At 66.9% G+C, this 226,807-nt stretch carries 203 protein-coding genes, 1 other RNA gene and 1 pseudogene (2 of these 205 running past the window's edge); 131 read left to right on the forward strand and 74 right to left on the reverse strand.

Annotation, left to right across the window (positions count from 1 at the left end; all coding sequences use genetic code 11):
- The 3 genes in view from ABFG95_RS21350 to ABFG95_RS21360 are tightly spaced (at most 2 nt apart) and all read right to left on the reverse strand, a layout consistent with a single transcriptional unit that may run on beyond the window.
- Window positions 1-335, reverse strand: partial view of an N-acetylmuramoyl-L-alanine amidase gene (locus tag ABFG95_RS21350; protein ID WP_348994901.1) — the 5' end (the start) only. Its footprint begins 451 nt before the window's first position; 335 of the gene's 786 nt are visible here — the first part of the coding sequence; the start codon lies at window positions 333-335; its stop codon lies beyond the left edge, outside the window.
- Between the two features lie 2 nt (window positions 336-337).
- Entirely contained in the window at window positions 338-1,048 is a 711-nt protein-coding gene (locus tag ABFG95_RS21355; RefSeq protein WP_278991165.1) for an SAM-dependent methyltransferase, read from the reverse strand.
- Window positions 1,045-1,647, reverse strand: coding sequence for a Maf-like protein (locus ABFG95_RS21360; RefSeq protein ID WP_068979777.1), 603 nt, complete (start codon window positions 1,645-1,647; stop codon window positions 1,045-1,047). Before ABFG95_RS21360 ends, ABFG95_RS21355 begins: the two co-directional genes overlap by 4 nt.
- 121 nt (window positions 1,648-1,768) lie before the next feature.
- Between ABFG95_RS21360 and ABFG95_RS21365 the strand changes: the two genes are divergently transcribed.
- The 19 genes from ABFG95_RS21365 (at window position 1,769) to ABFG95_RS21455 (ending at window position 18,703) form a co-directional block, all read left to right on the forward strand.
- The gene (locus ABFG95_RS21365; RefSeq protein ID WP_348994902.1) at window positions 1,769-2,386 is read left to right on the forward strand and encodes a DUF177 domain-containing protein; all 618 of its coding nucleotides are present in this window, start codon (window positions 1,769-1,771) and stop codon (window positions 2,384-2,386) included.
- A gap of 52 nt (window positions 2,387-2,438) precedes the next feature.
- A complete protein-coding gene (gene rpmF, locus ABFG95_RS21370; RefSeq protein WP_006389284.1) occupies window positions 2,439-2,621 on the forward strand; it encodes a 50S ribosomal protein L32 in 183 nt (60 codons plus the stop codon).
- A 59-nt stretch (window positions 2,622-2,680) separates the two neighbouring features.
- On the forward strand, window positions 2,681-3,748 hold the full coding sequence (plsX, locus tag ABFG95_RS21375) for a phosphate acyltransferase PlsX (protein WP_049072158.1): 1,068 nt from the start codon (window positions 2,681-2,683) through the stop codon (window positions 3,746-3,748).
- Window positions 3,748-4,734 carry a beta-ketoacyl-ACP synthase III gene (locus ABFG95_RS21380; RefSeq protein ID WP_049072160.1) on the forward strand — a complete coding sequence of 329 codons (987 nt, stop codon included), beginning with the start codon at window positions 3,748-3,750 and terminating at the stop codon, window positions 4,732-4,734. Before plsX ends, ABFG95_RS21380 begins: the two co-directional genes overlap by 1 nt.
- 91 nt (window positions 4,735-4,825) lie before the next feature.
- Window positions 4,826-5,761 (forward strand): ACP S-malonyltransferase, encoded by a 936-nt coding sequence (gene fabD, locus ABFG95_RS21385; protein ID WP_348994903.1) that lies wholly within the window; start codon window positions 4,826-4,828, stop codon window positions 5,759-5,761.
- Between the two features lie 4 nt (window positions 5,762-5,765).
- Window positions 5,766-6,518: a 3-oxoacyl-ACP reductase FabG gene (fabG, locus tag ABFG95_RS21390; RefSeq protein WP_049072164.1), complete on the forward strand. Its 753-nt coding sequence runs from the start codon at window positions 5,766-5,768 to the stop codon at window positions 6,516-6,518.
- A 213-nt stretch (window positions 6,519-6,731) separates the two neighbouring features.
- Window positions 6,732-6,971 carry an acyl carrier protein gene (gene acpP / locus ABFG95_RS21395; protein WP_005012191.1) on the forward strand — a complete coding sequence of 80 codons (240 nt, stop codon included), beginning with the start codon at window positions 6,732-6,734 and terminating at the stop codon, window positions 6,969-6,971.
- Window positions 6,972-7,160: 189 nt separating this feature from the next.
- Window positions 7,161-8,390: a beta-ketoacyl-ACP synthase II gene (fabF, locus tag ABFG95_RS21400; protein ID WP_020924694.1), complete on the forward strand. Its 1,230-nt coding sequence runs from the start codon at window positions 7,161-7,163 to the stop codon at window positions 8,388-8,390.
- Window position 8,391: 1 nt separating this feature from the next.
- Window positions 8,392-8,886, forward strand: a complete 495-nt coding sequence (locus ABFG95_RS21405) for a hypothetical protein (RefSeq protein ID WP_348994904.1) — start codon at window positions 8,392-8,394, stop codon at window positions 8,884-8,886.
- The gene (gene rpoE / locus ABFG95_RS21410) at window positions 8,883-9,482 is read left to right on the forward strand and encodes an RNA polymerase sigma factor RpoE (protein ID WP_006389292.1); all 600 of its coding nucleotides are present in this window, start codon (window positions 8,883-8,885) and stop codon (window positions 9,480-9,482) included. The genes ABFG95_RS21405 and rpoE overlap by 4 nt, the downstream gene beginning before the upstream one ends.
- Window positions 9,483-9,494: 12 nt before the next feature.
- Entirely contained in the window at window positions 9,495-10,004 is a 510-nt protein-coding gene (locus tag ABFG95_RS21415; protein WP_348994905.1) for a sigma-E factor negative regulatory protein, read from the forward strand.
- Entirely contained in the window at window positions 10,004-11,080 is a 1,077-nt protein-coding gene (locus ABFG95_RS21420; RefSeq protein WP_049072168.1) for a MucB/RseB C-terminal domain-containing protein, read from the forward strand. Before ABFG95_RS21415 ends, ABFG95_RS21420 begins: the two co-directional genes overlap by 1 nt.
- Before the next feature lie 40 nt (window positions 11,081-11,120).
- The gene (locus ABFG95_RS21425; protein ID WP_049072170.1) at window positions 11,121-12,614 is read left to right on the forward strand and encodes a DegQ family serine endoprotease; all 1,494 of its coding nucleotides are present in this window, start codon (window positions 11,121-11,123) and stop codon (window positions 12,612-12,614) included.
- A gap of 221 nt (window positions 12,615-12,835) precedes the next feature.
- Entirely contained in the window at window positions 12,836-14,629 is a 1,794-nt protein-coding gene (gene lepA, locus ABFG95_RS21430; RefSeq protein ID WP_049072171.1) for a translation elongation factor 4, read from the forward strand.
- 22 nt (window positions 14,630-14,651) lie between these two features.
- A complete protein-coding gene (gene lepB, locus ABFG95_RS21435) occupies window positions 14,652-15,536 on the forward strand; it encodes a signal peptidase I (RefSeq protein WP_348994906.1) in 885 nt (294 codons plus the stop codon).
- Window positions 15,537-15,538: 2 nt separating this feature from the next.
- A complete protein-coding gene (rnc, locus tag ABFG95_RS21440; RefSeq protein WP_049072173.1) occupies window positions 15,539-16,300 on the forward strand; it encodes a ribonuclease III in 762 nt (253 codons plus the stop codon).
- The gene (era, locus tag ABFG95_RS21445) at window positions 16,297-17,187 is read left to right on the forward strand and encodes a GTPase Era (protein ID WP_006393488.1); all 891 of its coding nucleotides are present in this window, start codon (window positions 16,297-16,299) and stop codon (window positions 17,185-17,187) included. Before rnc ends, era begins: the two co-directional genes overlap by 4 nt.
- The gene (gene recO, locus ABFG95_RS21450) at window positions 17,180-17,767 is read left to right on the forward strand and encodes a DNA repair protein RecO (RefSeq protein ID WP_006393489.1); all 588 of its coding nucleotides are present in this window, start codon (window positions 17,180-17,182) and stop codon (window positions 17,765-17,767) included. Before era ends, recO begins: the two co-directional genes overlap by 8 nt.
- Before the next feature lie 18 nt (window positions 17,768-17,785).
- Window positions 17,786-18,703 carry a LysR substrate-binding domain-containing protein gene (locus ABFG95_RS21455; RefSeq protein WP_049072177.1) on the forward strand — a complete coding sequence of 306 codons (918 nt, stop codon included), beginning with the start codon at window positions 17,786-17,788 and terminating at the stop codon, window positions 18,701-18,703.
- Window positions 18,704-18,736: 33 nt separating this feature from the next.
- Here the strand turns inward: ABFG95_RS21455 and ABFG95_RS21460 are convergent, their stop codons facing one another.
- The 9 genes from ABFG95_RS21460 to ABFG95_RS21500 form a co-directional block, all read right to left on the reverse strand.
- Window positions 18,737-19,834, reverse strand: a complete 1,098-nt coding sequence (locus ABFG95_RS21460; RefSeq protein WP_348994907.1) for a pyridoxal-phosphate dependent enzyme — start codon at window positions 19,832-19,834, stop codon at window positions 18,737-18,739.
- A 3-nt stretch (window positions 19,835-19,837) separates the two neighbouring features.
- Window positions 19,838-20,815, reverse strand: coding sequence for a succinylglutamate desuccinylase/aspartoacylase family protein (locus ABFG95_RS21465; RefSeq protein ID WP_348994908.1), 978 nt, complete (start codon window positions 20,813-20,815; stop codon window positions 19,838-19,840).
- 31 nt (window positions 20,816-20,846) lie between these two features.
- Window positions 20,847-21,809, reverse strand: a complete 963-nt coding sequence (locus tag ABFG95_RS21470) for a tripartite tricarboxylate transporter substrate binding protein (RefSeq protein WP_175144320.1) — start codon at window positions 21,807-21,809, stop codon at window positions 20,847-20,849.
- Window positions 21,810-21,899: 90 nt separating this feature from the next.
- Window positions 21,900-23,183, reverse strand: coding sequence for an MFS transporter (locus tag ABFG95_RS21475; RefSeq protein WP_348994909.1), 1,284 nt, complete (start codon window positions 23,181-23,183; stop codon window positions 21,900-21,902).
- A gap of 4 nt (window positions 23,184-23,187) precedes the next feature.
- On the reverse strand, window positions 23,188-24,105 hold the full coding sequence (locus ABFG95_RS21480) for an aldo/keto reductase (protein ID WP_348994910.1): 918 nt from the start codon (window positions 24,103-24,105) through the stop codon (window positions 23,188-23,190).
- Between the two features lie 67 nt (window positions 24,106-24,172).
- Window positions 24,173-24,883, reverse strand: coding sequence for a Bax inhibitor-1/YccA family protein (locus ABFG95_RS21485; protein WP_006393496.1), 711 nt, complete (start codon window positions 24,881-24,883; stop codon window positions 24,173-24,175).
- Between the two features lie 150 nt (window positions 24,884-25,033).
- Complete coding sequence (locus ABFG95_RS21490; RefSeq protein WP_348994911.1) at window positions 25,034-25,690, reverse strand: hypothetical protein; 657 nt, start codon at window positions 25,688-25,690, stop codon at window positions 25,034-25,036.
- 60 nt (window positions 25,691-25,750) lie between these two features.
- Window positions 25,751-26,206: a DNA polymerase III subunit chi gene (locus tag ABFG95_RS21495; protein ID WP_049072187.1), complete on the reverse strand. Its 456-nt coding sequence runs from the start codon at window positions 26,204-26,206 to the stop codon at window positions 25,751-25,753.
- A 22-nt stretch (window positions 26,207-26,228) separates the two neighbouring features.
- Window positions 26,229-27,734 (reverse strand): leucyl aminopeptidase, encoded by a 1,506-nt coding sequence (locus tag ABFG95_RS21500; protein ID WP_063583533.1) that lies wholly within the window; start codon window positions 27,732-27,734, stop codon window positions 26,229-26,231.
- A gap of 55 nt (window positions 27,735-27,789) precedes the next feature.
- Here ABFG95_RS21500 and lptF point away from each other — a divergent pair, with 55 nt between their 5' ends.
- Window positions 27,790-28,890, forward strand: a complete 1,101-nt coding sequence (gene lptF, locus ABFG95_RS21505) for an LPS export ABC transporter permease LptF (RefSeq protein ID WP_054416769.1) — start codon at window positions 27,790-27,792, stop codon at window positions 28,888-28,890.
- Between the two features lie 120 nt (window positions 28,891-29,010).
- On the opposite strand, the gene ABFG95_RS21510 is transcribed toward lptF, so the two are convergent.
- Window positions 29,011-29,931 (reverse strand): LysR family transcriptional regulator, encoded by a 921-nt coding sequence (locus tag ABFG95_RS21510; protein ID WP_049072197.1) that lies wholly within the window; start codon window positions 29,929-29,931, stop codon window positions 29,011-29,013.
- Between the two features lie 171 nt (window positions 29,932-30,102).
- Between ABFG95_RS21510 and ABFG95_RS21515 the strand changes: the two genes are divergently transcribed.
- From ABFG95_RS21515 to ABFG95_RS21530, 4 genes are all read left to right on the forward strand, one after another.
- The gene (locus tag ABFG95_RS21515; RefSeq protein WP_049072200.1) at window positions 30,103-31,320 is read left to right on the forward strand and encodes an ABC transporter substrate-binding protein; all 1,218 of its coding nucleotides are present in this window, start codon (window positions 30,103-30,105) and stop codon (window positions 31,318-31,320) included.
- Window positions 31,321-31,417: 97 nt separating this feature from the next.
- Window positions 31,418-32,911 (forward strand): CoA-acylating methylmalonate-semialdehyde dehydrogenase, encoded by a 1,494-nt coding sequence (locus ABFG95_RS21520; RefSeq protein WP_049072202.1) that lies wholly within the window; start codon window positions 31,418-31,420, stop codon window positions 32,909-32,911.
- Between the two features lie 93 nt (window positions 32,912-33,004).
- A complete protein-coding gene (locus tag ABFG95_RS21525) occupies window positions 33,005-33,949 on the forward strand; it encodes a CysB family HTH-type transcriptional regulator (protein WP_049072204.1) in 945 nt (314 codons plus the stop codon).
- A 225-nt stretch (window positions 33,950-34,174) separates the two neighbouring features.
- Window positions 34,175-34,504: a DUF2325 domain-containing protein gene (locus ABFG95_RS21530; RefSeq protein ID WP_006389316.1), complete on the forward strand. Its 330-nt coding sequence runs from the start codon at window positions 34,175-34,177 to the stop codon at window positions 34,502-34,504.
- Window positions 34,505-34,709: 205 nt separating this feature from the next.
- Here the strand turns inward: ABFG95_RS21530 and ABFG95_RS21535 are convergent, their stop codons facing one another.
- Window positions 34,710-35,369 (reverse strand): C40 family peptidase, encoded by a 660-nt coding sequence (locus ABFG95_RS21535; protein ID WP_049072205.1) that lies wholly within the window; start codon window positions 35,367-35,369, stop codon window positions 34,710-34,712.
- 313 nt (window positions 35,370-35,682) lie between these two features.
- On the opposite strand from ABFG95_RS21535, the gene ABFG95_RS21540 reads away from it, so the two are divergent.
- The 6 genes from ABFG95_RS21540 (at window position 35,683) to ltaE (ending at window position 43,640) form a co-directional block, all read left to right on the forward strand.
- Window positions 35,683-37,572, forward strand: coding sequence for a propionate--CoA ligase (locus tag ABFG95_RS21540; RefSeq protein ID WP_054416770.1), 1,890 nt, complete (start codon window positions 35,683-35,685; stop codon window positions 37,570-37,572).
- Window positions 37,569-37,976: a heme-binding protein gene (locus ABFG95_RS21545; protein WP_049072207.1), complete on the forward strand. Its 408-nt coding sequence runs from the start codon at window positions 37,569-37,571 to the stop codon at window positions 37,974-37,976. The genes ABFG95_RS21540 and ABFG95_RS21545 overlap by 4 nt, the downstream gene beginning before the upstream one ends.
- Entirely contained in the window at window positions 37,973-39,313 is a 1,341-nt protein-coding gene (locus ABFG95_RS21550; protein ID WP_054416774.1) for an MFS transporter, read from the forward strand. The genes ABFG95_RS21545 and ABFG95_RS21550 overlap by 4 nt, the downstream gene beginning before the upstream one ends.
- 265 nt (window positions 39,314-39,578) lie before the next feature.
- A complete protein-coding gene (acs, locus tag ABFG95_RS21555; protein WP_049072210.1) occupies window positions 39,579-41,558 on the forward strand; it encodes an acetate--CoA ligase in 1,980 nt (659 codons plus the stop codon).
- Window positions 41,559-41,696: 138 nt separating this feature from the next.
- The gene (locus ABFG95_RS21560) at window positions 41,697-42,584 is read left to right on the forward strand and encodes a DMT family transporter (RefSeq protein ID WP_348994912.1); all 888 of its coding nucleotides are present in this window, start codon (window positions 41,697-41,699) and stop codon (window positions 42,582-42,584) included.
- Window positions 42,585-42,629: 45 nt separating this feature from the next.
- Window positions 42,630-43,640 carry a low-specificity L-threonine aldolase gene (gene ltaE, locus ABFG95_RS21565; RefSeq protein WP_348994913.1) on the forward strand — a complete coding sequence of 337 codons (1,011 nt, stop codon included), beginning with the start codon at window positions 42,630-42,632 and terminating at the stop codon, window positions 43,638-43,640.
- Between the two features lie 154 nt (window positions 43,641-43,794).
- Here the strand turns inward: ltaE and ABFG95_RS21570 are convergent, their stop codons facing one another.
- The 4 genes from ABFG95_RS21570 to ABFG95_RS21585 form a co-directional block, all read right to left on the reverse strand.
- Entirely contained in the window at window positions 43,795-44,139 is a 345-nt protein-coding gene (locus tag ABFG95_RS21570; protein ID WP_068951548.1) for an antibiotic biosynthesis monooxygenase, read from the reverse strand.
- An 11-nt stretch (window positions 44,140-44,150) separates the two neighbouring features.
- Window positions 44,151-45,254, reverse strand: a complete 1,104-nt coding sequence (locus tag ABFG95_RS21575; protein ID WP_175144324.1) for a cytochrome — start codon at window positions 45,252-45,254, stop codon at window positions 44,151-44,153.
- 71 nt (window positions 45,255-45,325) lie between these two features.
- Window positions 45,326-46,171: an NAD-dependent epimerase/dehydratase family protein gene (locus ABFG95_RS21580; RefSeq protein ID WP_348994914.1), complete on the reverse strand. Its 846-nt coding sequence runs from the start codon at window positions 46,169-46,171 to the stop codon at window positions 45,326-45,328.
- 15 nt (window positions 46,172-46,186) lie between these two features.
- A complete protein-coding gene (locus ABFG95_RS21585; RefSeq protein WP_348994915.1) occupies window positions 46,187-47,833 on the reverse strand; it encodes an electron transfer flavoprotein-ubiquinone oxidoreductase in 1,647 nt (548 codons plus the stop codon).
- A 112-nt stretch (window positions 47,834-47,945) separates the two neighbouring features.
- Between ABFG95_RS21585 and ABFG95_RS21590 the strand changes: the two genes are divergently transcribed.
- From ABFG95_RS21590 to ABFG95_RS21600, 3 genes are all read left to right on the forward strand, one after another.
- Complete coding sequence (locus tag ABFG95_RS21590) at window positions 47,946-48,395, forward strand: acyl-CoA thioesterase (protein ID WP_049072218.1); 450 nt, start codon at window positions 47,946-47,948, stop codon at window positions 48,393-48,395.
- A 296-nt stretch (window positions 48,396-48,691) separates the two neighbouring features.
- Window positions 48,692-49,390, forward strand: coding sequence for a CoA transferase subunit A (locus ABFG95_RS21595; protein WP_049072219.1), 699 nt, complete (start codon window positions 48,692-48,694; stop codon window positions 49,388-49,390).
- Window positions 49,391-49,402: 12 nt separating this feature from the next.
- The gene (locus tag ABFG95_RS21600; protein WP_049072221.1) at window positions 49,403-50,056 is read left to right on the forward strand and encodes a CoA transferase subunit B; all 654 of its coding nucleotides are present in this window, start codon (window positions 49,403-49,405) and stop codon (window positions 50,054-50,056) included.
- Between the two features lie 95 nt (window positions 50,057-50,151).
- On the opposite strand, the gene ABFG95_RS21605 is transcribed toward ABFG95_RS21600, so the two are convergent.
- Window positions 50,152-50,610, reverse strand: coding sequence for a GNAT family N-acetyltransferase (locus ABFG95_RS21605; RefSeq protein WP_348994916.1), 459 nt, complete (start codon window positions 50,608-50,610; stop codon window positions 50,152-50,154).
- Between the two features lie 190 nt (window positions 50,611-50,800).
- On the opposite strand from ABFG95_RS21605, the gene ABFG95_RS21610 reads away from it, so the two are divergent.
- From ABFG95_RS21610 to ABFG95_RS21650, 9 genes are all read left to right on the forward strand, one after another.
- Window positions 50,801-51,676, forward strand: coding sequence for a MurR/RpiR family transcriptional regulator (locus ABFG95_RS21610; protein WP_049072224.1), 876 nt, complete (start codon window positions 50,801-50,803; stop codon window positions 51,674-51,676).
- Complete coding sequence (locus tag ABFG95_RS21615; RefSeq protein ID WP_049072226.1) at window positions 51,673-52,653, forward strand: isoaspartyl peptidase/L-asparaginase; 981 nt, start codon at window positions 51,673-51,675, stop codon at window positions 52,651-52,653. The genes ABFG95_RS21610 and ABFG95_RS21615 overlap by 4 nt, the downstream gene beginning before the upstream one ends.
- 46 nt (window positions 52,654-52,699) lie before the next feature.
- Window positions 52,700-54,586 carry a dipeptide ABC transporter ATP-binding protein gene (locus ABFG95_RS21620; RefSeq protein WP_175144327.1) on the forward strand — a complete coding sequence of 629 codons (1,887 nt, stop codon included), beginning with the start codon at window positions 52,700-52,702 and terminating at the stop codon, window positions 54,584-54,586.
- Window positions 54,587-54,652: 66 nt separating this feature from the next.
- On the forward strand, window positions 54,653-56,206 hold the full coding sequence (gene gsiB / locus ABFG95_RS21625) for a glutathione ABC transporter substrate-binding protein GsiB (RefSeq protein WP_278991199.1): 1,554 nt from the start codon (window positions 54,653-54,655) through the stop codon (window positions 56,204-56,206).
- A gap of 92 nt (window positions 56,207-56,298) precedes the next feature.
- Entirely contained in the window at window positions 56,299-57,219 is a 921-nt protein-coding gene (gsiC, locus tag ABFG95_RS21630; protein WP_049072229.1) for a glutathione ABC transporter permease GsiC, read from the forward strand.
- A gap of 7 nt (window positions 57,220-57,226) precedes the next feature.
- On the forward strand, window positions 57,227-58,129 hold the full coding sequence (gene gsiD, locus ABFG95_RS21635) for a glutathione ABC transporter permease GsiD (protein ID WP_049072230.1): 903 nt from the start codon (window positions 57,227-57,229) through the stop codon (window positions 58,127-58,129).
- 169 nt (window positions 58,130-58,298) lie between these two features.
- Window positions 58,299-59,393 (forward strand): P1 family peptidase, encoded by a 1,095-nt coding sequence (locus ABFG95_RS21640; protein WP_348994917.1) that lies wholly within the window; start codon window positions 58,299-58,301, stop codon window positions 59,391-59,393.
- Window positions 59,394-59,412: 19 nt separating this feature from the next.
- A complete protein-coding gene (locus ABFG95_RS21645; RefSeq protein ID WP_348994918.1) occupies window positions 59,413-60,315 on the forward strand; it encodes a M55 family metallopeptidase in 903 nt (300 codons plus the stop codon).
- A gap of 8 nt (window positions 60,316-60,323) precedes the next feature.
- Complete coding sequence (locus ABFG95_RS21650; protein ID WP_348994919.1) at window positions 60,324-62,114, forward strand: aminopeptidase P family protein; 1,791 nt, start codon at window positions 60,324-60,326, stop codon at window positions 62,112-62,114.
- Window positions 62,115-62,219: 105 nt separating this feature from the next.
- On the opposite strand, the gene ABFG95_RS21655 is transcribed toward ABFG95_RS21650, so the two are convergent.
- The gene (locus tag ABFG95_RS21655) at window positions 62,220-63,227 is read right to left on the reverse strand and encodes a hypothetical protein (protein WP_175183074.1); all 1,008 of its coding nucleotides are present in this window, start codon (window positions 63,225-63,227) and stop codon (window positions 62,220-62,222) included.
- A 195-nt stretch (window positions 63,228-63,422) separates the two neighbouring features.
- On the opposite strand from ABFG95_RS21655, the gene ABFG95_RS21660 reads away from it, so the two are divergent.
- From ABFG95_RS21660 to ftsB, 4 genes are all read left to right on the forward strand, one after another.
- Complete coding sequence (locus ABFG95_RS21660; protein ID WP_006389343.1) at window positions 63,423-65,075, forward strand: CTP synthase; 1,653 nt, start codon at window positions 63,423-63,425, stop codon at window positions 65,073-65,075.
- A gap of 227 nt (window positions 65,076-65,302) precedes the next feature.
- On the forward strand, window positions 65,303-65,587 hold the full coding sequence (locus ABFG95_RS21665) for a DUF1330 domain-containing protein (RefSeq protein WP_006389344.1): 285 nt from the start codon (window positions 65,303-65,305) through the stop codon (window positions 65,585-65,587).
- Between the two features lie 4 nt (window positions 65,588-65,591).
- The gene (eno, locus tag ABFG95_RS21670) at window positions 65,592-66,878 is read left to right on the forward strand and encodes a phosphopyruvate hydratase (RefSeq protein ID WP_006389345.1); all 1,287 of its coding nucleotides are present in this window, start codon (window positions 65,592-65,594) and stop codon (window positions 66,876-66,878) included.
- Window positions 66,879-66,942: 64 nt separating this feature from the next.
- Window positions 66,943-67,374, forward strand: a complete 432-nt coding sequence (gene ftsB, locus ABFG95_RS21675) for a cell division protein FtsB (protein WP_049072235.1) — start codon at window positions 66,943-66,945, stop codon at window positions 67,372-67,374.
- Here ftsB and ABFG95_RS21680 read toward each other — a convergent pair.
- The 15 genes from ABFG95_RS21680 to ABFG95_RS21750 form a co-directional block, all read right to left on the reverse strand.
- Complete coding sequence (locus tag ABFG95_RS21680) at window positions 67,368-68,048, reverse strand: TadE/TadG family type IV pilus assembly protein (RefSeq protein ID WP_348994920.1); 681 nt, start codon at window positions 68,046-68,048, stop codon at window positions 67,368-67,370. The genes ftsB and ABFG95_RS21680 overlap by 7 nt on opposite strands.
- A 73-nt stretch (window positions 68,049-68,121) precedes the next feature.
- Window positions 68,122-69,051, reverse strand: a complete 930-nt coding sequence (gene hslO / locus ABFG95_RS21685) for an Hsp33 family molecular chaperone HslO (RefSeq protein WP_054416799.1) — start codon at window positions 69,049-69,051, stop codon at window positions 68,122-68,124.
- An 87-nt stretch (window positions 69,052-69,138) separates the two neighbouring features.
- On the reverse strand, window positions 69,139-69,660 hold the full coding sequence (locus ABFG95_RS21690; RefSeq protein WP_348994921.1) for a gamma carbonic anhydrase family protein: 522 nt from the start codon (window positions 69,658-69,660) through the stop codon (window positions 69,139-69,141).
- Window positions 69,661-69,707: 47 nt separating this feature from the next.
- Window positions 69,708-71,375, reverse strand: coding sequence for an AMP-binding protein (locus ABFG95_RS21695; RefSeq protein WP_049072238.1), 1,668 nt, complete (start codon window positions 71,373-71,375; stop codon window positions 69,708-69,710).
- A 128-nt stretch (window positions 71,376-71,503) separates the two neighbouring features.
- Window positions 71,504-72,376 (reverse strand): UDP-2,3-diacylglucosamine diphosphatase, encoded by an 873-nt coding sequence (locus ABFG95_RS21700; protein ID WP_100503962.1) that lies wholly within the window; start codon window positions 72,374-72,376, stop codon window positions 71,504-71,506.
- Between the two features lie 106 nt (window positions 72,377-72,482).
- Complete coding sequence (locus ABFG95_RS21705; RefSeq protein WP_348994922.1) at window positions 72,483-73,208, reverse strand: site-2 protease family protein; 726 nt, start codon at window positions 73,206-73,208, stop codon at window positions 72,483-72,485.
- Between the two features lie 3 nt (window positions 73,209-73,211).
- Window positions 73,212-74,120: a DUF2167 domain-containing protein gene (locus ABFG95_RS21710; protein ID WP_348994923.1), complete on the reverse strand. Its 909-nt coding sequence runs from the start codon at window positions 74,118-74,120 to the stop codon at window positions 73,212-73,214.
- Between the two features lie 150 nt (window positions 74,121-74,270).
- Window positions 74,271-74,786 (reverse strand): RDD family protein, encoded by a 516-nt coding sequence (locus tag ABFG95_RS21715; protein WP_006389354.1) that lies wholly within the window; start codon window positions 74,784-74,786, stop codon window positions 74,271-74,273.
- A gap of 152 nt (window positions 74,787-74,938) precedes the next feature.
- Window positions 74,939-75,127 (reverse strand): hypothetical protein, encoded by a 189-nt coding sequence (locus ABFG95_RS21720; protein ID WP_006393542.1) that lies wholly within the window; start codon window positions 75,125-75,127, stop codon window positions 74,939-74,941.
- A 243-nt stretch (window positions 75,128-75,370) separates the two neighbouring features.
- Entirely contained in the window at window positions 75,371-76,729 is a 1,359-nt protein-coding gene (locus tag ABFG95_RS21725) for a THUMP domain-containing protein (RefSeq protein WP_348996056.1), read from the reverse strand.
- A gap of 500 nt (window positions 76,730-77,229) precedes the next feature.
- A complete protein-coding gene (locus tag ABFG95_RS21730; protein WP_006384749.1) occupies window positions 77,230-77,658 on the reverse strand; it encodes a CopD family protein in 429 nt (142 codons plus the stop codon).
- A gap of 523 nt (window positions 77,659-78,181) precedes the next feature.
- The gene (locus ABFG95_RS21735) at window positions 78,182-79,633 is read right to left on the reverse strand and encodes a bifunctional 2-methylcitrate dehydratase/aconitate hydratase (RefSeq protein WP_054416805.1); all 1,452 of its coding nucleotides are present in this window, start codon (window positions 79,631-79,633) and stop codon (window positions 78,182-78,184) included.
- A gap of 82 nt (window positions 79,634-79,715) precedes the next feature.
- A complete protein-coding gene (gene prpC, locus ABFG95_RS21740; RefSeq protein ID WP_049072246.1) occupies window positions 79,716-80,933 on the reverse strand; it encodes a 2-methylcitrate synthase in 1,218 nt (405 codons plus the stop codon).
- 90 nt (window positions 80,934-81,023) lie between these two features.
- Window positions 81,024-81,914, reverse strand: a complete 891-nt coding sequence (prpB, locus tag ABFG95_RS21745; RefSeq protein ID WP_006389359.1) for a methylisocitrate lyase — start codon at window positions 81,912-81,914, stop codon at window positions 81,024-81,026.
- Between the two features lie 282 nt (window positions 81,915-82,196).
- Window positions 82,197-83,186, reverse strand: coding sequence for a malate dehydrogenase (locus ABFG95_RS21750; protein ID WP_049072248.1), 990 nt, complete (start codon window positions 83,184-83,186; stop codon window positions 82,197-82,199).
- Between the two features lie 357 nt (window positions 83,187-83,543).
- Here ABFG95_RS21750 and ABFG95_RS21755 point away from each other — a divergent pair, with 357 nt between their 5' ends.
- From ABFG95_RS21755 to ABFG95_RS21790, 8 genes are all read left to right on the forward strand, one after another.
- A complete protein-coding gene (locus ABFG95_RS21755; RefSeq protein ID WP_059269562.1) occupies window positions 83,544-84,323 on the forward strand; it encodes a GntR family transcriptional regulator in 780 nt (259 codons plus the stop codon).
- Between the two features lie 121 nt (window positions 84,324-84,444).
- On the forward strand, window positions 84,445-84,861 hold the full coding sequence (sdhC, locus tag ABFG95_RS21760; RefSeq protein WP_006389362.1) for a succinate dehydrogenase, cytochrome b556 subunit: 417 nt from the start codon (window positions 84,445-84,447) through the stop codon (window positions 84,859-84,861).
- Window positions 84,862-85,245 (forward strand): succinate dehydrogenase, hydrophobic membrane anchor protein, encoded by a 384-nt coding sequence (sdhD, locus tag ABFG95_RS21765; protein WP_049072252.1) that lies wholly within the window; start codon window positions 84,862-84,864, stop codon window positions 85,243-85,245.
- A gap of 3 nt (window positions 85,246-85,248) precedes the next feature.
- Complete coding sequence (sdhA, locus tag ABFG95_RS21770; RefSeq protein WP_049072253.1) at window positions 85,249-87,027, forward strand: succinate dehydrogenase flavoprotein subunit; 1,779 nt, start codon at window positions 85,249-85,251, stop codon at window positions 87,025-87,027.
- A gap of 18 nt (window positions 87,028-87,045) precedes the next feature.
- Window positions 87,046-87,762 (forward strand): succinate dehydrogenase iron-sulfur subunit, encoded by a 717-nt coding sequence (locus tag ABFG95_RS21775; RefSeq protein ID WP_024068140.1) that lies wholly within the window; start codon window positions 87,046-87,048, stop codon window positions 87,760-87,762.
- Between the two features lie 26 nt (window positions 87,763-87,788).
- Window positions 87,789-88,049, forward strand: coding sequence for a succinate dehydrogenase assembly factor 2 (locus ABFG95_RS21780; protein ID WP_049077540.1), 261 nt, complete (start codon window positions 87,789-87,791; stop codon window positions 88,047-88,049).
- 19 nt (window positions 88,050-88,068) lie between these two features.
- On the forward strand, window positions 88,069-89,379 hold the full coding sequence (locus ABFG95_RS21785; RefSeq protein ID WP_047992235.1) for a citrate synthase: 1,311 nt from the start codon (window positions 88,069-88,071) through the stop codon (window positions 89,377-89,379).
- A gap of 120 nt (window positions 89,380-89,499) precedes the next feature.
- The gene (locus tag ABFG95_RS21790; RefSeq protein WP_348994924.1) at window positions 89,500-90,609 is read left to right on the forward strand and encodes a hypothetical protein; all 1,110 of its coding nucleotides are present in this window, start codon (window positions 89,500-89,502) and stop codon (window positions 90,607-90,609) included.
- A 31-nt stretch (window positions 90,610-90,640) separates the two neighbouring features.
- On the opposite strand, the gene ABFG95_RS21795 is transcribed toward ABFG95_RS21790, so the two are convergent.
- The 3 genes from ABFG95_RS21795 to mdeB form a co-directional block, all read right to left on the reverse strand.
- Window positions 90,641-91,093, reverse strand: a complete 453-nt coding sequence (locus tag ABFG95_RS21795; protein WP_049072255.1) for a DUF2214 family protein — start codon at window positions 91,091-91,093, stop codon at window positions 90,641-90,643.
- Window positions 91,094-91,242: 149 nt separating this feature from the next.
- Window positions 91,243-93,540, reverse strand: a complete 2,298-nt coding sequence (locus ABFG95_RS21800) for an NADP-dependent malic enzyme (protein ID WP_049072257.1) — start codon at window positions 93,538-93,540, stop codon at window positions 91,243-91,245.
- A gap of 254 nt (window positions 93,541-93,794) precedes the next feature.
- Entirely contained in the window at window positions 93,795-96,482 is a 2,688-nt protein-coding gene (mdeB, locus tag ABFG95_RS21805) for an alpha-ketoglutarate dehydrogenase (protein WP_348994925.1), read from the reverse strand.
- A gap of 298 nt (window positions 96,483-96,780) precedes the next feature.
- On the opposite strand from mdeB, the gene ABFG95_RS21810 reads away from it, so the two are divergent.
- The gene (locus tag ABFG95_RS21810) at window positions 96,781-98,838 is read left to right on the forward strand and encodes an oligopeptide transporter, OPT family (RefSeq protein WP_348994926.1); all 2,058 of its coding nucleotides are present in this window, start codon (window positions 96,781-96,783) and stop codon (window positions 98,836-98,838) included.
- Between the two features lie 57 nt (window positions 98,839-98,895).
- Here ABFG95_RS21810 and ABFG95_RS21815 read toward each other — a convergent pair whose 3' ends face one another.
- From ABFG95_RS21815 to ABFG95_RS21830, 4 genes are all read right to left on the reverse strand, one after another.
- The gene (locus ABFG95_RS21815) at window positions 98,896-100,128 is read right to left on the reverse strand and encodes a M20/M25/M40 family metallo-hydrolase (protein WP_049072261.1); all 1,233 of its coding nucleotides are present in this window, start codon (window positions 100,126-100,128) and stop codon (window positions 98,896-98,898) included.
- 3 nt (window positions 100,129-100,131) lie between these two features.
- Entirely contained in the window at window positions 100,132-101,832 is a 1,701-nt protein-coding gene (locus ABFG95_RS21820; protein ID WP_348994927.1) for a hydantoinase/carbamoylase family amidase, read from the reverse strand.
- 11 nt (window positions 101,833-101,843) lie between these two features.
- Window positions 101,844-102,788: an allantoinase PuuE gene (puuE, locus tag ABFG95_RS21825; RefSeq protein WP_059269568.1), complete on the reverse strand. Its 945-nt coding sequence runs from the start codon at window positions 102,786-102,788 to the stop codon at window positions 101,844-101,846.
- A gap of 225 nt (window positions 102,789-103,013) precedes the next feature.
- Entirely contained in the window at window positions 103,014-104,030 is a 1,017-nt protein-coding gene (locus ABFG95_RS21830) for a 1-aminocyclopropane-1-carboxylate deaminase (protein WP_020924636.1), read from the reverse strand.
- 192 nt (window positions 104,031-104,222) lie between these two features.
- Here ABFG95_RS21830 and ABFG95_RS21835 point away from each other — a divergent pair, with 192 nt between their 5' ends.
- The 13 genes from ABFG95_RS21835 (at window position 104,223) to ABFG95_RS21895 (ending at window position 120,757) form a co-directional block, all read left to right on the forward strand.
- A complete protein-coding gene (locus ABFG95_RS21835; RefSeq protein WP_049072267.1) occupies window positions 104,223-104,693 on the forward strand; it encodes a winged helix-turn-helix transcriptional regulator in 471 nt (156 codons plus the stop codon).
- 329 nt (window positions 104,694-105,022) lie between these two features.
- A complete protein-coding gene (locus ABFG95_RS21840) occupies window positions 105,023-107,890 on the forward strand; it encodes a 2-oxoglutarate dehydrogenase E1 component (RefSeq protein ID WP_049072268.1) in 2,868 nt (955 codons plus the stop codon).
- Between the two features lie 103 nt (window positions 107,891-107,993).
- On the forward strand, window positions 107,994-109,226 hold the full coding sequence (gene odhB, locus ABFG95_RS21845; RefSeq protein ID WP_059269571.1) for a 2-oxoglutarate dehydrogenase complex dihydrolipoyllysine-residue succinyltransferase: 1,233 nt from the start codon (window positions 107,994-107,996) through the stop codon (window positions 109,224-109,226).
- Between the two features lie 120 nt (window positions 109,227-109,346).
- Complete coding sequence (lpdA, locus tag ABFG95_RS21850; protein WP_049072272.1) at window positions 109,347-110,774, forward strand: dihydrolipoyl dehydrogenase; 1,428 nt, start codon at window positions 109,347-109,349, stop codon at window positions 110,772-110,774.
- Between the two features lie 74 nt (window positions 110,775-110,848).
- Window positions 110,849-111,940: a cell division protein ZapE gene (gene zapE / locus ABFG95_RS21855; RefSeq protein ID WP_063583311.1), complete on the forward strand. Its 1,092-nt coding sequence runs from the start codon at window positions 110,849-110,851 to the stop codon at window positions 111,938-111,940.
- A gap of 120 nt (window positions 111,941-112,060) precedes the next feature.
- A complete protein-coding gene (locus tag ABFG95_RS21860; RefSeq protein ID WP_049072275.1) occupies window positions 112,061-112,594 on the forward strand; it encodes a sigma-70 family RNA polymerase sigma factor in 534 nt (177 codons plus the stop codon).
- A complete protein-coding gene (locus tag ABFG95_RS21865; protein WP_336730601.1) occupies window positions 112,587-113,540 on the forward strand; it encodes a FecR domain-containing protein in 954 nt (317 codons plus the stop codon). The genes ABFG95_RS21860 and ABFG95_RS21865 overlap by 8 nt, the downstream gene beginning before the upstream one ends.
- A gap of 90 nt (window positions 113,541-113,630) precedes the next feature.
- Window positions 113,631-116,132, forward strand: a complete 2,502-nt coding sequence (locus ABFG95_RS21870) for a TonB-dependent siderophore receptor (RefSeq protein WP_156525654.1) — start codon at window positions 113,631-113,633, stop codon at window positions 116,130-116,132.
- Between the two features lie 148 nt (window positions 116,133-116,280).
- Window positions 116,281-116,913, forward strand: coding sequence for a DUF4198 domain-containing protein (locus ABFG95_RS21875; protein ID WP_049072277.1), 633 nt, complete (start codon window positions 116,281-116,283; stop codon window positions 116,911-116,913).
- Between the two features lie 23 nt (window positions 116,914-116,936).
- The gene (locus ABFG95_RS21880) at window positions 116,937-117,218 is read left to right on the forward strand and encodes a DUF3649 domain-containing protein (protein ID WP_049072278.1); all 282 of its coding nucleotides are present in this window, start codon (window positions 116,937-116,939) and stop codon (window positions 117,216-117,218) included.
- Entirely contained in the window at window positions 117,215-118,936 is a 1,722-nt protein-coding gene (locus tag ABFG95_RS21885) for a PepSY-associated TM helix domain-containing protein (protein ID WP_348994928.1), read from the forward strand. The genes ABFG95_RS21880 and ABFG95_RS21885 overlap by 4 nt, the downstream gene beginning before the upstream one ends.
- A 6-nt stretch (window positions 118,937-118,942) precedes the next feature.
- Window positions 118,943-119,266: a DUF3325 domain-containing protein gene (locus tag ABFG95_RS21890; RefSeq protein ID WP_054416820.1), complete on the forward strand. Its 324-nt coding sequence runs from the start codon at window positions 118,943-118,945 to the stop codon at window positions 119,264-119,266.
- A gap of 138 nt (window positions 119,267-119,404) precedes the next feature.
- Window positions 119,405-120,757, forward strand: coding sequence for a tryptophan--tRNA ligase (locus tag ABFG95_RS21895; protein ID WP_348994929.1), 1,353 nt, complete (start codon window positions 119,405-119,407; stop codon window positions 120,755-120,757).
- A 75-nt stretch (window positions 120,758-120,832) separates the two neighbouring features.
- On the opposite strand, the gene ABFG95_RS21900 is transcribed toward ABFG95_RS21895, so the two are convergent.
- A complete protein-coding gene (locus ABFG95_RS21900; protein ID WP_049072283.1) occupies window positions 120,833-121,336 on the reverse strand; it encodes a hypothetical protein in 504 nt (167 codons plus the stop codon).
- A 311-nt stretch (window positions 121,337-121,647) separates the two neighbouring features.
- Window positions 121,648-124,026, reverse strand: a complete 2,379-nt coding sequence (gene tex, locus ABFG95_RS21905) for an RNA-binding transcriptional accessory protein Tex (RefSeq protein ID WP_348994930.1) — start codon at window positions 124,024-124,026, stop codon at window positions 121,648-121,650.
- Window positions 124,027-124,253: 227 nt separating this feature from the next.
- Here tex and ABFG95_RS21910 point away from each other — a divergent pair, with 227 nt between their 5' ends.
- Entirely contained in the window at window positions 124,254-126,335 is a 2,082-nt protein-coding gene (locus ABFG95_RS21910; RefSeq protein WP_348994931.1) for an ATP-dependent DNA helicase, read from the forward strand.
- An 86-nt stretch (window positions 126,336-126,421) separates the two neighbouring features.
- Here the strand turns inward: ABFG95_RS21910 and ABFG95_RS21915 are convergent, their stop codons facing one another.
- Window positions 126,422-127,210, reverse strand: coding sequence for an outer membrane protein assembly factor BamD (locus ABFG95_RS21915; RefSeq protein ID WP_049072287.1), 789 nt, complete (start codon window positions 127,208-127,210; stop codon window positions 126,422-126,424).
- A gap of 107 nt (window positions 127,211-127,317) precedes the next feature.
- On the opposite strand from ABFG95_RS21915, the gene ABFG95_RS21920 reads away from it, so the two are divergent.
- The 11 genes and pseudogenes from ABFG95_RS21920 (at window position 127,318) to ABFG95_RS21970 (ending at window position 137,070) form a co-directional block, all read left to right on the forward strand.
- Window positions 127,318-128,352, forward strand: a complete 1,035-nt coding sequence (locus ABFG95_RS21920; RefSeq protein ID WP_348994932.1) for an RluA family pseudouridine synthase — start codon at window positions 127,318-127,320, stop codon at window positions 128,350-128,352.
- On the forward strand, window positions 128,340-129,104 hold the full coding sequence (gene pgeF / locus ABFG95_RS21925; protein WP_348994933.1) for a peptidoglycan editing factor PgeF: 765 nt from the start codon (window positions 128,340-128,342) through the stop codon (window positions 129,102-129,104). The genes ABFG95_RS21920 and pgeF overlap by 13 nt, the downstream gene beginning before the upstream one ends.
- Window positions 129,105-129,216: 112 nt before the next feature.
- A complete protein-coding gene (gene phaC, locus ABFG95_RS21930) occupies window positions 129,217-130,854 on the forward strand; it encodes a class I poly(R)-hydroxyalkanoic acid synthase (RefSeq protein WP_348994934.1) in 1,638 nt (545 codons plus the stop codon).
- 75 nt (window positions 130,855-130,929) lie between these two features.
- Window positions 130,930-131,667 carry a 3-ketoacyl-ACP reductase gene (locus ABFG95_RS21935; protein ID WP_006389399.1) on the forward strand — a complete coding sequence of 246 codons (738 nt, stop codon included), beginning with the start codon at window positions 130,930-130,932 and terminating at the stop codon, window positions 131,665-131,667.
- A gap of 120 nt (window positions 131,668-131,787) precedes the next feature.
- Window positions 131,788-132,357 carry a polyhydroxyalkanoate synthesis repressor PhaR gene (gene phaR, locus ABFG95_RS21940; protein ID WP_049072291.1) on the forward strand — a complete coding sequence of 190 codons (570 nt, stop codon included), beginning with the start codon at window positions 131,788-131,790 and terminating at the stop codon, window positions 132,355-132,357.
- 213 nt (window positions 132,358-132,570) lie between these two features.
- Window positions 132,571-133,107: an iron transporter gene (locus ABFG95_RS21945; RefSeq protein ID WP_006389401.1), complete on the forward strand. Its 537-nt coding sequence runs from the start codon at window positions 132,571-132,573 to the stop codon at window positions 133,105-133,107.
- Window positions 133,108-133,118: 11 nt separating this feature from the next.
- On the forward strand, window positions 133,119-133,469 hold the full coding sequence (locus ABFG95_RS21950; protein WP_278993242.1) for a cupredoxin domain-containing protein: 351 nt from the start codon (window positions 133,119-133,121) through the stop codon (window positions 133,467-133,469).
- Between the two features lie 13 nt (window positions 133,470-133,482).
- Window positions 133,483-134,328, forward strand: coding sequence for an FTR1 family protein (locus ABFG95_RS21955; RefSeq protein WP_049072293.1), 846 nt, complete (start codon window positions 133,483-133,485; stop codon window positions 134,326-134,328).
- 48 nt (window positions 134,329-134,376) lie between these two features.
- Window positions 134,377-135,774: a 4Fe-4S binding protein gene (locus ABFG95_RS21960; RefSeq protein ID WP_049077546.1), complete on the forward strand. Its 1,398-nt coding sequence runs from the start codon at window positions 134,377-134,379 to the stop codon at window positions 135,772-135,774.
- 80 nt (window positions 135,775-135,854) lie between these two features.
- A pseudogene (locus tag ABFG95_RS21965) lies at window positions 135,855-136,031 on the forward strand (IS256 family transposase); the annotation flags it as partial.
- A 166-nt stretch (window positions 136,032-136,197) separates the two neighbouring features.
- The gene (locus ABFG95_RS21970; RefSeq protein ID WP_348996057.1) at window positions 136,198-137,070 is read left to right on the forward strand and encodes a PhzF family phenazine biosynthesis protein; all 873 of its coding nucleotides are present in this window, start codon (window positions 136,198-136,200) and stop codon (window positions 137,068-137,070) included.
- A gap of 179 nt (window positions 137,071-137,249) precedes the next feature.
- On the opposite strand, the gene ABFG95_RS21975 is transcribed toward ABFG95_RS21970, so the two are convergent.
- The 5 genes from ABFG95_RS21975 to cphA (ABFG95_RS21995) form a co-directional block, all read right to left on the reverse strand.
- Window positions 137,250-137,588 carry a BON domain-containing protein gene (locus ABFG95_RS21975; RefSeq protein ID WP_024068163.1) on the reverse strand — a complete coding sequence of 113 codons (339 nt, stop codon included), beginning with the start codon at window positions 137,586-137,588 and terminating at the stop codon, window positions 137,250-137,252.
- Window positions 137,589-137,672: 84 nt separating this feature from the next.
- Window positions 137,673-137,837 (reverse strand): DUF1328 domain-containing protein, encoded by a 165-nt coding sequence (locus tag ABFG95_RS21980; RefSeq protein ID WP_006389411.1) that lies wholly within the window; start codon window positions 137,835-137,837, stop codon window positions 137,673-137,675.
- A 25-nt stretch (window positions 137,838-137,862) separates the two neighbouring features.
- Window positions 137,863-138,063 (reverse strand): CsbD family protein, encoded by a 201-nt coding sequence (locus ABFG95_RS21985; RefSeq protein ID WP_006389412.1) that lies wholly within the window; start codon window positions 138,061-138,063, stop codon window positions 137,863-137,865.
- A gap of 598 nt (window positions 138,064-138,661) precedes the next feature.
- Window positions 138,662-141,232 carry a cyanophycin synthetase gene (gene cphA / locus ABFG95_RS21990; protein ID WP_063581201.1) on the reverse strand — a complete coding sequence of 857 codons (2,571 nt, stop codon included), beginning with the start codon at window positions 141,230-141,232 and terminating at the stop codon, window positions 138,662-138,664.
- 59 nt (window positions 141,233-141,291) lie between these two features.
- On the reverse strand, window positions 141,292-143,907 hold the full coding sequence (gene cphA, locus ABFG95_RS21995; protein ID WP_068979915.1) for a cyanophycin synthetase: 2,616 nt from the start codon (window positions 143,905-143,907) through the stop codon (window positions 141,292-141,294).
- A 260-nt stretch (window positions 143,908-144,167) separates the two neighbouring features.
- On the opposite strand from cphA (ABFG95_RS21995), the gene ABFG95_RS22000 reads away from it, so the two are divergent.
- Together ABFG95_RS22000 and ABFG95_RS22005 are read left to right on the forward strand one after the other, a co-directional pair.
- Window positions 144,168-146,453 carry an ABC transporter ATP-binding protein gene (locus tag ABFG95_RS22000; protein ID WP_348994935.1) on the forward strand — a complete coding sequence of 762 codons (2,286 nt, stop codon included), beginning with the start codon at window positions 144,168-144,170 and terminating at the stop codon, window positions 146,451-146,453.
- A gap of 14 nt (window positions 146,454-146,467) precedes the next feature.
- Window positions 146,468-146,938 carry a DUF1854 domain-containing protein gene (locus ABFG95_RS22005; RefSeq protein WP_049072299.1) on the forward strand — a complete coding sequence of 157 codons (471 nt, stop codon included), beginning with the start codon at window positions 146,468-146,470 and terminating at the stop codon, window positions 146,936-146,938.
- A gap of 4 nt (window positions 146,939-146,942) precedes the next feature.
- On the opposite strand, the gene ABFG95_RS22010 is transcribed toward ABFG95_RS22005, so the two are convergent.
- A complete protein-coding gene (locus tag ABFG95_RS22010; RefSeq protein WP_348994936.1) occupies window positions 146,943-148,082 on the reverse strand; it encodes a GNAT family N-acetyltransferase in 1,140 nt (379 codons plus the stop codon).
- Between the two features lie 106 nt (window positions 148,083-148,188).
- Here ABFG95_RS22010 and ABFG95_RS22015 point away from each other — a divergent pair, with 106 nt between their 5' ends.
- The 5 genes from ABFG95_RS22015 to ABFG95_RS22035 all read left to right on the forward strand — a co-directional run bounded on the left by ABFG95_RS22015 (window position 148,189) and on the right by ABFG95_RS22035 (window position 152,487).
- Complete coding sequence (locus ABFG95_RS22015; protein WP_348994937.1) at window positions 148,189-149,019, forward strand: ferritin-like domain-containing protein; 831 nt, start codon at window positions 148,189-148,191, stop codon at window positions 149,017-149,019.
- Between the two features lie 12 nt (window positions 149,020-149,031).
- Window positions 149,032-149,748, forward strand: a complete 717-nt coding sequence (locus tag ABFG95_RS22020) for an MOSC domain-containing protein (RefSeq protein ID WP_348994938.1) — start codon at window positions 149,032-149,034, stop codon at window positions 149,746-149,748.
- Entirely contained in the window at window positions 149,745-150,941 is a 1,197-nt protein-coding gene (locus ABFG95_RS22025) for a lytic murein transglycosylase (RefSeq protein ID WP_348994939.1), read from the forward strand. Before ABFG95_RS22020 ends, ABFG95_RS22025 begins: the two co-directional genes overlap by 4 nt.
- Window positions 150,942-151,063: 122 nt before the next feature.
- Window positions 151,064-151,477 carry a YidB family protein gene (locus tag ABFG95_RS22030; protein ID WP_049072304.1) on the forward strand — a complete coding sequence of 138 codons (414 nt, stop codon included), beginning with the start codon at window positions 151,064-151,066 and terminating at the stop codon, window positions 151,475-151,477.
- A gap of 143 nt (window positions 151,478-151,620) precedes the next feature.
- Window positions 151,621-152,487 carry a DUF4434 domain-containing protein gene (locus ABFG95_RS22035; protein ID WP_348996058.1) on the forward strand — a complete coding sequence of 289 codons (867 nt, stop codon included), beginning with the start codon at window positions 151,621-151,623 and terminating at the stop codon, window positions 152,485-152,487.
- Window positions 152,488-152,499: 12 nt separating this feature from the next.
- Here ABFG95_RS22035 and ABFG95_RS22040 read toward each other — a convergent pair whose 3' ends face one another.
- From ABFG95_RS22040 to wecB, 11 genes are read right to left on the reverse strand one after another with little or no spacing between them, the layout of a single operon-like run.
- A complete protein-coding gene (locus tag ABFG95_RS22040; RefSeq protein WP_054416832.1) occupies window positions 152,500-153,630 on the reverse strand; it encodes an acyl-CoA dehydrogenase family protein in 1,131 nt (376 codons plus the stop codon).
- Between the two features lie 9 nt (window positions 153,631-153,639).
- A complete protein-coding gene (locus tag ABFG95_RS22045) occupies window positions 153,640-154,320 on the reverse strand; it encodes an alginate O-acetyltransferase AlgF (protein WP_054416833.1) in 681 nt (226 codons plus the stop codon).
- A complete protein-coding gene (locus ABFG95_RS22050) occupies window positions 154,317-155,792 on the reverse strand; it encodes an AMP-binding protein (protein ID WP_348994940.1) in 1,476 nt (491 codons plus the stop codon). Before ABFG95_RS22050 ends, ABFG95_RS22045 begins: the two co-directional genes overlap by 4 nt.
- 22 nt (window positions 155,793-155,814) lie before the next feature.
- Window positions 155,815-156,054, reverse strand: coding sequence for an acyl carrier protein (locus ABFG95_RS22055; RefSeq protein WP_049072309.1), 240 nt, complete (start codon window positions 156,052-156,054; stop codon window positions 155,815-155,817).
- A gap of 25 nt (window positions 156,055-156,079) precedes the next feature.
- On the reverse strand, window positions 156,080-157,660 hold the full coding sequence (locus ABFG95_RS22060) for an MBOAT family O-acyltransferase (protein ID WP_049072311.1): 1,581 nt from the start codon (window positions 157,658-157,660) through the stop codon (window positions 156,080-156,082).
- A gap of 6 nt (window positions 157,661-157,666) precedes the next feature.
- On the reverse strand, window positions 157,667-158,767 hold the full coding sequence (locus ABFG95_RS22065; protein WP_348994941.1) for a cell division protein FtsQ: 1,101 nt from the start codon (window positions 158,765-158,767) through the stop codon (window positions 157,667-157,669).
- 4 nt (window positions 158,768-158,771) lie between these two features.
- The gene (locus ABFG95_RS22070; RefSeq protein ID WP_063584914.1) at window positions 158,772-159,770 is read right to left on the reverse strand and encodes a twin-arginine translocation pathway signal; all 999 of its coding nucleotides are present in this window, start codon (window positions 159,768-159,770) and stop codon (window positions 158,772-158,774) included.
- A gap of 41 nt (window positions 159,771-159,811) precedes the next feature.
- A complete protein-coding gene (locus ABFG95_RS22075; protein WP_348994942.1) occupies window positions 159,812-162,541 on the reverse strand; it encodes a hypothetical protein in 2,730 nt (909 codons plus the stop codon).
- The gene (locus ABFG95_RS22080; RefSeq protein WP_049072315.1) at window positions 162,538-164,235 is read right to left on the reverse strand and encodes a glycosyl transferase family protein; all 1,698 of its coding nucleotides are present in this window, start codon (window positions 164,233-164,235) and stop codon (window positions 162,538-162,540) included. The genes ABFG95_RS22075 and ABFG95_RS22080 overlap by 4 nt, the downstream gene beginning before the upstream one ends.
- An 18-nt stretch (window positions 164,236-164,253) precedes the next feature.
- Window positions 164,254-166,467: a cellulose biosynthesis cyclic di-GMP-binding regulatory protein BcsB gene (locus ABFG95_RS22085; protein ID WP_278993408.1), complete on the reverse strand. Its 2,214-nt coding sequence runs from the start codon at window positions 166,465-166,467 to the stop codon at window positions 164,254-164,256.
- A gap of 35 nt (window positions 166,468-166,502) precedes the next feature.
- Window positions 166,503-167,663 (reverse strand): UDP-N-acetylglucosamine 2-epimerase (non-hydrolyzing), encoded by a 1,161-nt coding sequence (gene wecB / locus ABFG95_RS22090; protein WP_348994943.1) that lies wholly within the window; start codon window positions 167,661-167,663, stop codon window positions 166,503-166,505.
- Window positions 167,664-168,180: 517 nt separating this feature from the next.
- On the opposite strand from wecB, the gene ABFG95_RS22095 reads away from it, so the two are divergent.
- Window positions 168,181-169,074, forward strand: a complete 894-nt coding sequence (locus ABFG95_RS22095; RefSeq protein WP_054416839.1) for a cation diffusion facilitator family transporter — start codon at window positions 168,181-168,183, stop codon at window positions 169,072-169,074.
- 105 nt (window positions 169,075-169,179) lie between these two features.
- Here the strand turns inward: ABFG95_RS22095 and ssrA are convergent.
- The 5 genes from ssrA to ompA form a co-directional block, all read right to left on the reverse strand.
- Window positions 169,180-169,568, reverse strand: a transfer-messenger RNA (tmRNA) gene (gene ssrA, locus ABFG95_RS22100).
- A gap of 90 nt (window positions 169,569-169,658) precedes the next feature.
- Window positions 169,659-170,834 (reverse strand): MFS transporter, encoded by a 1,176-nt coding sequence (locus tag ABFG95_RS22105; RefSeq protein ID WP_059269592.1) that lies wholly within the window; start codon window positions 170,832-170,834, stop codon window positions 169,659-169,661.
- A gap of 381 nt (window positions 170,835-171,215) precedes the next feature.
- On the reverse strand, window positions 171,216-171,890 hold the full coding sequence (locus ABFG95_RS22110) for an HAD-IA family hydrolase (protein WP_049072332.1): 675 nt from the start codon (window positions 171,888-171,890) through the stop codon (window positions 171,216-171,218).
- The gene (ubiG, locus tag ABFG95_RS22115) at window positions 171,887-172,615 is read right to left on the reverse strand and encodes a bifunctional 2-polyprenyl-6-hydroxyphenol methylase/3-demethylubiquinol 3-O-methyltransferase UbiG (protein ID WP_348994944.1); all 729 of its coding nucleotides are present in this window, start codon (window positions 172,613-172,615) and stop codon (window positions 171,887-171,889) included. The genes ABFG95_RS22110 and ubiG overlap by 4 nt, the downstream gene beginning before the upstream one ends.
- Window positions 172,616-172,763: 148 nt before the next feature.
- Window positions 172,764-173,357: an outer membrane protein OmpA gene (ompA, locus tag ABFG95_RS22120; RefSeq protein ID WP_049072334.1), complete on the reverse strand. Its 594-nt coding sequence runs from the start codon at window positions 173,355-173,357 to the stop codon at window positions 172,764-172,766.
- A gap of 413 nt (window positions 173,358-173,770) precedes the next feature.
- Between ompA and gyrA the strand changes: the two genes are divergently transcribed.
- The 15 genes from gyrA to cysM all read left to right on the forward strand — a co-directional run bounded on the left by gyrA (window position 173,771) and on the right by cysM (window position 190,474).
- Window positions 173,771-176,428 carry a DNA gyrase subunit A gene (gyrA, locus tag ABFG95_RS22125; protein ID WP_049072335.1) on the forward strand — a complete coding sequence of 886 codons (2,658 nt, stop codon included), beginning with the start codon at window positions 173,771-173,773 and terminating at the stop codon, window positions 176,426-176,428.
- On the forward strand, window positions 176,428-177,558 hold the full coding sequence (serC, locus tag ABFG95_RS22130) for a 3-phosphoserine/phosphohydroxythreonine transaminase (RefSeq protein WP_063581213.1): 1,131 nt from the start codon (window positions 176,428-176,430) through the stop codon (window positions 177,556-177,558). The genes gyrA and serC overlap by 1 nt, the downstream gene beginning before the upstream one ends.
- Window positions 177,551-178,636, forward strand: a complete 1,086-nt coding sequence (pheA, locus tag ABFG95_RS22135) for a prephenate dehydratase (protein ID WP_054416843.1) — start codon at window positions 177,551-177,553, stop codon at window positions 178,634-178,636. The genes serC and pheA overlap by 8 nt, the downstream gene beginning before the upstream one ends.
- A 7-nt stretch (window positions 178,637-178,643) precedes the next feature.
- A complete protein-coding gene (gene hisC / locus ABFG95_RS22140; protein ID WP_348994945.1) occupies window positions 178,644-179,765 on the forward strand; it encodes a histidinol-phosphate transaminase in 1,122 nt (373 codons plus the stop codon).
- Window positions 179,762-180,664 carry a prephenate dehydrogenase/arogenate dehydrogenase family protein gene (locus ABFG95_RS22145; protein ID WP_049072341.1) on the forward strand — a complete coding sequence of 301 codons (903 nt, stop codon included), beginning with the start codon at window positions 179,762-179,764 and terminating at the stop codon, window positions 180,662-180,664. The genes hisC and ABFG95_RS22145 overlap by 4 nt, the downstream gene beginning before the upstream one ends.
- Window positions 180,665-180,669: 5 nt before the next feature.
- Complete coding sequence (gene aroA / locus ABFG95_RS22150; protein WP_063569849.1) at window positions 180,670-181,992, forward strand: 3-phosphoshikimate 1-carboxyvinyltransferase; 1,323 nt, start codon at window positions 180,670-180,672, stop codon at window positions 181,990-181,992.
- 30 nt (window positions 181,993-182,022) lie between these two features.
- Entirely contained in the window at window positions 182,023-182,712 is a 690-nt protein-coding gene (gene cmk, locus ABFG95_RS22155; RefSeq protein ID WP_054416847.1) for a (d)CMP kinase, read from the forward strand.
- Between the two features lie 259 nt (window positions 182,713-182,971).
- The gene (gene rpsA, locus ABFG95_RS22160) at window positions 182,972-184,684 is read left to right on the forward strand and encodes a 30S ribosomal protein S1 (RefSeq protein ID WP_026382780.1); all 1,713 of its coding nucleotides are present in this window, start codon (window positions 182,972-182,974) and stop codon (window positions 184,682-184,684) included.
- Window positions 184,685-184,687: 3 nt separating this feature from the next.
- Window positions 184,688-185,047, forward strand: coding sequence for an integration host factor subunit beta (locus ABFG95_RS22165; protein WP_049072346.1), 360 nt, complete (start codon window positions 184,688-184,690; stop codon window positions 185,045-185,047).
- A 191-nt stretch (window positions 185,048-185,238) separates the two neighbouring features.
- A complete protein-coding gene (locus ABFG95_RS22170; RefSeq protein WP_049072347.1) occupies window positions 185,239-185,553 on the forward strand; it encodes a lipopolysaccharide assembly protein LapA domain-containing protein in 315 nt (104 codons plus the stop codon).
- Window positions 185,554-185,614: 61 nt separating this feature from the next.
- A complete protein-coding gene (gene lapB, locus ABFG95_RS22175) occupies window positions 185,615-186,832 on the forward strand; it encodes a lipopolysaccharide assembly protein LapB (protein ID WP_049072349.1) in 1,218 nt (405 codons plus the stop codon).
- A complete protein-coding gene (rfaE1, locus tag ABFG95_RS22180) occupies window positions 186,829-187,770 on the forward strand; it encodes a D-glycero-beta-D-manno-heptose-7-phosphate kinase (protein WP_348994946.1) in 942 nt (313 codons plus the stop codon). The genes lapB and rfaE1 overlap by 4 nt, the downstream gene beginning before the upstream one ends.
- Window positions 187,767-188,756, forward strand: a complete 990-nt coding sequence (gene rfaD / locus ABFG95_RS22185; RefSeq protein ID WP_049072350.1) for an ADP-glyceromanno-heptose 6-epimerase — start codon at window positions 187,767-187,769, stop codon at window positions 188,754-188,756. Before rfaE1 ends, rfaD begins: the two co-directional genes overlap by 4 nt.
- Window positions 188,757-188,949: 193 nt before the next feature.
- The gene (locus ABFG95_RS22190; RefSeq protein WP_313657559.1) at window positions 188,950-189,468 is read left to right on the forward strand and encodes a DUF655 domain-containing protein; all 519 of its coding nucleotides are present in this window, start codon (window positions 188,950-188,952) and stop codon (window positions 189,466-189,468) included.
- Window positions 189,469-189,562: 94 nt separating this feature from the next.
- Window positions 189,563-190,474, forward strand: coding sequence for a cysteine synthase CysM (gene cysM, locus ABFG95_RS22195; RefSeq protein WP_049077573.1), 912 nt, complete (start codon window positions 189,563-189,565; stop codon window positions 190,472-190,474).
- 117 nt (window positions 190,475-190,591) lie between these two features.
- Here cysM and ABFG95_RS22200 read toward each other — a convergent pair whose 3' ends face one another.
- Complete coding sequence (locus ABFG95_RS22200) at window positions 190,592-191,572, reverse strand: tripartite tricarboxylate transporter substrate binding protein (protein ID WP_049072351.1); 981 nt, start codon at window positions 191,570-191,572, stop codon at window positions 190,592-190,594.
- Window positions 191,569-192,345: an IclR family transcriptional regulator gene (locus ABFG95_RS22205; protein WP_049072353.1), complete on the reverse strand. Its 777-nt coding sequence runs from the start codon at window positions 192,343-192,345 to the stop codon at window positions 191,569-191,571. The genes ABFG95_RS22200 and ABFG95_RS22205 overlap by 4 nt, the downstream gene beginning before the upstream one ends.
- A gap of 67 nt (window positions 192,346-192,412) precedes the next feature.
- Between ABFG95_RS22205 and ABFG95_RS22210 the strand changes: the two genes are divergently transcribed.
- The gene (locus tag ABFG95_RS22210) at window positions 192,413-193,462 is read left to right on the forward strand and encodes a cyclase family protein (protein WP_049072354.1); all 1,050 of its coding nucleotides are present in this window, start codon (window positions 192,413-192,415) and stop codon (window positions 193,460-193,462) included.
- Window positions 193,463-193,628: 166 nt separating this feature from the next.
- Here the strand turns inward: ABFG95_RS22210 and mltB are convergent, their stop codons facing one another.
- Window positions 193,629-194,786: a lytic murein transglycosylase B gene (mltB, locus tag ABFG95_RS22215; RefSeq protein ID WP_100504039.1), complete on the reverse strand. Its 1,158-nt coding sequence runs from the start codon at window positions 194,784-194,786 to the stop codon at window positions 193,629-193,631.
- Between the two features lie 10 nt (window positions 194,787-194,796).
- On the opposite strand from mltB, the gene ABFG95_RS22220 reads away from it, so the two are divergent.
- From ABFG95_RS22220 to ABFG95_RS22300, 17 genes are all read left to right on the forward strand, one after another.
- Window positions 194,797-195,720 (forward strand): histone deacetylase family protein, encoded by a 924-nt coding sequence (locus ABFG95_RS22220; RefSeq protein ID WP_080977347.1) that lies wholly within the window; start codon window positions 194,797-194,799, stop codon window positions 195,718-195,720.
- Window positions 195,721-195,799: 79 nt separating this feature from the next.
- Window positions 195,800-196,549, forward strand: coding sequence for an electron transfer flavoprotein subunit beta/FixA family protein (locus ABFG95_RS22225; RefSeq protein WP_006388274.1), 750 nt, complete (start codon window positions 195,800-195,802; stop codon window positions 196,547-196,549).
- A gap of 1 nt (window position 196,550) precedes the next feature.
- Entirely contained in the window at window positions 196,551-197,480 is a 930-nt protein-coding gene (locus ABFG95_RS22230; protein WP_175144360.1) for an electron transfer flavoprotein subunit alpha/FixB family protein, read from the forward strand.
- A gap of 199 nt (window positions 197,481-197,679) precedes the next feature.
- Window positions 197,680-199,371 carry an aspartate-alanine antiporter gene (aspT, locus tag ABFG95_RS22235; RefSeq protein WP_049072359.1) on the forward strand — a complete coding sequence of 564 codons (1,692 nt, stop codon included), beginning with the start codon at window positions 197,680-197,682 and terminating at the stop codon, window positions 199,369-199,371.
- A gap of 98 nt (window positions 199,372-199,469) precedes the next feature.
- The gene (locus ABFG95_RS22240; RefSeq protein ID WP_278991578.1) at window positions 199,470-201,284 is read left to right on the forward strand and encodes a bifunctional aspartate transaminase/aspartate 4-decarboxylase; all 1,815 of its coding nucleotides are present in this window, start codon (window positions 199,470-199,472) and stop codon (window positions 201,282-201,284) included.
- 37 nt (window positions 201,285-201,321) lie between these two features.
- Entirely contained in the window at window positions 201,322-203,025 is a 1,704-nt protein-coding gene (gene aspT / locus ABFG95_RS22245) for an aspartate-alanine antiporter (protein WP_278991577.1), read from the forward strand.
- A 161-nt stretch (window positions 203,026-203,186) separates the two neighbouring features.
- Entirely contained in the window at window positions 203,187-205,013 is a 1,827-nt protein-coding gene (locus tag ABFG95_RS22250; RefSeq protein WP_348994947.1) for an acyl-CoA dehydrogenase, read from the forward strand.
- Between the two features lie 153 nt (window positions 205,014-205,166).
- Window positions 205,167-205,808: a peroxiredoxin gene (locus ABFG95_RS22255; RefSeq protein ID WP_006388282.1), complete on the forward strand. Its 642-nt coding sequence runs from the start codon at window positions 205,167-205,169 to the stop codon at window positions 205,806-205,808.
- A 273-nt stretch (window positions 205,809-206,081) separates the two neighbouring features.
- The gene (locus ABFG95_RS22260) at window positions 206,082-207,062 is read left to right on the forward strand and encodes a sulfate ABC transporter substrate-binding protein (protein ID WP_231133015.1); all 981 of its coding nucleotides are present in this window, start codon (window positions 206,082-206,084) and stop codon (window positions 207,060-207,062) included.
- Window positions 207,063-207,086: 24 nt separating this feature from the next.
- Window positions 207,087-207,977, forward strand: a complete 891-nt coding sequence (gene cysT / locus ABFG95_RS22265; RefSeq protein WP_064526926.1) for a sulfate ABC transporter permease subunit CysT — start codon at window positions 207,087-207,089, stop codon at window positions 207,975-207,977.
- Entirely contained in the window at window positions 207,974-208,873 is a 900-nt protein-coding gene (gene cysW / locus ABFG95_RS22270; protein WP_049072367.1) for a sulfate ABC transporter permease subunit CysW, read from the forward strand. Before cysT ends, cysW begins: the two co-directional genes overlap by 4 nt.
- A gap of 25 nt (window positions 208,874-208,898) precedes the next feature.
- A complete protein-coding gene (locus tag ABFG95_RS22275) occupies window positions 208,899-209,963 on the forward strand; it encodes a sulfate ABC transporter ATP-binding protein (RefSeq protein ID WP_278991575.1) in 1,065 nt (354 codons plus the stop codon).
- Window positions 209,960-210,709: a phosphoadenylyl-sulfate reductase gene (locus tag ABFG95_RS22280; RefSeq protein ID WP_278991574.1), complete on the forward strand. Its 750-nt coding sequence runs from the start codon at window positions 209,960-209,962 to the stop codon at window positions 210,707-210,709. The genes ABFG95_RS22275 and ABFG95_RS22280 overlap by 4 nt, the downstream gene beginning before the upstream one ends.
- A 40-nt stretch (window positions 210,710-210,749) precedes the next feature.
- Complete coding sequence (gene cysD, locus ABFG95_RS22285; RefSeq protein WP_059269604.1) at window positions 210,750-211,658, forward strand: sulfate adenylyltransferase subunit CysD; 909 nt, start codon at window positions 210,750-210,752, stop codon at window positions 211,656-211,658.
- A 43-nt stretch (window positions 211,659-211,701) separates the two neighbouring features.
- Window positions 211,702-213,000 (forward strand): GTP-binding protein, encoded by a 1,299-nt coding sequence (locus ABFG95_RS22290; RefSeq protein ID WP_238908350.1) that lies wholly within the window; start codon window positions 211,702-211,704, stop codon window positions 212,998-213,000.
- A 212-nt stretch (window positions 213,001-213,212) separates the two neighbouring features.
- A complete protein-coding gene (locus ABFG95_RS22295) occupies window positions 213,213-214,628 on the forward strand; it encodes a PA0069 family radical SAM protein (protein ID WP_082707136.1) in 1,416 nt (471 codons plus the stop codon).
- Window positions 214,629-214,700: 72 nt separating this feature from the next.
- The gene (locus ABFG95_RS22300) at window positions 214,701-215,156 is read left to right on the forward strand and encodes a hypothetical protein (protein ID WP_278991573.1); all 456 of its coding nucleotides are present in this window, start codon (window positions 214,701-214,703) and stop codon (window positions 215,154-215,156) included.
- Window positions 215,157-215,236: 80 nt separating this feature from the next.
- On the opposite strand, the gene ABFG95_RS22305 is transcribed toward ABFG95_RS22300, so the two are convergent.
- On the reverse strand, window positions 215,237-216,109 hold the full coding sequence (locus tag ABFG95_RS22305; RefSeq protein WP_049072375.1) for a DMT family transporter: 873 nt from the start codon (window positions 216,107-216,109) through the stop codon (window positions 215,237-215,239).
- Window positions 216,110-216,349: 240 nt separating this feature from the next.
- Here ABFG95_RS22305 and rplS point away from each other — a divergent pair, with 240 nt between their 5' ends.
- Both rplS and ABFG95_RS22315 read left to right on the forward strand, forming a co-directional pair.
- Entirely contained in the window at window positions 216,350-216,730 is a 381-nt protein-coding gene (rplS, locus tag ABFG95_RS22310; RefSeq protein WP_006218237.1) for a 50S ribosomal protein L19, read from the forward strand.
- Window positions 216,731-216,854: 124 nt separating this feature from the next.
- Window positions 216,855-217,586 carry a CoA pyrophosphatase gene (locus ABFG95_RS22315; protein WP_049072377.1) on the forward strand — a complete coding sequence of 244 codons (732 nt, stop codon included), beginning with the start codon at window positions 216,855-216,857 and terminating at the stop codon, window positions 217,584-217,586.
- Between the two features lie 165 nt (window positions 217,587-217,751).
- Here ABFG95_RS22315 and rsgA read toward each other — a convergent pair whose 3' ends face one another.
- Window positions 217,752-218,714: a ribosome small subunit-dependent GTPase A gene (rsgA, locus tag ABFG95_RS22320; protein ID WP_059269608.1), complete on the reverse strand. Its 963-nt coding sequence runs from the start codon at window positions 218,712-218,714 to the stop codon at window positions 217,752-217,754.
- The gene (locus ABFG95_RS22325) at window positions 218,711-219,961 is read right to left on the reverse strand and encodes a M48 family metallopeptidase (RefSeq protein ID WP_049072380.1); all 1,251 of its coding nucleotides are present in this window, start codon (window positions 219,959-219,961) and stop codon (window positions 218,711-218,713) included. The genes rsgA and ABFG95_RS22325 overlap by 4 nt, the downstream gene beginning before the upstream one ends.
- Before the next feature lie 75 nt (window positions 219,962-220,036).
- Between ABFG95_RS22325 and orn the strand changes: the two genes are divergently transcribed.
- Window positions 220,037-220,582, forward strand: a complete 546-nt coding sequence (orn, locus tag ABFG95_RS22330) for an oligoribonuclease (RefSeq protein ID WP_049072382.1) — start codon at window positions 220,037-220,039, stop codon at window positions 220,580-220,582.
- A gap of 38 nt (window positions 220,583-220,620) precedes the next feature.
- A complete protein-coding gene (locus tag ABFG95_RS22335) occupies window positions 220,621-221,250 on the forward strand; it encodes an NAD(P)H-hydrate epimerase (protein ID WP_278991572.1) in 630 nt (209 codons plus the stop codon).
- A 106-nt stretch (window positions 221,251-221,356) separates the two neighbouring features.
- Here the strand turns inward: ABFG95_RS22335 and paaX are convergent, their stop codons facing one another.
- On the reverse strand, window positions 221,357-222,286 hold the full coding sequence (gene paaX / locus ABFG95_RS22340; protein WP_049072386.1) for a phenylacetic acid degradation operon negative regulatory protein PaaX: 930 nt from the start codon (window positions 222,284-222,286) through the stop codon (window positions 221,357-221,359).
- A gap of 172 nt (window positions 222,287-222,458) precedes the next feature.
- Here paaX and paaA point away from each other — a divergent pair, with 172 nt between their 5' ends.
- The 6 genes from paaA to paaN all read left to right on the forward strand — a co-directional run.
- Entirely contained in the window at window positions 222,459-223,448 is a 990-nt protein-coding gene (gene paaA, locus ABFG95_RS22345) for a 1,2-phenylacetyl-CoA epoxidase subunit PaaA (protein ID WP_049072388.1), read from the forward strand.
- Between the two features lie 89 nt (window positions 223,449-223,537).
- Window positions 223,538-223,822, forward strand: a complete 285-nt coding sequence (gene paaB / locus ABFG95_RS22350; protein WP_006388300.1) for a 1,2-phenylacetyl-CoA epoxidase subunit PaaB — start codon at window positions 223,538-223,540, stop codon at window positions 223,820-223,822.
- A 15-nt stretch (window positions 223,823-223,837) separates the two neighbouring features.
- Window positions 223,838-224,602, forward strand: a complete 765-nt coding sequence (paaC, locus tag ABFG95_RS22355; RefSeq protein ID WP_059269611.1) for a 1,2-phenylacetyl-CoA epoxidase subunit PaaC — start codon at window positions 223,838-223,840, stop codon at window positions 224,600-224,602.
- On the forward strand, window positions 224,596-225,105 hold the full coding sequence (gene paaD, locus ABFG95_RS22360) for a 1,2-phenylacetyl-CoA epoxidase subunit PaaD (protein ID WP_171904993.1): 510 nt from the start codon (window positions 224,596-224,598) through the stop codon (window positions 225,103-225,105). The genes paaC and paaD overlap by 7 nt, the downstream gene beginning before the upstream one ends.
- Window positions 225,106-225,119: 14 nt before the next feature.
- The gene (gene paaE, locus ABFG95_RS22365; protein WP_054501431.1) at window positions 225,120-226,208 is read left to right on the forward strand and encodes a 1,2-phenylacetyl-CoA epoxidase subunit PaaE; all 1,089 of its coding nucleotides are present in this window, start codon (window positions 225,120-225,122) and stop codon (window positions 226,206-226,208) included.
- Window positions 226,209-226,253: 45 nt separating this feature from the next.
- A protein-coding gene (gene paaN / locus ABFG95_RS22370) for a phenylacetic acid degradation protein PaaN (protein ID WP_054416865.1) crosses the window boundary here: on the forward strand, window positions 226,254-226,807 show its beginning. Its footprint extends 1,111 nt past the window's final position; 554 of the gene's 1,665 nt are visible here — the first part of the coding sequence; its start codon is at window positions 226,254-226,256; its stop codon lies off the right edge, out of view.

The raw sequence follows: 226,807 nt of genomic DNA on the forward strand, positions 1-226,807 counted from the left end.
GGGTTGACGATCTCGATGCCGATCGAAGTGCTGTTCATGGCGTTCAGGCCGTACCAGGCGCTTTCGCCGGCATGCCAGGCGGCGCGGGTCTCATCCACCAGGCGGTAGGCGCGTCCCGGGGTGTCAATCAGGTAGTGGGCGCTGACCTTGCCCTGCGACAGCAATCTCATCGACAGCGCGTCGTCAGTCGAGGTGTAGTGCAGGACCACGAAGCGCACCCGGCTGCTCTGGCTGAGGGCGGTGATGGAGGTGTCCAGGTTCAGGCCGGCGGGACCGCGCTGGGCGCACCCGGCCAGCGCCGCGAGGGCCAGGAGTACTGCGGCAAATCGGATCATGGTCAGCGCGCCAGGTACAGGAACAGGGTGGGCATCTTGTCCAGCTGCGGGGCGGGCTGCTTTTTCCAGTCGGCAATGGTGCGGGTGGCGATCCATTCGTCGGCGGTGGTCAGCGCGCGGGCCACGCACAACCTGGTGTCGCCTTTCAGGCTGGCCAGCAGCGTCGCGAACATGGCGGCGTTGCGGTAGGGGGTTTCGATCAGCAGTTGCGTCTGGTTGTGCCGGGCGGAGTGCTGTTCCCAGGCCTTGAGCTGCTTGGCGCGCTCGCCGGCGTCCACCGGCGCGTAGCCGTGGAAGGCGAAGCGCTGGCCGTCCAGGCCGCTGGCCATCAAGCCCAGCAGGATGGAGGAGGGGCCGACCCAGGGTTTGACGGTGATGCCCAGCCGGTGGGCGGCCTCCACCACCTTGGCGCCAGGGTCGGCGACCGCCGGGCAGCCGGCTTCGGACACCAGGCCGATGTCGGCGCCGCGGCGCACCGGCTCGAGCCAGGCGCCGATCTCGGCGGCGTCGGTCTTGTCGCTGAGCGTGTGGATGGTGATTTCCTGCAGTGGCCGGGTCGTGCCGATCAGCTTGAGGAAGGCGCGCGCCGTCTTGGCGTTTTCGGCGATGTAGGTATCCAGGCGGCCGGCCAGCGCGCGCGCGTCGGCGGGCAGCCAGCTGTCGGGGCCGGCTTCGCCCAAGCCGACCGGGATCAGGTGCAGCGCGCCGCTCATGCGGGCGCTCCCGGGGCGTCCAGGGGGTCCAGCCCGAATCCGGCCAGCATGCCGGTCAGGGCGATCAGCGGCAGGCCGATGATGGCGGTCGGGTCGTCGCTCTGGATGCTCTCCATCAGGGCGATGCCCAGGCTTTCCGCCTTGGCGCTGCCTGCGGTATCGTAGGGTTCCTCGGCGCGCAGGTAGGCGTCGATCGCGCGGTCGGGCAGGCGTCGGAAGCGGCAGCGCGTGACGATGTCGGCTTTTTCCACCCGTTGACCGTCCGTGACCGCCAACGCGCTGTGAAATTCCACCATCTGTCCGGAAAGTGCCCGCAATTGCGCCTGGGCGCGCGAAAAGTCGCCAGGCTTGCCGATGGGCTGGCCGTCCACGGTCGCCACCTGATCCGAGCCGATCACGATGCTGCCGGGGTGCGCGGAAGCCACCACCATGGCCTTGGCGACCGACAGGCGCAGTGCCAGCGCTTCGGGGGATTCGCCCGGTTGTGGCGTTTCGTCCACATCCGGCGAAATGGCGGTAAAGGGCAGGCGCAGGCGGCTGAGCAGTTCTTTGCGGTAGCGCGAGCTGGAAGCGAGGATCAGGCTGGGTTGTGAGGGCATTCGATATTTGACGCTGGGACGTAAGTCACAGTATTATCTAACGTTTTGCGGCATTTTTGCAGGGCAGCAAACCCCTTTGCGGTTCGGGAGGGGGCAAGCTGGCCAGGCGCGGGCCGCGAAATTGCAAGGACAGATCATCAAGCCCATCGACGCATTCGCATTCGCCCATTCGGGCAAGGAAGCGCAAGGCACCATTCCTCTTGTGCGGTTGACGCGCGCGGTTGACGGGCTTCCCGAGCAACCGGCGGGTGAGGCCGGCCTCGTGAAGTGGTCCGTGCGCGGCGAGATGGGCAAGGCCGGGCTGCTGCAAGGTCAGCCGCTCCTGCACATTCATGTGCGGGCGAATCCGGTCGTGGTGTGCCAGCGGTGCAATGAGCCGTTCGCCTATCCGGTGGACAGCGAGGTCCTGCTGCAACTGGTCAAGTCCGAAGCCGACCTCGACGACGGCTTTGCCTTCGGCGGTCACGCCGCGGGTTTCGACGACGAGGATGGGGACGGCGAGGAAGCAGGAAACGCAGGAAAAGGTTTTGTGTCCAACCAGCCTGAAAAGGTGGTGGGTTCGCATCACTTCGATCTGTTGGCCCAGATCGAGGATGAGCTCATTCTGAGCGTTCCGTATGTGCCCAAGCATGATGTATGCCCGGGCGCGCAGGCCAAGGACAGCGAGGCTTCCCAAGAGCCTGTTGTCAAGCGTCCGTCGCCGTTTGCGGTGCTGGAACAACTGAAGCACAAAGATTGAGATCAACATCGGGCCGCATCGCGTACAATGCGCCCCGTTTCTAGGAGTCATCATGGCCGTTCAACAAAACAAGAAGTCCCCGTCCAAGCGCGGTATGCACCGCTCGCACGATTTTCTGGTGAATCCGTCGACCGCGATCGAACCCACCACGGGCGAAACGCACCTGCGTCACCACATCAGCCCCAACGGCTTCTACCGTGGCCGCAAGGTCCTGAAGACCAAGGCCGACGAATAAGGCCCCCGGGCCGAACTCGTACTCGGACCAATTCGGCTGAGCGCTGATACCTGGCACCCGTGATACGCATCGCCATAGACTGTATGGGCGGAGACTTCGGTCTGCCCGTCACGATTCCGGCTGCGATCGAGTTCGCCCGGCAATTCCCGGATACCCGGCTATTGCTGGTCGGGCTTCCCGACGCCATCGAAGCGGCGCTCTCCGAGCATCGCGGCGTCGAGCGTGATCGTTTCGAGATCGTGGCGGCTTCCGAAGTCGTCACCATGGACGACCCGGTCGAGGTCGCCCTGCGCCGCAAAAAAGACTCCTCCATGCGCCTGGCCGCCCAGTCCGTCAAGGACGGGCGCGCCGACGCCTGCGTTTCCGCGGGCAACACCGGCGCCTGGATGGCCATTTCACGCTATGTGCTCAAGACGCTGGATGGTATCGACCGCCCGGCGATCGCCACGTCCATTCCGAACCAGACGGGCCGCGCCACCACGGTGCTGGACCTGGGCGCGAATGTGGACTGTTCGGCCGAGCACCTTCTGCAATTCGCCATCATGGGCGCCGCGCTGTCGCAGGCGGTGGACCATCGCGACAGTCCCACGGTGGGGCTGCTCAACATTGGCGAAGAGGTCATCAAGGGCAACGAGGTCGTCAAGGAAGCCGCCGAGCTCCTGCGCGCCAGTCCCCTGAACTTCTACGGCAACGTCGAAGGCAATGACATTTTCAAGGGCACGGTCGACGTCGTCGTCTGCGACGGGTTCGTCGGCAATGTCGTGCTCAAATCCGTGGAAGGCCTGGCCAAGATGTTGTCCAGCGTCATCCGCGAAGAATTCAAACGCAACCTGATCACGCTGCTGGTGGGCGCACTGGCCAAGCCGGTGCTCAACCGGCTGCGCAACCGCGTCGACAATCGCCGCTACAACGGCGCGGCGCTGCTGGGCCTGCGCGGCGTGGTCATCAAGAGCCACGGCTCGGCCGATGCCTATGCCTTCGGTTTCGCCCTGCAGCGGGCGCGCGAGGCCGTCGTGAGTAAACTGCTGGAGCGCACCGCACAGACGGTGGCGCAGATCAACCAGCGCGTGCAGTCGGCCTCGGGTGCTTCGGCGCTTGAATCGGGCGCGGCTGGGGACACCGCTTGATGGATACCGCAATGAAATATTCCGTGATCGCGGGCACCGGCAGCTTCCTGCCGGAACGCGTGGTTTCGAATGACGCCCTGGCGGCGGAACTGGCGACGCGCGACATCGCCACGTCCGACGAATGGATCGTCGAGCGCACGGGCATCCGCCAGCGCCACCTGGCCGAACGCGGCGTGACCACCAGCCAGCTGGCCACCGAGGCCGCGCGCCGCGCGCTGGCCGACGCCGGGGTCGATGCCTCCGAGATCGACCTGATCGTGCTGGCCACGTCCACGCCCGATTTCGTTTTTCCCAGCACTGCCTGCCTGGTGCAGGCCAACCTGGGCGCCAAGGGCTCCGCCGCCTTCGACGTGCAGGCCGTGTGCAGTGGTTTCGTCTACGCGCTGAGCACCGCGGACAGCTTCATCCGCGCTGGCCGCGCCCGTTGCGCGCTGGTGATCGGCGCGGAAGTGTTCTCGCGCATCCTCGACTGGAATGACCGCAGCACTTGCGTGCTGTTCGGCGACGGCGCTGGCGCGGTGGTGCTGAAGGCTTCCGACAAGCCCGGTATCCTGGCCGCGCAGCTGCATGCCGATGGCAGCCAGATGAAGATCCTCAGCGCCGCCGGCAACGTGGCCTACGGCGACGTCACGGGCGACCCGTTCCTGCGCATGGATGGCCAGGCGGTGTTCAAGCAGGCTGTCACGGTGCTGGACCGCTCCGCCCGCGACACCTGCGCGGAAGCTGGCGTCGAGATCGGCGACGTCGACTGGCTGATTCCGCACCAGGCCAACGTCCGCATCCTGAATTTCCTGGCGCGCAAGCTTGCCGTGCCGGTCGAGAAGGTCGTCATTACCGTCGACAGCCATGCCAATACCTCGGCCGCCAGTGTGCCGCTGGCGCTGGATGCGGCGCGTCGCGATGGCCGCGTCAAGCCCGGCCAGCTGGTGCTGATGCAGGGCGTGGGCGGTGGGTTCACCTGGGGTTCGGTGCTGGCCCGCATGTAAGGACGGGATCGGCCGGGGCGCGTCACGGCGCGCCCGCCTGGCTGGCAAGTCCGACATTCCACAGACTCAGAATCAATCCACACGGTCAAACATGAAAATCGCTTTTGTCTTTCCCGGCCAGGGTTCCCAGGCGGTCGGCATGCTGGATGCCTGGTCCGATGTCGCCGCCGTTACCGATACCGTGGCGCGCGCCTCCCAGGCGCTGGGCCAGGATCTCGGCGCCCTGATCGCGCAAGGTCCCACCGAACAGCTCAACCTGACCACCAACACGCAGCCCGCCATGCTGACGGCCGGTGCCGCGTTCTTCGCGGCCTGGCGCGCGGCGGGCGGCCGCAATCCCGACGTCGTCGCGGGCCACAGCCTGGGCGAATACGCCGCGCTGACGGCCGCCGGCTCGCTGGCGCTCGAAGACGCCGTGCGCCTGGTGCGCGTGCGCGCCGATGCCATGCAAGCCGCGGTGCCCGTCGGCACCGGCGCCATGGCCGCCATCCTCGGCCTGGATGATGACGCCGTGCGCGCCGCCTGCGCCTCGGCGGCCCAGGGCGAAGTGGTCGAGGCCGTGAATTTCAACGCGCCGGCCCAGGTCGTGATCGCCGGCCACAAGGGCGCCGTCGAGCGTGCCTGCGAACTGGCCAAGGCCGCTGGCGCCAAGCGCGCGCTGCTGCTGCCGGTGTCCGCGCCGTTCCATTCGAGTCTGCTCAAGCCCGCCGCCGATGTGCTGGCCGGCGCCTTGTCGGCGGTGACGGTGTCGGTGCCGCAGGTGCCGGTCATCAACAACGTCGACGTCGCCGCCCCGACCGAGCCCGGGGCAATCCGGGATGCGCTGGTGCGTCAGGCATGGCATCCTGTGCGCTGGGTGGAAACGCTGCGCGCGATGAAGGCGCAGGGCGTGACCCACGTCATCGAATGCGGTCCCGGCAAGGTGCTGACCGGCCTGACCAAGCGTATCGACCCCGAACTCACCGGCCTGGCCATCACGGATCCGGCTTCCCTCGAAGCCGCGCTGGCCGCGGTCAACGGAAACTAAGACCATGGAAAACACCTCGATCGAATTGCAGGGCAAGATTGCCCTGGTGACGGGCGCGACGCGTGGCATCGGCCGTGCCATCGCGCAGGAACTGGCCGCGCGCGGCGCGGTGGTCGTAGGCACCGCTACGTCCGAGTCGGGCGCCGCCGCCATCACCGAGGCGCTGGCCCCGTTTGGCGGTCGCGGCGTGGTGCTGGACGTGACCAACGCCGAAGCCTGTGACGCCTTGATCGATGCGCTCGGCAAGGAGGGCGGAGGTCCGCACATCCTCGTCAATAATGCAGGCATCACCCGCGATACGCTGGCAATGCGCATGAAAGACGACGACTGGTCGGCGGTCATCGACACCAATCTGGCTTCGGTCTTCCGTCTGTCGCGCGCAGTGCTGCGCAACATGATGAAGGCTCGCTGGGGACGCATCATCAACGTCACCTCCGTGGTGGGGTCGAGCGGCAATCCCGGCCAGGCCAACTACGCCGCCGCCAAGGCCGGCGTTGCCGGCATGTCGCGGGCGCTGGCGCGCGAACTGGGCAGCCGCAACATCACCGTCAATTGCGTGGCCCCGGGCTTCATCGATACCGACATGACGCGCGCCCTGGGCGAGAACCAGACCGCGGCGCTGCTGCAGCAGATTCCGCTGGGCCGCCTGGGTTCCCCGGCGGATATCGCCCATGCGGTGGCCTTTTTGTCCGGGCCGCAGGCGGGTTACATTACCGGCACCACCCTGCACGTCAACGGCGGGATGTACATGCAATAAGTCACGAATCGCGTGGGCGGCCCAGGCCGCCACGCCGCCGCCGGGCAACCGGCGCGGCACCGCGCGGTTCATCCGGAAACGCCGCATATCGGCACTCCTGCGCCCCGATGGCGACAGATCAAGGTGTGCGGTGTTATTTTTGTCACGGCCTGGCGTTTGCAGTACTCTGCGCTTGGCTATAATTCGCGGGATTTTTCCCATTTGGAGATCTGCATGGAAAGCATCGAACAGCGCGTCAAGAAGATCGTCGCTGAACAACTTGGCGTGAACGAAGCCGAGATCAAGAACGAATCCTCCTTCCTTGACGACCTCGGTGCCGATTCGCTCGACATGGTCGAACTGGTCATGGCGCTCGAAGACGAATTCGAGACCGAGATCCCCGACGAAGAGGCCGAAAAGATCACGACCGTGCAACAAGCGATTGATTACATCAATTCGAACGGTAAGCAGTAAGCTCAGCCTATATCCTTCCGGTTGCCCCGAACTCGATTTCGGCGCCAACCGGGAACCGGGGCGGTTTCAGGAATTTGCCGTGTGGTCCACGCGCGGGAAGGGCATTGATGCCCGTCCCGCTGTTGCGTGTGCCGCACGCGCAGTGCATCCCGAAAACCGCCTTTCTTTTGTCTGTTTGAGGAGTCATCCGTGAAGCGACGAGTCGTCATCACTGGCCTTGGTATCGTGTCGCCTGTCGGCAACGACCTGACCACCGCTTGGGACAATATCGTCAACGGACGTTCTGGCATCAGCCGCATCACCCGTTTCGATCCCTCGGCCATCACCACGCACATCGCCGGCGAAGTCAAGGACTTCGACATCAGCGCCTATATCTCGGCCAAGGAAGCCCGCCAGATGGATACCTTCATCCATTACGGCCTGGCTGCCGGGATGCAGGCCTGGCGCGACAGCGGCCTGGAAGTCACCGAAGCCAACGCCGAACGCATCGGCGTGATCGTCGGCTCGGGCATCGGCGGCCTGCCGCGCATCGAGGAAACCCAGGTCGAATACATGGCCAAGGGTCCGCGACGCATCTCGCCGTTCTTCGTGCCGGGTTCGCTGATCAACCTGATCTCCGGTCACCTGTCCATCGCCTACGGCATGAAGGGTCCCAGCTACGCCGTCGTGTCGGCCTGCACCACGGGCCTGCACTGCATCGGTGACGCGGCCCGACTGATCGAGTACGGCGATGCCGACGTCATGGTGGCCGGTGGCGCCGAATCGACCGTGTCGCCGCTGGGCATCGGCGGCTTCGCCGCGATGCGCGCGCTGTCGACCCGCAACGATGATCCTCAAACGGCTTCGCGTCCCTGGGACCGCGACCGCGACGGTTTCGTGCTGGGCGAGGGCGCCGGCGTGCTGGTGCTGGAAGAATACGAACATGCCAAGAAGCGCGGCGCGCGCATCTATGGCGAGTTCGCCGGCTACGGCATGAGCTCCGATGCGCATCACATCACCGCGCCGGACAAGGACGGCCCGCGTCGCGGCGTCCTGAACGCGCTGCGCAACGGCGGGCTGAACCTGGAAGACGTCCAGTACGTCAACGCGCACGGCACCTCGACGCCGCTGGGCGACAAGAACGAGACCGACGCGCTCAAGCTGGCTTTCGGCGACCACGCCAAGAAGCTGGTGGTGAACTCGACCAAGTCCATGACCGGCCACCTGCTGGGCGCCGCCGGCGGCATCGAGGCCGTGTTCACGACCCTGGCGGTCTACAACCAGGTCTCGCCTCCGACCATCAACATCTTCAACCAGGATCCCGAATGCGACCTGGACTACTGCGCCAACGAGGCGCGGCAGATGAAGATCGATGTCGGCCTGTCCAACTCGTTCGGTTTCGGCGGCACCAACGGCTCGATGGCCGTTCGCCGGATCTGATTTGGAAGGCCCGGGCAAGGGGCGCTGGACGTTTCGCGTGCCTGTCCTGCGGCCGCGCGGCGTCGCGACGCTGTCCGCCCTAGGACTGGCCGCGGCCGCGGCCAGTGCCGTGATCGTGGCCGCCTGGCTCGGCTCGGCCTGGGCCGCGCTGGCCGCGGCGGTTGCGCTCCCCGTGGCTGCGGGGCTGTTACACTTGACCCGCCACAGCCCGTCCCCGGTATCGGCATTGCGCACGGCGGCGGGCGCCGGCCACTGGCAGGTCCGCCTGCCGGGCGGCTGGCGGGACGCGGCGCTGCTTGACCAGCGACGCGGCCCGGCGTGGCTCACGCTTACCCTGCAGCCCTTGTCCTCCGGGAGTACGGCCTTTAACGACCACCATGTAACCTTCACCGTCTGGCAACGGACGTTGCGACCCGACTGCTGGCGGCGCCTGTGCCTGCTGGCTGGCGCGGCGCGGCGCGTGTCCAAGGCGGTCGGCCCGCGGGAGGCCACATGAGCGAGCGCGAAGTCGACGCCGAGCTTGTCGCGCGCGTCCAGCGGGGCGACAAGAAGGCGTTCGATCTGCTGGTGCTCAAGTATCAGCGCAAGATCCTGCGTCTGCTGGCGCGCATGATCCGCGACCCCGCCGAGATCGAGGACGTGGCCCAGGAAGCGTTCATCAAGGCCTACCGGGCCTTGCCCCAGTTCCGGGGAGAGAGCGCGTTCTATACCTGGTTGTATCGTATCGCCATCAATACGGCCCGAAATTGGCTCGCCTCCCAGGGCAGGCGGCCGAGCGCGCCCAATGCGATAGAAACGGAAGACGGTGAAACTTTTAACGAAACCGACAACCTAACCGATATAAGCACGCCGGAATCCATGGTCGCCAGCCGCGAAATCGCCGAGACGGTGAACGCGGCCATCGAGGAATTGCCCGAGGAATTGCGCACCGCAATCGTCCTGCGTGAAATCGAAGGTATGAGTTACGAAGACATCGCCCAGAGCATGGACTGCCCCATTGGTACGGTGCGCTCCCGCATTTTCCGTGCGCGGGAAGCCATTGCGACCAAGTTGCGCCCATTGCTTGGCACCGATGCCGAGCGTCGCTGGTAAGGAGTGGCAGTCATGCAGACTACAGCAGCCAAGTCCGTCGTTGCTTCCGAAGCCGCCTGGGAGGAATCCGTTTCCGCCTGGATGGACGGGGAAGAAACCGACGATATTCTCCCTGGCCTGTTGACCCGCGAAGGGCGACAGACCTGGGATACCTATCATCTGATCGGCGATGCCCTGCGCAACGCCGATCTGGCGCTGACGCCCAGCGCCAACTTCCATGCCCGCCTGTCGCGCGCGCTGGATGCCGAACTGCCGATCGTGGCCGCGCCCCGGCGTCGCTCCCCGCTGCGCCTGGGCCTGTCGGGCCTGGCGGTGGCGGCCGCGGTCGCCACGGTGGCCTGGGTGGCCCAGCCGTACCTGGCGGGCGGCTCGCCCGGCACCGAGACCCGCGTGCTGGCCGACGCCAGCGTCAGCGGCGGCGCCGACACGTCGGGCCTGAGCGACTACCTGGAGGCCCATCGCCAGATGGCGGGTCCCAGCGCGGTGCGTCAGGTGTCCTTCGACGTCGGGGCGGGGCGCTGATGGCCCTGGTGCTTCCGACCCGTTGGCCGGTGCTTGGACGGGCTGCCGCATGGCAGGCCCACCGCGCCGGCTGGTTCGCCGCTACGCTCCTGACCGCATTCCTGGCCGCGCACGATCCCGCGCGCGCCGCAGATACCGCGCCCGCCCAGCAGGGCGATGACGTAGTCCAGTTGCTCTCGCGCATCCAACAAGCGGCGCGCAAGCAGGACTACGCAGGCGTCTTCATGTACCAGCAGGGCGAGATGATCCAGTCGTCGCGCCTGGTGCACGTCCTGGATGGCACCGGCGAGCGCGAGCGCCTCGAGATTCTCGACGGCCAGCCGCGCGAATACCTGCGCCACAATGAAGACGTGCAGTGCCTGATCCCCGAGCGCAAGACCGTGCTGCTCGAACGCCGGCGCGGCGATCGCTTCCCCGGTCTGTTGCTGGGCGATCCGGCCAACCTGACCGAACACTACAAGATTCGCACCGAGTCGGCCCTGCACCGCGTCGCCGGACGCGAGTGCCGGCTGATCACTATCGAACCGCTGGACAAGTTGCGTTATGGCTATCGGCTCTGTGCTGATGTCGAGACCAATCTGCTGCTGAAGGCCCAGACCCTCAACGCCGCCCGCGGGGTGGTCGAACAGGTGTCGTTCACGTCGTTGCGCCTGGGGGCCGAGGTCGATCCGCAGTCGCTGACGTCGCGCTGGAACACGCGCGACTGGAAGGTGCTCGAACCCTCCATGAAGCCGGTCGACCTGGGGGCGCTCGGTTGGCGCATTCCGGCGCCCAAGGGCTTTTCCGTGGTGATGCAGGTGGCGCGCTCGATGGGGCGCGGCGCGACGGTCAACCAGATGGTGCTGTCCGACGGCCTGGCGGCCATCTCGGTCTTCATCGAGCCGTACGACAGCCAGCGCGGTCATCATCCGCCCCCTGGCGCGGCACAGCGCGGATCGATTACTGTCTATGGCACGCGCATCGCCGATTTCTGGCTGACTGCCGTGGGCGAAGTGCCCGTGGCGACGCTGGAACAATTGGCGCAATCGACTGAATACGTACCCGTGGCGAACGCTCCGGCGGCCGGCGCCAAGTGACGAGCGGCCTCTGCGGCAAGAAGTGATTTCGGAGCAATCTATGAAAGCAATGATGGTGTCGAACCCCAGCCTGCGCCGCTTCCTGGCGGCCGCGACGGCGGGGCTCATGATGTCGGCCGCGTTCGCGCCCGTCTCGCAGGCGCAGACCCCCGCGGCCGCTACGCCGACCCCTACGGTGGCGTTGCCTGACTTCACCAGCATCATCGAAAAGGCCGACCCGGCGGTCGTCAACATCCGCACCACCGCCACCGTGCCGATCCGCGGCGTGGGCCCGGGCGGCAACGATCCGGCGGAACTGTTCCGCTGGTTCTTCGGCCCGGACTTCCAGCCGCCGGGCCAGCAGTCGCCCAATCCGCGCCAGCGTCCGCAGCCGCAGCAGCCCGAGGAGCGCACCGTGCCGCGCGGCGTGGGCTCGGGCTTCTTCATTTCCGATGACGGCTACATCATGACCAACAACCATGTGGTCAGCGATGCAACCGACATCTACGTCACCCTGACCGACGGCCGCGAATTCAAGGCCAAGGTCATCGGCACCGACGAGCGCACGGACGTGGCGCTGATCAAGATCGAGGCCAAGGACATGACGCCGCTGGTGATCGGCGATCCCAAGAAGCTGAAGAAAGGCCAGTGGGTGCTGGCGATCGGTTCGCCGTTCGGCCTGGATTCCACCGTGACCTCGGGCATCGTCAGCGCCATTGGCCGCGATACCGGCGAATACCTGCCTTTCATCCAGACGGACGTGGCGGTCAACCCGGGCAACTCGGGCGGCCCGCTGATCAACCTGGCGGGCGAGGTGGTGGGCATCAACTCCCAGATCATCTCGCGCAGCGGCGGCTTCATGGGCATCTCGCTGGCCATCCCGATCGACGAAGCGATGCGGGTGGTTGACCAGCTGCGCGCCACCGGCAAGGTCACGCGCGGACGCGTCGGCGTGCAGATCGGCGAAGTCGGCAAGGACGTGGCCGAGGCCATTGGCCTGCCCAAGGCCGAGGGCGCGCTGGTCAGCAGCGTCGAGGCCGACGGTCCCGCCGAGCAGGCAGGCGTGCAGCCGGGCGACGTGATCCTGACCTTCAACAAGGAACCGATCAAGCGCTGGTCCGACCTGCCGCGCATCGTCGGCGAGACCAAGCCGGGCACGCGCGCCGACATGGAAGTGTGGCGCAAGGGCAAGAAGATGACCCTGTCGGTCAAGGTCGGCGAGATTCCGGTCGACAAGGCCGCTCCGGGCAAGAAGGGCGCGCCGCCGGCGCCGGAAGTCACCAACGCGCTGGGCCTGGGCGTGATCGACGTGCCCGCCGACGTGCAGAAGAAGCTGCGCATCAAGGGCGGCGTGCAGGTCAAGGTCGCCGAAGGCGCCGCGGCCAAGGCCGGCCTGCAGGAAGGCGACATTGTGTTGGCCCTGAACGACACCGACGTCACCGGCGCCAAGCAGTTCGCCGAGCTGGTCGGCAAGCTGGACAAGGGCCGCGCGGTCGGCCTGCTGGTGCGCCGCGGCGAGCAGACCCAGTGGGTGGCGGTGCCGGCAAGCAAATAAGGCGCAAGACCGGCTAAAATGGCTGGTTGCCGCAAGAGGGGGCGCCTGGCGCCCCCTCGTTTTTGCCCGGCCCTCCCGCCAGATACCGTCCGCAGCCCGCCGCAAGCGTGGCTCGGCGGCGGGCGTGCCGGCCGAGTGGCCCCAACCCGTCAGCCGTGCCTACCCTGGTGGCGGCGTCTTCCGGCAGTTTGCCGAATGTTCCGTCCCTTTTAAATTCAAGCATGCAGCATATTCGCAACTTCTCCATCATTGCCCACATCGATCACGGCAAATCGACCCTGGCCGATCGCCTGATCCAGCGCTGCGGCGGATTGGCGGATCGCGAAATGTCGGCGCAGGTGCTCGACTCCATGGAGATCGAGCGCGAGCGCGGCATTACCATCAAGGCCCAGACGGCGGCCCTGCACTACAAGGCGCAGGACGGCAAGATCTACAACCTGAACCTGATCGACACCCCGGGGCACGTCGACTTCTCGTATGAAGTCAGCCGCTCGCTGTCGGCCTGCGAAGGCGCGCTGCTGGTGGTCGACGCCTCGCAGGGCGTCGAAGCGCAGACCGTGGCCAACTGCTACACCGCCATCGAGCTGGGCGTGGAAGTGCTGCCGGTGCTGAACAAGATGGACCTGCCGCAGGCCGATCCGGACAGCGCGCGCCAGGAAGTCGAGGACGTGATCGGCATCGACGCCTCGCAGGCGGTGCTGGCCAGCGCCAAGACCGGCATGGGCATCGACGAGATCCTCGAATCCATCGTCGCGCGGGTGCCGCAGCCCAAGGGCGATCCCGATGCGCCGCTGCAGGCGCTGATCATCGACTCGTGGTTCGACAACTACGTTGGCGTGGTGATGCTGGTTCGCATCGTCAACGGCATGCTCAAGCCCAAGGACAAGATCCTGCTGATGGCTTCCGGCGCCACCCACCTGTGCGAGCAGACCGGCGTGTTCACGCCCAAGTCGCAGCAGCGTCCGCACCTGTCGGCGGGCGAGGTGGGCTTCATCATCGCCGGCATCAAGCAGCTCGAGGACGCCAAGGTCGGCGACACGGTCACGCTGGCGAGCAAGCCGGCCGCCGAGCCACTGCCCGGCTTCAAGGAAGTCAAGCCGCAGGTGTTCGCCGGCCTGTACCCGGTCGAAAGCTCCGAGTACGACCAGCTGCGCGATTCGCTCGAGAAGCTCAAGCTGAACGACGCGGCGCTGATGTTCGAACCCGAAGTGTCGCAGGCGCTGGGCTTTGGCTTTCGCTGCGGCTTCCTCGGCCTGCTGCACATGGAAATCGTGCAGGAGCGCCTGGAGCGCGAGTTCGACATGGACATCATCACCACCGCGCCGTCGGTGGTGTACGAAGTCGAGCAGCGCGATGGCTCGGTGATCACCGTCGAAAGCCCGTCGCGCATGCCCGAGATCGGCAAGATCGCCGACATCCGCGAGCCGATCGTGAAGGTCACGCTGTTCATGCCGCAGGACTACGTCGGTCCGGTGATGACGCTGTGCAACAACAAGCGCGGCGTGCAGATCAACATGAGCTATCACGGCCGCCAGGTGCACCTGGTGTACGAGATCCCGCTGGCCGAGATCGTGCTGGACTTCTTCGACAAGCTCAAGTCGGTGTCGCGCGGCTACGCCTCGATGGACTACGAGTTCCTCGAATACCGCTCGGCCGACGTGGTGCGCGTGGACCTGCTGATCAACAACGATCGCGTCGACGCGCTGGCCGTGATCGTCCACCGCAGCAACGCCCGCCATCGCGCCCGCGACGTGGTGACGCGCATGCGCGGCCTGATTCCGCGCCAGATGTTCGACGTGGTGATCCAGGCGGCCATCGGCGCCGAAATCATCGCCCGCGAGAACGTCAAGGCGCTGCGCAAGAACGTGCTGGCCAAGTGCTATGGCGGCGACATCTCGCGCAAGAAGAAGCTGCTGGAAAAGCAGAAGGCCGGCAAGAAGCGCATGAAGCAGGTCGGCACGGTGGAAATTCCGCAAGAGGCCTTCCTGGCCATCCTGCAAGTGGAAGACAAATAGAACCCGAGAAGGCGGTTAGCTGATGAGTTGGAACTTTGCCCTGATCCTGTTTGTTCTGCTGGTGCTGACCGGCATTATCTGGGCGCTCGATCTGGTCGTATTGCGGCGCGGCCGCGAGCGCCGGGCGCAAGAGGCGATGGCGCAGTACGACGCGGCGCTGATCGGCGATTCGCAAGAGGCCGAGCGTTTGCGGCGCGAGGCCGGCGACAAGGCCCGCCGCGTGCCGTGGTGGATCGAATACGCGGTCAGTTTCTTTCCCGTGATCCTGTTCGTGTTCGTGCTGCGTTCGTTTGTGGTGGAGCCGTTCCGCATTCCCTCGGGTTCGATGCTGCCGACGCTGCAATCGGGCGACCTGATCCTGGTGAACAAGTTCAGCTACGGCCTGCGCCTGCCCGTGATCGACAAGAAGGTCATCGACATCGGCAAGCCGCAGCGCGGCGACGTGTTCGTGTTCCGCTACCCGGTCGATCCGGACGTCGATTACATCAAGCGGGTGGTCGGCCTGCCCGGCGACGAAATCGCCTACCTCGACAAAAAACTGTATGTGAACGGCCAATTGGTGCCGCATACGCGCGACGGTGACTATTTTGAGCCTGATCGTGTCTCCTATATCGCACAATATAAGGAGAAATTGGGCGAAGTTAGCCATAATATCCTGTTGGATGAAAGCAGGCCGCAGGAATATCGCCCGCAGTACCAATTTCCCAACCTCGGGAACTGCCAATATTCGCGCGATGGGGTACGCTGCAAAGTACCCGAGGGGCAATACTTCGCCATGGGCGATAATCGGGATAACAGCGCCGACAGCCGATACTGGGGTTTCGTGCCGGAATCCAATATCGTCGGGAAGGCGTTCTTCATCTGGATGAATTTCAGCGATCTCAGCCGCATCGGCCGGTTCAACTGATTATGTCGCTAGCCACGCTAGAAAACCGGCTGGATCATCACTTCGGTGATCCAGCACTGCTTGAACAGGCGCTGACCCACCGCAGCCATGGTGCGCGCCACAACGAGCGCCTGGAGTTCCTCGGGGATTCCGTGCTCAACTTCGTCGTCGCGGCGATGCTGTTCGAGCGTTACGCGAAAATCGACGAGGGCGATCTGTCACGCCTGCGCGCCAACCTGGTCAAGCAGGCTTCGCTGGCGGACATCGCCCAGCGCCTGGAGCTGTCCCAATACCTGCGCCTGGGCGAAGGCGAACTGAAGAGCGGCGGTTTCCGCCGGCCGTCGATCCTGGCCGATACGGTCGAAGCCCTGTTCGGCGCGGTGTTCCTGGACGCTGGTTTCGACGCTGCCCGCCGCGTGATCGTGCGCCAGTACCAGCCGGTACTGGCCTCGGTCGACCCCAAGACCCTGGGCAAGGACGCCAAGACCTTGCTGCAGGAATTCCTGCAAGGCCGCAAGCTGGCCTTGCCCGTGTACACCGTGGTGGCCACGCACGGCGCCGCCCACAGCCAGCAGTTCGAGGTCGAATGCGCCATTCCGGCGCTCGAGATCAAGGTGAACGCGCCCGGCGCCAGCCGCCGCGCGGCCGAGCAGTCGGCCGCCAAGCTGGCGCTGGAGGCGGCGCAGGCCATCAGCCCGGCGTCCAAGGCCGCCCGCAAGTCGGGCAAGGCGCGCAAGACCGCGCAGTTGTCGCTGCCCGTGGCAGTGTCCCAAGAGACTAAATGAGCGATACCCCTTTCCGTACCGGTTTCGTGGCCATCGTCGGCCGCCCCAATGTGGGCAAGTCCACGCTGACGAACGCGCTGATCGGTTCCAAGATCTCCATCGTGTCGCGCAAGGCGCAGACCACGCGCCACCGCATCCACGGGGTGCTGACGCGCGACCACGAACAGTTTGTGTTCGTCGATACGCCGGGCTTCCAGACGCGCCACGGCGGCGCCATGAACCGCATGATGAACCGCGTCGTGACGCAGGCGCTGGCCGACGTCGACGTGGTGGTGCACGTGGTCGAGGCCGGCAAGTGGTCGGAAGGCGACGCCAAGCTGCTGCCGCTGCTGCCGGCGCCGGAACGCACCATCCTGGTCGTCAGCAAGATCGACGCGCTGAAGAACCGCGACGAGTTGTTCGCGTTCGTCTCAAAGATCATGGCGCTGCATCCGTTCGGCGCCGTGGTGCCGGTCAGCGCCACCAAGAACCAGCAGCTCGACCAGCTGCTGCAGGAAATCGCGGCGCGGCTGCCGGAAGGCGAGCCGATGTTCGAGGAAGACACCCTGACCGACCGGCCGATGCGCTTCATCGCCGCGGAACTGGTGCGCGAGAAGATCTTCCGCCTGGTCGGCGACGAACTGCCCTACGGCTGTACGGTCGTGATCGAGCAGTGGGAAGAGACCGACAAGGGCGCGCGCATCGCCGCCTGCGTCGTGGTGGAGCGCGACAGCCACAAGCCGATCCTGCTGGGCACTGGCGGCATGCACATGAAGCGCATCGCCTCCGAGGCGCGGCAGGACATCGCCAAGCTGCTGGACAAGCCGGTGCACCTGGAGATCTACATCAAGGTGCGCAAGGGCTGGTCCGACCGCGAGAGTGCGCTGCGCGACCTGGGCTATGAGTAGACGGGCGCCTCGCGTCCAGGATCGCCCGGGATACATGCTCCACGCCACCGCGTGGCGCGAGACGTCCCTCATCGTTCAGACTTTCTCGCGCGACCACGGCTGTGTGGCCATGGTCGCCAAGGGCGCCAAGCGCCCGTATTCCGTGCTGCGTCCGGTGTTGTCGGCGTTCCAGCCGCTGCTGCTGTCGTGGACCGGCAACGGCGAGGTCAAGACCCTGACCCGCGCCGAGATCATGGGCGTGCGCGCCCTGAGCGGCACCGCGCTGATGTCGGCGTGGTACATGAATGAACTGCTGCTGCGGCTGCTGCCGCGCGAGGATGCCCATCCGCTGCTGTTCGACGCCTACGACATGGCGCTGCAGCAGCTGTCGGGCGGCACGCGCGCGGCGGGCGCCTTGCGCCGCTTCGAATGGACGCTGCTGCGCGAAACCGGCTACGGCGTCGATGAGGCCGAACCCGATTTCGACGACCCTGTCATCGAGCCGGCGCTACGCCGCGACCTGCGCGAACGCCTGGCCGAGAACCTGGCGGGCCGGCCCCTGGCCACGCGCCGGGTGCTGATGGACCTGCAGCGTATCTGAACCCGCGGGGCGCCGGCCATGACCTTCACGCTCAAGCAGGTCGAGACCTTCCGCACCGTCTATGAAACGGAAAGCGTGACCGCCGCGGCCCGGCGGCTCGATGTGTCGCCGGCCACGGTCAGCGCCACGCTGGCCGCGCTCGAGGCCAGCATCGAATTGCGGCTGTTCGAGCGCGTGCGCCAGCGCATGCAGCGCACGCCCGAGGCCACGCTGCTGTACGAGGAAATCCGCCGTTTGAACGTCGGCCTGGAAAGCCTGGGCCGCAAGATCCGCGCGATCCGCGGCGCGGCCCAGCCGCGCCTGCGCATCGGCTGCATCCATGCCTACAGCGGGGCGATCGTCAACGCTACCATCGCGCGCTTTCGCGAGCGTTATCCGGACACGCCCCTGTATCTGCAGATCCGCGATTCGAACACGCTGCGCGACATGGTGGTGTCGGGCGAACTCGATCTGGCTGCCGTGGCTGATGAGTCGGAACTGGAGGGCCTGCGCGGCCACCGCCTGGCCAGCCTGCGGGCCGTGACGGTGTTCCCGGACGGCCATCCGCTGGCGCGCCTGGAGCAGGTCGGCCTGGCGCAACTGGCCGAGGTGGACGTGATCGCCCTGAATGCCGAGGATGCCTCGCGCCAGCGGCTGGACGCGCTGGTGCTACAGGCCGGCCTCGGCCTGCGCGTCGCGATCGAGACGCCCTACTCGAGCACGGTGTGCCAGCTGGCGCTGGCCGGCCATGGCGTCGGCATCGCCAATCCCGCCACCGCGGTGGGGCTGGAAGCCGCGGGCTTGTGCCACCGGCCGCTGGCGGCGCCGGTGCATTTCGAATGCCACATGATCCTGCATGGCAGCCGGCCGCTGTCGGAGGCTGGCAAGTACTGGGCGACCTGCCTGCGCGCGGCGTTGGCGCCGTTGGTGGAACGCTACGGCGTCAAGCGCGGCTGACGGGCGCGCGGCCCGCGCAGCCGTTGCCGCCGCCTAGCCGCGGCGGCCGTCCGCCGTCAGGATCAGCACCACCGACGATTCCGCATCCAGCTGGCCGGCGCGGCGCAACCGCGTGACCGCCGCCAGCGCGGCGGCCGACGACAGCTCCGTAGCCAGTCCAAGGCGCTCCAGCCGCTGCTGCGCCTGGGCGGCGGCGGCATCGGAGACCTCGACCGGCGAGCCGCCTGAGCGCGTCAGCGCCTCCAGCGATTGCAGCGTGACCGTGCCGCCGGCGATCGAGTACTGGTCGGTGGCCCCTTCCCACAGGCCGCGCGCATCGCCCGCGGCGCGCGCCCGCGACAGGCGGGCGTACGGCTCGACCGCATGCAGCCGTGGCAGCCGGGGGATGCGGCCGGCGCGCAGCAATTGCTGCCAGCCCATCAGAATGCCCCACAGCAGGTCGCCGCGCGCGGTCGGCACGACGATGTTGGTGGGCAGGCCGCAGCGGTCGAACAATTCCTGTGCGATTGGCTTGTAGCCTTCGACGCCGTAGGGGTGTGTACCGACCGGCGGGTTGAGATAGTTGGTGCCAGCGAAAGCGCCCTGGTTGCGGCACAGGTCGGCGACATGGGGCCAGCGGCCCAGGCTGTCGTCGAACGCGGTCAGACGGGCGCCGAAGCGCTGCATGGCCTCGCGCTGCAGCGGCGGGCAGTTGCGGGTGATGGCGATGTCGGCCTGCAAACCGGCGGCGGCGCAATAGGCCGCCAGCGAGACGCCGGCGTTGCCGCTGGAAGCCGCGGCCACACGCGTGGCGCCGGCCAGCCGGGCGCGCGACACCAGTTGCGCGGCCATGCGGTCCTTGTGGCTGCCGGTGGGGTTGGCGCTCTCGCATTTGAGCCAGAGCCGGCCCACGCCCTCGGCCTGCGCCAGCGCGGGCGCATCCAGGCAGGGCGTGGCGCCTTCACCCAGTGTGACGGGGTCCAGCACCGGCAGGTCGATTGCGTCGCCAGAGCCTGCGGCGTACTGGCATTCCAGCGACGCGGGATGGCCGGCCTCCAGGCAATGCGGGCAGCCTTCCGAGTAGTCGGCGGGCGGCAGGTGGCTGTCGCAGCGGATGCAGCGCAGGCCGGACAAGCGGGGGTTCATCAGCATGGGTCAGTACAACGAGGCAAGGGAGTCCAGGGGAAGGGCGGGCGCGACCTGCAGCAGGCAGTCGCCGTCGTCGCTGCGGGCGATGGCGCGCAGGCAGACGACGGTGCCGGCCTGCGGGCTGGCCAGGGCGCGCGCGGGCAGATCGGGGCGGGCGGGTTCTATGAGCTGGCCGATGGTCTGGCCGGCGGTCACGGTCTGGCCCAGATCGACGGCGGGGATGAACACGCCCGGTTCGCGGCCGCGCAGGGTGGCGGCCGGCGCGTCCAGGTCGTGCAGCAACGGGGCCGGCTGGCGTGGCGTGGCGGCGGCCAGCAGGCCCAGTTCGGCCAGGCAGCCGAGCAGGCCGTCGCGGCAGCGTTCCACCAGCGCGCGGGTGGTTTCGCCGCCGCCGCCGATTTCCGCGCTCAGGCGCAACACGCCCAGGCGGCTGGCGGCGGCCGGCATCGAACCGGATTCGCCGCCGCGAAAGAAGACGCAATGCGGCATGCCGAAGGCGCGGGCCAGGGCCGGCAGGCGTTCATCATAGGGATCATCACCATAGCGCGTGACAACCGAAGACGGCAGATAGCGCAGCGACGCGCCGCCGCTGTGGACGTCCACCAGCGCCTGGATGCGCGGCAGCAGCCGCGCCTCCAGGGCGGCGGCCACGCTCTCGGTATAGCCGCGCGCCGGCGCGCCGAGGAAGGCGCGGTTCAGGTTGCCGCCGTCGGAGGGCGACAGGCGCGTGCCCGCCAGCGAGGCCTCGGCATTGGCGGCGGGCAGCAGGTAGACCGTGCCACGCTGCAGGACGCCCGGCAGCAGTTGCCAGAGCTGCAGGATGGCCGCCTGGCCTTCCCATTCGTCGCCATGCACGCCGGCCATCAGCGCCACGGCCGGCCCGGGGCCGGCCTCGATCTTCAGCACCGGGATGGTCACGCGCCGGTAGGCCGAGGCGTTGGTGGCGGCGGCGCAGCTGAAGTCTTCGCGGCTTACCTTGATCATGGCGTGGCTTCCGGTCGCGGGCGAGGGTGAATCAATCCAGCGTGGTGCCGGCGGCCTTGATGAGATTTTCCCATTTGGGCAGTTCCTTCTGGATCTGGGTCTGGACGTCGGCGGGCGCGCCGCCGAGCGGCTCCTGCGAGCGGCTGCGCAGTTCACGCGCGACGGGTTCCGCCCGCAACGCGGCGTTCATCGCCGCGTTCAGCCGCGCGATGACGGCGGGCGGCGTGCCGGCCGGCGCCACCAGCGCGCTCCAGGCCGATTGCTCGTAGTCGGGATAGCCTTGCTCGGCCACTGTCGGCACATCCGGGTTGGATGTCGCGCGGGCCTTGGTGGTGACTGCCAGCGCGCGCAGGCGGCCATCCTTCAGGTTGCCGATCAGGGGCGGCAGGTTCTCCATCATCGAATCGACGTGGCCGCCCAGCAGGTCGGCCAGTTGCGCGGCCGTGGCCTTGTAGGGAATCTGCCGCACCGCCGCGCCGGTCTGGGCGATGAACAGCTTGACGCCGACTTCGCTGGTGGTGCCGGGATCGGCCGACGTCATGGTCAGGCGGTCGGGCTGGGCGCGGCTGGCGTCGATGAAGCTCTTGAGATCGCGGTAGGGCGAGGCGGCGTTGACGACGATGACGTTGGGGGTTTCGGCCACCAGCCCGATCGGCGTGATGTCGCGGTCCAGGTCATAGAGCTGCTGCTTGAAGAGATAGCGATGCAGCACCAGCGTGCCGACGTGGGCGTAGCCGATGGTATAGCCGTCGGCCGCGGCGCGCACCAGCGCCTGGGTGCCGATGCGGCCGCCCGCGCCCACGCGGTTCTCGATGACTACCGGCTGGCCCAGCACGCGGCTCATTTCCTGGCCGACCAGGCGGGCGGTGATGTCGGCGTTGCCGCCGGCGGCGGCCGGCACGATCATCGTGATGGGCCGTTCCGGGTATTCGGCCAGCGCGGGCTGCGCGGTCAGGCAAAGCAACAGGGCGGCAAGGCTGGCGGAGCGTTTCATGACGGTTCCCGGGACGTTGAGGGCTGCGCTATTGTGCGGCGGCCGCGTCGGGATTCCGTTTGGTTTTATCAGATGGGTGTTTGAAAGAATCTAAGGTTGCGGCGGCTGGCGGTCGGCCTTGCGTCCCAGGCCATAGCCGAGCGCCGCCGCGGCCAGCGCGCAGAGCGCGCCCAGCAGGGCGATCAGCGCCACGCCGTGTCCTAGCGCATCGACCCCGGCCTTGACCCAGCCGCTGGCCGCGTCGCCAGCGCGGTAGACCACGGTGTCGATGACGTTCTTGGTCTTGTATTTGTCCTCGGGCGAGACCGCGGTGAAAAGCATCTCGCGTCCCGGCTTGACCAGGGCGTATTCGCCGGCGCGTCGCAGGATCATGGCCACGGCCAGCACCGCGAACACCGGGTAGGCCGCCAGCGCCAGGAACGCCAGCGCCATGGCCAGCGGCACCGCCGCCATCAGTAATCGCACGCCCAGCCAGGCGGCGACGCGGCCGGTGAGGAATAGCTGCGACAGCAGCGCCAGGACCTGCACGATGAAGTCCAGCGTGGCGAAGACGCGGATACGCTGCGCTCTGTCCGGGAAGGTCTCGGCCACCAGCCGCGCCTGCTCCATGTATAGGAAGGTGCTGAGCGTGGCCAGCAGCAGCACCAGCACGGCGATACCCAGCAGGTAGGGCGACTGGAACACCCGCGACAGTCCGGCCAGCATGGCGCCCGGGATCGGGCGCGCCAGTTCGGCGGTCTCGGCCTCGGGGCGGGTCGCGGCGCGCCAGCGCAGCAGCCAGCGCTTGAGCGGCAGCGTCGCCGTCAGCAGCAGCGCCGACAACAGCAGCAGGCCCGCCGCGCCGAGCGTGCCCGCCAGCAGGCCGCCCAACAGGGGGCCACACAGTCCCCCGGCGCTGGCGCCGGCGGCGATGAAGGCGAACAGGCGCTTGGCCGACGCCATGCGGAAGACGTCGGCCATCAGGCTCCAGCCGAGCGAGACCACGAACAGGTTGAAGACCGACAACCACACGTAGAAGCTGCGCGCGGCCCAGACGCCATCGGGTTGCCAGTGGAACAGCGCCGCGTAGCCGGCCATGGTGGCGGCGAACACCGCGTAGGCCCAGGTCACCAGCGTGGCGCGCGGCACCCGGCCAGACAGCCAGCCGAACAGCGGCACCACCGCCAGCATGGCCAGGAAGGTGGCCGTGAACAGCCATTGCAACTGGTCGACGCCGGCCTGGATGCCCAGCGTCTCGCGGATCGGCCGCAGCATGAAATAGCCGCAGAACAGGAAAAAGAAGAAGGCGAAGCCGCAGGCGCCCGCCGCCACCTCGCCGGGCTGGATCCCCAGCGCTTGCGCCGCCCGCTGGCGCCAGGAGCCGGGGGCGCGCATGGCTTCAGCCCAGCAGGGCGGCGATGCGTTCGCGCAGCGCCGCGTCCGGTTGCGGACCGAAGCCGGCCCGCGCGTTGTCCACCATGTTGGCTGGCTTGGAGGTGGCGGGGATGACGGCGGTCACGGCGGGATGGCCGATGATGAATTTCAGGAACAACTGCGCCCATGAGGTGCACTCGATTTCACCGGCCAGGGCCGGCAGCGGCCGGTCCCGGACCTGGCGGAACAGCGCGCCGTCCTGGAACGGGCGGTTGATCAGCACCGCGACGCCGTTGGCCTGGCAGGCCGGCAGCAGGCGCTTTTCGGCATTGCGCGCGCCCACCGACAGATTGATCTGCAGGAAGTCGGGCTTTTCCTTCTCGACCAGCTCGGTCAGTTCGTCATGGGCGGCGTCGGTGTAGTGCGTGATGCCGAGGTAGCGCGTCACGCCCTGCTGCTTGAGGTCGCGCAGCAGCGCCAGCTGGTTGCGGGTGTCGATCAGGTTGTGGACCTGGATCAGATCGAGCTTCTGCGTGCGCAGCGCGCGCAGCGAGTTCTCGATCTGGCGCCGGGCCGCCTCGTGGCCCTGGGTGCTGATCTTGGTGGCCAGGAACACCAGCGGACGCCGGTCCGGCTCGCGCGCCAGCAGCGCGCCGGTGACGGCCTCGGCCTGTCCGTAGCTGGGGGCGGTGTCGATGAGCGAACCGCGCGCCTCCAGCAAGGCGTCCACCACCTGCGCCAGCGGCGCCATGGCGGCCGCGTCCGAGGGCGACACATTGAAGGTGTCGGCGGTGCCCAGGCCGATCACCGGCAACATGTCGCCGGCGGCCCCGATCGGGCGGGTCAGCATCGGCCGCTGGAGGCTCAGGGCGCTTGCCGTCCAGGACTGGGCCAGCAGCGGCGCGCAGGCGGCGGCCCGCAGGAATCGACGGCGATCAGGCATGGCTCGCTCCAATGAAAAAGGGCCTGCATGGTTCATGCAGGCCCTTGCGACTGTGACAGCGGCGCGCTTACTCGCGGTTGCCGCCGAAGATGCCCAGCAGCATCAGCAGGTTCGAGAAGACGTTGTAGACGTCCAGGTAGATGGCCAGCGTGGCGGACACGTAGTTGGTTTCGCCGCCGTTCACGACGCGCTGCAGGTCGACCAGCATGAACGCCGAGAAGATCACGATGGCCAGCACCGAGATGGTCAGCATCAGCGCGGGCAGTTGCAGGAAGATGTTGGCCAGGGCCGCCACCAGGATCACGACGGCGCCGATGAACAGGAATTTCTGCAGGCCGGACAGGTCGCGCTTGATGGTGGTGGCCAGCGTAGCCATCGTGCCGAACACGATCGCCGTGCCGCCGAAGGCCGTCATGACCAGCTGCGAGCCGTTGCTGAAGCCCATCACGAAGCCGAGCAGGCGCGACAGCATTACGCCCATGAAGAACGTGAAGGCGAGCAGCAACACCACGCCCAGCGAGTTGTTCTTGTTCTTCTCGATGGCGAACATCATGCCGAAGGCGCCCACCAGGAACACGATGGCGGACAGGCCCGGGCTGGCGCCCATGACACGATTGATGCCGGTGTACAGGCCGACGGCCGCGCCCAATACGGTCGGGATCAGCGAGAGCGCCAGGAGCCAATAGGTGTTGCGCAGCACTTTGTTGCGCACGACCTCGCCCGGCGCGCCGGCGAGGGTGCCGGAACGGTTAAAGGGGGACGGACGGTATTCGTTCATGGAGGACTCCTGTGTACGGCAGAAATTGATTTGCCTAGAAGGCTTAGATGCCAAGGATACCTTACAGTTCCCTGAAGAATCCAGTTTTCGGAAGCATTAGCGCGCAGGGCGGGCAGGCATGACCCTGTTATGGGGATGGTCAAGCCGGTTTCAACCGGGCCTGACGTCCTGCATCACCCGCGCCACGATACGCGGTAGTTCCTCGTCCATGCGTGCCTGGATCTGTCCAATGGCGTCGGCCAGGGCCTGGCGCATGACCTGTTCGACTTCCGCCTGCAGGCGGGCGGCCAGCACCGAGGCCTGCGGCGATGCGGCGGCCGGGGCGGCTGGCGCGACCACCGCGGCGGGCGACGGCAGGGCGGGCGTATCGGTCGCTTCAGCCGGACGCGGCGCGTCGGCGCCGTGCCGGGCGACATCGGTCAGCAGCGGGAAGGCATCGTCATCCCGGGCGGCGTCGGTCAGCAGCGGGAAGGCATCGTCATCCCGGGCGGCGTCGGTCAGCAACGGGAAGGCGTCGTCATCCCGGGCGGCGTCGGTCAGCAACGGGAAGGCGTCGTCATCCCGGGCGACGTCGGTCAGCAGCGGGAAGGCGTCGTCATCCCGGGCGACGTCCGTCAGCAACGGAAAGGCGTCGTCACGCCGAGCTATGTCGGTCAGCAGGGGGAAGGCGTCGCTGTCATGGGCGGATTCGCGCCCGCGCGCCACATCGGTCAGCGGCGCGATGTCCGGCGGCGTGGACGGCGACAGCGTCGGCTCGGCCCGCTGGGTCAAGGTGGGGATACCGGGGTCGGAAGGGCGGTGGGGCATGGGGGCTCCCGAGGGTCGAGATGGCGCCGCCGGGGGCGGCGCGGGAGGCGGAGAGGGCGGTCAGGCGCCCGGCTGCCGTTGGCTCAGGTCGTGGCTTTGCGGCGTGTGGCCGGCGCCCTGATAGACGCGCCAGCGCTGGCGCGCGGCCTGCTTGTCGTCGGGATCGTCCGAGACGATCTCGAGCAGCCGCTCGAAGGTCTCGAAGCCCGGCGGGCAGTTGTCGTCGAGATTGAGCAGCCAGGGCGAAGGGCCGTCGCCGGCGGCCTGCGCCGCCTGCTGCGGATCGCCGGCGGTCAGGACGACGGGCGTCTCGGCCGCCAGCGGGTCATTGGCCAGGACATGCGGCACGAACGAGGTGTCGTCGAAGGCCCACAACATGCGATCGAAGGCCGCCAGGCGCGAGCCTTCTTTACAGTACACCACCAAGCGTTGCCCCGCCAGGTAGCGCTTGCGCACCACCTGGCAGGCCATGCGCAGGCGGTCGGGCGCGCCGAAGGCGAAGTCGATGCGCGTCATGCCGGTTTCCGTGCGTGCGGGGTCAAGCCTGGTCCAGCAGGAACTGCATCAGCAGCGGCACGGGACGGCCGGTGGCGCCCTTGTCCTTGCCGCTCTTCCAGGCGGTGCCGGCGATGTCCAGGTGGGCCCAGCGGTAGGCCTTGGTGAAACGCGACAGGAAGCAGGCGGCCGTGACGGCGCCGGCCGGGGGGCCGCCGATGTTGGCCAGGTCGGCGAAGTTGGACTTGAGCTGGTCCTGGTAGGCGTCATCCATCGGCATGCGCCAGGCGGTGTCCAGCGCCTGGCGACCGGCGGCCGACAGGGCCTCGGCCAGCGCGTCGTCCTTGGTGAACAGGCCCGTGTTGACGTGGCCCAGGGCCACCACGCAGGCGCCGGTCAGGGTGGCGATGTCGATCACGGTGGACGGCTTGAAGCGCTCGGCGTAGGTCAGCGCGTCGCACAGCACCAGGCGGCCTTCGGCGTCGGTGTTGAGGATCTCGATGGTCAGGCCGGCCATGCTGGTGACCACGTCGCCCGGCTTGTTGGCCTTGCCGCTCGGCAGGTTTTCGCAGGCCGGGATCAGGCCGATCACGTCCAGCGGCAGTTCCAGCTCGGCCAGGGCGCGGAACGAACCGAGCACGCTGGCGGCGCCGCACATGTCGTACTTCATTTCGTCCATGGTGGCGGCGGGCTTGAGCGAGATGCCGCCAGCGTCGAAGGTGATGCCCTTGCCGACCAGCACGATCGGGCCCTCGGATGCCTTGGCGCCCTTCTTGGCGGGCTTGCCGGCATGGCGCAGGACGATGAAGCGCAGCGCTTCCTCGGAGCCGCGCGCCACCGACAGGAACGAACCCATGCCGAGTGCCTCGACCTGCTTGCGGTCCATGACCTCGACCTTGAGCGACTTGTATTCGCGCGCCAGGCGCTTGGCGGTGTCACCCAGGTAGGTGGGGGTGCAGATGTTGCCAGGCAGGTTGCCCAGGGTGCGGGTCAGTTCCATGCCGTTGGCGATGGCGGCGCCTTCGCGCAGGCCCTTCTGGACCTGGGCGGCGTCCGCGCGCTCGACGATCTGCACGATCTTCTTGAGCTTGGGACGGGCGTCGCGGTCGGGCTTGCCGAAGCTGGCATCGTAGTGATAGGTGGCGCTGCCGGCGGCGATGGCGGCGCTGCGGGCGCGGGCAACCAGGGGCACGTCGGCGATCGGGTTGGCGACCAGGGTGGACACCCCTTCGGTCAGCTGGGCCGCGACGCAGGCGGCGGCGAAGGCCTGTTCGGCCGAGGCGTGGGCGCGGGCAGCGTATTCATCCTGCTTGCCCAGGCCCACCAGGACCACGCGCTGGGCCGCCACGCCCGGCAGGGAACGCAGCACCAGGGTGGAACCAGCGCGGCCGCGGAACTCGTTCTTGGCGACGGCGCGCACGGCGCCGTTGGAGGCGCGGTCGATCAGGTCGGCCGCGGGGCTCAACACGCCGTCGGCGTAGACCCCGACCGCCAGCGCGGCGGTTTTGATCTGGTGCAGGGAAGCGGTGGTCTGTGTGCTAAATTCCATGAGGGTTTCCCGTGTGCGTCTGTATGATGCGGTCGATTATCCCGCATATTCTCCCATGTCTCTATTCAAACGCTCTGTCGTCAGCGAGATCACCAGTCACGCTGGCGTTGTCTTTTCCACGTTGCTCATCGTATGGCTCAGCGTGCTGCTGGTGCGCCTGCTCGGTGAGGCGGCGGGCGGCAACATCGGGGCGGACGTCGTGCTCGTGCTGGCCGCGCTGTCCACCATCACGGCCCTGCCGACCATCCTGGCGGTGTCGGTCTTCATTGCGGTGCTGACCACGGTCACGCGCAATTACCGGGAATCCGAGATGGTGGTGTGGTTCGCCAGCGGCCTGTCGCTGGCGGACTGGCTCAAGCCGGTGCTGCGCGTCGCCATTCCCGTGGCCATCGCGGTGGCCGGGCTGACGCTGGTGGCCGCGCCCTGGGCCTATCGGCAGATCGGCGAATACCACGAACGCTTTGAGCAGCGCTCCGATCTGTCCAAGGTCACGGCGGGCCAGTTCGCGGAATCGGCGGGCGGCAACCGCGTGTTCTTCGCCGAGGATCCGGCCAAGCCGACCGACGAACTGGGCAACGTGTTCGCGCGCGAGACCGGGCCGGAATGGCTCAGCGTCCTGACCGCCAGCAGCGCCCACAGCGAAACCCTGCCCAACGGCGACCGCTTCCTGGTGCTGGGCGAGGGCCATCGCTACGACCTGAAGCCAGGTACGCCCGAGATCCGCCTGGTGCACTTCGATAAATACGGGCTGCGCCTGGAAAGCAAGGGCGGCGACGACCCGGTCGCGTCCGCGCGCGCCGCCGCCGAACGCTCGGCCAAGGCGCGCACCACCCCGCAGCTGATGGCCGACAACACCACCAGCAGCTGGTCGCAGGTGATGTGGCGCATCTCGCTGCCGTTGGCCGCGCTGAACCTGGCGCTGCTGGCGATTCCGCTGGGCGCCGTCAACCCGCGCCTGGGACGTTCGGGCGACTTGCTGATCGCCGGCCTGGTGGGCCTGCTGTACATGAACCTGATCAACCTGTCGCGCGCCTGGATTTCCAACGGCAAGCTCAGTTTCGGCGTCGGCACCGTGGCGATCCACCTGGTGGTGGCCGCCTTCACGGCCTTCCTGTTGATGCGCCGCCTGCGCGTCAAGGCGCCCAAGAACAGCTAGCGGCCCGACCCGCGGCCCGCCCCAGGGACGCGGGGACATGCCGGACGGGCCGCCAGCCTCGGCGTCCCGCTGCCGGGCCTGGCCGTCGGCGCGGCCTGACCCGCGCCGCCGCTGCCGGTTTCAGGGCAGGTATTTCATCGTGCCGCGCTTGCCGGCCAGCAGGTCGGCGTTCTTCAGCACCGACTTGCGGATGAACTCCCACAGCACCGTCACGCGCTTGAGCTTGCGCAGGTCTTCGTGGCAGTACATCCAGAACGAGCGGGTGATCTCCACTTCCTTTTCCAGCACCGGCTTGAGCCTGGGGTCCTGCGCCGCGATGAAGCAGGGCAGGATGGCCAGCGACTGGCCCTGCAGCGCCGCATGGTATTGCGCCACCACGCTGGTGCTGCGCAACACCACCCGGCTGGCGGGCAGCAGGTCTTCCAGGTAGCGCAGGCGTTCGCTGAACAGCAGTTCGTCGACGTAGCCGATGAAGCTGTGGCCGGCCAGGTCGGCGCGGCCGCGGATCGGCGGATGGCGCGCCAGGTACTCGGGCGTGCCGTACAGGCGCAGCGTGTAGTCGCACAGCTTGCTGCACACGTAGGGCCCGCGCTGGGGCCGTTCGATTGTGATGGCCAGGTCGGCCTCGCGCTTGGACAGGCTGACGAAGCGCGGCACCGGCAGGATGTCCAGCGTGATGTGCGGATAGCGCCGCTGGAAATCGGCCGCCAGCGGCGTCAGCACGTAGCTGCCGAAACCCTCGGTGGCGCCGATGCGCAGGTGGCCGGACAGCGCCTGGCCGATCCCGGACAGCGTCTCGCGGGCGCTGTGCACCGTGCTCTCCATCTGCTCCGCGTGTACGAACAGGCGCTGGCCGTCCTCGGTCAGCACGAAGCCGGCGCTGCGCGATTTCTCGAACAGCAGCGTGTCCAATTCGGCTTCCAGGGCGCGGATACGGCGCGAGACCGTGGTGTGTTCGACGCCCAGCTTGCGCGCCGCGGCGCTGACGCGCTGGGTTCGCGCGACCTCCAGGAAATACCGGAGGCTGTCCCAATCCAGCATGTTTTTCGTCCCCGCATTGATTGTGCATTGATGCACAAGGAATGTGCATTTCTGGTGTTGCTTGTTGATTTTCACACATCTACACTGGGTCGGCAGCCCTGGGGGTAATGCTCCGGGAGCCGCGGGTCGCGAAGACGGCCCCATAACGCATAAAACTCAGGAGACAAATCCATGGAATTGCACGCACGCGGGCTGGCCGCAGGCTTGTGTCTGGGCGCAGCGCTGTTGGGCCAGGCGTACGCGGCGGATAAACCGCCGGTGAAGATCGGCATCCTGACCGACATGTCGGGCACCTACGCCGGCATGGGCGGGCCCGGTTCGGTGGCGGCGGCGCAATTGGCTATCGACGATTGCCTGGCGGCCGAGTGCAAGGGCATGAAGATCGAGCTGGTGTCGGCCGACAACCAGAACAAGGCCGATGTGGGCGCGGCCAAGGCGCGTGAATGGTTCGATCGCGACGGCGTCACCGCCATCGCCGACCTGACCAATTCGGCCGTGGCGCTGGCGGTGCAGGGCATCGCGCGCGAAAAGAACAAGGTCGTGATGTTCTCCGGCCCGGCCACCACGGCGCTGACCAACAAGGAATGCTCGCCGGTCGGATTCCACTGGATGTTCGACACCTATTCGCAGTCCGCCGGCGGCGCCAAGGCCACGGTCAGGGCGGGCGGCAAGTCCTGGTACTTCATCACCGTCGACTACGCCTTCGGCCATTCGCTCGAGGCCGACACGGCCAAGGCGGTCAAGGCGCTGGGCGGCACCGTCGCCGGCAGCGTGCGGCATCCGTTGAACGCGCCGGACTTCGCCTCCTATCTGCTGCAGGCGCAAAGCTCCAAGGCGCAGGTCGTGGCCTTGGCCAACGGCGGCCAGGATACCGTCAACGCGGTCAAGCAGGCGCGCGAGTTCGGCATCGTGGCCGGCGGCCAGCGCCTGGTGTCGCTGCTGATCTTCCTGTCGGACCTGCGCGCGCTGGGGCTGGAGAGCGCCCAGGGCCTGTCGTACGTGGACGGCTTCTACTGGGATTACGACGACGCCACGCGCCAGTGGTCGACCCGCTTCGAGAAGGCCTTCCGCGGCCTGAAGCCGACCATGACGCAGGCCGGCGTGTACTCCAGCGTGCTGCACTACCTGCGTTCGGTGGCGGCCTCGGGCAGCACCGACGGCAAGGTGGTGGCCGACAAGATGCGCGAACTGCCGATCAAGGACCCGATCATGCGCAACGCTTCGATCCGCCCCGACGGCCGCGTGATCCACGACATGTATCTGTACGAAGTGAAAAAGCCGTCCGAGTCCAAGGGCGGCTGGGACTATTCCAAGCTGGTGGCCACCATTCCGGCGGCCGAGGCCTTCCAGCCGCTGGCCGATTCGGCCTGCCCGCTGGTGCAGAAGTAAGGCGCGGCGCGCCGCCAGGGCTCGCCCGGCGGCGCGCGCGCGAGATCCAAGAACGCGGAATCCATCCGCATCGACTATGCAGTGTGAGGAGCATCAAATGAGTGAAGTCCCCCGCGTTCCGCTATTGATCGGCGGCAAGCTCGTGCAGTCCAAGACCACCGAATGGCGCGACGTGATCAACCCCGCCACCCAGGAAGTCGTGGCCAAGGTGCCGTTCGCCACGCGCGCGGAACTGGACGAGGCCATCGCCAATTCCAAGGAAGCCTTCAAGACCTGGCGCAACAGCGGCCAGGGCGCGCGCATGCGCGTCATGCTGAAGTTCCAGGAACTGCTGCGCGCCAACACCGCCAAGCTGGCCGAGATGATCACCCGCGAGCATGGCAAGACCCTGCCCGACGCCGAAGGCGAAGTCGGCCGCGGCCTGGAAGTGGTCGAGCACGCCTGCTCGATCGCCAATCTGCAACTGGGCGAGTACGCCGAGAACGCCGCTTCGGGCATCGACGTCTACACGCTGATCCAGCCGCTGGGCGTGTGCGCGGGCATCACCGCGTTCAACTTCCCGGTGATGCTGCCGTGCTTCATGTTCCCGATCGCGGTGGCCTGCGGCAATACCTTCGTGCTCAAGCCGTCCGAGCAGGACCCGAGCTCGTCGCTGTTCCTGGCGCAGCTGGCGCTGGAAGCCGGCCTGCCGCCGGGCGTGCTGAACGTGGTGCATGGTGGTCCGGAAACGGCCAACGGGCTGTGCGAGCATCCCGACATCAAGGCCGTGTCGTTCATTGGTTCGACCCGCGTCGGCACCGAGATCTACAACCGTGCTTCGGCGGCCGGCAAGCGTTGCCAGTCGATGATGGGCGCCAAGAACCACTGCGTGATCCTGCCGGACGCCGATCCGGAAGTGGCGCTGAACCAGTTGCTGGGCGCGGCCTTCGGCGCGGCCGGCCAGCGCTGCATGGCCTCGTCGGTGGCCGTGCTGGTGGGCGAAGCCCGCAACTGGCTGCCCGATTTCGTTGAGCGCGCCAAGAAACTCAAGGTCAATTCGGGCATGGACCGCGCCGCCGACCTGGGCCCGCTGGTCTCGCCGAACGCCAAGAAGCGCGTCGAAAGCCTGATTCAGAAGGGCGTGGACGAAGGCGCCAAGCTGCTGCTGGACGGCCGCAACCTGAAGGTCTCCGGCTTCGAGCAGGGCAACTTCGTCGGCCCGACCGTGTTCGATGGCGTGACCGAGAACATGACCATCTACACCGAGGAAATCTTCGGTCCGGTGCTGTGCGTGGTCGGCGCGGAAACGCTGGAAGAGGCGGTGGAATTCATCAACCGCAACCCCAACGGCAACGGCGTTGCCCTGTTCACGCAGGACGGCGGCGCGGCGCGTTACTTCCAGAACAACATCGACGTCGGCCAGGTCGGCATCAACGTGCCGATCCCCGTGCCGGTGGCGTGGTTCAGTTTCACCGGTTCGCGCGGCTCCAAGCTGGGCGACCTGGGCCCCAACGGCAAGCAGGCGGTGCAGTTCTGGACCCAGACCAAGACCGTCACGGCGCGCTGGTCGGCCCATGCCAAGACCGTGAACACCACGATCTCGATGCGCTGAAAGAGGGACGCCTTGTCCTAAGCTTATATTAATAAGTTATATAACAAGGCGTCTTTATTACTTATAATTGGCCCGTCTATCAGGGGCCAATTCATGAACCTGCAGCAATTTCGTTTTGTGCGCGAAACCATCCGGCGCGACTTCAACCTGACCGAAGCCGCCCGGATGCTCTATACCTCACAGCCGGGCGTATCCAAGGCCATCATCGAATTCGAGGATGAGCTCGGGATCAAGATCTTCGAACGCCACGGCAAGCGCATCAAAGGGCTGACCAAGCCCGGCCTGGCCGTGTCGCAGGTGATCGACCGCATCATGCGCGAGGTCGACAATCTGAAGAAGGTCAGCGACGAATTCGCCCGCCGCGATGAAGGCGGCCTGGTGATCGCCTGCACCCACACCCAGGCGCGCTACCTGCTGCCGCGCGTGATCCCGGCGTTCCGCAAGCAGTTCCCCAAGGTGCACCTGTCGCTGGCCGAAGGCAGCCCGGCGCAGTTGGCCGAGATGGTGCTGCACGAGCAGGCCGACCTGGCGCTGGCGACCGAGTCGCTGGCATTGACGCCCGGCCTGGCGACCCTGCCGGTCTATGCCTGGGAGCACACCGTGGTGGTGCGGCCGGACCATCCGTTGGCCGAATTGACTTCCAGCGCCGCCAAGCGCCTGTCGCTGGCGCAGCTGGCGGAATACCCCATCGTGACCTATGACCGCGCCTTTACCGGCCGCAGCACGATCGACGAGGTCTTCGCCAATCAGGGCATCCACCCGGACATCGTCCTCGAAGCCATCGACGCCGACGTGATCAAGACCTACGTGGACGTGGGCCTGGGCATCGGCATCATCGCCGGGGTGGCCTACGATCCGCGACGGGATTCGAGCCTGGTCGGGCTGCCCGTGGGGCATCTGTTCGGCACCCACACCACGCGCGTCGGCGTCAAGGCCGGCGTGTTCCTGCGCGACTACGTGTACACCTTCCTGGAAATGCTGGCCCCGTCCCTGACCCGCGCGGTCGTGACCGAGGCGGTGCAGGGCGTGCCGAAATAAGCGCGGCGGCGTGTCGAGCCAAGGCGGTTCTTCGTTCGGGAGACCGCCTTTTTTCTTGCCCGTTGTCCGTCCAGGGCGCGGGGAAGCGCGGAGAAAGGGGTCGCTCGCTATCCCTTTCCATGAGCTCATAAAAATAATTAAATAAGAACCGATCTCATTTGAGTTGACTAAAAAATAGGAATCATTATCATTACATCCAGTCTCAACGACCCAGTGAGGTTCAACATGACGGCAGGATTGAGTGCAGTGGTAGTGGGGGCCGACAGGCTCGGCAACATCCCGGATCTGCTCAAAGGACACAACATTTCGATCACGCACCACATCAGTGGCCGTGATCCCTCGCATCAGAAGAAGACGTTGCAGCTGCCCTCGGGCACCCAGCTGGTCATCCTGTTGACCGACTTCCTGGGGCATAACGTCATGAAGACCTTCCGCAACGCGGCGCAGCGCGGCGGTATCCGGGTCGTGGCTTGTCGCCGTTCGGTGTGCAGCATGCAGCAGGCCCTGCAGCAATGCGGCCTGTGCGCGGGCGCCGCCGGAGCCGCGGTCCACTGACATCGTGCCGAGCCGCCACCAACACTGAAAACTGGGGAGGCCGAACAGGCCTGCGGCCCCGCGCCGCGAAGAGGAATGAAAAACGCCGCCGGACTGGCAAGTCCGGCGGCGTTTTGCTGTCTGGACCAGGCCGCGCGGCGGCGTGCGCGGATCGTGCCGTTCGGACGATGGCGCCGGCCAGGCCGGCCGGTCAGAATGGCAGGAATCAGTTGGCCGCGCGGGCCGTGGCCACCAGGCTGGTGTCGATGCGGCGGGCACCGTTGTAGCGCTTGGACCAGTACGCCATGGTCATGTTTTCGACGCGCACCACGCCGCCAGAGCTGGGCGAGTGCACGAAGCGGTCGTCGCCCAGATAGATGCCGACATGCGAATAGCGGCGGCCCATGGTGTTGAAGAAGACCAGATCGCCGGCCTTGAGCTCGTTCTTGTCGATGGACACGCCCTGTTGTGCGATTTCGGCGGCGTTGCGGGGCAGCTTCAGGCCCAGCGAGCGTTCAGCGGTGTAGGCCACCAGGCCGCTGCAATCGAAACCGGTATCGGGGGAGTTGCCGCCGAAGCGGTAGCGGATGCCCAGGTAGTTCAGGGCTTCGCTGACCATGGCGTTGTCGCTGTTGACACCGCTGTGGCTGCGCTGGCGTTCACGCTTGAATTTCTGCACCACCAGCATGCCGATGGGGTCATCGGCGGTGGCGACCCATTCCGTCTCGTACGGATCGATCTCGGACGTATAGGCGGTGGACTTTTGATTGGTGCTTGCACAACCCGCCAGACCCGCGACGCACGCCGCCAGCGCCAGCAAACGCAGACCGCGGTTTGCCTGGCCAGAGGATGAATTCAGTCGCGCGCTTTTGGAGTGTCGATGCATTCGCCTGGGGAAGGTTGCCGCCTGTTTCGCATTTTCCGGGTAATAAAGCGTCAAAAACGCTAAAAAACACCTGAATAGCGGGAATCAAGCAGCGAACCAACTGATATGTTGTCTACAACTTGCGGGGGATTCTACCAAACTTTTAAGACTGGTTCGTTACTGTAACCAGCCCGGCGCCCGTGCGGCGTAGACGCGTGGCAGAATTTTTTGACTTGCGGCAAGCCTGGTGCAAGGTTTGCCTACCAAAATGACCGAAGGATTCAAAAAGAAAGCAATCAGCCTTAAGGCGTATGCACAATAACAGGAGACAAAAATGCAAAAAACCCGGGATTTCCATTACCGCTCGGTACACGACCGGGAGGCCTTCTGGCGCGAGCAGGCCGACCGCGTGCATTGGGAGACGCCGTTCGAGTCGGTCCTGGATTTTTCCCGGCCGCCGTTCGCCAAGTGGTTCGTGGGCGGCAGGACCAACCTCTGTTACAACGCCGTCGACCGCTGGCTGCCGACCCAGGCGGACAAGCCGGCCCTGATCTGGGTCTCGACCGAGGTCGAGCGCGAACGTGTCTATACCCGCCAGGACGTCTATGAAGAGGTGAATGCGGCCGCGGCCATGCTGCAGGACCTGGGCGTGGGGCGCGGCGACCGCGTGCTGCTGTACATGCCGATGGTGCCCGAGGCGGTCTTCACCATGCTGGCCTGCGCGCGCATCGGCGCGGTGCACTCGGTGGTGTTCGGCGGCTTTGCCTCGGTCAACCTGGCGCAGCGCATCGATGATGCCGCGCCCAAGGTGGTGGTGTGCACCGACGGCGGCTCGCGCGCGGGCAAGGTGGTGCCGTACAAACCCTTGTTGGACCGGGCGCTGGGGTTGTGCAAGACGCCGCCGGCTTCCGTGGTGGTGTTCGACCGCGGCCTGGCGCCGTTCGAGCCGGTGCCCGGGCGCGACCTGGACTACGCCACGCTGCGCGCCGCCCAGCGCGGCGCCCGCGTGCCGGTGGCCTGGCTGGAGTCGTCCGAACCCAGCTACATCCTGTACACGTCCGGCACCACCGGCAAACCCAAGGGCGTGCAGCGCGACACCGGCGGTTACGCGGTGGCGCTGGCTTCGTCGATGGAGTACCTGTTCGACGGCAAGGCCGGCGATACGTTCTTCTGCACCAGCGACATCGGCTGGGTGGTGGGGCACTCCTATATTGTGTATGGCCCACTGATCGGCGGCCAGGCGACCGTGCTGTACGAAGGCACGCCGGTGCGGCCGGACGGGGCCATCCTGTGGAAGCTGGTGGAACAGTTCGGCGTCAACACATTGTTTTCGGCGCCGACGGCGGTGCGGGTGCTCAAGCGCCAGGATCCGGCCATGCTGCGCAAGCATGATCTGTCTTCGCTGCGGGCGGTGTACCTGGCCGGCGAACCGCTGGATGAACCCACCGCGCAGTGGATTTCCGAAGGGCTGGGCAAGCCCATCATCGACAACTATTGGCAGACCGAGTCCGGCTGGCCGATCCTGTCGGCACAGCCGGGCGTGGAAAAGGTGCCGACCCGTTTCGGCAGTCCGTCGTTCCCGGTCTATGGCTTCGATGCGCGCATCGTCAGCGAGTCCAGCGGCGAGGACCTGGGCCCCGACCAGAAGGGCGTGGTAGCCATCGTGCCGCCGCTGCCGCCGGGCGCCATGTCGACCATCTGGGGCGACGACGCGCGCTTCGTGCAGACCTACTTCACGTCGATCCCGGGCCGCCAGGTGTATTCCACCTTCGATTGGGGCCTGGTCGACGCGGATGGGTACTGGTTCATCCTGGGCCGCACCGACGACGTGATCAACGTGGCCGGCCACCGCCTGGGCACGCGCGAGATCGAGGAGTCGGTCAACAGCCACAGCGGCATCGCCGAGTGCGCGGTGGTGGGCGTGGCCGATGCACTCAAGGGGCAGGTGGCGATGGCCTTCGCCGTGCTGAAGAATCCGGCCACGGCGGAGACGCCGGAGGGCGCAAAGCAGCTGGAAGCGGATATCATGCGGCTGGTGGAAGATCAGCTGGGCGCGGTGGCGCGACCGGCCCGGATCCGGTTCGTGGGCGCCTTGCCCAAGACCCGCTCGGGCAAGGTGTTGCGCCGCGCCATTGTCGCGGTATGCGAAGGCCGTGATCCCGGCGACCTGACCACCATCGAAGACCCCACCGCCCTGGAACAGATCAAGGAGTCGCTGCAATGAATACCAAACCCGTGCTGAGCGCCGAAGACGTCAAGAAAATCCTGGCCGCGGCCGAAGCACACGCCCTGCAGAACAAGTGGGCCGTCACCATCGCCGTGTCGGACGATGGCGGCCACCTGCTGGGCATGCTGCGGCTGGACGACGCCGCGCCCATTTCCTCGCACATCGCGCCGGCCAAGGCCAAGACCGCGGCCCTGGGGCGCCGCGAATCGCGCGTCTACGAAGAGATCATCAACAATGGCCGCTATTCCTTCCTGTCGGCGCCGCTGATCGAAGGCATGCTGGAAGGCGGCGTGCCGATCGTGGCCAACGGCCACGTGGTGGGCGCGGTCGGCGTGTCGGGCGTGAAGTCCACCGAAGACGCCCAGATCGCCCAGGCTGGCATCGCCGCGCTGGGCCTGTGAGCCAGGAAACGCCGCGGCAGGCGCCCGATGGCGCCGCCGTCTCCGCCGGCGGGGCGGCGGACAGGAGTCCGCTGAACCCCGGCGTGGCCAAGCGCGAAGTCTGGGCCTGGGCCATGTACGACTTCGCCAATTCCGGCTACACCACCGTGATCCTCACGGCGGTGTTCAGCACCTATTTCGTCGGCGTGGTCGGCGGCCGCGCGCCGTGGGCCACGCTGGCCTGGACCGCGGCGCTGTCGCTGTCCTATCTGCTCATCATGCTGACGATGCCCACGCTGGGGGCGCGAGCCGACGCCCGCGCCGGCAAGCGGCGCTTGCTGTACAGCAGCACCATCGGCTGCGTGGCCGCCACGCTGGTGTTGACCCAGGCGGGGCCGGGCGACGTATGGCTGGCGCTGGCCGCCATCGTCATCTCTAATTACTGTTATTGCGTCGGCGAGTCCGTGGTGGCGGCGTTCCTGCCCGAGTTGGCCAAGCCCTCCGCGCTGGGCCGGGTATCGGGTTGGGGCTGGAGCTTCGGTTACTGCGGCGGCATGCTCACGCTGGGCCTGTCGCTGGTGGTGGTGAAGCTGGCCGAGGCCGACGGGCTCGACGCCGAGCATTTCGTGCCGCGTGTCATCCTGGTGACCTGTGCGGTGTTCGCGCTGGCGGCGCTGCCGTCGTTCTTCATATTGCGCGAGCGCGCGCGGCCTTCCGGCGAGCCGCAAGCGGCGCTGGCGATGCTCAAGCGCCTGGCCTATGCCTGGCGCGAGACCGGCCAGCATTTTCCCGAGTTCCGCCGCCTGCTGATGTGCATCGCCTGCTATCAGGCCGGCATTTCGGTGGTGATCACGCTTGCGGCGGTGTATGCCTCGGAGGTCATGGGTTTCACCACGCCGCAGATCATGCTGTTGGTGTTCACCGTCAACATCGGCGCCGCGGCCGGCGCGTTCTCGTTCGGCTATGTGCAGGACCGGATCGGCCACAAGCCGGCGCTGGCGATCACGCTGTGCGGCTGGATCCTGATGGTGCTGGTGGCCTACGCCGCGGTGACGGCGCCGGTGTTCTGGGTGGCCGCGACGCTGGCCGGCCTGTGCATGGGCACGACGCAGAGCGCGGGCCGCGCCATGACCGGCGCGCTGGCGCCGGCCGGACGCCTGGCCGAATTCTTTTCGCTGTGGACATTCGCGGTGCAACTGGCCGCGGTCATTGGCCCGCTGACCTACGGCCTGGTGACCTGGGCCACGCATGGCAACCACCGCCTGGCCATCCTGGTCACCGGGCTGTTCTTTGTCGGCGGCCTGATCCTGCTGTCGCGCGTGGACATGGCGCGCGGCCTGGCGCGCCGCGCCGCCTGACGGCGCGGGTGTTCGCCGCAACTGATATTCTTATGAAGTCCCGGACATCGCTGCGCCTGATGGCGGCGCGATGTCCGGCGGGTTGCGTATTGCGCTGTCAGTTGTCGATGCCGTTGCCGCCATGTTTGGCGCGCGTTCCCGCGGGATACGGGCTTATGGCCCGTATTTTGCGTAAGGTGCCCGTAAGAGCGCGGCGATACGGTTGCGAGTGGGCAGTCAGATAAAAGCGGCATCAACAACAGAATCACAGATTGGAGACAAGATCATGTCGAATGCTATTGAGTCCGTACTGGTGGAAACCCGGGTGTTCCCGCCGCCCGAGCGCGCGGCGCAGGGCGCCGCGATTCCCAGCATGGACGCGTACAACGCGCTGTGCGCGCAGGTCGAAAAGGATTTCGACGGCTTCTGGGCCGGCCAGGCCCGCGACAACCTGCAGTGGACCAAGCCGTTCACCGAGGTGCTGGACGAATCCAACGCGCCGTTCTATCGCTGGTTCGGCGACGGCGAACTGAACGTTTCGGCCAACTGCCTGGACGTGCACCTGACCAACGGCAACGCCGACAAGACCGCCATCATCTTCGAGACCGACGACGGCAAGGTCACCAAGGTCACCTACCGCGAACTGCTGGCGCGCGTGTGCCGCTTCGCCAACGGCATCGCCAAGCTGGGCTACAAGAAGGGCGACCGCGCCATCATCTACATGCCCATGTCGATCGAGGCCGTGGTGGCGATGCAGGCCTGCGCCCGCCTGGGCGTGACGCACTCGGTGGTGTTCGGCGGCTTCTCGGCCAAGAGCCTGCAGGAGCGCATCGTCGACGTCGGCGCCTCGCTGGTCATCACCGCCGACGAGCAGGTGCGCGGCGGCAAGACCATTCCGCTCAAGCCGGCGGTGGAAGACGCCATCGCCATGGGCGGCTGCGAAGCCGTCAAGCGCGTCATCGTCTATCGCCGCACCGGCGGCAAGGTGGCCTGGAACGAAGGCCGCGATCTCTGGATGCACGACGTCGAGGCCGGCCAGGCCGACACCTGCGAGCCGGTGCCGGTCAACGCCGAGCATCCGCTGTTCATCCTGTACACCTCCGGTTCGACCGGCAAGCCCAAGGGCGTGCAGCACTCGTCCGCCGGCTACCTGCTGTGGGCATTGCTGACCGTCAAGTGGACCTTCGACGCGCGCAAGGACGACGTCTACTGGTGCACGGCCGACGTGGGCTGGGTCACCGGCCATACCTATATCACCTACGGGCCGCTGGCCGCCGGCCTGACGCAGGTGGTGTTCGAGGGCGTGCCGACGTTCCCCAACGCCGGCCGCTTCTGGGACATGATCGCGCGCCACAAGGTCACCACCTTCTACACCGCGCCGACCGCGATCCGCTCGCTGATCAAGGCCGCCGAGGCCGCGCCCGAGACCCATCCGTCCAAATACGACCTGGACAGCCTGCGCATCATCGGCACGGTGGGCGAGCCCATCAACCCCGAAGCCTGGATGTGGTATCACAAGCACGTCGGCCGCGAGCGTTGCCCGATCGTGGACACCTGGTGGCAGACCGAGACCGGCGGCCACATGATCACGCCGCTGCCGGGCGCCACGCCGACCAAGCCGGGCTCGTGCACGCTGCCGCTGCCGGGCATCGCCGCCGCCATCGTCGATGAAACCGGCGGCGACGTCGACCAGGGCAACGGCGGCTTCCTGGTGATCAAGCGTCCGTGGCCGGCGATGATCCGCAACATCTGGGGCGACCCGGAGCGCTTCAAGAAGAGCTACTTCCCGTCGGAGCTGCGCGGTTATTACCTGGCCGGCGACGGCGCGCAGCGCGATGCGGACGGCTACTTCTGGATCATGGGCCGCATCGACGACGTGCTCAACGTGTCGGGCCACCGCCTGGGCACGATGGAAGTGGAATCGGCGCTGGTCGCGCACGAACTGGTGGCCGAGGCCGCCGTGGTCGGCCGTCCCGACGACACCACCGGCGAAGCCGTGGTGGCTTTCGTGGTGCTCAAGAGCGCCCGTCCCGAAGGCGCCGAGGCGCAGGCCATCGCCAAGACGCTGCGCGACTGGGTGGCCAAGGAAATCGGCCCGATCGCCAAGCCCAAGGACATCCGCTTCGGCGACAACCTGCCCAAGACCCGCTCCGGCAAGATCATGCGCCGCCTGTTGCGCGTGGTCGCCAAGGGCGAGGAAGTGACGCAGGACGTGTCCACGCTGGAAAACCCCGCCATCCTGGAACAACTGTCCAAGCCGCTGTGACGCGGCGCGCGCCGTCCGTCATGCGGACGGCGTGGACGGTTGCCCGCCCGACGGGAGCATAATGCGAGATGCCCATGCCGGTTTGCCGGCATGGGCATCGTCGTTTTTTCCTTCGCCACTTTCACTGGAGACGCCGCCGTGAGCCGCAGCAGTTTCGATCGCGCAGGGCTGGCCCTGATGTTCAGCACCATCCTCGTGTGGGCGGGCAGCTGGATCGCGATGAAGCTGATCGTGCCGTACATCGGTCCGTTCGATTTCGTGGCGCTGCGCTACGTGACCGGCGCGCTGGTGCTGTTCGCGCTGGCCGCCGCCACCCGGCGGCCGTTGGGCCTGCCGTCCTGGAAGCTGACCTTGCTGATCGGCCTGACCCAGACCGCCGGTTTCCAGGGCTTCGTGCAGACCGCGCTGGTATCCGGCGGCGTCGGCAAGGTGTCGTTGATGGCCTATACCATGCCGTTCTGGGTGGTGCTGTTCGCGTGGGGCCTGCAGGGCGAGCGGCCGACGGCCCGCCACGGCGTCGGCATCGGCCTGGCCGCGATCGGCCTGGTGCTGTTCATCGAACCCTGGCACGGCGTGGGCGAGATGCGGCCGGTGCTGCTGGGGTTGGGCAGCGGCCTGTGCTGGGGCGTGGGCACGGTGCTGTCCAAGCGCATGTTCGAGCGTCACGCGCCCGATGTGATGACCTTCACGGCCTGGCAGATGCTGTTCGGCGGACTGGTGATGACGCCGGTGGCGTGGCTGGTGCCGCAGATTCCGGCGCAGTGGGGCTGGCAGCTGTGGACCGGCATGGTCTATATCGTCCTGATCGCCACGGCCGCCGGCTGGCTGTTGTGGCTGCAGGTGGTCCGGCGGGTGCCGGCTTCGATTGCCGGCCTGTCCAGCCTGGGCGTGCCGGTGGTGGCGATGCTGATGGCGTGGGCGGTGCTGTCCGAGCGTCCGTCGCCGGTCGAGCTGGGCGGCATGGCCTTGATTCTCGCCGGCATTTTTGTCGTGAGCCGCGCGGCGCCCGCCGCGCGCGCGGGCTGACCGGCCCGTGCAGTACCGGATTCCATTTTCCTCCAAGGAAGTTTCATGATCGATTTGCGCAGCGATACCGTTACCCGGCCGTCCCCGGCCATGTTGCAGGCCATGGTCAGCGCGCCGTTGGGCGATGATGTGATGGGGGATGACCCCACCGTCATCCAGCTGCAGCAAGCCGTCGCCGAACGTGCCGGCAAGGCCGCCGGGCTGTTCTTTCCGTCGGGCACACAGAGCAATCTGGCCGGCCTGATGGCGCACTGCGAGCGTGGCGATGAGTATCTTGTGGGTCAGCAGGCGCATACCTACAAGTACGAAGGCGGCGGCGCGGCGGTGCTGGGCAGCATCCAGCCTCAACCCATCGAACACGCCGAGGATGGCACGCTGCCGTTGGAAAAGCTGGCGGCGGCGCTCAAGCCCGAAGGGGATCCGCACTTCGCTCGCACCCGTCTGCTGGCGTTGGAAAACACGTTCCATGGCAAGCTGATCCCGGCCGACTACGTGCGCGCGGCGACCGACTGGGCCCGCGGCCATGGCCTGGCCACGCACCTGGATGGCGCGCGCGTGTTCAACGCCGCCGTGGCAAGTGGCAAGCCGCTGGCCGAACTGTGCGCGTCGTTCGATTCGGTGTCGATCTGCTTTTCCAAGGGCCTGGGCGCGCCGGTCGGTTCGGTGCTGGTGGGTAGCGAGGAACTGATCGCCCGCGCGCGCCGCTGGCGCAAGGTGCTGGGCGGCGGCCTGCGCCAATCCGGCGTGCTGGCGGCGGCCTGCCTGTATGCGCTGGAACATAACGTCGAGCGCCTGGCCGAAGACCACGCCAACGCGCGCGTGCTGGCCGACGGCCTGCGCGCCATCGCCGGCGTGCGGGTGTTGAGCCAGGACACCAACATGGTGTTCGCGGAGTTCGAGCCGGCACGGTGCGAGGCCCTGACCGCTGCGTTGGCGGCCGACGGCATCCTGATGCGCGCTGTCTATGGCGGCCCGACCCGCATGGTGACGCACCTGGACGTGTCGCGCGACGACGTGCGCCGGGTGGTCGAGGCCGTGGCGCGCCACCTGGCCTGATGGCGCGCGCGCGGCCGCGCCCGGGCGGCCACGATGTCCTGCGCGATCAGGCGCGCCAGGTCGACTTGCAGCGCAGTGGGGCGGGCGGGAGCGGCAGGAGGCATGGAGGAGCGCGGGAAAGGCGGTGCTGCAATGGTAACGGGCAGACGCGGCGTCAGCCATGATGCGCGCGACTGTCGCCCGGCGCCTGGTCGCGGTCCCGCATGCCATAGTCGCGCAGCACTTGCGCGACGCGTAGGCGATAGTTGGCGAACACGCCGCCCCGTCCCGCCTCCTGGGCGCGGCGATGCGATTCCAGCGAGCGCCAGCGCCTGACCGCGTCCTCGTCGCGCCAGAACGACAGCGACAGCAGTTTGCCTGGGGTCGTCAGGCTCTGGAAACGTTCGACCGAAAGGAAGCCGTCAATGGTCTTCAGTTCATCGATCAGGCCCGCGGCGATCTGCAGATAGGGGGCCGGGTTGCCATCGGCGGGTTCGACTTCGAATATCACGGCGATCATGGCGTGGGCTCCTAGGTGAAATCAAATTGGGGAATGCGCGCGTTGGGCAGGGGGCGGTAGCGAAAGCGCGCCGCCAGTGCGGCGCCATCGATGCCGGCCTTCAGCAGGTGAACGAGCGCGCCCGCCGCATCGCGCCGTGCGGCGTCGCGGCCCGGGCAGGCATGGCCCTGTGCGCCGAAGGTCCAGTGCGCGTCGGGTTGCGCCATGGCGGCCGCGGCCAGCACCAGCAGCACGGTTTCGTCGGCCTCGATGCGCTGGCCGTCCAGTTCAATCGGGCCGGCCAGGAAGCGGCGGGTGTTGTGGATGGGCGGGTCGTGCCGCAGCGTCGCATCGACCATTTCCCAGGCCTGCGCCCGCGTCAGGTCCGCTCCGGCTCCCAGGCGCGCGGCGCGCAGCAGCGCATTGCCCAGCAGGCCGGCGCCGGCTTCGCAGGCCTGGAACAGCAGGCCCGCCAGGTTGGCGGCCAGCAGCACCGGATCCAGGCCGGCCTCTGTGCCCTGGATGCGCAATTCGCGCAAGGCCGGGCTGGCGGCGGGATCGTCCAAATGGGCGCGCAGGCGCGCCAGCAGGCGCTCGGCCGCCGCGTGTCCGGCCGCCGTCCGGTCCTCGGCGGCGGAGGGCGGCAGGGCTGCGAGGAACGCGCCGATATCGCGTGCGCATTCCGCGGCCACGGCGCCAGGCAGGCCGATGGCACAGGCTTGCGCAAAAACCGGGGCGGCGTGCAGGCAGCGGTCGATGCCCCTGGCCGAGCGTGCGTCCACGTCCAGCCTTTGCCAGTCGGGCGCGGGGGCCAGCGGCGCCTGTTGCGCCAGGAAGCCGCTGAACAATGTCTTGAGACGGCGCTGCCGCGGACCATCGTTCATCCGCAGGAAGCGGCCGAACAGCAGGCCGGCGGGACCCGCGGCGATTCCCTTGGGCACTGGCTCGGCGAGGGGGCGCACACGGGCGGCGGGATGGCGCATGATGTCGCGGATCAGCCTTGGATCGCTGGCCACCCACAGGCCTAGCCGAGTGTCCCGGTAGAGGGGGCGGTCGCGGGCCAGCGCGGCGTAATAGGGGTAGGGATCGGCGTGCGTGACCGCCTGCAGCGGATCGGTAGGGAAGGGCGTGGACATGGGCGGCGTGGCTGGATCAGGGACAGCCAGTATCACCGCCGCGCGCCAGCGACGATTCGGCCTTGGTCGAACTATGCCTGCGCGGTGTCCGCCAGCAGCGCGGCATAGCCAGCGCGCGAGTCCGGCCATTGCAGCGCCAGGCCGCTGGCCCGCAGACGGGCGTTGCTGAGCTTCTTGCTGCCGACCCCCTTGGGCGCGGGGCCGTCGCCAGGCGCTGGCGCGCCGATCATCCGCGCCAGGTCGGCATAGAGTTCATGCAGCGGCAGGGGCGTGTCGTCGCAGCCGATGTAGACCGGCAACGCATCGGGCAGCAGCGCCACGTGCACTATGGCGGCCGCGGCGTCGTCGATGTGGATGCGGTTGGCCCAGTGCGGCGGTTCAAGCGGCGCGCTGGCCTTGCCCGTCCGCAGCCGTTCGATCAGTTGCAGGCGGCCGGGGCCGTAGAGGCCGGCGAAGCGCAGGGTGGTGTGCGGGATCGCGCGCGCGGCCAGCGCCGCTTCCGCCTCGAGCAGGATGCGGCCGTTGAAGCCTTGCGGCGCGGGCGGCGTGTCTTCATCGACCCAGTCGCCGCGATGTTCGCCATACACCGCGCTGGACGATACGAACACGATGCGCTCGACCTGGCGCGTGTCGAGCGCATCCAGCACGTGGTTCAGGCCGTCGACGAACACGGCGCGATAGGCGGCGGGATCGCGCGCGCCGGCGGTGGCGACGTGGATCACGCGGGTGATGCCAGCCGGCAGCGCCGGCAGGCTATCGGGTTGGCTGATGTCGCCCGCCAGCCAGCGGATGCCGCTGGCGTCGTCGGCCGGCGGGCGGCGGCGCAATGCGTAGACCGTGTCGCCGCGCGCCAGCAGGCGGCGCGCGGCGCGTTGGCCGAGATCGCCGCAGCCGATGAAAAGCACGCGTTCAGCCATGGCCGCCGATGCCTGCTACATGCCGCTGTAGACCGGGCCCTCGCCGCCTTGCGGCGCCACCCAGACGATGTTCTGGGTCGGGTCCTTGATGTCGCAGGTCTTGCAGTGCACGCAGTTCTGCGCGTTGATCTGCAGGCGGTCCTCGCCATGGTCGTCCTTGACGAACTCATAGACGCCAGCAGGGCAGTAGCGCGATTCCGGGCCGCCGTACTTGGCCAGGTTGACCTGCACCGGCACCGAGGGATCCTTCAGCGTCAGGTGGGCGGGCTCGTTCTCGTCGTGGTTGGTGTTGGAGATGAACACCGAGCTGAGCTTGTCGAAGGTCAGCTTGCCGTCGGGCTTGGGGTAATCGATGCGGGCGCACTGCGAAGCGGGCTGCAGGCAGGCGTGGTCCGGCTTGCTGTGGCGCAGGGTCCAGGGCATCTTGCCCTTGAACACCAATTGCTCGATGCCGGTCATCAGCGTGGCCACGGTGCGGCCCTTCTTGAACCACTGCTTGAAGTTGCGGGCCTTGTTCAGCTCGGTGTGCAGCCACGAACTCTTGAAGGCCTCGGGATACGCGGCCAGTTCGTCGTGGCGGCGGTCGGCCACCAACGCGTCGAACGCGGCCTCGGCGGCCAGCTTGCCGGACTTGATGGCGGCATGGCTGCCCTTGATGCGCGAGGCGTTCAGGAAGCCGGCCTCACAGCCGACCAGCACGCCGCCGGGGAAGGTCAGCTTGGGCAGCGACAGCAGGCCGCCCGCCGTGATGGCGCGCGCGCCATAGGCGATGCGCTTGCCGCCTTCGAAGGTGCCGCGGATGGCCGGATGGGTTTTGTAGCGCTGGAATTCGTCGAACGGCGACAGCCAGGGGTTGGCGTAGTCCAGGCCGACGATCATGCCCACCGCCACCAGGTTGTTGTCCAGGTGGTAGAGGAACGAGCCGCCGTAGGTGTCGGAATCCAGCGGCCAGCCGGCGGTGTGGATGACCAGGCCGGGCTTGGACTGGGCCGGATCGACTTCCCACATTTCCTTGATGCCGATGCCGTAGGCCTGCGGGTCGCGGCCGTCGTCGAGCTTGTAGCGTTCGATCAACTGGCGGCCGAGCTGGCCGCGCGCGCCTTCGGCGAACACCGTGTAGCGCGCGTGCAGTTCCATGCCGGGCTGGTAGTGGGCGGTATGGCTGCCGTCGCGGGCCACGCCCATGTCGCCGGTGGCCACGCCGCGCACCGCGCCGTTCTCGTCGTACAGCACTTCGACCGCCGCGAAGCCGGGGAAAATCTCGACGCCCAGCGCCTCGGCCTGCTCGCCCAGCCACTTGACCACGTCGCCCAGGCGGACGATGTAGTTGCCTTCATTGTGGAAACAGGGCGGCAGCAGCCAATTGGGAGTGGCGCGCGCGCCGTTCTCGGACAGGAACAGGAATTTGTCCTGCGTCACGGGCACATTCAGCGGGGCGCCCTTGTCTTTCCAGTCGGGAATCAGTTCGGTCAGCGCCAGCGGATCCATCACCGCGCCGGAAAGGATGTGGGCGCCCAGTTCGGCGCCTTTTTCCAGGACGCAGACGCCGATTTCCTGATTCTTTTCAGCGGCCAGCTGCTTCAGACGGATAGCGGTGGCCAGGCCGGCGGGACCCCCGCCAACCACGACCACGTCATATTCCATCGACTCGCGTTCAGACATTGCAAAGCTCCCCGTATGTATTCCATATATGGCTGGAAGTATTATCGGCGATTGTATTGCAGGCGGAGACCTTGCACGTCTTCGCATTTCTTTCAGCCATCAGGAGTATTTGGTGAACCCGGACACACAGTCTGCGCGGATTCTGGCGGTGGGCGATACCCACCAGGTGGATTTGCCTTTGCGTTGGGGCGATTCCGACGCCTTGAACCATCTCAACAACACCCTGTATTTCCGCCTCATGGAAGAGGCGCGCATGCAGATCCTGTACGACGCGGGCTTTGAACTGCCGGCCGACGACGGCGCCATCCTGGCGCACGCATCCTGTGATTTCCTGCGCCCGTTGACCTATCCGGCGACGGTGCGGGTGACGCACAAGGTGACGCGCATTGGCCGTTCCAGCGCCGAATTCGAGCTGCTGCTCGAGAAAGTCGGCGATGACGGCGGCCCTTACGCCCGCGGGCGCAATGTGCTGGTGTGGATGGACTACGTGGCCAATACGTCCGCTCCGTGGCCGCCCGAAGTGCTGGCGAAAATGGCCACGCAGTTCAAGCCGGCCGCCTAGGCGCGGGGGGGCGGTGGCGGTCCGACTTCGATGCGGCGTTTGAAACGGCGCCCGCATTTGGCGGCCATGCCGTTAAAATCCCGCACAGAACACAATACGAATGACAGGGCGCGCCACCCTCGGCGCCGCGAACCAGCAGGCATCGGGCCAGGCCGCGATGCCGCCGGGCCGCGAGGCCGGCAGCCGCGTCCCAAGTACAAACAGGGTCCTCCCAGGATCGCCGGCCTCTCGCGAGGCATGCGCTCCGGCAGGCGGGCGGACTCTCTTCAGTTCGACCTTAACTAGGAGTTGGAGCGATGGACAAGGTTTTTGCAAGCGCCCAGGAGGCGCTGGCAGGCATCGTCAAGGACGGCCAGATGATCGCCGTGGGCGGTTTCGGCCTCTGCGGCATCCCGGAGGCCCTGATCGCCGCGCTGCGCGATTCGGGCGTCAAGGATCTCACGTGCATCAGCAATAACGCGGGTGTCGACGGCTTCGGCCTGGGCCAATTGCTGAACACCCGCCAGGTCCGCAAGATGATTGCCTCGTACGTGGGCGAGAACAAGGAATTCGAGCGCCAGTACCTGTCGGGCGAACTCGAGCTGGAGTTCACGCCCCAGGGCACGCTGGCCGAGAAGCTGCGCGCCGGCGGCGCGGGCATCCCGGCTTTCTTCACCCGCACCGGCGTGGGCACCATCGTCGCCGACGGCAAGGAAATCCGCGAATTCGACGGTCACCAATACGTGATGGAACGCTCGCTGGTGCCGGACGTGTCGCTGGTCAAGGCGCATATCGCCGACCGCAGCGGCAACCTGGTGTTCCGCAAGACCGCGCGCAACTTCAACCCGAACGTGGCCATGGCCGGCAAGTTCACGGTGGTCGAGGTCGAGCAGATCGTCGACACCGGCAGCCTGGACCCCGACCAGATCCACCTGCCCGGCATCTATGTGCACCGGATCGTGCTGAACGCCAATCCGGAAAAGCGCATCGAACAACGCACCACTCGCCCGGCCTAAGGAGAACACGACATGGCATGGTCCCGCGATGAAATGGCGGCGCGCGCCGCGCGCGAGCTGCAAGACGGTTTTTACGTGAACCTGGGTATCGGCCTGCCGACCCTGGTGGCCAACCACGTGCCCAAGGGCGTCGAAGTCTGGCTGCAATCCGAAAACGGCCTGCTGGGCATCGGCCCGTTCCCCACCGACGCCGAGGTCGACGCCGACCTGATCAACGCCGGCAAGCAGACCGTCACGACGCTGCCCGGCTCGTCGATCTTCTCGTCGGCCGACTCGTTCGCGATGATCCGCGGCGGCAAGATCAACCTGGCCATCCTGGGCGCGATGCAGGTCTCCGAAAAGGGCGACCTGGCCAACTGGATGATCCCGGGCAAGATGGTCAAGGGCATGGGCGGCGCGATGGACCTGGTGGCCGGTGTCGGCCGCGTGGTCGTGCTGATGGAACACGTGGCCAAGAAGAAGGACGGCACCGAGGACATCAAACTGCTGCCCGAATGCAACCTGCCGCTGACCGGCGTGGGCGTGGTCGACCTGATCATCACCGACCTGGGCGTGATGGAAGTCACCGACAACGGCCTGAAGCTGCTGGAAACGGCCCCTGGCGTGACGGTGGACGAGATCCAGTCCAAGACGGCCGCCAAGATGGATGTGTCGGCGGTCAAGTAATCCGCCGCCAAGGCATCATGAATAACGCCCCGCAAGGGGCGTTTTTCATTGAGCGCCCGCCAGGCGTGGCGGGCAGGGCGCCCCGGGGCGGGCGATCAGGCCGCTTCGCGCAGCAGCATGCCGACGTGCGGAATGCCGTCTTCGATGTATTCCTCGGTCACCGGCACGAAGCCGTGGCCGGCGTAATAGGCGCGTAGCCTGGCCTGCGCGCCCAGGTAGACCGGTTGGCCCGGCCACAGCCGCGCCACTTCGTCCTTGGCGCGGCGCATCAGCTCGTGCCCCAGGCCCGTGCCGCGCGCCGCCGGCGCCGTGATGACGCGGCCAATGACCGTCTGGCCGTCGTTCAGCGCGGGTTCGAGCAGGCGGCAATAGGCCAGCAGCGCGCCGTTTTCCCAGGCCATCAGGTGTTCCGTCTGTCCCTGCAGGTCCTTGCCGTCCATATCCAGGAAGACGCAGTCCTGTTCCACCACGAAGACTTCCGAGCGCAGGCGCAGGATGGCGTAGAGCTCGGCCAGGGTCAGATCGGCGTGGGGCTTGCAGGTCCAGAGGGGCATGTGAAAAGTCCGAAATTCGAGGCAGAAAGGCGGGGATCAAGCGTACATCAAACCGGCCCCGTTTCTTTTGAAGCACTGTTACATAAATTCACGGGTATACCCTTAGTATGAAAATGAATTTTCTTATCTAAAATTTGTGTGTAAACAGATTTACACAAACCTCCGCTACGTTTTCCCCCCCTGATTCTCGATGACCAAGGCCGCACTCACGATCGCTGATCGGATCGCCCGGGCCCAGCCCGCGCTGAGCCGCACGCAGCACAAGATGGCCGAGTACGTCCTGGCGCACCAGTTCCGCGTCGCCACGATGACCATCGACGAATTCGCGACGGCCGCGGGGGTGTCGGTCGCCACCGCCAACCGTTTCGCGCGCGCCCTGGACCTGCCGGGTTACCCGCAATTCCGCGCCGAACTGGCGCGCGGTTTCGAGGCGGCGCTGGAGCCGGTCGAAAAATTGCGCACCGAACTCGCGCATTCGGCCAGCGCGGTGCAGATATTCGCAGCGACGCTCGAAGAAGACATCCGCAACGCCCAGCGCAACCTGCAGAGCCTGGATGCCACCGCCTGTGAACAGGCGGTCGACGCCATCCTGGCCGCCGACCGCGTCTTCATCATCGGTTTCGGCGCCAGCGGTTTCCTGGCCGGCATGCTGCAGCGCGGCCTGTGCATGCACCTGCATTCGGTCGAATCGCTGGCGGGCCCTGGCGGCGTGTCGCACGCCGCCCGCCAGATGTCGCGCATGACCAGCAAGGATCTGGTCATCGCGATCGGCTTTCCGCGCTACCTGGCCGATACCGTCACCCTGGCCGGCGCCGCCAAGCAGGCCGGCGTGCCGGTGCTGGTGCTGACCGACAAGCCCACTTCGCCGCTGGCGCCGACCGCGTCGGTGGTGCTGTATGCCGTGTCCACGCGCCAGCTGATCCCCAATTCCGAAACCGCCGCGCTGGGCCTGATCGAAGCCCTTTCGGCGGCGGTGGCCTATCGGGCCAAGAATTCCGTCGCGGCCGCCGCTGGGGTGACCCAGTCCGTGATGCCGTGGCTCATCCATGGAGTAGGTAAACGATGATTCAACCCGTGATCGCGATTCACGGTGGCGCCGGCGCGATGTCCCGCGCGGCCATGTCGCCCGAGAAAGAGCAGGAATACCTGAGCGCCCTCGAGTCCATCCTGACCGCCGGGCAGGCCGTGCTGGCCCGTGGCGGTAGCGCGCTGGACGCCGTCACCGAAGCCGTGCGCCTCCTGGAAGATTGCCCGCTGTTCAACGCCGGCCATGGCGCCGTGTTCACCAGCGCCGGCACCCATGAGCTGGACGCCGCCATCATGGACGGCGCCACGCTGCGTTCGGGCGCCATCGCCAATGTCAACTGCGTGCGCAACCCGGTGTTCGCCGCGCGCAAGGTCATGGAAACCAGCAAGCACGTGCTGTTCGTGGGCGAGGGCGCCGAAGCCTTCGCCAAGGAAGCCGGCCTGGAAATTGTCGACCCCTCGTATTTCTCCACCGAGGCGCGCCGCGAGCAATTGCTGCGCGTGCAGCGCGAAACGCCGGAAGCGGCGGTGCTGGACCACGACGGCCAGGCCATGGTCGCGCGCGGCCAGCCGGCGCCGGCCGATCCGCTGGATGCGGACAAGAAGTTCGGCACCGTGGGCGCCGTGGCCGTGGACGCGCAGGGCAACCTGGCCGCGGCCACCTCCACCGGCGGCATCACCAACAAGCAGGTCGGCCGCGTCGGCGACGCGCCGCTGATCGGCGCCGGCACCTATGCCAGCAACAAGACCTGCGCCGTGTCCACCACGGGCACGGGCGAGATGTTCATCCGCATGGTCGCCGCCTATGACGTGGCGGCCCAGATGGAATATTGCGGCGCCTCGCTGGAAACGGCGGCGGACCGCGTCGTGATGGAAAAACTGCCCACCATCGGCGGCAAGGGCGGCCTGGTGGCCGTTGACGCCCAGGGCAATGTGGCCTTGCCGTTCAACACGGAAGGCATGTACCGCGGTTACGCCCGCGTCGGCGAGAAGCCGGTCACCGCCATCTACCGCTGAGCGGCGGCGGGCTTCGTTTTTGTCAGTTTTGGGGATTACTAGAGATATGGTTGATCGCGCAAACAGCCTGGCGCTGCCGGATAACCGCGTGGTCCAGGTCGACGACCTGACGGTGCGCTTCGTGGGTTCGGAGCGCACGGTCGAAGCCGTGCGCAACCTGTCGTTCCATGTGGACCGGGGCGAGACCCTGGCCATCGTGGGCGAATCGGGGTCGGGCAAGTCGGTGACGTCGCTGGCGCTGATGCGCCTGGTGGAACATGGCGGCGGCCGCATCGCCCAGGGCAGCATGGCCCTGCGCCGGCGCAACGGTGCCGTGATCGACCTGGTCAACGCCAATCAACGCGCCATGCGCAATGTGCGCGGCGCCGACATGGCCATGATCTTCCAGGAGCCGATGACGTCCCTGAACCCGGTGTTCACGGCCGGCGACCAGATCGCCGAGTCGATCCGCGAGCACCAGGGCATGGACGCCGCGGCCGCGCGCGCCGAGGCCCTGCGCATGCTGGAACAGGTGCGCATTCCGGAAGCCAAGTCGGTGCTGGACCGCTACCCGCACCAGTTGTCGGGTGGCATGCGCCAGCGCGTCATGATCGCCATGGCGCTGGCCTGCAAGCCGGCGCTGCTGATCGCCGACGAGCCCACCACCGCGCTGGACGTCACGATCCAGGCGCAGATCCTGCAACTGATCCGCCAGTTGCAGGAAGAAATGCACATGGGCGTGGTGTTCATCACCCACGACATGGGCGTGGTGGCCGAAGTGGCCGACCGCGTGCTGGTCATGTATCGCGGCGACAAGGTCGAGGAAGGCCCGTCGGCGTCGGTATTCGCCACGCCCCAGCACGCCTACACCAAGGCGCTGCTGTCGGCCGTGCCGAAGCTGGGCGCGATGCAGGGCACCGACCTGCCGGCGCGTTTCCCGCTGCTGCAGGTGGACGGCAAGGCGCAGCCGGTGGCCGAACCCGGCGCGGCCAGCACCCAGGAAGTGCCGGCCGCGCGTCGCGAGCCGATCCTGAGCGTGCGCAACCTGGTGACGCGCTTCGACCTGCGCGGCGGCATCCTGAGCCGCGTGCAGCGCCGCGTGCACGCGGTCGAGAAGGTCAGCTTCGACCTGTATCCCGGCGAGACGCTGTCGCTGGTGGGCGAGTCCGGTTGCGGCAAGTCCACCACCGGCCGTTCGCTGCTGCGCCTGGTGGAAAGCCAGGGGGGCGAGATCCGCTTCGGCGGGCGCGACATCGTGCGCCTGAAGACGGGCGAACTGCAATCGCTGCGCCGCGACATCCAGTTCGTGTTCCAGGACCCCTTTGCTTCGCTCGATCCCCGCGTCACGGTCGGTTTCTCGATCATGGAGCCGCTGCTGGTGCACGGCGTGGCCAAGGGCAAAGAGGCCGAGCAGCGCGTGGCCGAACTGCTCGAGCGCGTCGGCCTGCCGCCCGAAATGGCGCAACGCTACCCGCACGAATTCTCCGGCGGCCAGCGCCAGCGCATCTGTATCGCGCGCGCCCTGGCCCTCAATCCCAAGGTCGTGATCGCGGACGAATCGGTGTCGGCGCTGGACGTGTCGATCCAGGCGCAGATCGTCAATCTGTTGATCGACCTGCAGCGCGACATGGGCATTTCTTTCCTGTTCATCTCGCACGACATGGCCGTGGTCGAGCGCGTCAGCCATCGCGTGGCCGTCATGTACCTGGGGCAGATTGTCGAGATCGGTCCGCGCCGGGCCATCTTCGAGAACCCGCAGCACCCCTATACCAAGAAGCTCATGGCCGCCGTGCCGATCGCCGATCCGGCGCGCCGTCACATGAAACGCACCTTGCTGTCCGATGAAATTCCCAGCCCGATCCGCAGGCTCGGCGACGAGCCGGTGGTGCAGCCGCTGGTGCAGGTAGGAACCGATCACTTCGTCGCCCGCCACGCGGTCGGCGGAGCGTATTGAGTCAGTTGTCGTACTTGTTTTTCTTCCACCAAACCCCCTAATTCCGCACAGGAACCAGGAGTTGCAATGATGAAAGTTCTGCGCCCCACCAAGCTGATGGCCGCCGCCGCGGTGGCCTTCGGCGTGCTCACCTCGCCGCTGGCGCATGCTGCCAAGGACGTGACGTTTGCCGTCTCCATCGCGCTGGAAACGCTCGACCCGTACAACACCAACAGCACGCTGAACCAGGCGGCCGGCAAGGCCTACTACGAAGGCCTGTTCGAGTTCGACAAGGACCTGAAGGTCCAGAAGGTTCTGGCCACCGACTACACCGTCAGCGAAGACGGCCTGGTGTATACCTTCAAGCTGCGCGATGGCGTCAAGTTCCATGACGGCACCCCGTTCAACGCCGAAGCCGTCAAGATCAACTTCGACCGTCCGGCCAACCCGGAAAACCGCCTGTCGCGCTACATCCAGTTCAGCGTCATCGACAAGACCGAAGTGGTCGATCCGCTGACCGTCAAGATCACCCTGAAGAAGCCTTTCTCGGCCTTCATCAACGCGCTGGCCCACCCGGCCGCCATGATGATCTCGCCGGCCGCCCTGGCCAAGTACGGCAAGGAAATCGGCTTCCACCCGGTCGGCACCGGCCCGTTCGAATTCGTCGAATGGAAGCCCGCCGAATACCTGAAGGTCAAGAAGTTCGACGGCTACTGGAAGAAGGGCTACCCCAAGGTCGACACCCTGACCTTCCGCACCGTGACCGACAACAACACCCGCGCCGCCGTGGTGCAGACGGGCGAAGCGCAATTCGCCTTCCCGGTGCCGTTCGAGCAGGCTGCCGTGCTGTCCAAGAACGACAAGCTGGACGTGGTCGACCACAAGAACTCGATCATGGCCCGCTACCTGTCGATGAACACGCAGCAAAAGCCGTTCGACAACGTCAAGGTGCGTGAAGCCATCAACTACGCCATCAACAAGGACGCCCTGGCCAAGGTCGCTTTCTCGGGCTACGCCACCGTCGTCGACGGCGTCGTGCCGCAAGGCGTGGACTTCGCCCACAAGACCGGCCCGTGGCCGTACGACATCAAGAAGGCCAAGGCCCTGCTGGCCGAAGCCGGCTACCCCAACGGCTTCGAGAGCCAGCTCTGGTCCGCCTACAACGACGGCACCTCGGTGAAGGTGGTGCAGTTCCTGCAGCAGCAACTGGCGCAAGTCGGCATCAAGGTGTCGGTGGAAGTGCTGGAATCGGGCCAGCGCGTGCAGCGCGTGCAACAGGTGCAGAAGCCTGAAGACGCCAAGGTCCGCATGTACTACGCCGGCTGGTCGTCCTCGACCGGCGAAGCCGACTGGGGCCTGCGCCCGCTGCTGACCACCGCCGCGTTCCCGCCGGTGCTCAACAACGTGTCGTACTACTCGAACAAGTCGGTTGACGACGGCATCCAGCAAGCCCTGGCGACGACCGACCGCGCCAAGAAGACCGAGATCTACAAGACCGTTCAGGAAACCATCTGGAAGGACGCCCCGTGGGCCTTCCTGGTGACCCAGAACAACCTGTACGTCAAGTCGAAGAACCTGTCGGGCGTGTACGTGGAGCCGGACACCTCGTTCTGGTTCGGCGATATCGACCTGAAGCAGTAATCGCGCGGCGGTAACTCACGGGGCCGTTCGGCCCCTTGCAAGGCCACATACGGCGGGGACGCGGTGTCCCCGCCGATGTTGCAGGAATTTCAATGCTGACCTATATCGTCAAACGTCTTTTGGGCATGATCCCCACGCTGCTGCTGGTGGCCGTGGTCGTGTTCCTGTTTGTGCACATGCTTCCGGGCGACCCGGCGCGACTGGCCGCGGGCCAGGAGGCCGACCAGCAGACCGTCGAACTGGTGCGCAAGGAACTGGGCCTGGATCTGCCCCTGCCGCAGCAGTTCGTGCGCTACTTCAGCCACATGCTGCAAGGCGACCTGGGTACCTCGCTGCGTACCAAGCGTCCCGTCTCGACCGAAATCGCCGATCGCTTCATGCCCACCATGTGGCTGACGATCGCCAGTATGGCCTGGTCCGTCACCTTCGGCATGATCATCGGGATCGTGTCGGCCGTCTGGCGCAACCGCTGGCCCGATCGCCTGGGCATGACGCTGGCGGTGTCCGGTATCTCGTTCCCCGCGTTCGCGCTGGGCATGATGCTGATGCAGATCTTTTCCGTGAACCTGGGCTGGCTGCCGACCGTGGGCGCCTCCAGCTGGAAACACTACATACTTCCGTCCATCACGCTGGGCGCGGCGGTGGCCGCGGTGATGGCGCGCTTTACCCGCGCTTCCTTCGTCGAAGTGGTGCAGGAAGACTTCGTGCGCACCGCCCGCGCCAAGGGCCTGAGCGAGCGCCGCGTGGTCATCAAGCACGCGCTGCGCAACGCGCTGATTCCGGTCGTCACCATGATGGGCCTGCAGTTCGGCTTCCTCCTGGGCGGCTCGATCGTGGTCGAGACGGTGTTCAACTGGCCCGGCCTCGGCCGCCTGCTGGTCGACGCCGTGACCCAGCGCGACTACCCGGTGATCCAGGGCCTGGTGCTGCTGTTCTCGTTCGAATTCATCCTGATCAACCTGATTGTCGACGTGCTCTACGGCGTCATCAATCCCAGCATCCGTTACAAGTGAGGCGGCCATGAGCAATACGACACCCGCCGCAACCGTCGCCACCGCCGTGCCCAAGAACGACGTGCGCACGCCCGCCACCGAGTTCTGGCGCAAGTTCAAGAAGCAGAAGCTGGCCGTGGGCGCCGGCCTCTTTGTCCTGCTGCTGGTCGTGGTGGCGATCCTGGCCCCCTGGATCGTGCCGTTCGACCCGGAGAACTTCTTCGACTACGACGCCCTCAATGCCGGTCCGTCCTGGACGCACTGGCTGGGCGTGGACTCGCTGGGCCGCGATATCTTCAGCCGTATCATCATGGGCGCGCGCATCTCGCTGGCCGCCGGCTTCCTGTCCGTCGCCATGGGCGCCATCGTCGGCACCTTCATGGGCCTGATGGCGGGTTACTACGAAGGCTGGTGGGAGCGCATCACGATGCGCGTCTCCGACGTGCTGCTGGCGTTCCCCGGCATGCTGCTGGCCATCGGCGTGGTCGCGATCCTGGGCTCGAGCATGGTCAACGTGATCGTGGCCGTGGCCGTGTTCAGCGTGCCGGCGTTCGCCCGCCTGGTGCGCGGCAACACGCTGTCGATCAAGCAGATGACCTACGTCGAGGCGGTCAAGAGCGTGGGCGCGTCCGACTGGACCATCATCATGCGCCACATCCTGCCCGGCACGATCTCGCCGATCGTGGTGTATGGCACGATGCGCATCGGCACCTCGATCATCACCGCGGCCAGCCTGTCGTTCCTGGGCATGGGCGCCTCGCCTCCCACGCCGGAGTGGGGCGCGATGCTGAACGAGGCGCGCGCCGACATGGTGATCGCCCCGCACGTGGCGATCTTCCCGGCGCTGGCGATCTTCCTGACCGTGCTGGCGTTCAACCTGCTGGGCGACGGCCTGCGCGACGCGCTCGATCCGAAGATCGATCGCAAGTAACCGCCAAGCGGACGATGGTTACCGCGTCGGTCGCCCCTCGGGGCTCGGCGCGTGTCATCGGTCCCCTTGCCGCCGCCCGCGTCCGGGCGCCCGCCTCGCGGCGTGCGCCACGGCCACGCGGGACGGCGGCATTTTGCATTCTGGAGCGTGGCGACACGCAGCGACAAGCATGGACAAACAAGCGTTGGACCAACCCCGCATCGGCAAGCTGGAGGCCGGCCCGCTCGATTCGATCTGCGACGTGGGCGACATCAGCGTCGGCCACTGCACGCTGGACGACGGCGCGCTGCAGACCGGCGTGACCGTGGTGCGGCCGCATGGCGGCAATCTGTTCCTGGACAAGGTGCCGGCCGCCGCCACGGTGCTGAACGGCTTCGGCAAGAGCACCGGCCTGGTCCAGGTGCAGGAACTGGGCGTGCTGGAAACGCCGATCGCGCTGACCAACACCTTCGGCGTGGGCACCGTGGCCAACGCCCAGATCCGCGCGGCGGTGGCGGCCACGCCCGAGATCGGCCGCGGCATGTCGACGGTCAATCCGCTGGTGTTCGAGTGCAACGACGGCTATCTGAATGACATCCAGGCCATGGCGGTGCAGGAATCGCACTACGCCCAGGCGCTGGCCGCCGCGGACAAGCGCATGGCGCAGGGCGCGGTCGGCGCGGGCCGTGGCATGTCGTGCTTTTCCTTCAAGGGCGGCATCGGCTCGGCCTCGCGCGTGGCCGCGATCCAGCCTTGCCTGCGCTACACCGTCGGCGCGCTGGTGCTGGCCAATTTCGGTCGCCTGCCAAACCTGACCGTGGCCGGCCGGCCCTTCGGCCGGCGGCTGGCGGACCAATTGGACCGCGGCCTGGCGCAGGCGGGAGAGAACGCCGCCATCGTGCCGGAGAAGGGCTCCATCATCCTGCTGGTGGCCACCGACGCGCCGCTGGACGCGCGCCAGTTGCGCCGACTGTCGCTGCGCGCCGGCGCCGGCCTGGCCCGCACCGGCTCGGTGTTCGGCCATGGCAGCGGCGACATCGCGCTGGCGTTCTCCACCGCCTACACCGTGCCGCAACAGGCCGAGCGGCCGATGCCGGCGCTGGCCATGCTGCACGAAACCCGCATCGATCCGCTGTTCGAAGCGGCGGCCGAGGCCTGCGAGCAGGCCATCATCGCCGCGCTGTGGCGGGCCGAAGGCGTGCAGGGCCGCGATGGCCATCACCGCGCCGCCATCCGCGATGCCGCGCCCGACTGGCGCCAATGGCTGGCGGACACCGAATTCTGAATCCCACCAAGGCACTCCCATGAAGATCCTGATTTCCACCGATATCGAAGGCGTCGCCGGCGTCTTCCACGCCGAACAAGTCCGTGCCGGCAATGGCGAATACGAGCGGGCCCGCGCCTGGATGACCGCCGAGGCCAACGCGGCCGTGCAGGGCGCCATCGCTGGCGGCGCCGAAGAGATCCTGGTCAATGATTCGCACGGCGGTTTCCGCAACCTGCTGCCGGACGGCCTCGACGAACGCGCCCGCCTGGTGCTGGGCAAGCCGCGCTACCTGGGCATGATGGGCGGCCTGGAAGAGGGCTGCGACGCCGTCTTCATGATCGGCTACCACTCGCGCTCGCAGGGCCGCGGCATCCTCGCGCACACCATCAACAGCTTCGCTTTCTCGCGCGTCTTCATCAATGGCATGGAGCTGGGCGAGGCCGGCCTGTACGGCGCGCTGGCCGGTGAAATGGGCGTGCCCGTCATCCTGGCCACCGGCGACGACGTGTTCATCGCCGAGACCACCGACCTGTTCCCCGGCGCGCAGTGGGTGCAGACCAAGGTGGCGCACGGCCAGGGCAGCGGCGTGACGCTGTCGCCGGCGGCCTCGCGTCGCGCGATCGCCGCCGCCGCGGAGACCGCCGTGCGCAACTTGAAGGGAACGACTCCCACGCCGCGCCCGCAAGGCGGGCTTGCTGCCCCCCAGGGGGGCGCTTCCACCTCGGGGCGGCCCAGCGGTGGAAAGGCGGTTCCGTTCCGCATCCCCGCCCCTATAGAATGCCGGTTGCAGACCCAGAGCGCGGCGCTCGCCGACCTGTTCTGCATGTGGCCCACGCTGGAGCGCGTGGACGGCGTGACGCTGCGGTTCACCACGGACAGCATGCAGGCCGCCATCCGCACGCTGAACAGCCTGGCCGCCATGTCCTTCATGTTGCGCTAAGGAAACCCATGTCCAGCACCGACACCCGTATCGCCCAACTGCGGCAGGCCATGCGCCGCCGCGGCCTGTCCGCCTATATCGTGCCGTCCTCGGATCCGCACCTGTCCGAATACCTGCCGGCGCGCTGGCAGGGCCGGCGCTGGCTGTCGGGCTTCACGGGGTCGGTGGGCACGCTGGTGGTGACCGCCGATTTCGCTGGCCTGTGGGTCGACAGCCGCTACTGGGTGCAGGCCGAGGCGCAACTGGCCGGCACCGGGGTGCAGCTGATGAAGATCGCCGTCGCCACCACGCCGGGCCATGTGGACTGGCTGGCCGCCAACACCCGCGCCGGCGATGTCATCGGCGTCGATGGGCAGGTGCTGGGCCTGGCCGCGTTCCGCGCGCTGTCGGTGGCCGCCGCCACGTCCGGCGCCACGCTGGAGATCCGCGCCGACCTGCTGGACGATATCTGGACCGACCGCGCCGGCCTGCCGCTGGCCGCGATCTACGAACACGTGGCGCCGCAGGCCTGCGTCACGCGCGCCGACAAGCTGGCCCAGGTGCGCGCCGCCATGCGCGCCCATGGCGCCAACGTGCATTTCATCAGCACGCTCGACGACATCGCCTGGCTCTTCAACCTGCGCGGCGCCGATGTCGACTACAACCCGGTGTTCGTCGGCCATGCGCTGCTCGGCCTGGACCACGCCACGCTGTTCGTGGCTGACGGCAAGATCGACGCCGCGCTGCGCGCCACCCTGGCCGCCGATGGCGTCGAAGTGGCCGATTACGCCGAGGCCGCCGACGCGCTGGCCTCGCTCGAACTGGACCAGAAGCTGCTGATCGACCCGGCCCGCGTCACCTGCGGCGTGTTCCACGCGATGGACCCGGCCGTGCCGCGCGTCGAGGCCATCAACCCGTCCACGCTGCTCAAGTCGCGCAAGACCGACGCTGAACTGGCCAATGTGCGCCAGGCCATGGCGCAGGACGGGGCGGCGCTGTGCGAGTTCTTCGCCTGGTTCGAGGGCGCGCTAGGCAGCGAGCGCATCACCGAGCTGACCATCGACGAACAGATCACCGCCGCCCGCGCGCGCCGGCCGGACTACGTCTGCCCCAGCTTCGCCACCATCGCCGGCTTCAACGCCAACGGCGCCATGCCGCACTACCGCGCCACGGCCGAGTCGCACGCCACCATCGAAGGCGACGGCCTGCTGCTGATCGATTCCGGCGGCCAGTACCTGGGCGGCACCACCGACATCACCCGCGTGGTCGCGGTGGGCACGCCCAGCGCCGACCAGAAGGTCGACTTCACGCTGGTGCTCAAGGGCATGATCGCGCTGTCGCGCGCCTCGTTCCCGCGCGGCACGCCGTCGCCGATGCTGGACGCCATCGCGCGCGCCCCGATCTGGGAAGGCGGCGCCGAATACGGCCACGGCACCGGCCACGGCGTGGGCTACTTCCTGAACGTGCACGAAGGCCCGCAGGTCATCTCCTATCGCGCGGTTCCCGGTCCGCACACGGCCATGGAGCCGGGCATGATCACGTCCAACGAACCGGGCATCTATCGTCCCGGCCGCTGGGGCGTGCGCATCGAGAACCTGGTGGCCAACCGCGCCTGGCTGACGTCCGAACTGGGCGAGTTCCTGTGTTTCGAGACGCTGACGCTGTGCCCGATCGACACGCGCTGCATCGAGCCGTCGCTGCTGCGCGCGGATGAAATCGCGTGGCTCAACGACTATCACAAGACCGTGTTCGAGCGCCTGTCGCCCTTGGTCGAGGGCGAAGCGCTGGCCTGGCTGGAACGCCGCACCGCGGCCATCTGACGGTCGCGTCCTGCAATGTGACGGTCGCGTCCTGCAATGACAAAAGGCCCCAACGGGGCCTTTTGTCATTGCGCTTGCGGCGTCGCGCCTTCGCGCGGCGGCGCTTCAGGCCGGCGCGTTCGCCGACGGCGTCTCGCGATGCCGGTAGAACAGCCGGGCGCCGGCATAGCATCCCAGCGCGATCAGCGCGCCATAGATCAGCAGCGACACCGCGGTCGTCATGTACGACTCGGCGGCGCGCATCAGCTGGTCCCAGGTCATGTTCCAGAGGATCAGGAAGGCCAGGCCGACGCCAAGCACCTGCGTCAGCCAGAACGCGAAGGTGCCGTGGGCGATGGCGCGGCCGAACCCGGCCGTGCCCAGCGTCCGTGGCAGGCTTTTGAGGCAGACCCACGCCGCCAGGCCCAGGATCAGGGCCGGCAGCACCCAGTAGCCAAGGGCGTACTCCAGCAGTTGCTCCGAACGCACATAGGTCATGAAGTAGCCGCCCAACACCAGTCCGACGTGCAATTGCCACAGCAGCAGCGTCAGCGCGGCGATCCATGCCGCGTGGCGGGGCGTGTGGGACGGCGCCGCCGGTCCGCCGGCCGGCCTGACGCTCCAGGCCGCGATGCGCACCGCCAGCCAGGCGCCCGCGATCACCAGCAGCAGGCCACACAGTTTGAGCGGCAGCGCCATCACCAGCACCCGGGCCGGGCCGTAGTAGCCGAAAACGTTGTCCACCCATTCCCGGTTCGCCAGGACGAACGAATAGAACGCATGCTGCAGCAGCGCCTGGGCGGCGGAGATCAGCACGAACAACACCAGCGAGACTATCAACAGCACGGCCGTCATCCGGCCCGGCCGGTCGACGCCGGCGGCGTCGTGCCGGCGTAGCCAGCGTTGCGTGGTGCACCAGGTGACCAGCGCCATGAGGACGGTGCCGGCGACGATTTGCACGACCGTGGTGGCCACCATCTCGGGGCGCGCGAACGTCTCGCGGATCCGCTCGGCCAACGGGGACGCCAGCAACAGATAGGCCTGCAGCAGCGCCGCGGCGAGCAATTGCAGGCAGACAACGGCGGTGACCAGGCGCCAGGCCAGGGCGTTCGGGCGTTCGGGCGGGGCGTTCATCGGCGGCGGGCTCCTCGGGATGTCGAAATCGGGGACGAACATAGCATGGTCCCCGCCCGCGAGGCATGTCGGGGTGCCGGCCGAGTGCAGCCAAATGTTACGCCTGGCCGCTAGGGGAAAACCCAGACAAGTTCCGCCTCCCGGCTATAATCCAAATTTCCCGCACGCGCCCGCTCGTCCCGGGCGCTTATTACGATGACCAAATACGTATTTGTCACCGGCGGAGTGGTGTCTTCCCTGGGCAAGGGCATCGCCGCTGCGTCGCTCGCCGCCATCCTCGAGTCGCGTGGTCTGCAGGTCACCATGCTCAAGCTCGACCCCTACATCAACGTCGATCCGGGCACCATGAGCCCGTTCCAGCACGGTGAAGTGTTCGTCACGGAAGACGGCGCCGAAACCGACCTGGACCTGGGCCACTACGAGCGTTTCGTCTCCGCCCGCATGCACAAGGTGAACAACTTCACCACCGGGCAGATCTACGAATCGGTGCTGCGCAAGGAGCGCCGGGGCGACTACCTGGGCAAGACCGTCCAGGTCATTCCGCACATCACCAACGAGATCCAGGACTTCATCGCCCGTGGCGCGGACGCCGCCTGGAACGGCAACACCGACGTCGCCATCGTCGAGATCGGCGGCACCGTGGGCGACATCGAATCGCTGCCCTTCCTGGAAGCCGCGCGCCAGATGAGCCTGCGCATGGGCCGCAACAATGCCGCCTTCGTGCACCTGACGCTGGTGCCGTTCATCGCGTCCGCCGGCGAACTCAAGACCAAGCCCACCCAGCACTCGGTGCAGAAGCTGCGCGAAATCGGCATCTACCCGAACGCGCTGCTGTGCCGCGCCGACCGTCCCATTCCGGACGACGAGCGCGCCAAGATCTCGATGTTCTCCAACGTCCCCCTGGATGCCGTCATCTCGGTGTGGGACGCCGACTCGATCTACAAGATCCCGGCCATGCTGCACAAGCAGGGCGTGGACAACATCGTCTGCGAAGCGCTGGGCCTGACCCCGCCGCCGGCCGACCTGTCCATGTGGGACAACCTGGTCGACGCGCTCGAACACCCCGAGCACCAGCTGACCATCGGCATGGTCGGCAAGTACGTCGACCTGACCGAGTCGTACAAGTCGCTGACCGAAGCCCTGGTGCACGCCGGCATCCATACGCGCTCCAAGATCAATATCGAGTACATCGATTCCGAAGACATCGAAACCCGCGGCACCGACCAGCTCAAGCACCTGGACGCCATCCTGGTGCCGGGCGGCTTCGGCAAGCGCGGCACCGAAGGCAAGATCGCCGCGATCCGCTACGCCCGTGAAAACGGCGTGCCGTACCTGGGCATCTGCCTGGGCATGCAGCTGGCCGTGATCGAATTCGCGCGCCACGTGGCCGGCCTGGGCGGCGCCAACAGCACCGAGTTCGATCCGTCGGCGCCGCATCCCGTGGTGGCCCTGATCACCGAATGGATGGACCGCGAAGGCAAGGTCGAAAAGCGCGACAACTCGTCCGACCTGGGCGGCACCATGCGCAAGGGCGCGCAGCGCGTGCCGATCAAGCCGGGCACCCGCGCCCAGTCGATCTACGGCGACGAAGTCAACGAACGCCATCGCCACCGCTACGAAGTCAACAACGTCTACGTGCCGCGCCTCGAAGAGGCCGGCATGGTGATCAGCGCGCGCACCCCGACCGAGAACCTGCCGGAAATCATGGAACTGCCCGACCACCCCTGGTTCGTCGGCGTCCAGTTCCACCCGGAGTTCACGTCCACCCCGCGTGACGGCCACCCGCTGTTCTCCAGCTACATCCGCGCCGCCATCGAGCAGAAGGCTCGCCGCGGCCAGGGGGCGTAATGGCGGTCGGCGGCACCGAGCCGCGCATTTGCGCCGCCCGGGCCGCCGGCCTTATTCCCGCCGTCGCTCCTGGCGGACAACGCGCCGTGGCCTCGCGCCGCGGCGCTGCTTTCGGATACAACCACTTAGCATCGGACAGGCACGGCCCCGCCGTGTTGCGCGACACTGCCCGTGTCTCGCGGTCCGGCGCCGCGACCCCATCAATGCAACTGCCCTGAAGGAACCCCATGAGTGCCTATCTCATCGCCGACGTCACAGTGACCAAGCCCGCGCAGTACGAGGATTACAAGCGTCTGTCCACGCTCGCCATGCGCGCGTACGATGCCAAGATCCTGGTGCGCGGCGGCGAATCCCGGCACCTTGAGGGGCGTGAGCCCGGCCGCACCGTCGTCATGGAGTTTCCCTCCATGGCCGCGGCCCAGGCCTTCTACGACTCCTGGCAGTACCGACGCGCCCGCAATGCCCGTGAAGGCGCGGCCGTGATGAATATGTTTATCGTTCAGGGAATGTAAAGTCATGAGTGCAATCGTCGATATCATCGGCCGCGAGATTCTGGATTCGCGCGGCAACCCGACCGTCGAATGTGACGTGTTGCTGGAATCCGGCGCCATGGGCCGCGCGGCCGTGCCGTCGGGCGCGTCCACCGGCGCCCGCGAAGCCATCGAGCTGCGCGACGGCGACAAGGGCCGCTACCTCGGCAAGGGCGTGCTGCGCGCCGTCGAGAACCTCAATACCGAAATCTCGGAAGCGCTGATGGGCCTGGACGCCCAGGAGCAGACGTTCGTCGATCGCACCCTGATCGAGCTGGACGGCACCGAGTCCAAGGAACGCCTGGGCGCCAACGCCATCCTGGCCGCCTCGATGGCCGTGGCCCGCGCCGCCGCCGACGAGTCCGGCCTGTCGCTGTACCGCTACTTCGGCGGCAGCGGCCCCATGAGCATGCCGGTGCCGATGATGAACGTCATCAACGGCGGCGCGCACGCCAACAACACCCTCGACCTGCAGGAACTGATGATCCTGCCGGTGGGCGCGGGCAGCTTCCGCGAGGCCCTGCGCTGGGGCGCCGAAGTCTTCCACATGCTCAAGAAGCTGATCCACGGCCAGGGCATGTCCACGGCGGTGGGCGACGAGGGCGGTTTCGCCCCCAACGTGGCCAGCCACGAAGCCGCCATCCAGTTGATCCTGAAGGCCATCACCGAAGCCGGCTATGAGCCGGGCACGCAGATCGCCCTGGGCCTGGACTGCGCCAGCTCCGAGTTCTACCGCGACGGCAAGTACACGCTGGCCGGCGAAGGCGGCATCTCGCTGTCCTCGCAGGAATTCACCAACCTGCTGGCGACCTGGTGCGACAAGTACCCGATCATCTCGATCGAAGACGGCATGGCCGAAAACGACTGGGAAGGCTGGAAGCTGCTGACCGACCAGCTCGGCAAGAAGGTGCAGCTGGTGGGCGACGACCTGTTCGTCACCAACACCAAGATCCTGCGCGAAGGCATCCAGAAGGGCGTCGCCAACTCGATCCTCATCAAGATCAACCAGATCGGCACCCTGACCGAAACCTTCGCCGCCATCGAAATGGCCAAGCGCGCCGGCTACACCGCCGTCGTCTCGCACCGTTCGGGCGAAACCGAGGATTCGACCATCGCCGACATCGCCGTGGCCACCAACGCCATGCAGATCAAGACCGGCTCGCTGTCGCGTTCGGATCGCATGGCCAAGTACAACCAGCTGCTGCGCATCGAGGAAGAACTGGCCGAAGTCGCGTCGTACCCCGGCCTGGAAGCCTTCTACAACTTGCGTTAATGTAAGCGGGCCGCGGCACGCGCCGCGGCCTTGTTAGCGCCACGACTGCTGAGGGTTCCCGCGTATGCGCCTGTTGTTCCTGGTGCTGTTCGTGCTGGTAGGGCTGATCCAATACCCGCTCTGGCTGGGTAAGGGCGGCTGGTTCAAGGTCTGGGACCTGCAACGCCAGGTGGCGGCGCAGCGCGAGACCAACGAAGGCCTGCGCGCGCGCAACGCCGCCCTCGAAGCGGAAGTCCGTGACCTGGACAACGGCTCCGGCGCCATCGAGGAACGGGCGCGGGGCGAACTGGGTATGATGCGCGAAGGCGAAGTCTTCGTGCACATCCTGCCCCAGAACACCCAGCCGCCCGCGGGCGGCGCCTCGTTGGCCACCGATGCGGCCAGTCGGCCCGCCACGCCCACGCGCGCCAGCGCACCGGCCACCCCGGCCGCCCGGCCGGCCAATGCCCGTCCCGCCAGCGGCAATGCCGCCGGCAACGCCAACACCCGTCACTGACTTGCCGCCGGCGCGTCAGTGCGCGGGCAGCGCAGGCGACGGCAAGCGCCCTGCACCATGCCGGCCGGCGGCGGCCGCCCCCGGGCTTCATCCCGCGGTTCCGAGTGCATTTCCATGACGAGTTCCATGCCGATCGGCGCCAGTCCGTGGCGCCACGCCTGCCCGCCATAGCTGTCATCGGCCGGGGCCAGGGCCGCCAGCAGCGTCCGTAGCGGCGCCAGCAAGGGCCGGTACAGGTAGGTCAGCCGCAGCTTGAGCGTGCCGCCTTGGGGGCGACCATCCGGCGCGCGGGCATGGCCACCGGAAGGGAGGGGCCGCAGGATTTCGATGCGCCACGGCGGCATGCCCATCAGGGCCGCGCCGTGCTCCAGATTGCGCGCCTGCCGGCGGCGGGCGCCGGCCGCCCCTCCGGGGCCGGCATGCAGGGGCAGCAACGCCCGCAGGAAGGCTGCCCGCATGAGGGCGGGGTCGGCGTGTCCGGTGCTGCCCGCGCGGGCGGCTTCCATCAGGGCCAACTGGGCGACCTGGCGGGTGAGCTGCCAGCGCGTGGCCTCCAGCGCCAGGAGCGCCAGCAGCAGCGCGATGGCCGCGGCCAGGGTGAACTCGAGGGCGGCGGCACCCCGTTGCGGCGGGCGCCTGCCGCGCCGGGATGGGGCGCAAAAAAAGGCGGTCATGGCCGGCCAGTGTGGCGCGGGCATGACCGCCTGTCGATGCGTACAAGCCGAGGGGGCAGCCCTCGGCGCGGGTTCAATGCACGGTGGGCGGCGTGTCGCCGTTGGCCGGCTGGCCGCCGGTGAACAGCGCGGCGCAATCGACCGCGTCGAAGACGTAAGGCTTGCCGCAGAAGTCGCAGGCCACGTCGACCTGGCCGCGCTCGGCCAGGATGTCGTCGACCTCGGCCTGTCCCAGCGAGCGCAGCATGTTGGCCACGCGTTCGCGGGTGCAGGGACAGTGCCAGCGCACCGGCTGCGGATCGAAGGCCACCAGAGTCTCTTCCCAGTACAGCCGGTGGATCAGGGTGTCGATATCCGTGGCCAGCAGTTCGTCGCGCTTGAGCGTGGCGGCCAGCGCCGCGGCGCGGTCCCAGGTCTCGGCGGCGGCCTGTTCGGTCAGGACGGGATTGTCCGAGCCGCCGTGGTAGGGCAGGCGCTGGATCAACAGGCCGGCGGCATGGTCGGCGTCGGCGGCCAGCCACAGGCGCGTGTCGAGCTGTTCCGAGGCTTTCATATAGTGCTGCAGCGCTTCGGCGACGGTCTCGCCTTCCAGGGGCACGATGCCCTGGTACGCCTGCTGGCCGGGCACCTTGTTCTGGGGATCCAGCACCACGATGAAGCGGCCGTTGCCGCCGGGGTTCAGCAGGCTCTGCATGTCGCCATCGGCCGGCACCGCGTGGCCTTCGCGCACCTTGACGGTGGCGCGCAGGCTGAGGTCAGCGCGGCATTCCACCACCAGCAGGGCGATCGGGCCGTCGCCCTGGATCTGCAGCACCAGCGAGCCGTCGAACTTGATATTCGCGGCCAGCAGGGTGGAGGCCGCCACCAGTTCGCCCAGCAGGTGGGTGATGGCGGGCGGGTAGTCGTGGTTGGCCTGGACGGCCTTCCAGGTATCCGTGAGGCGCACCGCTTGGACGCGGACGCTGCGGTCTTCGAGGAGGTATTTCTTGAGCTGATCGGTCATGGGAGAATGTTAGCCGATCGCGCGGCCGATTCCCCCTGCCGCCGGCAGGGACGTAGGGGGTCTTGCGGGGTGTTCCCGGCGGCGCGGTCAGGCCAGCCGTTTCAGGGCCGTCTTGTAGTGTTGGCCGCGCGCCACGTAATGGGCGGTGTTCTTGCGCAGATTGGCGATTTCCTCGTCCGACAGCTCGCGCACGATCTTGCCGATGCCGATGACCAGGGAGTTGTCCGGAATCACCCGGTCTTCCGGGATGATGGCGCCGGCGCCGATCAGGCAGTTGCGGCCGATCACGGCATTGTTCAGCACGATCGCCTGCATGCCCACCAGCGCGCCTTCGTGGATGGTGCAGCCATGCAGCATGGCCTGATGGCCCACGGTGACGTTCGGGCCGATGGTCATGGGACAGCCGGTGTCCACGTGCAGCACGCAGCCCTCCTGGATATTGGTGCCCTGGCGGATCAGGATGGCATCGTTGTCGCCACGGATGGAGACATGCGACCAGATGCTGACGCCGGCTTCCAGCGTGACGTTGCCGATGATGTCGGCGCTATCGGCCACGTAGGCGGCGGGATCGATGCGGGGAATGAGGTCGTCGAGCTGGTAAATGGGCATGCCCTGTCTCCGGGTGCGGCGGCGGGTCTCTGGCGGACCCGCCCGCGTCATTGGGGCCTGGACGCCTGGGCGCGTTCTTCTTCGCGCTGGCGCAGGATGCGACGCTGGATTTTACCGGTGGTGGTCATGGGCAATTCTTCGACGAATTCGATTTCCTTGGGATACTCGTAGGGCGCCAGGCGCTCGCGCACGTGTTCCTGCAGGTTTTCGATGATGTCGCCGCGGTCGCGCTGGGCGAACTCGGGCGTCAGCACCACATAGGCCTTGACCACCGCGCCGCGCTCGGCGTCCGGCTTGGGCACCACCGCGGCATTGGCCACGGCCGGGTGCCCGATCAGGCAGCTTTCGATTTCGCCCGGGCCGATGCGGTAGCCGGACGACTTGAATACGTCATCGGCGCGGCCCGCGTACCAGAGGTAGCCGTCGGCGTCGATCCGCGCCAGGTCGCCCGTCAGGCACCAGTCGCCCTTGAACTTTGCCTGAGTGGCGGCCTCGTTGCGCCAGTAGCCCAGGAACAGCACCGGGTCGGGATAACCGTGGATATCGTAGCGATTGACGGCGATCTCGCCGGTTTCTCCCGGCGCCACCGGCTGGCCGGCGTCATCCAGCACCGCGACCCGATGGCCGGGGTAGGGCCGGCCCATGCTGCCGGGCTTGGCCGGCCAGCGTTTCTGGCTGTTGCCGACCACGTAGTTCATTTCGGTCTGGCCGAACATCTCGTTGGGCGTGACGCCCAGGGCCGACTGGCACCACTCGAACACGGTTTCGCCCACGCTTTCGCCCGCGCTCATGATCGAGCGCAGAGCCAGCTGATAGCGATTACGCGGCTCGGGCACCGCCTTCATCATCATCTTCAGCGCCGTCGGGAACAGGAAAGTATTGGTGACCTGGTAGCGTTCCAGCAGTTCGAACGCGCGCTCGACCGAAAAGCGGCCCCGGGTGCCGACGATGGGGTGGCCGAAGTACAGCGTGGGCAGCAGCGCGTCCATCATGCCGCCGGTCCAGGCCCAGTCGGCCGGCGACCAGAAAACGTCGGCGGGTCGAGGGAACCAATCCTGCGAGGCGACAAAGCCCGGCAGATTGCCGATCAGCGCGCTGTGCGGCAGCAAGGCCCCCTTGGGCGCGCCGGTGGTGCCGGAGGTGTAGAGCAGGATGGCCGGATCCGACGAACGCGTCGGCACCGGCTTGAATTCGCTCGGCTGGCGCGCCAACAGGCTGCGCCAGGGCAGGACGCGCTCGTCGGCGAAGCCGATGCCGATGATCTGTTGCAGGTTGGGGCAGTTGTCGCTGACGGCCAGCAGGTTGGCGCTGGAGGCGTGGTCGACGATGGCGACGCGGGTTTCCGAATCGCACAGGCGGCTTTGCAGGGCTTCGGGGCCGAACAGGGCCGACAGCGGCAGCACCACCGCGCCCACGCTGTAGATCGCCATGTGCGCAACCACGGTTTCAGGGCGTTGTCCCAAAACCACACCGACGCGGTCGCCGCGGCCCACGCCCATCTTCACCAGTCCATTGGCCAGTTGATTGGCGGCCTCGGCCAGCCGCGCATAGGTCCAGACCTCGCGGTTGCCGGCTTCATCTTCGTAGTAGATGGCGATGCGCCGCGCATCCGGACTACTGGATGCCCAGCGGTGGCAGCACGCTTCCGCGATGTTGAACTGGGTGGGAACCAGCCAGCGGAATGTTTGGTAGAGCACCTGATATTGGTCGTTCATGGCCCTATGTTGTGAGCATGTTGCAGCGTGAACGGGTCAGTTTTTGCCCGTTGCCCCAATTGCAAGCATGACCTAGAGGGCCGTGAACTGCAATATCCCCGTTGCGTAACGGGGACGTATAAGGGTTATCACGGGTGCTTGCCCTGGCGGCGCAGCGCCGACGGCAGCGCCGGCAAGGACAGCGAGCGCGGCTTGCGCTGCGCCGGGTCAGCCTGGCGCTCGGCCTGGATCGCGGCCCAGTCCAGCAGCTGCAGCTGGCCGTCGTGGGTCTCGGCCAGCGCCGACAGGCTTTCCACCCAGTCGCCGTCGTTGCAGTACAGGATGCCGCCCACGTCGCGCAGTTCGGCCTTGTGGATGTGGCCGCACACCACCCCGTCCAGGCCGCGGCGGCGGGCCTCGCCGGCCAGCGCTTCCTCGAAGTCGGTGATGAACGACACCGCGTTCTTGACCTTGTGCTTGAGGTACTGTGACAGCGACCAGTAATGCAGCCCCAGGCGGTGGCGCAGGCGGTTGAAATGATGGTTGATCCACAGCGCCAGCTGGTAGAGGCCGTCGCCCAGGTGCGCCAGCCAGCGGCTGTGCTGGATCACGCCGTCGAACTGGTCGCCGTGCAGCACCAGCAGCCGCAAGCCCTTGGCGGTGACGTGCACGTCTTCGTCCAGGATCTCGATGTCGCCGAAGGCGTAGCCGGCGAACTCGCGCGCGAACTCGTCATGGTTGCCCGGGATGAACACCACCCGGGTGCCGTTGCGCGCCTTGCGCAGAATGCGCTGGATCACGTCGTTGTGGGCCCGCGGCCAGTGCCAGTGCTTGCGCAGCTGCCAGCCGTCGACGATGTCGCCGACCAGGTACAGGGTGTCGGAATCGTTGTGCTCGAGGAAATCCAGCAGGAACTCCGCCTTGCACCCGGCGGTGCCCAGGTGAATGTCGGAAATCCAGAGAGCGCGCCAGTGCGTGGGGCGGATTTCGTTCACGGTGCTATCCATGGGGGCTGTCGTCATGCCTGGGAATGAAACCATCCCGCGATGACCGTGACATGAAAAAAAAGTGACGCTGTTGTGACGGCCGCGCTCGTTCCGGCGGTGGCGGCCGTCAAACAGGGGAGCTTCAGCCGCGCAGGTGCCCCAGCATGTCGTGCACGTCGTGGGCCATGATCGCCAGCACGCAGACCAGGCCCAGGTAGGCGCAGGTGTAGGTCAGCTTGCTTTCCAGCGAGGTGCCGTAATAGGCCTGGTTTTCGGGCAGCGAGGGATCGTACTTGAAGGCCCGCAGCACGTTGGGCAAGGCCAGTACGGCCACCAGGATCAGGATCGGGCTGGGGCGCCAGAAGAACAGTGCCACCAGCACCGGCACGCCCACCAGCCAGATGCGCGGCGACAGCACCGCGGTGATGCGGCCGCCGTCGAAGGGCGACAGCGGGATCAGGTTGGACAGGTTGATGAAAAAGCCCGCGTACGACAGCGCCAGCAGCAGGTCGCTGCCGGTGCTGCGCGCCGCGAAGTAGCAAGCCAGCGACGCCACCGTGCCGGCCAGCGGCCCGCCCAGGCCCACGTAGGCCTCGGTGTCGGCATCGTGCGGCATTTCCTTGAGCTGGATCCAGGCGCCGACGAACGGGATGAAGACGGGCGCGCCCACGTCCAGCCCGCGCTGGCGCGCCGCGATGTAGTGGCCCAGTTCATGCACCAGCAGCAACAGCACGAAGCCGGCCGCGTAGCGCCAGCCGAAGACGAAGGCGTAGACCGCCACCGACAGCAGCATGGTGCCGCCGGTGGCGAACAGCTTGCCGAACTTCAGGTATTTCAGGCCCGAGAACAGCAGTAGCAGCAGCTTCATCGCTCAGGGCTGTTGCTGTTCGGCCTTCTTGCCGCGAAAGCGCTTCCACAGCCCGCCGCCCAGCGCCGCGGCGGCCAGGATGCCGACCTTGGCGAACTTGGCCAGGAACGCCGCGATCACGGCGAACAGGCCCAGCTTCTTGGCGGCGACGCCCGCGACCAGTGCCGCCAGCCCGTATTCGGCGACCTTGTCGGTGGACGAGTTGAAGTCGGCGTAGCGCTTGCCTTCGACGTACTTCAGGTTGTCCAGCAGGGTCAGCACCGCGGTCTTGTCCTTCGGCACCAGGTTCTTCTGCGTGATCAGGTCCAGCGTGATGTAGCCGTCGCGGCCCAGCGCGTAGGTGTTGTAGTTGACCGTGGGGTTGTCGTTGGCCGCTTCGCCCTTGTGCTTGACGGCGACCGACCAGACCAGGCGCTGGGTGTTGCTGTCGTACTTGGGCGCCTCGACCCAACCGTCCATGACCAGCTCGGGAAAGCCGCGTTTCTTGCGTTCGACGTTGGATTCCTCGGTGCCCTCGCGCAGGCTGTCCAGCAGCTCGTTGACGTTCCAGTTCTTGGCGTCGTCGTCCTTGATGTAGCCGGCCTTGTCGAAGTTGACGGTGATGACCCAGTCGTCATCGTCGCTCTTGGGCATGACCACGCCCAAGAGCGAGGGGTCCTTGCCATTGCCGTAGGCGGCCATCAGGCGATCGGCCTGGAGGCGCGGCACGAAGAACATCGATTCGGGCAGGTGCACCACGGCCTGGTCGCCCAGCTTCACGTCGGCCGGGCCTTCCTGGGCGGCCGCGTAGGCGGCCTTCATCGCGGCTTCGATCTCCTGTTGCGCGGCGGCATTCTGGGCCGAGGCGCCGAAGGGCAGGAACAACAAGGCACTGGCGGCGGCCAGCGACAGGCGGGAAAGGAATGCGCGCATGATGAGTTATTGGAGCGTCTATGAAAGGGGCCCCATTGTCTTTGCACGCGACTTTCAACTTTCTGAAAGCCTGCGCCTAATTCGCCGCACGATTTTGCTAGTTGTAAGCAGGTATGTTCAGCGCCCGTTCAGGCGTCCGATTCCTGTCGCTCAGCGGGTTTTCTTGCGCTGCGGCGCATTGCGCAGGCGCGTGCCGAGCAGGCGGTCGTGCAGAAACTGGCCGTCCGGATCGAACCAGGACCAGATGAAGATCGTGAACGGCGCGGCCACGATGAACATGTCCATCGAGGGCCAACCGGTGGCGCTGGCGGCGGCCCACACCACGGCGGCGCCCGCCAGCACCAGCGGCCACGCCAGCACGTAGCGCAGGATCAGGCGGGCGGTGGACGGCGGGTTGCCATCGCGATCGACCAGGCGGATGTTCCAGGTCTTCATCGGCAGCGTCTGGCCGCGGCGGCGCCAGCACAGCACGAAATAGGCGCCAATGGCCACGAACAGCCAGGCCTGGCGGGCGGGCCGCAGTTCCAGCGCATTCTTGCTCTGGGTCAGGGTATCCATGAGGTATCCCGCCAGGAAAACCACGCCGAACAGCAGCACGGCTTCGTACATCATGCAGGCGAACCGGCGCAGCCGGTTGGGGGTCTGGTCGAGGGAGGCGTCGGTCATGGGCCGGTATTATCCGACAAAGCCGCCACCTGGTGGGTTGACGGTTTCCCGGCTTCGGCCATAAAAAAAACCCGCCGGTAAGGGCGGGTCTATAAAAGGGGCTATGCAGCCCCCAAGGGGAAATCGTTCAGGCCCGAAGGCCTGGGTCCTGCTCAGGCGGCGGAGTGCGCGTTCTTGGCGCTCGTCTTGCCAGCCAGGGCACGGACGCCGTGAGCCAGCTTACGCAGGCCCGCGGCCAACGCACGCATCGGGTGCGGGCGGAACTGTTCTTCAATGGCCTGGAGCATCAGTTGACGCTCGAGTTCGTCGGTCAGGCGGATGGTGTTGTTCGGGTTGATCACAATAGCCTCCACGGGCTTGCACTGTTGTTTAGCTACTAGGGATAACCCGAATTATAGGGTTAACCCTGAAACTGTGCAAGCACCTGGTGCGTACCGGCAACACCCTGGTGCTGATGATGCCCCAAATCGGCGCTGCGGGGCACCATAAGCAAAGATACGGGCACGATGTTGCGGCGCTTTTACAACGCGCCGGCAGCTGAAAAGGGGGCGAGCCCGGGGGCGCCGCCCCGGGGCGTACCGAGGTCAGGCGTCGCGGTAGCCGGCGGCGACCAGTTCGAAGCCGAACAGGCGGCAGTCCAGCGCGCCATTGTGCAGCGGCACGCGGCGCTTGGGCTTGAGACGCATCTGGTTGGGCAGGGTCAGGTCGCTGGTGATGACGTGCAGTTGCCAGCCGACGAAATTGCGCTTCAGGCACGTGGCCCAGTCGCGCCACAGGTCGGCGTCCTGCTCGGTGGCCATACGCTCGCCATAGGGCGGGTTGGTGACGATCCAGCCATGATCCGCCGGCGCCTGTATTTCACGGGCGTCGCCTACCTCGAACCGGATGGTGTCGGCGGTGAGCCAGGCGCGCTCGGCGTTGTTGCGGGCAAATTCGACCGCCTGCGGATCGAGGTCGTAGCCCACCAGTGGCGCGTCCAACTGCGGCAGGATGCGCGAGCGGGCGTCGTCCTTCAGGTCGCGCCAGCGGTAGGCGTCGTGGCCGCGCAGGCGCTCGAAGCCGAACGGGCGCGAAATCCCGGGAGGCACGCCCAGCGCGATCCAGGCGGCCTCGATCAGGATGGTGCCCGAGCCGCAGAACGGATCCAGCAGCGGCGCGGCAGGGTCCCAGCCCGCCAGCGCCAGCATGCCGGCGGCAAGATTCTCGCGCAGCGGCGCATCGCCCTTGTCCAGGCGCCAGCCGCGCTTGAACAGCGATTCGCCCGAGGTATCCAGGTACAGGGTGGCGGTGTGGCCGGTCAGGAACAGGTGTACGCGCGCGTCGGGGCGGACGGTGTCGATGCTGGGGCGTTCGCCTTCCAGCTCGCGCAGGCGGTCGCAGATGCCGTCCTTGGCGCGCAGGTTGCAGTACTGCAGGCTCTGCACCGGGCTCTTGATCGCCGAGGTGTCCACGCGCAAAGTCTGTTCGGCGCCGAACCAGCGCTCCCAGGGCGTGTCGCGGGCCAGGTCGAGAATATCGTCCTCGTGCGAAATTTCGGCGTGCGCGACCTGCACCAGGATGCGGGTCGCCAGGCGCGAATACAGGTTGGCGCGCTGCACGCCCGCCCAATCGGCCGTGAAGGAACAGCCAGCGCGGCCGGCTTCGGCATCTTCGTAACCCAGGGCCTGCATCTCGGCCGTCAGTGCTTCCTCCAGGCCTTGAGGGCAGGGGGCGAACACCTTGAAGCGCTCGGCCTGGCGCGGTTCGCGCGGACGGCGTTCGCGCACCTCGACGGTCGGGGCGCGACGATGTGGTGCGTCGGCGCCGTGCGCCGGGCCGGCGTCGACCGGCGCCTCGTCGTCGTAATCGGGTTCGGGCGCGAATTCGGGCGCGGGGCCGTCGTCCTCGAACGGATCGTAGAAGCGGCCGGCGGGCGTGGCGGGGGCGACGTACTGGTCATCCAGGCGCGGGGCACGCTGGGGCGTGCGGCCCGACCGCGGCGCCGGCTCCGCATCGCGGCGCGGGCGGTCGTCGCGCGCGTCATCGCCACGGCGGGGCCGGTCGCCGCGTGCGCTGTCGTTACGGCGCGGGCTGTCATTGCGAGAGCCGTCACCGCGTCGGGGGCTGTCGCCGCGGGGGCCGTCAGCGCGTCGCGGATGGTCGCCGCGCGGGCCATCGCCGCGGCGCGGGCCGTCGCCGCGTTCACGATCGTCCGGCCGGCGCGCGGCGCGGGCGGCGGCCTGGCGCTGCTGGTAGCCCTCGGGATCCTTCTGGCGCTCGATGTTGTCCTTGGCGCGCTCGTTCTGGGCGACCAGGCGGGCGCGGGCGCCGGTGCGCACCCGCTTGGGGGCGGCTTCGGCGTGCGCGTCGCGCGCGGTTTTCTTGATCGTCAGCGTCTTGCGCGGGCGGTCCTGGTCATCAGCGGACATACGAATCCTGGCGAATGTGCAAAGGGTAGGGGGAATCAGAAGGGTTTGACGACGACCAGCGCCACCACCACCAAGAGCAGCAAGACGGGAACTTCGTTGAACCAGCGATAGAACTTGTGCGAACGGGTGTTCTTGCCCTGTTCGAATTTACGCAGCATGACGCCACAGGCGTGATGGTAGCCGATGACGAGCAGGACGAAAAAGAGCTTGGCGTGCATCCAGCCGTTGCCGGGGCCGACGCCGATGCCGTAACCCAGATACAGCCACATGCCCAGCGCGACGGCGACGACCGCCAGGATGGTGGTGAAGCGGTAGAGGCGGCGCGCCATGCCGAGCAGGGTGACCTGCACGGCCGAATCCGATTGCTGGGCCAGGTTCACGAAGATGCGGGGCAGGTAGAACAGGCCGGCGAACCAGGAGGCGATGAAGACGATGTGGAAAGTTTTTACCCAGAGCATGGACATGGTGGGGGCGGTCTTTGTTTTCTTGGGGAAGGGAGATTGTAATTGCTGGGGGCGGGCGGTTCTTCGTAGGTCGCCCGTCGCGGCGGCGGTTTGGGGGGCGGGCGCCCACGATTGCGGTCCGGAGCGTTCGCTCCGGACTGCCCCTGCCTCAACCTCGTGGCCGCCGTTCGGCGGCTGCCTTCGGTTTCCGTCGGGCGCATCGAGGTTGCCCGCCCCCCCAAACCGCCGCCGCGACGGGCTACGGGTTTCGAGAAATGATGCGCTGCCAGGCCGGTGGGGGGCTGGAGAGGTTTGCGGGGCCCGTCAGGGCCGGCCGCGCGGGCGGCCGGCCTTGACTTACGCGGTGGATTGCGTCGGGAGGGTGTTCGCTGCGCGGTGGTGGACAGGGGCTTGCTTGGCGCGCAGCCGCGAGGAAGGGAGAAGAGCGGCCCCGGACGGTTTTGCCGTGATGGGGCCGTGGGGCGTGCAGGTTGTCGCTTCAGATCTGCGCTTGTCGCTTCGGATCAGATCCGTGCTTGTCGCCTCAAATCACATACAGATCGACGTACTCGTGGACCGGCATCGCTTCCAACTTTTTCTGGTCCAGCGAGGCTTCCAGGATGCGGGCCTGTTGGCGGGCGGGGAAGATGCGGGCCAGGTTGGTGCGGAATTTCGCTTCCAGCAGGGGGATGCCGTCGGCGCGGCGGCGCTTGTGGCCGATGGGGTATTCGCAGACGACCTCGTCGAGCTGAGTGCCGTCGGTGAACCGGACGGTGAGGGCGTTGGCGATGGAGCGCTTGTCGGGGTCGTGGTAGTCGCGGGTGTAGGCCGGGTCCTCCACGCAGGTGATCTTGTCGCGCAAGGCGTCGATGCGCGGGTCGGCGGCGACGTCGTCCTCGTAGTCGGCGGCGGTGAGGCGGCCGAACAGGAGCGGCACGGCGACCATGTACTGGATGCAGTGGTCGCGGTCGGCGGGATTGTTCAGCGGGCCCTTCTTGTCGATGATGCGGATGCACGCCTCGTGGGTGCGGATGGTGATGCTGGCGATGTCGTCGGTGGACTTGCCCAGGGACTTGAGGCGGTCGTGGATCTGCATGGCGCACTCGACCGCGGTCTGCGAGTGGAACTCGGCCGGGAACGAGATCTTGAACAGCACGTTTTCCATGACGTAGCTGCCGTAGGGGCGCTGGAACCGGAACGGCTGGCCCTTGAACAGCACGTCGTAGAAGCCCCAGGTCCTGGCGGACAGCACCGAGGGGTAGCCCATCTCGCCGGTGCGGGCGATCAGCGCCAGGCGCACGGCGCGGCTGGTGGCGTCGCCGGCGGCCCAGCTCTTGCGGCTACCGGTGTTGGGGGCGTGGCGATAGGTGCGCAGGCTCTGTCCATCGACCCAGGCCAGCGAGACGGCGTTGATGACTTCGTCGCGGGTCAGGCCCAGCATCTGCGCCACCACGGCGGTGGACGCCACCTTGACCAGCACCACGTGGTCCAGGCCGACCTTGTTGAAGGAGTTTTCCAGCGCGATGCAGCCCTGGATTTCGTGCGCCTTGATCATGCCGGTCAGCACGGCGCGCATGGTCAGCGGCGGCTTGCCGGCGGCGACGGCGGTGCGCGACAGCCAGTCGGCGGTGGCCAGGATGCCGCCGAGGTTGTCGGACGGGTGGCCCCATTCGGCGGCCAGCCAGGTGTCGTTGAAATCAAGCCAGCGGATCATCGCGCCGATGTTGAACGCGGCCTGTACGGGATCCAGCTGGAATTGGGTGCCGGGCACCTTGGCGCCGTGCGGGACGACGGTGCCGGGAACGACGGGGCCCAGCAGCTTGCGGCACGCCGGATATTCCAGCGCTTCCAGGCCGCAGCCGAGGGTGTCGATCAGGCAGTTGCGAGCGGTCTCGTAGGCCAGGCCGCTCTGGATTTCATAGTTGAGGACGTAGTCGGCGATATCGACCAGGACCTGGTCGGGCTCGGGACGGACGTTGGAGATCGGGGCAGACATTGGGTACCTCTCCTGAGTGAATACAGGCGGCACTGGGCCCGCGCGGCGCGGGGGAAGGCGTCGGCAGGCCCATGTCGTCGTCCTACTTGCGCTTGTCGAGCGGCACGAACTTCTGGTCTTCCGGTCCAACGTAGTTGGCGGTCGGGCGGATGATCTTGTTGTCCACGCGCTGCTCGATGATGTGGGCCGACCAGCCCGCGGTGCGCGCGATCACGAACAGCGGGGTGAACATGGCGGTGGGCACGCCCATCATGTGGTAGCTGACGGCCGAGAACCAGTCCAGGTTGGGGAACATCTTCTTGATGTCCCACATGACCGTCTCGAGGCGTTCGGCGATGTCGAACATCTTGGTGCTGCCGGCCTTCTTGGACAGCTTCTTGGCCACTTCCTTGATGACCTTGTTGCGCGGGTCGGACACGGTGTAGACCGGGTGGCCGAAGCCGATGATGACTTCCTTGGCCTCGACGCGGCGGCGGATGTCGGCCTCGGCTTCGTCCGGCGTCTCGTAGCGCTTCTGCACGTCGAAGGCGACCTCGTTGGCGCCGCCGTGCTTGGGGCCGCGCAGCGCGCCGATGGCGCCGGTGATGGCCGAGTACATGTCCGAGCCGGTGCCGGCGATGACGCGGGCGGTGAAGGTGGAGGCGTTGAACTCGTGCTCGGCGTACAGGTTCAGCGAGATGTGCATCGCCTTGACCCATTCGTCGCTCGGCTTCTCGCCGTGCAGCAGGTGCAGGAAGTGGCCGCCGATGCTGTCATCGTCGGTCTGCACGTCGATCACGCGGCCATTGTGGCTGTAGTGGTACCAGTACAGCAGGGCCGAGCCCAGGTTGGCCATCAGGCGGTCGGCGATGTCGCGCGCGCCGGGCAGGTTGTGGTCGTCCTTCTCGGGCAGCACGCAGCCCAGCACCGAGACGGCCGTGCGCATCACGTCCATCGGGTGACTCGCGGCCGGCAAGGCCTCCAGCGCGTCCTGCAGTTGCACCGGCAGGCCGCGCAGCGAGCGCAGCTTCTGCTTATAGGCGGCCAGTTCGGCCTTGTTGGGCAGCTTGCCATGCACCAGCAGGTGGGCGATTTCCTCGAACTCGCTGGTGTGGGCGATGTCCAGGATGTCGTAGCCGCGGTAGTGCAGGTCGTTGCCGCTGCGGCCGACCGTGCACAGCGCGGTGTTGCCTGCGACCACGCCGGACAGCGCGACCGATTTCTTGGGCTTGAAGCCAGCCTTTTCTTCCGGCTTGGCGGCCGGGGTGGCGTCCGCGGTGGTATCCGTTTTGGCAGCTTGCTTCTTGGGAGCCGTGCTCATGTCTCTACTCCTTTCCTTTCGCGGTGGTCGATGCAATGGGGGAAGCGGGGCGCCGCGGGATCGCCGCGGCGCCGGATACGGTGGCGCGCGTCAGGCCTTGCCCTTCTGGAACAGGGCGTCCAGGCGCGATTCGAATTCGTGGTAGCCGATGCGGTCGTACAGTTCCTCGCGCGTCTGCATCAGGTCGACCACGTTCTTCTGGTGACCGTCGCGCCGGATGGCGGTGTAGACGGCCTCGGCGGCCTTGTTCATGGCGCGGAAGGCTGACAGCGGGTAGAGCACCATGCCCACGCCCACGCTCTTGAGCTCTTCCACCGAGAACAGCGGCGTCTTGCCGAATTCGGTGATGTTGGCCAGCACCGGCACCTTGACCGCCTTGACGAAGCGGTCGTAGGTCGGCAGGTCGTAGGCGGCTTCGGCGAAGATGGCGTCGGCGCCGGCTTCGACGCAGGCCAGGGCGCGCTCGATGGCGGCATCCACGCCGTGCGAGGCGATGGCGTCGGTGCGCGCGATCAGGTAGAAGTCGCTGTCGGTGCGGGCGTCGGCCGCGGCCTTGACGCGGTCGGCCATTTCCTCGGTGCTGACGATTTCCTTGCCCGGGCGATGGCCGCAGCGCTTGGCGCCGACCTGGTCCTCGATGTGGCAGGCGGCGGCGCCGAACTTGATCAGGCTCTTGACGGTGCGGGCGATGTTGAATGCCGACGGGCCGAAGCCGGTGTCGATGTCCACCAGCAGCGGCACGTCGCAAACGTCGGTGATGCGGCGCACGTCCGTCAGTACGTCGTCCATCGTGTTGATGCCCAGGTCGGGCAGGCCCAGCGAGCCCGCCGCCACGCCGCCGCCCGAGAGATAGATGGCGCGGTAGCCGGCGCGCTTGGCCAGCAGCGCGTGGTTGGCGTTGATGGCGCCGATGATCTGCAGCGGGTTTTCTTCGGCGAGCGCGCGACGGAACAGGGCGCCGGCGGATTCGGGTCTGGACATGGGGAGTCTCCGTTATAGGGGCCGGGTGTCGTGACGTTGCCCCGGCTGGGATGTCAGGTCTTGCGGGTCCGCGGCGGGCCGGATCGGGGCGCGGCCCCTGGCCATGACCTTACCGCGGCCGCGGCACGTAAATCTGTCCCCTTCGCGACAATTCCTTGCGCGCTCGCAAAGGGACGGTCGCAAAGGGACAGGTTTGCGTGCCGCGGACGGGGCGTCCGTCGATGCCCCGTCCGCTTGCGAATTGGGCCCGCGTCAACGGGCCCAATTCTGCTTGCCGGCTGCTTACTTCAGCAGGTCCTTGACGCCGTCGCGCTCTTCCAGGAGCTCCTTCAGCGTGAAGTCCAGGCGCTCACGCGAGAAGGCGTCGATTTCCAGGCCTTCGACACGCTTGTATTCGCCGTTTTCGGTGGTGACCGGCACGCCGTAGATGATGCCTTCGGGGATGCCGTAGGAGCCATCGGACGGGATGCCCATGGTGACCCACTTGCCGTTGCTGCCCAGGACCCAGTCACGCACGTGGTCGATGGCGGCGTTGGCGGCCGAGGCGGCCGACGACAGGCCACGGGCCTCGATGATGGCGGCGCCACGCTTGCCCACGGTGGGGATGAAGGTGTCGCGGTTCCAGGCGTCGTCGTTGATCAGCTTGGCCAGCGATTCGCCGCCGACGGTGGCGAAGCGGTAGTCGGGGTACATGGTGGGCGAGTGGTTGCCCCACACGACCAGCTTCTCGATGTCGGCCACAGCCTTGCCCGACTTGGCGGCCAGTTGCGACAGGGCGCGGTTGTGGTCCAGGCGCAGCATGGCGGTGAAGTTCTTGGCGGGCAGGTCCGGCGCCGACTTCATGGCGATGTAGGCGTTGGTGTTGGCCGGGTTGCCGACCACCAGCACCTTGACGTTGCGGCTGGCGACGTCGTTCAGGGCCTTGCCCTGGGCCGTGAAGATCTGGGCGTTGACCGACAGCAGATCCTTGCGTTCCATGCCGGGGCCGCGCGGGCGGGCGCCGACCAGCAGGGCCACGTCCGCGTCCTTGAATGCCGTGCGCGGATCGCTGTGGGCGGTGACTTCCTGCAGCAGCGGGAAGGCGCAGTCATCCAGTTCCATGATGACGCCCTTCAGGGCCTTTTGCGCTTTTTCGTCGGGGATTTCAAGCAGTTGCAGAATGACGGGCTGATCTTTGCCCAGCATTTCGCCGGAGGCGATGCGGAACAGCAGTGCGTAACCGATTTGGCCGGCGGCGCCGGTGACGGCGACACGCAAGGCAGGCTTAGACATGGACGTTCTCCGTAATGGTGTGGCGAGAAAATAATCTCACCAATCAGTGTAATCCGTTGAACGGCGAAGACGGCCCGCGCGCGAGGGGGCGGATGTGTCGCCGGACAGCCAGGAATCCTAGAACTAATTTACGGGTGCGTCAATTGATCTTATATCTTATATAAGACATAAGACGTTGGACAGCGCCACCCCCGATATGCCACAATAGAGCGTTTGTTCGAATGCGCCGCAGCACCGCCGGCTGCGCGCCTGTATCAGGCCAGAACACCGGCACCGCAGCAGCGCATGCGAATGGAAACCGCATCGTTTGCGCTGCCTTCCATTCTCCGGATGAACATGACACTTCCAAGACGATCCATGGCAGACCCCCGGCCCGAAACTCCCCTACGCACTCGCGCCGCCCGTCCGACGGGCGAGGGGGCCGCTTTCAGCCCGTTGTACCGCCAGATCAAGGACCTGCTCGTCCAGAGCCTGGATCGCGGCGAATGGAAGCCCGGCGAACTCATCCCCAGCGAAATCGATCTGGCCGCCCGTTTCCAGGTGAGCCAGGGCACGGTGCGCAAGGCGGTCGACGAGCTTGCGGCCGAGCATCTGCTGCTGCGCCGCCAGGGCAAGGGCACCTTCGTCGCCACCCATCATGAAGCCCGCGTGCGCTACCGCTTCCTGCGCCTGGCCCCCGATGAAGAGGGCGAGGCCGGCCGCGCCGAAAGCCGCATCCTCGAATGCCGGCGCCTGCGGGCGCCCGCCGAGATCGCGCGCGCGCTCGACCTGCGGGCCGGCGAAACCGTCGTCATGATCCGCCGCCTGCTGTCCATGGGGCAGACGCCCACCGTGCTGGACGACATCTGGCTGCCCGGATCCATCTTCCGCGGCCTCACCTTCGAGCTGTTGAGCGCCAACAAGGCGCCGCTCTACGGTCTGTTCGAATCCGAGTTCGGCGTCAGCATGGTGCGCGCGGACGAAAAGCTGCGCGCCGTGGCGGCGCCGCCCGAAGCCTGTACGCTGCTTAATGTTGCCGCCGGCACGCCGTTGTTGCAGGTGGATCGCGTGTCGTACACGTATGGTGACCGCCCCATGGAAATCCGGCGGGGCTTGTACTTGACCGATCGATATCACTACCGCAATAGTCTGAATTGATGAGCTTTTTACCTACGATTTGATACCAACCCGATCTCTGGGCGAAAATACCGTGTTTGCCCGCAAGGGCCACGGCGTTGCCGCCGTCACGATTCCCTAGTTCCGAAACACCGAGGCCGTCATGTCCGACACCGCTGCCAAGCCACGTCCGCAGTTTCGCAATATTGGGCTTGCCCAAGTTGCGTTCTCCTATCGCCTGCCCCTGGCCGGCAAGCTGTCCATCCTGCACCGCATCAGCGGCATATTGCTGTTCCTCTGTCTGCCCTTGGTCATTCTGCCGCTGTTCGCGGCCAGCGTGGCCTCGCCGCAGACCTTCGCGGCCGTCGCCGCGTATGCCGGCAATCCGATCGTCAAGCTCGTCCTCCTGGTCCTGATCTGGGGCTACCTGCATCACTTCTGTGCGGGCATCCGCTACCTGCTGCTGGACCTGCACCTGGGCATCGACAAGCTGTCGGCCAAGAAAAGCGCCGGCGTGGTTTTCGGTGTCAGCCTGGCGCTGACCCTGGTGTTCGCCCTCAAACTGTTCGGAGTGCTGTAAATGGCCGCCGCTAAAAACTACGGACCCAAGCGCCTGGTCGTCGGCGCCCACTATGGCGTCATGGATTTCATCATCCAGCGCATCACCGCCGTCATCATGGCCGTGTATACGCTGGTGCTGCTCATCGGCATCCTGTTGATGCCTGCCTTCACGTATGAATCGTGGCACGCGCTGTTCACGTTCTACGTGGGCGTTCTTCCGGTCGGCCAGATCCTGGCGACCCTTGCATTCATTGCGTTGGCCTGGCATGCCTGGATTGGCGTGCGCGACATCTGGATGGACTACGTCAAGTCGGTGGGCGTGCGCCTGCTGCTGCAAGTGCTGACGATCCTCTGGCTGATCGGTTCGGTCGTTTACTTCGCGCAAATCCTCTGGAGCATCTAAGCCGTGGTCTCTGTCATGAAATCCTTGCCGCGCCGCCAGTTTGATGTGGTGGTCGTTGGCGCCGGCGGAGCCGGCATGCGTTGTTCGCTGCAACTGTCCCAAGCGGGCCTGTCCGTTGCGGTGCTGTCCAAAGTGTTCCCCACGCGCTCGCACACCGTTGCCGCGCAGGGTGGCGTGAGCGCCTCGCTGGGCAACATGAGCGAAGACAACTGGTACTGGCACATGTACGACACCGTCAAGGGCTCGGACTGGCTGGGCGACCAGGACGCCATCGAGTTCATGTGCCGCGAAGCCCCCAACGCCGTGTATGAGCTCGAACACTTCGGCATGCCGTTCGACCGCAATCCCGACGGCACCATCTACCAGCGTCCGTTCGGCGGCCACACCGCCAACTTCGGTGAAAAGCCGGTCCAGCGCGCCTGTGCCGCTGCCGACCGTACCGGCCACGCGCTGCTGCACACCCTGTACCAGCGCAACGTCGCCGCCCGCACCCAGTTCTTCGTCGAATGGATGGCGCTGGACCTGCTGCGCAACGAAGCCGGCGACGTCGTGGGCGTGACCGCCCTCGAAATGGAAACCGGCGAGATCTACATCCTGGAAGCCAAGACCACGGTGCTGGCCACCGGCGGCGCCGGCCGTATCTGGGCCGCCTCCACCAACGCCTTCATCAACACCGGCGACGGCCTGGGCATGGCCGCCCGCGCGGGCATCCCGCTGCAGGACATGGAATTCTGGCAATTCCACCCGACCGGCGTGGCCGGCGCCGGCGTGCTGATCACCGAAGGCGTGCGCGGCGAAGGCGGCATCCTGCTGAACAAGGATGGCGAGCGCTTCATGGAGCGCTACGCGCCCACGCTGAAGGACCTGGCCCCGCGTGACTTCGTGTCGCGCTCGATGGACCAGGAAATCAAGGAAGGCCGTGGCTGCGGTCCGGACGGCAGCTACGTGGTGCTCAAGCTCGACCACCTCGGCGCCGACGTCATCAACAAGCGCCTGCCCTCGATCCGCGAAATCGCCATCAAGTTCGGCAACGTCGACCCGATCAAGGAACCGATCCCCGTCGTCCCGACCATCCACTACCAGATGGGCGGCATCCCGGCCAACTACCACGGCCAGGTGCTGACGCGCGAAAACGGCGAGAACAAGATCGTCAACGGCCTGTACGCCATCGGCGAATGCGCCGCGGTGTCGGTGCACGGCGCCAACCGCCTGGGCACCAACTCGCTGCTGGACCTGATCGTGTTCGGCCGCGCCACCGGCAACCACATCGTCAATTCGCATCCGGAACGCCAGCACGCGCACCAGCCCGTGCCGCAGCAGGCCGTCGAATTCTCGATGGACCGCGTCAACAAGCTGGAATCGCGCACCTCGGGCGAGAAGACCCAGGATATCGGCAATGCCATCCGCTTCTCGATGCAGCGCCACTGCGGCGTGTTCCGCACGCTGGAACTGCTGAACGAAGGCGTGACCCAGATCGAAGACCTGGCCAAGCAAGCCGACAACATCTACTTCAAGGACAAGTCCAAGGTGTTCAACACCGCGCGCGTCGAGGCGCTGGAACTGGCCAACATGACCGAAGTGGCCCGCGCCACCATCAAGTCGGCCGCCAACCGCACCGAGAGCCGCGGCGCCCACGCGCTGGACGATCACCCGACTCGCGACGACGAGAACTGGCTCAAGCACACGCTGTGGTACTCCGAAGGCAGCCGCCTGGATTACAAGCCTGTGCAGATGAAGCCGCTGACGGTCGAGTCCTTCCCGCCCAAGGCGCGTACCTTCTAAGTCCGGATAGAGCCTACTATGAGCACCAAGAGAATCGTCAAGTTCGAAATCTACCGCTACGATCCGGACAAGGACGAGCGCCCCTACATGCAGAAGCTGGAAGTCGAACTCCAGCCGACCGACAAGATGCTGCTCGATGCGCTGGTGCGCATCAAGAACGACGTCGACGACAGCCTGGCCCTGCGCCGCTCGTGCCGTGAAGGCGTGTGCGGTTCGGATGCCATGAACATCAACGGCAAGAACGGCCTGGCCTGCACGACCAACCTGCGCGAGCTGAAGGAACCGATCGTGCTGCGCCCGCTGCCGGGCCTGCCCGTGATCCGCGACCTGATCGTGGACATGACGCACTTCTTCAACCAGTACCACTCGATCCGCCCGTACCTCATCAACGACACGCCGCCGCCCGAGAAAGAGCGCCTGCAGTCGCCCGAGGCGCGCGAAGAGCTGGACGGCCTGTACGAGTGCATCCTGTGCGCGTGCTGTTCCACTTCCTGCCCGTCGTTCTGGTGGAATCCGGACAAGTTCGTCGGCCCGGCCGGCCTGCTGCAAGCCTACCGCTTCATCGCCGACAGCCGCGACGAAGCCACCGGCAGCCGTCTGGACAACCTGGAAGATCCGTACCGCCTGTTCCGTTGCCACACCATCATGAACTGCGTCGACGTCTGTCCCAAGGGGCTGAACCCGACCAAGGCCATTGGCAAGATCAAGGAACTGATGGTCCGTCGCACGGTCTAGTAGTTTGGTGTATTTAAGGTGTAATGATGAGCAGGCTTACTGAACTGGAACGGGCGCGGCTGCGTTGGCGGGCGCGCCGGGGCCTGCTCGAAAACGACTTGATCATCACCCGGTATCTCGACGCCTACGAGGCCGAGCTTACCGACGATGACGTGACGGCATTGACGCAGCTCTTCGAGTTGGGAGACAACGATCTTCTCGACCTGCTGCTGGCCCGCAAGGAACTCGAGGGCGCACTGGACACGCCCCGACTCCGCGGCATCATCGGCCAGATGCGGTCGCTCTGATTAATTGAGAGGAAAAAACATGAACCTGTCTGACAAAAAAGCCACTCTGTCCTTCTCGGACGGCAGCGCACCCATTGAGTTCCCTGTCTACAAGGGCACGGTCGGTCCGGATGTGATCGACATTCGCAAGCTGTACGGCCAGACGGGCATGTTCACGTTCGACCCCGGTTTCATGTCGACCGCGGCTTGCGAATCGGGCATCACCTACATCGACGGCGACAAGGGCGAGCTGCTGTACCGCGGCTACCCGATCGAACAGCTGGCCGTCAATTGCGACTTCATGGACATCTGCTACCTGATCCTGAACGGCGAACTGCCGAACCAGGAACAGAAGGCCGATTTCGATTCGCAAGTGACCCATCACACGATGGTCAACGAACAGCTGCACTTCTTCCTGCGCGGTTTCCGTCGCGACGCCCACCCGATGGCCGTCCTGACGGGCCTGGTGGGTGCGCTGTCGGCGTTCTACCACGACTCGACCGACATCACGAACCCGCAGCATCGTCACATCTCGGCCATCCGCCTGATCGCCAAGATGCCGACGCTGGTCGCGATGGCGTACAAGTACTCGCAAGGCCAACCGTTCATCTATCCGCAGAACGACCTGTCCTACACGGGCAACTTCCTGCGCATGATGTTCGCCACGCCGTGCGAAGAGTACAAGGTCAACGAAGTCGTCGAGCGCGCGCTCGACCGCATCTTCATCCTGCACGCCGACCACGAGCAGAACGCCTCGACTTCCACGGTCCGCCTGTGCGGTTCGTCGGGCACCAACCCGTTCGCCGCCATCTCGGCCGGCGTGGCTTGCCTTTGGGGCCCGGCGCACGGCGGCGCCAACGAAGCTTGCCTGCAGATGCTGGAAGAACTGCAAGCCAACGGCGGCATCGCCAAGGTCGGCGAGTTCATGGAGAAGGTCAAGGACAAGAACTCGGGCGTGCGCCTGATGGGCTTTGGCCACCGCGTCTACAAGAACTACGACCCGCGCGCCAAGCTGATGCAGGAAACGTGCAAGGAAGTGCTCTCGGCCCTGGGCCTGGAAAACGACCCGCTGTTCAAGCTGGCCATGGAACTGGAACGCATCGCCCTGGAAGATCCGTACTTCGTGCAGCGCAAGCTGTACCCGAACGTGGACTTCTACTCGGGTATCGTCCAGCGCGCCATCGGCATCCCGACCTCGCTGTTCACGGCCATCTTCGCGCTGGCCCGCACGGTGGGCTGGATCGCCCAGTGGAACGAAATGCTGTCGGATCCCGATTACAAGATCGGCCGTCCGCGCCAGCTGTTCACCGGTTCGGTCACGCGCGACGTGCCCCCGATGGACAAGCGTTGATACGCTGCCACGCTTGACCAGGAAACCGCCTTCGGGCGGTTTTTTGTTGGCCGCCGGCTCCTCGGCCGGTTCCGCCGATGGCCGCCCCGCCGTCGCGGTTTGGCGTTTATCATCCCTGCCATGATTCCAATAGCGCTGCCCTCAGCGGGCTTCTACATTTTCGTTTCCCTGGGTTTTCTTGCCGGCCTGGTGCTGCTTGGATGGGCGCTGGTGCTGGTCGCCAGCGGCGGCGCGCGCCGCACGGTTCGCAAATACTGGAAGACCTCCGGACTGCTGTTCGTGGTGCTGCTGGTCCCCTTTGCCTTCTATGCCTGGGTCCAGACGGTCATCTGGCAGATCGAGCGCGAAGGCGCGCGCCGCGAGGCCGCCCGCAACGTCACCCTGGAAGCGCCGACGACGGTAGGCGGCACCGCCATGCCCGCGGGCACGCGCCTCAAGCTGCAGGACGAGGGCGAGCTGGAAACCTACGTCGAAGCCGAGTTTCCGCAGCCCGTGGCCATGTACGGCGTGCAGGCGTCGCGGGCGCAACGCTATCTGGACGCCGAGTACGACAGCGAAACCTACGCCCTGCGCGGCCGGCATCCGCGCAGCGTCCTGCTGCGAGGCACTGGCAGCCAGACGGTGCTGGGCTGGCAATGCGACGCCACCCAGGACATTGAATTCGACGTGGCGAAGGATGGCGCGATGATGGCGCTGAACAAGTGCGTGCTGGGGCCGGGCAACCGGGTCGACACGCTGGATCTTGCGCCCGGTTCCATCGTGTATGGATCGAGCGGCACCGTCTACACGGATGGCTCGCGCGATCCGGATCAATGGCGTATCGAGGTCAAGGACCCGGTGGCGGTCAAGGTGTTCGGGCTGCCGTTGAGCGAGCCCCGGCTTTACCTGGATGGCGAGCGGCGCCTGTTGCGCGTCAGCGATGCCGAGCTGGCCTGTCCGACGACGTTCGGCGGCGTCCGTTATGCCGCCGGCACCCAGGTGCAGTCGATGCGGCGCGGTCGTGGCGATGCCCGCGAGCCGTTTCCGGGTGTGCTGGTGCTGAGTCCCTGGAACGGCGACGTCGCCCGGCGCGATGGCCTGCCCGATGTGCCCGAAGGCATGTCGGTGAGGCAGACGCTGTCCGGCGAAGTGATCGACGTGGTCCGGAACGACGCCGTCGGCGTGTTCCACTTCGCCACTATCACCGTCGGCGACGACGCGCCACAGCCGACCCGCGCGCGCTGTCCCTGAGACGGGCGAGCCGCGCGGATCGCGGCGCGCCCTACGCGCCGATGCCGCGCGCCATCAGCACGGCGAACAGGGGCAGCAAGATGAACAGGTGCGATTCGATCATTACCCAGCGGCGCGCGCGCTTGATCTGGGCGGCGTCCGGCACGAAGGCGGGCTGCTGGCGCGCCTGTTTGGCCCAGCGCAGGAAGGCCAGCGTGGGCGGGATCGAACAGAGGCCGATGATGACGAACAGCGTGATCTTGGCGTGGAACCATGGGTTGCCCATGTAGAACGCGGCCCCCTTGACCCCCAGTGTCAGGCGCAGCACGCCGGTGGCCAGCACCAGGATCGCGCTCAGCAGATACAGGCGGTCATAGACCACCAGGCGCTTGAGCGTGGCCGGCGTCAGGTCGGGGCGCAGCAGCACCGCTTCGGCGGTCAGCACCACCACCAGGACGAAGATGGCCAGGAAGTGAAACCAGGCCAGGAAGGCGTCGAGCAACATAGGGTCGGGCTCCGGTAGGGAAGGGTCGAGGGGAGTCGCTGCCCCGTTTTTACCATTCGCCCGTCGCGGCGCACTATCGCGGCATCAAGCGGCCCAAAAAAAAGGACGCCCCGTGGGGCGTCCCTTGCGTGCCGATCAGCGCAGTGCGATCAACGGCGCTTCTTGGCGGCCTCGGCGGCTTCCTGCTGCGCATCGACCACGGCCAGGGCGGTCATGTTGACGATGCGGCGCACGGTGGCGCTGGTCGTCAGGATGTGCACCGGACGCGCGGCGCCCAGCAGGATCGGGCCCATCGCGACGCCATTGCTGCCCGTCATCTTCAGCATGTTGTACGTGATGTTGCCGGTGTCCAGCGTCGGCATGACCAGCAGGTTGGCGCGACCCTTCAGGGTGCTGTCCGGGTAGGCCAGCACGCGGATCTTTTCCGACAGGGCGGCGTCGGCGTGCATTTCGCCGTCCACTTCCAGGTCGGGCGCGCGGTCCTGCACCAGCTGGCGCGCGGCGGCCATCTTGCGCGACGATTCCGTGACGCGGCTGCCGAAGTTCGAGTGCGACAGCAGGGCGATCTTGGGCACCACGCCGAAACGCAGCATCTCGTCGGCGGCCTGGATGGTGATGTTGGCGACTTCCTCGGCCGACGGGTTTTCGTTGACGTGGGTGTCGGTGACGAACAGCGTCTGGTCGGGCAGCATCAGCACATTCAGGGCGGCGTAGGTCTGGCCTTCCTTCCTGCCGATGATTTCGTCGATGTACTTGAGCTGGTTGTCGTACTTGCTGGCCACGCCGCACAGCAGCGCGTCGGCATCGCCGCGGCGCAGCAGCATCGCGCCGATGAGCGTGTTGTGCTTGCGGATCATCGCCTTGGCGATGGCCGGGGTCACGCCTTCGCGGCCCTTGAGTTGGTAGTACGCGTTCCAGGTTTCGTTGAAGCGGCTGTCGTCTTCGGGATCGACGATCTCGAAATGCTGGCCGGCGACCAGGCGCAGGCCGAACTTCTTGATGCGCATCTCGATCACGGACGGGCGGCCGATCAGGATCGGGAACGCCAGCTTTTCATCGGCCACGGTCTGCACCGCGCGCAGCACGCGCTCGTCTTCGCCGTCGGCGTAGATGACGCGCTTGGGCGCTTTCTTGGCCTGGGCGAACAGCGGGCGCATCAACTGGCCCGAGTGGTAGACGAAGCCCATCAGCTTCTGGCGGTAGGCCTCGATGTCCTCGATCGGACGGGCGGCCACGCCGGAGTCGGCGGCGGCCTGGGCCACGGCCGGGGCGATCTGGACGATCAGGCGCGGGTCGAACGGCTTCGGGATGATGTAGTCGGGACCGAACGACAGTTCCTGGCCGGCGTAGGCGCGGGCCACTTCGTCGTTCTGCTCGGCCTGGGCCAGCTCGGCGATGGCCTTGACGCACGCCAGCTTCATTTCCTCGGTGATGCGCGAGGCGCCGGCATCCATGGCGCCGCGGAAGATGAAGGGGAAGCACAGCACGTTGTTGACCTGGTTCGGGTAGTCCGAACGGCCGGTGGCGATGATGCAGTCGGGGCGGGCGGCCTTGGCGACTTCCGGGCGGATTTCCGGTTCCGGGTTGGCCAGCGCCAGGATCAGCGGACGGTCGGCCATGGTCTTGACCATGTCGGCGGTCAGCACGCCGGCGGTCGAGCAGCCCAGGAACACGTCGGCGCCGTTGACCACGTCGGCCAGCGTGCGCGCGTCGGTCTTCTGCGCGTAGCGCTTCTTGTTGGCTTCCATGTTTTCATCGCGGCCGTCCCAGATCACGCCGCGAGAGTCCACCACGTAGATGTTCTCGCGCTTGACGCCCAGGTGCACCAGCAGGTCCAGGCAGGCGATGGCGGCGGCGCCAGCGCCCGAGCAGGCCAGCTTGACCGTGCCGATGTCCTTGCCCACGACCTTCAGGCCGTTCAGGATGGCGGCCGAGGAGATGATGGCGGTGCCGTGCTGGTCGTCGTGGAAGACGGGGATCTTCATGCGCTCGCGCAGCTTCTTCTCGATGTAGAAGCACTCGGGCGCCTTGATGTCTTCAAGGTTGACGCCGCCGAGCGTGGGCTCGAGCGCGGCGATGATGTCGACCAGCTTGTCGGGGTCGTTCTCGGCCAGTTCGATGTCGAACACGTCGATGCCGGCGAACTTCTTGAACAGGCAGCCCTTGCCTTCCATGACCGGCTTGGCGGCCAGCGGACCGATGTTGCCCAGGCCCAGCACGGCGGTGCCGTTGGTGATCACGCCCACCAGGTTGCCGCGCGAGGTGTACTTGGACGCGGCGTCGTCGCCCTGGTCGAAGATGGCCATGCACGCGGCGGCCACGCCGGGCGAGTACGCCAGCGACAGGTCGTCCTGGTTGGCGAGGGTCTTGGTCGGGGTGACCGAGATCTTTCCGGGGGTGGGATAGGCGTGGTAATCCAACGCCAGTTTGGTGAGGGTTTCGTCCATGGGATACAGCCTTTTCGGCGCTAACTGGAGATAAAAGCGAGAAGGTAAAACGGAAAGCAAAAAGCGGGCTCGCGGCCCGCCGTATTCTTTGGGAAATGCTTAGGGAACACCCGTATTTCAACAGAAAGCGGCGCGGATTGGTTGTTGCAGCGCAGCGATCGTCCGATTTTGATCAAACCGGCGCGCCTTGTGATGGCACCGATGAAAAGGAGAAAAGCCCCGGGCTGGGGCTTTTCTCCTTTGCTTTCAGGGCGTTATTGCGCCCAGGGAGGCGTGGCGCGATCGGCTGCGCCGAGTTTGCGGCGCAATGCGCTGGCCTGGTCCTGCCGGCCCAGGCTGTCCAGCGCGTGCAGCACGATCCAGTCGGCGCTGACCTCGAAGAAGTCGCGCAGGCGGGCGCGGGTGTCGCTGCGGCCGAAGCCGTCGGTGCCCAGCGTGCGGTAGGGCGCGGGCACCCAGGCACGGATCTGTTCGGGCACGGCGCGCACGTAGTCGGTGGCGGCCACCACTGGCGCATCGCTGCCGCCCAGGCAGGCGCGCACCCAGTCCGCGTCCGGCGCGGTGGCCAGGCCGAGGGCGCGCGCGCGTTCGGCCTCGCGGCCGTCGCGCGCCAGTTCGGAGAAACTGGTCACGCTCCAGACCTCGGCATCCACGCCGTATTCCGCGTGCAGGCGCTCGGCGGCGATTTCCGCTTCGCGCAGCATGGGGCCGGCGCCCAACAGGCGCACCGTCGCCTGCTGGCGCGCCGGGCGCAGGCGGTACATGCCGCGCAGGATGCCCTCGGTAGCCGCCTCGTCCCGTGGCAGATCGGGCTGCGCCAGGTTCTCGTTGGTGACGGTCAGGTAGAAGAACTCGTCGCGCTGCTCGTCCAGCATGCGGCGCATGCCGTACTCGACGATCACCGCGACTTCGTAGGCGTAGGCGGGATCGTAGGCGCGGCAGTTGGGCACGGCCGCGGCCATGATGTGGCTGGAGCCGTCCTGGTGCTGCAGGCCTTCGCCGCCCAGCGTGGTGCGGCCGGACGTGGCGCCGATGAGGAAGCCGCGCGTGCGCTGGTCGGCCGCGGCCCAGATCAGGTCGCCGATGCGCTGGAAGCCGAACATCGAGTAGTAGATATAGAAGGGCAGCATCGGCAGGCCGTTGACCGAATAGCTGGTGCCGGCCGCCGTCCACGACGATATCGCGCCGGCCTCGGTGATGCCTTCTTCCAGGATCTGGCCGTCGCGCGCTTCGCGGTAGTACAGCACCGAGCCGATGTCTTCGGGTTCGTACAGCTGGCCTTGCGCCGAGTAAATGCCGATCTGGCGGAACAGGTTGGCCATGCCGAACGTGCGGGCCTCGTCGGCCACGATGGGTACGATGCGCGGACCGACCTGCGGGTCTTTCAGCAGCGCCGTCAGCATGCGCACGATGGCCATGGTGGACGACATCTCCTTGCCGTCGGCGCTGAGCGCGAAGCGCGCCCATTGGTCCACCGCCGGCGGCGCCAGGCGCGGCGCCTGGGTCTGGCGGCGCGGGATGTGGCCGCCCAGGGCGGCGCGGCGCGCCTGCAGGTGGCGCAGTTCGGCGCTGTCTTCGGCCGGGCGATAGAACTTGAGCGCCAGGCAATCGGCATCGGAGATCGGCAGGGCGAAGCGGTCGCGGAACGCCAGCAGCGCCTCGTCGTCCAGCTTCTTCTGCTGGTGGGTGGTCATCTTGCCCTGGCCGGCCGTGCCCATGCCAAAGCCCTTCTTGGTCTGCGCCAGGATCACGGTGGGCTGGCCGCGATGGTGCGCGGCGCGGTGGTACGCGGCATGGATCTTGACCATGTCGTGGCCGCCGCGGTGCAGGCGGTCGATGGCCTCGTCGGTCCAGTCTGCCACCAGCGCCGCCAGTTCGGGATTCTGGTTGAAGAAGTGCGCGCGGTTGAAGGCGCCGTCGTTGGCGGCGAAGGTCTGGAACTGGCCGTCCACCGTGTTGGCGAAGGCGCGCGCCAGGGCGCCGTTGGTGTCGCGGCGCAGCAGGGCGTCCCAGTCGCTGCCCCAGACCAGCTTGATGACGTTCCAGCCGGCGCCCGCGTACAGGGTTTCGAGTTCGTCGATGATGCGGCCGTTGCCGCGCACCGGGCCGTCCAGGCGCTGCAGGTTGCAGTTGACCACGAACACTAGGTTGTCGAGCTTTTCGCGCGCGGCCAGGGTCAGCGCGGCGATCGACTCCGGTTCGTCCATCTCGCCGTCGCCGAAGATGCCCCAGACCTTGCGGTCGCTCGCGGGCACCAGCGAGCGGTGCTCCAGGTAGCGCATGAAGCGCGCCTGGTAGATCGCGTTGATGGGGCCGATGCCCATCGAACCGGTGGGGAACTGCCAGAAGTCCGGCATCAGCCAGGGATGCGGATACGACGACAGCCCGCGCAGGCCGCGCGCGGTGGCGGTGATCTCCTGGCGGAAGTGGGCCAGGTCGTCGTCGCTGAGAAAGCCTTCGAGGTAGGCGCGGGCGTAGACGCCGGGCGCCGAGTGTGGCTGCATGTAGACCAGATCGCCGGGACCGTCGGCCGTGGCCGCGCGGAAGAAGTGGTTGAAGCCGACCTCGAACAGGTCGGCGGCCGAGGCGTAACTGGCGATGTGGCCGCCCAGTTCGCCATGGGCCTGGTTGGCGCGCACCACCATGGCCAGGGCGTTCCAGCGGTTGATGCGGGCGATGCGTTCCTCGACCGCCAGGTTGCCGGGAAAGGGCGGTTCCTGGTCGGCGGGGATGGTGTTCAGGTAGGCGGTGCGCGTCTGGCTGTTGGCGCGCAAGCCCAGGGCGGCGGCGTGCCCCAGCAGGTTGTCCAGCACATAGCCCGCCCGTTCGGCGCCCGAGGCCTCGACCAGGGATTGCAGGCCGTCGCGCCATTCGGCGGTTTCGGCGGGATCGGCATCATGCCGGGGGGCGGTCCCGGCGGGGGAATGGCTGGCGTCGCACATGATGGTTTTGTCTCCTTTGTAAGCGCCATGCTAGTCCTGTCGCTGGGGCATGGGTAATCAAAATGCCGGGAGGAAATCGTGGTTTTCAGCATAATCATTTGACGATTGGCGTGTCGGCGGCAGGATCTGCCGCCTTCGGCCGCTTACCGGTGGTGACCACCTGCTGGACGCCAAGGCGCTAGAATTCGCGCTTCACAAAAAACAAACCGGCAACCAGACAGGGCGGCAACGCCCTGATAGCCGGGGCCGTCCCGCCCCAGCGGCGGGCTCGTGTCCCGGCCAGTAAAGGGAGACTTCAATGACTCAACCTACCAGCGTCCCGGCAGAGGTCACGCTACCGGAACTGACATTCCGCGGCGTGCTGCTGGGCGCAGTCATCACCATTATCTTCACCGCCTCCAACGTGTTCCTAGGGCTCAAGGTCGGCCTGACCTTCTCGTCGGCGATCCCGGCGGCGGTCATTTCCATGTCGGTGTTGCGCCTGTTCAAGGACGCCAACATCCTCGAGAACAACATGGTGCAGACGCAGGCCTCGGCGGCCGGCACGCTGTCGGCCATCATCTTCATCCTGCCCGCCCTGGTCATGATGGGCCACTGGCAGGGTTTTCCGTTCTGGCAGACCCTGGGCATCTGCGCGGCCGGCGGCATGCTGGGCGTGATGTTCACGATTCCGCTGCGCCACGTGATGGTGGTGCAGAGCGACCTGCCGTACCCGGAGGGCGTGGCGGCCGCCGAGATCCTGCGGGTGGGCAGCGCCGAGCGCGCCCAGGACGCGGCCGAGGATTTCGCTCGGGCGCCGGCCAGGCCGGCGGCCACCGGCATGGGCGACATCGTCAGCGGCGGCGTGGTGGCGGCGGCAGTCAGCTTCGCGGCCAGCGGCCTGCGTGTGCTGGGCGACGGCGTCAGCGGCTGGTTTTCGCTGGGCGGCGCGGTGTTCCGGCTGCCGATGGGTTTTTCGCTGGCGCTGCTGGGCGCGGGTTACCTGATCGGCATCGTGGCGGGCCTGGCCATGCTGACGGGGCTGGTGATCTCGTGGGGCATCGCGGTGCCGATCCTGACTTCGATGGCCCAGATTCCCGCGGACATGTCGCTGGCGAAATTCGCCACCGGGCTGTGGTCGTCGCAGGTGCGGTTCATCGGCGCAGGCGTCATCGGCGTGGGCGCCATCTGGACGCTGGCGACGCTGTTCATGCCGATGGCGCGTGGCGTCAAGGCCTCGTTCTCGGCGTTGACCCGCGCCGGCGCGGCGCGCGCGGGCAAGGCGCCGCGTACCGAGCGCGACCTGTCGGCGGGCTGGATCTCGGTCGTCACGCTGGTGCTGGTGGCGGTGCTGGTGGTCACGTTCCAGGTGTTCCTGGCGGACGCGCCGCTGACGGCCGCCGCGGTCTGGAAACTGGTGGCCTACGCCGTGCTGTTTGCTTTCGTGTTCGGTTTCCTGGTGGCGGCGGCCTGCGGTTACATGGCGGGTCTGGTGGGCACCTCGACCAGCCCGATCTCGGGCGTGGGCATCGTTGCCATCGTGCTGGTGTCGCTGTTGCTGCTGGCGCTGGGCGGCGACCTGCTGGCGGTGCAGAACGGCGTGCAGATGACCATCGCGCTGGCGATCTTCAGCACGTCGGCGGTGGTGGCGGTGGCCTCGATCTCCAATGACAATCTGCAGGATCTGAAGACCGGCTGGCTGGTCGGCGCGACCCCGTGGCGCCAGCAGGTGGCGCTATTGATCGGTTGCGTCCTTGGCGCGGCGGTGATCTCGCCGGTGCTGGACCTGCTGTACAACGCCTACGGCTTCGCCGATGCGATGCCGCGCGCAGGCATGGACCCGTCCCAGGCGTTGTCGGCGCCGCAGGCCACGCTGATGCTGGCGATCGCGCGCGGCATCTTCACGCATCAACTGAACTGGACCATGATCCTGATCGGCATGGCGGTGGGCGTGGGCCTGATCGTGGTGGACGAGATCCTCAAGCGCACCTGCAAGGTCGCCCGCATCCCGGTGCTGGCGGTGGGCATCGGCATCTACCTGCCGCCGACCGTGGCGGCGCCGATCGTGGTCGGCGCGCTGCTGGCCTGGCTGCTGGAGCGCGCGCTGCGCCGCCGCGCCGCGGCCGCCGGCAAGGACTATGAATCGTTCGCCGACGCCGCCAACCGGCGCGGCGTGCTGATCGCCTCGGGCCTGATCGTGGGCGAGAGCCTGGTGGGCGTGGTGATGGCCGCCATCATCGGCGCCGCCGGCACCGATGCGCCGCTGGCGATCGCGGGCGAGGAATTCGCGCGCACCGCCTCGTTCCTGGGGCTGGCGGTGTTCGCGCTGGTGGCGGTGCTGTTCTGGCGCCGCGTGACGCGGCTGGCGCAGCCATAGGCCAGGCGTTGCGCCACGCACGGATCGAAAGGGCATGACGCGCGTCATGCCCTTTTTTCATGCCGGCCGCAGCAGGTCGGCCAGGGTTCGGGCGATGACCTTGGTGGCCCGCCGCAGGTCTTCCAGCACCACGCGTTCGTCGTTGCGCTTGGCGTGCGACTCCAGCACGGTGCGCGGGCCGGCGCCGTAGATCACGCCGGGAATGCCGGCCTCGGCGTACAGGCGCACGTCGGTGTAGAGCGGCGTGCCCATGGCGGGGATCGGCTCGCCGAACAGGTCCTGGCCATGCTTGCGGATGGCGTCGACCAGCGGCTGGTTGCCGGGCAGCGGCCGCATGGCGTTGGCCAGCAGCAGGCGCTTGATCTCGACGCGCAGGCCGGGCGTGGCGGCCGCGCCTTCTTCGATGATGCGGCGGATGTCGGCCTCGACCTCGGCCGCGTTCTCTTCCGGGATCATGCGGCGATCCAGCTTGAACACCACCTTGCCGGGCACCACGTTGGTGTTGGTGCCGCCTTCGATGCGGCCGATGTTCAGATAGGGGTGGCTGATGCCCTCGACCCGCGAAGTGATCTCGCGATAGCGCGCGTTCTGCGCGTACAGCGCGTTCATGATCGCGACAGCGCCCTGCAGCGCATCCACGCCGGTGGCGGGAATGGCGGCGTGCGCCATCTTGCCGTGCACCGTGACCTCCATTTGCAGGCAGCCATTGTGGGCCGTCACGACTTCATAGCTGAAGCCTGCCGCGATCAGCAGGTCGGGTTTCGTCAGGCCCTGGCGCAGCAGCCAGCCGGGACCGAGCAGGCCGCCGAATTCCTCGTCGTAGGTGAAGTGCAGTTCGACCGCGCCATGGCTCGGGCGCGCCACGGCTTCCAGCGCCCGCAATGCGAAGGTGAAGCTGGCGAAGTCGCTCTTGCTGACCGCGGCGGCGCGCCCGTAGAGGCAGCCGTCCACGATCTCGGCGCCATACGGATCGTGCTCCCAGCCGTCGCCCGGCGGCACCACGTCGCCGTGGGCGTTGAGGGCGATGCGCCGGCCGCCGGCGCCGTATTCGCGGCGCACGATCAGGTTGGTGATGGACTCCATGCCGTAGGCGCGCACTTCGTCGGCGGGCACGGGATGGGACTCGGCCGGCAGGCCGAAACCTTGCAGCAGTTCGGCGGTGCGGACGGCGTGCGGGGCGTTGTTGCCCGGCGGCGTGTCGGTCGGCACGCGCACCAGTTCCTGCAGGAAGCGCACTTCTTCATCGAAGTGGGCGTCCACCCAGGCGTCGAGTCGGGCGTAGTCGGTCATGGTTCAGCTCGTTGCTTCGTTGGCGAGATCGTCAAGCAGCCGCTGCATTGCCTGCGCGGCCAGCTGCATGTCGTGGTTGGTGGTGGATTCGAGCGGGTTGTGGCTGATGCCGGCGTTCTGGCCGCGCACGAACAGCATGGCCTGCGGCATGATCTCGTGCAGCTTCATGGCATCGTGGCCGGCGCCGCTCGGCATGCAATGGACCGGCACGCCCAGGGCCTGCACGGCGCGTTCCCAGCGCTGCTGCCAGGCCGGCGCGCTGGGCGCGGCGGCGGCGCGCATGGTTTCCTCGAGCGTATAGCGCAGGCCGCGGCGCTGGCAGATCGCTTCCAATTCGGCCAGCACGTCGCTGGCCAGCGCATCGCGCTGCGGATCGCTGGGCGCGCGCAGGTCGAGGCTGAAGCGGCATTCGCCGGGCACCACGTTGATCGAGCCATTGGGCACTTCCAGCATGCCGACGGTGCCGACCGAGTCGCCGTCGCGCGCGGCGCGGCCTTCGACGAACACGATCAGCTCGGCCGCGGCCACGGCGGCGTCGCGGCGCCGGTCCATCGGCGTGGTGCCGGCATGGCAGGCCGTGCCGTGGATCCGCACGCGGTAGCGCACGCAGCCGTTGATTGACGTGACCACGCCGAGCGGCAGGCCCATTTCATTGAGCACGGGGCCTTGTTCGATATGCACTTCGACAAAGCCCAGGTAGCGGGCCGGGTCGCGCTTGAGCTTGGGAATGTCGTCCACGCACAGCCCTGCGTGCGCCATGGCGTCGCGCATGCTGATGCCGTCAGCGTCCCGCTGTTCGAGCCAGCGCGGCTGGAAGTCGCCGATCAGCGCGCCGGAACCGAGGAAGGTGGCCGGATAGCGCTGGCCTTCCTCTTCGGAAAAAGCGACGACTTCGATCGCGTAGGGCAGGCGCCGACCCTGGCGGTGCAGCGCGCGCACGCAGGCCATCGGCACAAAGATGCCGAGGCGACCGTCGTATTTACCGGCGTTGCGCACTGTGTCGTAATGGCTGCCGCTCATCAGGATGGGCGCGTCGGCGCGGTTGGCGTGATAGCGGCCGACCACGTTGCCGACCGCGTCAATGCCGACTTCGTCGAAGCCGCAATCGCGCATCCAGTGCGAGATGCGCTGGGCGCAGGCGCGGTGCGCGTCGGTCAGGTAGGTGACGGTGAGCTGGCCGTTCTCGGCGTAGCCCGGATCGCTGTGCGCGCTGAGTTTTTCCTGCCAGTCCCAGATGTCGTTGCCCAGGGCCGGTTCGACGCCGAAACGGTCGTAAAGCCGCACTTCGGCGTCACGGTGCAATTGGCGCAGGGCCTCGCGGCGTTCGTCGTCCGGCGCGTTGTGGCGGCGGCGTTCGAGCGCCTGGCGCCATTGCCCGTCTTGCGGGCCGGCGCCGCGCGGGCCGTATTGGGACAGGATGAAGGGAAAGCCGAAACGCGCGGCATAGTCGGCGGCCAGCGCGGCGGCGTCCGCCGCCGCGTCGAGCATGGCGACGGGCTGAGCGCGCAGCAGCGCCAATTGCGCGGCGGCGTCAGTGTCGTCCACCGCGCGCTGCAGGGCCAGCTGCAACTGCGCCACGCTGTGCACCGGGCGCGCCCGCACCGCCTGTTCGGCGGCCCAGGGCGCGTGGGGATACAGGTCGGCCAGCATGGCGGCGGCGTCTTGCGGCGCGGCGTCGTTGAATCGGGCGAGGGTAGGGGCCATGGTTGCGCGGTTCAGGCAGCGGGTTGATAGGGATGGCGCGCCCGCCAGTGCCGGGCGATGTCCAGGCGGCGGCAGACCCACACGCGGTCATGGCGCGCGATGTGATCCAGGAAGCGTTGCAGGGCGACGATGCGGCCGGGCCGGCCCAGCAGGCGGCAATGCATGCCGATGCTGAGCATCTTGGGCGCCTCGTCGCCTTCCGCGTAGAGCGCGTCGAAGCTGTCTTTCAGGTACTGGAAGAAGGGATCGGCGTGCGAATAGCCCTGCGGCAGCGCGAAGCGCATGTCGTTGCAGTCCAGCGTGTAGGGCACGATCAGTTGCGGCGCCACGCTGCCGTCGCTCTTTTGCACGCGCATCCAGAACGGCAGGTCGTCGCCGTAGTAGTCGCTGTCGTATTCGAAGCCGCCGTAGTCCGCCACCAGGCGGCGCGTGCGCGGGCTGTCGCGGCCGGTGTACCAGCCCAGCGGACGGGCGCCGGTCAGTTGCGTGATGGCCTCCATGCCCAGGCGCATGTGCTCGCGTTCGGTGGCTTCGTCCACGTTCTGGTAGTGCACCCAGCGCCAGCCGTGACAGGCGATCTCGTGGTCCAGCTCGACCAGCGCCGCGGCCAGCTCGGGGTGGCGCTGCAGCGCCATGCCGACGGCGAACACCGTCAGCGGCAGGCCGCGCTTTTCGAATTCACGCAGGATGCGCCAGACGCCCACGCGCGAGCCGTACTCGTAGATGCCTTCCATGCTCAGGTGGCGTTCCGGATAGCTGGCCGGATTGAACATCTCGGACAGGAACTGTTCGGACCCCGCGTCGCCATGCAGCACGCAGTTTTCGCCGCCTTCCTCGTAATTGAGCACGAACTGCACCGCGATGCGGGCGTTGCCGGGCCATTGCGCATGCGGCGGGTTGCGGCCGTAGCCGATCAGGTCACGCGGGTAGGGCTGGGTTGAGTCGTAGGTGCTCATGACAAGGCGGGCGTGGACATCGTGTTCGACACGATAAGGTAAACCGCATTGTCTGTATACAATTTATGTACATCATTAGTGATGACCCTAATACGTCAGGCAAGTCCGATCGCCATGAAGCGAACAACCCGCCGGCGTGCGCCGCCGGCGGGTTGTTCCTGGGTATCGGCAAGAGCGGTTCAGCGCAGGTCGCCGCAGGGCCACCCGCTGGCGCCATAGCCGCCGTCAGCCGTTGCGGTAGAGAAAGCTGTAGGCGTTGATCGCCGGCACCCCCCCAAGATGCGCATACAGCACCCGGGAACCGGCGGGGATTTCCCCGCGCCGCACGATGTCCATCATGCCCTGCATCGATTTGCCCTCGTAGACCGGGTCGGTCATCATCCCTTCGAGCCGCGCGCACAGGCGGATCGCCTCGTTGGTCTCGGCCGATGGCAGGCCATAGGCCGGGTAGGCATAGCGCGTATCCAGCACCACGTCGCCGTCCGTGATGGGGCGCTCCAGGCCCACCATGTCGGCGGTGCGGCGCGCGATGCGCAGGATCTGCGCGCGGGTCTGGTCCGGCGTGGCCGAGGCGTCGATGCCGATGACGCGGTCGGCGCGGCCGTCGGCGGCAAAGCCCACCACCATGCCGGCCTGCGTGCTGCCGGTGACGGCGCAGACCACGATGTAGTCGAACTTGAAGCCCAGCTCGGCCTCCTGCCGCCGCACTTCCTCGGCGAAGCCGACATAGCCCAGCCCGCCCAGCTCATGGTCGGAGGCGCCGGCCGGAATCGCGTACGGCTTGCCGCCGCGCTTGCGCACGTCCTCCAGCGCCTCTTCCCAACTACGGCGGAAGCCGATGTCGAAGCCCTGGTCCACCAGGCGCACGTCGGCGCCCATCAGCCGGCTCATCATGATGTTGCCGACCCGGTCATAGACCGCATCCGAGTAGTCCACCCAGTTTTCCTGCACCAGCACGCAGGCCAGGCCGAGCTTGGCGGCCACGGCCGCCACCATGCGGGTGTGGTTGGACTGGATGCCGCCGATGGTGACGAGCGTGTCGCAACCCTGTTCCAGCGCCTGAGGAATCAGGTATTCCAGCTTGCGCAGCTTGTTGCCGCCGAACGCCAGGCCGCTGTTGCAGTCCTCGCGCTTGGCGTAGATCTCGACCTTGCCGCCAAGGTGGGCGGACAGGCGCTCGAGCTTTTCGATGGGGGTGTCGCCGAAGGTCAGGCGGTGGCGGGGAAAGCGTTGCAGATCCATGCGGGCTCCTGGGGGAAGGGGGATCCGGGCGGGCCGCCGCGGATGGAAAAATCATAGGAATCCGCCGGATTGTTGGTCAATTGCGTATTTTTTTAATTTCTTCCTTTTAAATTTTTAGGAAATACGATTTTTGGATCTAATATTTATGAATAAAAAATAAAAACCAAATTAAATTTTATAGGGACACATTAAATGGCCGCCATCGCCGGGCTGGACCGCATCGACCGCCAGATCCTGCGCCTGCTGCAGCAGGACGCCCAGATCACCAACCTCGATCTGAGCGCGCGCGTGCACCTCAGTCCCGCGGCCTGCCTGCGGCGGGTGGAAAAGCTCAAGGCCGAGGGCATCATCAGAAAGACGGTGGCGCTGCTCGAACCGGCCGAGGTCGAGATGGCCACGCTGGTGATTGTCGGCGTGGTGCTGGATCGCTCCACGCCGGAGTCCTTCACCGACTTCGAGCAGGCCGCGCGCGGCATCAGCGGCTGCCTCGAGTGCCACCTGGTGGCGGGCGAGTTCGACTACTTCCTGATGCTGCGCATCCGCGACCTGGAACGCTTCAACAAGCTGCACGCGGGCGAGATCATCAAGCTGCCCGGCGTGCGCCAGATCCGCACTTTTTTCGTGCTGAAAGAGATCCTGTCGACCACCGAACTGCCGCTCTGACGAGGCAATTGCGCAACACCTCGCGCACGGATCGAAAAAAATGCCGCAATGCGGCATTTTTCGTTCGCGGAATTTGCGGGCGCGTAGACGGCGTAATTGCAGGGGTTGCATGGACATTCCAACGCCGCATGAAACCATTCCTGGCGCGCTTTTGCGTCACGCAATCGCAAAAAGACGCCCGTAAACTCAAAGGGTTATACTTTCATGCATACGGCTTTCAAGGCTTGTACGCGCCTTCTGCCCCTGCTATCCGCTAAACGGGAAGCCCGTGTCGCGGAAGGTTTTCCTGCATCGTAATCGAGTGAAGCACTCGTAAAGGTGAAGCGATTATGTCTTCGGAAATAGAATCCCTATCCACGTCTTACTTGTTTGGGGGAAACGCCCCCTACGTTGAGGAGCTTTACGAAGCGTACCTCGACAACCCCGGTTCGGTACCTGACAACTGGCGCGAATACTTCGACCAGCTGCAGCACGCTCCCGCCACCGACGGCCAGGAATCCACCCGCGACCAGGCCCACGCTCCCATCGTCGAATCGTTCGCCCAGCGCGCCAAGGCCAATGCCTTCGTGCAACGCGCCGCCGAACCCGACCTGAGCGTCGCCTCCAAGCAAGTCTCGGTGCAATCGCTGATCGCCGCCTACCGCTCGCTCGGTTCGCGCTGGGCCGACCTGGATCCGCTCAAGCGCCAGGAACGTCCGCCGATCCCCGAACTCGATCCGGCCTTCTACGGCCTGACCGAAGCCGACCTGGACCAGACCTACTCGGCCACCAACACCTACTTCACGACCGCCAGCACCATGACGCTGCGCGACATCCTGAAGGCGCTGCGCGACACGTACTGCCGCAGCATCGGTGCCGAATTCACGCATATCTCCGACCCCGCCGCCAAGCGCTGGATCCAGGAACGCCTGGAAACCACGCTGGGCGCGCCGACCTACACGGCCGAAGAAAAGCGCCACATCCTGCAGCAGCTGACCGAGTCCGAAGGCCTCGAGCGTTTCCTGCACACCAAGTACGTCGGCCAGAAGCGCTTCTCGCTGGAAGGCGGCGAAAGCTTCATCGCCTCGATGGACGAAGTGGTGAACCACGCCGGTGAAAACGGCGTCCAGGAAATCGTGGTCGGCATGGCCCACCGCGGCCGCCTGAACCTGCTCGTGAACATCATGGGCAAGATGCCCGGCGACCTGTTCGCCGAGTTCGAAGGCAAGCACGCCGAAGGCCTGACCGACGGCGACGTGAAGTACCACAACGGCTTCTCGAGCGACCTGTCGACCCGTGGCGGTCCGGTGCACCTGTCGCTGGCGTTCAACCCGTCCCACCTGGAAATCGTCAACCCCGTGGTCGAAGGCAGCGCGCGCGCTCGCCAGGAACGCCGCGGCGACGCCGAAGGCAAGCAAGTGCTGCCGGTGCTGGTGCACGGCGACGCGGCCTTCGCCGGCCAGGGCGTGGTGATGGAAACCCTGAACCTGGCCCAGACCCGCGGCTATGGCACGGGCGGCACGCTGCACATCGTCATCAACAACCAGATCGGCTTCACCACGTCGGATCCGCGCGACTCGCGTTCCACGCTGTATTGCACCGACGTCGTCAAGATGATCGAAGCGCCGGTGTTCCACGTCAACGGCGACGATCCCGAAGCCGTCGTGTTCGTGACCAAGCTGGCCCTGGACTACCGCCTGCAATTCCGCCACGACGTCGTGGTCGACATCGTCTGCTTCCGCAAGCTGGGCCACAACGAGCAGGACACCCCGTCGCTGACGCAGCCGCTGATGTACAAGCGCATCGGCCATCACCCCGGCACGCGCAAGCTGTACGCCGACAAGCTGACCACGCAGGGCGTGCTGTCCGAAGGCGAAGCCGATCAACTGGTGAAGGACTACCGCCAGCTGATGGAAGACGGCCAGCGCACCATCGAACCGGTGCTGACCGACTACAAGAGCAAGTACGCGATCGACTGGTCGCCGTTCCTGGGCGCCAAGTGGACCGACCAGGCCGACACCGCCGTGCCGCTGGCCGAGCTCAAGCGCATCGGCGAGCGCATCACCACGGTGCCGGAAGGCTTCACGGTGCACCCGCTGGTCGCCAAGCTGCTGAACGACCGCCGCACCATGGCCAAGGGCGAAATGAACCTGGACTGGGGCATGGGCGAACACCTGGCCTTTGCCACCCTGGTGTCGTCGGGCTACGCCATCCGCATCACCGGCCAGGACTCGGGCCGTGGCACGTTCACGCACCGCCATGCCGTGCTGCACGACCAGAACCGCGAGCGCTGGAACGACGGCACCTACATTCCGCTGCAGAACGTCTCGGAAGGCCAGGCCCCGTTCACCGTGATCGACTCGGTGCTGTCCGAAGAGGCCGTGCTGGGCTTCGAATACGGCTACTCGAGCGCCGAACCCAACACGCTGACCATCTGGGAAGGCCAGTTCGGTGATTTCGTCAACGGCGCCCAGGTCGTGATCGACCAGTTCATCAGCTCCGGCGAAGCCAAGTGGGGCCGCCAGTCGGGCCTGACCCTGATGCTGCCGCACGGCTACGAAGGCCAGGGCCCCGAGCACTCGTCGGGCCGCATCGAGCGCTTCCTGCAGCTGTGCGCCGACAACAACATGCAAGTGATCCAGCCGACCTCGGCCTCGCAGATCTTCCATGTGCTGCGCCGCCAGATGATCCGTCCGTTCCGCAAGCCGCTGGTGCTGTTCACGCCCAAGTCGCTGCTGCGCAACAAGGACGCCGGCTCGCCCCTGACCGAACTGGCCGGCGGCAGCTTCCGCCCGGTGATCGGCGAGGTCGACGAGGCCATCGACGCCGCCAAGGTCAAGCGCGTGCTGGCTTGCTCGGGCAAGGTCTACTACGATCTGGTCAATGCCCGCCGTGAACGTGGCGCCGACAACGTCGCCATCGTCCGCGTCGAGCAACTGTACCCGTTCGCGCACAAGTCGTTCGAAGCCGAACTGCGCAAGTACCCGAAGGCCACCGAAGTGATCTGGGTCCAGGACGAGCCGCAGAACCAGGGCCCGTGGTTCTACGTTCAGCATCACGTGTACGAGAACATGGTCGAAGGCCAGAAGCTGGGCTACGCCGGTCGCGCCGCGTCGGCTTCGCCGGCCGTGGGCTACCTGGCCAAGCACCAGGAGCAGCAGAAGGCGCTGATCGAAGCGGCTTTCGCGCCCAAGTTCAAGGCCATGCTGACCAAGTAACCCAACCCGATGCACGCGCGGCGTGCGGCAAGTTGCAGAAATCCGATTTCGAACTTTGCCCGCGCCGCGCGGTCCAGAACACACACTCTACGGAATAAACAAAATGGCTATCACCGACGTCGTCGTCCCCCAACTCTCCGAATCCGTTTCCGAAGCGACCCTGCTGACCTGGAAGAAGCAGCCCGGCGCTGCCGTCGAAGCGGACGAAATCCTGATCGAAGTCGAGACCGACAAGGTCGTGCTGGAAGTGCCGGCCCCCGCCTCGGGCGTGCTGGCTGAAATCGTCAAGGGCGACGGCAGCACCGTGACCTCGGGCGAAGTCCTGGCCCGTATCGACACCGCCGGCAAGGCCGCCGCCACCCCGGCCACCGCCCCCGCCGCCGAAGCGCCCAAGGCCGCCGCGCAAGCCGCCGCCGCCCCGGCCGCTCCCGCCTCGACCGCCGCCGCCGGCGTGGCTTCGCCCGCCGCCGCCAAGATCCTCGCCGAAAAGGGCGTGGACGCCGCCAACGTGGCCGGCACCGGCCGTGACGGCCGCGTCACCAAGGGCGACGCCCTGAACGCCAGCGCCCCCGCCGCCAAGGCCGCCCCGGCCAAGGCCCCGGCCGCCCCCGCCCCGACCACGCTGTCGCTGGACGGCCGTCCGGAACAGCGCGTGCCGATGAGCCGCCTGCGCGCTCGCATCGCCGAGCGCCTGCTGCAATCGCAACAGGAAAACGCGATCCTGACCACGTTCAACGAAGTGAACATGCAAGCGGTCATCGATCTGCGCAACAAGTACAAGGACAAGTTCGAGAAAGAGCACGGCATCAAGCTGGGCTTCATGTCGTTCTTCGTCAAGGCCGCCGTTGCCGCGCTGAAGAAGTTCCCGCTGATCAACGCCTCGATCGACGGCAAGGACATCATCTACCACGGCTACTTCGACATCGGTATCGCTGTCGGCAGCCCGCGTGGCCTGGTGGTGCCGATCCTGCGCAACGCCGACCAGCTGTCCATCGCTGAAATCGAAAAGACCATCGCCGACTTCGGCCGCCGCGCCGCCGACGGCAAGCTGGGCATCGAAGAGATGACCGGCGGCACGTTCTCGATCTCCAACGGTGGCGTGTTCGGCTCGATGCTGTCGACCCCGATCATCAACCCGCCGCAATCGGCCATCCTGGGCGTGCACGCCACCAAGGATCGCGCCGTGGTGGAAAACGGCCAGATCGTCATCCGTCCGATGAACTACCTGGCCCTGTCCTACGACCACCGCATCATCGACGGCCGCGAAGCCGTGCTGGGCCTGGTCGCCATGAAGGACGCCCTGGAAGATCCGCAGCGCCTGTTGCTGGACCTGTAATCTCGGCGCCCTGAGCCCGGCGCCCGCGCGACCTGTGTGTCGGCGGCGCCCGGCCGGCCCCACGGGCCGGCTCGCGCGGGCCGGGGCGAGTTTCACTCCCTCCTCATTCGCGAGAACACTATGTCCAAACAATTCGACGTCGTCGTCATCGGCGCGGGCCCCGGCGGCTACATCGCCGCCATCCGCGCCGCGCAGCTCGGCATGTCGGTGGCTTGCATCGACGCCTGGCAGAATGGCCAAGGCGGCCCGGCTCCCGGCGGCACCTGCACCAACGTCGGCTGCATCCCGTCCAAGGCGCTGCTGCAATCGTCCGAACACTTCGAGCAGGCCAACCACCACTTCGCCGAGCACGGCATCGAAGTCAAGGGCGTCAGCCTGAAGCTCGACACGCTGATCGGCCGCAAGAACTCGGTGGTCAAGCAGAACAACGACGGCATCCTGTACCTGTTCAAGAAGAACAAGGTCACCTTCTTCCATGGCAAGGGCGCGTTCGCCGGCCAGGTCGAGGGCGGCTGGGCCATCAAGGTCACCGGCACCGCCGAGGAAGACCTGGTTGCCAAGCACGTGGTGGTCGCCACCGGTTCGTCGGCGCGCGAGCTGCCCGGCCTGCCGTTCGATGAAAAGGTCGTGCTGTCCAACGACGGCGCGCTGAACATCGGCGCCGTGCCGAAGACGCTGGGCGTGATCGGCGCCGGCGTGATCGGCCTGGAAATGGGTAGCGTGTGGCGCCGCCTGGGCGCCGAAGTCACCATCCTGGAAGCAATGCCGGAGTTCCTGGCCGCCGCCGACCAGCAAGTGGCCAAGGAAGCCCTGAAGGCCTTCACCAAGCAAGGCCTGAACATCCAGATGGGCGTCAAGATCGGCGAGATCAAGGCGACCGCCAAGTCGGTGACCGTGCCTTACGTCGACGCCAAGGGCGCCGAGCAGAAGCTGGTGGTGGACAAGCTGATCGTCTCGATCGGCCGCGTGCCCTACACCGGCGGCCTGAACGCCGATGCCGTGGGCCTGAAGCTCGACGAGCGCGGCTTCGTCGCCGTGGACGGCGACTGCAAGACCAACCTGCCCAACGTCTGGGCGGTGGGCGACGTGGTGCGCGGCCCGATGCTGGCGCACAAGGCCGAGGAAGAGGGCGTGGCGGTTGCCGAGCGCATCGCCGGCCAGCACGGCCACGTCAACTTCGACACCGTGCCGTGGGTGATCTACACCTCGCCGGAAATCGCCTGGGTCGGCAAGACCGAGCAGCAGCTCAAGGCCGAAGGCCGCGAGTACAAGGCCGGCAGCTTCCCGTTCCTGGCCAACGGCCGCGCCCGCGCGCTCGGCGACACCACCGGCTTTGCCAAGGTGATCGCCGACGCCAAGACCGACGAGGTCCTGGGCGTGCACATCGTCGGTCCGATGGCCTCGGAACTGATCTCGGAAGCCGTGACCATCATGGAATTCCGCGGCGCCGCCGAAGACATCGCCCGCATCTGCCACGCGCATCCGACGCTGTCGGAAGCCGTGAAGGAAGCCGCCCTGGCCGTTGACAAGCGCGCCTTGAACTTCTGATCCGCCACGTTGCGGCTCTGCCAAAGGGGGCGGGTTTTCGGACCCGCCCTTTTTCTTCTGCCTGTGTCATCTCCATGAACGTCCGCGAATACTACGAACACGCCCTGGCCGAACGCGGCTACAAGCCCGATGAAGCCCAGAAGAAGGCGATCGACCGGCTGCAGCGCTATTACGACGAGTGGGTCAAGTTCAAGGCGATGCGCTCGAATGCCCTGAAGAAGCTGCTGAACCGTCCCGATGTGCCGCGTGGCGTCTATCTGTGGGGCGGGGTGGGGCGCGGCAAGAGCTTCCTGATGGACGCCTTCTATGCCACCGTGCCGGTGGTGCGCAAGACGCGCCTGCACTTTCACGAATTCATGCGCGGCGTGCATCGCGAGCTGGAGGAAGTGAAGGGCATGCAGGATCCGCTGGACGAAGTGGCCAGGCGCGTGGCCAAGCGCTACCGCCTGATCTGTTTCGACGAGTTCCACGTGTCGGACGTGGCGGATGCGATGATCCTGCACCGCCTGTTGCTCAAGCTGTTCGAATACGGCACCTCGTTCGTGATGACCTCCAACTACGAGCCGTCGACGCTGTATCCCGACGGCCTGCACCGCGACCGCGTGCTGCCGGCGATCGAGTTGATCCAGGCGCGCATGGACGTGATGAACGTGGACGCCGGCGTCGATTACCGCCGCCGCTCGCTCGAGCAGGTGCAGTGCTATCACACGCCGCTGGACGAGCACGCGCAACAGGCCTTGCAGCAGGCCTTCGACAGCCTGGCCGACACGCCGCCACAGGAGCCGCTGCTGCATATCGAGCATCGCGAGATCCGCGCGCTGGCGCTGGCCGGTTCGGTGGTGTGGTTCGACTTCGCCACGCTTTGCGGCGGCCCGCGTTCGCAGAACGATTACCTGGAGCTGGCCAACCGCTTCCATGCGGTGATCCTGTCCGGCGTGCCACGGATGGGGCCGCGCCAGGCTTCCGAGGCGCGCCGCTTCACCTGGCTGATCGACGTGTTCTACGACCATCGCGTCAAGCTGATCATGTCGGCCGAATGCGAGCCGGAAGAGATTTACACCGAAGGCGCGCTGGCCAATGAGTTCCATCGCACGGTGTCGCGCATCCTGGAAATGCAGTCGCGCGAATACCTCGAGTCGGAACGCCGCCTGACCGTAACGTTGTAGTTATGCCGCAAGCGTCCGCCCGCGGGGCGGACGTGGCGCAATTTGCGCCATTTGCATTGGTAATGCAAGTCATTATCAATTAACATCCGAAGACTTCTGGTCCCGCGCCGCAGTCTTCCCGTGTCTTCCCCCCTCCTTTCGTCTCCGGCCTCTTGCGCCGATGCGCCTGCCACGCAGGTCGATGGCCTGTACCGGGATCATCGGCCGTGGCTGTTCGGATGGCTGCGCCGCAAGCTCGGCTGTGCGCATCGCGCCGAAGACCTGGCGCAGGACGTGTTCGTGCGCGTGATCCAGGGCCGCAAGACGGTTCGCGCGGGCGAGGCCCGGGCGTTGCTGACCACCATCGCCAAGGGGCTGGTGATCGACCACCAGCGCCACGCGGCGTTGGAGCATGCCTATCTGGCTTATCTGGCCGCCTTGCCCGAGGTCCATGCGCCGTCGCCCGAAACGCAGGCCGAGCAGATGCAGGCCCTGGTGCGGCTCGATCGCCTGCTCGACCGCCTGCCGGCCAAGGCGCGCTCGGCGTTCCTGCTGTCGCAGCTGGACGGCCTGACCTATCCCGAGATTGCCCAGCGGCTGGGCGTGTCGCTCAGTTCGGTGCAGCAGTACATGGTGCGCGCCATGTCGGCCTGCTATGCCGCGCTTTATGACTAGCGCCACGCCGCCCGAGGCCGTGGTGCGCCAGGCCATCGCCTGGTGGGCGCGCCTGCAGTCGGGCATAGCCGATGCCGGCGAGCGCGAGGCCTGTCAGGCCTGGCTGGCGCAGGATCCGGCGCATCGCAAGGCGTGGGAGCGGCTGGAAACGATCGGCCGCGATGCACGCCGCGTGCCGGCGGCGCTGGCGCATACGGCGCTGGACGGCCCGGCGACGCCCGGCCGCCGCGTGGCCCTGCGCAATTTGCTGACGCTGGCTGGGGTGGGCGTGGCGGGTTGGGCTGGCTACCGGCATGCGCCGTGGCAGCGCCTGGCCGCCGATGTCAGCACCGGCATCGGCGAACGGCGCGCGGTGGCGGTGGCCGACGGCCTGCACGTCACCCTGAACAGCGACAGCGCGCTGCGGCTGCGGCGGGCAAGCGGCGCGCGCGGCATCCACCTGTTGCGCGGAGAGATCCTGGTCAGCGCGCAGGCGCGACCAGGCGCCGCCCCGGTGCGCGTGGACACCGGCCATGGTGTGCTGCTGGCGGACAACGCGCGTTTCGACGTGCGCCGCACGCCGGGTGGCGCACAGTTGGGTGTCTACGAGGGCAGTGTCGCCTTGCTGCGCGATGGCGCGTCGACGCAGGCCGCCGAAGCGGGCGAACGCCTGAGCTACGACGACCTGGGCGGGGTCGAGCGGCAGGCGGCCGATCCGGATCGCCTGGCCTGGGTCGACGGCCTGGTTGTGGCCAAGGACTGGCGCCTGGACCATTTCGCCGATTACCTGGCGCGCCAGCGAGTCGGCGTGATCCGGGTGGACCCGGCGGTGGCGGGCCTGCGGCTGTCGGGCGTGTTCCCGCTGGACGACGCCGAGCGCGCGCTCCGGGCGCTGGAGCCGGCGCTGCCCATCGTGGTGACGCGCCACACACAGTACTGGCTGCAGGTCGGGCCACGCGCGGCCTGAGCGTTACAAATTTCCTGATCGATGCATTGCAGGTTTTCCTTCCTGGTACGGAAAGGCAGAGATAGAGACCTACGTACAAGGGAGTTTTTCGTGTCCGCTTCATCTTGCCCGCGCCTGGGCGCATCCTTGACCGCCGGCCGCCTGGCCGTGCTTGCCGCCACTTGCGCCGGCGCCTGGCTGGCCGCCGCGCCCGCCGCCTGGGCGCAAGCCTCGCCCGCCGCGGCCCAGGCGCCGCGCACCTATCAGATCGCCGCCGGCCCGCTGGGCGATGCGCTAACCCAATTCGCGCGCAGCGCGGGCGTGGTGCTGTCGTTCGATCCGGCGCAGGTGCGCGGCCTGCGGTCCGAAGGCCTGAACGGCGCCTATCCGGTGGGCGCCGGCTTCGCCCGCATCCTGGCTGGCAGTGGCCTGCAGGCACGGGCCCAGGCCGGCAATTCCTGGACGCTGGTGGCGGCGCCCTCCGGCGACACGCTGACGTTGGCGCCGGTGACGGTGTCGGCCAATTCCCTGAGCGCCTTTGCGCCGACCGTGGGCTACGTGGCCGGCGCCAGCGTCAGCGCCACCAAGACCGACACCCCGCTGATCGAGACGCCGCAATCGGTGTCCGTGGTCACGCGCGAGCAGATCGCGGAGCAGGGCGCGCAGACGCTGAACCAGGTGTTGCGCTACACGCCCGGCGTGGCGACCGAAACGCGCGGCGCGACCGCCACGCGGCTGGACCAGTTCAGCGTGCGCGGCTTCTCCGCATCGACCTACCTGGACGGCCTGCGTGTGTTCGGCGGGCGCGATGCCTTGCCACAGGTGGACGCCTATCGTCTGGAGCGCGTCGATGTGCTGAAAGGGCCGGCCTCGGTGATGTACGGGCAGGGCGGCCCCGGCGGCGTGGTCAACCAGGTCAGCAAGCGGCCGCTGGAAGAAGCGCTGCATGAAGTCGAGCTTCAGGTTGGCAACTACGATTACCGGCGCGCCAACTTCGACTTCGGCGGCCCGCTGGACGCAGAGGGCAAGTACCTGTATCGCCTGGTGGGATCGGGCTACATGTCCGACGGCCAGATCGACCACACCAAGGAGCGCCGCTACTTCGTCTCGCCGGCCTTCACCTGGAAGCCCAACGGCGACACCTCGCTCACCGTGCTGACGAACTTCCAGCGCGATCCCGACATGGGGTCGTATGGCGCCGCGCCGCCGATGCGCACGCTGCTGTCGGCGCCGGACGGCATCCGCCTGTCGCCACGCTACTACGACGGCGACGCCAATTTCGAGAAGAGCGACCGCAAGAGCTATTCGCTCGGCTACGTGCTGGACCACCGTTTCAGCGATGCCCTGAAGGCGACGCAGAGCCTGCGCTGGACCCATTCCGACGCCAAGTACCGCAGCATCTATGGCGCGTCCAGCCGCTTCTATGGCTACACCGACAGCCGTTACCTGTACCAGCAGCGTGCCGCGATCGCCACCGATGTCGAGGTCGGCGCCCTGACCATCGACAACAACCTGCAGGCGCGTTTCAACACCGGCGCCTTTGGCCACACCGTGCTGCTGGGCCTGGACTACCAGCATGTCAAGACCGACACGCTGTCCGGCTTCGGCAGCGCGCCCGCGCTGAATGTGATGAACCCCGACAACCACCAGGACATCCCGGTGCCGGCGTTTTCCACCGATGCCACCACCACGCAATATCAGACCGGTCTGTACTTACAGGACCAGATCAAGATCGACCGCCTGTCGGTATTGCTGGGAGGGCGCTACGACTGGTCGCGCAACGTCGGCGAAAGCACCGCCATCGCCACCGGCCGCACCACGCCCTCGTCGTTGCGCGCGCAGGCCTTCACCGGCCGTTTCGGCGTGATCTACAACTTCGACAACGGCGTGGCGCCGTACTTCAGCTACTCCGAATCGTTCGAGCCGCAGTCGGGCACGGGCTGGAACAACGCGCTGTTCAAGCCGATCGAGGGCAACCAGTACGAGGTCGGCATCAAGTACCAGCCACCGGGCAGCGCGACCCTGCTGTCGGTGGCCGCCTTCGACATCCGCCGCGAGAACATGCTGACCACCGACCCGGATCCGACGCACCTGTGCGGCACGTCGAACGCGCGCTGCCAGATCCAGTCGGGCGAATTGCGCACGCAGGGCATCGAGCTCGAAGCCAAGACCGAACCGCTGCGCGGGCTGACGCTGATGGCGGGCTATTCACTGCTGGACAACGCCTATTCCAAGTCCAACCCCGGCACCACGGGGCTGAACCTCAAGGGCAAGGCGCCGGTGGGCGTGCCATCGCAGCAGGCTTCGGCCTGGGCCCGCTACCAGTTGCAGGGCGGTCCGCTGGCCGGCCTGGGCGTGGGCGGCGGCGTGCGCTACATCGGTTCGTCGTACGGGGATGAAGCCAACACCATGAAGGTGCCATCGGTGACGCTGTTCGACCTGATGCTGGACTACGACATGGGCCGCGTGTCGCCGTCGCTCAAGGGCATGCAGGTGGCGCTGAATGTGCAGAACCTGTTCGACAAGGAATATATCGCGTCGTGCTCGGGCGATTCGTGGTGCTGGTACGGCTACCAGCGCTCGATCAAGGCCAGCCTGCGTTATCGCTGGTAGACAGGACGGCCCGTCCGCGGCGCAACCGTGGACGGGCAGGCACGCAAAGCCTCACATCGTAGTGAGAATGGTTATAATTCAGACCCTTGCCGAGAGAGAGCCGTCGCGGGGCGGTTCCAGAGCGGCATTCACAACAGGAAAATCGACAATGAAATTCGCAAGGACTTTGGCAGCCATGGCGCTGCTGGGCAGCGCCGGCGCGGCGCAGGCGCACTTCGTCTGGCTCGAGCGGGCCGACCAGGGCCCGGCAAAGGCGTACTTCGGCGAATGGGCGGACGACCTGCGTGAAAAGCGCGACGGCCTGCTGGGCAAGGTCCTGGTGGCGCCGGTGGTGACCGGCGCCGACGGCAAGGCGCTCAAGGCGTCGGCCGAGGGCGCGGATTTCGTCGAGTTCGCCGCCAGCGGCAAGGGCGACGTGCGTCTGTCGCAGCCGATCCAGTTCAAGGACACGCTGATGCAGTACGGCGCCAAGGCCGGCCGCGAAGACACCCAGGGCAAGCTCGACCTGGAACTGGTGCCGGCCGCCGCGGGCAGCAACACCTTCGTGCTGCAGTTCAAGGGCAAGCCGCTGGCCAAGACCGAGGTCACCGTGTTCGGCCCGCCCAAGTGGGAAAAGCGTTTCCGCAGCGACGAGAACGGCCGCATCGAGATCACCACGCCGTGGCCGGGCCAGTACGTGCTGGAAGCCGCCCACGTCGAGGACAAGGCCGGCGAGGCCGACGGCAAGGCCTACGCCAAGATCCGCTACGTTTCCACCCTGACCTTCAACGTGACCAAGTGAAAGCTCCCGCAGCCGGCGCAGGCATGATGCGCTACCGTCTGGCCGTGGCCTCGCGGGCCCTGGCCGCCATCCTCGGCGGCTACGGCCTGGCCTCGGCGGCCGCGGCCTGCCTGGCCGTCTGGCTGCCCATGCAGCGCGCCGACGCCGTCGTCACGGCGCAGATGTCGGCCTTCGTGGTCTACACCTGTGGCGTCATCTGGGTGTTCGCCACCCGCAACGCCTGGCGCGCCTGGGCCGGCATCCTGTTGCCGGCGGCGCTATTCGGCGGCCTGTTCCTGATCGGCCGCATGGTGGGGGCGGCATGAAACCTGCCAAAGGAAAAGCGCAAGGCGAAGAAGGCCTGCGCCAATCCATGTCGTGGCTGCACACCTGGTCGGGCTTGATCTTCGGCTGGGTGCTGTTCGCGATGTTCCTGACCGGCACGCTGTCGTTCTTCCGTCCCGAGATCACCCGCTGGATGCAGCCCGAGATCCAGGCGCAGGCCGCGCCCACGCTCGAATCCGTGGCCATGGCCCAGCGCTACCTGACCGAGCACGCGCCCGACGCCAAGCGCTGGTTCATCACGCCGCCAACCGATCGCGAACCGCTGATCCAGCTGCTGTACCAGGCGCCCAAGCCCAAGCCGGGCGAGCGCGGCTTCGTGCGCGTCAAGCTCGACCCGCGGACCGGCCAGGCCGTCGCCGGGCGCGAGACGCGCGGCGGCGATTTCTTCTACCGCTTCCATTTCGAACTCGAAACGGCCTTTCCGTGGGGGCGCTGGCTCGCCAGCATCGCCGGCATGTTCATGCTGGTGGCCATCATCAGCGGCATCATCACGCACAAGAAGATCTTCGCCGACTTCTTCACCTTCCGCCCGAAGAAGGGCGGCCAGCGGGCCTGGATGGACGGCCACAACGCGCTCTCGGTTCTGGGATTGCCGTTCCACCTGATGATCACCTTCAGCGGGCTGGTGCTGTTCATGGCCATGCTGATGCCCGCCGGCATCATGGCGGTCTACGAAAACCCGCGACAGTATTCCGACGACGTGTTCGCGGCCTTCAAGGTCACGCCGCCGCGCAACGAGGCCGCGCCCCTCGTCGCGCTTGCGCCGCTGGTGGATCAGGTGCAGCAGCGCTGGCATGGCCGCGTGGGCCGCGTGACCGTCAACAACCCGGGCGATGCCGGCGCCACCGTCACCTTGACGCGCGATGCGGCGGACGGCGTGTCGTACGGCCGGCTCGCGCCCTATGCGCGCTTTGATGGCGTCACCGGCGCCTTCCTGGAAGGGCAGGACGAACTGAGCCCCACCGTGCGCACCGCCGGCGTGGTCGTCGGCCTGCACCTGGGCCTGTTCGCCGAGCCGCTGCTGCGCTGGTTCTATTTCCTGGTCAGCCTGGCGGGCACTGGCATGGTCGGTTCCGGCCTGGTGCTGTGGATCGCCAAGCGCCGCCAGAAGGCGCGTCCCGGTGCGCGCGAGGCCTTCTCGCTGCGCCTGGTGGACGGCCTGAACGCCGGCACCATCGCCGGCCTGTTCATCGCGGTGGCCGCGTTCTTCTGGGCCAACCGGTTGGTGCCGGCCGACCTGCCGGGCCGCCAGCTGTGGGAAGTGCGTGCGTTCTTCGCCGCCTGGGGCCTGTCGTTGGTGTATGCGTTCCTGCTCCACAGGCGCAAGTGGGTTGACCTGCTCACGATTGCCGCCGCCTCGCTGGCGCTGGTGCCGGTGGTCAATGCCCTGACCACCTCGCGTCACCTCGGCGTGTCGCTGCCGGCGGGCGATTGGGTCATGGCCGGGTTCGACCTGACCTGCCTGGCTGGCGCGCTGTTGCTGGGCTGGATGGCACGCCGGGCGGCCCGGGCGCGCAAGGCGCCGGCCAAGGGCGCCACCCAGACGCCGGCCCGGGCGCGGGCCGCGACGCCCGCCGCCGTGCCCGTACCGGCCCCGGCCCCGGTCCAGGCCCAGGCCCAGGCCCAGGCGCGCCGCCGCGCCGCCACCGCGCTGGAGCCGCCGCCTTCTCCTTCCGATGCCGCTTATGAACCAAGGTGATATGCCATGACGCTAGCCGCCTTCTGCCTGGCCTATGCGGGGTTTTCCGCCCTCTGCCTGGGCATGGATCGTCACTACGAAGACCTGTTCGACCGCGCGCTGCCACGCCGTCATCGCGTGCCGTTGCGGGCCTTCGGCTGGCTGGCGCTCGCCCTCTCTCTGTGCGCCTCGGCCGCGGTCTGGGGCTGGAGCTATGGCACCGTTGAATGGATCGGCATTCTCAGCATCGCCGGCCTGTTGCTGATCTGGTTCCTGACTTTCCGGCCCCGTGCCGCGCTGACGGCGGGCGGGCTGTGCGCGGTGGCCGCGCCGCTGCTGGCCGTGCTGTAGGCGTACCGTGGGCAGGGCGCCCGCGCCGCGGGCCGGCCGGGCGCGCTTGCGCCAGGTCCGGGCGTTGCCCGCGCCATCCGGGTGTCGCGCGCGGCACGTTACACTGGGCGTTTCTCCAAGCAAACGGCTTCATCGTCCATGAACACCCGCGTCCTCACTGGCATCACCACCTCCGGAACCCCTCACCTCGGCAACTACGCTGGCGCGATCCGCCCGGCGGTCCAGGCCAGCACGCAACCGGGTGTCGACGCGTTTTTCTTCCTGGCCGACTACCACGCCCTGATCAAGTGCGATGATCCGGCCCGCGTGGCCCGCTCGCGCCTCGAAATCGCCGCCACCTGGCTGGCGGTGGGGCTGGACCCCGAACGCGTGACCTTCTACCGTCAGTCGGATATCCCCGAGATCCCCGAATTGAGCTGGCTGCTGACCTGCGTCACGGCCAAGGGCCTGATGAACCGCGCGCACGCCTACAAGGCTTCGGTCGACCAGAATACGGCCAAGGGCGTGGACCCGGACGACGGCGTGACCATGGGCCTGTTCTCGTACCCCATCCTGATGGCCGCGGACATCGTCATGTTCAACGCCAACAAGGTGCCGGTGGGCCGCGACCAGATCCAGCATCTGGAGATGGCGCGCGACATCGCCCAGCGCTTCAATCACCTGTACGGCCGCGACTACTTCACGCTGCCCGAAGTCGCCATCGAAGAGGACGTGGCCACCTTGCCGGGCCTGGATGGTCGCAAGATGTCCAAGAGCTACAACAACACCATCCCGCTGTTCGAGGGCGGCGCCAAGGCGCTGCGCGCCTCGATCATGCGCATCGTCACCGATTCGCGCGAACCGGGCGAGCCCAAGGACGCCGAAGGCTCGCACCTGTACACCATCTACCGCGCCTTCGCCACGCATGAACAGGCCGCGGCGTTCCGCAAGCAGCTCGAGGACGGCCTGGGCTGGGGCGAGGCCAAGCAGGCGCTCTACGACCACCTGGAGAACCTGCTGGCGCCGATGCGTGAACGCTACTTCGACCTGATGGCCAACCCCGGCCGGATCGAAGAGGTGCTACAGGCTGGCGCCGCCAAGGCGCGCAAGCTGGCCGTGCCGATGATGCGCGAGCTGCGCGAGGCCGTCGGCCTGCGCAATCTGAATGCGCAGGCGCCGGGCAAGCAGGCGCAGGCCAAGAAGGAAAAGGGCAAGGGCGCGCGCTTTGTCAGCTTCCGCGACGAAGACGGCGGTTTCCGTTTCCGCCTGCTGGCGGCCGATGGCGAGGAACTGCTGCTGTCGCAGCGCTTTGCCGATCCCAAGGAAGCCGGGGCCCTGATGCGCCGCCTGCAATCGGAAGCGCCCGAGGCCCTGCTGCAGGCCACCGCGCAGGGCGTGGCGGCGGTGCTCGATGGGGTAGCCGTGGCGACGGCGCCCGCTGGCGCCCAGGGCGACGCGCAGGCGCAGTTGGCCAAGGCGAGCGAAGCGCTGGCCTCGATGTCGCAGGAGTAGCGCGACGCGGGCGGCGCGCGCGCCGCCTCTCTTGCGTGATGGAATCGCCCGGCCACTGTGCCGGGCATGCTTTTTTCAGCGACGCGCGCTCGATACGATGCGGCCGTCCTGCACCTGGAAGCGCTGGGCGCTGCCCTGGCCGGCGATCTCGAGCAGGTCGCCTTCCGAATAACCGGTGACGGTCGGACAATCCAGCCATTCGGGGTTGATGAACGGGAAGTACTTGAGCGCGCCGCTGCCCTGGCTGACGAAATCGAAGGTGGTGTTGGCGACCACTTCCGGATCCCACTGGCTGGCGTCGAAGGTCAGTGCGCAGCCGGCCCCGATACGGTAGACGATGCTGGCGCCCATGCTGGCAAAGCCAAGCGCGCCGACGTGCAATTGCGCGCCGTTGGTCAGTTCGATGACGCGGCTGCCCAGGCGTTCCAGAGTGATGTGCTTGAAGTTGACTTCGGCGCCATCCACGGTCAGGTGAGCGTATTGACCCAGGGTGACTTCGTTGTAGGCGCCGCTCAGGCTGGCTTCTTTTTCGGTAATGGTTGCCGTTTCGTTGGCGGCAAGCGTAATCGTATTGCGCATGGCGGACGGATCTCCGGTCTCTCAGGGGATGGCGCTGTTTTTCTAGTGCTTCTACCCGATAGACGCTTGCGCCGCAGCTCGCCTGATCATGGGTTTGCCTTCGCCGTGCGTGCCCGACTTCGCCGGCTTTTATTATTTGGACACAATTCGATATTTTCCCTTGTTTTTGTTGCGTCCGGCTTGCGGCATCGCAAGGAAAACGGGCAATTGCGGGAAAGTCCCTAGTTGAATGACAACCGGCGCCTGAGGCGCCGGTCGGGGACTTGCAAGAGGCGCCTGGCCGGCTCCGGAGGAAGCGGCCAGGGCGGCGCTCAACGTTTGAGCTTGGCGAAGGCGTCGGCCATGGCGCTGTTCATCGCGCCACCGCCGCCGCCATTGCCGCGGCCGCTGTCGCCCTGCGGACGACGGCCCGGGCGGTCGCCGCCCTTGGGCGCGTCGGCGCCGCGGCGGGCTGGCACGGCGGCGTCGTTCATGCGCATGGTCAGCGCCACGCGCTTGCGCGCCACGTCCACTTCCAGCACCTTCACGCTGACGGTCTGGCCCACGCGCACCACGTCGCGCGGATCCTTCACGAATTTCTCGGCCAGCGCGGAAATGTGGACCAGGCCGTCCTGGTGCACGCCGATGTCGACGAACGCGCCGAAGTTGGCGACGTTGGTCACCACGCCTTCGAGCACCATGCCGGGGTACAGGTCGTTGAGCGTCTCGACGCCTTCCTTGAACTGCGCCGTCTTGAACTCGGGACGCGGATCGCGGCCGGGCTTTTCCAGTTCGGCGAAGATGTCGCGCACCGTCGGCAGGCCGAAGCGTTCGTCCGTGAAATCAGACGGCGACACGCCCTTGAGCGCGTCGCGCTGGCCGATGATCTGCTTCACCTCGGCCTTGATCTTGGCCACGATGCGCTCGACCACCGGATAGGCTTCGGGGTGCACCGACGAGGCATCCAGCGGGTTGTCGCCGTTGGGAATGCGCAGGAAGCCGGCGGCCTGCTCGAAAGCCTTGTCGCCGAAGCGCGGCACCTTGCGCAGTTGTTCGCGGGTGGGGAAAGCGCCGTTCTCGTCGCGCCAGGCCACGATGTTCTTGGCCAGCAGCGAGTTCAGGCCCGACACGCGCGCCAGCAGCGCGGCGGAGGCGGTGTTGACGTCCACGCCGACCGCGTTCACGCAGTCCTCGACCACCGCGTCCAGCGAACGCGCCAGCTCGCGCTGGTTGACGTCGTGCTGGTACTGGCCCACGCCGATGGCCTTGGGATCGATCTTGACCAGCTCGGCCAGCGGATCCTGCAGGCGGCGCGCGATCGACACGGCGCCGCGCAGCGTCACGTCGAGGTCGGGGAATTCCTGCGCGGCGGTCTCGGAGGCCGAATACACCGACGCGCCGGCCTCGGACACCACCACGCGGGTCACCTTCAGGTCGGGGAAGCGTTCCTGCATGTCGCCCACCAGCTTCTCGCTTTCGCGCGAGGCGGTGCCGTTGCCGATGGCGATCAGGTCGACCTTGTGGCGCGCCACCAGCGCGGCCAGGGTGTTGATGGTGCCGTCGCGGTCGCGGCGCGGCTCGAACGGGTAGACGGTGGTGGTGTCGACGACCTTGCCGGTGCGGTCGATCACGGCCACCTTGCAGCCCGTGCGGATGCCAGGGTCCAGGCCCAGCACGGCCTTGGGGCCGGCCGGCGCGGCCAGCAGCAGGTCTTTCAGGTTGGCGGCGAACACGCGGATGGCCTCGGCCTCGGCGGTTTCGCGCAGGCGGCCGATCAGTTCGCTCTCGAAGGCCGTCACCAGCTTGACGCGCCAGGTCCAGCGGCAGACTTCGCCCAGCCAGCGCGCGCGCGGCGAGGCATCCAGCGCGAACAGGCCGTTGCCCAGCTTGAGGAAGCTGGCGATGCGCGCGACGCAGGGGTGCGGGGTCTGCGCCTCCAGTTCGGCTTCCAGGCCCAGGCGGATTTCCAGCACGCCTTGCTGGCGGCCGCGCAGCAGCGCCAGGATGCGGTGCGACGGCAGCGTGCGCAGCGGTTCGTTGAAGTCGAACCAGTCGCGGAAGTTGGCGCCTTCGGTCTCCTTGCCGTCGACCATCTTGGAATACAGATAGCCGGTGGACCAGAGGTGCTCGCGCATGTCGGCCAGCAGGTCGGCGTTCTCGGCGTAGCGCTCGGCCAGGATGTCGCGGGCGCCGTCCAGCGCCGCCTTGGCGTCGTTGATCGAGGCTTCGGGATTCAGGTACTGCGCGGCCAGCGCGCCCGGGTCGCAGGCGGCGTCGGCCAGGATGGCGTCGGCCAGCGGCTCCAGGCCCGCCTCGCGGGCGATCTGGGCGCGCGTGCGGCGCTTCGGTTTGTAGGGCGCGTACAGGTCTTCCAGGCGCTGCTTGGTGTCGGCGGTGGCGATTTCCTGCTGCAGTTCGGGCGTCAGCTTGCCTTGCTGCGAGATCGATTCGAGGATCGCGCCGCGGCGTTCTTCGAGTTCGCGCAGGTAACCCAGGCGCACTTCCAGGTTGCGCAGGACGGTGTCGTCCAGGCCGCCGGTGGCTTCCTTGCGGTAGCGCGCAATGAACGGCACGGTGGCGCCATCATCGAGCAGTTCCACCGCCGAGGCGATCTGGGAGGCGCGGGCGCCAAGCTCGGTGGCGAGCTGGGCCACGATACGGGCATTGTCGACGCCGGCGGCGACGTTCGTGATAACGGAAGTTTCAGACATCTCGATACGACGGCAAAAAGGAAAAACAAGGGGCGGATTGTGCCATAAGCCGCTGTTACAAAAAGTGCCAACCGGGATGCATCCGTCCCCATCGACTGTGCCGTTTGCGACGCGTTCGCCGTAAAAGGGCAGCGCCAGCGGGTATCATTTGATCCTTTCCCACCCTATCAGGGCCTGGCGCCCCCGCCGTCGACCCGCGCGGTCGATCGCGACGCCCGGCTGTTTCCATGCTGGACCTGGACATCTCCGAATTCTTCGCCGAGGACGGCCCGCTCGCGTCGGCCTTGCCCGGCTACAAGCCGCGCCCTTCCCAAGTGGAACTGGCCCAGGCCATCGGCCAGGCCATCCAGGACCGCGCCACGCTGGTGGCCGAGGCCGGCACCGGCATCGGCAAGACCTGGGCCTATCTTGTACCCGCCTTCATCCAGGGCGGCAAGGTGCTGATCTCCACCGGTACCCGCACCCTGCAGGACCAGTTGTTCACGCGCGACCTGCCGCGCGTGCGGGCGGCGCTGGCCGCGCCGGTGACGGCCGCCTTGCTCAAGGGCCGCGGCAACTACGTCTGCCATTACCACCTGGAACGCCTGCAGGGCGACGAACGCGCCTTGAAGTCGCGCACCGAGATCCAGCAGTTGCGCCAGATCCAGGTGTTCGCCGGCATTTCCAAGACCGGCGACCGTGGCGATCTGGCGCAGGTGCCCGAAGACGCCGACATCTGGCAGCGCGTCACCTCGACCCGCGAAAACTGCCTGGGCCAGGAATGCCCCCGCATTCGCGACTGCTTCGTGGTCAAGGCCCGCCGCCAGGCCCAGGAGGCCGACGTGGTGGTGGTCAACCACGCCCTGTTCATGGCCGACCTGGTGCTGCGCGAAGAGGGCGTCACCGACCTGCTGCCCGAGGCCGACACCGTCATCTTCGACGAAGCCCATCAGTTGCCCGACACCGCCACCCGCTTCCTGGGCAGCAGCGTGTCGACCCACCAATTGCTGGACTTCGGCCGGGCGCTGGAGGCCGCCGGCCTGGCCTATGCGCGCGAAGCGACCAAATGGAGCGACGTGGCGCGTCACCTGGAAACGGCGGCGCGCGAATTGCGCCTGGTCTGTGCGCCGCTGGACCGCATGCCGGGCCGCAAGGCCACCTTCGAGGCCCTTCCCAATCCCGAGGAATTCGATGCCGCGCTGGCGGTGCTGCGCGAAGCGATCGACGTCGCCACCAACGCGCTAGGCTCGGTGGCCGAACGCCATCCCGACCTGGTGGCCGCCGCGCGCAGCGGCGCCGAAATCGCCGTGCGCCTGAAGCGCTGGGCCACGCCGGCGCGCAACGCATCGGGCGTCGACGATGAAGGCTGGGGCCGCGACGACCAGGCGCCCGGGCTGCCCGCGGCGCTGGGCGATGGCCTGTCGACGCCGGTCGCGATCCTTGAAGGCGCGGCGGCGGCGGGCGAATGGACCGGCCCGGCCGTGCGTTGGGTCGAACACGGCCAGCACCACGTGCGCCTGCACTCCGCGCCGCTGTCGGTGGCGCAGGCCTTCTCCAAGTACCGCAAGCCGGGCCAGGCCTGGATCATGACCTCGGCCACCCTGTCGGTGAATGGCGAATTCACCCACTTCACCGGCCAGTTGGGCCTGGATCAGGCCCGCACCGGCAAGTGGGAGTCGCCGTTCGATTATCCCGAGCAGGCGCTGCTGTTCGTGCCGCGCGGCATGCCCGAACCGCAATCGCCGCAGTTCCTGGACCGCTTCGTGCAGACGCTGCTGCCGCTGCTGGAGGCCAGTCCGGGCGGCACGCTGGTGCTGTGTACGACGCTGCGCGCCGTGGACAAGGTCGCCAACCTGCTGGCCGACGCGTTCGATGACGCCGGCCACGACTGGCCGCTGCTCAAGCAGGGCGAAGGCACGCGCCGCGACCTGCTGGACCGCTTCTGCAAGTTGACCCATCCGGTGCTGGTGGGCAGCGCCAGTTTCTGGGAGGGCATCGACCTGCCCGGCGACGTGCTGACGCTGGTGGCGATCGACAAGCTGCCGTTCGCGCCGCCGGACGATCCGGTGATCGAGGCTCGCCTGCGGGCCTGTCGCGCCCAGGGCGGCAATCCGTTCTCGGAATACCAGCTGCCCGAGGCCGCCATTTCGCTCAAGCAGGGCGCCGGCCGCCTGATCCGCACGGAATCGGACTGGGGCGTGCTGATGGTGGGCGATGCGCGCCTGGTCGAAAAGCCCTACGGCAAGCGCCTGTGGCGCGGCCTGCCGCCGTTCGCGCGCACGCGCGAACTGGAGGAAGTGCTGGCGTTCTACCGTCGCAAGCAGGCATAGCGCCGCCAGTCGCCACCACGACCGCCAGCCAACAAAAAGCCCCTCGATTGCTCGAGGGGCTTTTTCCCATGCGGTGGCCGATCAGGTCAGTTGAACGGATTCCACCAGCTCTTGTCGGCCTTCAGGCCCTTGTTCTTGAACGTGCTGTTGGGGAAGTTCTTATCGAGCACGCGTTCCGAGTCGTTCTTCAGCTCGGTCATGCCGAGTTTGTCGTACGAGGCGACCATCAGGTACAGCGCTTCCTCGGTGGCGGGCGCGCCTTCGAAGTCGGTGATGACCGTCTGCGCCCGGTTGGCCGCGGCCACGTAGGCGCCGCGCTCGAAGTAGTAGCGGGCCACATGCACTTCGTTCATGGCGATGGTGTTGACCAGCCAGGCCACGCGCTTTTCGGCGTCCGGGGTGTACTTGCTGTCCGGGTAGCGCTTGATCAGCTCGTTGAAGGCGTCGTACGACGCGCGCAGGCCCTTGGGATCGCGCTCGGCGGGATCCTGGCCGGTGATGCTGCTCATGAAGGCGCTGGCCGGCGTGAAATTGATCAGGCCCTTCAGGTACAGCGCGTAGTCGGTTCCCGGATGGTTGGGATAGAGCTGCTGGAAGCGGTCGATCGCGGCCAGCGCCTGTTCGTTTTCGCCGTCCTTCCAGTTGACGTAGGCCAGTTCGAGCAGGGCTTGCTGGGCGTAGACGCCGAACGGATAGCGGCTTTCGATGGCGGTCAGGCGCTCGCGGGCTTCCTTCCAGCCCCCCGAGGAGATTTCGGCCTTGGCGTCGGCGTAGAGCTGTTCGGCGCTCCAGTTGGCGGTCTTGTCGTATTTGCTGTTGGTCGAACCGCAACCGGCGATCGCGATGACGGCAAATAGCGCGATAACCACGCGCAAGACCGACCCGCTTCGGGAGGCGGGGTTCGTGGGAGCTGCGGGGTGGTGAATCACGAGAATCGTATCCTTGGTGGTAGCATGGCAGGCTGATTATATGATTTGTCTCCATGTCCGCTACAGCCTTCAGCGCAGATCTCGTTTCCGACGATGAACTCCTGGACCTTTCCGATGGTGATTCCGGCGAAAACCCAGGTGGAAAATCGCGCGGCGGGTCGCTTGAAAACGCGCAACTTGTAACGGTGCCCGCGGGCACCCGGGCCGACCGGCTCGACAAGGTGCTGGCCGGTCTATTGCCAGACCACTCCCGCAGCCGTCTGCAGGGCTGGATCGAAGCCGGCAACGTCCATGTCAACGGCGCGCCCGGCAAGGTGCGCCAGACGGTCGGCCCGGGCGACGAGATCGCCGTCTGGCCCCAGCCCGCGCCGGAATCGCTGGCATTCGCGCCCGAACCCATCGACTTTCCGGTGGTGGACGAAAGCCCCGACTGGATCGTGGTGAACAAACCCGCCGGCCTGGTGGTGCATCCGGGCGCCGGCAACTGGAGCGGCACGCTGCTCAACGGCCTGTTGCACCGCTACCCGGAATTGGCCCAGGTGGCGCGCGCCGGCATCGTTCACCGGCTGGACAAGGACACCTCCGGCCTGATGGTGGTGGCGCGCAACGAAATCGCGCAGACCCACCTGGTGCGCCAGTTGCAGGCCCGCAGCATGGGCCGCGAATACGTGGCGCTGGCGCACGGCTGGCTGACCGCCACCGGCCGGGTCGACCGCGCCATCGGCCGCGATCCGCGCGTGCCGGTGCGCATGAGCGTCGAGCGTCCCGTGGCGCCCAAGCCGGCCGTCACCCACTACGCTCCCGCGCGGCGCGGCCAGGTCGACCCCGGCGGCCGCGTCAGCGAGGTGGTCTGTCGCCTGGAAACCGGCCGCACCCACCAGATCCGGGTGCACCTGGCCAGCCTGGGGCACCCGCTGCTGGCCGACACCCTCTATGGCGGCAAGAACATCGCGGGCGCGCAGCGGCAGATGCTGCACGCCCGCGCCCTGCATTTCGACGATCCGGGCGGGCGTGGCGAGGTCCAGTTCGCCGCGCCGGTGCCGGCCGACATGACCCTGGTCCAGGAAGCGATCGCATGGAACGCGTGACGCAAGGCTTGCCCGTGGTGACCGGTCCCGCGTGGCCGGGCGTCAACTATTTCTGCACCACCCGCGCCGGTGGCGTGGGCGTGGCCCCGCACGACACCCTGAATCTCGGCCGCCGCGCCGGCGATGATCCCGACGCCGTGGCAGAGAACCGCCGCCGCCTGCGCGCGGCGCTGCCGGCCGAGCCGCTGTGGCTGCGCCAGGTGCATGGCAGCGAGGTGGTCGACGCCGATGCCGCCGACCTGCCGGACGAGCCCGCGCTGGACGCCAGTGTCACCGCGCGTCCCGGCCGGGTGCTGGCGGTGATGGTGGCCGACTGCCTGCCGGTGGTCATTGCCGACGCCGACGGCCGGGTCCTGGGCGCCGCGCACGCCGGCTGGCGCGGCCTGTCCGGCGGCGTGCTGGAACACACCCTGGCGGCGATGCGCGCCAAGGCGCCGCAGGCCACCGCCTGGCGCGCCTGGGTCGGTCCAGGCATCGGGCCGGACGCCTTCGAGGTCGGGCGCGACGTGCTGGACGCCTTCCTGGCCGACGATTCCGCCGCCGAACGTTATTTCCGGCCGCGGCCCGGCGTGCCCGGCAAATGGCTGGCCGACCTGGCCGGCCTGGCCGAATTCCGCCTGCGCCGCGCCGGGGTGGAGGACGTCACCCTGAGTCGCCTGTGCACGGTCACGGACGCGGCGCGCTTCTTTTCCTACCGCCGCGACGGTGAAACCGGGCGGATGGCATTGCTGGCCTGGCTGGATCCGGCTTGATCCCGCGCAAGGCGGTCGCAAATGCCTTGCGCCCCTCATTGAATACCCGCATTGACAGCCCTTAACCCGACATGCAACATCAATCGGGAAGTCTCGATAACAAGGTGTCGAAGTGAATGCCAATCTCTCCGCTTCAGGGCCCCATCCGGTGAGCGTGGCTCCGGACGTCCTGGCCGATATCCAGGCTGAATTCTCGCGCGAATGGCAACGGCTGTGCGACGACGCCCGCCGTGGCGCGCTGGCCCCGCCGGCCGACCGCCGCTTCGCCGGCGCGGCCTGGGCCGCCAATGGCCAGCATCTGCTGATGGCGCACACCTACCTGCTGTCGGCCCGCGCCATGTCGCGCATGGTCGACGCGGCGCAGGTCAGCGAGCCGATGCGCGACCGCCTGCGGTTCTCGATCATGCAATGGGTCGACGCGCTGTCGCCGTCGAACTTCCTGGCGCTCAACCCCGATGCCCAGCAATCCATCGTCGAAAGCGCCGGCCGCGCCCTGAACGAAGGGCTGGCCAATCTGCTGGGCGACGTCAAGAAAGGCCGCATCACCCAGACCGACGAGACCCAGTTCGAGATCGGCCGCAACGTGGCGGTGACGCCCGGCGACGTGGTGTTCGAAAATGCGCTGTTCCAGCTGATCCAGTACAAGCCCGCCACCGCCACGGTGCACGAGCGGCCGCTGGTGATCGTGCCGCCGAACATCAACAAGTTCTATATCCTCGACCTGCAACCCGACAACTCGTTCGTGCGCCACGCGGTCGAGCAGGGCTTCACGGTGTTCCTGATCTCCTGGCGCAACCCGCTGGCCAGCGATACCGACGGCATCGATCGCGCGACCTGGTCCGACTACCTCGACGACGCGGTGCTGCGGGCCCTGCGCGTGGCCAGCGACATCTCCGGCCAGCCGCAGGTCAACGCGCTCGGCTTCTGTGTCGGCGGCACCATGCTGGCCTCGGCGCTGGCGCTGGCCGAAGCGCGCGGCGAGCATCCGGTGGCGGCGCTGACGCTGCTGACCTCGCTGCTCGATTTCCACGATACCGGCATCCTCAACGTCTTCGTCGACGAGGCCCACGCGCTGCTGCGCGACCATCAACTGGGCAACGGCGGCCTGATGCCCGGACGCGACCTTGCCACCACTTTCTCGTTCCTGCGGCCTAATGAACTGGTCTGGAACTACGTCGTCGGCAACTACCTGAAAGGCCAGAAGCCGCCAGCCTTCGACCTGCTGTTCTGGAACGGCGACAGCACCAATCTGCCGGGCCCGTTCTTTTCCTGGTACTTCCGCAACACGTATCTCGAAAATAACCTGAAGGTGCCCGGCCGCGCCCAGGCCGCCGGCCTGCCGCTGGACCTGACGCGCCTGTCGATGCCGGCGTATATTTTCGGTTCACGCGAAGACCATATCGTGCCGTGGGTGTCGGCCTATGCTTCCACCCAGGTGCTGCGCGGTCCGCAGCGCTTCGTGCTGGGCGCCTCGGGCCATATCGCCGGCGTGGTGAATCCGCCCGCCAAGAAGCGCCGCAGCTACTGGGTGGCGGACAATCTGGGCGGCGCCGGCCAGCCGCTGCCGGGCGACCCCAACGCCTGGCTGGCGCAGGCGCAGGAAATACCGGGCAGCTGGTGGCCCGATTGGGCCGCCTGGCTGGCGGGGCATTCCGGCAAGCAGGTCAAGGCGCGTGCAAAATCAGGTAACGCCCGGTATCGGCCGATAGAGCCGGCGCCGGGCAGGTATGTGAAGGTCAGGGCTGCCTGAAGCCGCGCACGCGGTGGGCCCAGGCCAATAAGAAGTCAATCAACGAGGCGTCCGTCGCACACAGGAGGAAGTCCAATGAGCGGAAAACTGGCTTACGTTACAGGCGGGATGGGCGGGATCGGCACCTCTATTTGCCAACGCCTGGCCAAGGAAGGCTTTCGCGTCGTGGCAGGCTGCGGCCCGAGCCGCAATTACCAGCAATGGCTGGATGAGCAGGCGGCGCAGGGATATACCTTCCATGCTTCCGTCGGCAATGTGTCCGACTGGGATTCCACCGTGGCCGCGTTCGAGCGCGTCACGGCGGAACTCGGCCCGGTCGACGTGCTGGTCAACAACGCGGGCATCACCCGCGACGGGCTGTTCCGCAAGATGACCGCCGACGATTGGCGCGCGGTCATCGACACCAACCTGAACAGCCTGTTCAACGTAACCAAGCAGGTCATCGACGGCATGGTCGAGCGCCAGTGGGGGCGCATCATCAACATCAGCTCGGTGAACGGGCAGAAGGGCCAGTTCGGCCAGACCAACTACTCCACCGCCAAGGCCGGCATCCACGGCTTCACCATGGCGCTGGCGCAGGAAGTCGCCAGCAAGGGCGTCACCGTCAACACCATCTCGCCCGGCTACATCGGGACCGACATGGTGCGCGCCATCCGTCCGGACGTGCTGGAGAAGATCGTCGCCACCATCCCGGTGCGCCGCCTGGGCACGCCCGAGGAAATCGCGTCGATGACGGCGTGGCTGGCTTCGGATGAATCCGGTTTTTCCACCGGGGCGGATTTCTCGCTCAACGGCGGCCTGCACATGGGCTGACGCCTCGCGGGCCGCCCGGCGGGCGGCCCTTCCGCGCCGCGGTGCCTCGGGGAGACGGCGCCGCGGCATTACACTTCACCCTATTCGAAGTCTTAGAGATCGCCCGATCCGGGGACAACCATGACGCAAGCACAAACCGGCGCCAGCCTGCGCCTGATTAAAAAGTACCCCAACCGTCGTCTGTACGACACCCGGACCAGCACCTACATCACCCTGGCGGATGTCAAGCAACTGGTTCTGGCCAACGAAGAATTCCAGGTGGTCGACGCCAAGAGCGCCGAAGACCTCACGCGCAGCATCCTGCTGCAGATCATTCTTGAAGAAGAAAGCGGCGGCATGCCCATGTTTTCGTCGAACATGCTGTCGCAGATCATCCGTTTCTACGGCCACGCGATGCAGGGCATCATGGGCTCGTACCTGGAAAAGAACATCCAGGCCTTCATGGAGATCCAGCAGCGCATGGCCGAGCAGTCCAAGGGCCTGTATGGCAGCCAGTTCGGTCCCGAAGCCTGGGCCCAGTTCATGAACGTGCAGACGCCGATGCTGCAGAACATGATGAACAACTACATCGACCAGAGCAAAAACCTGTTCGTGCAGATGCAGGACCAGATGCAGGACCAGACGCGCGCCATGTTCTCGAACTTCCCCTTCAACCCCGGGGGCGTGCAAGGCGGCGGACGCAAGTCGTAAAAAGGGGAGCGCGGCATTGCCGCGGATCCCACCTTAGTCAGCCGGCGTGGCATTGCCCGCCGGCTTTTGTTTGGCTTGATGGGACGCAAAAAACAGAGAATTTCAGACTGATGTGATTCAGGGAGATGTCAGATTTTTTCGTTACATTAATGCAAACGGTTCTTGTTTATGTTTTTAGAATCCGTCGTTTCAATCGAGCTTCGAGGATACCCAATGATGAAGAAAGCCTTGGCCCTGGCCATTGTCGCTTTGAGCGTGTCCGCCGCCCAAGCGGCTGAATATCCCATCGGCAAGCCGGTGGAAAAGGGCGGCATGGAGATCGGCGCGGTCTACCTGCAGCCGATCGAAATGGACCCGCCGGGCATGATGCGTCCCGCCAAGGATTCCGACATCCACCTCGAAGCCGACATCCACGCCACGGCCGGCAATCCCACCGGTTTTCCCGAAGGCGAGTGGATGCCCTACCTGGTCGTGAAATACGAAATCCAGAAGGTCGGCAGCCAGAACGTGCAGAAGGGCACCTTCATGCCCATGGTCGCCAATGATGGCCCGCATTATGGCGAGAACATCAAGCTCGAAGGCCCGGGCAAGTACAAGCTGAAGTACACCATCCTGCCGCCGACCGCCGACAAGATGAGCCACTTCGGTCGTCACATCGACAAGGAAACCGGCGTGGGCGACTGGTTCCAGCCGTTCGACCTCGAATATGAATTCGTCTATGCCGGCACCGGCAAGAAGGGCGGCTACTGATCGTGCATAGCATGCGTCCCCTGCGCCGCCTCTGCGTCGCGTTGCTGATCGGCCTGACGGGCATGGCCGGCGCGCCCGCGCAGGCGGACGAACTGCCCACGTTCACGCTGACGTTCAAGCCCAATGGCACGTTTGAACCGGCCACGCTGGAAGTCCCGGCCGGCCGCTTCAAGATCGAACTGATCAACGAAAGCAACGAGCCGGTCGAATTCGAAAGCATTCCGCTGCGCAAGGAAAAAGTCCTGGGCCCCGGGGTCAAGTCGTTCGTGGTCATCACCATCTCGCGTCCGGGCGAGTATCCCTTCTTCGATGACTTTCACCAATCGGTGAAAGGCACGCTGATCGTCAAGCCCAAGGAATAGGCAGCCGCATTTCATGGAACAGGTTCTTTTCATCGTCTGGCGCGAAAGCGTCGAAGCCATGCTGGTGGTGGGCATTCTGTACACCTGGCTGCGCTCGACGCCGGAAGGCAAACGCGGACTGAAGTATCTGTGGGGCGGGGTGGGCGCCGGCCTGGCGCTGGCGATCGCGCTGGCGCTGGTGCTGCTGGGCGTGTCCACCTGGCTCAGCGACGAGGGCCAGGAATGGTTCCAGGCCATCATGTCGCTGGCGGCGTGCGCGCTGGTGGTGCAGATGGTCGTGTGGATGAAAAAGCACGGCCGCACGCTCAAGGGCGAGCTTGAAAGCGGCGCCCGCTCGTCGGTGGCCAACGACAACTGGTGGGGCCTGTTCTTGCTGGTGGCCATCGCGGTGGCCCGCGAAGGCAGCGAAACCGTGGTGTTCCTGTACGGCACAGTGGCGGCGGGCGAAGGCGGCAGCAACATGCTGATGCTGGCGCTGGCCGGCGTGGCGGGTTTCGTGGTGGCCCTGCTGACCTTCTGGCTGCTGCAGCTGGGCGGAAAGCTCATCACCTGGCGCCGTTTTTTCCGCGTCACCGAAATCCTGCTGCTGCTGCTGGCCGGTTCGCTGCTGGTGGGCGGGCTGGATCACCTGATCTCGCTGGACGTGCTGCCGACCATCATCGATCCGGTCTGGGACAGCTCGTGGCTGCTGAGCGACAGCACGGGCGTGGGCAAGATTCTGGCTGATTTCGCTGGCTATCGCGCCCTGCCTGCCCTGATCTCGGTACTGTTGTGGGTTGCTTACTGGATCGTGGTGTGGGCGATGCTGCGCTGGGTGGGCGGCAAGCCCGCTCCGGCGGCGGCGCGCGCCACGTCCTGATCGCGAAAACCGACGCATTCATCGGATTGAATTAATGAAGGTTTGACCATGGCAGCTGCACTCGGGAGGGCAACCTCCCGTATCGCCGACTTTCTCCGAGACCATGCCCCGCTGTTGCGCAAGCTGCAGTGGGGCATTGTTGCGATATACGCTTTCCTCCTGATCGTGCCGGCCATCATGCCGCTGCCGGACAATTCGGCCTCGGTATTCAACAACCTGACCATCGTGGCGCAGTTCGCGTTCTGGGGCGTGTGGTGGCCGTTCGTGCTGGTCTCCATGCCCATTCTGGGACGGGCATGGTGCGGTTGGTTCTGTCCGGAGGGCATGCTCACCGAGTGGGCCAGCGAACGCGGCCAGGGGCATGCCATTCCCAAATGGATGCGCTGGGGCGGCTGGCCCTTCGTGGCCTTCGCGCTGACTACCATCTATGGCCAGTTGGTCAGCGTCTACCAGTATCCGTTGGCGGTGCTCGCCGTGCTGGGCGGCTCCACGGTGGCGGCCATGATCGTCGGCTGGCGCTACGGCCGCAGCAAGCGGGTCTGGTGCAAGTACCTGTGTCCGGTCAATGGCGTGTTCAACCTGCTGGCCAAGCTGGCGCCCTGGCACTTCAAGGTGGACGAGGAAAAGTGGCGTCACCCGGTCATCCGCATCGAACCCATCAACTGTGCGCCGCTGGTGCCCTTGCGACACATGAAGGGCGCCGGCGACTGTCACGTATGCGGCCGTTGCAGCGGCTATCGCGGTGCCATTGCCTTGACGCCGCGCTCGCCCGAGGAAGAAGTCGTCAGCGTCACCGACGGCGAACCCTGGCAGACCGTGCTGCTGTGCTTTGGCCTGATGGGCATCGCCATGGGGGCCTTCCTGTGGAGCGCCAGTCCGTGGTACGTGACCGCCAAGCAATGGGCGGCGACCTGGCTGGTCGAGCACGACATCATGTGGCCGCTGCTGGACAATGCGCCGTGGTTCATCCTGACGCATTATCCGGAAGTGAACGACAGCTTCTCGTGGCTGGATGGCGCGGGCATCCTGATGTTCGTGGTCGGCGCCACCGTGTGCGTGGGCGGCGCCACTTTCCTGTCCTTGTGGATCGCCGACCGGCTGGCGCCGGCGGCCCCGGTGGACGGGCAGCCTGCGGGCGGTTGGTTCCGTCCGGGCCTGCACAAGCTGGCCCAGGGGCTGATTCCTTCGGCCGGCATCGGCGTATTCCTGGGCCTGTCCGCCACCACCATCAACCTGCTCAAGCACGAAGGCGTGCGCGCCGCGTGGGCCACGCCAGTGCGTTTCACGCTGCTGACGCTGGCGGTGCTGTGGACCCTGCGCCTGTTCGCGCGCCTGTTGAACCAGCGTCCGGTCGGCATGGTCAGGAAGACCACCGCATGGCTGGTGCTGGCGGCCGGCCTGGTGCCTTTCTGTTGGTCCTGGGTGCTGTTCTTCGCCATCTGGTAACGCCCGCGAGATAACAAGATCGCAGGCGAAAGCTACGTCCACACGGGTGATGGCGCACGAGCAGCATCTGACGCGTGGTGGTCCTGGCATCAAGAGGCGAGGCCTCTTTCCCGAGGGATCAGGCCGCCATCAAGCTGCTATGGCTGGCGCGACTCAACGTGCTGGCCAAGTCCGCCAGAGCGACCTTCGACTGGAAAGTCGCCATGAACCAGTTTGCTATTCTGTTCGGCGAACGATTTACCGCGGCGCGGGAATAACAACTTTAGAATGCCTCGTCCACAAAAATGCGGACAGGCTCGATGCGTTGGGTAGAAACGTTGGGTAGAAACAGACGATAGACCGTGCAGCACTGGGAGCGCCTCTTGCCCCGCCCATTGCGATAAAGTAATGGCCTTCCTCCCCACGCCAACCTCCCCCCAGCCCATGGCCACCTACGCATTCCGTCTTCTCAACGTCTTCGCCTCCAGCACCTTCACCGGCAACCCCCTCTGTGTATTCGAAGACGCGCGTGGCATGGACGATGCCACCATGCGCGAGCTGGCGGCGCAGTTCAATCTTTCCGAAACCACTTTCATCCTGCCGTCCGACGTGGCCGATGCGCGGGTGCGCATTTTCACGCCTGGCTTCGAGATGGGTTTCGCGGGCCATCCGACCATCGGCACGTCGCAGGTGGTGCGCGACCTGCTCAAGCGCGGCGATGCGTTGACGCTGGAATTCAAGGCCGGCGTCGTGCCGGTCACCGCGCAGGGTGACGCCTGGACTTTCACCGCGCCTTGCCCGAATGGCGTGCGCACGGCGGCGCCGACGCTGCCGGCCGCTGATATTGCCGCACTGATGGGGCTGGACCTGGATGACTTGGCGGATGATCCCCTCTGGGTGGATACGGGCGCGGACCAGCTACTGGTGCCGCTCAAGAACGTCGACGCGTTGCGGCGCGCGAATCCGGATGCCTCGCGGCTGGATCGCTGGCAGGCCAACAGCCTGGGGCGCAAGGTCTGCTATCTGTTCGCCTTCGAGCCGAACCGCCAGCAGGACGGGCGCGATGTCGTGGTGACGCGTTATTTCTACGCCAAGCCCGGCGGCGGGGTGCAGGAAGATGCCGGGACCGGATCGGCCTGCGCCAACCTGGGCGGCTGGCTGCGGCATCGGCAGCATGCGCTGCCCGCCAGTTTCCTGGTGGAGCAGGGCGACCAGATGGGCCGTCCTTGCCGGTTGCTGCTGGATGTGCAGGCCGATGGCCGCATCCAGGTGGGCGGCCGCGCGCTGGAGATCGGGCGCGGCACGGTGGACGTCTGAGTGTGCGCGCGGGTCCGGCATGACCGGGCTGTGCCTGTCACGCGGGCCGCGGCGCCGCTGGCGGCAAAGCGGTCTGGTGCGGACTTTGGACTGTCGGCCTCCCGCGCGCAATGAAAAACGGCGCCTGTGTGTGAGCACAGGCGCCGTTTTTCATTGCATGGCCATCAAGGCCCGGCGGGTTACTTCTTGTTCTTGGCCGGGTCGACCTTGATGTTGTTCATCACCTGCTTCACGCCCTCGACACCGCGGGCGACGGTGGCGGCGTGGTCGGCTTCGGCGGCGGTGCCGACGGTGCCGGTCAGCTTGGCCACGCCATCGGTGGTTTCAACGGCGATGTCCAGCGCGCTCAGTTGCTTGTCGGCCACAAAGGCGGCCTTGACCTTGGTGGTCACGGTCGCGTCGGAGGCGTATTCGCCCACGGATTGCTTGGGCTTGCCGTCATTGGCGGCAAAGGCCATGGAAGTGAAGACAGCGCCCGTACCCAGTGCGGCGGCGGCGATCAGCTTGCGAAATTCCATAGTTGTGCTCCTTGTGTATGTGGTTTTCAGCGCGTTCAGGACGCAACGGCTAAGCGAAAGTTCTTTGGGTGCGATGTTCTTCTTCTATTTCTTGCGGAATGCGCCGCCCAGAATGGACAGCAGCGCCAGAACCAGGAAGACGAAGAACAGGATCTTGGCGATGCCCGCGGCGCCGGCGGCGATGCCGCCGAAGCCCAGGACCGCCGCGATGATCGCAATGACGAAGAAAACTACGGCGTAGTGCAACATGTCGGCTTCTCCTGGTGGCTCGGGATCAGGGGTTGCGATCGAAGAAATCGCGCACTTCCTTTTCCGCCTGTTCCTTGGTCTTGCCGTAGCGCTCCTGGATCAGGCCAGCGAGGCGTTCGGCGTTGCCTTCGGTACGGGTCAACTCGTCGTCGGTGAGTTCACCCCAGGCCGCCTTGGCCTTACCGGTCAGTTGCTTCCACTTGCCAGCGATGATGTCGTTATTCATGGTGACCTCTCTTCTGTGGGGCGAATGCCGGGGCTTATGGCCGATAAGCTTGTGCATTCGCGGTTGAGTTGGACACTGATCAGCTTGGGTTCAAGGTACAGGGCGGCCGCGAGCCCTGTCAAAGGACGCTGTGGGTAAATGTAACTGCCGGGGACGGGGCAAATCGCGCGTCCTTCGACGAGGGGTAGCGCAGGCGTACCAAGAGCGGGAGTTACATCTGAGCAACGTATTGAGGCGTTTTGAGCGGGGCTGGTAACGGGACCTATACGCGTTTGGCGAGGCGGATCGTGAAGCCGTGCCGCGCATCGCGCCGCTGGTTGCGTGGCGGGCGCAACGGTATAGTCGAGGCACGTGCCGGCCATGGTCTCGTGGCCGGCGCGGCCAGGCGATTTCACTCAAAGGACAGGCATGACGCAACGATTCCTCGGCACGATCCTGCTGGCGCTGGCGTTGGTGGCCGCGCAGGGATGCACGCACGTGACGGACCGCTACCAGGCAGCCGCGCCGGACGCCCCGGCCCACGGCTAGGCGTTATCGGCGGGCAGAAAAAAACGGGGAGCTTGCGCGCCCCGTTTTCACATTCGAGCCGCTGACGGACTCAGGCTTCGCGGATGCGTTGGGCGATGTGTTCCAGCGCCTCTTCCACCTGGTCGACCAGGATCAGGCAGAGATCGCCCGCATTCAGGCGCGCCAATGCCTTGTCGATCGCCAGGAATTCGCCGTGGATCTCTTCGATGTGGCGAGCGCGGCTGGCGTTGACCAGGCCTTGCTGCAGCAGCGCCAGCACTTCGCCGTCGGCGCGGCCGCGCTGGCATTGGTCCTGGTACAGCAGCACGTCGTCGAAGGCCTCGCCGAGGATCTCGGTCTGCATGCGGATGTCTTCATCGCGCCGGTCGCCGGCGCCGCTGATGACCACCGAGCGGCGCTTGGCGGGCATGGCATCGACCGCGCGCACCAGGGCCTGGATGGCATCGGGGTTGTGGCCGTAGTCCGCGATCACGGTGGCGCCGCGGTAGTCGAACACGTTGAAGCGGCCGGGCGCGGTCTGGGCGTCGTTGACGAAAGTCGCCAGGGCCCGGCGGACGATGCTCCAGTCCAGGTTCAGCGCCCAGGCCGCGGCGATCGAGGCCATGGCGTTTTCGACCTGGAAGACGATGGTGCCATTGCGCGTGAGCGGAATCTCGGCCAGCGGGAACCGGGTTTCCTCGCTGCCCTGGGCCGCGACGATGGCGTCGCCATCACGATAGACCACGCGCAGGCCCTGGGCCCGGTGCGTCGCCATGATCGGATGGTTGCGATCCTCGGCGAAGTAGGTGACTGAACCGGGGCAGCTGGAGGCCATCTCCGCCACGATGGGGTCGGCGGCGTTGAGCACGGCGGTGCCGCTCGGATGCACGTGTTGCACGATGACGCGCTTGACCACGGCCAGGTCCTCGACGGTGCTGATGTAGCCCAGGCCGAGGTGGTCGCCCATGCCGATGTTGGTGACGATGGCGACGTTGCAGCGATCGAAGGCGAGGCCTTCGCGCAGGATGCCGCCCCGCGCGGTTTCGAACACCGCCGCATCGACGTCCGGATGCATCAGCACGCTGCGGGCGCTGCGCGGGCCGCTGCAGTCGCCGGTGTCGATGCGCAGGTTGTCGACGTAGACGCCGTCGGAGTTGGTCATGCCGACGCGGTTGCCGGCCACGCCGAGGATATGGGCGGTCAGGCGCACGGTGGTGGTCTTGCCGTTGGTGCCGGCCACCGCCACCAGCGGAATGCGGCCGTCCTCGCCGTCGGCGAACATGTTGGCGATGATGGCTTCGCCCACGGCGCGGCCCTTGCCGAACGAGGGGTTCAGGTGCATGCGCAGGCCGGGCGCGGCGTTGACTTCGACCACGCCGCCGTTCTGCTCTTCGAGCGGGTAGTGCACGCTTTCGGCCACCACGTCTACGCCGCAGATGTCCAGGCCGATCATGCGCGCGGCCGAAACGGCGCGCGCCGCCATCTCCGGATGGACCTCGTCCGTGACGTCCGTTGCCGATCCGCCCGTGCTGAGGTTGGCGTTGTTGCGCAGGAAGATCAGGGTGCCCGGCGCGGGCACGGACTCGGCATCGAAGCCTTGTTTTTTCAGCGTCGCGAGCGCGATGTCGTCGAAGCGGATCTTGGTCAGCGAGGTGGCGTGGCCATCGCCCCGCAGCGGGTCGGCGTTGACCTGCTCGACCAGCTGGCGGATGGTGTGCACGCCGTCGCCGGTGACCTGCGGCGGATCGCGGCGCGAGGCCGCGACCAGCGCGCCGCCTACCACCAGCAGGCGGAAGTCGTGGCCGGGAATGTAGCGCTCGACGATGACTTCGGAACTGATTTCCTCGGCCACTTCAAAAGCCTGGATCACGCGTTCACGCGTCTCGATATTGACCGCCACCCCGCGGCCCTGGCTGCCATCGCGCGGCTTGACCACGACCGGGCCGCCCAGTTCCTGGGCCGCGGCCCAGGCGTCTTCGGCGGTGGTGACCGAGCGGCCCAGCGGCACCGGCACGCCGGCGGCGTCCAGCAGCATCTTGGTCAGGTCCTTGTCCTGCGCGATCGATTCGGAGATGGCGCTGGTCAGGTCGGTCTCGGCGGCCTGGATGCGGCGCTGCTTGCTGCCCCAGCCGAACTGCACCATGCTGCCTTGTGTCAGGCGGCGGTACGGGATGTTGCGGGCGGTGGCGGCATTGACGATGGCGCCGGTGCTGGGGCCCAGGCGCACGTCTTCGTCCAGTTCGCGCAGGCGCTTGAGGGCGTCGGCCAGGTCGAAGGGCGTGTCGTCCAGCGCGGCCTGCACCAGCTGCTGCGCCAGATCCATGGCGAGACGGCCGACTTCTTCTTCGCTGTATTCCACCACCACCTGGAACACGCCGGGTTCGATGGTGGACGAGGCGCGGCCGAAGGTGACGGGGCAGCCGGCGTAGGCCTGCAGCGTCAACGCGACGATCTGCAGCACGTGCGCGATGGACACCGCGCCCTGGTGGCCCTCGGGGCGCAGCAGGCCGGTCTGGGGCAGGCGCGCGCGCAGGCGGGCTTCAAAGTCGGGCAGGTTGTCGATCGAGCATTCGGCGTCGGCGCACGACACGATGGCTTCGATCGCGGTGTTCTTGCTCCACAGATTGGGGCCGCGCAGCGCTCGGATACGGGAAACTTCCATGGCAGGTATTCCTGTCTAGCTTAGGCGCGCCGCGGCGATGAGCGCGGCGCGCGGTGATGTCAGTGTTGCTGGATCCAGCGGCGGACGAGATCGATGGTGGGGCCGGAAAATGCTTCGTCGGATTGCAGCAGCACGAAGTCGCCCGCGGCGATGCCGGACAGCTGGCTCTCGATGGCCTTGCCGTGGTCTGGCTCGTCGATGATCTGCTTGACGCGGCTGCCTTGCTCCAGCCCCCGGCGCAGCAGCGCGCGCGCCTGGCCGGCGGGACGCTTGCTGGTGACGGTGGTGTCGTCGTAGAGCACGACGCGGTCGAAGGCGTCGCCCAGCAGCTTGCCCTGTTCGATCAGGTCCACGTCGCGGCGGTCGGCGCCGGCCGAATAGACGGCGGCGCGGGTGGTCGACGGGAACTGGTCGATGGCGGTGATCAGCGGACGCAGCGCGGAGGCGTTGTGGACGTCGTCCACCACCACGGTGCTGCCGTTGCGTTCGAACAGCGTGAACTGCCAGGGCGCGTCGGCCTGGTCGATGTCGAAGGTCTCGATGCCGGCGCGGATCAGCTCGACGGGGATGTCGAGCGCCCAGGCGGCGCCGACCGCGGCCAGCACGTTCTCGACCTGGAAGGCGACGCGGCCGCCATGCGTCAGCGGGATCGCGGCGACGTCGGCCAGGCGTTCTTCGTGCGCGCCCCGCGCCAGCACGATGGCGCCGTCGCGCACGAACACCGCGCGGCCCTCCTGTTGCAGGTGGGCGGTGATGGCGGGCAGGGCGGGATCGATGCCGAAGAAGATCACGGCGCCGTCGGACAGCTCGGCCATTTCGACCACGCGCGGGTCGCGCGCATTGAGCACGGCGGCGCCGGTCGGCAGCACCACGTCGACCTGGGTGCGGAACACATTGAACATGCGCTCCGTTTCGTTGATGTCGAAATCGCCGAGGTGGTCGGCGTCGTCGATGTTGGTGACCACGCCGACCTGGCAGCGGTCGTAGGCCAGGCCCTGGCCGAGGATGACGCCGCTGTCGTTCTCGATGACGGCGGCGTCGACGTTGCGGTTCATCAGCACGCGAGTGCCGGACGCGAAATCGGCGCGGTCGCCCTTCTGCACCAGGCGGCGGTCGAGGTACAGGCCTTCGCTGCAGGCCAGGCCGGTGCGCTTGCCGGACAGGTGCAGCAGGCGCGCCACCAGGCGCGCGACCACGGTCTTGCCGTTGGTGCCGGTGACGCCGACGATCGGGATGCGGCCGGCATCGCCTTCGGGGAACAGGTGGTCGACAATGGCGCGGCCGACCGGGCGCGGGGTGCCGTCGGCAGGCTTGAGGTGCATCAGCAGGCCGGGGCCGGCATTGACCTCGACAATGGCGCCGCGCTGTTCGTCCAGCGGTCGCGAAATGTCCTCGGCCACCAGGTCGACACCGGCAATGTCCAGGCCGACGATGCGGGCGGCCAGGGTGACCGTGGCGGCGACGCTGGGATGCACGCGGTCGGTGACGTCGAAGGCGACGTTGCCGCTGCGCTGCACCAGCACGCGCTGGCCGTCGGCCGGCACGCTGTCTTCCGACAGGCCCTGGCGGGCGATCTCGAGGCGCGCGGCCGAATCCAGCCGCACCGGATTGAGCGGATGGTTTTCGGTGCGGCCGCGGCGCGGGTCGGTGTTGATCTGGCTGTCGATCAGTTCGGTGATGGTGGACTTGCCGTCGCCCGTGACCCAGGCCGGCTCGCCGGCGGCGGCGGCCACCATGCGGTTGCCGACCACCAGCAGGCGGTGTTCGTTGCCGAGCACGAAGCGCTCGACGATGACGCCGCTGCCTTCGTCGACCGCGACGCGGTAGGCGGAAACCACTTCCTCGCGCGTGGTCAGGTTGGTGAATACGCCGCGGCCGTGGTTGCCGTCATACGGCTTGACCACCACCGGCAGGCCGATGTCCTCGGCGGCCGACCAGGCGTCGTCCTCGCTGTCGACCAGACGGCCTTCCGGCACCGGCACGCCGCAGGTCGAGAGCAGTTCCTTGGTCAGGTCCTTGTCGCGCGAAATGCCTTCCGCGATGGCGCTGGTGCGGTCGGTCTCGGCCGTCCAGATGCGGCGCTGGCGCGAGCCGTAGCCGAACTGCACCAGGTTGCCTTCGAACAGGCGGATGTAGGGGATGTCGCGGTCATCGGCGGCATCGACGATGCAGGCGGTGCTGGGGCCCAGGCAGTGCTTGTCGACCAGCCGGCGCAGGCGCGCCACGGCGGCGTCGACGTCGAACGGACGGTCTTCGATCGCGGCCATCACCAGGTCGCGGCCTTCGTTCAGGGCGGTGCGGGTGACCTGTTCCTGCCAGGCGCGCACGACGACTTTATACACGCCGCGGGTGGAGGTTTCACGGGCCTTGCCGAAGCCGCCGCGCAGGCCGGCCAGGTTCTGCAGCTCAAGGGTGACATGTTCGAGAATGTGGCCGGGCCAGGTGCCTTCCTTGACGCGGGACAGGAAGCCGCCGCGCACGCCCGGGCTGCAGCGGTGCTCGATCAGGGTCGGCAGCCAGGCAGTCAGCCGTTCGTAGAAGCCGGGGATCGTGTTGGAGGGGTAGTCCTCCAGCTCGCCGATATCCACCCACGCCTCAAGTACCGGACGGTACGTCCAAATGTTCGGGCCGCGCAAAGCCACGACATCGAGGAATTCAATGTCTTTCTTTTTCATGTTTTAATTTACTTGAGAAGCAGGTTGGCACGCGCGGACGCCCCTATGCAAGACCGCGAATTTATTGGGGTTGCGCCTTAAGAATAATGCCAACGAGTGGGGGATCCCAGATATTCCTAATTAGAAAAATCGGCTGATACTATACGACGCCTTCAAAGGCGTGAACTCGTTGTGTTGTAAGGAAGGGACACGTTGCCGGCCTCGGGCCGGCAGCCCGTCGCCGCCTTGTAGGGCAGAGTCCTGGCCCGGTATGCGTTCTAATGAAAAAACCACACCTGCTTTCCGGCCTAGCCGAAGCCTTTCCTGCCCGCTGGCGGGATGACATCCGCGCGGAACTCGCGCAGGATGAGACTCTGCTGGCCTGGCTCGAAATAGACCTGGACCAGCGGCTGAAGTTCCAGCCCGGGTTGGTCGCGGTCACCGACCGCCGCCTGATCGCCCGCAATTCGGCCGATACCGGCTGGGAATCCTGGGCCTACGGCCCCCAACTGTCCCTGAATCTTTCCGACCACGCCGGCGCCGCCGTGCTGGAATTGCACGACGACAGCGCGCGCCTGGGCATCTGGCGCTTCACGCTGGCCTGCAACCCGGCGGCGCTGCGGCTGCTGGGTCAGTTCGAGGCCCAGCAGGCGATCCGCCTGTCCGGCCAGCCGCAAGCCGAGGCGGGCGAGCGCCAGTGCACCATTTGCAACAACGCCATTCCCGCGGGCCAGGACGAATGCCCCACTTGCAACCAGGAACAGGCGGCGCCGTCCACCACCTGGGCGCTGCTGCGTCTGTGGCGTTTCGCGCGGCCCTACCGCCTGCCGTTGCTGGCCGGTTTCCTGCTGACCCTGATGGGGACCGCGGCGGCCCTGGTGCCGCCGTATCTGACCATGCCGCTGATGGACGACGTGCTGATCCCGTTCCAGAACGGCGCGCCCATCGACTACAGCAAGGTTCGCCTTTACCTGGGCGGGCTGCTCGGTTCGGCCTTCCTGGCCTGGGGACTGGGCTGGGCCCGCACCTACATCCTGGCCTGGGTCAGCGAGCGCATCGGCGCCGACCTGCGCACCACCACGTATGAACACCTGCAGCAGCTGTCGCTGGAGTATTTCGGCGGCAAGCGCACTGGTGACCTGATTTCCCGCATCGGCAGCGAGACCGATCGCATCTGCGTGTTCCTGTCGCTGCACCTGCTGGACTTCGCCAACGACATCCTGATGATCGCCATGACCGCCGCGATCCTGGTGTCGATCAATCCGTGGCTGGCGCTGGTCACGCTGGTGCCGCTGCCGTTCATCATCTGGATGATCCACGCGGTGCGCGACCGCCTGCGCCATGGCTTCGAGAAGGTCGACCGGATCTGGTCGGAGATCACCAACGTGCTGGCCGATACCATTCCCGGCATTCGCGTGGTCAAGGCGTTTGCCCAGGAAAAGCGCGAAGTGGCGCGCTTTCGCGAGGCCAACAACCGCAACCTGGAAGTGAACGACCGGGTCAATACCACGTGGTCGCTGTTTTCGCCCACCGTCACGCTGCTGACCGAGGTCGGGCTGCTGGTGGTGTGGATCTTCGGCATCTGGCAGGTCTCGCAGAAGCAGATCACGGTGGGGGTGCTGGCGGCGTTCCTGGCGTACATCGGGCGCTTCTACACGCGGCTGGATTCGATGAGCCGCATTGTGTCGGTGACGCAGAAGGCGGCCGCCGGCGCCAAGCGTATCTTCGACATCCTGGACCACGTTTCGAGCGTGCCGGAGCCGCAGAACCCGGCCAAGCTGCCGCAGATCAATGGCCGCATCGAATTGCGCGACGTCGGCTTCCGCTACGGCAACCGCCAGGTCATCCGCGGCCTGGACCTGAGCATCGCGCCCGGCGAAATGATCGGCCTGGTGGGGCATAGCGGTTCGGGCAAGAGCACCCTGATCAACCTGATCTGCCGCTTCTACGACGTGTCGGAAGGCGCGATCCTGGTGGACGGCGCCGACATCCGCTCGGTGCGGGTGGCGGATTACCGCCGCAACATCGGGCTGGTGCTGCAGGAACCTTTCCTGTTCTTCGGCACCATCGCCGAGAACATCGCCTACGGCAAGCCCAACGCCACCCGCGACGAGATCGTGGCCGCCGCGCGCGCCGCCCATGCCCATGAATTCATCCTGCGTCTGCCGCATGGCTACGACTCGCTGGTCGGCGAGCGCGGCCAGGCGCTGTCCGGCGGCGAGCGCCAGCGCATCTCGATCGCGCGCGCGCTGCTGATCGACCCGCGCATCCTGATCCTGGATGAAGCCACCTCGTCGGTGGACACCACCACCGAGAAGGAAATCCAGAAGGCGCTCGACAACCTGGTGCGCGGCCGCACCACCATCGCCATCGCCCACCGCCTGAGCACCTTGCGCAAGGCCGACCGGCTGGTGGTGCTGGACCGTGGCCAGATCGTCGAGCAGGGGCCGCACGAGGATCTGATGGCGCGCGAGGGCGCCTACTACCGGCTGTACCAGGCGCAGGCGCGCCAGAATGAGGCGGACGCGCAGTCCTCCGGCAGCGAAGACATGGCCGCCGTGGCCTGAGCGAGATAACCGTCATGACGCTTCCCGTTTTTCAGCTGCGACGCAATGCGTTCGGGCGTTTGGTGTTCCAGGGCGCCGACGGCGTCGCGCACGAAGGCGTGATTCCGGTGCGGGCCTTTCCGATCAGCGAGGCCGATCGCGGGCTGTCGCTGGTGACCGGCGAAGGTCGCGAGCTGCTGTGGATCGAAAGGCTGGCCGACGTGCCCGCCGCCGAGCGCGCGCTGATCGAAGAAGAACTGGCCGGGCGTGAATTCATGCCCGAGATCCGCAAGCTCGCCAGCGTGTCGACCTTCGCCACGCCCAGCGTCTGGAAGGTGGAGACCGACCGCGGGGCCACCAGCTTCACGTTGCGGGGCGAGGAGGACATCCGCCGCCTGAGCCCGCAGACGCTGCTGATCGCCGACAGCCACGGCATTTTCTACCTGGTGCGCGATATCCTGTCGCTCGACAAGCACAGCCGCAAGCTGCTGGATCGCTTCCTCTGACCGGTCAGTCCGGGGCCGCGCGCTTGAATGGCGTGTGGGCCTCGAGTTCGCCCAGGTAATCGTCCACGGCGGCGGTTTCCTCATCCAGAAAATGCTGGATCGCTGCCGCGAAGCGCGCGTCGGCGACCCAGTGCGCCGACCAGGTGGGCGTGGGCAGCAGCCCGCGCGCCATTTTGTGTTCCCCTTGCGCGCCGCCCTCGAAGCGCGTCATGCCATGGGCAATGCAATAGGCGATGGCCTGCAGGTAGCAGGTTTCGAAATGCAGCCCCGGCACGTATTCCGTCGCGCCCCAATAGCGCCCGTACAGCGTGTCGCCGCCCGCCAGGTTCAGGGCGGCGGCCACCGGCTGGCCGTCGCGCTCGGCCAGGATGAGCACGAAGGCATCGGGCTGGTCGCGATAGGCGCGCAGGAAGAACTCGCGGCTCAGGTAGGGCGGATTGCCGTGGTTGAAGTAGGTATGGCAATAGCACTGGTAGAAAAAATCCAGGTCGGCCGCCTCGATCTGCCCGCCGCGCAGCCAGCGGAACGCCAGCCCGGCCTGCGCCACCTTCTTGCGGTCCTGGCGGATCTTCTTGCGCTTGTCGTGGCTCATCGTGGCCAGGAAGGCGTCGAAGTCGGCGTAACCCGGGTTGGTCCAGTGGAACTGGACGCTTTCGCGCACCATGAAACCGGCCTCGCGCAGAGCGCGCAGATCGGCCACGGCGGGAAACAGCAGGTGCAGCGAGGACACCTGGATCTCTTCGGCGAAGGCCACCAGCCCGCGCACCAGCGTATCGCGGTCTTCGTCGCTGGCGGCCAGCAGGCGCGGGCCCGAGACCGGGGTGAACGGCACGGCCGCCAGCAGCTTGGGATAGTAGCGCAGGCCATGGCGCTCGAAGGCGTCGGCCCAGGCGTAGTCGAATACGTACTCGCCGCGCGAATGCGATTTCAGATAGAGCGGCACGGCGCCGGCCAGCGCCGCGCCGCGCCACAGCATCAGGTAGTGCGGCGACCAGCCGGTGCGCGGCGCCGCGCAGCCGCTGTCGTGCAGGGCGTGCAGGAAGGCGTGCCGCAGGAACGGCTGGTCGCCGGCCAGCGCGTCCCACTGGCTGGCGTCGACGCGGGCAAGGTCGGTCTCGATGGTCAGGCGGAGCGGCGAATCCATGGACGAATGATAAAGTCTTCGTTGGCGCGTGGCGCACCGCGCCCGATGAGTGCGCAGGGTTATTGTCTTGCGGGCGGCGCGGGGTCGCCACGCAGCGGAAATTCTCATGGACAGCAATTCGATCCTTTCCCCGGGCGGGAGCGGCCCGGACGGCGGCGCGGCCTGCCTGCGGGCGCAGGCGCTGCAAGCGCTGGCCGCCACCGGCTGGGCGGACAAGCTGGCGCGGGTGCGCGCCATCGGCGCCGATGCGCCGCTGGATGGCGCGCGGCGCTACGTCGCGCATGCCGCCCTGCCGGGGCGGCCCGCCGCGCCCGCGCTGGTATCGCCGGCCGAGGTGCCGCAGCGTTCCATGGCCACGCTCGAGGGCCGCGCCGCGCTGCTGCACGCCTTGGCGCATATCGAGTTCAACGCGGTCAACCTGGCGCTGGATATTCTCTGGCGCTTCTCGGGGATGCCGGATGCCTTCTACCGCGACTGGTTGCGCGTGGCGCATGAAGAGGCCAGCCATTTCGAACTGCTGAACCGGCGCCTGGCCGACCTGGGCTACGCCTATGGCGATTTTCCCGGCCACAACGGCTTGTGGGAAATGGCCGAGCGCACCTGTGACGACCTGCTGGCGCGGCTGGCGCTGGTGCCGCGAACACTGGAGGCGCGCGGGCTGGATGCCTCGCCGCTGATCCGCAACAAGCTGGCGGGCGCCGGTGATGCGCAGAGCGCGGCCATTGTCGACATCATCCTGCGCGACGAGATCGGCCATGTGGCGATCGGCAATCATTGGTACAAGCATCTCTGCGCCGAGCAGGGCAGGGAGCCCGTGGCCTGCTATGCCGAACTGGCCGCGCGCTACAAGGCGCCACGCCTGCGCGGACCCTTTAACCTGCAGGCGCGGCGCGCCGCCGGCTTCGACGAGGCCGAGCTGGCCGCGTTGCTGGCTTGAGGACGCATGCGCATGGAAATCGTGATCGATGCGCTGCTGACGGGCGCGGTGCGCCCGCTGGGCGATTCCGGCCGCGACAGCGGCATCGACAAGCATCCGGCGGCCGCGCCGCTGTGGCTCGGCGCGCACGGGCTGCGCGGCGATGAACAGGCCGACCGGCGCTTCCACGGCGGCCCCGAGAAGGCGCTGCACCACTACGCGCGGGAACACTATGCGGCCTGGCTGCGCGAACTGGGCGAACGCGCCGTGCTGCGTGCGCCGGGCGCGTTTGGCGAGAACATTTCCACCACGGGCATGACCGAGCACGACGTCTGCGTCGGCGACACCTATGCCGTGGGCCAGGCCCTGATCCAGGTGTCGCAGGCGCGCCAGCCGTGCTGGAAGCTGAACCACCGTTTCGACCACGCCGGCATGTCGGCCCGGGTGCAGGCCAGCGGCAGGACCGGTTGGTACTACCGCGTGCTGCGCGAGGGCTGGCTGGCGCCGGGCGATACGCTGTCGCTGCGTGACCGGCCCTATCCCCAATGGACGCTGGCCCGCATCCAGGACATTCTCAACCGCCGGGTGCTGGACGTGCCCACGCTGACCGAGCTGGCCGCGCTGCCGGCGCTGTCTCCCAACTGGCGCGCGCTGTTCGAGAAGCGCGCCAGGCTGGGCCAGGTCGAAGACTGGCAACGGCGCCTGCAAGGCGACGCGGCCGATCCCTCCACAGGAACCTCCACGACATGAAAATCCGCTATACCGCGTCCCTGGCGGTCTTCGCCCTGGCGTTGTCCAGCGGCGCCGCGCAGGCCGCGGACGCCTTCGCGACCTGCCTGGCGGGCCTGCGCGCGCCCGCGGCCAAGGCCGGCGTGTCCGGCGCCACGTTCGACAGGCACACCGCCAGCCTGGCGCCCGACATGGCGGTGATCGACCTGCTCGATGCCCAGCCCGAATTCAAGACGCCGATCTGGGATTACATGGCGGCCCTGGTCGATGACGAGCGTGTCGCCGACGGCAAGGACAGCATCGCGCGCTGGCGCGCCGAGCTCGATCGCGCCGCCTCGCGCTACGGCGTGGATCCCGCCACCATCGCGGCGGTGTGGGGCGTGGAGAGCAATTACGGCCGTACCCTGGGCGGACGGCCGCTGCTGACGTCGTTGTCGACGCTGTCGTGCTTTGGCCGCCGCCAGGCGTATTTTCGCGGCGAGTTCTACGCCACGCTCAAGATCATCCAGGACGAGCATATCGATCCGGACAAGCTCAAGGGCTCGTGGGCCGGGGCCTTTGGCCAGACCCAGTTCATGCCGTCCACCTATCTGCGGCTGGCGGTGGATTTCGACGGCGACGGCCGGCGCGATCTGATCGACAGCGTGCCGGACGCGCTGGCGTCCACGGCCAATTTCCTCAAGCGCGCCGGTTGGAACAGCGGGCTGGACTGGGGCTACGAGGTCAGGCTGCCGCCCGGCCTGGGCACCGCCGGCGCGGGACGCAAGAACAAGCGCCCGCTGGCATTCTGGCGCGGCCAGGGCGTGACGCGCGCCGATGGCACGCCGCTGCCGCCGGGCGAGACGCCGGCCGGCCTGCTGCTGCCGGCCGGCCCCCAGGGGCCGGCCTTCCTGGTGACGCGCAACTTCGACGCGCTCTACTCGTACAACGCGGCCGAGAGCTACGCGCTGGCGATCGCGCACCTGTCCGACCGCCTGCGCGGCGGCGGGCCGCTGGCGCAGGCCTGGCCAACCGACGATCCGGGCCTGTCGCGGGCCGAGCGGCGCGAGCTGCAGCGGCTGCTGATTGCCCGTGGCTATGAACTGGGCGAACCCGATGGCATGATTGGTGAGCGCACCCGCGAGGCCTTGCGCGCGGCGCAGCGCGCGCTGGGCCTGCCCGCCGACGGCCGCGCCGGCCAGAAGGCATTGCAGGCGCTGCGCGGCGCGGGCTGAGGCGCAGGCCAGTCCGCGGCAAAGGACAAGTTTTGCAAAGATCGGGGCCGGTATCCGTTGGATGACGGTGTCCGCGGCGCCATGGGCCTATACTGGATTTCCGATTTTCCTGGAGTACGGCGATGAGTCTATTGGATACCTTGGCCTCGATGGCCGGAGGCGGGCAGCAAGGGGGCTCGGCCTCGTTGCTGCCGGCCCTGATCGAACAACTGAACAAATACCCGGGCGGCCTGTCGGGCCTGATCGCCAGCTTCCAGCAGGGCGGCCTGGGGGAAATCGTCGCATCGTGGATTGGCAAGGGCCAGAACCTGCCGGTCAGCGCCGACCAGCTCGGCCAGGTGCTGGATCCGGGCGTGGTCAACGAACTGGCCGCCAAGACCGGCCAGGACACCGGTTCGGTGCTGGGCTCGCTGTCCTCGCTGTTGCCGCAACTGATCGACAAGGCCACGCCCGAAGGCGCCGTCCAGCCGGGCCAGTCCTTCAACCCGACCGACCTGCTGGCATCGCTGTCGGGCCTGTTCGGCAATCGCGGCTGATTCCGGCAAGGATTGTTCCCCTGACGCGCCCGCGGCTTCAATCCCTCGCGCGCCGCCGCCTGCTGCAGGCGGCGGCGCTGGGCGCGCTCATCCCGCTGGCGGCCTGTGCGCCGCCCATCTCGCTGAATGCGACTTTCCTGCAACTGTGGCTCAGCCACCGGGACCTGACGCGTGACGAATGGCGCCGCCGCCTCGCCGCTTGCCGGCGGCTGGGCTGCCGCGAGCTGTTCCTGCAGTGGGTCGGCCTGGAAGGCGGCCGGCCGGATGACTGGATGGCGCCGCCATCGATGCTGGACATCATCTTCGAGGAAGCCGACCACAACGGCCTGGGTGTGCACGTGGGCCTGCCCTATGACCAGCGCTGGTGGAACGTGCTGGCCGCGCCCGACGACACGGCGCTGGCGTCCTACCTGGACCATACCCGCGACCGTGGCGTGGCCTACATGCGCACCGCCGCCTGGCCCAAGCGCCGCAATTTCCGCGGCTGGTACGTGCCGTACGAGCTGGAGCAATACAACTGGGCCCGGCCCGAGCGCCAGGCGCTGCTGGTGCCGTGGCTGGACGCTTTCACCCGCGCCTCGCTGGCCAGTTGTCATCGCATTCCGTCCATTTCGACCTACCACAGCCGGCTTGCCGGCGACGGCTCGTTGATGCAGCTATGGTCGCGGGTGCTGGACGCGGTGCGCATCCACCCCATGATCCAGGACGGCGTGGGCGTGGCGGGCCTGGCCAACTACCGGGCGCTGGAGCCGCTGCACGACATGCTGCTCAAGCGCCGCGCCTCGTTCGACCTGATCATGGAGCTGTTCGAGGAACTGCCCTCGGGCAGCACGGACGGCACCACGTTCAAGGCGCGTTCCGCCGATTTTGGCCGGGTCAAGCAGCAGTGGGGTGTGGCGCGCGGCTATGGCGCCAAGCGCATCGTGGCATTCACGATGGACCCGTGGGTGATCGGCGATACGCCCGAGGCCCGCGCGCTCAGGGATGCCTGGATGGCGGCGCGCGTCTGAGCCCGCGGGCGCTCAGAGGAAGCTGCGGCCGATGATTTCCCGCATGATTTCGCTGGTGCCGCCGAAGATGCGCAGCGCGCGCGCATCGACCCAGGCGCGGCCGATGCCGTATTCGGCCATGTAGCCATAGCCGCCGTACAGCTGCAGCAGGTCGTCCAGCACCGCGCCCTGCATTTCGGTGGCGTTGAGCTTGGCGATGGCGGCGCTGGTGGCGTCGAGTTCACCCGCCATGTGGCGCGCCAGGCAATCGTCCAGGAACACCCGCAGCATGGTGCTCTGGGCGCGCGCGCTGGCCAGCTTGAAGCGCGAGTTCTGGTAGTCGAACACCCGGCGGCCGAATACCTTGCGGTTGCGGGTGTATTCGGCGGCCTCGTCCAGCATGCCCTCGAGCGAGGCCCCGGCGCGCAGTGCGATCGCCAGGCGTTCGCGCGCGAGTTCCTGCGTCAGGTATTCGAAAGCGCCATTTTCCTGGCCCAGCAGGCAATCGGCGGGCAGGCGCACGTCATCGAAGTACAGCTCGCAGGTGTCCTGGCAGTGCTGGCCGATCTTGTTCAAGGCCGCGCCCTTGGTGTAGCCGGGCAGGTTTTCCTCGACGCAGAACAGCGACAGGCCGCGCGCGCCGAGGTCGGGGTCGGTGCTGGCCAGCACGATCGCCAGGCCGGCGTTGACGCCGTTGGTGATGAAGGTCTTCTGGCCGTTCAGGATGTAGTGGTCGCCCTCACGGCGGGCGCGCGTGCGCACTGCCTTCAGGTCGCTGCCCGCGTCGGGTTCGGTCAGGGCGATGGCGCCGATGATGTCGCCGCGTGTCATGGCGGGCAGCCAGCGTTCCTTTTGCGCGGTCGTGCCGAAGGCGTTCAGGTAGGGCGCGACCATGTCGGAATGGATCGAGAAGCCGATGCCCAGGAAATTGGCGCGCGCCAGTTCCTCGATCACCACGACGGCATGGCCGAAGTCGCCGCCGAGCCCGTAGGGCTCGGGCAGGGCGCAGTTGAGCAGGCCCTCCTCGCCGGCGCGGCGCCACAGCGCGCGCGGCACGATGCCGGCCTTTTCCCACTCGGCGTAGTGTGGCGCGATCTCCTCGGCGACGAAGCGCCGCACCTGGTCGCGAAAGAGTTCGTGGTCGTCCCGGAATACGCGGCGCATGCGGCCTCCTTACTTGCTATAGGGGTCGGTGGCGCTGGTCTGGCCGTGCAGCGTGGGCGCGGTGGCGCTGCCGGTGAGGAACAGGCTGTAGTGGTCGCCTGGCTGCAGGGCCGGCAGCGCCAGCGAGGGCGACAGCACCGTGCCGCAGCCGGCCGCCAGCGTGGCGCTGACCGGGTTGATGGCACGCGCCGCCGAGGCGCCCGGTTTGATGTCCTGGAACAGCACGGGACCGGTCGGGCTGACTTCGAGCCTGGCGCCGGGGCAAGCGGCCGCCAGGTTGTAGAAACGCAGTTCGGCCTTGAGCGCGTCCTGCGCGCCGTTGCTGTCGTCGATCGCCACATAGGTCACGTTGACGCCGTCGCGGCGCACCACCAGCGAAGTGAACGTATCCGGCTTGACCTGCAGGCTGGCGGCCGGCTTGCCGTCGATCAGCAGGTTGAACGGCTGGTTGCCCTTGACGATGGCGTAGGTGCTGGCGGGCTGGGTCGGGCTGATCTCCTGCGACGGGCCGTTGGCGATCTGCACGCGCACGGGGCCGGTTTCGGGATTGATGACGCGCACGAACGACGAGCCCGCCGGAGGGCGGGCGGCATACAGTTGGGCGAGCACGCCTTCGGCCTGGGTGGCGCCAGCGGCGGTGGCCAATGCCAGCGCCAATGCCATGGCGGGGAAAGGGATGCGACGGGTCATGCTTGCGGCTCCGGTTTCTTGCTGAGGCGGGCGTCGAGGTACATGCGCTCGAGCTGTTTGCGGTCCGCCTTGTCGGTGCTGGTCGTCGGGAAGCGATGGCAGGCTATCAGCTCGGACGGGATCATGTAGGGGGGCAGCCGGCGGCCCAGTACGGCCTTCCAGTCGGCCAGCGTCGCGGGCAGGGGCTGCAGGCCCTCGGGGCCGGCTTCGGCCGGTTCGACGAATCCTATGAGACGGATGATAGCGCCATCGGGCCGCCGCAGCGCGACGGTGGCCCCGGCGCGCGCGCCCGGCAGGGCGGCGATGGCGGCGTCGATCTCGGCCAGTTCGATGCGGTAGCCGTGCAACTTGATCTGGTCGTCGATGCGGCCGCGGAACGTCACCAGCCCGCGCGCGTCGATGTCGCCGAGGTCGCCGCTACGGTATCCGCGCTTGCCGTTGCGCGTGAACATGCGCGAGGCATTCAGGTCGGGACGGTTGAGGTAACCGCGCATGACGTGGTCGCCGGCGATGCTGATCTCGCCGTTCTCGATGAAGACCTCGGCATACGGCTTGGCGCGGCCGATGGGGAACGGGTTGGGCGCCTCGGCGCGCAGGGCCGGGTCGATCTCGACCCAGGTGGTGGAGCAGGTCGCCTCGGTGGGGCCGTACGAGTTGATGATGCGCACATCGGGAAAGCGCTGCCATAGCTCCTCGGCCAGCGTCGGCGTGAGCGACTCGGCGCCGAACACGAATACGCGCAGCCGCGGCAGATGGGCGTGGTCGAAGTCCGGGTTGAACAGCTGCTGGCGCACGAACGACGGAGTCGAGGCCCAGACATTGATGTGCGTGTCGGCCAGATATTGCACGAAGCGGTCGCGCTGGGCGATGGTCTCGCGCGGACACAGGACGCAGGCGCCCCCCAGTTCCAGCGCGCCGACCCAGTTGAACAGCGAGAAGTCGAAGCTGAACAGCATCTGGTCCATGAATGCGGGCGCCGCGCCCAGGTCCAGGCAGTCGCGGATCCAGCCGGCGAAGAGGCTGACGCTTTCGCGTCCGATCTGCACGCCCTTTGGATCGCCCGTGCTGCCGGAGGTGAACATGATGTAGGCCAGGCCGGCCTCGGCCAGCGGCGCGGGGCTGGCGCAGCCGGCGGCGAAGGTGCGGGCCTGGGCGTCATAGCGAAGGCCGGCGCGCACCAGTTCGCCGATGCGGGCGATGCGTTCGGGCGGGTTGATGACGTCGACCGGCACGAATGGCACCCGCAACCGCAGGCAGCCCAGGATCGCCACCAGGAAGGCCGCTTCCTTGTGGCCGGAAATCACCAATGGCACGCCGGCGGTGACGCCGGCGCGCAAGGCTTCCTGCTCCCAGGCCAGCGTGGCGGCCCGCAGCGCGCCCCAGGTCAGCGCGCCCTGCGCGTCGACCACCGCGACGGCAGCGGCGCCGACGGCCGTGTCGGCGAAATCGTAGGCATTGAAATCGAAACGCATGGTGCTGCCCCCAGGAGAATCGTCAGGCGCGGGCGCGCTCCGCGATGAACGTGGCCAGCGTGTGCACCGATTCCAGGTGCACGTCGATCTCGGTCGGCGGGATCTTGCAGCCGAACTGGCGTTCCACTGCCAGCGCCACGTCCACGGCGGCCAGCGAGTCCACCAGGCCGGAATCGATCAGCAGGGTGTCGGGATCGACTTTGGTGAGGATGATGCCTTCGATGAGGTCGGCCACCTTGGTTTCGATTTCTTTGATGTCCATCGCGTACTCCGCGACCGCGTCGCGGTCAGAATTGGAAATAGAGGAACCGGGTTTCCTTGTGCAGGTTAACCAGGCAGAAGAACAGCAGCGCCAGCATCACGGCCAGCCAGGCCAGGTTGGGGCGCCAGCGCATCCAGGGCGAGGGCGCTTCCTGGGGCTTGAACAGCGCGGGCGAGTAGCGGCCCAGGATCTGATGCGCGTTCGGCGCGAACCAAGCGATGCCCAGCAGCACCACAGCATAGATCAACTGCAGGTGATGGCCGACCAGCACGCGCCAGGCATCGCCCCAGGCCAGGCCGCTGACGTGGGTGGCCAGGTCCAGCGTTTCCACGCCGCGCAGCCCGATCATGCCCTGCATCAGCAGCATGGCGTCGCCGACGCCGTGGGCGCGGAAGAAGGCCTGCGCCACCAGCACCGCCACAAAGGTCAGCAGCACGCAGGCGGCACGCTTGACCACGTTCAGGTTGCGCGCGGCGGCGGGCTTGCGGCCGACCACGAAGATGCGCCAGGCGTGGTTCACCGACAGGTACATGGCATGGAGCAGGCCGAACACCAGGAACTGGAAACCGGCGCCGTGCCACACGCCCGCCAGCGCCATCGTGAACAGCGTCGGGGTGACGATGCTGGCCAGGAAGCCGCCCGCCGTGGCCACGCCCTGGGCGCCGACCGGCAGGTTACGGTCGGTGCGCCACTTCGAGACGGCCATCGCCACCGGATAGTAGAGATAGGCGGTCAGGTAGCGCGTCAGCGTCATATGCCAGCGGGCCCAGAACTCGATGATGCTGCCGGCCTTGTAGGGCGAGTTGAAGTTCAGCGGGAAGCGGATGCCGAACATCTTGGCCAGGCCCAGCGCCATGTCCGAATAGCCGGAGAAGTCGAAATACAGCTGCAAGGCGTAGCACAGGCTGGCGCCCCACGAGCCCCAGAACTGCAACTCGCCCGGCGCGGCGAAACCGGCGTCGGCGTAGGGCGCGATACCGTCGGCCAGCAGCACCTTCTTGGCCAGTCCGATCACGAACAGCATCCCGCCCACCGACAGGTTCTCGGCCTTGAAGCGGTAATTCTCGGGTTGCGCGAACTGCGGCATCATCTCCTTGTGATGCAGAATCGGGCCGGCGATCAGATGCGGGAAGAAGGTCACGAACAACACGTAGCTGAGCAGGCTGCGTTCCTTGACCACGCCGGCGCGGCAATCCAGCAGATAGCCGATCTGCGTGAAGGTGAAGAACGAAATGCCCAGCGGCAGGATGATCGCGTCCATGGTCGAACTGGTCATGCCCAGGTCGGTCAGGAAATTGAGCAGCGTGGCAAAGTACTTGTAGTGGAACAGCAGCGCCAGGTCGGCGCCCACGCCCAGGCCCGTGATCAGCCCCTGCAGCTTCGGCCGCGCCGCCGTGTGCAGGATCAGCAGGCTGACCAGGAAGTTGAAGGCGATCGAACCCGCCAGCAGCACCACGAATTGCGGATTCCACCAGCCGTAGAACACGAAGGACGTCAGGCACAGCCACAGCGCCGCCAGCCGCAGGTTGAAGCGGCCCGCGCCGTAGTACACCGCCAGCGTGACGGGCAGGAAGATCAGCAGGAACAGATAAGAGTTGAATAGCATCTCGGGTCAGGGCAGTCGGGCCAGCACGGATTTTTCGTCGTCGGTCAGCGGCAGCGACAGCGCCATTTCCGAAAACTCCCAGATCACCAGCTTCAGGCTCTTGGGCCATTGCTCGCGCTGCTTGAGCGCCACCAGCAAAGCCCCGGAAAACTGCCCGCCATCCAGGCTCAGGTTCCAGACCTCGCGGCCCAGCCCCATGCCCAGCCGCTCGGCGAAATTGCTGCGACGGCCGTTGGAGCTGCCGGCCAGCAACACTTCCACCGGTGGCGTGTCGTCGAGCAGCCCGCCGCCGCGCACCGGTTCGATCTTCTGCGGCGCGGCCAGGTCCAGCTCGGGACGCCAGCCAGGCCGCGCCTGTTCCAGCCCGGCCAGCACGATCAGGTCGCCCATGCGCGGCCGCGGCGCGCCCGCCGGATCTTCCTTGAAGGCCTGGGCGCCCGCGCCGCCCAGCAGCGGCAGCGCGGCTTGCGCCACGCGCGCGGCGGCGGCCTGCGCGCCGGTGGCGTTCATGTGCACGTCTGTGCGGAAGTAGCGCGGCGCCTCGGCCTGCGCCAGGGCATCGCGCAGATCGACGAACGGCACGCCCTGCGCGCGCAGCGCGGCCTGCCAGTCGTCCAGCGAGCGTCGCATCGGCAACGATACGGTCTGGCCGCACAGGTGATCGGCCTCGATGCGCGATTTGTCGGGCACGGCGACCACCAGCACCTGCACCTGGCGCTGGCGCAGTTGGTCGACCCAGTGGCGCATCAGGCGCAGGCGTTCGTTGAATACATGCACACCTGGTTGCGGGCGCAGGCCATCACGATAGAACAGCCATTGCGGGCAGCCCATCGCGACCTGGTCGCCCAGGTCGCCGAGCACACGGTAGCGGATCGCCGCGTTCCAGGTGTTGACCGCGCCCTGCGCCGGCAGGCGCAGCGACTGGTTCAACGCGGTCCCCGCGGTGCCGTTCATCCAGGCGGCGGGCGCGACATCGGCGGCGCTCAGCCTGGCCTGCGCCAGGCACCAGGCGCCCCAGCCCAGGCCGAGCGCCAGCAGCACGCCGATCACGATCGCGTTGCGCCGATGGCCCGATTCGGGCGGCGCGGTCTTCTCCGCTTGCGCCACGGCGTTATTGCCCCACCGCCGCCTTCATGCGGCCGCGCCAGGCGTCGGCGGTCATGATGGAGGCGTTGTCCCACAACCCCTTGGCGTCAGGACCCTGCGCATAGGTGGGCTCGAACATCTGCCACACCAGCACCTGCGGCTTGTTCTGCTTGAAGGCGGGCGATTCCAGGTACTCCAGCAGCATGATCCAGTGGCCGACGTTGCCCGGTTTCCAGTTCACTGAAACGGGCCGGTCCAGCACGTTGGACAGTTTCTGCGGAAAGCCGAAGTACGGCTGCACCATACTGTGGCCGGTCACGTGCACGGGGGCGGGCGCGTCGTCGATCAGGCTCTGGTTGTCGGCCTGGCGGCGCACGGTGAAGGTCTCGCGCCCGGCCTGCTTGCGCTGGTCGGGCGTCAAGAACAGCTCGGCCAGGTCGCCATAGCGGCGTTCATTGACCACGCTGCCCAGCGCCATGCCGGTGCCCGGCTTGCCGGCCAGCGTCTTCACGTCCTGCTTGATGCGCTGGGCCAGGGCCTCGGCGGTGGCGTCGGCGGCGGCCTGGGTCCAGTGCTGGTCGGTGCGGTAGAACACGTCCTGGCCGCCATCCTTCAGGCGGCGCAGCACCGCCTCGTCGTCGATGGTGGAGATGCCGGCGGCCTTGAGCTTGTCCTGGATGGTCTGGTAGCGCTTCTTGACCTCGGCGCTCAGCGCCGTGCCGTCCGGCAGCTTGTCCTGGTAGAACAGGGTCTTGTCGGGCAGGACCAGCACTTCCAGCTGGACGCCCTTGGCGGCGAGCGCGTCGCGGGTCTCGCGCACCAGCTGGGTGGCGGCGTCGATGCCGCGCGTGTCCACCTGGGTCAGGCTGCCCCAGCCGGGGAACAGCCAGTTATCCTTGCCCTGGATGACGATGGACGAGGCCTGCTGCGCCTGCGAGGCGCCGGCAGCCAGCGCCAGCAGCGCGCCGCACAGGGCCGACGCCAGGCGCGGACGGCGGGTCAGGAATGGGGTCGGGGTAGTCATGTTGATGGATTCCTTCATGAATGCGTATCGATCGGCGCGGCTCAGTAGGACAGGGTCAGGTTGATGAACAGACCCTTGGCCCGGTCGGCCTGGCCGCCGCCGATGTTGAAACGGTATTGGGTGGTCAGGTCCAGGTAGGACCGGGGGGCGTTGTAGTGGTCTTCGCGGAACCAGTAGCGCAGGTTGAAGCCGGGGCCGGCGCCCATCGACCACGATGAGCCGTCGCCCAGCTGGGAATACGAGTCCGAGCCATCGATGTCCAGGCCGACCATGCGGTTCCTGTTCCAGAGCCAGTCGGCGCCAACCACCGCGTAGGGGAAGAACACCAGGCGGTCACTGATCGCGTCCACCCGATAGCTGCGGCCCACTCGCAATTCGCCGGCGCCGAAGGCCTGGTCGCGCTTGATCTTGCCCGAGGTCTGGTCGGTATCGGCGCCGGTGGAATTGTTGCGCTTCCACAGGCGCGCGGACATGTCCTGCCAGGAATAGCCCGCCTGCACGTAGCCTTCCATGGTGAACCAGTCGGGACGGTCGATGCGCAGCGTGGTGCCTTCGTACAGGCCATACGTGACGTAGGCCAGCCAGCCGCCGCTGCCGGCGTCCGTCTTGTAGTAGGCGGTCTGGTTGTTGCGGTTCAGGCTGCAGCGCAGGTCCGCCGGCGCCGGGCTGAACGAACCCTTGCGCGTCGCGGTGCCAAGATTGAACTGGCGTTCCAGGCCGAAGGTCAGGCCCACCTCGGTGGAGGGCGTGAAACGCATGCCCAGCGAGCCCACGGTGGTGGGAATGCCGGAGATGCCCTGGTTCGAGGTTTCGGCCACGTCGATGGTGCCGCCGCAGGGATCCGAGACCGTCTGGCTGGTGGTCTTGCCGCCCTTGTTGTAGAGCGTGTTGGACAATCGTCCATACAGTTCGAACGTGCGCGTCGACGAATTGAGGAAGTCCGACGGACGCCAGAAGATCTCGGCGGTGCTGAACACCGCGTCGCCGGGCACGGTGATGGCCGCGCCGCCCAATCCCGAGGAGGCCGGCCGCGCGCCGCGATAGCCAGCCGAGACATAGCCGCCCCATTCGCGCGACAGTCCGGCGATGCCGCTGCGGGTGTCGAAACGCTGCTGTGGCGTCAGCTCGAGCCTGCCGGCGTCGGCTTCGTCGATGGCCTGTTTCAGTTTTTCCACCGCGCCGCGCTTGTCGCCGACGCCCGACAGGGCGTAGCCCTCGTCCAGGATCACGGTCGGCGGCGCCTTGCCGGTGGCGCGGGCCGCCTGGAAATCCTCCAGCGCCAGCCTGGGCTGTCCCATGCGCTGGTGCAGATAGCCGCGCTGCATCAACAGGGCGGGGTCGTCGGGTTGCGCGGCCAGCGCCTCGCCCATGCGTTTCTCGGCCTCCGCCAGTTGCGTCGCGTTGCCGGCCGCCAGCGTGGTGGTCAGCAGGCGCTGCAGTTCCTTGTTGGCGGGGTCCTGTTCGACCGCTTTGCGCGCCTGGGCGATGGCTTCCTGGTAGTCCTCGCGCGCATAGGCGGCATAGGCCAGCGCGGCCGGGCCGCCGCTGCCGGCGGCGTCCGACGGCAGCAGCTCGCAGGAGGTGCCATAGGGCGTATCGCGGCAGTCCTGCAGGGGCGCAGGGTAGTTGGCCAGCGTCAGCGTAGCCGGCACCGCCGGCTTCGAGCGCGCCCGCTTGACGCGCGCCGCGGCGGCTTCGTCCTTGCCGCCGAGCGGTTCCAGCAGCGCCAGCGCGCGCTTGGTCTCGCCGCCGGCAAGCGCGGCATCGGCCGCGATCAGGCGCACATTGCGGCGCTGGTCGTCGTCGAGCCAGTCCTGCTTGAGCGCGGCGTCGAAGTCGGCATTGGCCAGGTCGGTCTTGCCCTGGCGTTGGCGCAGGTAGGCGCGCATTACCAGCGCCACCGTGTTCTCGTCGTCCTGCTTGAGCGCGTCGGTGGCGGCGTCCTCGGCGGCCGCAAGCTGGTTGTCCAGCATCAGCGCGGTCATCAGCAACAGGCGATGGCTGGCGGTGTCGGGCGCCAGCGCCACGGCCTCGCGCGCCAGCGGCACGGCGTCGCCGGGGCGGTTGGCGATCAGCGCCTGGTAGCCTTGTTCGGCGGGCTTGATCGCCAGGCGGCGCTTCATGGTGGTGCGGCGCGCGGTCAGGTCGTTCTTGTTGGGGGCGCCCAGCGCCATGGCCTTGTCGGCCGCGGCCTCGGCCTCGGCGTACTTGCCTTGGGCTTCCAGCGCGTCCAGCCACAGCATGGCCCAGGCACCTTGCTTGGGATCGATGCGGAAGGCTTGTTCGGCGCCGCGCTGGGCGGCGGGGTAGTCGGCGCGGTTGTAGTCGGCATAGGCGCGCGTGGCGATCGGAAAGCCACGGCGGTAGGCGGCGGTGGTGCCGGGCGCGCCGCTGCCGCCGGCCGTGGCCGGTTGGGCGGCGCGCGGCCTCAGGTTGGCGCGCGCCTGGCGCAAGGCGGGGGTATCCAGGCCGCTCTTGATGGCGTCGGCGGCGGCCTTGTCGGCCTCTTGCAGCTTGCCTTGCTTCTGCAGCGCATAGATCAGCAGCAGGCGCAGCCGTTCCACGTCCGGGCGCAGCGCGATGGCGGATTCGGCCTGCCGCTGCGCCAGCGCGTAGTTGCCCGCGTCGTAGCTCTTGTAGCCCTCGTCGGCGAACTGATAGGCGGCGCCTTCCAGCGGCGCCTCGGCGGCGCGCGGCGCCGGTTGGGCGGCGGCGGGCCCGGCGCAGGCCAGCGCGGCGGACAGCAGGAGCGAACGGGTCAATGGCTTCATGGGGTCGCGGGTTTGTCTTTGGAGTGCGTCGGCGCGGCGTCGGCCTGCCCACCCTGCTGGAAATGGATGGCTTCCTTCAGCGTGCCTTCATCGAGCCAGCCCTGTTCCATCAGGATTTCGCCCAGCGGCCGCTTGTCGCGCGACTGGATCTCCAGCGCGAGCGCCAGCTTGTCCTCGTCGATCGCCTGCCAGGACAACAGCAATTCGCCCAGGCGCTGGCGTTGTTGCGCCAGCTGGTCGGTGGACGGGAAGTCGTGCATGGTCTTGTCCCAGGCCAGCCGCTTGCCGGTGATCAGGTGGCCGATGAACAGCTTCCAGGCGCGCGCGGCCGCCATGGCGTTGATGAAGTTGCCTACGATCATGCGCGGAATCGATAGCAGCGCGTGCTCCCAGCCGTACATGCGGCCGACGAAATAGGCACGCTGCACCACCCGCAACAGCAGCGCCACCGCGTTGATCCACATCAGCGTCACCAGCCAGCCGCCGGGACGGAAGTACGACGGGTAATACACGGTCCACCAGCCGAACAGGTCGGCCAGGTAGAACAGGAAGAAATTGGCCAGCAGCAGGTAGGCCAGGATCGCGATGAATGATGTCACCAGGCCCTTGCGGTCGCGGAACAGCAGGTACTTGGTGGCCAGCGAGCCGGTCCAGCCCACCTGTTGCCAGCCCTGCAGCCCGATGCCCAGCGTCCAGCGCGCCTTCTGCCGGTAGGCGGTGCGGAAGGTGTTGGGAAAGTACTCGCGCACCCCCAGTGGCATGTGGATGCTGGACACTTTCTCCCGGCCCAGGCCGAACCAGGCGCGGCGGCGGGTCACGTATTCCACGCCAAACTTGCCGAAGATCTGCCGCATGCCGCGCTGCGCCAGCCGCGCGCCGATATCGTAGTCTTCGGTCAGGGTGTCGGTGTTGAAGGGCTGGTTATTGGTTTCGGCGGCCAGTTCGACCAGCGCCTTGCGCGAAAAACACGTGCCCACGCCGGCGGAGGGCACCATTTTTGACAGGCTTTCGCGCACCACCAGGTCCTTGGTGTGCCATTCGGCGAACTCGTCCATGTAGGTGCCGGCCACCAGTTCGTACCAGTGGCGCTCCAGCGAGGTCACCGGCAGCTGGATGAAATCGATGCGCGGCAGCAGGTAGTTGTAGTACTTCAGTTCCAGCGGGTGCAGCACGTCCTCGCTGTCGTGCAGGATGACGCCGGCGAACGGCACCGGTTGCTTGGCGTCCTGGGCGAAGATGGCCTGCACGATCCAGTTCAGGCAGTCGGCCTTGCAGGTCGGGCCGTCGTGCGGCACTTCCACCCGGATCAACTGGCGGTAACGCCGCCGCATGCGCTCGACTTCCTTGATGGTGCGCTCGTCGTTCTGGTAAGTGCCGGCGAAGATCATGTAGTTCTTGTATTCGAGCGTGGACACCATCGTCTCGAGCATCGAGGCGATGACGTCATACTCGAGCCACGCGGGCACCATGATGGCCAGCGGCTGTTCCTCTTTCTCGCGCAATTGCGCCGCCGTCAGGGGCGCGTAACGGCGCTTGATCGTCAGCGAGCGGCGCAGTTCGCGCACCCAGTACCAGCCGTCGATGAACAGATCATCCAGGCTCGAAAGCAGGATGATCACGCCGACGACGGCGGTCACGATCTCAAGGCCGCGGTAATAGTCGGCGATGAGATAGGGCCAGTAAAGCGAGGACATGGGCAGCCGGATCCGGGTTTACTTGTTTTCCTTGTTCTTCCTGCGGCTCACGCGCATGGCGAAAATCAGAATCAGCAGCAGCACCAGCAGGCCGACGCTGATGGCCGGCACGCTCCACGAGATGTAGCGGCGCCATTCGAAGAAGGCGCTTTCGCCGGCGCCGGGCGGATGGCTGGCGTCGGGGTTGCCACTGTCGATCCAGGCCACCGGGCCGGCGGCGCCGATCAACGCGATGTTGCCGCGGTTCAACACGAACGGCGCATCCAGCATGCCGGCCTGCTGGCCCAGGGTGTGCCACAGCACGCCGTCCTGGCCGCCGGCGCTGACCACCTCGGCCGAGCTAAGATGGTCCAGTCCGGAAATATCCAGCCACGTGGTGTTCTTGCCATCCACGCGCAGCTGCTTGCGGTCGGTGACGGTCACCATTGGCTTGGCGCCTTCCACCGGCACTTCCATGGCCAGGAATGGGCGGGTCGGCTTGACGGCCTGGCCCCCGGCCGCCACCGACAGTTCGGCGCGGGTGGTCGAGATGCCACTGGCCGAGGCGATGCCGATCAGGCGCTTGAGGTTGTCCGGCGCACTGGCCAGGTAGCTGTCCGGCACGATCACTTGCGGGGTGCCGGCCAGCAGCGGCAGCAGGCCGACGAAGGTGCCGTCCGGCTCGGCCTTCTCAGGCTTGACGTAGCTGGTCGGCAGCACGTTGACCGGATAGCCCTGCGGAATTTCGTTGCAGTCCACCGAGACCGGCTGGCGCTGGAACGTGACGCGCACGGCGTTGGTGACCCCCAGCACGTAGCCGGGCACGCGCGCGCGCAGGCGCTCGGGGCGTCCGTCGGCGTCCAGTTGCTTGGCCGCCAGCAGGATGCCGTTCCAGAAGACCGAGGCCACCGGGCGCGTCGACGAGGCGCCGGGCGCGGCCGACACGTCCATGACCAGCTCGCCCGGCATCTGGCCGTCGGCCGAGACCGCGGCCAGGGGGAACGTCGTGTTCCAGTCGCCGCTGGCGACCACGTTGAAACTGTTGGGCGAGCCGCCCAGCGCCGTCAGGCGCAGGCCGCCGTCCTTGAAGGTTTCCGGCGGCGTGGCCGTCTTGACCTGCACCTGGCGTGTCACCAGGATGCGTCGCCAGGCGGTATCGAACGCGCCCGCCCCCTGCGCGCCGGCGTCCGCGGCCAGCGCGATCACCGCCTGCCGGCCCATCGCGGCCAGTCGGATCTCCTTGGAGGGCATCTCGGCGGCGGCCAGCGGCACGCGGCGCTCGCGCCAGGACTTGAACGCCGCCGCGGCGTCAGCGTCGTTGCCCAGTTGCGATTGCAAGGCGTCCAGCGCTTCGTTCAACCGGGCGCGCAGCGTGGCGTCGGCGATCACCACGTCGCCGGCTACCGCCGGCGCGCCCAGCACCAGCAAGGCGCCGATCTCGGCGGCATTGGCGATCTTGTGCTTGCCATTGTCCGCCAGCGCGGCGAAGGCCGGAATCTGTGCCAGCCCGGCCGGGGCCTGCAGGCCGCGTGTGTCGATTTCGTCGCCCACCGACGGGAAGGCGCGCACCGCCACGCGCTTGCCTGCGCGTTCCAGCGCCACGCCGACACGCCAGGCGCTGTCGAAGGCCTGCTGATCGAGCTTGGCGCTGCCCACGATGAGCGTCGGCTTGCCGGGCAGGGTGCCCCAGGCATCATCCAGGTTGCCGATGGCCGAGGCGTCGTAGCGGTAAGTCAGGCGTGTCTGTGGCGAGATGGTCAGCGCGTTGGCGGTGGCCCGGTTGCTCTCGCAGTGGCGCAGCGCGATTTCCGACTGCCAGTCCACGCCCACGCGCAGAAAGCCGGTCTCGCGGCTGCGCGGGTCCACCGTGTAGCCGTGCGCGATGTTGCCGTCGCCATCGGCGATGCGCTGTGCGTTCAGCGGCACGCCGTCGGCCCACAACACCAGGCTGGTGCGGCCGGGTTCGCCCTTGGTGTATTTGGCGTCGAAATTCAGGGTGGCGTCGGCGATCGGCACGCCGCGCGGCACCGGCACGTAGAACTCCTGGCGCGCATCGCTGTTGCTCAGGACCACGGGCTCGCTGATGCCCAGATCCGCCAGCGTGGTGTTGCGGGTGACCCAGTCGTCGCCCTGCAACTGCCGCAGCGCGTCACCGGCCGGGCTGGCCATCGCGCCCAGCGGCAACAGCAGGCCGGCGGCCATCAGTGCGCGGCAGAGCGCCTGGGCGGCGGGGAGGGAAGTGGGTTTTGGCATGGGTGCTCCAGGCAGCGGATTCAGGTCGAATGGCATCAGGCTGGCGTGCCGGCGGCCGTTCCGTAAGGATCGAATTCAGAAACGGGTCGGCCGCAAAGCGCGTCAACGATGCGCGCGCTGGCCTTGCCGTCGCCGTAGGGGTTGATGCGACGCGAAAACGAGGCATGCAACGCCGGGTCGTCCAGCAGCCGGTTGACCTCGGCGATGATGCGCTGCGTATCGGTGCCGACCAGTGCCACCGTGCCGGCCTGCACGGCTTCCGGACGTTCGGTGACCTCGCGCATCACCAGCACCGGCTTGCCCAGATACGGCGCCTCTTCCTGCACCCCGCCCGAATCGGTCAGGATGAGATAGGCGCGCTGCATGAACCAGACAAAGTCCAGGTAATCCAGCGGATCGATCAGGTGGACGTGCCGCAGGCCGGCCAGATCGGTCATCACGACATTGCGCACCTGCGGATTCAGGTGCACCGGGTAGACGATCTGCAGGTCTTCGCGGCGCGCCAGTTCGGCCAGCGCGGCGCAGATATTCTTGAAGCCCCCGCCGAAGCTCTCGCGCCGGTGGCCCGTCACCAGCAGCAGCCGGCGTCGCGCATCGAGCCAGTCGTAACGGGCCGCGAGCGCACGCGCCAGCGGCGCCTCCGGGGCCAGCTTGGCACAGGTCATGGCCAGTGCGTCGATGACGGTATTGCCGGTCACGGTGATACGGCCGGCCAGGTTTTCGCGCAGCAGATTGGCGCGCGATTCGGCGGTTGGCGCGAACAGCCAGTCGCCGATCGCGTCGACCACGCGGCGGTTCATTTCCTCGGGGAAGGGCATCGCCAGGTTGCCGGTGCGCAGGCCGGCCTCGACGTGGCCGATGCGGATGCGGCGGTGAAACGCGGCCAGCGCGCAGGCCGATGCGGTGCTGGTGTCGCCATGTACCAATACATAGTCCGGCTGCTCCTGTTCCAGCACCTCATCCACCCGGCTGATCAGGCGCGCGTACAAACCGTTCAAGGTCTGGTTGGGCACCATGATGTCGAGGTCGTGCTGCGCCCGCAAGTCGAACAAGGCCAGCACCTGATCCAGCATCTGGCGATGCTGGCCAGTCACGCAGACGACACTGTTCAATTGGGATTCATTCTGCAGGGCGGCGACCAGGGGGGCCATCTTGATGGCTTCAGGACGCGTTCCGAAAATGGAAAGTATCTTCATCGCAATCGAGCGGCCCGAGCCGGTGGCATTTTCTTGCGTTTATTATGTCTTGAGAGCATTCGTAATATGTGACGGAGTATTTCCCCAGATTCCGAATGGCTGGCAATAGTTCGCGAGATCGTTCTGACGGTGGTGAAAGGGACGGGCCCCGCGAGCCATAAATTGGGGCCATATCTGGTTTCAATTGCCTGTCAGTTGTGTGTCGGCTGTTATCTTATTCCGTTTCTTTCAGTTACTAATACCTTGCATTATCCCTCTGTAGATAATGCATTAAGTAATCCACGAGCCTGTTTCGGACGCGTCAAGTTTCCAAAACACTTGCAATCTTTGAATGCCTCAAGGGCGCCTGAACACCGCTTGACCTTGCAGTGACTTCAGGCTTTCTCATACGGCCATGGCACCCCCGCCACGGTGCCGCCCCACCTCAGCCGGAGCGTAGCGCCATGGATTCGCCGAAAAGACTGTTGGAAAGCCACCACATCCACGCCCGCGCCACGGCCGTTTCGGGGGAGCGGGCATGAGCGGCGGCCATGAGCACGCCGACGCGCGGGCGCTGCCCGAATCCCGGCTATGGCTCGCGTTCGGGCTGACCAGCACCTTCATGGTGGTGGAGATCGTCGGAGGCCTGTGGACCGGTAGCCTGGCGCTGATCTCCGACGCCATGCACATGATGACCGACGCCATCGCGCTGTTGCTGGCGCTGATCGCGATCCGCGCGGGCCGCAAGGCCGCGGACCTGATGCGCACGTACGGCTATGCGCGCTTCGAGATCCTGGCGGCCGCGGTCAATGCATTGGTGTTGCTGGGCGTGGCGTTCTATATCCTGTACGAAGCCTGGCGGCGTATCGAGACGCCGCCGGATATCCAGTCCGCGGGCATGCTGGCCGTCGCCATCGCCGGGCTGGTGATCAACCTGGTGTCGATGCGGCTGCTGGCCGGCTCCAAGGACGACAGCCTGAACGTGAAAGGCGCTTATCTCGAAGTCTGGGCCGACATGCTGGGCTCGGTCGCCGTCATCGCGGGGGCCGTGATCATCTGGCTGACCGACTGGCGCTGGGTCGATTCGGCGCTGGCCGTGGCGATCGGTTTCATGGTGTTCCCGCGCACCTGGGTGCTGCTGCGCGAATGTATCAACCTGCTGCTCGAAGGCGTGCCGCCCGGCATGAGCCTGAATGCGGTGCGCGACGCCATTGCCGGCACCGATGGCGTTGCCAGCGTGCATGACATCCATCTGTGGGCGATCACGCAGAAGCAGCCGCTCCTGACCGGCCACGTGGTGCTGGCCGCGGGCGCCGACGGCGAGACTGTCCGGCTGGAGATCGAGCGCCGCCTGCAGGCGGGCTTCGACCTGCATCACACGACGCTGCAGGTGGAGCGTTCGGACCGTTCGGAACAGGAGCATATCCACTGAGCACGGCGGGCGGACAGCAAGCGTTGTGGACGCCCGCTCGGTGGCGGCCGCCAAAAAAAATGGCCGACCCGTGAAGGTCGGCCATTTGGCGCTATGGCGGAAATTTGGTGGAGCCGGGGGGAATTGAACCCCCGTCCGCAAGCCCTCCGCAACCAGTTCTACATGCGTAGTCGATCTATTTGGTTTTAACCCTGGACTTAGCCAACCGACAGGCCGGACCAGAGCGATTCACGTAATTTAAATTTGAACCGTGTGACCCCAGTTCAAACCGATTCCTTGTGAATGTCGCTGCTGCGGTTCGAGGGTTGCCCCCCTGGGAAGTTGCCTTCCCCCGCCTGACCCAAGGACAGATCAGTGCAGCGGCTCACCGCTTAAGCGGCGAGAGCGAAACGCTCGTCGTTGGCGTTTGTAGTGTTCCAGTGGTTTAACGAGCGTACTGGTGCTCGGCATGCCCTGAGTTGTTTCGCGACCCACGTCGAATCCGGATCGGCCCCAAGAACTTCCTATTGTACTGGTAAACGCGATAGTCCGCTGTGTTTCCGCGCCCGCCGGGTGAGGCGTGGCGCGCAGGCCTCAATCGGAGGTCAGGCGTTGGCGCAGGCCGCCTTGCCGGCGGGGCGCGCGCGTGAAGCCGCCATCAGCACGAAGGCCAGGGCGACCGAGATCGCCACGATGACCGCCGCCGCCCAACCGAGCGAAGCCAGCCCGTATTGGTCGATCACGTGGCCGCCGACCACCGCGCCCAGGCCGATGCCGATATTGGCGCCGGAGATGTTGAGCGAGGCGGCGAAGGCGGGCGCTTCGGGCGCCGACTTCATCAGCCGCACGTGGCAGACGATGAAGAGGGCTGCCTGGGCGATGCCCCAGATCGTCAGGGCCACGGCCAGCAGGCCGTGCGATTGCATCACGGGCGCCACGAACGCCAGGCCGACCGCCATCAGCGACGAGAACAGGGCGGTGGCGCCCAGCGGGCTGCGGTCGACCATGCGGCCGCCCAGGGTGTTGCCGATCAGGCCGACGGCGCCAAACGCCATCATGGTCCAGCCGACGATCTGGCCATTGAAGCCGGCCAGTCGTTCCAGCATGTCTGCCAGATAGGTATAGGCGGTGAACATGCCCGTGAACACCAGCAGCGACAGCAGCACGTGGCCGACCACGATCGGATTGCGCAGGATGCGCAGCTGCGTCACCAATTTCACGTTCTCGGCGCGGATGCGAGTGCTGGGGAAGGCCAGCAGCAACAACAGCGCTTTGGCGAATGCCACCGCGGACAGCACACCGAAGGCCGCGCGCCAGCCGAACGCATCGGAAATCAGCACGCCGATGGGAATGCCGAAGACGGTGGCGGCGACGATGCCGAACGCCACCATCGAGATGGCGCGGCCGGCGCGGGCCGGGCCCACCAGTTCCACCGCGGTGGCGCTGGCCAGCGACCAGAAAACCGGCAGCGCCAGCGCCGGCACGAAGCGGGCCACTGCCATGACCCAGATATTCGGCGCCACGGCGGCCAGGGCATTGGACAGCCCGAACAGCACCAGCACGCTGATGAACAGGCGCTTGCGCTCGATATTGGCCATGAGCGCGGTCAGCAGCGGGCCGGTGGCGGCCACGGTGAAGGCGAACAGCGACACCAGCAGGCCGGCCTGGGACACCGTCACATCAAGGTCGCGGGCCAGGCTGGGCAGCAGGCCGACGATCAGAAATTCGGTGGTCAGGATGGTGAAGCCGGCGGCCGAAAGTAACAGGATGGGCAAAAGCATGGGCAATTCCAGGTACGCGCGAAGCCGTGAGGCAACACGCGGTGAGTGGATGAAAGGTCTAAAAGGTCCAGGTTGCGCGCCGGGGAGACGTCGGCGCGCGGGCGCATGAGGGCGGCAAGCCGTCGATGCGTAACGAGAATCGCCGTGCGGGCGTGGCCGCGCGGCATCCGGCCTTGGCCGGGAAAGGCAATCGGGAGGCACCCGCATTGCCCTGCATTGAAGGTACTTTAATTCACCGGCCGCCAGGGATAAACCCTTTTGGGCCGGATAAATTGTTCGGTCAGGCCAACTAATCCGACCGTGCTCCTGTCATGCCGGCCCGCATGCCGCCGGGCAGGGCGGCGATGCGAGTCGGGGGAGATCAGCGCGGATGACGATGCTTCAACGCAGATCGCGCGGCAGCAGCGGCGCGATCGCCGTCCACAGCTCGGCTGGCGTGTTGGCGCAGGTCTCGGCTTCCCAGGTGCTGATGTTGTCTTCTTCGCCAACGTATCCGTAGGCGGCGGCAACCGCCGGCATCCCGGCCGCGTGCGCCGCCTGGATGTCGCGCAGGTCGTCGCCGACGTAGACGCAGCGGTCGGTGGCGAATCCCGCCTCGCGCGCGGCGTGCTGCAGCGGCAGCGGATGCGGCTTGGCGTGGGCGGTGGTGTCGCCGCAGACCAGCACGGCGCTGTCACGGGTCAGGTTCAGGTGCTCGACGATCGGCAGGGTCAGGTAGGTGACTTTGTTGGTGACGATGCCCCATGACAGGCCGCGCTGGCGGATATCGGACAGCAACGCCTCGATGCCCGGGAACAGCTTGCTGTGGACCGTGGAGCTGGCGGCGTAGTCTTCCAGGAACTGCAGGCGGGTCGGCTCGTACTCGTCATCGCCCGGCTTCAGCCCCAACGCCACGCGCAGCAGGCCGCGCGCGCCCTGTGACGCGACCGGGCGCAGCGTTTCGTAGGGCAGGGGTTCCAGCCCGCGGCGGGTGCGCTGCTGGTTGGCGGCGGCGGCCAGGTCGGGGGCGGTGTCGGCCAGCGTGCCGTCGAAATCAAACAGGATCAGGGCGCTCATTTGCGGGTAGCCATCAGGTAGTTGACCGAAGTGTCGGCCGTCAGCGAATAGATCTGGGTGATCGGGTTGTATTCCATGCCGCGCATGCCGACCGGTTCCAGGCCGGCGCCGCGGGCGGCTGATGCCAGTTCGCTCGGCTTGATGAACATGTCGTAGGTGTGGGTGCCGCGCGGCAGCAGGCGCAGCACGTATTCGGCGCCGATGATGGCGAACAGGAACGACTTCGGATTGCGGTTCAGGGTCGAGAAGAACACCCAGCCGCCCGGCTTGGCCAGCGCGGCGCAGGCGCGCACGATGGAGGCCGGGTCCGGCACGTGTTCCAGCATTTCCATGCAGGTGACCACGTCGTATTGGCCCGACTGCTCGGCCGCCAATTGCTCCACGGGCACCTTGCGGTACTCGACCTTGACGCCTGATTCCAGTCCGTGCAATTTGGCGATCTTGAGCGACTTGTCGGCCAGGTCGATGCCCGTGACGTCCGCCCCGCCGCGGGCCATGGCTTCCGACAGGATGCCGCCGCCGCAGCCGACATCCAGCACCTTCTTGCCCGCCAGGCTGCCCACGCTTTCCTGGATCCATTCCAGGCGCAAGGGGTTGATGGCGTGCAGGGGCTTGAATTCGCTTTCGGGGTCCCACCAACGGCTGGCCAGCGCGGCGAACTTGTCCAGTTCGGCCTGGTCGGCGTTGATGGTGGCTTGGGCGGAGTCGGAAGTGTGGGGGCTCATGGGCGGTCCAGCATAAGGCGGCACTCTATATATATAGAGCGGGACGGCGGCGCTCGCGGGCGCCGGGTTGATTGCACCGTGTTGGTGCAAGCCGGGCGAAAAAAAGGGCCTCGCTATGCGAGGCCCTTTATTGTAGCTAGTCCGGCAATTACTTGCGGCTACCCACGATTTCGATTTCAACGCGACGGTTCTGGGCGCGGCCTTCCTTCGTCTTGTTGGAAGCGATCGGGTTCTTCTTACCCTTGCCTTCCGTGTAGATACGGTTCGGATCGATGCCCTTGCTGACCAGGTAGGCCTTGACCGAAGCGGCACGACGCTCGGACAGCTTCTGGTTGTAGGCGTCCGTACCGATCGAGTCGGTGTGGCCGACGGCGATGATGGTTTCCAGCTCGATACCGCGAGCTTGCTGGGCGACTTGGTCCAGCAGTTGACGGCCTTCGGGCTTCAGGGTCGACTTGTCGAAGTCGAAGAACGTGTCAGCGTTGAACACGACCTTGGCCGCCATCGGGGCCGGCTTCGCCTTCTGTTGAGCGACCGGAACGCCGTCGCAACCGGGGATGCCGGTGGCCGGGGTCCAGAACGCATCGCGCCAGCACAGTTCGTTCGTACCGTTCTTCCAAACGTTACCGAACGGATTGCGCCAGTTGTCCACCGTCTGCGGATAGGACTGGGCCGAGGCTACACCCGAGGCCGTGACGGCGGCGAAGGCGAGCGCCAGAGCGAATTTGGAGGGTTTGTTCATGTTTCTCCTCGTTGAGCTTGAAGCTGGATAAGTGACTCGCAGCGAACCCCCGCCGCATATCAGGAAAACGGGGCCAGTATAGCAACGCCAAGAGCTGGTTCAAAGGAATAGCTACTGGGTTTCCTGCGTGCTGGAAACAATCTTAAGGCATTTGGGGGGCTTTGGCTTCCCTGGACAGCCGCATTGGTGCTGGATATGACGTTTTCCGCGCTCCATCCGTTTGCCATGTTGGTTTTTGACAACAGGCTCGCCGGAGGTTGGCGAACGTGCCGGTGCCGCTTGCCGCCGACATCCGCGTGCGGGGCCGCGCCGATGGCCGCTCGGGGCCCTTGGGGCCGCGATCCCAATCGAATGATAGAATTTCCTGTTTACCCGGCCCGGGTTCCTCCTTACACGATTCTGTCGTTATATATATGGATTCCTTTGCCAAGGAGACGCTTCCGGTATCGCTGGAAGAAGAGATGCGCCGCAGTTACCTCGATTACGCGATGAGCGTGATCGTCGGGCGGGCGCTACCGGATGTGCGGGACGGGCTCAAGCCCGTCCACCGGCGCGTGCTCTACGCGATGCACGAGCTCAACAACGACTGGAACCGCGCCTATAAGAAGTCCGCGCGTATCGTCGGGGACGTCATCGGTAAGTACCACCCCCACGGCGACCAGTCCGTCTACGACACCATCGTCCGCATGGCGCAGGATTTCTCCATGCGCTACATGCTGGTCGACGGCCAGGGCAACTTCGGTTCCATCGACGGCGACAACGCCGCCGCGATGCGCTACACCGAAATCCGCCTGGCCAAGATCGCCCATGAGCTGCTCGCGGACATCGACCAGGAAACGGTCGACTTCGGTCCCAACTACGATGGCAGCGAGCAAGAACCCCTGCTGCTGCCCTCGCGCCTGCCGAACCTGCTGGTCAACGGCAGTTCGGGCATCGCGGTCGGCATGGCCACCAACATTCCGCCCCACAACCTCCAGGAAGTGGTCGACGGCTGCCTTTACTGCCTGCGCAATCCCGCGTGCTCGGTCGATGAACTCATGGAGATCATCCCGGCGCCGGACTTTCCCACGGGCGGCGTCATCTATGGCATGTCCGGGGTGCGCGAAGGCTATCGCACCGGTCGCGGCCGCGTCATCATGCGCGCCAAGACCCACTTCGAGGACATGGAGAAGGGCAACCGCCAGGCCATCGTGGTCGACGCGATCCCCTACCAGGTCAACAAGAAGACGCTGCAGGAACGCATCGCCGAGCTGGTCAACGACAAGAAGATCGAAGGCATTTCCGACATCCGCGACGAGTCCGACAAGGACGGCATGCGCCTGGTGATCGAGCTCAAGCGCGGCGAAGTGCCCGAGGTGGTGCTGAACAACCTCTACAAGAACACGCAGCTGCAGGACACCTTCGGGATGAACCTGGTGGCGCTGGTCGACGGCCAGCCCCGCCTGCTCAACCTGAAGCAGATGATCGACTACTTCCTGCAGCATCGCCGCGAAGTGGTCACCCGCCGTACCGTGTTCCAGCTGCGCAAGGCTCGCGAACGCGGCCACGTGCTGGAAGGCCTGGCCGTGGCGCTGGCCAACATCGACGACTTCATCGCCATCATCAAGGCCGCGCCGACGCCTCCCGTCGCGCGCCAGGAACTGATGGCCAAGTCGTGGGATTCCTCGCTGGTGCGCGAAATGCTGTCGCGCGCCGACGGCGATACGCCGGGAGGCCGCGCGGCCTTCCGTCCGGACGACCTGGGCGCCGAGTTCGGCCTGCAGGGCGACGGCCTGTATCGCCTGAGCGACACCCAGGCCCAGGAAATCCTGAACATGCGCCTGCAGCGCCTGACCGGCCTGGAGCAGGACAAGATCGTCGGCGAATACAAGGACGTCATGTCCGCCATCGCCGACCTGCTGGACATCCTGGCCCGTCCCGAGCGCATCACGACCATCATCGGCGAAGAGCTGCAGGCCATCAAGGCCGAGTTCTCCACCGGCGCCAAGGACACGCGCCGCTCGGAAATCGAGCTGAACGCGACCGAACTCGACACCGAAGATCTGATCACGCCCACCGACATGGTCGTGACGCTGTCGCACGGCGGCTACATCAAGAGCCAGCCGCTGTCCGAGTACCGCTCGCAGAAGCGCGGCGGCCGCGGCAAGCAGGCCACGGCGATGAAGGAAAACGACTGGATCGACCAGCTGTTCATCGCCAACACCCATGACTTCCTGCTGTGCTTCTCGAACCGTGGCCGGGTCTACTGGCTCAAGGTCTGGGAAGTGCCGCAAGGCACGCGCAACTCGCGCGGCAAGCCGATCGTCAACATGTTCCCGCTGGCCGAAGGCGAGAAGATCACGGTGGTGCTGCCGGTCAAGGAATTCAGCGAAGACCACTACGTCTTCATGGCGACCTCGCGCGGCACGGTCAAGAAGACCCCGCTGTCCGACTTCTCCAACCCGCGCAAGGCCGGCATCATCGCGGTCGACCTGGACGATGGCGACTACCTGATCGGCGCTGATCTCACCGACGGCAAGCACGACGTCATGCTGTTCTCGGACGCCGGCAAGGCCGTGCGCTTCGACGAGAACGACGTGCGCCCGATGGGCCGCAACGCCCGCGGCGTGCGCGGCATGATGCTCGAGGACACGCAGAACGTGATCGCGCTGCTGGTGGCCGGGGACGAAACGCAGAGCGTGCTGACCGCCACCGAAAACGGCTACGGCAAGCGCACCCCGATCACCGAGTACACGCGCCATGGCCGCGGCACCAAGGGCATGATCGCCATCCAGACCAGCTCGCGCAATGGCAAGGTGGTCGGCGCCGTGCTGGTGATGCCGTCGGATGAAATCATGCTGATCACCACCGGCGGCGTGCTGGTGCGCACCCGGGTCGCGGAAATCCGCGAAATGGGCCGCGCCACGCAAGGCGTCACCCTCATCAACGTCGACGACGGCAGCTCGCTGTCCGGCGTGCGCCGCGTGGTCGAAAGCGATGCGGACGATGACAGCGAAGACCTGGACGACGGCCAGGAAGAGGGCAACGGCGACGCCGCTGCAACGGATTCGACGGAACCTACGGAGCAATAATGGCCCGCCCCTGGAACTTCTCGGCAGGCCCCTCGGCCTTGCCCGAGGTGGTACTGCAGCAAGCCGCTGCGGAAATGCTGGACTGGCACGGCAGTGGCATGTCCGTGATGGAAATGAGCCATCGCGGCAAGCACTTCGTGCAGATCTGCGACGAAGCGGAAAGCGACCTGCGCGATCTGCTCGGCCTGTCTCCCGACTACGCGGTGATGTTCATGCAGGGCGGGGGTTCCGGGGAGAACGCCATCGTTCCCATGAATCTCATGGGGCGGCGCGGCACGCCGGCGGCCGACTTCGTCGTGACCGGCCACTGGTCTTCGCGTTCCCACAAGGAAGCCGGCCGCTATGGTGACGCGCAGGTCGCGGCCACCAGCGGCCAGGCAACGCAGCTGGACGGGCGCGAACAGGCGCCGTTCACCTGGGTGCCGCCGGTCGACACCTGGAAGGTGCGCAAGGAATCGGCGTACCTGCACCTGTGCAGCAACGAGACCATCGGCGGCGTCGAATTCCTGGACTGGCCCGACACGGCCGCGCTCGGCGCGCCCGACGTGCCGCTGGTGGTCGACGCCTCCTCGCATTTCCTGTCGCGTCCGATGGACGTGAGCCGCTGCGGCATGATGTACGCTGGCGCCCAGAAGAACGCCGGCCCGGCCGGCGTGACCATGGCCATCTGCCGCCGCGACCTGATCGGCCATGCGCTGCCGATCTGCCCGTCGGCGTTCGACTACGCCAACGTGGCCGCCGAGCATTCGCGCTACAACACGCCGCCGACCTTCGCGATCTACATCGCCGGGCTGGTGTTCAAGTGGGTCAAGGCCAATGGCGGCGTGGCCGGCATGGAAGCGGCCAACAAGGCCAAGGCCGAACTGCTCTACGGCTACCTCGATAGCACCAGCTTCTACCGCAATCCGATCCACGCCCCCGTGCGCTCGCGCATGAACGTGCCGTTCGTGCTGCGCGACGAATCGCTCAACGACGCCTTCCTGCAAGGCGCCGACGCGGCCGGCCTGACCCAGCTCAAGGGCCACAAGAGCGTGGGCGGCATGCGCGCCTCGATCTACAACGCCGTGCCGCTGGCCGCCGTGGCCGCGCTGGTTGAGTACCTGAAGGAATTCGAGCGCCGCTATGGATGACGACCTGCAGCGCAAGCTGCGCCCCTTGCGCGACCGCATCGACGCGCTCGATGCCCAGATCCTGGACCTCCTGTCGCAGCGCGCCCGCGCCGCGCAGGAAGTGGGCGAAGCCAAGCATGCCGCCCATGCCGACGGCCCGGTGCTGCGCCCCGAGCGTGAAGCCGAGGTCATCCGTCGGCTGCAGCAACTCAACCCCGGTCCGTTTCCCGCGGCCGGCGTGGCCTCGGTCTGGACCGAGATCATCTCGGCCTGCCGTGGCCTGGAGCGCGGCATGACCGTCGCCTACCTGGGCCCGCAGGGCTCGTTTTCCGAGCAGGCCGCGCTGGAGCATTTCGGCCACGCGGTGCAGAAGCTGCCGTGCGTGTCGTTCGACGAAGTCTTCCGCGCCGTCGAGGCGGGGCAGGCCGACGTCGGCATGGTGCCGGTCGAGAACTCGACTGAAGGCGCGGTCAACCGCAGCCTGGACCTGCTGCTGAACACGCCGCTACGCATCCTGGGCGAGCGTTCGCTGGTCATCCGCCATTGCCTGATGTCGCAGTCCGGCAACATGGACGGCATCAAGACGATCTCTGCCCATCCGCAGGCGCTGGCCCAATGCCAGGGCTGGCTGACGCGCAATTACCCGGACCTGGAACGCGTCGCCGCGGCCAGCAATTCCGAGGCCGCGCGCGTGGCCGCGTCCGATCCGACCATCGCGGCCATCGCTGGCGAAGTGGCCGCGCCGGCCTGGAACCTGCAGGTCGTCAGCGCCGGCATCCAGGACGATCCGCACAATCGCACGCGCTTCCTGGCCATCGGCAACATCGAGCCGCTGGTCAGCGGCAAGGACAAGACCAGCCTGATCCTGGCGGTGCCGAATCGCGCGGGCGCGGTCTATGAAATGCTGGCGCCGCTGGCGGCCAACGGCGTGTCGATGACGCGCTTCGAGTCGCGGCCGGCCCGCACCGGCGAGTGGGAATACTATTTCTACGTCGATGTCCTGGGACATCGCAACGATCCGAATGTCGCGCTCGCCCTGGATACCCTGCGGGCGCAGGTTGCCTACCTGAAAGTGCTGGGTTCCTACCCGGCGCCGTGAGTCCTCCATGACCAACACCTCCAAGCCTCTCGCCGCTCCCGCGCACGTCAGCGCCATCGCGCCTTACCAGGCAGGCAAGCCCATCGAGGAACTGGCCCGCGAATTCGGGCTGGATCCGGCCGGGATCGTCAAGCTGGCCTCCAACGAGAACCCGCTGGGCATGCCGCCGTCGGCGCGCGCCGCCATGCTGGCCGCCGCCGAGTCGCTGGCGCGCTATCCGGACCCCAACGGCTTCGATCTGAAGGCCGCGCTGGCCGCGCGCTACGAAGTGCCGATGAACTGGATCACGCTGGGCAACGGCTCCAACGACATCCTGGAAATCGCAGCGCTGGCGCTGCTGGAGCCGGGTACGTCGGCGGTCTACGCGCAACATTCGTTCGCGGTCTACCGCCTGGCCACGCAGGCCCGCGGCGCGCGCCACATCGTGGTGCCGGCCAAGGACTACGGCCATGACCTGGACGCCATGTTCGAGTCCATCGCCGACGACACGCGCCTTTTGTTCATCGCCAACCCCAACAACCCCACCGGCACCTTCGTGCCGGGCGACCAGGTGGCCGCGTTCCTGGAGCGCGTCCACGCCGCCCACGGCGATCGCGTCACGGTGGTGCTGGACGAGGCCTACAACGAATACCTGGAACCGCAATTCCGGTTCGACAGCACCGCGCTGGTGCGCCGCTATCCCAACCTGATCGTCTCGCGCACCTTCTCCAAGGCCTACGGCCTGGCCGGCCTGCGCGTGGGCTTCGCGGTGGCGCAGCCGGCCCTGACCGACCTGCTCAACCGCGTGCGCCAGCCCTTCAACGTCAATACGCTGGCGCAGGCCGCCGCCGTGGCGGCGCTGGGCGATGCCGCCTACCTGGAACAGGCGTACACGTCCAACAAGGCCGGCAAGGCGCAGCTGTGCGAAGCCTTCGACCGCCTCAAGCTGCGCTACGTGCCCAGCTACGGCAACTTCGTGCTGGTGCACGTGGGCGATGCGCCGCGCATCAATCTGGCGCTGCTCAAGCGCGGCGTGATCGTGCGCCCCGTGGCCGGCGACGGCCTGCCCGAGTGGCTGCGCGTGTCCATCGGCCTGCCGCAGGAAAACGCCCGCTTCATCGACGCGCTGACCGCCATCCTGTCCGAATGAACGGCGCTTCCTCCAAGCCGAATCAGGGGGCCGCTGGCCCCCTGATTCCTGTGTTGGCCGTTGTCGGCGTGGGCCTGATCGGCGGTTCCTTCGCCGCGGCCTTGCGCCGGGCGGGGCAGGTGGGACGGGTGCTGGGCGTGGGCCGCAATGCCGCGTCGCTGGCGCGCGCGGTGGAGCTGGGCCTGATCGACGAAGCCGTCAGCGCCGAAGAGGCCGCCGCCCGCGCCGACCTGGTGTTCCTGGCCACGCCCGTGGGTGGCCTGAAGGACATGCTGGCGCGCATGCTGCCGCATCTGCGTGATGCGACGCTGCTGACCGACGGCGGCAGCACCAAGGCCGAGGTGGTCGATGCCGCCCGCCTGGCGCTGGGCGCGCGCATCGGCCAGTTCGTGCCGGGCCATCCCATCGCGGGCGCCGAGCGCAGCGGCCCCGAGGCCGCCGATGCCGACCTGTATCAAACCCGTTGCGTCATCCTGACGCCGCTGGCCGAGAACAGTGCCGCCGCCATTGCCCTGGTGCGCGACGCGTGGCGGGCCTGTGGCGCACAAGTGATCGACATGGAGGCCGGCGCGCATGACCGGGTGCTGGCGTCGGTCAGCCACCTGCCGCACCTGCTGTCGTCGGTTTACATGGAACAGGTCGCGACCGCCGAGGACGCCGCCACGCGGCTGGCGCTGGCCGGTAGCGGCTTCCGCGACTTCACCCGCATCGCGGCGGGTTCGCCCGAGATGTGGCGCGATATCTTTCTATCCAACCGCAACGCCATGTTGGCCGAGCTGGCGGCCGTGCGCGCCGTGCTGGATCGGGCCGAGCGCGCGATCGATGGCGGCGACGGCGCGGCCTTGCTGGCATTGCTGGACACGGCGGCGCAGGCGCGCCGCAACTGGCGCAAGGAGTAATCGACATGGGCGCGTTGCCTTTCCTGGATCTGCCGCGCGTGCGGCGCGCGCAGGGCGTCATGGCCTTGCCCGGCTCCAAGAGCATTTCCAACCGCGTGTTGCTGCTGGCAGCCATCGCCGAGGGCGAGACCGCCATCACGGGGCTGCTGGATTCGGATGACACCCGCGTGATGCTGGCCGCCCTGCGGCAGTTGGGCGTGGCGGTGTCCGAGCTGGCCGAGGGCCGCGTCACCGTGCGCGGCGTGAGCCGCTTTCCGGTCGACAGCGCCGACCTGTTCATGGGCAACGCCGGCACCGCCATCCGGCCGCTGACGGCGGCCTTGGCACTGATGGGCGGCGACTACCGCCTGTCCGGCGTGCCGCGCATGCACGAGCGTCCCATCGGCGACCTGGTCGATGCGCTCAAGGCGCTCGGCGCCCGCATTGACTACCTGGGGCAGCCTGGCTACCCGCCGCTGCATATCGGCCGCGGCGAGATCGCGACGCCGGCCGTGACGCAGGTGCAAGGTTCGGTCTCCAGCCAGTTCCTGACCGCCTTGCTGATGGCCGCGCCGCTGCAGGCCGGCCAGAGCGGCCAGCCGGTGGTGATCGAGGTGCTGGGCGAACTGATCTCCAAGCCCTACATTGAAATCACCCTGAATCTCATGGCGCGTTTCGGCGTGACCGTGCAGCGCGACGGCTGGAGCCGCTTCACCATCGCCGGCGGCGCCCGCTACCGCAGCCCGGGCCGCATCGCGGTCGAGGGCGATGCCTCCACCGCGTCGTATTTCCTGGCGCTGGGCGCCATCGGCGGCGGTCCGCTGCGGGTGACCGGCGTGGGCGCCGACAGCATCCAGGGCGACGTCAAATTCGCCGAGACCCTGGCGGCCATGGGCGCGAGCGTGACCTACGGCGACGGCTGGATCGAAGTGACCGGCGTGCGCGTGGCCGAGGGCGGTCGGCTGAAGGCCTTCGACACCGATTTCAACCTGATTCCCGACGCCGCCATGACGGCCGCCGCGCTGGCGCTGTACGCCGATGGCCCCTGCCGCCTGCGCAATATCGGCAGCTGGCGCGTCAAGGAAACCGATCGCATCCACGCCATGCAGACCGAGCTGGAGAAGCTGGGCGCGCGGGTGGAATCGGGGCCGGATTGGCTGAGCGTGACGCCACCCGCCGAGGGGGGCTGGCGCGATGCGCACATCGGCACCTGGGACGACCACCGCATGGCGATGTGCTTCTCGCTGGCCGCGTTTGGCCCGGCGGCGGTGCGGATTCTGGATCCGGGTTGCGTCAGCAAGACGTTCCCGGGTTACTTTGATGTCTACGCCGGCCTGGTGTCGGCGTAGCGACCACGGGCTCCGGCCCATTTTCCCTACATGACTTCGACTGATCCGATCGTGACTTCCGCTGCTCCCGTCATCACCATCGACGGCCCGACCGCCTCGGGCAAGGGCACCGTCGCCCACCGCGTCGCCAAGGCGCTGGGCTGGGCGGTGCTGGACAGCGGCGCGCTCTACCGGCTGACCGCCCTGGCGGCGATCAACCGCGGCGTCGACGCGGCCGACGAGCCCGCCGTGGCCCGCGTGGCCGAGACGCTGGACGTGCGTTTCGACGGCCCCCATGTCTACCTGGAGGGCGCCGACGTCGGCCATGAGATCCGGCGCGAGGCCGTTGGCAATTTCGCTTCCCGCGTGGCCGCTTTTCCTGGGGTGCGGCAGGCGCTGCTCGAGCGCCAGCGCGCTTTCCGCCTGCTTCCCGGGCTGGTCGCGGACGGCCGCGACATGGGCACGGTGGTGTTCCCTGATGCGTCCCTGAAGGTGTTCCTGGTGGCCGATGTGGTCGCGCGGGCTGAGCGGCGGCGTAAGCAGTTGATCGAAAAGGGAATTTCTGCTAATCTAGACGACCTTTTGCGGGATATGCGCGAGCGGGATGCCCGCGACACGCAGCGCGCCACGGCGCCCTTGGCTCCCGCAGCGGATGCACACGTGCTGGATTCGTCGAATCTGACGATTGCGGAAACCGTGCAGGCAATACTGGATCTCTGGCAGGCCCGCCCGACGCATTGAGCGTATCAAGTGTGGCGTATCAAGTGTGGCGTATCGAGTGCGGTGTATCAAGCGCATGAATCGACGCACATGAAACGCATGAGGCTTACGGCGCAGGCACCCGCCAGTCTTTTTTATCGGCCCTGTCCTGGCCAGGCGACACCCCCACGGGACACCCCGCAAGGGCAAACCGGCAGGCAGGTATTTTGACTCCACTGTGGCGGGCAATCCGCTGCGGTGTGTTTTTAACGGCCATTTCGGCCCAATGGATTTCAACCCCATGTCTTCCGTTTCCACTACCGCCACCGGCGGCGAAAGCTTCGCCGACCTTTTCGCCCAGAGCCTCAAGAGCCAGGACATGAAGTCCGGCGAGGTCATCAGCGCCGAAGTCGTGCGCGTCGACCACAACTTCGTCGTCGTCAACGCCGGCCTGAAGTCCGAAGCGCTGATCCCCCTGGAAGAGTTCCTGAATGACCAGGGCGAGCTCGAAGTGCAACCCGGCGATTTCGTCTCGGTGGCCATCGATTCCCTGGAAAACGGCTACGGCGACACCATCCTGTCGCGTGACCGCGCCAAGCGCCTGTCGGCCTGGCTGCAACTGGAAAAGGCCCTGGAAAACGGCGAGCTGGTCACCGGCACCATCACCGGCAAGGTCAAGGGCGGCCTGACCGTCATGACCAACGGCATCCGCGCGTTCCTGCCGGGTTCGCTGGTGGACCTGCGTCCGGTCAAGGACACCACCCCGTACGAAGGCAAGACCCTCGAATTCAAGGTCATCAAGCTCGACCGCAAGCGCAACAACGTCGTGCTGTCGCGTCGCCAGGTGCTGGAAGCCAGCATGGGCGAAGAGCGCCAGAAGCTGCTCGAAACCCTGCACGAAGGTGCGGTGGTCAAGGGCGTGGTCAAGAACATCACCGATTACGGCGCGTTCGTGGACCTGGGCGGCATCGACGGCCTGCTGCACATCACCGACATGGCCTGGCGCCGTGTGCGTCACCCGTCCGAAGTCCTGCAAGTGGGTCAGGAAGTCGAAGCCAAGGTCCTCAAGTTCGACCAGGAAAAGAGCCGCGTCTCGCTGGGCGTCAAGCAACTGGGCGAAGATCCGTGGGTGGGCCTGGCTCGCCGCTACCCGCAAGGCACCCGCCTGTTTGGCAAGGTTACCAACCTGACCGACTACGGCGCGTTCGTTGAAGTCGAAGCCGGCATCGAAGGCCTGGTGCACGTCTCCGAAATGGACTGGACCAACAAGAACGTCGATCCGCGCAAGGTCGTGACCCTGGGCGAAGAAGTCGAAGTCATGGTCCTGGAAATCGACGAAGACCGTCGTCGCATCTCGCTGGGCATGAAGCAGTGCCGCCAGAACCCGTGGGAAGAGTTCGCCACCAACTTCAAGCGTGGTGACAAGGTCCGCGGCGCCATCAAGTCGATCACCGACTTCGGCGTGTTCGTCGGCCTGCCCGGCGGCATCGATGGCCTGGTTCACCTGTCCGACCTGTCGTGGACGGAAACCGGCGAAGAAGCCGTGCGCAACTTCAAGAAGGGCGACGAGATCGAAGCCGTGGTTCTGGGCATCGATACCGACAAGGAACGCATCTCGCTGGGCATCAAGCAGCTGGAAGGCGACCCCTTCAACAACTTCGTTGCCACGTTCGACAAGGGCGCCGTGGTTCCGGGCACCATCAAGTCGGTCGAAGCCAAGGGCGCCGTCGTGACGCTGTCCGTGGACGTCGAAGGCTACCTGCGCGCTTCCGAGATCTCCTCGGGCCGCGTCGAAGATGCCACCACCGTGCTGACCGCCGGCGAGAACATCGAAGCCATGATCGTCAACATCGACCGCAAGACGCGTTCGATCCAGCTGTCGATCAAGGCCCGCGACAACGCCGAAACCGCCGAAACGATCCAGCGCATGTCCGACGCCAGCGCTTCGTCCGGCACCACCAACCTCGGCGCGCTGCTGAAGGCCAAGCTGGACCAACAGCGCAACGACGGTTAATTCGTGACCAAGTCGGAGCTGATCGCCGCCTTGGCGGCCCGCTATCCTCAGCTGGCCGCCCGCGACACCGATTACGCGGTCAAGACCGTGCTCGATGCGATGACCCAGGCCCTGGCCTCGGGCCAGCGCATCGAGATCCGCGGTTTTGGCAGCTTCTCGCTGTCGCAGCGGTCTCCCCGTATCGGCCGCAACCCGAAATCCGGCGAACAAGTGCTGGTGCCTGGCAAACAGGTGCCGCACTTCAAGGCGGGCAAGGAATTGCGCGAGCGGGTGGACTTGGTCGGCGGCAACGACGAGGACGCTCAATCCTCTGGATCGAGCGAACCGATGCCGTCCATGGCAAGCTTGCACGCCATGCATTGACGGCACGGCCAGCAAGCCGCCTGCGGGCGGATCGGACCGCGAGCAAAGCCCCTTGAGCAATCAAGGGGCTTTGTTTTTGGGCTTCCCGCCCACGGGCGTGGCGACCATCGAAGGCGTGCCTTTGAAGGGCGATACACGAGGTGTGGAGGTCGCTTACAATTGACCCTCTCGAATTCTTAGGAGCATGCGTCATGCGCTACCTTGTCTGGGCCCTGCGATTGCTCGTGTTCGTGGCGGTACTGATGTTCGCGTTGAAGAACACCGATCCCGTCGCCGTGAAGTTCTATGCCGATTACGTGGTGCAGGATGTGCCGCTGATCGTCGTCATGCTGGTGGTGTTCGTGGTCGGCGCCCTGTTCGGCCTGCTGCTGACCGTGCCCGCCGCCATGCGCCGCCGCCGCGAGGCCATCCGCCTGCGCCGCGAACTCGACCGCGTGCAGGCCGCCGTGGCCGGCACCACGCCGGCCGTGCCGCCGGAAGCCGTCGCCCCGATGTCGCCGCTGTGACGGCGCCGCGCCATCCGCAGGCCTTTCTTTTCCGCATTGAATCTACGCAAGAGCCCGCATAGTGGATTTTGAACCTTGGTGGTTGATATTCGTGCCGGTGTTGTTCGCGCTGGGCTGGCTGGCCGCGCGCTTCGACATCCGGCAGATGCTGCGGGAGACCCGCAGCCTGCCCGATTCGTATTTCCGGGGCCTGAACTTCCTGCTCAATGAGCAGCCCGACCGCGCCATCGACGCGTTCGTCGAGGTGGCCAAGCTCGATCCCGAGACGACCGAACTGCACTTCGCGCTGGGCAGCCTGTTCCGCCGCCGCGGTGAAATGGAGCGCGCCATCCGCGTGCACCAGAGCCTGCTGAACCGTTCCGACCTGCCCGCCGCCGAGCGCGAGCATGCCCAGCACGAACTGGCGCAGGACTTCCTCAAGGCCGGCATGCTCGACCGCGCCGAATCCGGTTTCGAGCAGCTCAAGGACACGCGCTACGCCCTGCCGGCGCTGCGTTCGCTGATCCGCATCTACGAATCCGAGCACGACTGGCCGCGCGCCATCGAGGCCGTCAAGACGCTGCATGGCCTGGTCGACGAGCCGGTGCCGCAGATCGTGCATTACTACTGTGAGCAGGCCGCGACCGCGCTGGCCGCCAAGCCGCCCAATGCCGATGCCGCGCACGCCGCCCTGGATGCCGCCGACCACGCCCTCTCGACCGCAGATGCCGGCATGTCGAGCAAGGGCGCCATGGTGCGCACCGCGATGCTGCGCGCGCGCCTGGCGCTGATCGAGCAGGATCCCAAGCGCGAGCGCCTGTACCTGGAGTCGGTCATGACCGACGCCCCCGAGTACGCCGGCCTGGTGGCCGAGCAGTTGCTGGCCAACTACCGCGCCGCGGGCCAGGCTGAGGCCGGGCTGGAGTTGTTGCAGCGCCAGTACGCCCGCCATGCCTCGCTCGACCTGTTCAATGTTGTGTTCCGCGAGTTGCGCGTGCAGCAGGGCTCGGCGCCGGCCTGGGCCTTTGCCCGCGGCGCCCTGCGCAGCCATCCCTCGCTGCTTGGCCTGGACCGTCTGTTGGAGGCCGAACTGGCCAACTCGGAAGGCGCCACCGAAGAGGGCCCCGTGCCCGGAGCCGACCTCACGCTGCTGCGCAGCCTGATCCACAAGCATACGCAACGACTGGACCGCTACGCGTGCCGGAGCTGCGGTTTTCAAGCGCGCCGTTTCTACTGGCAATGTCCTGGCTGCAATGCCTGGGAAACCTACGCGCCGCGTCGTCTGGAAGAACTTGAATGAGCCAATTTCCCGCCGAATCCATTTCGCATAGCCGCGTGCTCGTGGTGGGCGATGTCATGCTGGACCGTTATTGGTTTGGCGAGGTGGAGCGCATTTCCCCCGAGGCGCCGGTGCCGGTGGTGCGCGTCGCGCGCCGCGAGGACCGCCTGGGCGGCGCGGCCAACGTGGCGCGCAACGTCGCCGCGCTGGGCGGTCATGTCACGCTGGTGGGCGTGCTGGGCGAGGACGAGGCTGGCGACAGCGTGCGCCGCCTGGCCGCCGAGGCCGGCATCCAGGCCGACCTGATCACCGACCTGAGCCTGCACACCACGCTGAAGATGCGCGTGCTGGGCCGCCAGCAGCAGTTGCTGCGCGTCGACTTCGAACAGCATCCGGCGCCGGAAGCGCTCGACAGCATCGATGCCGCCCTGGCGCGTCACCTGGCCAATCACGACATCGTGGTGCTGTCCGACTACGCCAAGGGTGTGCTGAGGCGGGTCGAGTCGCTGATCGCGCTGGCCCGCAGCGCCGGCATCCCGGTGCTGGTCGATCCCAAGGGCGATGACTATTCGCGCTATCGCGGCGCCACGCTGGTCACGCCCAACCGTTCCGAAATGCAGCAGGCCGTGGGCCGCTGGAATTCCGAATCCGAACTGACCGATCGGGCGCAGCGCCTGCGCGCCGATCTGGACCTGGAAGCCTTGCTCGTGACGCGTTCCGAGCAGGGCATGACTTTGTTTACCGACACGGGCCGCGAGCACATCGACGCGCAGGCGCACGAGGTGTTCGACGTGTCCGGCGCGGGCGATACCGTGCTGGCGACGCTGGCCGTCTCGCGCGCCATCGGCCTGCCGTGGGCGGATGCCATGGGCTGGGCCAACCGGGCCGGCGGCATCGCCGTGGGCAAGCTGGGCACGTCCGTTGTCACCGCCGCCGAACTGGCAGGAGAACTCTCATGATCGTTGTTACCGGAGCCGCGGGCTTCATTGGCAGCAACCTGGTGCGCGGCCTGAACCGCCGCGGGATCGAAGACATCATCGCGGTCGATGACCTGACCGAGGGCGACAAGTTCGTCAATCTTGTTGACTGCAAGATCGCCGACTACCTGGACAAGGACGACTTTCGCCGCCGCGTCGCCGATGGCAGCCTGCCGGAGATCCGCGCCGTTTTGCATCAGGGCGCCTGCTCGGACACCACCGAGCGCAATGGCCGCTACATGCTCGACAACAACTACCGCGTCACGCTGGAGCTGTTCGAGTTCTGTCAGGCGCGCCGCATTCCTTTCCTGTATGCCTCGTCGGCCGCGGTCTACGGCGGCTCCTCGGTCTACGTGGAAGACCCGGCCAATGAAGGTCCGCTGAATGTCTACGGCTATTCGAAACTGCTGTTCGACCAGGTGCTGCGCAAGCGCATGGACAGCCTGACCGCGCAGGTCGTGGGCCTGCGCTATTTCAACGTTTACGGCCCGCACGAGCAGCACAAGGGCCGCATGGCCTCGGTGGCTTTCCACAACATGAACCAGTTCCTGGAACATGGCCACGTGCGCCTGTTCGCCGGCTGGGACGGCTATGTGGATGGCGGCCAGAGCCGCGACTTCATTTCGGTGGAGGATGTGGTGGCGGTGAACCTGCATTTCCTCGACCATCCCGAACAATCGGGCATCTTCAATTGCGGCACGGGCCGCGCCCAGCCGTTCAATGACGTCGCGGCGGCCGTGGTCAATACCCTGCGCGCCGAACGCGGCGAAGCGCAATTGACGCTGGCACAACTGGTGGAGCTGGACCTGATCCGCTACATCCCGTTCCCCGACGATCTGAAAGGGCGGTACCAGAGCTACACGCAGGCCGACGTCACCCGCCTGCGCGCGGCCGGCTTCAAGGCGCCCATGCGCGATGTGCAGACCGGCGTGTCCGAGTACGTGCGTTATTGGCGCGCCCGCAAGTAAGCCGGCACGTGGCCGTCTCGGGGGGGGGGCGCCCGGGGTAAGAAGCCGCCGCGACAGGCGGCTTTTTTCTTGCCTGCGTGGTTGCCGAGGTGGATCAAACCGTTCACTGCGCGCCCGCCGGCCTGTTCCGGCGGGCCATGATCCGGAGGTGGCGCCACAGCCGTTGCGCCGCTTTTTTTCCGGAGACCTGTCCATGAATCCCTTCCTCTATTCCCCCATCGCCCGTCGCCTGCCGGCGTTGCCGTGGCGGCGTTCGTGCGCCGCCGTCACAGGACGCTGCCAGCCCGGCCTGCGCCGGGCGTTGGGCGCCGCCCTGCTGGCCGCCGGCGTGGCGCACGCGCCGGCGCAGGCGCTCGATCTGAACGACGCCACCGCGCAACAGCTTGAGGCCATTCGCGGCATCGGCCCGCGCACGGCGCAGATGATCGTCAGCGAGCGCGAACGAGCCGGCCGGTTCGAGTCCTTGCAGGACCTGGCCGAGCGGGTGCGCGGCATCAGCCAGAAGAAGGCCGAGGCCCTGGGCGCCGCCGGCTTGACGGTGGGCGAGGCCGGTTCCGCGTCCAAGGCCGCGGATGGCGTGACCAAGCCGGCCGGTGCCCGACCCGTCGGCCATCCGCCCGCGGCCGCGGCGGCGGTCAAGCCGCCCGTGGCCGCGAAGGCGGCGGGGGCGGCGCGGGCAGGTGGGCCGGCCGCGGCCCGGCCACGCCCCTGATCCGCGCAGCCCGAATCCCGGCGCTGTGTTGAACCCCTGGCGCGAGCGCGGCTTTTGGCGGCGCCCGGCGCCGGGCGGGGTTATGATCGGCGGCATGACTACTACCTATCCCACCATCGAGCAGACCGTCGGCAATACACCGCTGGTGCGCCTGCAGCGCATTCCCGGAGCCGCCGGTGCGGCGCGGGGCAACGTCATTCTTGCCAAGCTGGAAGGCAATAATCCGGCCGGTTCGGTCAAGGACCGTCCCGCGCTGTCCATGATCAAGCATGCCGAGGAGCGCGGCGACATCAAGCCGGGCGACACGCTGATCGAGGCGACCAGCGGCAACACCGGCATCGCGCTGGCCATGGCTGCCGCCATGCGCGGCTACCGCATGATCCTGATCATGCCCGACAACCTGTCGGTGGAACGGCGCGCGGCCATGACGGCCTATGGCGCCGAGCTGATCCTGACGCCGGCCGACAAGGGCGGCATGGAATACGCCCGCGACCTGGCCACCGAAATGCAGGCCGATGGCCGTGGCGTGGTGCTGGACCAGTTCGCCAACCCGGACAATCCGCGCGCGCACATCGAGACCACCGGCCCCGAGATCTGGAACCAGACCGAGGGCCGCGTCACGCACTTCGTCAGCGCGATGGGAACCACCGGCACCATCATGGGGGTATCCACATACCTGAAATCGCGCAACCCCGCGGTGCAGGTGGTGGGGGCGCAGCCCGCCGAGGGTTCGTCCATCCCCGGCATCCGCAAGTGGCCGGAAGCCTACCTGCCCAAGATCTTCGACCGCAGCCGCGTGGATGCCTACGAATCGATCGAGCAGGCCGAGGCCGAGGCCATGGCGCGGCGCCTGGCTTCGGAAGAAGGCATCTTCGGCGGCATCTCGTCGGCCGGCGCGCTGGTCGCGGCCTTGCGCGTGGCCGAGCGCGTCAATGACGCGACCATCGTGTTCATCGTCTGCGATCGCGGCGACCGCTACCTGTCCACGGGCGTCTTCAACGCCTGATGCCGACCGCGGGCGGCTGCCCGTGACCAGAAAAAACGCCCCACGTCCCGGAACCGTCCGGGGCGTGGGGCGTTCGCGTCGAAGGCCCGGCCATGTGGCGCGGGCCGTCGCCAGGCCTTATTCGGGCTGGATGTTGGCGTCCTTCATGACCTTGATCCAGCGCGCGCTTTCGGCCAGGTTGAAGGCTTCGGCTTCCTGGTAGGTCATGGTGCTGGGCAGGGTGCCCTGCGACTTCAGCGCCTCGACGACCTTGGGCGATTGCGAGGCCTCGATCATGGCCTTGTTGAGCTTGGCGATGATGGGTTCCGGCGTGTCCTTGGGCACCCACATGCCATACCAGGTGACGATGTCGAAACCGGGCAGGCCGTTCTCGGCGATGGTGGGCACGTCCGGCAGTTCGGCCAGGCGGGTCTTGGTGGTGACGGCGATCGGACGCACCTTGCCGCTCTGGATCAAGGGCAGGGCGGGGGCCAGCGGCGCGTACATCAGGTCGACGTGGCCGCCGGCGACGTCGGTCAGGGCCGGGCTGCTGCCACGGTAGCCCACGTGCGAGATCGACGCCTTGGTGGTGGTGTTGATCAGCTCGCCGGCCAGGTGCGGCAACGTGGCCACGCCGGGCGAGGCGAAGCTGAGCGAACCCGGCTGGGCCTTGGCCTGCGCCAGCAGTTCGCCGAAGGTCTTGAACCTGGAGTCCGGCGGTACCACCGCCACCATCGGCACCGTGCCGAGCACGCCGACCATGCGGAAGTCCTTGATCGGATCGAAGGTTAGGCTCTTGAACTGGGCCGGGTAGATGCCCTGCACGGACGGGTTCATCAGCACCGTGTAGCCATCGGCCGGCGCGCGCGCCACCTGGGCGGCGCCAATCGTGCCGCTGGCGCCAGGGCGGCTTTCGATCACCAGCGGCTGGCCCAGGATCTCGCCCATGCGCACCGCGATCACGCGGCCCACCACGTCGGTCGGGCCACCGGCCGCCCACGGCATGATCACGCGGATCGGCTTGTCCGGATAGGTGTCCTGCGCCTGCGCGCTGGCGAGCGGCAAGGTCCCGATGGCGATTGCCGAGCATGCCGCGGCGAGCAAAGTGCGCTTGTTCATCTGCTGTCTTCTCCTACAAAGGTGAGGTTGGCCGAGGGCAGGGCCGCGTACAGCAGCGCCTTGACCTCTTTGAGTTGCTGACCCGTGGTGGCTTCGTTTTTCTGCATGCGCCCCAGGGGGCCGGCCACCACGATGGCGAAGGGTTGTTCATAGGCCTTGAAGCCGAGCGAGATGGACATCACGTCCTCGACGTTCTCGCCAAGCGAGCGTTGCCAACCGCGCTGGATGCCGGCCTGCAGGTCGCGGTCGAAGGCGGCTTGGCTGGTGAGCGTGGTCTCGGTATACGAGGCAAAACCGGGGTAGGTCTTGAACCATTTCTGGCGCTCGTCCTCGGACAGCACCGACAGCAGGGCCTTGCCCGAACTGGTGGCGTGCACCGCCTTGAAGCCGCCCGGCTGGTGAGAGAAGCGGATGGTCTGCTTGGATTCGGCAACGATCAGGTAGACCACCTTGTCGTCCGCCAGCTTGGCCAGCAGGGCCGTTTCGCCGGTGAGATCGCGCACCCGCGCCAGTACCGGCTCGATCACCGCGTTCAGCGGATCGCTGCGGCAGATCAGGGTGGCGACGTGGATCAGCTTCTGTGTCGGGTAATAACCGTGCTTCTTGCCGATCTCGTACAGATAGCCGCGCGCCACCATGGTCTTGAGCAAGCCATGGCAGCTGGACAGCGGGATCTCCATCTGCGCGGCGATTTCGCTGTACAGCAACGGCTTCTGCGCCTCGGCGAAGAGGTTCAGGACATCCAGGACTCTGGCAGCTGTTTTCACATCCATGATGTTATTATCCTATATGTGATAAATTTGTGTCAAATTCTTAATTCCAGCCAAGGAGCCGCGCCGCATGAGATGGAAGAACCGTCCCGAAGGGTCGAACTGGGGAGACTTCGGTCCTGATGACCAACGGGGTTGCCTGAATTACATCACTCCCGCGAACGTGATGAAGGGAATCCAGGAGGTCCGCGAGGGGTTGAACTTCTGTCTGTCGCTGCCGCTGGATTATCCCGGCGGCAACGGCGTCAATGTGCGCCGCCATCCTCCGAAGCTGCGCCCCACCGAACGCGACGGCGACCAGTACCTGAACTTCCCCCTGGGCCGGCTGCGTCCGGGCTGTGTCGACGTGCTGAGCGATGACATCGTCGAAATGAGCCTGCAGTACTCGACCCAGTGGGATTCGCTGGCGCACGTGGGCGCGTTGTTCGACGCCAACGGCGACGGCCTGCCCGAACGCGTCTATTACAACGGCTACCGACCGAACGAGCACGTTGTCGGCCCGGTCGACTATGACGTCGACAACGGCTTTGCCAAGACCGACCTGGGCCAGGGCGGCGCCTCGCATGCCAAGAAACTGGACATTACCCAGTTGGCCGAGTCCTGTCTGCAGAGCCGCGGGGTGATGATCGACCTGGCGCGGCATTATGGACGCGAGCAGAAGTCCGTGGGCTACGACGACCTGATGCGGATCATCGAGGCCGACCGCATCGAGATCGAGCAGGGCGACATCTTGCTGTTCCATACCGAGTTCGGCGATGCGCTGCTGGAAAAGCAGCGCCAGCCGGATCATCACACCTTGCACGAGATCTGCGCCGGGCTGGATGGCAGCGACGAGAAGCTGCTGCAGTGGATCACCGATTCCAGGGTGGCCGCGATGGCCTCGGACAACCATGCGCTGGAAATCTACCCGACGCAAAAACCCAACGCCTGCTGCGCGGCGTTGCCGCTGCATCACCATTGCATCTTCAAGCTCGGCCTGCCGATCGGCGAGATGTGGTACCTCGGGGCGCTGGCGCGCTGGCTGACGGCCCATGGGCGCAGCCGTTTCCTGTTGACCGCGCCGCCGCTGAACCTGCCGGGGGCGGTGGGTTCGCCCGCCACGCCGGTGGCCACGGTCTGAGCCTGAGGGCGACGCAATCGGGCAGGCCTCTGGATCGGGCCTGCGCCGGGCGAGCCGGCGCCGCTCGGAACGGCGCGGCACGCGCCGACCCAGGACGAGCTAACCGGCACTGCGCCGACTTCACAGCCCGGGGCCTCCCGGGCCTTGGGCAGTGGCTCCCGGGCGCTCAGCGGCCGACGCGCGCCTCGATCTCGGCGGCCAGGTCGGCCACCGCGGTGGCATAGAAGTAGCTGCGGTTGTACTTCGTCAGCGCGAAGAAGTTGGGCGTGCCAACGCGGTATTGCGCGGTGCCGCGGGCTTCTTCCACCAGATCGACCACGCCCATGGGCTGGCTGCCCCAGCCGTTGGCCGAGGCGCCGGGCTGCAGGCGCGCGCCCGCCGCGGTCAGGGTGCCCCAGGTCTGCTTGGGTTCCAGGCCGCCGTCCACCAGCGCGGTGGGATCGGCCGGCAACGTCACCGGCGCGAATACCGGCAGTCCGCGCTGCCAGCCGTGCTGCGACAGGAAGCTGCCGACCGACATGATGGCATCGCGGGTGTTGTTGGTCAGGTCGATATGACCGCTGTCATCGCCGTCCACCGCGTAGTGCTTGATGCTGGTGGGCATGAATTGCGGCATGCCGATGGCCCCGGCGTATGAGCCGCGGGTTTCCATGTCCAGCTTGCCTTTCATTACCAGCGTGAGGAAGTCGGCCAGTTGGCCGCGGAACATGGTGGCGCGCTCGGGCTTGGCCGGGTCCGGATAATCGAAGGCCAGCGTGGTCAGCGCGTCCAGCACGCGGAAATTGCCCATGTTGCGGCCATAGAGCGTTTCAACGCCGATGATCGAGGCGATGATGGGGGCCGGCACGCCGAAGCGCTGCGCGGCCTGGTTGAGCTGGTCGCGGTGCTCGTTGTAGAACTCCACGCCCCAGCCGATGCGCTTGGGCTCGACGAAGCGCGAACGGTAGGTCAGCCAGCTGCGCCAGATCTTCTTGCCGGGCGGCGACGGGGCGATCAGCCGCGCCACGGTGGCGTTGTAGCGGGCGCCCTCGAGCGCCGCGACCATGGGTTTGAGCGGCAGGTCGCGCTCGGCGGCCAGGCTTTCGACGAAGGCGCGCACCTCCGGCCGCAGGGCGCCGCTGGGCGTCAGGGCGGCCGGGCCGTCGTCCGCGGGCTCGGCACCGAGTGTCGGCGTACTGGGTCCGATGCGGATGGGCGTGGTGCCGGGGGTGGCGGCCGGCGGTTGGCCGGCGGGCGGATTGGGGGAGGTGGGAGCGGTGGTGGCACAGCCGGCCAGGAGGGCCGACAAGGTGCCGAGTTGCAGTAATCGCCGACAGGTGAACATAATCTTCCTTATGGAGACCATGTATCTTACCCACCCGGCATGCCGCTTGCATGAAATGGGCAGTTGGCATCCGGAGAGCCCGCAGAGGCTGGATGCCATTTCCGACCAATTGCTCGCCAGCGGTTTGATGCCCTATCTGGATGACCGGCAGGCGCCGCAGGCGTCGCGCCATGACGTGCTGCGGGTGCACACTGTCCAGTATCTGGACAGTCTGCGCGAACATACCCCGGAACACGGGTATTACCCGATAGATCCCGACACCCTCATGAACCCCCACACCTACGAGGCCGCGCTGTACGCGGCCGGCGCGGGCGTGGCGGCCGTGGACGCGGTGATCGGCGGCGAGGCGCGCACGGCGTTTTGTGCGGTGCGTCCTCCCGGACACCACGCCTGCCGTTCGCAGGCCATGGGCTTCTGCTTCCTGAACAACGTGGCCATCGCGGCCCGCCACGCCATGGACTTCCACGGCCTGTCGCGGGTGGCGATCGTCGATTTCGACGTGCACCACGGCAACGGCACCGAGGACGTCTTCGCGGGCGATGAGCGGGTGCTGATGTGCAGCATTTTCCAGCACCCCTTCTTTCCCAACAGCGGCACCGAACATCCGGCGGCCAACATGGTCAACGTGCCTGTAGCCGCTTATACGGCGGGCGCTGCTGTCCGTGCCATCGTCACGGACACCTGGCTGCCACGGCTGGAGGCGCACCGCCCGGAACTTATTCTGATTTCGGCCGGTTTCGATGCCCACCGCGAGGACGACATGGGTCAAATGGGGCTGGTGGAGGCCGACTATGCATGGATCACCGAGCAGCTCGTGGAGGTGGCGGAACGCCACTGCCAGGGGCGCATCGTCAGCACGCTCGAGGGCGGTTACAACCTGTCCGCCCTGGGGCGCAGCGTCGTGGCCCATATACGGGCGCTGGCGAAGCTGTAGAATCAGGAAAAAATTGTGCAATGCGATCCCGGCGGGTCGTTGATCCGCCGGGAATTTATTTCCATTTGGAGGCAGCGGGATGAAGGTGTTGGTACCTGTCAAGCGCGTCGTTGACTACAACGTCAAGGTGCGCGTCAAGTCTGATCAGACCGGCGTGGATATCGCCAATGTGAAGATGTCGATGAACCCCTTTGACGAGATCGCCGTCGAGGAAGCCACCCGCCTGAAGGAAAAGGGCGCCGTGGCCGAGGTCGTGGCGGTTTCTTGCGGCGTTGCGCAATGCCAGGAAACCCTGCGCACCGCCATGGCCATCGGCGCCGACCGTGGCGTGCTGGTCCAGACCGACGCCGAACTGCAACCGCTGGCCGTGGCCAAGCTGCTCAAGGCCCTCGTCGACAAGGAACAGCCGCAACTGGTGATCCTGGGCAAGCAGGCCATCGACGACGACGCCAACCAGACCGGCCAGATGCTGGCCGCGCTGCTGGACTGGCCGCAAGCCACGTTCGCCAGCAAGGTCGAGCTGGCCGATGGCAAGGCCACGGTCACGCGCGAAGTCGACGGCGGCCTGGAAACGCTGACGCTCAAGCTGCCGGCCATCATCACCACCGACCTGCGCCTGAACGAGCCGCGTTACGTCACGCTGCCGAACATCATGAAGGCCAAGAAGAAGCAGCTGGACACCGTCACCCCGGAAGAACTGGGTGTCGATCCGGCGCCGCGCCTGAAGACGCTCAAGGTCAGCGAGCCGCCCGCCCGCAAGGCCGGCATCAAGGTGGCCGATGTCGCGGCCCTGGTGGACAAACTCAAGAACGAAGCGAAGGTGGTTTGAGATGACGACGCTGGTTATTGCCGAACACGATAACGCCCAGCTCAAGGGCGCAACCCTGAACGCCGTCGCCGCCGCCGCCAAGATCGGAGGCGACGTCCACGTGCTGGTCGCCGGCGCCAATGCCCGTGCCGTGGCCGACCAGGCCGCGCAGGCGGCTGGCGTGTCCAAGGTGCTGCTGGCCGACGCGCCGCAACTGGCCGACGGCCTGGCCGAGAACGTCGCCGCCCAGGTGCTGGCCGTGGCCTCCGGCTACAGCCACATCCTGTTCCCGGCCACCGCCTCGGGCAAGAACGTCGCCCCGCGCGTGGCCGCCAAGCTCGACGTGGCTCAGATCTCCGACATCATCGGCGTGGAATCCGCCGACACTTTCCAGCGCCCGATCTACGCCGGCAACGCCATCGCCACCGTGCAGTCGGCCGACCCGGTCAAGGTCATCACCGTGCGCACCACCGGCTTTGACGCCGTGGCCGCGCAGGGCGGCTCGGCTGCCGTGGAAGACGTTGCCGCCGTGGCCGATTCCGGCCTGTCGAGCTTCGTCGGCCGCGAAGTCGCCAAGAGCGACCGTCCCGAACTGGCCGGCGCCCGCGTCGTCGTGTCCGGCGGCCGTGGCCTGGGCAGCGCCGAGAACTTCAAGATCCTGGATCCGCTGGCCGACAAGCTCGGCGCCGCCCTGGGCGCTTCGCGCGCCGCGGTCGACGCCGGCTATGCGCCCAACGACTGGCAGGTCGGGCAGACCGGCAAGATTGTTGCGCCGCAACTGTACGTGGCCGTCGGTATCTCGGGCGCCATCCAGCATCTGGCCGGCATGAAGGATTCCAAGGTCATCGTCGCCATCAACAAGGATCCCGAAGCGCCGATTTTCGGCGTGGCCGATTATGGCCTGGTGGGCGACCTGTTCCAGGTGGTTCCCGAACTGACCGGCGCGCTGTAAGCCGACGCGCCCCGGCGTTAATGCCAAAAGCCCGCGGACATTATGTGTCCGCGGGCTTTTTTATTGCACCTGACAAACGAAACTATTTGATATTTGTAGTGGGAATCTTTTGATCTTTGGAAAGATTCTGATAATGTATGCCGCGCGCAGCTAGGATTCGCGCAAGTGCTTGGCCGGTACATAACGAAGGAGATTCGGGATGGAATGGTTATTTGACACTCTGCGGAAATACCCTGAACTGGCCATATTCCTTACCCTCGGGCTGGGGTATTGGATAGGCGCCAAGAAGATATTCGGATTCAACCTGGGGGCGGTGACCGGCACCTTGCTGGTCGGTGTGCTGGTCGGCCAGCTCAATATCACGATCGCCCCGATCGTCAAACAGGTTTTCTTCCTGCTGTTCCTGTTCGGCCTGGGCTATGGCGTCGGGCCGCAATTCTTTCGCGGCATGAAAAGCGATGGCCTGCCGCAAGTCATTTTCGCCGTGATCATCTGCGTCATCTGCCTGCTGGTGACCTGGGGCACTGCCGTGGGCTTCGGCTTCGATGCCGGCACCGGCGCGGGGCTGCTGTCCGGCGCGCAGACCATTTCGGCGGTGATGGGGGTGGCGACCGATACCATCAACGGCCTGGGCATCGACGCGGCCACCAAGAAGAAATGGATCGACAGCATCCCGGTGGCGTACGCGGTCTGCTACATCTTCGGCACGGTGGGCAGCGCCTGGCTGCTGGCCTCGCTTGGCCCCAAGCTGATGCGCGTGGACATCGTCAAGGAGTGCAAGGAGTACGAAGCCAAGATGTCCGGCGGGGCGGATTCGATGGAGCTGTCGGGCTATCGCAAGTTCATTTCCCGCGCCTACAGGCTGGACCATCCCGAATTCGTCGGCAAGACAGTGGGCGAGATTGAATCGCGCTTCGTCGAAGCGCGCGTATTCATCGAACGCATCCGCCGCGGCGACCAGATCCTCGACGCCGATTCCACCACCGTGCTGCAGGCCGGCGACGTGCTGGGCGTGGCCGGCAGGCATGACGCGCTGGTGCTGCAGGCGGCCGGGATCATCGGTACCGAGGTCGAGGACCGTGACCTGATCAACCTGCCCGCCGAGATTGTCGAGGTGGTGCTCACCAACAAGAACCTGGCCGGCAAGACCGTCAAGGAAATATCCGAAATGGAACAGGTGCGCGAGCTGGGTCGCGGCGTGTTCCTGCGCAAAGTGGTGCGCGGCGGTCACGAAATGCCGGTCAACTGGGGCCTGAAGCTCGACCGGGGCGATCGCCTGTTCATCCTCGGCGCCAAGCGCGACGTCGAACGGGTGGTTAGCAAGCTGGGCTACGTGGACCGCGCCACCGAGCAGACCGACATGGTGTTCGTGGGCTTCGGCATCCTGCTGGGCGGCCTGTTCGGTACGCTGGTGCTGACGGTCGGCGGCATTCCCATCACGCTGTCGACCTCGGGCGGCTCGCTGATCGCCGGCCTGATCTTCGGCTATCTGCGGTCGGTGCATCCCACCTTCGGGCGAGTGCCGGAACCGGTGCATTGGTTCCTGACCTCGGTCGGCCTGACGGCCTTCGTGGCGGTAGTGGGCATCAGTTCCGGGCCGGGCTTCGTGCAGGGCTTCCAGCAGCTCGGCGCCAAGCTGTTCATCGCCGGCATCATCGCCACCAGCGTACCCATGATCCTGGGGGTGTACATCGCGCGCTACGTCTTCAAGTTCCACCCGGGCATCGTGCTGGGCGTGTGCGCAGGGGCCCGCACCACCACGGCCGCCATCGGCCAGATCACCGAGACCGCGAAGAGCCAGGTGCCCGCCCTGGGCTATACCGTGCCCTACGCCATCGGCAATACCCTGCTCATCATCTGGGGCATTGTCATCGTCATGCTCATGACCTAGCGGGATTCCCGCCCGCGCGCATGCGGGCGGGCCTGCGGATTCCGGGGGCCGCGCCCCCGGGCAAGCGCCTGTCAATCGCAAACCAGGAGTACTGAATAATGGCTTCCACCGCGCCTCTCACCGTCAGCCTGGCTTCGGCCCTCAAGACCACCCGTTCGCGCCAGCGCGACCTGGAGCAACTGTCGCCCTTCGAATTGAAGGACTACCTGATCACGTTGGCCAAGGAAAGCCAGCAGACCGCCGTGCTGACCATGCTGAACGCCGGGCGTGGCAATCCGAACTGGATCGCCACCGAGCCGCGCGACGCTTTCTTTCTGCTGGGCCAGTTCGCGATGAAGGAAGCGCGCCGGGTGCGCGACGACGTCATCCTGGCGGGCATGCCGCCCAAGAAGGGCTGCGCCGACCGCCTGCGCAAGTTCCTGTCCAAGAACAAGGGCGCGGAGGGAGCGGACTTCCTGGCCGGCGTCCTGGAGTATGGCGTGAAGGTCAAGAACTTCGTGCCGGATGAGTGGATCCACGAGCTGACCGACGGCATCATCGGCGATAACTATCCGGTGCCGCCGCGCGCACTGGTGCACCTTGAACAGATCCTGCACGATTACCTGATCAAGGAAATGTGCGATGGCCGTCCGCCCAAGGGCAAGTTCGACCTGTTCCCGGTCGAAGGCGGCACGGCGGCCATGTGCTACATCTTCGATTCGCTGATGCAGAACGGCCTGCTCAAGCAGGGCGACACCATTGCGCTGTTCCTGCCGACCTTCACGCCGTATATCGAGATCGCGCATCTGGAGCGCTTCCAGTTCAAGATTGTCGCTATCAATGCCAGCAGCGTGCGCGCTGATGGCACCCACGACTGGCACTATCCCGCCTCGGAAATCGCCAAGCTGGAGAACCCCAAGATCAAGCTGGCGGTGACCGTCAATCCCAGCAATCCGCCGTCGGTGGCTTTCAGCCCGGTAGAGATGAAACAGATCGTGGGGTTGATCCGCAAGAATCCGGACCTGGTGCTGGTGACGGACGATGTGTATGGCACCTTCGTGCCCAACTTCCGTTCGCTGATGGCCGAGGTGCCGCACAACACTATCTGCGTATATTCGTTCTCGAAGAACTTCGGTTGCACCGGCTGGCGCCTGGGCGTGATCGCGACCCACGAGAAGAACACCATGGACCGCCGCATCGCCGAATTGCCGGCATCCTGGAAAAACCGGCTGAACAAGCGCTACGGCGCCATGACCATGGAGCCCGAGAAGCTCAAGTTCATCGACCGGCTGGTGGCCGACAGCCGCAATGTGGCGTTGAACCACACCGCCGGCCTGTCGTTGCCGCAGCAGGTGCAGATGGGCTTTTTCGCGCTATCTCATCTGCTGGACCTGAAGGACGCGTACAAACACCTGACCATGCAGATCGTGCGCGCCCGCCGCGATGCGTTGTGGCGTGGCCTGGGGGCGCCGTTGCCGCCGGAAGATCCGATGCGTGGCTGGTACTACGTCGAACTGGACTTCATGGTGTGGGCCAAGAACACCTATGGCGACGCCTTCTGCAAGTACATGGCGTCGAACTACGAGCCGGTCGACTTCCTGTTCCGCCTGGCCGAGAAATCCGGCGTGGTGCTCATGGATGGCGGCGGCTTCGGCGGCCCGCCGTGGTCGATCCGCATTTCCCTGGCCAACCTGGATGATGGCGACTATTCCAAGATCGGCAAGCATATGGTCGAGGCCGCCACGGAGTACGTCGAGGCCTGGAAGGCCGGCCAACTGGTGCGTTCGGGTCCGACCGCCGGCAAGGGCCAGAAGGTCAAGCCCGCCGCCGCCAAGCGCAAGGCCGCCGGCAAGCAAGCCGCCAAGAAGGCGGTGAAGCAGGCGGTCAAGCAGGCCGCCAAGGCCGAGCGTTCCGCCACCAAAGGGGCGAAGTAGCCGCCATCGTCCGCCAGATCCAGGGTGACATGACCTCATGACGTGCTCAGTCGGGTTTTTCAATAACGTTCCCATCGCGGTGCTGTTTCTGACGGTGGGGTTGGGATACCTGATCGGCAAGCTCAAGGTCGGGCCGATCCAGCTCGGGGGCGTGTGCGGCACGCTCATCGTCGCCCTGCTGATCGGCCAGACCGGTTGCCAGATGCGCGGCGACCTGAAGGAGGTCGCGTTCGCCCTGTTCATCTTCGCCATGGGCTATTCGGGCGGACCGCAGTTTTTCGCCAACCTGAACCGGTCCAGCCTGCGCTACATCGTGCTGCCCATCATCGAGGCGCTGCTGGTGCTGACCATCGTGCTGCTGGCGGTGCCGCTGTTCGGGCTGGACGCGGGCACGGCGGCTGGACTGGCTGCCGGGGCGGCAACCGAGTCGGCCGTGGTCGGGACCGCGGCGGAGGCGCTCAAGCACCTGGGTCTGCCCGACGCCGACGTGCAGCGCATGGAGGCCAATATCGCCACCGCCTACACGCTGACTTATCTGGTGGGCCTGATCAGCATCGTGTTCTTCACCAGCCAGGTGGCGCCGGCCCTGTTGCGCATCAACCTGCGCGAAGCCTCGAAAGCGCTTGAGGAAAAACTGGGCGGGGGACCGGGCGAGCCCGACGAGAACCTGCTTCCGACCCTGCCGCGGCTGGTGGGCCGCTCGCACGTGGTCAAGGACGCGGACGGCAGGACGGTGGGGGAGGTCGAAGCCGAATTGGGCGGACGCACCGCCATCAGCCGAATCCTGCGCAATGGCGAGGCGATCGCGCCCACGCCCGAGGACCGGCTGGCCACTGGCGATATCGTCGTCGTGCTGGGCCTGCGCCGCTTCGCGCTGCGGGCCGGCTCGGTCGTCGGGCCGGAGATCCAGTTGCCGGAGGCGCATGCCGATGACCTGCAACTGGCCGAGCTGCAGGTCATCGTCAACAGGAAGACGGCCAATGGCCGCACCCTGGGCGAATTGGCCAAGGGGCCGCGCGCGCAGCGGGCGCGGGGCGTGTTCCTGCAGTCGATCCAGCGGTCCGGTCACATGCTGCCGCTCACGCCTGCCACCGTGGTGCAGTATGGCGACCTGGTGACGCTGGTGGGCGCCGAGCCCGAGTTGTCGCAGGCCGGCGCAGGGCTGGGCAACGAACTGCGGCGCAGCGGCGTGACCGACCTGGTGTTCCTGGCCTTCGGCATTCTCGCGGGCTTGATGATCGGCGCGCTGGGGGCACGCCTCTGGGGCATTCCGGTGTCGCTGGGCAGCGGTGGCGGCGCCCTGGTCAGTGGCCTGGTGTGCGGCTGGATCAACGCCAAGCGGCCCGCATTGGGGCACATGCCGGACCAGGCGGTGCAATTGCTCAAGGATCTGGGGCTGGCGGTGTTCGTCGCCTGCGTCGGCCTGTCGGCCGGGCCGGAGGCGGTGGCGCTGATCCGCGAGCACGGCGCGGTGCTGCCGCTGATCGGCCTGCTGGTATCGCTCGGGCCGGCCTGCCTGTCGCTGTGGGTCGGGCACAAGATACTCAAGATAGAGGGGCCGCTGCTGGTCGGCGCCATCGCGGGCCAGCACGTCAGCACGCCGGCGATCAGCGCCATCCTGGGGGCCAGCGGCAGCGCGGTGCCGTTGCTGGGTTACACCGTGACCTACGCCATCGCCAACGTGCTGTTGCCGGTGCTGGGACCGATCATTGTGTCGCTGGCGCATCATCTCGGCGGATGAGTCCGGCAGCGCGCGTTGCCCCATGAGGCGGAGCCAGGGTTTAACATAGGCTAGGGAAACTACCGAGACCGCCATCGACCGCGCCATGCGTGTCGCCCAAGGCGGCATCCCATCGCACCCCGCCGCCCCCGCCGTCACGGGCGCAGGCTCATGGAGACAAGATGCCCTACCTTACCCCGCTGCAGGATTTCCGCTTCGCGCTGAAGGAACTGGCCGGCCTGGACGATGTCCTCAAACTGCCCGGATTCGAAGAGGTGACGCCCGATCTGGTGGACGCCATCCTGGAAGAGAACGGCCGCTTCGTCGAACAGGCGATCGCGCCGCTGAACGTACCCGGCGATACGCGGCCGCCGGTCTGGAACGACGGCCAGGTCACCGCCACGCCAGGCTACGCGCAGGGATTCAAGGACTACGCGGCCGGCGGCTGGCAGGGATTGCAGCATCCGCAGGCCTGGGGCGGGCAGGGGCTGCCCAAGCTGGTCGCGGCCGCGCCTGGCGAAAACATCCAGGCCGCCAGCCTGGCGTTTTCGTTGTGCCCGATGCTGACCGACGGCGTGATCGAGGCCATCCTCACCGTCGGCTCGGAAGAACAGCGCAAGACGTTCGTGCCCAACCTGATCGGCGGTAAATGGACCGGCACCATGAACCTGACCGAGCCGCAGGCCGGCTCGGACCTGGCCCAGGTGGCCACGCGCGCGGTGCGCCAGGAGGACGGCAGCTATCGCCTGTCGGGTCAGAAGATCTTCATCACCTACGGCGAGCATGACCTGGCCGAGAACATCATCCACCTGGTGCTGGCGCGCACGCCGGACGCGCCGCCCGGGGTCAAGGGCATCTCGCTGTTCATCGTGCCCAAGTTCCTGGTCGGCGCCGATGGCGCCCTGGGCGCGCGCAACGACGTCTGGTGCGCCTCGCTGGAGCACAAGCTGGGCATCCATGGCAGTCCCACGGCCGTGCTGCTGTACGGTTCGGGCAAGGGCGAGGCGGGCGAGGGCGCGGTCGGCTATCTGGTGGGCGAGTTGAATCGCGGCCTGGAATACATGTTCATCATGATGAACGCGGCCCGCTATTCGGTCGGGCAGCAGGGCATCGGCGTGTCCGAGCGGGCTTACCAGCACGCGCTGGCCTATGCGCGCGAACGGGTGCAGGGCAGGGCGGTGGAAGGTTCCTCCGCGGCGGTCGCGATCGCGCGCCATCCGGACGTGCAGCGCATGCTGCTGACCATGAAGGCGCTCACCGAGGCGGCGCGCGCCGTGTCGTACGTGACCGCCGCCGCGCACGACAAAGGCACGCATCACCCGGATCCCGAGCAGCGCGCCCGCAACCGCGCGTTCTACGAATACATGGTGCCCATCGTCAAGGGCTTCTCGACCGAATCGGCGGTGGAGGTAGCCTCGCTCGGCATCCAGGTGCATGGGGGCATGGGCTATATCGAGGAGACCGGGGCCGCGCAGTATTACCGTGACGCGCGCATCCTGCCGATCTACGAGGGCACCACCGCGATCCAGGCCAACGACCTGGTCAGCCGCAAGACGCAGCGCGATGGCGGCGCCACCGCCTACGCCGCCATCTCGGCCATGCGCGAGACCTTGCGGGCGGTCGAGGCCGAGTCATCGCGGGCGGCCGCCGCCGACCGCGACGGCCTGCGCTTGCTGCGCGACAACCTCGACAGCGCCATCCAGGCCTATGAATCGGGCGTGGCATTCATCCTTGAACAATCCGCGGCGAATATCCGCGCGGTATACGCCAGCAGCGTGCCGTATCTGATGCTGGCCGGCGTGGTGCATGGCGGCTGGCAGATGGCGCGCGCGGTGCTGGCGTGCCGCCGGCACCTGGCGGGGGGATCAACCGATCCGTTCCATCGCGAGAAGCTGGCGACCGGATTGTTCTACGCCGCTCACATTCTGCCGCGCGCCCTGGCGCTATCGGCGGCGGTGCGCGCCGGCGTGGTGGCGGACGCCTGCGGCGCGGCCGCGAATATTGCATAAGGTTATATGTCTTGCGTATTTCCCCTGCAACAGGTTTGATGGAAGAATCGTTTCCAGGGGCGGCACAGGCCGCCGCCGAAACGTTTTTCAGGCCGGCCCCCGGACTTGGCGGCCGGTCGATTCCGTAACCCGAATCCGCAAGCAGGAGACACCATGAGCCATCTACGCCTGGGCGACACCGCGCCCGATTTCGAACAGGAATCCTCCGCCGGCCCGATCCGTTTCCATGAGTATCTGGGCAATAGCTGGGGCGTGCTGTTCTCGCATCCGGCCGACTTCACGCCTGTCTGCACCACCGAGCTGGGCTACACCGCCAAGCTGGCCGACGAATTCGCCAAGCGCAACGTGAAGGTGCTGGCGCTGTCGGTGGACGGCACCGACTCGCACACCAAGTGGATCGAGGACATCAACGACACCCAGTCGACCAAGGTCAATTTCCCTATCCTGGCCGACAAGGACCGCAAGGTATCCGAGCTGTACGACATGATCCACCCGAACGCCAACGCCACCCTGACGGTGCGCTCGGTCTTCATCATCGACCCGAACAAGAAGGTGCGCCTGATCATCACGTATCCGGCCAGCACCGGCCGCAACTTCAACGAGATCCTGCGCGTCATCGACTCGCTGCAGCTGACCGACAGCCACAGCGTGGCCACGCCCGTCAACTGGGAAGACGGCGACGACGTCATCATCGTGCCGTCGCTGCAGGACGAAGCGGTGATCAAACAGAAGTTCCCGAAGGGCTACAAGGCGGTGCGTCCCTATCTGCGCATTACTCCCCAACCGAATAAGTAAATAAGAAATCCGTGCGCAAGGCGGTGCGTCGCCGCTTGCCCGGATTCTGGCGCCAGCCACCCGCAAAGCCGCGTATTCCCTGGGAATGCGCGGCTTTTTCACAGGGGGCGGCGGCCGCGCTATATGCCTGGGAGCGATGAGCAATCAAAGAATGATTCGTTCCGTTCAGAACAGGCCCCCGGCAAACTTGCTTCCACATTGCCAAACACGCGAAGGGAGCAGGGAATGTCTTTCAGGAAAGCCGGATGGTTGGCCGCCTTGGCCGCAGTGACGATGTCTCTCGCCGCGATCGCGCCGGCGCAGGCGCAGCAGAAGCAGACTCTTTTGAACGTGTCGTACGACCCGACGCGCGAACTGTATCGCGCCATCGATGACGCCTTTATCAAGCAGTATAAGGAAAAAGCCAACGTCGACCTGACCATCCGTCAGTCGCACGGTGGCTCCGGCCGCCAGGCGCGCTCGGTCATCGACGGCCTGGAAGCCGACGTGGTGACGCTGGCGCTGGCCTACGATATCGATGCCATCGCCGACCGCGGCCTCTTGCCCGAGAACTGGCAGGCGCGCCTGCCGCAAAACAGCTCGCCCTACACCTCGACCATCGTGTTCCTGGTGCGCAAGGGCAATCCCAAGCACATCAAGGACTGGGACGACCTGGTCAAGGACGGCGTGCAGGTGATCACGCCCAATCCCAAGACCTCGGGCGGCGCACGCTGGAACTATCTGGCCGCCTGGGCCTACGCGCTGGAAAAGAACGGCGGCAGCGAAGAGAAGGCGCGCGCCTATGTCGGCGAGCTGCTCAAGCACGTGCCGGTGCTCGATACCGGCGCCCGCGGCGCCACCACCACCTTCGTCGAGCGCGGCGTGGGAGACGTGCTGCTGGCCTGGGAAAACGAAGCCTTCCTGGCGCTGGAGGAACTGGGCCCGGACAAGTTCGACATCGTGGTGCCGTCGCTGTCGATCCTGGCCGAGCCGCCCGTGGCCATCGTCGACAAGATCGTCGACAAGAAGGGCACCCGCGCCGCCGCCCAGGCCTACCTGGAATTCCTCTATACCCCGGCGGCCCAGGAGATCATTGCCAAGAACTACTACCGGCCGATCGACAAGACCGTGGCCGCCAAGTACGAAAGCAAGTTCCCCAAGGTCAAGCTGGTGACCATCGACGACAAGATCTTCGGCGGCTGGCGCAAGGCGCAGAAGGACCACTTCAGCGACGGCGGCACCTTCGACCAGATCTACCAGCCGCAGAAGAAGTAAGCGGACAACCAGCGGACGACGGCCATGACTTCAGCCTCGATTCCGACGGCAAAGGGCGCGCAGGCGCCTTTTGCCGTTCGGCGCAACAGCCCGGGCGTGCTGCCCGGTTTCGGCATTTCCATGGGCTACGCGGTGCTGTACCTGAGCGTGCTCGTGTTGATTCCCCTGGCGGCGCTGCCGATCAAGAGCGCCTCGCTGGGCTGGCAGGGCTTCTGGGACGCGGTGACGGCGCCACGGGTGCTGGCGTCCTATCAGCTCACCTTCGGCGCCTCGCTGCTGGCGGCGCTGGTGAACCTGGTGTTCGGCACCATCGTGGCCTGGGTGCTGGTGCGCTACCGCTTTCCCGGCAAGAAGATCCTCGATGCGCTGGTGGATCTGCCGTTCGCGCTGCCCACCGCCGTGGCCGGCATCGCCCTGACCGCGCTGTACGCCGAAAAGGGCTGGCTGGGCGCGCCGCTGGCCAACTGGTTCGGCCTGAAGGTGGCGTTCACGCCGCTGGGCATCGTGATCGCGCTGATCTTCATCGGCGTGCCGTTCGTGGTGCGCACGGTGCAGCCGGTGCTGGAAGACATCGAGCGCGAAATCGAGGAGGCCGCCGCCAGCCTTGGCGCAGATCGCTGGCAGACCATCCGCCGCGTGCTGCTGCCGACGCTGTTGCCGGCGCTGATGACCGGTTTCGCGCTGGCGTTCGCCCGCGCCGTCGGAGAGTATGGCTCGGTGGTTTTCATCGCCGGCAACATGCCGATGGTGTCCGAGATCACGCCGCTGCTGATCATCGCCAAGCTGGAGCAGTTCGACTATGCCGGCGCCGCCGCCATCGCCACCGTGATGCTGGTGCTGTCGTTCGTGCTGCTTTTCGTCATCAATCTGCTGCAGGGCTGGCAGGCCCGTCGCGGCCTGGGGAGACAGGCATGAGCTTTGTTGACCGTCCCGCCCACCTGACCGAGCCGCGCTGGGTGCGCGGCATTCTGCTGTTCCTGGCGCTGGGCTTTCTGGCGCTGTTTCTGCTGGTGCCGCTGGCCGCGGTGTTCTACGAAGCATTCCGCAAAGGCTGGGCGCTCTACCTGGAAGCGATCGTCGAGCCGGACGCCCTGGCCGCGATCCGCCTGACCTTGCTGGTGGCGGCGATCGCCTTGCCCGTCAATCTGGTGTTCGGGGTGGCCGCCGCCTGGGCCATCACCAAGTTCCAGTTCCGCGGCAAGCAGTTCCTCATCACGCTGATCGACCTGCCGTTCTCGGTGTCGCCGGTGGTGGCCGGCCTGGTGTTCGTGCTGCTGTTCGGCACCCAGGGCTGGTTCGGCGGCTGGTTGCAGGCGCACGACCTGAAGATCGTCTACGCCGTGCCCGGCATCATCCTGGCCTCGCTGTTCGTGACCTTTCCCTTCGTCGCGCGCGAGCTGATTCCGCTGATGCAGGCGCAGGGCAGCGAGGAAGAACAGGCCGCGCTGACGCTGGGCGCGAACGGCTGGCAGATCTTCTGGCGGGTGACGCTGCCGAACATCAAGTGGGGCCTGCTGTACGGCGCCATCCTGTGCAATGCGCGCGCCATGGGCGAGTTCGGCGCGGTGTCGGTGGTGTCGGGCCAGATCCGCGGCCTGACCAACACCATGACCCTGCATGTGGAGATTCTCTACAACGAATACCAGTATTCGGCGGCGTTCGCGGTGGCCTCGCTGTTGGCGCTATTGGCATTGGTGACGCTGGTGGCCAAGAACGTGGTCGAGTGGCGCAACGCGCGCTACCTGAAGGCGGCGGAGCTGCCGGTCGAGTATCCCGGGCCGGCGACGGCCATTAAGCCGGCCGTCGCCTGACGCGGCCGGCCAGACGGAGACAAGCATGAGTATCGAGGTTCGCAATCTATCCAAGCGCTTCGGCCAGTTCCGCGCGCTCAATGACGTATCGCTGCACATCGAGACGGGCGAACTGGTGGCGCTGCTGGGGCCTTCGGGCTGCGGCAAGACCACGCTATTGCGCATCATCGCCGGGCTGGAATCGGCCGACACGGGCAGCGTGCTGTTCGCCGGCGAGGACGCCACCGCGGTGGACGTGCGCCAGCGCCAGGTCGGTTTCGTGTTCCAGCACTACGCGCTGTTCAAGCACATGACGGTGTTCGAGAACGTTGCCTTCGGCCTGCGCGTCAAGCATCGCTCGCAGCGGCCGCCGGAAGACCAGATCCGGAGCAAGGTGCATGACCTGCTCAACCTGGTGCAGCTCGATTGGCTGGCCGACCGCTACCCGGCGCAGCTGTCGGGCGGCCAGCGCCAGCGTATCGCCCTGGCGCGCGCGCTGGCGGTGGAACCGCGCGTGTTGCTGCTGGACGAGCCGTTCGGCGCGCTCGACGCCAAGGTGCGCAAGGAGCTGCGCCGCTGGCTGCGCCGCCTGCACGATGAGCTGAACGTGGCCAGCGTGTTCGTCACCCACGACCAGGAAGAAGCGCTGGAAGTGGCCGACCGCGTGGTGCTGATGAACGCCGGCAAGATCGAACAGGTCGGCACCCCGCGCGAGGTCTGGGAAGGACCGGCCACGCCGTTCGTCTACGGCTTCCTGGGTGACGTCAATCAATTGCAGGGCGTGGCGAGCCGCGGCGTCTGGGAAGGCGCCGGGCTGTCGTTGCCGGCGCCTGAACTGGCGCAGGCCGAGTCGCAACGCGCCACCGCCTACGTGCGGCCGCACGAATTCGATATCGAACGCTATCACGCTGGCGGCGCCGGCATCCCGGTGCGCCTGTCGCATGCCTACCTGGCCGGCCCCAGCGCCTACCTGGAATTGGCCAGCCAGGATTCCGACGCCGTCATCGAGGCCGAGGTGCCCGAGCATCTCTATCGCGAACTGGCGCTGCGCGATGGCGATATCCTGCTGGCCCGCCCGCGCCGGGCGCGTGTCTTCGCGGTGCAAGCATGACGGCCGCCGATCTCGCCGCCGGCCTGGCGCCGGCCCTTGCGGTTCGCTGGCACGAACTGATTGCGCGGCTGGCGGACGCGCGCCAGCGCTATCCCGACGCGGCGCTGGCCTCGTCGCTGGCGGCCGAGGACATGGTGCTGACGCACGCCATCTACAGCGCCGGCCTGGACCTGGAGGTCTTCACGCTGGACACCGGCCGGCTGCACGCGGAAACGCTGGGCGTCCTGGACGCGGTGCGCGAACGCTACGGACGCGAGATCACCGTGTATCGACCCGAGTCCGGGGCGGTCGAGCGCCATGTGGCCGAGCACGGCGCCTACGCCTTCTACGAGAGCGTCGAGCTGCGCAAGGCCTGTTGCCAGATCCGCAAGGTCGAGCCGCTCAAGCGCGCGCTGGCCGGACGCGGCGCCTGGATCACCGGGCAGCGGCGCGCGCAATCGACCACGCGCGGTGAACTGCACCTGGAAGAGGACGACGCCGCCTTCGGCCTCTACAAGTTCAACCCGCTGGCCGAATGGCGCGAAGAGGATGTCTGGGGCGTGATCCGCGGCCTGGGCATTCCCTACAACCCGCTGCACGACCAGGGCTATCCGTCCATCGGCTGCGAGCCCTGTACCCGCGCCATCCGCCCGGGCGAAGACCTGCGGGCCGGGCGCTGGTGGTGGGAGTCGTCGGACTCCAAGGAATGCGGCCTGCACGCAGGCAACCGGGTCATCGGCATCGTCGCGGAAACCACGCGCGCCTGACGCCCGTCACGTATCAAGAATTCGTTTTAGGGGAATACCTATGTCCGCAGTGATTCAACGCAGCCACCTGGACTGGCTGGAATCGGAAGCCATTTTCATCATGCGCGAGGTGGCGGCCGAGAGCGAGAAGCCCGTGTTGCTGTTCTCGGGCGGCAAGGATTCGGTGGTGCTGCTGCGCCTGGCCGAAAAGGCGTTCCGGCCGGGGCGCTTTCCGTTTCCGCTTATGCACATCGACACCGGCCACAATTTCGACGAGGTCATCGCCTTCCGCGACGCCCGCGCGGCCGAACTGGGCGAGACCCTGATCGTGCGCAGCGTGGAAGACTCGATCAAGCGCGGCAGCGTGGTGCTGCGGCGCGAGACCGACTCGCGCAACGCGGCGCAGGCCGTGACGCTGCTGGAGGCGATCGAGGAATTCGGCTTCGACGCCTGCATCGGCGGCGCCCGCCGCGACGAGGAAAAGGCGCGCGCCAAGGAGCGCATCTTCTCGTTCCGCGACGAGTTCGGCCAGTGGGACCCCAAGGCCCAGCGCCCGGAACTGTGGAACCTGTTCAACACCAAGGTGCACCGCGGCGAGAACATGCGGGTGTTCCCGATCTCCAACTGGACCGAGCTGGACGTCTGGCAGTACATCCAGCGCGAACAGCTGGCGCTGCCGTCGATCTACTTCAGTCACGAGCGCGAGGTGGTGCGGCGCAAGGGCCTGCTGGTGCCGGTCACGCGCCTGACGCCGCCGCGGGACGGCGACACCGTCGAGCGCCTGTCGGTGCGCTTTCGCACCGTGGGCGACATTTCCTGCACCTGCCCGGTGGCCTCGGATGCCGCCGACACCGCCGCCATCATCGCCGAGACAGCGGTGACCGATATCACCGAGCGCGGCGCCACGCGCATGGACGACCAGACTTCCGAGGCCTCGATGGAGCGCCGCAAGAAGGAAGGCTATTTCTGATCGCACGAGTGGCCGGCGCCTGGCCGGCCGACAGGGGACGCATATGAACGCAGTAAACGATTCTTTTCTTTCGGGCGCCGACTCGGGCGTGCTGCGCCTGATCACCGCGGGATCGGTGGACGACGGCAAATCGACGCTGATCGGCCGCCTGCTGTATGACAGCAAGGGCGTGTTCGCCGACCAGCTCGACGCCATCTCGCGCGCCAAGTACAAGCGCGTGGCTGAGGGCGGCATCGACTTCTCCCTGCTCACGGATGGCCTGGAGGCCGAGCGCGAGCAGGGCATCACGATCGACGTGGCCTACCGCTACTTCTCGACCCCGGCGCGCAAGTTCATCATCGCCGACGCGCCCGGCCACGAGCAGTACACCCGCAACATGGTCACCGGCGCCTCCACCGCCGACGTCGCCGTGATCCTGATCGACGCCACCCGCGCCGCCGACGGCAATCTGCTGCCGCAGACCAAGCGCCACAGCACCATCGCCCGCCTGCTGGGCATCCGCCACATCGTGGTGGCCGTCAACAAGATGGACCTGGTGGATTGGGACCAGGCCGTGTTCGAGCGCATCCGCGACGCCTACGCGGATCTGGCGTCCCGGCTTGGCATCGCGCACTTCCACGCGCTGCCGCTATCGGCGTTGAACGGCGACAACGTGGTGACGCGGTCGGACAAGACGCCGTGGTACGCCGGCCAGCCGCTGTTGACGCTGCTGGAATCGCTGGAACTGGCCGGTGACGGCGGCGCGGGGCCGCTGCGTTTTCCCGTGCAGTGGGTGTCGCGCCACGACGGCAGCAGCAGGGACGATTTCCGCGGCTACGCGGGCCGCATCGCCAGCGGCGTGCTGCGTCCCGGCGACGAGATCGTGGTGCAGCCGTCGGGCGTGACGGCGCGCGTGCAGGAAGTGCGGCTGTTCGATCGCGCGCTCGATGAAGCGGTGGCGGGCGACTCGGTGACGCTGGTACTGGACCGCGACGTCGACGTCTCGCGCGGTGACGTGATCGTGCACGCGGCCGCGCCGGCGCAAGTCGCGCGCGAATTCGAGGCGGAACTGTGCTGGCTCGATGCGCAGGCGCTCAACCCCGCGCGCAAGTATCTGCTCAAGCATGGCACGCGACTGACGTCGGCGAAGATCCGCGCGGTGCTCTCGCATCGCGACATCCACGAACTGCAGGAAGTGGAGAACACCGAAGGCACGCTGCGCATGAATGACATTGGCCGCGTCGCGTTCACCACGCGCGAGTCGTTGGCGGTCGATCGATACGCCGATGTGCCCGCCACCGGTGCCTTCATCCTGATCGACGAAGCCACGCATCAGACCGCGGCGGCGGGCATGCTTCGGTAAACCGCAAGTCGGGGCGGGAAGACTCCGCCCCGCACCGGTTTTTGGGTGTTGTTTTTATTCCAAATCCAATGCCGGCGCGGGTTTCCGGGCGATATCGCAAGATGAAATCGAATTGTCCGGACGCCGTCTTCGTCTTGCGGTAAAGTGGGGCTGTCTTACGAAAAGGCTTTTGGTGCTTGTCAAAACCACTGTGTTTTTGTACAGTAGTTTTCATGGCACGCACCGATCATTCTTTTCCCGCCGGTTCTGGGTCCCCGGCTGCCGCCCCCGCCGCCTTGCGCGGTCGGGGTGCGGTTACTAATGTTCGGCATCGCTTCCAGAAAGACGACCGCGCGCAGGTCGACGACGGCTGGTCCGGCTCGGGTCTCCCGGCTGATTTCGTCGATGCTGTCCCCGATATTTCCCCTGACGATTCCATCGATAAGACCGGCCTGGCCGGTCAGGCCGATGCCCCGGCCTTGGCGGCTGCCACGGTCATCCCCATCCTGCCCGACGTCCGCCGGGCGCCCGCGGTTCCCAAGACCACCGTCACCGCCGAAGAAGCCCGCAAGATCCTGTCGCGCAACGATTCGCCCGACATTCCCTTCGACGTGGCCGTCAATCCCTACCGTGGCTGCGAGCATGGCTGCGTCTATTGCTACGCCCGTCCCACCCATTCCTACCTGGGCTATTCCCCCGGCCTCGACTTCGAAACCCGGCTGGTGGCCAAGGCCAACGCGGTCCAGGCGCTGCGGGCGGAAATCAGCCGGCCCGGCTACAAGCCGTCGCCCATCAACATCGGCTCGGCCACCGACGCCTACCAGCCCATCGAGCGCGACTGGCGCCTGACGCGCGGCATGCTCGAGCTGATGCTCGAGACCCGCCACCCCCTCACCATCGTCACCAAGAACGCCCTGGTGGCGCGCGACCTCGACCTGCTGGCCGCGCTGGCCGAGCAGAAGCTGGTGGTGGTCTACATGAGCATCACCACGCTGGACGCCGACATGGCCCGCACGCTCGAGCCGCGCGCCGCCGCTCCGTGGCGCCGCCTGGAGGCCGTGCGCACCCTGACCGCCGCCGGCGTGCCGGTCGGCGTGCTGGTGGCGCCCGTGATCCCGTTCATCAACGATGACGCCATGGAACACATCCTGCAGGAATCGAAGGCGGCCGGCGCGCACTACGCCAGCTACACCGTCATCCGCCTGCCCTGGGAAGTCAAGACGCTGTTCGAAGACTGGCTCAACGCCCATTTCCCGGACCGCGCCCAGCGGGTGCTCCATCGCATCGAAGACCTGCGCAACGGCCGCCGCAACGATCCCAACTTCGGTTCGCGCATGCGCGGCACCGGCATCTGGGCCGACCTGCTGCGCCAGCGCTTCGCCGTCGCGACGCGCAAGCTGGGCCTGAATCGCCACCGCCTGTCGCTCGACTGCGACCGCTTCCAGCCGCCCGCGTCCGCCGGCGCTTCCGCCTCGTTGTTCACGGCCGCCGCCGGTACGGCCGAAGTCTCCGTTTTTCCATCCCCGGTTGGCGCGCAAGCGTCTTCAGGGGTCCCTTTTCCCAGTGCCATGCCCGTGGCCGGCGCCTACGGGCGCGGTGCGCGCCAACTGCGCGCCATGGTCGCGGGGCAATTGTCGTTGTTCGACTGACCCGTGGCTCGCCCACGGGTTGCCGCCGTGGCGAATTGCCGCGGTTCCTGATTGCGTTACAAGGAGTTCCTCATGAACACCGCTCAACTTTCCGTCCTGCCGGATGAACTTGCCGTCGTCTCGTTGACGCCGCTGCGCCGTGCGGTGCAGCGCGTCCGCGCCCTGGGTGCCCGTTACACCGGCTTGGCCATGCCCTGGGGGGGTGTGCCGGCGGGGCGCCACGCCAGCGCCACGACCGGGGATCTGCTGTCGCCTGCTGGCGGCGAGGCGGGGACACCCGCCGCAACCGCGCCGCGCCAACGTGAGCGCGCCGCCACGCTGCCGGGCAAGTGGCCGTTTCCGCCGGCAGCCGAGCAGACCGCGCCCACTGTTCGTGGCCCGCGCGAGCGCAGCCTGGGCAACGCCACGGTCGAACCCGTGTCGGATCAGGTCAGCGTGAAAAGCATGGTGCTGGATGTGGTGCTGGTGCTGGCGTGGGGCGCGATGATCCCGGCGCTCATGTGGCTGGGCGTGGCTGGCGGCTTCTGAGGTTGCGCCACCGTCCGGGCCGGTGCGCGGACGCATCCAGGCGCTTCACGCCGCCGGCCCGCGCGAGGGCCGGCGCGCTTTCAGCTCGAACCCAGCAGCACCACGCCGGCCAGGATAGACAGGCAGCCGGCCAGACGGCCGGGGCCGACTTTCTCGCGCAGCAGGAACATGCCAGCCAAGGTGCCCAGCATCATCGACATTTCCCGTGCCGGAGCCACCAGACTGAGCGGCGCGCCATTGCGCAGCGCGTACAGCACCAGGATGTAGCCCAGCGGCGACAGCAGGCCCACCGCCAGGGCCAGGTGCCAATGGCCGCGCATCAGTTCCCACGCCTGCGCGCGGCGCTTCACCATATGGGGGGTCATCATGGCGGTGCGGGTGACACAGGTGAACCAGTCGAACAGCACCGGGCTGATCAGCAGCACCTTGACGCCATAGGCATCCACTACGGTATAGGCGGCGATGAACAGGCCGATCACCATGCCCCAGCGCACGCCCACCCAAGCCTGCGCGTTGCGGAAGATCGCCAGCCGTCCCTGGGTGGCGATCAACAGCACCCCGATCACCACGCAGAGCATGCCGGCGATGCCCGTGGCGGTGGCCGGTTCACGCAGCAGCAGGAAGGCGCCGGTGGTGGAAAGCAGCGGACCGGTACCTCGGGCGATGGGGTAGACCACCGACAGGTCGGCCACCTGATAGCCGCGTTGCAGGCACAGGCTGTAGCCCAGGTGCAACAGGCTGGAGGTCAGGATCGCCCCGACCACGGGCCAGGTCCAGGTCATGCCGTCATGCAGCAGCACCCACACGACCCAAGGCGCATACAGCACCGAGGCGCACAGCCCATAGGCGAACACAAAGGGAGCGCCCACCATGGCCGCGCGCTTGGCGAGCAGATTCCACGTTGCGTGGGCCATCGCCGCCAGGACGACCAATAACAGGGACGAGTACGACATGAGGGGGAACAGCGTCTTATGACGTGTTTGTTACAGAAACTGCTAGGGTACCGCAAACCTGCGGGCAGGGCGCCATGTTACCTGAGGCATCCGCCAATTTTTGGTGTAGAATCATTGGTTTGCCAAATCTCATCCTCTGCTTGCGGTACACGGCCAGGCGCATTTTTCAGCCCCGGCCCGAACAACATCGAACGGCAAAGCGCTTTAGTCCGCAAAGGCATGATGATCTAGGAGTTCTCAATGAACCTTATCGCTATCCTGGAACAGGAAGAGATTGCCCGCCTGACCGGCGGCCAAGCCAAGCCTGAATTTGCTCCTGGTGACACCGTCATCGTGAGCGTGAACGTCGTTGAAGGCACCCGCAAGCGCGTGCAGGCCTTTGAAGGCGTCGTGATCGCCAAGCGCAACCGCGGCCTGAACTCCGCGTTCACCGTGCGCAAGATTTCGTCGGGTGAAGCCGTGGAACGTACGTTCCAGCTGTACTCGCCGCAAATCGCCGGCATCGAAGTCAAGCGCCGCGGCGACGTGCGCCGCGCCAAGCTGTACTACCTGCGCAACCGCTCGGGCAAGTCGGCGCGTATCAAGGAAAAGCTGGTCAGCAAGCAAGCCTCGGCGGCTTGATCGCTTATCGGCACACGGCCCCACCAGTGTCGGACGCTCACGCCATCCAGCGTTTTCGTTCGGCACGGGTTTCCGGGTTAAAAAGGCACCTGCGAGGGTGCCTTTTTTCTTTTTGAAAAGCCGAATGTCTGATTCCTCGTCTTCTGCGCGGCCGCGCCGGCCGCTGGCGCGTCCCGGGTTCGATCCGGCGTCGCAACCCTGGGTGGTCGCCAACGATTCCCTGCCGGCAGTGCCGGCCGGCCTGCTGACGCCCGACCTGCTGCGCGGCACGCTCAGCCAGCCATCCACCTGGACGCTGGAACTGTCGCGCGACAACGACCTGCGTTATCCCGGGCGCGAGGGCGCGCCGGTTCCCGCCGCCGTGCTGATCCCGTTGGTGACGCGCGACGACGGCGTGCACATCATGCTGACCCAGCGCGCGGCGCACCTGCATGATCACGCGGGCCAGATCAGTTTTCCCGGCGGCCGCATCGAAACCAGCGACGCCACGCCGGTCGCGGCGGCGTTGCGCGAGGCGCAAGAGGAAACCGGTCTGCCGGCCAATCATGTCGAGGTGCTGGGCAGCATGCCCCCGTACCTGACTGCCACCGGTTTTTCGATCATTCCCGTGGTGTCGCTGGTGACGCCCGGGTTCCAGCTGGCGCCGGATGCGTTCGAAGTGGCCGAGGTGTTCGAAGTGCCGTTGGCCTTCCTGATGGATCCGGCCAACCATCGTCTGTACGAGGCGCGGCTGGAGGACGGCCGTGTGCGCCATTATTACGGCATGCCGTATGGCCGGCATTTCATCTGGGGCGCCACCGCGGGCATGCTGCGCAACCTTTACCACTTGCTGCGCAACGGCTTCGAGCCGCGTTGAGACCCCCGCTGGCTGGCGGCTCGCCAGGCCGCTGCCCGCCGCTTTAACTGCCGCGAGCCGATCTGCCCTGCGCCCGCCGATCGGATGGCGCGCGCGCCGCGGCGGTGCCTGCCCGTCAATGGCGCCGCTTGCGCGGGCCACGCCGGGAGGCCGCCAACCGGCGGCTCAATACCGCTGTTGTCCCGCCAGGTTCTCGTCCAGGATGCGCAGGTAGAGCGCGTAGCGGGCCGGGTCGATCGCGCCCGCGTCCAGCGCCGCGACCACGCCGCAGCCTGGCTCATGGCGATGGGTGCAGTTGTAGAAGCGGCAGGATTCGATCGGCTTGGTGAATTCCGGGAAGCCGCGAATGATGTCTTCGCGGCTCAGGTGCTGCAGGCCGAAGGCCTGGAATCCGGGGGAATCGATCAGGTCGCCGCCCGGCGCGGGCAGGTGATAGAGGCGGGTGCTGGTGGTGGTGTGCTTGCCCATGTCCAGCGCGGTCGAGTGCTCGCGGGTGGGCGCGGCGGCATCCGGCACCAGCGCGTTCAGCAGGGTCGACTTGCCCATGCCGCTCTGCCCCAGCAGCAGGTTGGTGCGCCCGGCCAGGCGCGGCGCCAGCAGCGTGTGGACCTTTTCGGGTTCGAGCGCGCTCAGTTCGATGATGTCCACGCCCAGCGCGGCGATCGGCGCCAGGCGCGCGCGGGCGGCGGGCAGCGCGTCGACGATGTCGGTCTTGTTCAGGATGATCAACGGCGCGATGCCGGCGCTCCAGGCGCCGGCCAGCGCGCGGCCGGTGAGATCGTCGGAGAAGGTCGGCTGCACCGCCACCACGATCAGCAACTGGTCGACGTTGGAGGCGAACTGCTTGGACCGCATTTCATCGGAGCGGTACAGCAGGTTGCGGCGCGGCAGGATGGCGTCAATGGCGCCTTCGTCCTGGCCCTGGGGCGTGATGCGGACGCGGTCGCCGACGGCGGCGCCGGCTTTCTTGCCGCGCGGGAAGCATTTGCGCAGGCTGCCATCGGCCAGCTCGACGGTGTAGTGGCGGCCGTGCGCCGCGATGATGCGGCCTTCGTTGGCGGCGTTGGCTGGCGCGCTGCCTTGGGGCGCGTCCTGGAAGGCGGCCTTGTTGCGGTCGTTGCTGCTCATGCCGCAGGCGCCGTCAGGTGGCGGATGCGCACGGCGGCGGGGGGGTGACTATCGTAGAAGGCAGAGTGCACGGGATCGGGCGTCAGGGTGGCGGCGTTGTCGTCGTAGAGCTTGACCAGGGCGGAGACCAGGCGGTCGGGCGAGCTCTGCTCGGCCGCGTAGCGGTCGGCCTCGAACTCGTCGCGGCGCGAGTACCAGCTGGCCAGCGGTGTGAAGACGAAAGTGAAAACAGGAATGGCCAGGAAGAACAGCAGCAGCGCCATGGCGTCGTTGCGGCCGCCCAGCTGCGGCAGCACGCCCAGGCCCACGTAGAACCACGGCTGCTGCGCGACCCATCCCAGGATGGCGAAAAAGCCCAGCGCGGCGGCGAAGCTGAACAGGATGCGCTTGATGATGTGGCGCTTGGCGAAGTGGCCGAGTTCGTGCGCCAGCACGGCTTCGATCTCGTCGGCGTTCAGGCGCGCCAGCAGCGTGTCGAAGAACACGATGCGGCGCGAGCGGCCGAAGCCGGTGAAATAGGCGTTGCCGTGGGCCGAGCGGCGCGAGCCGTCCATCACGAACAGGCCGTTGAGGGCAAAGCCGCAGCGCTGGGCCAGGCGCTGGATGCGGCCGGCCAGTTCGGGATCGGACAGCGGCGTGAACTTGTTGAACAGGGGCGCGATGAACATCGGGTAGACGATAAGCAGCGCCAGGTTGAAGGCGGTCCACAACGCCCAGGCCCAGATCCACCAGTATTGTCCCGCGCTGCCCATCAGCCACAGCACCGCTGCCGCCAGCGGCAGCCCCAGCACCGCGGCCACCAGCAGGCCCTTGGCCGCGTCGGAGATGAACAGCTCGGGCGTCATGCGGTTGAAACCGAAGCGCGCTTCCAGCTTGAACTGCCGCCACAGGGTGAAGGGCAGCCCCAGCAGGCCCAGCAGCAGCGCCACGGCCACCAGCAGCAGCATCTGGCGCAGGAAGTCGTTGCTGGTAAGCTGGCCCACCCACAGGTCGATGAGCTGCAGGCCGCCCATCAGCGTCAGGCAGATCAGCAGGATGGCATCATAGGTGCGTTCGAACATGCCCAGCCTGACCCGGGCCACCGTGTAGTCGGCGGCGCGCTGGTGGCTGGCCAGGCCGATACGGTGGGAGAATTCCGGTGGCACCTGGTCGCGATGGCGCGCCACATGGCGGATCTGGCGGCTGGCCAGCCACATGCGCACGGCGATATCGGTCAGCAGGAAGGCAACGAACAGCAGAGTGAACATGGGCGATGCGGCCTGCTCAAATGGGTATGTGCGAAAATCGCGTGTTTGAAAACGCGTGTTTTATAGGCAAATTATATGGCTGTGAACGAAAACCGCCTGGTCTGGCTGGATATGGAAATGACCGGCCTGGACCCTGAAAAAGAACGCATCATCGAGGTCGCCGTGGTGGTCACCGAGGCCGACCTGACCGTGGTGGCCGAAGGCCCCGTGCTGGTGGTGCATCAGCCCGACAGCCTGCTCGACGCCATGGACAACTGGAACAAATCCACCCATGGCAAGAGCGGCCTGATCGACAAGGTTCGCGCTTCGACGATTTCCGAAGCGCAGGCAGAGGATACGCTGTTGGCGTTTCTCGCGCAGCACGTGCCGGCCGGCAAGTCGCCGCTGTGCGGCAACACCATCAGCCAGGACCGCCGGTTCATGTTTGCTTACATGCCGCGCCTGGAACAGTTTTTCCACTACCGCAATCTGGACGTCAGCACGCTCAAGGAGCTGGCGCGCCGTTGGGCGCCGGCCGTGTACAAGGGATTCGAGAAGAAGAGCCGCCACGAAGCGCTGGCCGACATCTACGAGTCGATCGACGAACTGAAGTACTACCGCGAACACTTCCTGAAGGTGTAAGCCGCCGCCGAGCCGGCGGCGCCCGCCAGCAAGCCGCCATGCCGTCATCCTATCCCGTTGCCGTCATTCGCGCGGCCGAACACGAGGCCCTGGCCCAGGGGCGGCGGCTCATGCCGCTGGCCGGCGCGGCCGCGGCGCGTTTCGTCGCGGCCCGCTACGCGCCGCAAACCAGGGTGCTGGCGCTGGCCGGTCCGGGCAACAATGGCGGCGATGCCCTGGAAGCGGCGACCCGTCTGCTTGAGCTCGGGTACGACTTGCTGGTTGTGCTCCCCTCGGGCCCCCAATCCCTGCCCGCCGACGCCGCGCGGGCCTACGCCGGCTGGATCGCGGCCGGTGGCGTCACCTGCCGGGAATTGACGGCGGATGCGCCGCCGGACCTGGTCATCGACGGCCTGTTCGGCATCGGCCTGAACCGTCCCCTGGGGCCGGCGTGGCAGGCATTGGTGGACCGCGTCAACGCCTGGAATGTGCCCGTGCTGGCGCTGGACGTGCCCAGCGGCATCGACGCCGACACTGGCGCGGCCTTGGGCCGGCCAGTCCGGGCGCGCTGGACGCTGTCCTTCATCGGCCGGGCAAGGGGGCTGGCGCGGGCGGGGGCGGATGTCGTCGGCGAATCCTGCCTGGAGACGCTGGGCGTGACCCTGCCGCGGGCTGGCGAAGGCGTTTGATCTCCGGGGCGCGTCTTTCATCGTCACGAGGCGTCATCGCCGGTATTCCAGATCCGCCGCGCGGCTGGATGGTCCGCGCCGAGGGCAGCGAGGCCCGCTTCGCGTTTCAGGCCGGCCGTCCGCCGAAACGCGTGGCGATGTCGGCGGCCAAAGGGGTGTAGCGCTCATTGTCGCGGCCGGCCAGCGCGTTCAGATGTGCCTCCGAGGCGTCGAACACCTGCCAATAGACGCGCCCGCAGATCTCGCGCGCCGCATGGCCGGGCCAGTCGTCGGGCAGCATGGGGCCGGGCAGGTGCGGGTCGTGCAGCACGATCCGGCGCCAATTGTGCAGCAATATCACGCGGGTGACGAAGGCGTCCGACGGCGACGGCGGGGTCTCCAGCAGTTTTTCCAGCGGTCCGAAATTCCTGCTGAACTGGCGGTACTGTTCGGCCACATCGTCCAGGTTCCAGCACTGCGTGGCCAGGCTGGCTATCGGCAGGCCGCCGGCGCCGGCCAGGTCGCGCGCCGACAGCACCAGCGCCTTGTCCGGAATGCCCAGTTTTTCCAGGATGTCGTGGGCGGCGCGCGCCTCGGTGTGCGGATGGGCGAACAGTCCCGGCGCGATCATGCCGAACCCTTCCCAGACCAGTTCACGGCGCAGTTCCGCGCGCTCGGCGAGCCCGTTGCCGGTGCGCGGCAGCGCCACCAGCGTCCATTGCCCGTTCCATTCCCGCGGCGCGCCCACGTAGATGCGCTGCGACGCGTGCGCCGTGTGGCGCAGGCCCTGCTCGGAAATCAGGTACAGGCTGCGGCGGCCATGGCGCTCGGACTGCAGCCAATTCTGCGCGACCAGCCGGAACACGCTGGTGCGCAACAGGCGTTCGTTGATGCCCAGGGGCGCCAGCAGCTCGATCAGGTCGCCCAGCCAGATGGCGCCGCCGTGCGGCGCCAGGGCGTCCCCCAGCAGGCTGACGCAAAGCGACTTCGCGCGCGGCGGATCGCTTTTGAGCAGGCGTGACAGGTAACGGTCCAGGGGCGACTGAGGGTTTGCCATAAGGGGGGCCGCAAGCGGCCGATATCGGGATCCTGGATATGATACATAAATCCAATGTGATACAGATTTGAGTTTGACAATGGTTTTTTTGTATTAAATAATCCGCCTATGACATGACGGCCCTGCGCGGCGTTCGCTTTGCGCTATCGCAAACCGTCTCAAGGAGACAACCATGTACGCTCAACTCGTCGAAACCGGCGTCAAGCAGGTCAAGACCGCGGACCAGCTCGAAGGCCGCGAACAGACGTTCCAGCGCCGCATCGACGAAGGCGTGCGGATCGAGGCCAAGGACTGGATGCCCGAGGCCTACCGCAAGACCCTGGTGCGCCAGATCTCGCAGCACGCCCACTCCGAAATCGTCGGCATGCTGCCCGAAGGCAACTGGATCACCCGCGCGCCGTCGCTCAAGCGCAAGGCCATCCTGCTGGCCAAGGTGCAGGACGAAGCCGGCCACGGCCTCTACCTCTACAGCGCCGCCGAGACCCTGGGCGTGTCGCGCGACGACCTGATCGACGACCTGCATGCCGGCCGCGCCAAGTACTCCAGCATCTTCAATTACCCCACGCTCAGCTGGGCCGACATCGGCATGATCGGCTGGCTGGTCGACGGCTCGGCCATCATCAACCAGATCCCGCTGTGCCGTTGCTCCTACGGCCCCTACGCCCGCGCCATGGTGCGCGTCTGTAAGGAGGAGTCCTTCCACCAGCGCCAGGGCTACGACCTGCTGATGCAGATGTGCCTGCACGGCACGCCCGAACAGAAGGCGATGGTGCAGGACTCGCTGAACCGCTGGTGGTGGCCGGCGCTCATGATGTTCGGCCCGTCCGACGCCGACTCGCCCAACAGCGCCCAGTCCATGGCCTGGAAGATCAAGCTGTTCTCCAACGACGAGCTGCGCCAGAAGATGGTCGACCAGACCGTGCCGCAGGCCGAATACCTGGGCCTGACCATTCCCGATCCCGAATTGAAGTGGAACGCCGAGCGCGGCCACTACGACTTCGGCGAGATCGACTGGGCCGAGTTCTACGCCGTGCTCAAGGGCAATGGCCCGTGCAACCGCGAGCGCCTGGCGGCGCGCGTCAAGGCGCACGAAGACGGCGCCTGGGTGCGCGAGGCGCTGGTCGCCTACGCCGACAAGCAGGCCGAGCGCAAGGCGGCCTGAGTCCTGGCCGGGCGGCGCCCGGCCTTCCAACTCCTTACTCATCCAATACCCGGGGCGCCACGCGCGCCCGGCATCCGAGGATATCCATCATGAGCAAAGACTGGCCTCTGTGGGAAGTGTTCATCCGCAGCCAGCACGGCCTGGCGCACAAGCACGTCGGCAGCCTGCACGCGCCCGACGCCGAAATGGCGATCAACCACGCCCGCGACGTCTACACCCGCCGCAACGAAGGCCTGAGCATCTGGGTGGTGCGGGCCTCCGACATTTCCGCCAGCAGCCCGGGCGACAAGGATCCCTTGTTCGAGCCGGCCAACAGCAAGGTCTACCGGCATCCCACGTTCTTTCCGATGCCTGAAGAAATCAAGCACATGTAAGGCGGCGGGGGAGACATGGACAAGACTTTCTTCGAATACCTGCTGCGCCTGGGCGACACCACGCTGATCCTGTCGCAACGCCTGGGCGCCTGGACCGGTCACGGTCCGATCCTGGAAGAGGACCTGGCGCTGACCAACACCGCGCTCGACCTGCTGGGCCAGGCCCGCATGTGGCTGACGCTGGCCGGCGAGGTCGAAGGCGCGGGCCGCGACGAAGACGCGCTGGCCTATCTGCGCGATGCCCATCAGTTCCACAATGCGCTGCTGGTCGAGCGGCCCAACGGCAATTACGCCGACACCATGGCGCGCCAGTTCCTGTTCGACGTCTGGCACTACTTCCTCTTGCAGCGCCTGGCGCAATCGTCGGACGAGCGGGTGGCCGGCATCGCCGCCAAGTCGCTCAAGGAAGTGACCTACCACGTGCGCCGTTCGTCGGACATGGTGGTGCGCCTGGGCGATGGCACCGAGACAAGCCACGCCAGGATGCAGGCGGCGATCGACGACGCCTGGCGCTTCACCGGCGAGCTGTTCACCGACGACGCGATCGACCAGGACATGGCGGCGCGCGGCATCGGCTGTGAACTGGCCGCGCTGCGCACGCCCTGGGAACAGCATGTGTGCGAAGTGCTTGAGGAAGCCACGCTGAAGGTGCCCGACGCCGCGGCGGCGAACCATCCGGCCCATAGCGGCGGCCGCCAGGGCCGGCACACCGAGGAACTGGGCTACGTGCTGGCGGAAATGCAGTACCTGCCGCGCGCCTATCCGGGAGCCAAGTGGTGAACGCCGTCGTGCCCGTGTCCATCGAGCAGGTCTACGCCTGGCTGCAGGAGGTCCCCGATCCGGAGATCCCCGTGCTGTCGGTGGTGGACCTGGGCGTGGTGCGGGACGTCGCGTTCGAGGGCGACGCCTGCGTCGTCGTCATCACGCCGACCTACTCCGGCTGCCCCGCGATGCGCGAGATCACCGAAGACATCCGCCAGGTGCTGGCGCGCCACGGCATCGGCGAGGTGCGCGTCGAGACGCGCCTGTCGCCCGCCTGGACCACCGACTGGATGAGCGAGAAGGGCCGCGCCGCGCTCAAGGACTACGGCATCGCCGCGCCCGCGCAACAGGCCATCGACATCTCGGGCATCAGCCGGCGCAACGCCGGGCCCGCCATCGAGTGCCCGCGCTGCGGTTCGCGCGACACGCGCCTGGTCAGCAATTTCGGATCGACCTCGTGCAAGGCGCTGTACCGCTGCGTCAGCTGCCGCGAGCCGTTCGATTACTTCAAGACTCACTGATAGTGGTTTCGAGAATGAGCCTGAACCAATTCCACCCCCTGAAAGTGGCCTCGGTGGCGCGCAACACGCGCGACGCGGTGGTCGTGACATTCGACCTGCCCGACACGCTGGCCGATGAATTCGCCTTCCTGCCGGGGCAGTACCTGACGCTGCGCACGCAGCTCAACGGCGAGGAACTGCGCCGTTCCTATTCGATCTGTTCGGCGCCGCGCGACAAGCTGCTGCGCGTGGCGATCAAGAAGGTCGACGAGGGCGTTTTCTCGAGCTGGGCCAACCACGAGCTGCAGCCGGGCCAGACCCTGGAAGTGATGGCGCCGGCCGGCAACTTCACCGTCGACTTCTCGCCTGAAAACCAGCGCCACTACGTGGCATTCGCCGTCGGCAGCGGCATCACCCCGGTGTTCTCGCTGGTCAAGACCGCGCTGTCGACAGAGCCGAACAGCAAGTTCACCTTGTTCTTCGGCAACCGCGCCTCGTCCGCCGTGCTGTTCCGCGAAGAAATCGAGGACCTGAAGAACCTGTACATGGACCGCTTCTCGCTGGTCTACGTCATGAGCCGTGAAACCCAGGATATCGAGCTGTTCAACGGCCGCCTGGACGGCGACAAGGTCGACCAGCTGATGTCGGCGTGGATGAGCCCCGAGGATATCGACTACGCTTTTGTCTGCGGTCCGCAGACCATGACCGAGAGCGTGGTCGAGCGGCTGCAGGCCCGCGGCATCCCGAAGGCGAACATCAAGTTCGAACTGTTCGGCGCCCCGAAGGGGCCGCGCGCGTTGCGCACGGGGCAGGACGCCCGCCAGGCGCCCGGCAAGGGCCAGTGCGAGGTGACCGTGGTGCAGGACGGCCACAGCCGCAAGTTCGTGATCGACAAGAACAAAGACAGCGTGCTGGATTCGGCGCTGGCGCAGGGCATCGAGCTGCCGTATTCGTGCAAGGGCGGGGTGTGTTCCACCTGCCGCTGCAAGGTGGTCGAGGGCGAAGTGGACATGGATGCCAACTTCGCCCTGGAAGACTACGAAGTGGCGCGAGGCTTTATCCTGAGCTGCCAGAGCTTTCCGGTCAGCGACCGCCTGGTGATCGACTTCGACCAGGAAACCTGACCCGGCGCGCGCCAGTCAGACCCCCATTCCATTTGGAGAGACGCAGTGTCCCAGAAATTCTTCGAACGCCATCAGCCCCTGCTGGAACAAGCCCTGGCCGCCGCCGCGCTGCGCGGCTACTGGAGCCCGTTCGCCGAGTCGCCCAGCCCCCGCAACTATGGCGAGACCGCCAATGACGACGGCCGCGCCGCCTTCGAGGCGCTGCGCGGCAAGCCGTTCCCGCTGAATCTGCACGACGCCGACGGCACCGTCGGCGGCGAAAAGTCGCCCTACGGCTTCGACCTGGGCATCACCTATCCGCACGTGCCCGCCGCCAAGCTGGTGGCCGCATCCAAGCGCGCGCTGCAGGACTGGCGCCGCGCCGGCCCGCAGGCCTGGGTGGGCGTGTCGCTGGAAATCCTGGCGCGCCTGAACAAGCTGAGCTTCGAGATGGCCTACGCCGTGCAGCACACCACCGGCCAGGGCTTCATGATGGCCTTCCAGGCCGGCGGCCCGCACGCGCAGGACCGCGGCTTCGAGGCCGTGGCCTACGCCTGGCAGGAAATGTCGCGCATTCCCGGCGTCGCGATCTGGGAAAAGCCGCAGGGCAAGAACGATCC

It is taken from the genome of Achromobacter sp. HNDS-1 (genome assembly GCF_040084795.1).
GTDB classification, from domain to species: Bacteria; Pseudomonadota; Gammaproteobacteria; order Burkholderiales; family Burkholderiaceae_B; genus Achromobacter; species Achromobacter ruhlandii.

Excerpts from the sequence above, each read along its gene's own strand:
- ABFG95_RS21355 (WP_278991165.1), bottom strand. The coding sequence starts at position 1,048 with ATGAGCGGCGCGCTGCACCTGATCCCGGTCGGCTTGGGCGAAGCCGGC.
- ABFG95_RS21360 (WP_068979777.1), bottom strand. The coding sequence starts at position 1,647 with ATGCCCTCACAACCCAGCCTGATCCTCGCTTCCAGCTCGCGCTACCGC.
- rpmF (WP_006389284.1), top strand. The coding sequence starts at position 2,439 with ATGGCCGTTCAACAAAACAAGAAGTCCCCGTCCAAGCGCGGTATGCAC.
- ABFG95_RS21380 (WP_049072160.1), top strand. The coding sequence starts at position 3,748 with ATGGATACCGCAATGAAATATTCCGTGATCGCGGGCACCGGCAGCTTC.
- fabD (WP_348994903.1), top strand. The coding sequence starts at position 4,826 with ATGAAAATCGCTTTTGTCTTTCCCGGCCAGGGTTCCCAGGCGGTCGGC.
- fabG (WP_049072164.1), top strand. The coding sequence starts at position 5,766 with ATGGAAAACACCTCGATCGAATTGCAGGGCAAGATTGCCCTGGTGACG.
- acpP (WP_005012191.1), top strand. The coding sequence starts at position 6,732 with ATGGAAAGCATCGAACAGCGCGTCAAGAAGATCGTCGCTGAACAACTT.
- rpoE (WP_006389292.1), top strand. The coding sequence starts at position 8,883 with ATGAGCGAGCGCGAAGTCGACGCCGAGCTTGTCGCGCGCGTCCAGCGG.
- ABFG95_RS21415 (WP_348994905.1), top strand. The coding sequence starts at position 9,495 with ATGCAGACTACAGCAGCCAAGTCCGTCGTTGCTTCCGAAGCCGCCTGG.
- ABFG95_RS21420 (WP_049072168.1), top strand. The coding sequence starts at position 10,004 with ATGGCCCTGGTGCTTCCGACCCGTTGGCCGGTGCTTGGACGGGCTGCC.
- ABFG95_RS21425 (WP_049072170.1), top strand. The coding sequence starts at position 11,121 with ATGAAAGCAATGATGGTGTCGAACCCCAGCCTGCGCCGCTTCCTGGCG.
- lepA (WP_049072171.1), top strand. The coding sequence starts at position 12,836 with ATGCAGCATATTCGCAACTTCTCCATCATTGCCCACATCGATCACGGC.
- lepB (WP_348994906.1), top strand. The coding sequence starts at position 14,652 with ATGAGTTGGAACTTTGCCCTGATCCTGTTTGTTCTGCTGGTGCTGACC.
- rnc (WP_049072173.1), top strand. The coding sequence starts at position 15,539 with ATGTCGCTAGCCACGCTAGAAAACCGGCTGGATCATCACTTCGGTGAT.
- era (WP_006393488.1), top strand. The coding sequence starts at position 16,297 with ATGAGCGATACCCCTTTCCGTACCGGTTTCGTGGCCATCGTCGGCCGC.
- recO (WP_006393489.1), top strand. The coding sequence starts at position 17,180 with ATGAGTAGACGGGCGCCTCGCGTCCAGGATCGCCCGGGATACATGCTC.
- ABFG95_RS21455 (WP_049072177.1), top strand. The coding sequence starts at position 17,786 with ATGACCTTCACGCTCAAGCAGGTCGAGACCTTCCGCACCGTCTATGAA.
- ABFG95_RS21460 (WP_348994907.1), bottom strand. The coding sequence starts at position 19,834 with ATGCTGATGAACCCCCGCTTGTCCGGCCTGCGCTGCATCCGCTGCGAC.
- ABFG95_RS21465 (WP_348994908.1), bottom strand. The coding sequence starts at position 20,815 with ATGATCAAGGTAAGCCGCGAAGACTTCAGCTGCGCCGCCGCCACCAAC.
- ABFG95_RS21470 (WP_175144320.1), bottom strand. The coding sequence starts at position 21,809 with ATGAAACGCTCCGCCAGCCTTGCCGCCCTGTTGCTTTGCCTGACCGCG.
- ABFG95_RS21475 (WP_348994909.1), bottom strand. The coding sequence starts at position 23,183 with ATGCGCGCCCCCGGCTCCTGGCGCCAGCGGGCGGCGCAAGCGCTGGGG.
- ABFG95_RS21480 (WP_348994910.1), bottom strand. The coding sequence starts at position 24,105 with ATGCCTGATCGCCGTCGATTCCTGCGGGCCGCCGCCTGCGCGCCGCTG.
- ABFG95_RS21485 (WP_006393496.1), bottom strand. The coding sequence starts at position 24,883 with ATGAACGAATACCGTCCGTCCCCCTTTAACCGTTCCGGCACCCTCGCC.
- ABFG95_RS21490 (WP_348994911.1), bottom strand. The coding sequence starts at position 25,690 with ATGCCCCACCGCCCTTCCGACCCCGGTATCCCCACCTTGACCCAGCGG.
- ABFG95_RS21495 (WP_049072187.1), bottom strand. The coding sequence starts at position 26,206 with ATGACGCGCATCGACTTCGCCTTCGGCGCGCCCGACCGCCTGCGCATG.
- ABFG95_RS21500 (WP_063583533.1), bottom strand. The coding sequence starts at position 27,734 with ATGGAATTTAGCACACAGACCACCGCTTCCCTGCACCAGATCAAAACC.
- lptF (WP_054416769.1), top strand. The coding sequence starts at position 27,790 with ATGTCTCTATTCAAACGCTCTGTCGTCAGCGAGATCACCAGTCACGCT.
- ABFG95_RS21510 (WP_049072197.1), bottom strand. The coding sequence starts at position 29,931 with ATGCTGGATTGGGACAGCCTCCGGTATTTCCTGGAGGTCGCGCGAACC.
- ABFG95_RS21515 (WP_049072200.1), top strand. The coding sequence starts at position 30,103 with ATGGAATTGCACGCACGCGGGCTGGCCGCAGGCTTGTGTCTGGGCGCA.
- ABFG95_RS21520 (WP_049072202.1), top strand. The coding sequence starts at position 31,418 with ATGAGTGAAGTCCCCCGCGTTCCGCTATTGATCGGCGGCAAGCTCGTG.
- ABFG95_RS21525 (WP_049072204.1), top strand. The coding sequence starts at position 33,005 with ATGAACCTGCAGCAATTTCGTTTTGTGCGCGAAACCATCCGGCGCGAC.
- ABFG95_RS21530 (WP_006389316.1), top strand. The coding sequence starts at position 34,175 with ATGACGGCAGGATTGAGTGCAGTGGTAGTGGGGGCCGACAGGCTCGGC.
- ABFG95_RS21535 (WP_049072205.1), bottom strand. The coding sequence starts at position 35,369 with ATGCATCGACACTCCAAAAGCGCGCGACTGAATTCATCCTCTGGCCAG.
- ABFG95_RS21540 (WP_054416770.1), top strand. The coding sequence starts at position 35,683 with ATGCAAAAAACCCGGGATTTCCATTACCGCTCGGTACACGACCGGGAG.
- ABFG95_RS21545 (WP_049072207.1), top strand. The coding sequence starts at position 37,569 with ATGAATACCAAACCCGTGCTGAGCGCCGAAGACGTCAAGAAAATCCTG.
- acs (WP_049072210.1), top strand. The coding sequence starts at position 39,579 with ATGTCGAATGCTATTGAGTCCGTACTGGTGGAAACCCGGGTGTTCCCG.
- ltaE (WP_348994913.1), top strand. The coding sequence starts at position 42,630 with ATGATCGATTTGCGCAGCGATACCGTTACCCGGCCGTCCCCGGCCATG.
- ABFG95_RS21570 (WP_068951548.1), bottom strand. The coding sequence starts at position 44,139 with ATGATCGCCGTGATATTCGAAGTCGAACCCGCCGATGGCAACCCGGCC.
- ABFG95_RS21575 (WP_175144324.1), bottom strand. The coding sequence starts at position 45,254 with ATGTCCACGCCCTTCCCTACCGATCCGCTGCAGGCGGTCACGCACGCC.
- ABFG95_RS21580 (WP_348994914.1), bottom strand. The coding sequence starts at position 46,171 with ATGGCTGAACGCGTGCTTTTCATCGGCTGCGGCGATCTCGGCCAACGC.
- ABFG95_RS21585 (WP_348994915.1), bottom strand. The coding sequence starts at position 47,833 with ATGTCTGAACGCGAGTCGATGGAATATGACGTGGTCGTGGTTGGCGGG.
- ABFG95_RS21595 (WP_049072219.1), top strand. The coding sequence starts at position 48,692 with ATGGACAAGGTTTTTGCAAGCGCCCAGGAGGCGCTGGCAGGCATCGTC.
- ABFG95_RS21600 (WP_049072221.1), top strand. The coding sequence starts at position 49,403 with ATGGCATGGTCCCGCGATGAAATGGCGGCGCGCGCCGCGCGCGAGCTG.
- ABFG95_RS21605 (WP_348994916.1), bottom strand. The coding sequence starts at position 50,610 with ATGCCCCTCTGGACCTGCAAGCCCCACGCCGATCTGACCCTGGCCGAG.
- ABFG95_RS21610 (WP_049072224.1), top strand. The coding sequence starts at position 50,801 with ATGACCAAGGCCGCACTCACGATCGCTGATCGGATCGCCCGGGCCCAG.
- ABFG95_RS21615 (WP_049072226.1), top strand. The coding sequence starts at position 51,673 with ATGATTCAACCCGTGATCGCGATTCACGGTGGCGCCGGCGCGATGTCC.
- ABFG95_RS21620 (WP_175144327.1), top strand. The coding sequence starts at position 52,700 with ATGGTTGATCGCGCAAACAGCCTGGCGCTGCCGGATAACCGCGTGGTC.
- gsiB (WP_278991199.1), top strand. The coding sequence starts at position 54,653 with ATGATGAAAGTTCTGCGCCCCACCAAGCTGATGGCCGCCGCCGCGGTG.
- gsiC (WP_049072229.1), top strand. The coding sequence starts at position 56,299 with ATGCTGACCTATATCGTCAAACGTCTTTTGGGCATGATCCCCACGCTG.
- gsiD (WP_049072230.1), top strand. The coding sequence starts at position 57,227 with ATGAGCAATACGACACCCGCCGCAACCGTCGCCACCGCCGTGCCCAAG.
- ABFG95_RS21640 (WP_348994917.1), top strand. The coding sequence starts at position 58,299 with ATGGACAAACAAGCGTTGGACCAACCCCGCATCGGCAAGCTGGAGGCC.
- ABFG95_RS21645 (WP_348994918.1), top strand. The coding sequence starts at position 59,413 with ATGAAGATCCTGATTTCCACCGATATCGAAGGCGTCGCCGGCGTCTTC.
- ABFG95_RS21650 (WP_348994919.1), top strand. The coding sequence starts at position 60,324 with ATGTCCAGCACCGACACCCGTATCGCCCAACTGCGGCAGGCCATGCGC.
- ABFG95_RS21655 (WP_175183074.1), bottom strand. The coding sequence starts at position 63,227 with ATGAACGCCCCGCCCGAACGCCCGAACGCCCTGGCCTGGCGCCTGGTC.
- ABFG95_RS21660 (WP_006389343.1), top strand. The coding sequence starts at position 63,423 with ATGACCAAATACGTATTTGTCACCGGCGGAGTGGTGTCTTCCCTGGGC.
- ABFG95_RS21665 (WP_006389344.1), top strand. The coding sequence starts at position 65,303 with ATGAGTGCCTATCTCATCGCCGACGTCACAGTGACCAAGCCCGCGCAG.
- eno (WP_006389345.1), top strand. The coding sequence starts at position 65,592 with ATGAGTGCAATCGTCGATATCATCGGCCGCGAGATTCTGGATTCGCGC.
- ftsB (WP_049072235.1), top strand. The coding sequence starts at position 66,943 with ATGCGCCTGTTGTTCCTGGTGCTGTTCGTGCTGGTAGGGCTGATCCAA.
- ABFG95_RS21680 (WP_348994920.1), bottom strand. The coding sequence starts at position 68,048 with ATGACCGCCTTTTTTTGCGCCCCATCCCGGCGCGGCAGGCGCCCGCCG.
- hslO (WP_054416799.1), bottom strand. The coding sequence starts at position 69,051 with ATGACCGATCAGCTCAAGAAATACCTCCTCGAAGACCGCAGCGTCCGC.
- ABFG95_RS21690 (WP_348994921.1), bottom strand. The coding sequence starts at position 69,660 with ATGCCCATTTACCAGCTCGACGACCTCATTCCCCGCATCGATCCCGCC.
- ABFG95_RS21695 (WP_049072238.1), bottom strand. The coding sequence starts at position 71,375 with ATGAACGACCAATATCAGGTGCTCTACCAAACATTCCGCTGGCTGGTT.
- ABFG95_RS21700 (WP_100503962.1), bottom strand. The coding sequence starts at position 72,376 with ATGACGACAGCCCCCATGGATAGCACCGTGAACGAAATCCGCCCCACG.
- ABFG95_RS21705 (WP_348994922.1), bottom strand. The coding sequence starts at position 73,208 with ATGAAGCTGCTGCTACTGCTGTTCTCGGGCCTGAAATACCTGAAGTTC.
- ABFG95_RS21710 (WP_348994923.1), bottom strand. The coding sequence starts at position 74,120 with ATGCGCGCATTCCTTTCCCGCCTGTCGCTGGCCGCCGCCAGTGCCTTG.
- ABFG95_RS21715 (WP_006389354.1), bottom strand. The coding sequence starts at position 74,786 with ATGACCGACGCCTCCCTCGACCAGACCCCCAACCGGCTGCGCCGGTTC.
- ABFG95_RS21730 (WP_006384749.1), bottom strand. The coding sequence starts at position 77,658 with ATGTCCATGCTCTGGGTAAAAACTTTCCACATCGTCTTCATCGCCTCC.
- ABFG95_RS21735 (WP_054416805.1), bottom strand. The coding sequence starts at position 79,633 with ATGTCTGCCCCGATCTCCAACGTCCGTCCCGAGCCCGACCAGGTCCTG.
- prpC (WP_049072246.1), bottom strand. The coding sequence starts at position 80,933 with ATGAGCACGGCTCCCAAGAAGCAAGCTGCCAAAACGGATACCACCGCG.
- prpB (WP_006389359.1), bottom strand. The coding sequence starts at position 81,914 with ATGTCCAGACCCGAATCCGCCGGCGCCCTGTTCCGTCGCGCGCTCGCC.
- ABFG95_RS21750 (WP_049072248.1), bottom strand. The coding sequence starts at position 83,186 with ATGTCTAAGCCTGCCTTGCGTGTCGCCGTCACCGGCGCCGCCGGCCAA.
- ABFG95_RS21755 (WP_059269562.1), top strand. The coding sequence starts at position 83,544 with ATGGCAGACCCCCGGCCCGAAACTCCCCTACGCACTCGCGCCGCCCGT.
- sdhC (WP_006389362.1), top strand. The coding sequence starts at position 84,445 with ATGTCCGACACCGCTGCCAAGCCACGTCCGCAGTTTCGCAATATTGGG.
- sdhD (WP_049072252.1), top strand. The coding sequence starts at position 84,862 with ATGGCCGCCGCTAAAAACTACGGACCCAAGCGCCTGGTCGTCGGCGCC.
- ABFG95_RS21775 (WP_024068140.1), top strand. The coding sequence starts at position 87,046 with ATGAGCACCAAGAGAATCGTCAAGTTCGAAATCTACCGCTACGATCCG.
- ABFG95_RS21780 (WP_049077540.1), top strand. The coding sequence starts at position 87,789 with ATGAGCAGGCTTACTGAACTGGAACGGGCGCGGCTGCGTTGGCGGGCG.
- ABFG95_RS21785 (WP_047992235.1), top strand. The coding sequence starts at position 88,069 with ATGAACCTGTCTGACAAAAAAGCCACTCTGTCCTTCTCGGACGGCAGC.
- ABFG95_RS21790 (WP_348994924.1), top strand. The coding sequence starts at position 89,500 with ATGATTCCAATAGCGCTGCCCTCAGCGGGCTTCTACATTTTCGTTTCC.
- ABFG95_RS21795 (WP_049072255.1), bottom strand. The coding sequence starts at position 91,093 with ATGTTGCTCGACGCCTTCCTGGCCTGGTTTCACTTCCTGGCCATCTTC.
- ABFG95_RS21800 (WP_049072257.1), bottom strand. The coding sequence starts at position 93,540 with ATGGACGAAACCCTCACCAAACTGGCGTTGGATTACCACGCCTATCCC.
- mdeB (WP_348994925.1), bottom strand. The coding sequence starts at position 96,482 with ATGTGCGACGCCAGCCATTCCCCCGCCGGGACCGCCCCCCGGCATGAT.
- ABFG95_RS21810 (WP_348994926.1), top strand. The coding sequence starts at position 96,781 with ATGACTCAACCTACCAGCGTCCCGGCAGAGGTCACGCTACCGGAACTG.
- ABFG95_RS21815 (WP_049072261.1), bottom strand. The coding sequence starts at position 100,128 with ATGACCGACTACGCCCGACTCGACGCCTGGGTGGACGCCCACTTCGAT.
- ABFG95_RS21820 (WP_348994927.1), bottom strand. The coding sequence starts at position 101,832 with ATGGCCCCTACCCTCGCCCGATTCAACGACGCCGCGCCGCAAGACGCC.
- puuE (WP_059269568.1), bottom strand. The coding sequence starts at position 102,788 with ATGAGCACCTACGACTCAACCCAGCCCTACCCGCGTGACCTGATCGGC.
- ABFG95_RS21830 (WP_020924636.1), bottom strand. The coding sequence starts at position 104,030 with ATGGATCTGCAACGCTTTCCCCGCCACCGCCTGACCTTCGGCGACACC.
- ABFG95_RS21835 (WP_049072267.1), top strand. The coding sequence starts at position 104,223 with ATGGCCGCCATCGCCGGGCTGGACCGCATCGACCGCCAGATCCTGCGC.
- ABFG95_RS21840 (WP_049072268.1), top strand. The coding sequence starts at position 105,023 with ATGTCTTCGGAAATAGAATCCCTATCCACGTCTTACTTGTTTGGGGGA.
- odhB (WP_059269571.1), top strand. The coding sequence starts at position 107,994 with ATGGCTATCACCGACGTCGTCGTCCCCCAACTCTCCGAATCCGTTTCC.
- lpdA (WP_049072272.1), top strand. The coding sequence starts at position 109,347 with ATGTCCAAACAATTCGACGTCGTCGTCATCGGCGCGGGCCCCGGCGGC.
- zapE (WP_063583311.1), top strand. The coding sequence starts at position 110,849 with ATGAACGTCCGCGAATACTACGAACACGCCCTGGCCGAACGCGGCTAC.
- ABFG95_RS21865 (WP_336730601.1), top strand. The coding sequence starts at position 112,587 with ATGACTAGCGCCACGCCGCCCGAGGCCGTGGTGCGCCAGGCCATCGCC.
- ABFG95_RS21875 (WP_049072277.1), top strand. The coding sequence starts at position 116,281 with ATGAAATTCGCAAGGACTTTGGCAGCCATGGCGCTGCTGGGCAGCGCC.
- ABFG95_RS21880 (WP_049072278.1), top strand. The coding sequence starts at position 116,937 with ATGATGCGCTACCGTCTGGCCGTGGCCTCGCGGGCCCTGGCCGCCATC.
- ABFG95_RS21885 (WP_348994928.1), top strand. The coding sequence starts at position 117,215 with ATGAAACCTGCCAAAGGAAAAGCGCAAGGCGAAGAAGGCCTGCGCCAA.
- ABFG95_RS21890 (WP_054416820.1), top strand. The coding sequence starts at position 118,943 with ATGACGCTAGCCGCCTTCTGCCTGGCCTATGCGGGGTTTTCCGCCCTC.
- ABFG95_RS21895 (WP_348994929.1), top strand. The coding sequence starts at position 119,405 with ATGAACACCCGCGTCCTCACTGGCATCACCACCTCCGGAACCCCTCAC.
- ABFG95_RS21900 (WP_049072283.1), bottom strand. The coding sequence starts at position 121,336 with ATGCGCAATACGATTACGCTTGCCGCCAACGAAACGGCAACCATTACC.
- tex (WP_348994930.1), bottom strand. The coding sequence starts at position 124,026 with ATGTCTGAAACTTCCGTTATCACGAACGTCGCCGCCGGCGTCGACAAT.
- ABFG95_RS21910 (WP_348994931.1), top strand. The coding sequence starts at position 124,254 with ATGCTGGACCTGGACATCTCCGAATTCTTCGCCGAGGACGGCCCGCTC.
- ABFG95_RS21920 (WP_348994932.1), top strand. The coding sequence starts at position 127,318 with ATGTCCGCTACAGCCTTCAGCGCAGATCTCGTTTCCGACGATGAACTC.
- pgeF (WP_348994933.1), top strand. The coding sequence starts at position 128,340 with ATGGAACGCGTGACGCAAGGCTTGCCCGTGGTGACCGGTCCCGCGTGG.
- ABFG95_RS21935 (WP_006389399.1), top strand. The coding sequence starts at position 130,930 with ATGAGCGGAAAACTGGCTTACGTTACAGGCGGGATGGGCGGGATCGGC.
- phaR (WP_049072291.1), top strand. The coding sequence starts at position 131,788 with ATGACGCAAGCACAAACCGGCGCCAGCCTGCGCCTGATTAAAAAGTAC.
- ABFG95_RS21945 (WP_006389401.1), top strand. The coding sequence starts at position 132,571 with ATGATGAAGAAAGCCTTGGCCCTGGCCATTGTCGCTTTGAGCGTGTCC.
- ABFG95_RS21950 (WP_278993242.1), top strand. The coding sequence starts at position 133,119 with ATGCGTCCCCTGCGCCGCCTCTGCGTCGCGTTGCTGATCGGCCTGACG.
- ABFG95_RS21955 (WP_049072293.1), top strand. The coding sequence starts at position 133,483 with ATGGAACAGGTTCTTTTCATCGTCTGGCGCGAAAGCGTCGAAGCCATG.
- ABFG95_RS21960 (WP_049077546.1), top strand. The coding sequence starts at position 134,377 with ATGGCAGCTGCACTCGGGAGGGCAACCTCCCGTATCGCCGACTTTCTC.
- ABFG95_RS21970 (WP_348996057.1), top strand. The coding sequence starts at position 136,198 with ATGGCCACCTACGCATTCCGTCTTCTCAACGTCTTCGCCTCCAGCACC.
- ABFG95_RS21975 (WP_024068163.1), bottom strand. The coding sequence starts at position 137,588 with ATGGAATTTCGCAAGCTGATCGCCGCCGCCGCACTGGGTACGGGCGCT.
- ABFG95_RS21980 (WP_006389411.1), bottom strand. The coding sequence starts at position 137,837 with ATGTTGCACTACGCCGTAGTTTTCTTCGTCATTGCGATCATCGCGGCG.
- ABFG95_RS21985 (WP_006389412.1), bottom strand. The coding sequence starts at position 138,063 with ATGAATAACGACATCATCGCTGGCAAGTGGAAGCAACTGACCGGTAAG.
- cphA (WP_063581201.1), bottom strand. The coding sequence starts at position 141,232 with ATGGAAGTTTCCCGTATCCGAGCGCTGCGCGGCCCCAATCTGTGGAGC.
- cphA (WP_068979915.1), bottom strand. The coding sequence starts at position 143,907 with ATGAAAAAGAAAGACATTGAATTCCTCGATGTCGTGGCTTTGCGCGGC.
- ABFG95_RS22000 (WP_348994935.1), top strand. The coding sequence starts at position 144,168 with ATGAAAAAACCACACCTGCTTTCCGGCCTAGCCGAAGCCTTTCCTGCC.
- ABFG95_RS22005 (WP_049072299.1), top strand. The coding sequence starts at position 146,468 with ATGACGCTTCCCGTTTTTCAGCTGCGACGCAATGCGTTCGGGCGTTTG.
- ABFG95_RS22010 (WP_348994936.1), bottom strand. The coding sequence starts at position 148,082 with ATGGATTCGCCGCTCCGCCTGACCATCGAGACCGACCTTGCCCGCGTC.
- ABFG95_RS22015 (WP_348994937.1), top strand. The coding sequence starts at position 148,189 with ATGGACAGCAATTCGATCCTTTCCCCGGGCGGGAGCGGCCCGGACGGC.
- ABFG95_RS22020 (WP_348994938.1), top strand. The coding sequence starts at position 149,032 with ATGGAAATCGTGATCGATGCGCTGCTGACGGGCGCGGTGCGCCCGCTG.
- ABFG95_RS22025 (WP_348994939.1), top strand. The coding sequence starts at position 149,745 with ATGAAAATCCGCTATACCGCGTCCCTGGCGGTCTTCGCCCTGGCGTTG.
- ABFG95_RS22030 (WP_049072304.1), top strand. The coding sequence starts at position 151,064 with ATGAGTCTATTGGATACCTTGGCCTCGATGGCCGGAGGCGGGCAGCAA.
- ABFG95_RS22040 (WP_054416832.1), bottom strand. The coding sequence starts at position 153,630 with ATGCGCCGCGTATTCCGGGACGACCACGAACTCTTTCGCGACCAGGTG.
- ABFG95_RS22045 (WP_054416833.1), bottom strand. The coding sequence starts at position 154,320 with ATGACCCGTCGCATCCCTTTCCCCGCCATGGCATTGGCGCTGGCATTG.
- ABFG95_RS22050 (WP_348994940.1), bottom strand. The coding sequence starts at position 155,792 with ATGCGTTTCGATTTCAATGCCTACGATTTCGCCGACACGGCCGTCGGC.
- ABFG95_RS22055 (WP_049072309.1), bottom strand. The coding sequence starts at position 156,054 with ATGGACATCAAAGAAATCGAAACCAAGGTGGCCGACCTCATCGAAGGC.
- ABFG95_RS22060 (WP_049072311.1), bottom strand. The coding sequence starts at position 157,660 with ATGCTATTCAACTCTTATCTGTTCCTGCTGATCTTCCTGCCCGTCACG.
- ABFG95_RS22070 (WP_063584914.1), bottom strand. The coding sequence starts at position 159,770 with ATGACTACCCCGACCCCATTCCTGACCCGCCGTCCGCGCCTGGCGTCG.
- ABFG95_RS22075 (WP_348994942.1), bottom strand. The coding sequence starts at position 162,541 with ATGAAGCCATTGACCCGTTCGCTCCTGCTGTCCGCCGCGCTGGCCTGC.
- ABFG95_RS22080 (WP_049072315.1), bottom strand. The coding sequence starts at position 164,235 with ATGTCCTCGCTTTACTGGCCCTATCTCATCGCCGACTATTACCGCGGC.
- ABFG95_RS22085 (WP_278993408.1), bottom strand. The coding sequence starts at position 166,467 with ATGCCAAAACCCACTTCCCTCCCCGCCGCCCAGGCGCTCTGCCGCGCA.
- wecB (WP_348994943.1), bottom strand. The coding sequence starts at position 167,663 with ATGAAGATACTTTCCATTTTCGGAACGCGTCCTGAAGCCATCAAGATG.
- ABFG95_RS22095 (WP_054416839.1), top strand. The coding sequence starts at position 168,181 with ATGAGCGGCGGCCATGAGCACGCCGACGCGCGGGCGCTGCCCGAATCC.
- ABFG95_RS22105 (WP_059269592.1), bottom strand. The coding sequence starts at position 170,834 with ATGCTTTTGCCCATCCTGTTACTTTCGGCCGCCGGCTTCACCATCCTG.
- ABFG95_RS22110 (WP_049072332.1), bottom strand. The coding sequence starts at position 171,890 with ATGAGCGCCCTGATCCTGTTTGATTTCGACGGCACGCTGGCCGACACC.
- ubiG (WP_348994944.1), bottom strand. The coding sequence starts at position 172,615 with ATGAGCCCCCACACTTCCGACTCCGCCCAAGCCACCATCAACGCCGAC.
- ompA (WP_049072334.1), bottom strand. The coding sequence starts at position 173,357 with ATGAACAAACCCTCCAAATTCGCTCTGGCGCTCGCCTTCGCCGCCGTC.
- gyrA (WP_049072335.1), top strand. The coding sequence starts at position 173,771 with ATGGATTCCTTTGCCAAGGAGACGCTTCCGGTATCGCTGGAAGAAGAG.
- serC (WP_063581213.1), top strand. The coding sequence starts at position 176,428 with ATGGCCCGCCCCTGGAACTTCTCGGCAGGCCCCTCGGCCTTGCCCGAG.
- pheA (WP_054416843.1), top strand. The coding sequence starts at position 177,551 with ATGGATGACGACCTGCAGCGCAAGCTGCGCCCCTTGCGCGACCGCATC.
- hisC (WP_348994945.1), top strand. The coding sequence starts at position 178,644 with ATGACCAACACCTCCAAGCCTCTCGCCGCTCCCGCGCACGTCAGCGCC.
- ABFG95_RS22145 (WP_049072341.1), top strand. The coding sequence starts at position 179,762 with ATGAACGGCGCTTCCTCCAAGCCGAATCAGGGGGCCGCTGGCCCCCTG.
- aroA (WP_063569849.1), top strand. The coding sequence starts at position 180,670 with ATGGGCGCGTTGCCTTTCCTGGATCTGCCGCGCGTGCGGCGCGCGCAG.
- cmk (WP_054416847.1), top strand. The coding sequence starts at position 182,023 with ATGACTTCGACTGATCCGATCGTGACTTCCGCTGCTCCCGTCATCACC.
- rpsA (WP_026382780.1), top strand. The coding sequence starts at position 182,972 with ATGTCTTCCGTTTCCACTACCGCCACCGGCGGCGAAAGCTTCGCCGAC.
- ABFG95_RS22170 (WP_049072347.1), top strand. The coding sequence starts at position 185,239 with ATGCGCTACCTTGTCTGGGCCCTGCGATTGCTCGTGTTCGTGGCGGTA.
- rfaE1 (WP_348994946.1), top strand. The coding sequence starts at position 186,829 with ATGAGCCAATTTCCCGCCGAATCCATTTCGCATAGCCGCGTGCTCGTG.
- rfaD (WP_049072350.1), top strand. The coding sequence starts at position 187,767 with ATGATCGTTGTTACCGGAGCCGCGGGCTTCATTGGCAGCAACCTGGTG.
- ABFG95_RS22190 (WP_313657559.1), top strand. The coding sequence starts at position 188,950 with ATGAATCCCTTCCTCTATTCCCCCATCGCCCGTCGCCTGCCGGCGTTG.
- cysM (WP_049077573.1), top strand. The coding sequence starts at position 189,563 with ATGACTACTACCTATCCCACCATCGAGCAGACCGTCGGCAATACACCG.
- ABFG95_RS22200 (WP_049072351.1), bottom strand. The coding sequence starts at position 191,572 with ATGAACAAGCGCACTTTGCTCGCCGCGGCATGCTCGGCAATCGCCATC.
- ABFG95_RS22205 (WP_049072353.1), bottom strand. The coding sequence starts at position 192,345 with ATGGATGTGAAAACAGCTGCCAGAGTCCTGGATGTCCTGAACCTCTTC.
- ABFG95_RS22210 (WP_049072354.1), top strand. The coding sequence starts at position 192,413 with ATGAGATGGAAGAACCGTCCCGAAGGGTCGAACTGGGGAGACTTCGGT.
- mltB (WP_100504039.1), bottom strand. The coding sequence starts at position 194,786 with ATGTTCACCTGTCGGCGATTACTGCAACTCGGCACCTTGTCGGCCCTC.
- ABFG95_RS22220 (WP_080977347.1), top strand. The coding sequence starts at position 194,797 with ATGGAGACCATGTATCTTACCCACCCGGCATGCCGCTTGCATGAAATG.
- ABFG95_RS22225 (WP_006388274.1), top strand. The coding sequence starts at position 195,800 with ATGAAGGTGTTGGTACCTGTCAAGCGCGTCGTTGACTACAACGTCAAG.
- ABFG95_RS22230 (WP_175144360.1), top strand. The coding sequence starts at position 196,551 with ATGACGACGCTGGTTATTGCCGAACACGATAACGCCCAGCTCAAGGGC.
- aspT (WP_049072359.1), top strand. The coding sequence starts at position 197,680 with ATGGAATGGTTATTTGACACTCTGCGGAAATACCCTGAACTGGCCATA.
- ABFG95_RS22240 (WP_278991578.1), top strand. The coding sequence starts at position 199,470 with ATGGCTTCCACCGCGCCTCTCACCGTCAGCCTGGCTTCGGCCCTCAAG.
- aspT (WP_278991577.1), top strand. The coding sequence starts at position 201,322 with ATGACGTGCTCAGTCGGGTTTTTCAATAACGTTCCCATCGCGGTGCTG.
- ABFG95_RS22250 (WP_348994947.1), top strand. The coding sequence starts at position 203,187 with ATGCCCTACCTTACCCCGCTGCAGGATTTCCGCTTCGCGCTGAAGGAA.
- ABFG95_RS22255 (WP_006388282.1), top strand. The coding sequence starts at position 205,167 with ATGAGCCATCTACGCCTGGGCGACACCGCGCCCGATTTCGAACAGGAA.
- ABFG95_RS22260 (WP_231133015.1), top strand. The coding sequence starts at position 206,082 with ATGTCTCTCGCCGCGATCGCGCCGGCGCAGGCGCAGCAGAAGCAGACT.
- cysT (WP_064526926.1), top strand. The coding sequence starts at position 207,087 with ATGACTTCAGCCTCGATTCCGACGGCAAAGGGCGCGCAGGCGCCTTTT.
- cysW (WP_049072367.1), top strand. The coding sequence starts at position 207,974 with ATGAGCTTTGTTGACCGTCCCGCCCACCTGACCGAGCCGCGCTGGGTG.
- ABFG95_RS22275 (WP_278991575.1), top strand. The coding sequence starts at position 208,899 with ATGAGTATCGAGGTTCGCAATCTATCCAAGCGCTTCGGCCAGTTCCGC.
- ABFG95_RS22280 (WP_278991574.1), top strand. The coding sequence starts at position 209,960 with ATGACGGCCGCCGATCTCGCCGCCGGCCTGGCGCCGGCCCTTGCGGTT.
- cysD (WP_059269604.1), top strand. The coding sequence starts at position 210,750 with ATGTCCGCAGTGATTCAACGCAGCCACCTGGACTGGCTGGAATCGGAA.
- ABFG95_RS22290 (WP_238908350.1), top strand. The coding sequence starts at position 211,702 with ATGAACGCAGTAAACGATTCTTTTCTTTCGGGCGCCGACTCGGGCGTG.
- ABFG95_RS22295 (WP_082707136.1), top strand. The coding sequence starts at position 213,213 with ATGGCACGCACCGATCATTCTTTTCCCGCCGGTTCTGGGTCCCCGGCT.
- ABFG95_RS22300 (WP_278991573.1), top strand. The coding sequence starts at position 214,701 with ATGAACACCGCTCAACTTTCCGTCCTGCCGGATGAACTTGCCGTCGTC.
- ABFG95_RS22305 (WP_049072375.1), bottom strand. The coding sequence starts at position 216,109 with ATGTCGTACTCGTCCCTGTTATTGGTCGTCCTGGCGGCGATGGCCCAC.
- rplS (WP_006218237.1), top strand. The coding sequence starts at position 216,350 with ATGAACCTTATCGCTATCCTGGAACAGGAAGAGATTGCCCGCCTGACC.
- ABFG95_RS22315 (WP_049072377.1), top strand. The coding sequence starts at position 216,855 with ATGTCTGATTCCTCGTCTTCTGCGCGGCCGCGCCGGCCGCTGGCGCGT.
- rsgA (WP_059269608.1), bottom strand. The coding sequence starts at position 218,714 with ATGAGCAGCAACGACCGCAACAAGGCCGCCTTCCAGGACGCGCCCCAA.
- ABFG95_RS22325 (WP_049072380.1), bottom strand. The coding sequence starts at position 219,961 with ATGTTCACTCTGCTGTTCGTTGCCTTCCTGCTGACCGATATCGCCGTG.
- orn (WP_049072382.1), top strand. The coding sequence starts at position 220,037 with ATGGCTGTGAACGAAAACCGCCTGGTCTGGCTGGATATGGAAATGACC.
- ABFG95_RS22335 (WP_278991572.1), top strand. The coding sequence starts at position 220,621 with ATGCCGTCATCCTATCCCGTTGCCGTCATTCGCGCGGCCGAACACGAG.
- paaX (WP_049072386.1), bottom strand. The coding sequence starts at position 222,286 with ATGGCAAACCCTCAGTCGCCCCTGGACCGTTACCTGTCACGCCTGCTC.
- paaA (WP_049072388.1), top strand. The coding sequence starts at position 222,459 with ATGTACGCTCAACTCGTCGAAACCGGCGTCAAGCAGGTCAAGACCGCG.
- paaB (WP_006388300.1), top strand. The coding sequence starts at position 223,538 with ATGAGCAAAGACTGGCCTCTGTGGGAAGTGTTCATCCGCAGCCAGCAC.
- paaC (WP_059269611.1), top strand. The coding sequence starts at position 223,838 with ATGGACAAGACTTTCTTCGAATACCTGCTGCGCCTGGGCGACACCACG.
- paaE (WP_054501431.1), top strand. The coding sequence starts at position 225,120 with ATGAGCCTGAACCAATTCCACCCCCTGAAAGTGGCCTCGGTGGCGCGC.